Source organism: Flavobacterium sp. Sd200, assembly GCF_009826935.1.
GTDB lineage: Bacteria > Bacteroidota > Bacteroidia > Flavobacteriales > Flavobacteriaceae > Flavobacterium.
In genome coordinates this window covers 749125-979810 of sequence record NZ_WUMN01000001.1, presented here as the reverse complement: position 1 = coordinate 979810, position 230686 = coordinate 749125, and the positions used below count along the sequence as shown (strand labels likewise).

Genomic DNA, 230686 nt, shown 5'->3' with positions numbered 1-230686 from the left:
TTCAAACTCGCTTTCCAGGCATAGCGGAACAGTACTGAAGTCTATCTCCTTATTTTTAGAGAATGTTTGTAATGGATAAAATACACCACGGCGATTATTGCCCTGTATTTGCTCTAAGCCTGTGCTGCCCGATGTATGTACCACTAATTTATCATTAAATGGCAATTGAGCCGAAACCTGCGCAATAACATTATCGCTAACGGCAATAATATAAACATCCGCATCCTTCAATTCGCTAAACGAATTAGTTATTTTATCTATAGGAAGTAGGTAGTTTAAACTTTCAGGATTTCGTGCATAAACCTGTACCAACTGTACATTTTTGGCTACATCTAATGCCTTTATGAGATGCTGTGCCACATTGCCCGAACCTATAATTACTACCTTTAACATGGCAGCTAAATTAAAAAATAATACATGCCGCTCCTAAGCATAATTACAAAAGATTAGTTTAGGCAATAGTGTAAGGCTGTTTATTCAAATTTATTCTCTGTGGCAACCTAATAATTCCTGTTGCTATTCTTTGTACATTTGCAGCTTCAATACTGCAATAATGATCGAATTAGGAAAATACAACACCCTTAAAGTTGCCAGGGATACAAGTGTGGGCATTTATTTAAGCGATGGTAAAGATGATGTACTGCTGCCCAACAAATATGTGCCCAAGGAATTTGAAATAGGTGATGAAATGACCGTTTTTGTTTACCTTGACCACGAAGAACGTTTGGTTGCCACTACTTTAGAGCCTTATATTTATCTTAATGAGTTTGCGTTGCTGCGTGTGAGCTATACCAATAAATTTGGGGCTTTTATGAACTGGGGGCTTGAAAAAGACCTCTTTGTGCCTTTTAAAGAACAGGCACGCCCAATGGAAAAAGGCAAGCGTTATCTTATACACATGTTCTTAGATGAAAAATCTAACCGCCTTGTGGGTTCGAGCAAGCTGAGCCAGTTTCTTAAAAATGATGATATAACACTTGAAATAGGCGAGGAAGTAGACCTTATAGTATCTCACATTACAGATCTTGGAATAAACGTAATAATAAACGAACGTCATAAAGGTCTGCTATATACTAATGAAGTGTATGATGACCTGCATACAGGCGACCGTATTACCGGATATATAAAAGCCATTCGCGCGGATAAAAAAATTGATGTAAGCCTGCAAAAACCCGGTTTTGAAAGCATTGAACCCAATGCCGAAAAAATACTCGATGAATTGAGGGCAAGCCGAGGCTTTCTTCGTTTAAATGATGATAGTCATCCGGAAGATATTAAAACGGTGCTTAAAATGAGTAAAAAGGCTTTTAAAAAGGCTATAGGAACACTCTACAAACAAAAACTTATTGAAATTAAAGAAGACGGAATTTATCTTGTAAAAGCTTAACACACTTTAAGGTTATGTGTTTTACAAATAATTAAAACTTACCGATATTTGCTTTTTAAATAACAGAAACGAAGATGATGAATAAAAATACTGTGCTGGGATGGGCTACCTTTATAATGATATTGATGGGATTGCTGTTGGTAGGGCTTGGTGCATTTAAATATACGGAAGTTGCCGGATATGGTTTTGCAGCCGTAGGTGTGGGCTTTTTTGCTATTGCGTGGGTTTTCAATGCGCTTAAAGGGCGCGTATAGCAGCAATCAACTTTAAAATAAACCTGAAACTTTAAACAAAATAAACATTTAAAAAATGTCAGACGATAAGAAAGTAATATTCTCGATGTCGAAGTTAGGCAAGACCTATCCCGGCGCAAATAAACCTGTACTTAAAGATATATACCTTAGCTTCTTTTACGGAGCAAAAATTGGTATCCTTGGTCTAAACGGATCGGGTAAATCATCCTTATTAAAAATTATTGCAGGTCAGGATAAAAACTATCAGGGTGATGTGGTATTTGCTCCCGGATATACCGTGGGCTATCTTGAGCAGGAACCTAAACTTGACGAAACTAAAACAGTTATTGAAATTGTGCGTGAGGGTGTAGCCGAAACGGTTGCATTGCTTGACGAGTTCAATAAAATAAACGACAGTTTTGGCGACCCGGAAGTTTATGAGAATCCTGATAAAATGGATAAACTGATGGAACGCCAGGCTGTGCTGCAGGATCAGATAGACGCATCCAATGCGTGGGAACTTGATACTAAACTTGAAATTGCCATGGATGCCCTTCGTACACCGGAACCTGACACCCCTATAAGTGTTCTTTCGGGTGGGGAGAAAAGACGTGTGGCACTTTGTCGTTTATTGTTGCAACAACCAGATGTTTTATTGTTAGATGAGCCTACCAACCACCTTGATGCTGAGAGTGTATTGTGGTTAGAACAGCACTTACAGCACTATGCAGGTACAGTAATTGCCGTTACTCACGACCGTTATTTTCTTGATAACGTTGCTGGCTGGATACTTGAGTTAGACAGGGGAGAGGGTATTCCATGGAAAGGAAACTACTCGTCCTGGCTTGACCAAAAAGCTAAGCGTTTAGAAATGGAAGAGAAGACTGCCTCTAAACGCCGCAAAACTCTTGAGCGCGAGCTTGACTGGGTACGTCAGGGTGCTAAAGGCCGCCAGACGAAGCAAAAAGCCCGTTTACAAAACTATGACAAGCTACTAAACGAAGATCAGAAAGAGCTTGACGAGAAACTGGAAATATATATACCTAATGGCCCTAGGCTTGGAACCAATGTTATTGAGGCTAAAAGCGTAGCAAAAGCTTTTGGAGAAAAAGTATTGTATGATAACCTGAACTTTAGGTTACCACAGGCAGGTATTGTGGGTATAATTGGGCCAAACGGTGCCGGTAAAACCACCATATTTAAAATGATAATGAACGAACTACAACCTGATAAAGGTGAGTTTGAAGTAGGTGATACTGTAAAAATTGCTTATGTAGACCAGAGCCATGCAAATATTAATCCTGAGAAATCGATTTGGGAGAACTTTTGCGATGGCCAGGAACTTATAATGATGGGCGGACGCCAGGTAAACAGCCGTGCCTACCTTAGCCGTTTTAATTTTGGCGGAAGTGACCAAAACAAAAAAGTTGCTACACTTTCGGGTGGAGAGCGCAACAGGCTGCACCTTGCAATGACTCTTAAAGAAGAAGGCAACGTGCTGTTACTGGATGAACCTACAAACGACCTTGACATTAATACACTTCGAGCTCTTGAAGAAGGTCTTGAAAATTTTGCAGGCTGTGCAGTAGTAATCAGTCACGACAGGTGGTTTCTTGACAGGATATGTACACACATTCTTGCTTTTGAAGGCGATTCTGAAGTGTACTTTTTTGAAGGCAGCTTCTCTGAATATGAAGAGAATCGTAAAAAACGCCTTGGAGGTGATCTAACTCCTAAGCGAATTAAATATAAAAAACTTATACGTGGTTAATTGGTAACCCTATTTAGATTTCAAGCCGTCTGGAAACTTTTTCAGACGGCTTTTTTATTGAGTGTTCTTTAATTCATTCGCTTATTGCTTTCTCCAATGACCAATTAAATACATCACTTAATTGCTTCAAAAAAAAGCATAAATATGTATTTTTACCCAAAAGGCAAAATCACAATGATGAAAGTAAAACCGGTTTTCTTGTATATTCTGGGAGTTGGACTGCTGATTTTTGGCAATCGTGATCTTTGGGATGAACTTCAGGAAGAACGTGCAGAAATACAAAAACAGCAGGATTTATTAAAGATACAAAAAGAAGTTCTTAACCAGCAGTTTGACAGTCAAAAACTTCAATATGATTCTGTTACAAAGAAATGGAAAAATCCTGAATTTTATTTTCAGGTCGTAAATGTTGGCAAGATCAACTTTAAAGCACTGAAGAAGGGTAAAACTAAAGTTGAAACAGATACCGACGAAGATGCCACAGACAGCCAATAACACTTACCTATCACAAACCAGGAAACTGTTTCATTGTAACATCAGGATAAAAATACCTGCTGACTGTCATGAAAGTATATTAGAGCGTGGTTTTGCGCTGCTTGAATATATTGACAAACAGTATAATTCATATACAGAGGGCTCTATATTTAATAATATAAACACCAACGCAGGACATTGGACTGATATTGATGAGAACACAGCAATAATGCTTCAAAGTATTTCTAAAATAAGTGAGATATGCAATGGTGCCTATGATATTACTGTAATGCCTCTGCTAAGGCTTTGGGGATTTTACAATAACGGTTCGAGTATTGTTCCTTTAAAAGAACAATTACAAAAGGCGATCAGTAAGGTTGATCATACTAAAATAAAACTGGATGGTTTAAAAGTAATGATCGGTAAAGATCAGGAAATAATTACAGGTTCTTTTATAAAAGCTTTTGCAGTAGATGTATTGGTAAAACAACTTATTGAAGAAGGAGTGACCAATGGTGTTATAAATGCCGGAGGAAGTACTATATATTCAATTAACAAGGGTCAATATGTACCAAGAGACATAAACTTGCCTCATCCTTTTAAAAAAGATGAAAAGCTCGGCAATATTAATATTTCCAATGCCAGTTTCTCTTTATCAGCAGCCATATCGGGGTTTATAACTATAGACGGCAAAAAATACGGGCATATAATCAACGCTAAAACAGGCAATCCTTCGGCAAACATACAGGTTGGTATTATTTGCAAAAGTGCCTTTTTGAGCGATGTCCTGTCTACGGCATTATTTAGCATCAATGAAGAAAACTTTGAAGCCGTTACAACCGAATTAAAAGCCCATTTTGATTTTGAAGCTTATCTCATTACACAGCAGGGTTATATAAAAGCAACAGATTATGCACCGTTTAAAGCACTAAAAATATGATGCATATTATATCTTTAAAAAATAAAACAAAGCATATACCAATAACTGCATTTGCAGATCCTCCTGAATTATATGTACCGTTGCAGGGCTACAAAGGTATAATGCAGCTACTCGTACAGCCTGGTACAACCGTAAAAAAACACCAAAAAATTGCCGAATTAACAGGAACCTTTGCATGCTGTATACATGCACCTGTATCTGGAATTGTTCAGGGAATAGAAGATATTAATGGGCAACCTCACGTAAAACTCCTCAACGATTTTAAGGAGGATGAATATGAGTTGCCTGCCTTGAAGCCCGAAAGATTATCGGCCGCAGATATTTTGTTGGGACTTAAAGAATATGGTATTGAAGGCAGTGGCGGAGCACGCTTCCCAACGCATCTTAAATATAACATACACGACAGTCCTATTGATACTTTTATAATTAACGGAGCCGAATGCGAACCCTATTTGAGTGCTGACTATGCAATTCTAAAAAACGAAAGTATGGCTTTGGTAAAAGCTATCGGTTTGCTTCAAAAAGTAATTAATGCCAAAACGGTTGTGATTGCCATAGAAAAGCAGCATAAAGAACTTAAAAAGCTGTTAGCATCAAATTTATCTGAACAGAGAATTAAAATTCATTTATTGCCTAATGAATACCCTCAGGGTGGCGAGCTGCAACTTATAAAATCGGTTACTGGAAAAGAGCTGCCCAAAGGCTGTGTGCCGTCTCAGCACGGTATTGTAGTTAGCAACGTAGGAACACTTTGGGCTGTATATAATGCCTTTTATAGCAACAAACCTTATGTCGAAAGAATTATAACAATATCCGGTGAAAAGGCTAAAAATTTGGGCAATTACATAGTAAAAGTAGGTACACCCGTTTCATTTATAATTAATAAGGTTGGGTTGGAAGATAAAACCTCCGATCAAACAGTAATACTTGGAGGCCCTATGATGGGCAAAGCTATTGATGATGATCGAACCCCGATACATAAAGGTACAGGAGGTTTATTAATTCTTCCTGAACATAAGAATAATAATTACAACTGTATACAATGTGGCTACTGTGCCGATGTTTGCCCACAAAAGCTTATGCCTATGGAATTTGTTCGCACAGAAGCACAACAGGATACAGAAAAACTGTTACAGCTACACCTTAACGATTGTATAGAATGCGGTGCCTGCGCCTATGTGTGCCCCAGCGATATACCGCTAATGAAAAATATTTTTGCAGGAAAGCAAGCACTCAGGGCAAGCTAAATAATAAATGTAATGAATTTAAACCCGTATATAAAACCTAAATATAACTCCACGTTGTCGGTAATGACAGATGTTATAATAGCACTGTTTCCTTTGGTGGCTATAGCATATTTTGCTTATGGCATGCAGGCATTGCTTATTATTGGAACAGGTGTAGGAACAGCGTTATTTACCGATTTTATTTTTTCGGTTATACTCATTAAAAAATGGAATGCCATATTTGACGGATCGGCCATTATAACAGGACTGTTATTGTCTTTTACGCTATCGCCGGTTACACCATTATATGTTGTTGCTTTTGGTGCATTTACGGCTATATTGTTTGGTAAGCTGCTTTGGGGTGGATTGGGAAAGAATCGCTTTAATCCGGCTCTTGTTGGACGTGAATTTATGACTGTTTTTTTCCCGGTAATGACATCTGCATCTATATGGGCAACAAAATCATTTATAAAAATCAAAGAGACAGATGTTTTTATTACTAATGGCAGTTTTTTTAATGAATATTCTGCAGGGCTTTTATATAAGACTACAGGGGCTATGGGCGAATATTCGGTAGCAGCGATTGCTTTAGGCGGACTATATCTGCTTGTAAGAAAACGCATTTCATGGCACATTCCTTTTGGTTTGCTACTTGTATTCAGCATTTGCTTTTGGCTCATTAATGATGGTGACGACCTTAAATATTCTGCCGGAGGCGTTTTACTTGGAGCACTATTTATGGCAACAGATATGCCCTCCAGCCCCAACTCACCAAACGGCAAACTTTATTATGGAGCTATGATCGGGCTATGCGCCTTTTTTTTTATACTGGCAGGCGTGCGTTTTGAATATATGTCATTTTCTATATTGTTGCTCAATGGCTTTTGTTTTAAGATCAATGAAATATTTATGCCACGGGTGTGGGGTCATAAAACCGACTTTAAATCATTTGCAGAAAAAATATTCCTCCTTACTCTTTTAATATTGGGAGGTGTAATGGCACTATTATCTGCACACTATTATGGTTTAATCCATTATCTGGTATATGCTTACATTATTTATATGATCTTCAAATTCAATTTTTCTTTCAGTAATAAAATTTCAAATCCAATTTAAAAAATATTTTATGAAAAAAATACTTATGCTTGTAATGCTTGCTGCCATTGTTGTTTCCTGCAACGATGCAGCACCTATTCAGCAAACCACCTACACAGGCTCTCAAAAGCAGGCCATATTAGATAATATACTTACCCGAAGGTCTATAAGGAAGTATACAGCACAACAGGTAACCAAAGCACAAATAGATACTATAATGAAAAGTGCTATATATGCTCCGAGTGCCTTAAACAAGCAGCCATGGGAAGTGCGTGTGGTACAAAACCAGGAAATATTAAAAGAAATAAACCAACGCTTTTTAAATTTTGCAGAGGGTAAAGAGTTTCAGGGTAGTGCGGCACACTATAAAGAACCCGGATTCAGTATTTTTCATAATGCACCAACCCTTATTGTAATTGCACGAGATAAGAGCAGTGACATTAGCTATCTTGACAGTGGTATTATCCTTCAAAACATTTTACTTAGCTCTCATGCAATAGGCCTGGGAACATGCCCGTTGGGTACACTGGTATCAATATTAAATAATCCCGATAATAAAGACATTCTTGAACTTTTAAATATACCTGATGGCTATGAAGTTGCCATAAACATATCTTTAGGCTATCCGGCTGAAGCACCTGTTGCTCCAAAACGTTTTGCCCAAAAAGTAAAAATTATAGAATAGTTACGAATAAGACTGAGTATACAAACCCGCTAAATACTTGCAATGGTATTTAGCGGGTTTTCTGTTTGTTATTCCTCATCACTTAATTAACTTTACGTTAACAAATTTAGTTAGTAATCCTAACTAAATTTGTACTGACAATAATGTCAGATAATTTTATAACTATAATCATGGCAAAACATGTTTTTTATCATGCAGGTTGTCCGGTTTGCGTAAGCGCAGAACAGGATATTGTAAAACTTATTGGAGAAGATACAGTTGAAATTGTGCATCTTGGCGACCAGAAACACAGAGTGGCACAGGCAGACAAAGAAGGAGTGAAATCGGTTCCGGCACTTGTGCTTGAGGGCGGAAATGTACTACACATTAATTTTGGAGCTTCGCTTGAAGATCTTAAAAACTAATAAATAATCATGCTCCCGCAAATGCGGGAGCATTTTAAAATTTAAGATTATGAAAGTAGCAGTATGGGATACTTATGTTAGAAAAGGCGACGGAGGTATCATGCACTTTGATATCCTTGTGCCGGACACTATAAAAGAACAGGAAATAATATTTAATTTTGGAAAATTATATCTCAAAAATAAAGGCGAGTCAGGAAATATTTTAAATGCTGATGAATGCAGGTTTTGCCACATCGAAACCGCACCGCAAAAAGTTATTGATGATATAAATGCCAACGGATATTCTATTATAGAAATGGAAAATTGTAATTAAAACATGAATCGATCCCAAACACCTGAAACTGACAGGCAAATTCTATTTTCTTTAGAAAGAATCTCCGAGGCTTTCAGGGTTTTGTTATGGGAACAAAGCAAAGAAACCGGTCTTAGCCCAATACAAATTCAAATACTTATATTTATAAGCTCACATCAACCCGAAAAGTGCCGCATTACCTATTTAGCTGAAGAATTTAACCTTACAAAGGCTACTGTGAGTGATTCGGTAAAAGTGCTTATAATTAAAGGATATTTGTCTAAAATTATTAATCCGGCTGATAGTCGAAGTTTTAGTCTTGCCCTTACATCATTAGGATTGGCAACAGCAAAGCAGGTTTCAGGTTTTAACGATGTGTTTAGCAACCTGATGTCTAACATCAGTATAGCTGAAAAAAATAATTTTTATAATGTCCTGCACAGCATCATAAAAGGCCTTAATAGCAGCGGGGTTATTTCTATACAACGCAATTGCTTGTCTTGCAGATTTTATACCGTTGGAAAGGACAGTCATTTTTGCAGGCTACTCAATATTCCTCTCATGGATTATGAGTTGCGAATGGATTGTGCCGAACATGAGGCAAGGGCATAATAACGAAAACAATCATTTATGAAACTCCATATTTTACAACATGTTCATTTTGAAGGCCCCGGTCATATATTAAGGTGGGCTGAAAATCATGATATAGAGGTTAGCTACACCAGATTATATGAAGATAATTTTAGTTTTCCTGATTTGGCATTGTTTGATATATTGATCATTATGGGTGGACCAATGAGTGTAAATGATAAACTTTTACTACCCTGGATTAATGATGAGATGGCATTTATAAAGCATTGCATGGATACAAACAAACCTATGCTTGGAATATGCCTTGGCGCACAGTTAATTGCTGCCGTACTTGGAGCCGATGTTGTAAGTGCAAAAAATAAGGAAATTGGATGGTATGAAGTAAAAAACGCAGTTTTATCTGAAAAATGGCCATGGAAGCTTTTTAACGACTCCCAGTTAGTATTTCATTGGCATGGAGAACAATTTGAAATTCCTGAAAATGCATATGGCACTCTTGCGTCGGTAGCAAACTCAAATCAGGGATTTATATTTCGCAGTAATGTTATTGGCCTGCAGTTCCATCTTGAAGCCACAGTAGATAGTATTGAACATTTACTTACCTATGCTTCAGAAGATTTAACTGACAATACTTTTGTTCAGACAAAAGAAGAAATCAGATCCTTAACCCCTGATAATGTTTTAAGATCAAATATTATTTTAGAACAAATTTTAGACCGTTTAATAAGTTAATTTACAATATATAAACTTTTAATAATAAACCCTTTGCCTATTATTACATAAGCAAAGGGTTTAATTTAAAAAATTATAAAACACTTACTGCAACCTGTTGCAAAATACCTAATTCCTGCATACAGTTTTTCATCATTTTATAAGTCCTTATAATATCGTTATCAAGACCAATAGAAAAGCGGATCAATCCGTCAGTAAGGCCCATTTGTTGTTGCTCGTCTAAAGGTATCTCGCTTGATGTTGATGTGCCGGGAGCACTAAACAATGTTTTATAAAAGCCAAGGCTAACGGCAAGATAGCCAAGATTACGGTGCTGCATCAGCTCCATTAACTCATTGGCTTTATCAATGCTTCCAACATCAATGGTCATCATGCCTCCATAACCATATTCATGGTTTATCATACTTTTATAAAGCTCATGTCCAGGATGACTTTCCAGCCCTGGATAAACAGTTTTCAATCCGTCGTTCTCGAAACGTTCAGCTAAGTACAGTGCATTATAACTGTGCTGTTTCATACGAATATGAAGTGTGCGCAGGTTTTTCATAATACTTGCCGACCGAAGACTGTCCATAGTAGGACCAAGCAACATGGCTGCACCATTGTTTACATTTCGCAGGTCGTCTATAAAGCTTTGTGTACCGCAGGTAACACCTCCCACAGTATCACTGCTACCGTTTATAAACTTAGTAAGGCTGTGTATCACTACATCGGCACCCAGTTTTGCAGGAGCGACAGATAGGGGAGAGAACGTATTATCTACAACCAGTTTAATATTGTGTTTTTTTGCAATTTTAGCAAGCCCGGCTATATCGGCAATTTCCAGTAATGGATTGCTCACTGTTTCACAAAACAGCACTTTTGTATTAGGGGTTATAGCTGCCTCTACAGCATGTAGTTTTGTGGTATCGGTAAAAGTGGTAGTAATACCCAAACCCGGTAAAAAGTTTTTCATAAAGGCATATGTTCCACCATAAATAGTGCGGCTGGATACAATATGATCGCCAGCTTTACACAATTGAAGCAAAGTGCTGGTAATTGCTCCCATGCCAGACGCCGTTACATTGGCGGTTTCTGTACCTTCCATAGCTGCAAGTGCCTGGCCAAGGTATAAATTGCTGGGAGATGAGTGCCTTGAATACAGATAACAACCCTCAGCATTGCCCTCAAAAGTATCGAACATGGTCTTTGCTGAAAGAAATGTATAGGTAGAAGAATCAGAAATAGAAGGGTTTACTCCACCAAATTCTCCAAAATACTGTAAGTCCTGTATGTTGTCGGCCGGATTAAAATTTTTCATGATAAAAAGGTTTGGATTAGTATTTCAAAATGACTGATTTTAAACAACAAAATCAATACAAATTTTATTTTATAGATTTTAAATCTTTATTTTTGAATTATATTAGATTTATTTTCTATCAATTGTAGTCATTCGATAGATATGCTTAAAAATTTTCAGTATGACTTTAGATGAAACCGATAAAACATTACTATATCTGTTGCAGGAAGATAGTTCGCAAACAACCAAACAGTTATCTATTAAACTTGGCCTTTCCGTAACAGCCGTTTATGAACGTGTAAAGAAACTGGAACGTGAAAATGTCATCAGCCGCTATGTAGCCTTAGTAGACCGTAATAAAGTAAACAGGGCATTTGTGGTTTTTTGCCATGTAAAGCTCGTGCAGCATACTAAAGAATATATAGCTAAATTTGAACAACAGGTAGCAAAGCTGGATGAAGTATTAGAATGTTATCATGTAAGCGGAGATTATGATTACATACTCAAAATATATGTAGCGAATATGGAAGAGTACCGTGAATTTATGGTAACCAAGCTTACAACATTGCAACACATTGGGAGCACTCACAGTACTTTTATGATAGGCGAAGTAAAAAACAGTAATATAATTACGGCATAATAATTAGGGCCATAATGAAACGCATACCTGTTTTACTGCTTTTATTAATTTTGATTTTTCAAAGCTGTATAGTTGAAGCTGACGAGTACGACAGTCCTGTTTTTTATTTTAATACTGCTCAACCCGCAGCTCATTCCGAACTAAAAGAGTATCCCTTAAAATTTAGAGGCCGCTATATTTCTGACGAATTGACTCTTGTAATCAACGGTCAGGAAATTTTTTATGAAATCCCTTTAAACAGAAAAGAACCTAAAAGTATTTTGAATGATAGTATAAAAGAAAAATTTAGCTATAAAAATGGTAAATTATATTCTAAAGGTGTTGCTTTTGATGTTATTGAAAAAAATGACTCTTTATATTTATCTGCTATAATAAAGGATTATCTATTTAAACTGGATGAAACTCATATTGCTAAAGCAATAAATAATCATCTTATTTTAAGTAGCCGCGATTCTATATTTTGGAAAGTTAAGATATTTTCTTTGGAAGGTGACTCTCTTAAATTTAGGCGCTATAATTCTAAAAAAGATTTTATTAATATCCAAACAGTTGTTAAGAACATGGATTTTAATAGTGATACAACAATTGTAAAATTGACACCATCATACAAAGAATTTAAAAACTTAATTGAACTTAGATCAGTCGGGAGTGGTAGAAGCTATCAAAAGCTTAAATAATGTTTGCAATTGCTTTAAACTTAATTTATTTTCAGTAAAATAAGTTTAAAATTATTCAGTAAATAAAAAAAGTAAATTATTTTTTTATTATTCATTTTTATATTGTTGCTAAATTAGTATATTTATGCAAAAATAATATATATGGATATTTTAGCCTGCCCAAAGTGCCAAAACGATCAGATTGTTAAAAGCGGCGTGGTTAACGATAAACAAAGGTATTTATGCAAAAAATGCAAATACTATTTTACGGTAAACAAACTAGGCAAAAAGATAGATAACTACTATGTTACTAAGGCATTGCAACTATATCTGGAAGGACTTAGCTACAGAGAAATTGAGCGTATTTTGGGTGTCTCCCACGTTACTATCAGCAACTGGGTTAAGGAATTTAATATCACCAAGCCATCCCATGGTGATTATCATCCTACATATAAGATTTTTAACCACTTAGAGCTTGTAGAATATCTTAAAAACAAGCAGCAATTATCGGGTGCAGGTATGATCATTACTGAGCTTGGCGATAAATTTATGCTTATAAAATGGGAGCGTTTTAAAGATTAACTATACCACTTTACATAAATATATATTAATATTAGCATTCAATGGTTAAAATTTTAGAATTTAGAGGAAAGAAACAAACATTCGTTCACCTAAATCCTATTATTAACCATGAAAAAATTATCCATCATCGCGGGTTTACTCCTGTTTTCCTGGACAGGTTTTTCGCAGGGATCTTCAGAATACGGGTCGGGTTTAAAGTTTAACCTAGACTCTACGGGCACAAAATATATGCGTGCTATAGTTTGGAACCAGATATGGTTCCGCTCTTCCGAAATGAATCCCGGCACCATGATAAACGGCGAGGCAGCTACTTCCAGTACCGATATTGGCAGCCGCAGGCTTCGTATGTTATTATATGCACAAATATCTAAACGATATATGGTGCTTGCACATTTTGGTATTAATAACCAAACATTTACCAATGGTGGAGCTGCAAGTACTGTAGGCACAGGCGGATATGGTGCTGCTAAAAAACCCGGTATCTTTTTTCATGATGCATGGAACGAGTATGCTGTAATACTTCCGGGAGAGAGCGGAAAATTCAGCCTGAGCCTGGGTGGTGGTTTGCATTACTATATGGGACTTTCCCGTATGACAATGTCTTCTACGTTAAACTATCTTGCTGCTGATGCTCCTATATTCAACTGGCCTCTTATTGAAAACTCTGACCAGTTTGCGCGCCAGATGGGTTTATTTGCTAAAGGTAAATATGGCAAGTTTGAATACAGACTTAGCTATAATAAACCATTTGCTACAAATATAAATGTATTAGAAACCAATACGGGAGGCGGCTATGTAAGGCCTGAAGGTGTTGCTTATGATAATAGTGGGAATACAAAATGGAGCAAGGCAGGATATTTTGAATACCAGTTCCTTGAAACCGAAAGCAACCTGTTGCCTTATAAAGTGGGTAGCTATGTGGGCACGAAAAAGGTATTTAATGTGGGAGCCGGTTTTTATATGGCGCCCGATGGCACCCGATCACGCAATGCTGCCGGTACACAGGATAAACACGATATAAACCTGTTTGCAGGAGATGTTTTTTTAGATATGCCGATAGGTACTAAAAAAGCAGCGATAACAGCTTACAGCGTGTTTTACAGCTACGATTTTGGTTCAAACTACCTGCGCGACCTTGGTATAATGAATGTGGGTGTGCCTGATGCAGGTTTTACAGGCACGAGGGCACTTGCAGGAGCAGGTAACGCACAGCCAACTATTGGCAGCGGAACAATATGGTACACGCAGGCAGGTTATCTTATTCCCGATTCAAGTGAGAAGCCTAAAGTAAGGGTGCAGCCGTTTGGTGCTTTTACCCACAAAAACTTTGATGCTCTCGACAAAGCCAGTGCCCAGTTTGATATTGGATCTAACTTTTATATAGATGGGCATCATGCCAAGATAACTACTCAATATTCTACAAGGCCGGTATATACAACCCCATCTTCATCAAGCTTAAAAGGAGAATTCTTAGTACAACTTCAAATTTATCTGTAAAACTATAATTAACTAAACAAATGAGTAACGAGCAAACATCTACAAAAGGGATCTGGAAGGTTATTACCGCATCGTCCCTCGGTACACTTATAGAGTGGTATGACTTTTACATTTTCGGCAGCCTTGCCGTTGTAATCTCTACCAAATTCTTCCCGGCCGATAATCCTACGGCGGCGTTTCTTTCTACACTGGCAACCTTTGCCGCAGGTTTTGTTGTAAGGCCATTTGGGGCATTGTTCTTTGGCCGTCTTGGCGATATTATTGGGCGAAAATATACCTTTATGGTAACGCTTTTGCTAATGGGTGGAGCAACATTTTTAATAGGCTGTATTCCCAGTTATGAAAGTATAGGTTTCTGGGCACCTCTCGCCGTGCTGATACTCCGCTTATTACAGGGGCTTGCCTTGGGTGGAGAATATGGCGGAGCGGCGACGTATGTGGCAGAACACTCGCCTAACAACCAACGTGGTTACTGGACCTCCTGGATTCAAACCATGGCAACTTTTGGCCTCTTTATATCGCTGATGGTTATACTGGCTACAAGAGCAGCCATGAGCGCAGAAGACTTTGACCTTTGGGGATGGAGGATACCATTTCTTATTTCGATACTAATGGTAGTGGTATCTTATGTTATCCGAAGGAAAATGCACGAATCTCCTGTATTTGCAAAAGCCAAAGCTGAGGGCAAGACAACAACAAACCCTTTAAAAGAAAGTTTTGGTAATAAGTACAACCTTAAGTTTGTATTGCTTGCGCTATTTGGCGCGGCAATGGGGCAGGGTGTTGTGTGGTACACCGGGCAGTTCTATGCCATGAGCTTCCTTAAAACAGTTATGTTTATTGATTCTTCGCAGGTAGATGCATTACTTGGTATAGCTTTGTTTATTGCAACACCTTTCTTTGTGTTCTTTGGATGGCTGAGCGACAGGGTTGGGCGTAAGACCATCATGATGACAGGTATGCTGGCAGCTATATTGCTTTACAGGCCTATTTATACTGCAATGTATAAAACGACAGATATAACAACTAAAACAGAGCTTGTAGATAAAGCATCTGTTGAAAGCATAACAAAAGAAACTGCCGAAGGAGCCATAGATTCTGTATATACCTCTAAAAAAGAGTTTGAAGACGGTACCAAATGGGTTCAGGTTAAAACAGTTCACCTTAAAGACGGACAGCCGATTATGGTAGACGGCAAGGCAAAAGCCGACACAAAAACTACTATAACTATTAATGATAGTGACCGTTGGTGGTTGATACTGTTGGTGTTTATACAGGTAATATTTGTGACCATGGTGTATGGGCCGATAGCAGCATTCCTTGTAGAGATGTTCCCTGTTAAGATTCGTTATACTTCGATGTCACTGCCATATCACGTAGGTAACGGTATTTTTGGAGGATTGCTCCCGGCAATATCCACCTACTTTGTAACGACAGCCAAAGATGCAGGCGATCCTGAGTTTTACCTTGAAGGGTTATGGTATCCTATTGTAATAGCGGCCATTAGCTTTGTGGTAGGTATGGTATATTTAAAAGCGAAAAACAACGTAGAACACGACTAATACACTATAGTTATGAAAGCATTAAAAAGAATTTTAGGAATAGTATGGATGGCTCTTGCCTTAGCTGCCGCCTACTTTTGTATATTTGAATTTGGTTTGCCTAAATTTTCATCGGGCAAACAGGAAGACCTTGTGTTTGGCATTATTATACTATTTATACTAACACCGCTAATTGTAGCAGGCTTGGGTATATTTGGGTTTTATGCTGTTAAAGGCGAATATGATAATGTGTAGTTAATTTAGTTTTGAATATTTGCTGTAGCCTCCCCGCAAGCGGAGGCTATGGCTATTATAAACACTTATGAAAAAAAGGCACGAGCAAAAACTTATTATTCTGGCTGTTATGCTCTTAGTAGCATTCAATATGCCTTTGCTGTTACTGTTTGACAGTGCACAATCTATAGGAGGGATCCCGCTCATTTATGTTTACTTTTTTTCGATATGGGCGGCATCAATACTGTTATCATTATTTGTAATAAAAAGGTATTATGAATAGTATAGTATTGTTGCTTATTCTTGCGGTTTATCTTGGGCTTTTATTTTTTGTTGCACACTGGGCAGAAAAAAAAGGCAACAGTAAATGGACAAACAACCCGTATGTTTATTCATTATCGCTTGCAGTATATTGTTCTGCCTGGACATACTATGGTAGTATAGGCGTTGCTGCGAACTCCGGCCTTAATTATCTGCCTACTTATATTGGCCCAATAATAGGCATACCTGCATGGATATTTATACTTGTACGTATTATCCGTATATCACGCATCAACAAAGTATCGAGCATAGCCGACTTTATTTCGCTTCGCTATGGTAACAGTCGTTTTTTAGGGGCTATAGTATCAGTGGTTTGCCTATTGGGAATATTACCCTATATAGCACTGCAGCTCAAAGCGATATCAGAAACATTTCACGTAGTAGCAAAAACATCTCAGGCATCAGCTTTTTTTAGCGATACAACTACTTATGTAGCCATTGCATTGGCATTATTTTCATCTTACTATGGCACCCGCTATGTAGATGCATCCGAAAAGCGTAAGGGTATTGTTACAGCCGTAGCTATGGAATCGTTACTAAAGCTGTTTTTCTTTCTTTTGGTAGGGCTCTATGTTACCTTTTTTGTATTCGATGGTTTTGATGATATTTACACACAGGCATCGGCCATAGAAAGTTTTGCAGAGAAAAACACCATAGGCGGCATACCACAGGCCATTAATTGGTTTTTACTGTGTGTTCTTTCGCTATTCGCCATATTTTTATTGCCAAGGCAGTTCCAAATGTCGGTTATAGAAAATCATCGCGAAAGCCATGTTCGCACGGCATTGTGGCTTTTCCCGCTTTACCTTTTGCTTATAAATATTTTTGTATATCCTATAGCGTGGGGAGGTAACATAATTTTTGAAGGAAAATTTGTAAACGCCGATACCTATTCGCTGCTTATACCTCAATTAATGGGCAACCAATTTATAACGGTCTTAGTATTTTTAGGAGGGTTCTCAGCCGCCATAAGCATGATCGTGGTTGCCTGCATTGGCCTGTCTACCATGTTGAGTAATAACATATTGATTCCTTACGGATATTTAGGCACATTACAATCGGTAAACCCGGAACAAAATACGCGACGCATTGTAAACATTAGGCGCATAGGTATCTTTAGCCTTATCATAATTGCCTATCTGCTTTACAGAATGGTAGTGCTCGATTATAACCTTGTGTCTATCGGGCTCGTATCATTCGTAATTATAGCGCAGCTTGCACCTGCTTTTTTTGGAGCCATACTCTGGAGGCGTGGCTCAAGGCTTGGTGCAATATGGGGAATTACTATGGGTTTTGCAGTATGTACTTTTACATTACTGATTCCATATGCAACAGGAGCATCGCACATGGGCAGCAGTTTTATTTCTAATGGCCTTTTCGGAATAGATATGTTAAAACCCTTTGAACTTTTTGGCCTTGATTATCTTGATCCAATTCCGCATGCATTATTTTGGAGCATGTTCGCTAATATCTTTACTTTTCTTGTGGTATCGGTAACTTTCAGGGGTAATTACAGGGAGCGCAATTATGCCGAAATGTTTATAGATATAGACAAATACATAACCATGCACGAAAACGCTTTTATATGGAAAGGTACTGCATATACAAGTGAGATACAAAATGTATTGAACCGCTTTTTGGGTGAAGAGCGCACTGCAAGAGCATTAAATATTTTTCATGCAAAATATGATGTAGACCGTAACCAGAACATAGCCGATGCACGCCTTATTAAGTTTGCCGAAAATTTACTTACAGGCCACATAGGTACGGCATCAGCCAGGATACTAATATCGAGTGTGGTTAAGGAAGACAAAATAACGCTTCCGGAGCTGCTCAATATACTGGAGGAATCTAAAGAGAATATCATCATTAATAAAAAACTTACGGATACTTCCAACAAACTTAAAGTTACAACTAAAGAATTGCAACGTGCCAATGAAAAACTGGTGTTTAAAGACCGCCAAAAGGATGAGTTTTTAGATACCGTTACCCATGAGTTGCGCACGCCTATAACAGCTATAAAAGCTGCCAGCGAAATTTTGTATGAAGATGACGAAATACCCGAGGGGCTTAGAAAACAGTTTTTGCAGAATATAATATCCGAATCGGACAGGCTTAACAGGCTCATTGACAAAATCCTTGACCTTGAAAGGTTTGAAACCGGCAAACAACGCATGAATGCCACGGTGAATAATCTTGACACTACAATGGAAAAAGCCCTTGAACCCCTGCAACAACTCATAAAAAACAAGGGCATAACCATACATCAGATAAAATGCGGTACTGTAAATGCGTTTTATGATGAGGACAGAATAATACAGGTAATAACAAATCTTGTGTCTAATGCCATAAAGTTTTGTCCTGAACAAAACGGTAGTATCTTTATCACGATAAATGCAGATGACAGAGATATCATAACTACGGTAAACGATAATGGTAAAGGCATAGACCCGGACGATCTTGAAACTATTTTTGATAAATTTTATCAGTCTAATAACCAAAACATTAAAAAACCCGTGGGCAGTGGGTTGGGCTTGGCTATAAGCCGACAGATAATAGAATATCATAAAGGTAGGATATGGGCTCAAAACCGTGAGAGTGGGGGAGCCAGCCTTATTTTTACATTACCGATACATAACTAACCACGCGACAAACCAAAATGCAAAATGAAAAAGATCTTAATTGTAGACGATGAACCTAACATAGTAATGTCTCTGGAATATACTTTTAAAAAGAACAATTTTGAAGTATATATAGCCCGCGACGGACAGGAAGCACTGGAGTTGCTAAAAACACACTCTCCGGATGTAATTATACTCGATGTAATGATGCCTCATGTAGATGGTTATGCAACGCTAGAACAGATAAAACAAAATCAGAGACTTAAAAATTGTAAGGTTATATTCTTATCTGCAAAAAACAAAGAGGCAGATATTGAAAAAGGATTATCATTAGGGGCAAACCTATATTTAACAAAGCCATTTTCGATTAAAAAACTTACAGAAGAAGTCAATTTGCTTTTAGAAGAAAAGTAATACTAAAAAACTTCTAAAAATAGCTGAATTATAATGTTATATATATTATTTTTGCATAAATATATAGGATTTAAAAAATATCATTAATATATTTACGTAGTCTTTAAAAAACAAAACAAAACTAACGCAATGAGTTACTATCAGGTACAAAACTTAGAACAATACTTTAAGCACTATAATAAATCAGTGAGAGAGCCCAGAAAGTTTTGGGATAAAGTAGCTGATGAAAACTTTACATGGTACCAAAAATGGGATAAAGTTGTAGAGTTTGATATGCAGGAGGCCGATGTAAAGTGGTTTATTAATGCAAAGGTTAACATTACAAAAAACTGTATAGACCGTCATTTGGCAAAAAGAGGCGATAAAACTGCCATTCTTTTTGAACCTAATAATCCTGATGAAGAGGCACAAAAAATAACCTACAACGAACTGTACGATCGTGTAGCTAAAATGGCTAATGTTTTACGTGAGCAAGGCATTAAAAAGGGAGACAGGGTATGTATATACCTGCCAATGATACCGGAACTTGCCGTAGCAGTACTGGCATGTGCAAGAATTGGCGCTATACACTCTGTAATATTTGCTGGTTTCTCGGCTTCGGCGGTAGCCAGCAGGGTAACCGATTCAGGCTGTAAAATGGTAATAACCTCAGATGGTGGCTACCGTGGCAGCAAAACCATTGATCTTAAAGGAATTGTAGATGAGGCGCTTAAAAGCTGCCCAACTGTAGAGAAAGTATTGGTAGTAAAACGTACTAATGCAGAAATAAATATGAAAGAAGGGCGTGACCAATGGCTACAGCCACTTCTTGACGAAGCTATTGCTAACAACGTTGCCGAAATAATGGATGCTGAAGATCCTTTGTTCATTCTATACACATCGGGTTCTACAGGGAAACCAAAAGGAATGCTGCACACTACAGCAGGTTATATGGTTTATGCAGCGTATACATTTAAAAACATATTTGCTTACGAAGAGAATGATATTTACTGGTGTACTGCCGATATAGGCTGGATTACAGGGCACTCATACATACTTTACGGACCATTGTTAAACGGTGCAACTACTGTGCTTTTTGAAGGTGTACCATCATACCCTGATTTTGGACGTTTTTGGGAAGTTATAGACAAACATAAGGTTACACAGTTCTATACAGCACCAACTGCTATTCGTTCGTTGGCTAAAGAAAACTGGAGTTGGGTAGATAAACATGACCTTAGTTCGCTTAAAGTGATAGGGTCAGTAGGAGAGCCTATTAATGAAGAGGCATGGCACTGGTATAATGACCACGTTGGTAAAAAGAAATCGCCAATTGTAGACACATGGTGGCAAACTGAAACAGGTGGTATAATGATATCTCCATTACCGTTCGTTACTCCAACAAAACCAACCTATGCAACATTACCGCTACCGGGAGTACAGCCGGTGCTTATGGATGAGAGGCGTAATGAAATTGAAGGCAACCAGGTAGTGGGAAGTCTTTGTATTAAATTTCCTTGGCCGGGCATGGCGCGTACCATTTGGGGTGACCACCAAAGATTTAAAGATACTTATTTTAGTACTTTCCCTGGTAAATATTTTACAGGAGACGGTGCGTTGCGCGATGAAGTAGGCTATTACAGAATCACGGGGCGTGTAGACGATGTTGTAATTGTATCGGGCCACAATCTGGGCACAGCTCCAATTGAAGATGCTATTAATGAGCACCCTGCAGTTGCCGAATCCGCTATTGTTGGTTTCCCTCACGATGTTAAGGGTAGCGCACTTTACGGATTTATAATCCTTAAAGAATCAGGTGCAGGACGTGTTAAAGAAAATCTTGAAAAAGAGATCAATGAGCATATTTCGAGCCACATTGGACCTATTGCCAAGCTTGACAAAATACAGTTTGTTTCCGGACTTCCAAAAACGCGCTCGGGCAAGATCATGAGGAGAATATTACGTAAAATTGCCGAGGGCGACTTTAGTAATTTCGGTGATACAACTACACTTTTAAATCCTGAAATTATTGAGGAAATTAAAAAAGGAAAAATAGAATAGTTACAGTCCTAAACATATACAAACGGTATCATAGATTTTTATGGTACCGTTTTTTTATTATTATTCATTTTAATTATTAACATATTTTGCTGTTTGAGTATAATGCTTATTTGAATATATTTGTAAGGCAACATACTAAAACACCACATAAATGCACGATAATGTTCCGGATGTACACCATCTGATTAAAGCTCTGGAAGCTTCCGGTACAGGAACATGGTGTTTTGATGTGGCATCAGGTAACATAACTGCCGATGCTATTGCCCAACAACTATTTTGCATACCATCTTCAAAAGCAAAATACACACAACTGCTTGCCCAGGCACATCTAGATGACCGTGATACTGTTGGCAATGCTATACTTACTGCTTTATCTTTTGGAGTTTTAAATATAACCTATAATAATGCTGCCGGGCGTATTCAGGTTAAAGGCAAAAGATTTATTGATGAATCAGCTGGTGTAGAAACCTTTCACGGAACCGTTAGGGCAACTTCTGTAAAAACAAAGTCTTTAGCAAAGGCTGCAAAAAATGAAGATACTCTTAACACCATAATCCATCAGGCACCTGTTGCAATAAGTCTTTATGTTGGCCGGGATATGATAATTGGGTTAGCCAATGATGTAATGCTTAGTTTTTGGGGTAAATCAAGGTCTATTATTGGATCTAAGCTTGAAGATGCTGTTCCTGAACTCGAAGGGCAGCCCTTTTTGCAAATACTTGACGATGTTTATACCACCGGCAAAACGTATCAGGTTACAGAAACTCCTGCTATGTTGGCTTTAAACGGTGTGTTGGATACTTACTATTTTGATTTTACATACAAACCCCTTTTTGATGAAAGAGGTAAAGTATATGCAATTATGAATGTTGCAGTTGATGTAACCCAGAAAGTACATTCTAAGGGGTTGTTACAGGAAAGTGAGTCGCTTTTTAGGGCTATAACAGAACAAAGCCCTATGGCAATTGGCCTTTTAAAGGGGAAAGATCTTGTTGTAGAGGTTGGTAACGATAAAATTTTTGAAGTTTGGGGCAAAGATGCTTCTATAATTGGTAAGCCTCTTATTGAGGCACTTCCCGAAATTGAGGATCAGGGATTTATAGATATTTTAAAGAACGTTTATGAAAGCGGAATATCATACAAAGGATATGATGTTTTAGCCAAACTGAGCCATAATGGTGTTTTAAAAAATCTGTATTTTGATTTCATTTATACCCCTTTAAAAGACGAAAATGATAATGCATCGGGCATTCTTATAATGGCAAATGATGTAACCAAACGTGTGCAGACAATTGAAAAGATTGCCGAGAGTGAAGCGAGATTTAAAGCTGTTATCTATTCGGCGCAGGCTGCAATGGCTGTTTTTAAAGGACGGGATCTGGTTACAGATATTGCAAATGATTCTTTCCTTGCCTTTGTAGGACGTACAGAGGAAGAATTTGTAAACAGGCCTTTGTTAGAATCGATGCCGGAACTGCATGGACAGGCATCTATAGGCTTTATGCTCGAAGTGTTTAATACCGGTAAAAAGCTGCACCATTATGGTAGGGAAGTACAAATTATGCGTAACGGCATACTTACAAAAAACTACTATAATGTTAGTTATACGCCTCTTTTTGATGCTAATGGAGTTGTTTATGGGGTTCTGGATATAGCTATTGATGTTACTGAATCTATAAAGGCACGACAGGCAATAGAAGAAGCTGAGGCATCTTTAAGGGGAGCTATAGAACTTGCTGAACTTGGCACATGGAGCCTTGATCCTGAAGCAGGTATTGTAACCTATTCTGAACGGATGTTGCAATGGTTTGGTTTTGACGGAGACCCCGAAGATATTACAGATGTTTATGCTATAATTCATCCTAAAGACAGGCAAAAGGTTGAGCAGGCCGTTACAAGGGCATTAAGTCCCGGTTCTGACGGGTTGTATAATGAAGAGTATACTATCATAAACCGGGTTACAGGTACAAAGCGCATTTTGCATGCCCAAGGTAAAGCTTTTTTTAATGCCGATGGTAAAGCGTACATGATAAGCGGTACGGCTCAGGATATTACTAATCAGCGTGAATTGCAGCTTGCTCTTGAAAATGAGGTTAAAGAGCGTACCGAAGCTCTTAGAAAAGCTAATGAGGACCTTGCTGAAATAAACAACAGATTAGTGAGTACTAACGAAGAGTTAGAACAGTATGCGTATGTAGCAAGCCATGACCTGCAGGAGCCATTGAGAAAGATAAGTATGTTCTCTAACCTGCTCAGGGAGAGAGATACTTTAGGTGTACATAAAACCAATATAGATAAAATAGTAAAGGCAAGCGACAGGATGTCTTTACTGATTAGAGACCTGTTGGAATTTTCAAGACTTTTAAATACCGATGTTAGGTTTGTTAGCGTCAATATAACCAATATCGTAAAAGCTGTTTGCAGCGATTTTGAACTTTTGATAGAAGAGAAAAATGCTGAGATAGAAATAGAGGAACTCCCGGTTATAGATGCTGTTTCATTACAAATGAACCAGCTTTTTTATAACTTAATAGCAAATGCGCTAAAATTTGTAGTGGCAGATAAAACTCCCAAAATTACTGTTACAGCTAAAAAGCTTGAAGTAAATGAGGTTAAAAAACATATCCCAAACCCGCTAAGATCTATAGATTATTACAGGTTTTCGGTTTCAGATAATGGTATTGGTATTGATGAACAATATCAAAAACAGATATTTGAAGTTTTCAAGAGACTGCACTCCCGTACAGAATATTCGGGTTCGGGCATTGGCTTAGCTTTATGCAGGCGCATAGCTTTAAATCATCATGGTGCTATTTATACCGAATCGGTAATAGGAGAGGGGGCAACCTTTCATGTAATACTGCCCCAAAGACAAGTTTAACCTATTCAATTAAATATCTAATTTCTTTTTTAGTTTTAAAAAGATCAATGCAGTTGTATATGCGTTTCCCCATGCAGTATTGCGTTCGCTCTTATCAATATTCAACGCATCGCATAACTCATCCAGACTTGTTGATATGTCGCCCGGCAAATCTTTCCATCGCTGAAAAAGTGCATTAGTATCCATTAAAGGATTTTTTATCCTTCCAAGATCAAGCCGTTTAAGTGCCTGATTTACCATCTCAATATCAAGGTTAACATTATGCCCCACAAGGGTGGAATCTTTTACAAAGTTTAGAAGCTGTATCATTGCTTCTGCCTCAACAACTTTTTCATTTTCAACAGATTTAATCACACCACTTAAAGCAACAGATTGAGGAGTAAACTTATCCTGTTTGATGTAAACCTCCAAAAAATCGCCTACCTCTATGGCATTGCCTACTATACCAATAGCCCCTACAGAAAGAATAACATCTTCTTTCCAATCAAGTCCTGTAGTTTCCATATCAAATACTACATAACGTTTTTGAAGGCTATTGTCATCGCCTTCAAACAGTGAGCTGTAGTTTTTCCAAAACTGCGGAACGTTTCCGGTTAGCCATTCAAAAGCCATACTTTAGTTTATAAATGTTAATGAAAAGCGGTTTTTAATCAGATCCTGGATATCATTAATGGGCTGAAAACAGTTTTTAAGTTTAACTTTATCTGTTTTAGACAACTCATCTAAATTTAAATACCTTCCGTTTGAACTGTTAATTAGTCCATTCTCTGTCCTGAATTTTTGCAGTACATTAAAAGCTTCTGCACATTCATCATACAGGTCTGCATGCTGTGGCTCAAGATCGGCAAGTTTTTTATAACGATGATAAGTATTAGTAATTTCCGTTAAACCATAACTAAGTGCAAGTAATCTGGCAGCATCGATAAGAGGCTCTAATGCCCGTGCCTTAATATCAAAATTATCTTTATGGTCTCCATCACTTTCAAGCAGGAACTGCCTGAAAAAGCCCAGTGGAGGCAAATTTTTAAGTGTATCATTAGCTAAAAAAGCAAAGAACTTTTTATTTCGGCTAATATTTTGTTGTATGGTTTCGGTCAAAGCATCTTCTATAGCAGGAAAGCCGTAAATAAAATCGAAGTCAAAAAATAATGTACTTATTTCCACACCCTTTTCTGCCGGAGTGTTTATCCAAATATTATATTGTTTTATCCAATCAGTTAACGATTTACACCACTGCGGATTCCTGGCCATAATGTTATGCGGCGAGAATTCATAACCAACTTTATTGAGTGATTCAGTAACAAGTTCTGCAAGTTCAATGAAATAGCGTTTAACACTGTCATACTGGCTGTCTTCCACATCTTCAAAAACAAGTGCGTTGTCCTGGTCTGTAAGCAGCAATTGCTCTTTACGTCCCTGGCTGCCAATGTTTACCCAAGTAAAACGAACAGGAGGGTGGGTGCCTATTTTTATAACTGCAAGCTCTATTGCCCTGCGTGTAAGCGCAATATTGATCTCAGCAACAATATTAGAAATATGCGAAATAGGAATGTTTTTATCGATAGAACTCTGAATAAGATCGGTAAGTTTTTCCCTTACGTATTTAAGCTCTTTATTATTAGTAGCCCTGCGGGTTTGTTTTAGCAATACGCCGGGAGTATTGGCCTGTGCCGCAACAACATCATGTTCGGATATTATTCCACTTACAATAGATTTATCACTACCATCACGAGTAACACAAAGATGCCCTACATTATGTTTCAGCATAATCATTTGAGCCTCAGCAACAGATATGTTTTCGGGCACCGTTATAACAGGGCTTGTCATTACTTCCTGTGCCTCCACTGTAATAGGGAAGAGGCCGGTAGCAATTTTTGAACGTAGGTCCCTGTCTGTAATAATGCCTATTGGTAACTGATCCTGTTGAATAATTACACTGCCTATACTGCTGTTTGCCATTGTCTTGGCTATAAACATCAAGACATCATCAGGGTTAGCTGTTATTGGGTTCCTTGTATATTTAATAGGCTGGAAGTACTGGATATCAACTTCCTGTTCACTAAAAATTGTATTTTCAGAGAGCAGCCTTCCGCTGCGTTCTTTATCGTAAGGATTTCGGGTTTGCGATGCAAAACTCTCCAATAAAAAATTAAGAACTTTAGGATTTTGAACAACATATGGCTCAAACACAGCGATAGGAATTCCATACACTAAAGATTCTTCGCGTGCACGGGCTGTCAGCAGGTAATCGTTTTTGGCAAAAAAAGGACGAAGACCAAGAATATCGCCTTCATCGCATTTATCTATGAGTGTTTCTTCAGCATCTGAGGTTAGCGAAAGTCCCACAGCACCGTCCTTAACTATATAAAAATCAGAATGTGTGGCATCGCCACCTCTAAAAAGTATTTGGTTCTTTTCAAGATAAAGCACTTTACAATGTGCTGCAATATCCAGTAATTCATTAATTAATAAGCTACTGAACGGAGGGTATTGCTTTAAAAAATCGGCAACATTTTGGGCTACAGGGTTTTTCATTACCGGAAAATTTATGCTAAAAATACTATTTTTTAAGCCGATACAAAAAAAATGACTACAGGAATACTATAAAGGTTTGTTAAATTTATTAACCATGCATAATTAAACTTGCCTGTAAAGCATTAGTTAGTACCTTTACAGTATAACACAAATTTTATATCATGAAATTAACTGCTAAAATTGCTATATTGTTTATAGCATTATGTTCAACAACTCTAACAATTGCACAGGATAAAAAACCTGCCAGTCCAGCAGCTACAGCATCAGGTACAATTAATGGCGCTACAATCAAAATAGATTACAGCAGCCCGTTTGTAAAAGGAAGAACAATTTGGGGCGATCTTGTGCCATATAGCAAAGTTTGGCGTGCCGGAGCTAATAAAGCTACAACTTTTGACATTAGTAAAAATATTAAAGTTGAAGGTAAAGAACTTGCAGCCGGTAAATATACATTTTTTGTTATCCCTGAAAAAGACGGTAAGGCTACAGTAATTTTTAATAAAGAAATTAAAGATTTGAATCCTTATAATTATGACGAAGCTAAAGATGCATTACGTGTTAGTGTTAAAACTAAAAAAGCTGCAAAACTTGTAGAAAGCTTAGTTTATAATGTAAACAAAGATAATGTTACTTTGTCTTGGGAATATCTTGAGATACCTGTAAGCATTAAATAAATTAATATTAGCCGTATTGTGTAGAGCAGTGCGGTTAATTTTTTTACTTTATATTTTACATAATATATATTATAGTTCAAATATAATACAAATTTTAATATCGGAGAGAAGCCCAATTTAAACAAAAATGTCAAGATATGTTACTGATTCTGAAATTGGTAAAATACCGTGTTTTTGCATTGCATTAAAATAAAGGCTGTCTCCGGTTTTTAAAATATATTCTGTTTCAGCAACCTGCATTTTCATGCTGCCTTCAATTACATACACAAATTCTTCACCCTCATGTGAAAGCTGATGCGGAATAACTTCACCTTTACGAGCAACAAATAAAAACGGCTGCATTTTCTTTTCGTGAAATTCTGATGCATACGGAAAGATCATATATCCTTTTTCTGTTTTAACCAATTTATTTTCTGCCTCTTTACGTGTAGTCACAATGGCTTTATCCCACCCATCCTGTTCAAGTAATTGCGAAATATTGGTTCCAAGGGTTTGTGCTATTTTTACTAATGCAGCCACTGACGGCACAGCCTTATTGTTTTCTACTTTAGAGATCATACTTTTAGAAAGACCGCAACTATCCGCAACTTCCTGTAAAGTACGGTTTTGCGCAGTACGCAAAATTCTTATGCGTTCGCCAACACCAAGATTATTAATTTCATTGTCATTTGGTATTGTATTGTTATCTAAAACGCTCATCAATTAATATAGTTTATAGAATTTCAAAACAAATTTAAGAATATTAAAGGCTTAAAAATATAAAGTTAAAAAAACTTGTATTTATAACTACAACGTATTAGTATTTTTATCAACTTTGTTGAATAAAGATAAACATTTTGTAAACACACTAATTTTTAGTCGTTAAACTTTAATATTCACCAAATTCTATTTATGCTTAAAAAAATACAACATTACTTGGCTACAGCTTCATTATTTGTTGCTATAATGCCTGTAAAGGCACAAACTGCCCCGGTTATTACTGTAGATCTTAAGAATGAAATTGCTCCAATGACACCTGTTTGGGCTTGGTTTGGCTATGACGAGCCAAACTATACCTACATGAAAGACGGTAAAAAACTGCTTTCTGAAATAGCCGAATTCAGTCACGTACCCGTATATGTACGTACCCATAGCCTATTGGTTACAGGTGATGGTGAAGCGGCACTTAAATGGGGTTCTACAAACGCTTATACCGAAAATGCTAAGGGGAATCCGGTTTATAACTGGAAAATTATTGACAGTATTTTTGACACCTATGTATCACGCGGCATGAAACCTTTGGCACAGATTGGCTTTATGCCCGAGGCTTTATCTACACACCCTACCCCTTACAGGCATTACTGGAAACCTGGCGATCCATACACCGATATTATTACAGGATGGGCCTACCCTCCTAAAGATTATGATAAATGGCGTAATCTTGTTTACGAATGGGTGAAACATTCAGTTGAACGTTATGGCAAAAAAGAGGTAGAAAGCTGGTATTGGGAGGTTTGGAACGAACCAAATGGTCATTATTGGAAAGGTACACGTGAAGAGTTTTTGAAGTTATATGATTATGCTGCCGACGGATTAAAAAAGGCTTTGCCAACAGCAAAAATTGGAGGTATAAATATAGCAGGCACTAAAGGAAAAGGTGCTCAAGAATGGACTAATGATTTTATAAAACACTGTATTAGTGGCACTAACTATGCAACAGGTAAAAAAGGATCGCCTATGGATGCGATACTTTTTCACGCCAAAGGTTCGCCAAAATCTGTAAATGGCATAGTGCGTATGGATATGGCGCCGCAGCTAAATGATATAGAAACAGGCTTTAAATTAACTATGTCTTATCCTGAAACCAGAAATTTGCCTGTAATTATCGGTGAATCAGATCCTGAAGGCTGCGCGGCTTGCGGTATGGCCACCAATCCCGAGAATGCTTATCGAAATGGCACAATGTATTCCAGCTATACAGCGGCATCTTTTGCCCGAAAATATATACTGGCAGACCAAACTAAAGCGAATTTTCTTGGCGCAGTATCCTGGTCTTTTGAGTTTGAAGACCAGCCGTGGTTTTATGGTTTCAGAGACCTTGCCACTAATGGTGTAGATAAACCAGTGTTGAATGTCTTCAGAATGTTTGGAATGATGACAGGCAAACGTATAGCTATAGAGAGCAACCGCATGTATGCAATTGAAGATGTAATTAAAGGAAGTGTTCGCGGTGCGCAATCAGACATTGGGGCACTTGCAACAAAAGATAAAAAATCGGCGGCAGTTATGCTATGGAATTATCATGACGATGATAAAACCGGACCAACAGAAACTGTAAATCTTACTATAAACAATATACCTTCGAAGAAAACTGATATAAGCATCTATCTTATAGATAAGGACAACAGTAACTCTTATGAGGTTTGGAAAAAAATGGGATCTCCTCAAAATCCAACTAAAGAACAAATAGCAACTTTAGAAAGTGCAGGCAAGCTTAAAAAAATAAGTACTAAAAATATAAATATCAGTAAAGGTAAAACTTTAGTATCAGTACAATTACAACGACAGGCAGTGGCCTTGGTTAAATTGGACTGGTAAAAGATATTCGGTTAGATTATTTTGATTAAAACCGCCTGAATATAATTTTCGGGCGGTTTTTTTGTTTTGCAGTTTTGGCTACAACATCTGTAAATATGGCTACAACTGTACTAGTAAGCAAAACTAATTTTGCCCTGTAACATAAAAACAATTACAAAATGAAAACAATTTTTATTACAGGTGCATCGGCAGGATTAGGCAAAGCAACAGCAAAGCTATTTCACTCAAAAGGTTGGAGGGTAATTGCGACTATGCGCAATCCCGAAAAAGAAACCGAACTGAATAAACTTAGCAATGTTATATTACTCCCTTTAGATGTCAATAATTTAGAACAAATTAATAAAACAGTACAAGCTGCAATTGACTTTATTACTGTAGATGTGGTATTTAACAATGCCGGATATGGTTTAGTTGGCGCTTTGGAAGCTTACTCTGATGAACAGATGGTTCAACAGATAGAAACAAACCTAACAGGAGTGCTAAGGGTTGCAAAGGCATTCATCCCTTACTTTAAAGCACAAAAACACGGATTGTTTATTACCACAACATCTATATGCGGACTAACGTCTAACCCTCTTTCCAGTGTTTATAACGCAACCAAGTGGGCTCTTGAAGGTTGGAGCGAGTGTATGCATTATGAACTGGCTCCATTTAATATAGGCATAAAAACGGTGGCTCCGGGTGGTATAAAAAGCAACTACATGAATGTAATGCAGGTAGCCAGCCACAAAGATTATGAACCCCTGATGGCAAAAATGGGAGAAGTATTCTCTAACGGAATGCTTGTATTTACAGACCCAGAAATTATAGCCCAAACCGTTTATGAAGCTGCAACAGACGGTAAAAACAAGTTGACCTATATAGCAGGAGAAGATGCCGAAAGAATGATGAGTGAAAGGAAAAATTCAGGGCCGGAAGCTTTTAGGATTAGCATGGCAAAACGTATGCAGTTGTAAAAGATTATTGTTAACTTAGCTTTTTTAAGGATCGTGAAACCTGATTTAAAACAGCCAATTATATTTAATTCAATCTCAGAACTGCACACTGCATTGGGATTGCCCAAGCCTTTGCATCCTTTGCTGAGCCTTGTAGATTACAGTCATATAACTGCTAATGTTACCGAATTATCTAAGGGTATGGTGCTTAACTTTTATAAAATATCTTATAAAAAGAATTTTAAGGGTAAGATCAAATATGGGCAGAGTTACTATGATTTTGATGAAGGAGGATTATCATTTATTGCACCCAACCAGGTAATTACAGCACCCGAAGATGATGCCGATTATGGCGGCTATACCCTACTCTTCCACCCCGATTTTATAAGAACTTATCCGTTAGGATCAAACATAAAAAAATATGGTTTCTTTAGTTACTCACTCAACGAGGCACTGTATCTTTCAGATAAAGAAAAAGAGATCATAATAAATATATTTACAACCATACAGAATGAACTGTCGGGTTCTATAGATCACTTTAGTCAGGATATTATTGTATCTCAGTTGGAGCAATTGCTGAATTATAGTAACCGCTTTTACAACAGGCAGTTTATAACACGAAAAATTCCAAATAATGATCTGGTTCTAAAAATGGAAACAATATTATCTGACTATTTTAATACCCAGAAGACTTTGCTTAATGGTTTACCCACAGTTCAATATATTTCCGATAAACTTGGAGTGTCATCGCGTTATTTAAGCGATATGCTGAGAGCTCACACCGGACAAAGCGCTCAACAGCATATACACAATAAGCTTATAGAAGAAGCTAAAGAAGTACTTAGCACTACAAATCTTTCTATAGCCGAAATTGCTTATAAACTGGGGTTTGAACATCCGCAATCATTCAATAAAATATTTAAAAAGAAAACAACTGTTTCGCCTGTAGAATTCAGGCAATCATTTAACTAAAAATCATTCACCATGTCATACTGTAGCGCAATTGAAACAATGTCTGCCGAAAAAAAAGCACTTCATAAAGCATATCATGATCATTTATATGGATTTCCGATAGATAATGATAATGAACTTTTTTGTCGTCTTGTACTTGAAATTAACCAGGCCGGGCTTAGCTGGGAAACTATTTTAAAAAAAGAAACAACTTTCAGGCTGGCTTATAACAATTTTGATATTGATACTGTAGCTGCTTATACAGAGGCAGACAGGGAAAGATTGTTGGCAGATGCCGGAATAATTAGAAATAAACTAAAAGTAAATGCAGCAATAGAGAATGCTAAAACCATACAACTGTTACAAAAAGAGCACGGTTCTTTTAAAAACTGGCTTGAGCTACACCATCCTAAAACTAAAGACGAATGGGTAAAGCTTTTTAAAAAGACCTTTAAGTTTACAGGTGGAGAAATTGTGAACGAATTTTTAATGAGTATTGGCATGTTGCCGGGAGCACATGTTACCTCCTGCCCTATTTATAAAGAAATAGAAACCATTGGTCCATTATGGATGAAAGTAAAATAAAAATTAAGGCTGCCATTGGGCAGCCTTACATTATTCTAAACTAAGGGTTATTTGTCCGTCGTCATCAAGTGTGGTATTATCAACACCCTCGTCCTCAGCAATAGCTTCAGGCTCTTCAATAATCTCAGGTTCCGGTTCTTCATACGGCAACGGCTCTAAAAGGCTAATCTGCTTAACCTTTTCAGTCGTTAGTATATTGCCTAGGGCTTTAATGCCTTTAACTGCAATAAAGTTTTCCATATCTACCACAAGGTTTTCTTTCTGGACACCTTTTACTTTGGCAAAAACAATCTCTGCTACCGGGCGGTAATCTGTAGCAATAATCTCTAATTGCGATTTAGGATGATCTGTTATAAAAAGTTCCTCCTTATTCTCGTTCTCTACAAGAAAACGTTTAATAAAATAGCGGTCTTTTTCACCATCATAGTAAATAGCCGAAAGCGGTTTTTTAGCATTCCACTTTTCCAGCACTATCATGCCATCTTCAAAGTGGGTGGTAAGTTCAGGTATAATGGTTTTCAGTCTTCCGTTTTGGTTCACTATCAGCAGCCTGTCGTTAGGCCTGAATTCGCCAAGCAGCTCTCCCCTGCCATCTACATTCAGTCGCTGCACTGTGTCGTCAAACCAAATGCGCCTTGGTTTTAAGGTAGAAATTCCTTTCTCTTTAAGTTCAATCTTCTTGATAGGATATTTGGCAACTGTATTACCACGGGATCCTCTGCCTTTTATGGCAATATTTGCAAAGTCTATATCAAACTTAAGTTTTTTGATACTCCCTACCTGTCTTAAAAGCACCGTAACCACTTCGGCTTCACCGTTAGGATTATCGGAAAAATACAGCACCATAGAGTTTGCAGTTCCGGACGTAAGGTCATACACTTTATCGCGTGTTATACCCGAAACATTAAAGCGTTTTATGTAAGATGGGCCGCTCTTGCCATCGCGGTATATCATATTGTAAATGGTGCGCTTGTCGTTTTTATCAAACACAGCCACGTGAATAATGTCTTTACCCACAAAGGTTTTAACATCAACTTTCGTCACAATCATGCTGCCGTCACGCAGAAAAACAATCACATCATCAATGTCGCTGCAATCAGCAACATATTCGTCTTTTTTAAGGCCTGTGCCCACAAAACCCTCTTCGCGGTTTACATAGAGTTTGGTATTGCGCAGCACCACTTTTGTAGCCTCAATATTATCAAAACTGCGCAGTTCGGTTTTACGCTCACGGCCTTTACCATAGCGCTCTTTAAGCCCTGTAAAATAGTTAATGGCAAAATCTATAATATGATCCAGGTGATATTTTACCTGTTCAATCTCGCCTTCAAGTGCTTCTATTTTTTCCTGTGCTTTATCTATGTCAAATTTAGAAATACGCTTAATGCGTATTTCTGTAAGTCGCACTATATCTTCCTCAGTTACAGCCCTTCTTAAATGGGCTGTAAACGGTTTTAATCCTTCGTCAATGGCACGTATCACGCCCTCCCAGGTTTCTTCCTCCTCAATAAGGCGGTAAATCCTGTTTTCGATAAATATACGCTCAAGCGACTGGAAATGCCAGCTTTCTTCCAACTCGTCAAGCTGGATTTCAAGCTCGCGCTTAAGCAAATCAACTGTGCGGTGCGTAGATATTTTAAGCATATCGCTTACACCAATAAACAACGGCTTATGATTCTCGATTACACAGCCCAGAGGTGCTACCGACGTTTCGCAGGCAGTAAAGGCAAACAGCGCATCGATGGTTTTATCGGGCGATACACCTGGTGGCAGGTGGATTAATATCTCAACATCGGCAGCCGTGTTGTCTTCAATTTTCTTGATTTTAAGCTTTCCTTTCTCATTAGCTTTAAGTATGCTGTCTATTAAACTTCCGGTATTAGTACTAAAGGGTATCTGTGTGATAGCCAGTGTACTTTTATCTAATTGCGAAATCCTTGCACGCACCCGTACCCTACCCCCGCGCACACCGTCGTTGTAGTTAGATATATCTGCAATGCCTTCCGTTGGGAAATCAGGATATAGTGTAAAAGGCTTGCCTTTTAGTATTTTTACCGAGGCATCTATAAGCTCATTAAAGTTATGCGGAAGCACTTTTGTAGACAGCCCCACCGCAATACCCTCAGCCCCCTGTGCCAAAAGCAACGGAAATTTTACCGGCAGGTTTATAGGCTCATTCCTCCTGCCGTCATAAGACGATTGCCACGGAGTAATCTTGGGGCTGTACAGCACCTCGAGCGCAAACTTGCTAAGCCTCGCCTCTATATAACGCGATGCCGCAGCACCGTCGCCCGTAAGTATGTTACCCCAGTTACCCTGGGTATCTATAAGCAGTTCCTTTTGGCCTATCTGTACCATGGCATCGCCTATACTGGCATCGCCATGCGGGTGGTACTGCATGGTATGCCCCACCACGTTAGCCACTTTGTTGTAGCGGCCGTCGTCGAGCTCGCGCAGCGAATGCATAATGCGGCGCTGTACGGGCTTAAAGCCGTCTTCAATGGCAGGAACGGCACGCTCCAGGATTACATAAGATGCATAATCCAGAAACCACTCCTTATACATACCGGTTACCTTAGTAATAGTATCGCCTAAGTCCTGACCCTGCCCGTCGCTTTCATAAAAATGTTCGCCGTTTAAAGGCTCTAAATTTTCTTCGTCCATGTAGTAATGTTACAAAACGATATTTAATAACTGTATTTTTTGTTTATTTTATTGAGATTCCTCAACTACGCTGCGCTTCGTTCGGAATGGGACAATCTTCAGACGTTGCGATGCTTTATCATGTTAGACGTTGCGGTGCAACGTCTCTACGGTCAATCTGAAATCAAAATTCTGAAATCCCCTTACTCCGCCACATCCAGCTCCACCTTCAGGTTGTTAATAATAAACTCCTGCCTGTCGGGCGTGTTCTTGCCCATATAAAATTCCAACAGGTTTTGTATAGAGGTTGCCGTGTCGAGCTGCACAGGGTCTAACCTAATGTCCTGCCCTATAAAGTGCTTAAACTCGTCAGGGCTTATCTCTCCCAAACCTTTAAATCGGGTTATCTCCGGTTTACCTTTCAGCTTCTCAATGGCATTCCTGCGCTCTTCATCGCTGTAGCAGTATATGGTTTCCTTTTTATTACGCACCCTGAATAAAGGTGTCTGCAAAATATACAAATGGTTTTCTTTAATCAGCTCAGGGAAAAACTGCAAAAAAAACGTAATAAGCAGCAGGCGAATGTGCATACCGTCAACGTCGGCATCGGTAGCAATTACAATGTTGTTGTAACGCAGATTTTCCATTTCTTCCTCAATGTCGAGTGCGGCCTGCAGCAGATTGAACTCCTCATTTTCATACACAATTTTTTTGCTCATGCCATAGGAGTTGAGTGGCTTACCCCTAAGGCTGAATACCGCCTGGGTATTTACATCCCTGCTCTTGGTAATAGAACCGGAAGCCGAATCACCCTCAGTAATAAACAGCGTGCTCTCTAAGCTTCGCGGATTTTTGGCATCCGTTAAGTGCACACGGCAGTCACGCAGCTTTTTATTGTGCAGGCTGGCTTTTTTGGCCCTGTCGCGCGCCAGTTTGCGTATGCCGCTAAGCTCTTTGCGTTCGCGCTCGGCCTGTAATATTTTTTTAAGCAACGCATCGGCCGTTTCGGGGTTGCGGTGCAAAAAGTTATCGAGCTTGTTCTTTACAAAGTCGTTTACAAAGGTGCGTACCGATGGCGCATCAGGCCCCATCTCGGTAGAACCCAACTTGGTTTTGGTCTGCGATTCAAACACCGGCTCCTCTACCTTAACGCTTATGGCACTAACTATAGATTTACGAATGTCTGACGCTTCAAAGTTTTTGTTGTAAAACTCTTTTATGGTGCGCACCACAGCCTCGCGAAATGCGCCTAAGTGCGTACCGCCCTGTGTGGTGTTCTGCCCGTTTACAAACGAATAATATTCTTCGCTGTACTGGGTTTTGCTGTGCGTCATGGCTATTTCTATGTCGTTATCCTTAAGGTGGATAATGTCATAAATACGGTCTTCTTCGGATATGGTTTCGCTAAGAAGGTCTTTAAGGCCGTTTTCGCTAAAGTATTTTTCACCGTTGTAAATTATTGTCAGACCTGTATTGAGGTAACAATAATTTTTGAGCATTTTTAAAATATACTCGTTACGGTATTTGTAGTTTTTAAATATACTGTCGTCTGCCGTAAAGGTTACTTTAGTACCCTTACGCTTAGAAGTTTCGGTAACGGGTTCTTCGCTAGTTAACTCCCCGGCGCTAAACTCGGCTGCCTTTAGCTGGTTATCCCTAACCGATTCTACCCTGAAATAGTTAGAAAGTGCATTAACCGCCTTGGTACCCACACCATTTAACCCCACTGATTTTTTAAAGGCTTTGCTGTCGTACTTACCTCCGGTGTTCATTTTAGACACAACGTCTACCACCTTGCCCAGCGGAATACCACGGCCAAAGTCGCGCACGCTGACGGTTTTATCTTTTAAGGTAACTTCTATGGTTTTACCGGTACCCATTACAAACTCGTCGATAGAGTTATCAATAACCTCTTTTATAAGGATATAGATACCATCATCGGGCGATGAACCGTCGCCCAGTTTACCAATATACATACCGGGACGCATACGGATGTGCTCTTTCCAGTCGAGTGATCGTATGTTATCTTCGGTGTACTGATTTTGTTCGGACATATATAAAAAGCGGATTTTCCGCTAATGTAGCATTTCTGAACAAAAAATGAAAGCCGGACGCCCGAAAACTTTAAATTTTCCTGATATATAGTTAGCCACGAATTACACTAATTTGCATTAATTCTTTTGCATACCTCATTAAGAGAAGCTTTAGTAATAAATTAGTGTAAATTCGTGCAATTTGTGGCTTAGACAACTATCGGTTTATTCTGTAGGCTGCTACGGATTTCTGATTGATGTAAATAGTTAGCGTTCCGTTAGACGAAGCGTCCAGCGGCACATCAAATGCAATGGTATCGCCGTTTAGCGGCTCGTTAACCGCAACAATTTTACGGTCTTTACTAAAGGCATAATGTACGGCATCGCCAGCTTTGAGGTTGGCAATTTTAAACGGAATCACATTATATTTTTTGTCTGTAAACGTGCCCATTTTAGGGCTTATAAAATCGTAGTTCCCCATAAGGTAGTTCCCATAATACAGAGGTAGGTTTGCAAAATCATTAGCTGTTTTTTTGGTCAGCAGCCATTTTTCATCGTCGGGGTAATGATTTAGGAAAAACTTATCGGGTTCGGTAAAAAAGTAGCCGTCGTTAAATTTAAAATTAAAAGCCGGTTTCTCGCCCGTAACCACGCCTGCCCCCCAGGTAGTGTCAAGCAGTTTCCATTCGCCGTTAATCTTTACAGCATTCCAGGTGTGGTCGCTCCTGCCGGGTGCTTTACCAATGTGCATTTGGTGCGATTTAGATGTTCCGGGAATCATTACCGTTTCAAGACCCAGCTTTTCGGCAGCCACTAAATACAGTGTTGAATAACCCTCGCAAACGCCTTTTTTGGTCCTGATGGTTTTAACAGCAAGGTCTTCCTTAAACTTTTTTTGCTTTTGTATCTTCTCTGCTTCAGATGAATAGGAGAACACCACAGGCTGTTCGTTTACACCGTAAGCCGCGAGATCGTACTTTATGTTAAGGGCAATCCATGTAAACAGCGCACGAGCTTTTTGTCCGTCCTTCTTAAAATCTTTGTTTATCTGGGCAGTAAGCTTATCAATATCAGTAAATTTAGGGTAAGCTTTAACGGTATTGTCTACGGTTGTAAAATCCTGTGCATTAACAATTCCCGTAATAAGGAAAAGTATATGATATAAGTATTTGGATATTTTTTTCATGTTATTCTAATGGTCAAGAATAATGCCAAAATAGGCACTTAGGATATTGGTATCTCTAAATTTTAAACTCTAAAGCCAACTTAGAACTTTACCTATAATGCAAAAATATCCCTTTATCATAAACCGTCCATAATGCAGCTTTTTGATGTGCAGCCTTTAAGGCGTTGTTAGCCCAGGTGTTGCAGGTGTAAAAAAGGCTGTAACATCCCATGGCTTCATAAAAAGCATCATAACGTCCATAGCTGTGGTTTTGTATCCAGAGCATTTTTTTACCCTCATCATACTGAAAACTCTCTGTAATAAAAGCTACCAAATCTTTATAATTCTGCTGGGTAATCATGATTTTTACACACTCATCGTCCTCTTTCATTTCTTTATAAAAGCGTGTGTGCATTGCCGACGTGCCTAAATAAAAAGCAGCCTTAAACGCAGTACTTGCCTTAAGATCGCTCCACTCTGGGGTATCAAGATAAAAGCCTTTATCGCCCCAACCAAAGGCTACATATTTGGCAATGCTGTCTTTAGATGTGGTATGAGCATACAAAACATCTTTAGTCCAGTCTTTTACATTGTTTTTTAAGGGTACAACAATATCAGTATGTACACCATTAGAGTTAATGTAAATAGCTACATCTCCACCCTGTTGAGGCTTGCTATTGACTGTTATGCGGGATAATGCCAGTACCGAAAGTATATATATTAAAACAAAACCCAAAATACCCAAAAGTATCTTACCCGTAATTTTGAATGCTTTTCTTAGATTTTTATTCATACTGCGTTTGTTACAATAGTTTTAACGCCGTAATGTATCTTTTTATTTGATATTCAGGTTGCTTATTTTAAGATAATCAAGGGCTGAAAAATCAGTTATAATTTTATCTGCACCTGTAGTGTCCTGAGCCAGTCCATGGTTACTAACATAAGCAATACAATAAACTCCTGCGGCATTGGCTGCCTGTATACCATTAGCACTGTCTTCTATAATTATGCATTCATTTTTACTGAAACCGGATTGCGCTACCGCCTCTATAAAAATAGCTGGGTTGGGCTTAGAGAATTCAAAATCTTCCCCACTAATTACTTTGTCAAAATAAGGATGAAGATCGAAACGGTCTAAAATTTTGTTTATTTTTATCTTTACCGCCGATGAAGCTAATATAACCATCATGCCGTTTTGCCTTAAATTTTTTATAAGATCTAAAACGCCTGGCATGAGGTGGATATCCTGTGCAGCATCAAAAACATCAAAATAATATTTTTGGCGTTTGGCAAGAAGCTCTTCAAAACTAAGCGGCAAATTATACAGCTCTTTAAGCCGCTGCATGTTATTTATGGGAGATGTACCTACAAAGGTTGCATACACATCATCCGGAACCTGTATATTGAGGGCCGTAAAAAGATCGTTGTCGGCACGATAACCTACAGGTTCAGTGTTAACCACTACCCCATCCATGTCAAATATTACTGCTTTTATCTTCATCCGGTTATTTAGGTGTTAGAAAAAAGGTGTTAGTCAATAGTTCTTCAATACCTGAAATTTAACCCGAGGGCTATGCCCGAACTGGCGAAGCAAACCTAAAACTTATTTAATATCTCTTATCCTTTCGAAACTTAACTCTTTGAAATCGTGTATTACCTCATTTGCTAAAGAAGTATCCTGCAACGAATCTTCTTCGCCTTTGTAGCCAATGCAGTAAACCCCTGCCGATGTAGCTGCCTTAATTCCGTTAGTGCTGTCTTCAATAACAATACATTCATCGGCAGTAAAGCCTGACTTGGCTACTGCTTCAAGAAAAATAGCCGGGTGAGGTTTCGAGAATTCAAAATCCTGACCACTAATAATATGACTAAAGTAAGGATATAAGCCAAAGCGTGTAAATATCCTGTCTATCTTTATTTTAGATGAGGAAGAAGCTAATAGAATATTCATTCCGTTATTGTACAGGTCAACTATAAGATCTTTAACTCCGGGCATTAATTCTATGCTTACATCATTGTCAAACTCATCACAATAGTAATCAAGGCAGCCTTGTAAAAGTACATCTTCATTTTCTTCAAGCTTATACAAGCCTACAATTTTCTGAATGATGTTGCGGTCTGAATTACCAATAAAAGTAGAATATATTTCATCAGTAACATCAATACCTAACGATTTATAAAATTTCATATTTGCTCTGTGGCTTAATGGTTCGGTATTTACTACTACACCGTCCATATCAAAAATAACAGCTTTCTTCATGTAAAATTTTGTTTCAGGTTAACATAAAGTTCCCCTAATTTTGTTTCAGGTTTCAGGTTTAAAGTTTCAGGTTGATTGAAAGTTTTGTTAGCGGCATCCGGTTTTATGACTTTAAAACTTTCAACTTTTCAACTAAACCAACTTTCTGACTATTTCTGCATTAAGTTCGTCAAAGTGGTTAATAGTCATATCTGCAATAGATATTTCCTGTAATACTGAGTTTTCGCTTTTATAGCCTACGCAAAAAATGCCTGCAGCCTTAGCCGCCTTAATACCATTAGTACTGTCTTCTATAACGATACATTCACTTGCCGGAGAACCGGACAGCTCTGCAGCTTTAATAAAAATGGCTGGGTGAGGTTTAGATTGCGGGAACTCCTCCCCACTCACTATATGCGAAAAATATTGGTGTAATCCAAAACGGTCAAACACCCGTTTTATAGTTTCACGCGATGCCGATGAAGCCAGCACCAGTTGCAAACCATTTTCATAAAGATTTTCTATAAGTTTCCTTACACCGGGCAAAAGTTCAAGATCGGCCTTTTCATCAAAAGCATTATTAAAAATCTCCCTTTTGCTAAGTATAAGAGTATCTACTTCATGCGGAAGGCCGAAAAGCTCCTTAAGTTTTTGGTAGGTATTTTTTGTAGAAAAGCCTGTAAAAGTGCCGTATATCTCATCCGTAACTTCTATATCAAGCTCTTTAAAATGTTTGTGGTAAGCATAATAATGTACGGGTTCTGTATCTACAATAACACCGTCCATATCAAAAATAACTGTATTGACCATAGCTGAATTTAAAACCCAAAAATACAATATACTATAGGAAATAAAAAGTTTTAGTTCGTAAGATTAGTTTAAGGATGTATTAACAACAACGAGTTCTTCATCATTTTCAATCATTACTGCATCAGCTTCTATTTGATATTTCTCCCATTCAAGTTGCTTCTGTTTATCATTAGCAATTTCTTCCTCAATAATAAGACTTTCCCTATATTGCTTTGCCGCAGCAAGCAAAGTCCATTTAGCCTGAATATTCATTTTATCAATTTCGGCTATTATACTTTCAAGTGAGACTTTAAAAAATTCTTTTCTTGGATTAATTTTGTTTAGTTGGAGTGTAAGGAATTTTTTATGTAATTGTCTTTCTAAAGCAGGTGCATCATTACTAAATATCATTGCATGTACATCAAATTCAAATGGAACACTTGCATCTCCTAATTCTCTAACTCTATCTAAAGGCTCTAATCTCCTTGTCATTCCAATTTTAAATACATTTTCACCAAAAGATCCAATATTAGAGATTATATATACGTTTCCTGACTTAGTTTGTTGAGCCATAGATAAAGCTCTCTGATTTTTACTTTCAGCATATTGAAGTTTTTCCTCAAGTTCCCTCAACTTTTGCTCATATTTTAATTTTTGTTCATCGGAAGCAAATGAAATCTCCTTTTGAGCTTTTTCAATTAATCTTTTTAAAGTCTCCTCTTCTTTTTGAGCTTCCTTTATAGCCTTCTCAAATTCTCTACGCGCCTTCTCTTCCTCCCTAATTTGCTCTTTAATTCTTCTCTGCTCCTCCTGTTCTAACCATTTAAGTTCCTGAGCAACTACTGCCCAATTTAACTCATCTAATCTTGCATCTAAATATTCTGAAGTAATAACTGCATTTCTAAATGCTTTTCCATTATTATTTACTAATTGATAAGCATCCTTAATTTGCTGTTGCAATGTTCCGTAATTATCTTTCTTAATTTTAGAAAAAACACTTTCAACCTTACCATTAAATGCATCCAACACAAATCGGATGGCAGTTTCCCTTCTGCTTAAATCAACATAATCACATTTAGCAGCTGAACCGTTCTTAATCATGAAACGTGTTTTTTCTCTGGCAAAATTTAATTTGTTACCTGCATCAACATATTTAAATTCTTTAGCCAAATCATCTAGCAAACTATATGTCGGTATGAGATACTGATCTCCATAACCATGAATTACATTTTTCATAGCTCTCACAGTACTCTCTAATTCTTTGGCATTATTCATAGCAATAAAAGCGTCTCCCGCAATATCTTTCGCCTTTGTGTTAGCCTGCTCTATTATAACTTTAGCCTCCTTAGTTGCATTAACTATAAGATTTTCAGCATTTGCTCTTAAAGCTTCTATTTTGCTATCACTAATAGTTTTACTCTCTTTGATTTTACGCTTTATTTCATCTGCCTCTATTTGAGCATTTGTAATTATCTCTGCTGCCTTATTTTCGGCTTGATTAATAATACTGACAGCTCTTTTATTTGCATCTACAATACCTTGATAAACCCTTAATTCGTCATTATTAAACCTTATTTCAACATTCTCAGACTTTAATAAGCTTACTTCTTGTTTTAATTTTTCTTTATCTGCTTCATGATTTAAAATAATCATCTTTTGGAATCCTGATAAAGTTCTTAATTTATTAAACTTTATAAATAATACTACAATAATTACAATACAGACAAACAAAACAAATCCCATATTTCTAATAATTTTAAATAAATTTTAACAAATATAATTATTTATAAATTACCAATTATAGTAATTAAACCTTTTGCCGTAACTTTAGTCTATATGAAAAAAGAAAACACACTTTGCAAGACGAAAAGGCTTTTATAGCACAACTGCTTAACCCCGGTACACAAAATGCTGCCTTCAGGCAGCTTGTAGGGCAATACAGCAGGCCGTTGTATAGCCACATTCGTAATATTGTTTTAGATCATGATGATGCCGATGATGTATTGCAAAACACTTTTATAAAAGTTTTTAAAAACCTTGATGGTTTTAAGGGTGATAGCAAGCTTTTTTCGTGGATGTACCGTATTGCAACCAACGAGGCTTTGACATTTATTAGCCAAAAGGCAAAAAAGAACAACATCAGCAACGAAGAAGTAAACCAGAAGGTATTAGGAAACCTTATGGCCGACGATTATTTTGAAGGCGATGCCCTGCAACTAAAACTACAGAAAGCCGTAGCACAATTGCCGGAAAAACAACAACTGGTTTTTAAAATGAAATATTTTGAAGACCTTAAATATGAGGATATTTCTGAAATATTGGGCACTTCGGTTGGGGCATTAAAGGCCTCTTACCACCATGCCGTAAAAAAAATAGAAGATTATATTAACAGTCATTAAACCTTTTATTAATTATTAAGTCTTATTACCATGAATGATTTTAAGTTAGATGAAGGGCGAAAAATAAAACCGGGCTTTACAACTCCCGACGGGTACTTTGATAATTTTACAGAAAAGCTTATGCAGCAGTTGCCTGAGCGTAAAGTTAAAACAGTGCCCTTATATAAACGTAAACCCGTATGGTTCTCGGCAGCAGCCGGATTTATTGTTATGGCTACCGTTGGAGTATTTTACACCAACAGCCAAAACCCAACAACACCAACACAGCCGGATGATGCTGCTATAGAAAACTATTTGGTGTATCAGGCCAATGTAAATTCTTATGACCTGATGCAGCACCTTGACCAGAACGACATTGATGAACTTGAAAAAAGTATTACCATAAGTGATGATGCCATTGAAGAATACCTTGCAACCGAAGATGTTTACTCTTTATACTAAAACCATGAAAATAAAAGTATTAATTACAGCTTTACTATTTTTTACTTTAAGTGGGTTTAGCCAGACCCATGACGAAAAAAGAGCCCAAATTAAAGCCCTTAAAGTAACTTATCTTACTACCGAACTTAAGCTTACTACTGAAGAAGCAGACAAGTTTTGGCCCGTTTATAATGCCTATGAAGAAAAACAATACAACATAAGGCATAATAAAATTAAGCCACTGTTGAGGCAAATTGGCAATGGGGCTCTTGAAAAAATGAGTGAAAAAGAAGCTCAGGTCTATCTTGATAAATTTCAGGATGCCGATGAAGAACTATTTTACCTTCGTAAAAAACTTATAAATGACCTTAAACCCATTATAGGCTCTGTAAAGCTTATAAAGCTTAAAAAGGTAGAAGACGATTTTAATAAAAAACTCCTTGAAAAATATAAGGACAAGGACAAAGAGAAAAAAGATTAAAAAGAGTTTAAAATGTGGGGAGTTTGTCTTTTAGATAATCTCCCCACATTTTTTATACTTACATATTCTGAGTATAGTAATTATAATCTGCCAGTACGGTATCTACAAAAGCCAAAGGCCCCTGACTTACCGATTTTATTCCTGTAACTGTTTCTATTTTATCCTGTAACTTTTGTATCATATTAAAATCGGCCGATTTGTATGCTGCGTCATAGGTTTCTTTAATAATACGCACATCATTATCTGTAAGCTTTATTACTAACGGATATACCGGCACATAACTGTTGCTGATATCTTTAAGTATAGTATGATCTATACTTATATCATTTTTTAATGATATAACAGCCGTACCTGCGGTTATATCGCCCAGACGTTGCGTTTTTTTAGTTACCATCAGACTGATCAACCCAACAATACCAAAAATACCTGTTACTTCTACGATCCTAAACAGCCACCTGATAAGATAGTCACCAAAGCCTGCCTGATAGCCGTCTATTTTAATAACTTTAATTTTCATAAGTTTCTTGCCAACCGTTTGGCCCTCCAGCAGGCTTTCCTGTACTAAAGCATAAAATAATGCAGGCAGTGCTATTATGCTGTGTATACCTATTTCAGTCCACCTGTCAAGGTTATCAAGCAATTTTGCAGCATCTAAAAGTTTTCCTATTATAAGATAAATAACAATGTAATAGGCAAAAATTATAAGTATATCTAAAAGATATGCCAATATACGACTACCTACAGACGCTGTGTTAAAATTTATAGTAACATTTTGGGTAGTGTTTATAGATAGTTGCGACATATTTTATATTTTAGCTTTTATATGAGGGAAGTTGCATTTATTAAACAAAATAAAGAAAAATGGCTCGATTTTGAGTTAGCCATTTTTGGTAAAGTTAAAAAAAATCCTGATGAGCTGGCAAGCCTGTATGTACATTTAGTAAACGACCTTTCCTTTGCACAAACTTATTATCCCAAAAGCAAATCGGTTGTATATCTAAATCATCTTGCTGCACTCACTTATCAAAAAATATACAAAACAAAACGCGAGGAAACCAACCGCATAGTATCATTCTTTAAGACCGAAGTACCGGTAATAGTATATAACAACAAACGTTATGTACTGTATGCTTTTGTACTGTTCATAATTTTTACTGCTGTAGGTGCACTTTCTGCCAGTAAAGACGAAAATTTTGTACGCCTTATATTGGGAGACCATTATGTAAACATGACCCTCGAAAATATTGAAAAAGGAAATCCTGTAGCCGTCTACAAAAGCGGCGGCCCAATAGGCAGCTTTATAGGCATAACGCTCAACAATTTAATCGTAGGTGCAAAAGAGTTTGTATTTGGGCTTTCCGGCGGTGTGCTAACAGTGTTTGTACTTATGCAAAATGCTATAATGCTTGGTTCGTTCCAGTACTTTTTTTATGAACAGGGTGTTTTTTGGGCAAGTGTTCGCGGCATTTGGATACATGGCAGCATGGAAATTTTTGCCATGGTAATAGAGGCTGCCGCCGGGCTTATTTTTGGAGCAGGATTATTGTTCCCTAAAACATTTTCCAGGGTAGAGTCTTTAAAGTCTGGCTTTAAGAATGGCCTGAAAATATGGGTAAGTACCCTGCCGTTTACTTTTGCTGCGGGGGTACTTGAGGGGTTTGTAACACGCTACTCTCCCGATATGCCAAGAGCACTTAATATTGCAATTATACTGGTAACACTTTCTTTAATTAGCTGGTATTATCTTATATATCCGTTTAGAGTAAATAAAAAGATCCGTCAGCAACATGTTCCAACTTTATAAAAAACGAAATTTTAATGCCCTCATAAACGATACTTTTATGTTTATAAAGGCACATGGCAAAAATTATTTTGGTAATTACCTAACCATTAACGGAGGGCCATTGCTGCTGCTGCTAATATTGATATTTATTATTGGACGGTATTTTTTTGGCGGCATTTTAAGCGGATTGGGGTCACCGCAGTCGCAAATTATAATTGCTAATTATTTTGAAAATAATACCGGTTATTTTATAGGTGTAGGAGTTGTTTTTGCCCTAATAGCATTATTGCTTTCTATACTAAACATAAGCTATCCTATTATTTACCTTGATATTTTATCTCAAGGCAAGCAGCCTACAGCTTCTGCTATTTTTAAGGGGATAAAAGCACGCATTGGCAGGTTTATAGTGTTTGTATTGGCTTCTTTAATAACTTTTTTACCCATCGCTGCATTACTTGGAGGTGTAAGCATCTTGCTAATAATTATCATCATAGGCATCCCTGTGGCATTTATTCTTTGGGCGGCATTCTCCTGCTGGGGATTTCTTTCGTTATTTGATAACTTAACTACTAACCGTAATTTTTTCACGGCTTTAGGAAATGGCTACCACATGCTGTTTAAAAATTTTTGGGCACACATGGGTACTACCGCTATATTTCTGCTAATATCTTTTGCATTGCAAATGGCTACAAGCTTGATAAGTTCGTTAATAAATGCTCTTGTGTTTTTTGTTACCGGAGAAAATTCTGCAGAAGATGCTACCATATTCCTCATCATAATGTTTTTACTGTCTACCATAGTTAGTTACTTTTTTAGCAGTATCAATATGCTGGCACATGGAATGATATATTATAGCTGTAAAGAAGATGAGGAGAAAAAAACAATGCACAGCGAAATTGACTTAATTGGAACCGACAGTGAATAAATTTTTGCTATACATAACCGTATTAATATTATCGGCACAGTGCTTTGCACAGCCTGTTGCCGACACTCTTAATACAGAACAAAAAGCTGCAAAAATGGTAGCATCGCCGGTAATTCCTGCCTCTCCCGAGTACAGCAATCGCAACTTTAAGCCGGGATTTAAAGATAAATATACTGACGATGAGTTTATATATCAAACCAAATCTATGCCTAAAACCTGGTGGGACCGTTTCTTAGAATGGTTAGGTAACCTGTTTAAAAGCAACTCTAAAGCTGATAATGAAATAGACTGGTTGGCAATAACTATAAGGATACTTTGCTTTATAGTTATTGGTTTTGTAGTATATCTTGTTTCACGCGCTATACTTGACAAGGAAGGCATGTGGATATTTGGACGTTCACGAAAAAAAATAGCTATACAGAGTGTTGAAGCAGAAAACATTCATGAGATGGATTTTAAACAGCTTATATCTGAAACAAAAATAAATGCTAACTACAGACTGGCTTTACGCTACTATTATCTGTGGTTATTAAAAAAACTTTCTGCCCGCGAAATTATAGACTGGCACTGGGATAAAACAAACAGCGACTACCTCTATGAAATTAAAGATGCTGCATTAAAGAAAGATTTTGAATACCTTTCATATGTATATGACCATAGCTGGTATGGCGATTTCCCGATAGATGAAAAGGCTTTTAATAAGGCTGAAAAATCGTTTATAAAAACATTTAATACTTTATAAAATGAACAGGAAACTAACACTTTATATTGTATTATTAGCCGTTGTGGCAGGTCTTCTGGTATTTATAGACAATTCTAGACCAAAGCCCGTAGACTGGTCACCTACCTATGCTGTAAAAGATAAAATTCCGTTAGGACTTTATATTTTTAATAAAGAGATACCGGATCTTTTTTTAGGCGATACAATCGAAAAATTCAGGGTAACACCTTATGAATATTTTATAAATACATATGATGAAGAGGCCGATATTTACAGTGCTTCGGGTAGTTTTATAGCGATTGGGGAAAATAATGAGATCGATGATGAATCGGTAACCGAACTGTTGTATTTTGCTGCTAAAGGAAATACGCTTTTTTTAAGCCAAAAAACTATTCCACAAACCATACTGGATACACTAAATTTAAAAACAAACTTTAATTTTATTGGGCAGGACAGTATAAAACTTACCACTGAAAAATATAATAATAAAGAATATTGGTTTAAAGAAGGGAGTACTCCATGGTATTTTGACAGTATTGTACCGGACAGTGTTGCAAAAGGACAGATAAAAATACTGGGGCATCAGGAACTTAAAGGCGAAAAGCAAACTAATTTTATAGAAGCACGCTTTGGCAATGGTCGTATAGTGCTACACACCCAGCCCTCGGCATTTAGCAATTTTCATTTGCTAAAGAAGGATCATTACCAATATACACAGGCACTTGTCTCGCAAATACCAAAAGGTACAATATATTGGCAAAATACTTCGGTAGCAGATGAAATATCATCATCTCCACTAAGATACATACTTAGCCAGCCAGCCCTAAAATGGGCATTTTGGCTGGGTCTTATGGGGCTGCTTATATTTATAATATTCAATGCTAAAAGAAAGCAGCGCGTTGTTCCCGTCATAGAACCGTTACGCAACACCACAGTAGATTTTGCCCGTACTATTGGCAATCTATACTATCAGGAGGGCAATCATCACACTATAATCGAAAAAAAGATAATTTATTTTTTAGAACACATACGCACCGAATATCTTATAGATACTTATACCCTTGATGATGCTTTTGCTGAGAAACTGCATTTAAAAACTGGCAGGCCTTTAGAAGACATACAAGAGGCATTGAGTTTAATTAGAAAGCACCGCCATAATTTTACAAGTACAGAAGCCGATTTGGCTGCCATCAATAACGCCATAGAAAAATTAAAGTCATGACAGAATTTAACGACAATACGTTTCCGGAAAAAGCACCGGAAAATTTAAACGTAGAGAACAACGATACCAATAATACAACTGCCCCTATCGAAGCAGAAAGAGAAGATATAAATTTTGGATCAAGACTTGATCTTGATGCTTTAAAACAAAGTATAGAATCTGTAAAAGAACAAATTAATACTGTAATTGTAGGTCAGCATAAAATGATCGACCAGCTTTTGGTTGCAATACTTTCTAACGGCCATGTATTGTTAGAGGGCGTTCCCGGTGTTGCAAAAACAGTATCGGCAAAATTGCTTAGCAAAACATTGTCTTTAGATTTTAGCCGCATACAGTTTACCCCGGATCTTATGCCGTCTGACATATTGGGTACATCTGTTTTTGACCTTTCAAAATCGGAATTCAATTTTAAAAAAGGACCTATATTTTCAAACTTTGTTTTAATAGATGAAATAAACCGTGCCCCGGCCAAAACGCAGGCTGCATTGTTTGAAGTTATGGAAGAGCGCCAGATAACCGTAGAAGGAACCACACACGCCATGCAAGCCCCCTTCTTGGTAATAGCAACCCAAAATCCTATTGAACAGGAGGGCACTTACAGATTGCCTGAAGCGCAATTGGATCGTTTTTTATTTAAAATTACCATCGACTATCCGAAGCTTGACGAAGAAATATCGATACTGCAACGTGAAAATGCATTGCAAAACCGCGATAAACTGGACAGTATCGTACAGGTACTGTCGCAGGCCGATATTTTAAAATATCAGTCGCTTGTCAAACAAATAAAAGTTGATGACCAACTAATAGAATACATTGCTAAAATTGTTATTAGTACGCGGGATAATGCCTTCCTGTATCTTGGTGCATCGCCAAGGGCATCTATAGCCATACTTAATGCAGCAAAAGGCTATGCCGCATTAAGAGGGCGTGATTTTGTGACACCAGATGATATTAAAGACAGTGCGGTACCTGTATTACAGCACCGTGTGGTAGTATCGCCTGAGCGCGAAATGGAGGGGCTTACCGGCGCACAGATAATAAAGCAGATTATAGACACCGTAGAAATTCCGCGTTAATGAAGTGGATAAAGAACATATACTTTAATAATCTTACCTGGTACATTTTTTCAGGAATACTGGTGTGTTTTGTACTGGCTTATGTTGTACCTGCGCTTTATAGTGCCGTATGGCTGCTGCTCTATGTATTTTTAGGCTTTGTGGTTATCGATTTTTTATTGTTGTTTGCAAGCAATCAGCGCTTTGCCACTTTCAGGGAAACGGTAGAAAAATTCAGTAATGGAGATAACAATGGTGTAACCATCCGGATAGAAAGCGGCTATGGCTTTGCCACACATCTTAAGGTCATAGACGAAATACCTTTTCAGTTCCAAATGCGAAACTTTGAAGTAAAACGAGCCCTTGAAGCCGGTGGGCACGATGCTTTTGAATATACTTTACGCCCATTAGAACGCGGCGAATACTATTTTGGAAGACTCAATGTGTATGTATCTTCTCCCCTGCGTTTAATATCAAGAAGATTTATATTTGGCGAAGGTCAAATGGTACCCACCTACCCGTCTTACCAACAACTGCGCAAATATGATATGATGGCGTTTTCTAACCGCCTGTTTGAATACGGCATAAAAAAAATAAGGCGCATTGGTCATACAATGGAGTTTGAGCAAATCAAAGAATATGTAAGCGGAGATGACATACGCACTATAAACTGGAAGGCTACAAGTAAGCGCAACCAGCTTATGGTAAACCAGTTTCAGGACGAGCGCAGCCAAAACGTGTATATGGTTATAGATAAAGGTCGTGTAATGAAAATGCCTTTTAATGGCCTTAGCCTTTTAGATTATGCCATAAATGCTACACTGGTACTTAGTAATGTGATATTAAAAAAACAGGATAAATCGGGCATGTTTACCTTTAGTAAAAAGGTTGAGAACCGTGTAGCTGCCGAAAAGCGCAGCGGGCAGATGCAAAAAATACTGGAAACGCTGTATAACATTAAAACTGACTTTTTTGAAAGTGACTTTGGCCGACTATATGCCGACATTAAAAAAAACATTACACAGCGCAGCCTGATACTTTTATATACTAACTTTGAAACGCTGGATGGGCTCAAACGGCAACTACCCTATCTTAAAGGGATTGCAAAAAACCATCTGCTTGTAGTGGTATTTTTTGAGAACGTTGAACTTGAACAACTGATACATGCTAAGGCTGGTAATATTCAGGAAATTTACGATCAGGTAATTGCCGAAAAGTTTGCCTTCGAAAAGAGGCTTATCGTTAATGAACTACGCAAATATGGTATTTATTCGGTGCTTACTAAACCGGAAAATCTAACTATAGACAGTATTAATAAATATCTTGAAATAAAGGCACGCGGAATACTGTAAATGAAATTATTAACCACAGCAGATATAGACAGGCTAAATATAGGGCTAATGCTACTATCGGCTGTTGCTGCATTTATTTTTCCGTTTGAGTTGTTTCTATTTGTCTATGCTTTTTTAGGACCTCTCCATTACCTTACCGAAATTAACTGGCTGCATAAAAAGCACTATTTTACAACTCATAAGTATGATTATGCGGTTATAGTTTTCTTTGTTTTACTTATCAGTCTGCTTTACCTTACCCACTCTACTTACAGGAGCTATGTTTCACTGCTAACATTTATAATATTCGGAGTATGTTTTGCGATGGCATTTTTTAAGGAGGGAAAACAAAAAATAATATTTGCTTTCTGTTGCGGGTTGGTGGGCATAGGGCTTTATTATTTTTTCCATAAAAATTTCAGGATAGTTTTTGCCACACTGTTGCCAACCATAGTACACGTGTTTATATTTACAGGGTTGTTTATTTTACTGGGTGCCTTAAAATCTAAAAGCTGGGTAGGCATTGCATCGGTTGTAGTTTTTACACTGTGTGCCATAGCCACATTGTTTATACCAACGGGTATATTTATTGAGCCTGTTTCACAGTATATTCACGATAGTCATAGCAGTTTTAAAAGCCTGAACCGAACACTTATAGGTTTCTTGGACATTTTGCACACAAATGAGATAAGGAACGACCTGCAAATCCCAACATATATCACAGAGCGGGAAATACCAATATACCTGTCATCAACAGGCATAAGCATTATGCGTTTTGTAGCTTTTGCCTATACCTACCATTACCTGAACTGGTTTTCTAAAACATCGGTAATACAATGGCATAATACTAAGAAAGTAAATCTGTTCCTGATCCTTACAATTTGGATAGGCTCAATATTTTTATATGTTTATGACTACCGCACCGGTCTTCGCTGGCTGTATGTGCTAAGCCTGGGGCATGTATTGCTGGAGTTTCCGTTAAACCACAGGAGTATTATTGATATTAAAAATCAATTTACTAAAAAAGTATCTGTATGATAAAATTAAAATATACTGTAAGCATTATTGCATTGTTATTGTTTGTAACATCCTGTAAAAAAGAAACGGAAACCGCAACAGAAGTTCCTCCTGCACCGGAAGAAGCAATTCATACCGCCGAGCCTGAAACATCTGCCAATACGAAAAGTTTTATCACTGCGTTTATCGCAAAGAAGAAAGAAATACAAACTAATCTTGCCAACCTAAGCAGAGATGAAGCTAATGCGTTATATGAAAAATATAAAAAAGACAATGACAGCAGTATTGCCATTATTAGTGGCTATGAAAAAAATATACTTGAGAATTATTATGATTATTTTAGGAATGAGAGCGGCAATGTTGCAAATCCGCCCGATTCTATCACTCAAAAAATAAAATTGCTTGAAAGCGCCGGTTTGGAATATTGGGAAATAGGCGAAGGAATTGTAGAGATTCGCACAATACCCAACTTTTATAATACTCTTTTTAAGGACCATGTAAGTCCTGATTATAAAGATTATATTGCGCTTTTGGCTAAAGACGATGAAGACCTGTATGCCGCTGATGCGGGTATCGCTATATCATTTGCTGATGTTGGTAAGAGGGCTATTAACTGGGAGAAATTTATTGCAAAGCATCCTTACAGTAAATTAACGTTGCAGGCAATAGAGTTTTATAAAATGTATCAGGATGGATTTTTATTAGGTATGGACAACACACCTACACGGGAAGACAATAGTAATATTATTTATCCTGAAAATTTGAAGGAATTTAAAACCTTTATTGAATTGCATCCAAAGAGCCCTACAAGCACATTAATTAAAATTATGATTGAGGCTCAAAGTACTGATGATAAAATTTACAGTATTATACAAAAAGAACAGGAAAAACTCATAAATAAACTTATTGCCGACACTAAACCTGATTATTATTAATTTTACAAGCATAATTAACTTTTTAAAACTGGACTGTTGAAACAAATTACCAGCACTCAAAACCCATACATAAAACAGCTTGTACAATTGCAGGAAAAAGCAAAAGCACGCAGGCAAACGGGTACTTTTTTAATAGAGGGACAACGGGAACTCCAACTTGCCCGTAAAGGAGGCTATGAAATAGATACCGTTTTGTTTGTGCCCGATATGCTTAATGAGGCACAACTCTCGCCGCTTGCGGGCAGGGAAGCCGAATTGATAGAAATTAACCGCGAGGTATATCAAAAACTGGCGTATCGCGATACTACCGAAGGCGTAATTGCCATTGCAAAGACCAAAAGCCTTAGCCTTGACGATTTAGAACTTGGCAACAACCCTTTAGTACTTATAGCCGAAGCTACTGAAAAACCCGGCAACCTTGGCGCGTTATTGCGCACTGCTGATGCAGCAAAACTGGATGCGGTAATTATTGCTAACCCAAAAACTGATCTATACAATCCAAACATTGTGCGCTCAAGCGTTGGTTGTTTGTTTACTAACCAAATAGCTACAGGAACGACCGAAGAGGTTATAGCCTATCTGAAATCCAAAAACATAAATATTTATTGTGCCACATTGCAGGATCATGCCTTCTATAATGAACAAGATTACACTGCTCCCTCGGCTTTGGTTGTAGGCACAGAGGCTACGGGGTTAACCCAATTATGGCGCGATGGTTCAACACAAAATATTATTATACCCATGCAGGGCGAAATAGACTCAATGAATGTATCTGTGGCTGCCGCTATACTTATTTTTGAAGCTAAAAGACAAAGAGGATTTAAATTATAAACCAAAATACAAATACCAACACCACACCATGCAAACCATTACCATTTCTAAAGAATTTAAGCGCAGTACAACAAAAGCCATACTCTCTATTGCCTTTTTTGTGTTGGTCTATCTATTGCTAATTATTGCAGCCATAGCATTAACTATTGTTTGCGGTTATGCCGGCATAATGCTTATTGCCGTGAAGCCCATGATTCTTACCATAATGGTTGGTATTGGTTTGATAGGAATGGGAGTACTCCTGATTTTCTTTCTCATTAAATTCATTTTTTCAAAAAATGAAACCGATAATTCTCATTTAATAGAAATCACCAGAGAGCAACAGCCTCAGCTTTTTACCTTTATCGATGATATTGTAAAAGAGGTAAATACTGATTTTCCTAAAAAAGTGTACATTTCCTCTCAGGTTAATGCTTCTGTATTTTATGATTCAGGATTTTGGAGCATGTTCTTTCCTGTAAAGAAAAATCTACATATTGGCCTCGGACTAATGAATGCTGTTACTGTAAACGAATTTAAAGGCATTCTCGCTCATGAGTTTGGACATTTTTCTCAACGCAGCATGAAAGTTGGCAGCTATGTGTATAATGTTAACTATGTATTACATAATATGCTGCATGACAATACAGGATATAGTAATATCATTAGCCGTTGGGCAAGCATAAGCGGATATTTTTCAATCTTTGTAGCCGGGGGTATAAAACTGATAGGAGGAATACAATGGGTATTGGGCAATGTTTATAAAGTAGTTAATATAAATTATATGGCACTCTCACGTGAAATGGAATTTCATGCTGACGAAGTAGCTGCTAATGTTGCGGGACCAGAGGCTCTTGCAACATCTTTAGTAAGGTTAGACCTGGCAAACCATGCACTAAATACCGTACTCGATTTTTATGCCGGTAAAATTGAACACAATATAAAACCTGATGATATTTTTGCGCAACATCATTTTGTGATGTCGCATTCAGGACATGAATATGGACTTCATTTTGAACATGGCCTCCCACAGGTAACTTTGGCTACAAAGAATAGATTCAATAAATCTAAACTTGCTTTTGATGACCAATGGGCTTCTCACCCAAGTGACAACGACAGGATAAAAAGACTTGAATTATTAAACATAAAGGTTGAGAATACTGACAATCGTCCTGCGTTAGACCTTTTTGTAAATGTTGAAAAAATAAGAACAGAAGTTACAGGGAATTTATTTTCGGGCATAGAATATACTGCTGCCACAACGGTACATGCTGCTCATGATTTTAATACAGAGTTTGAATTGGCAAGAGCAAAAAACCTGCTTCCGAAAAAATATAATAATTTTTATGACGACCTGCCCTTAGCTCCCGTAAATCTTGACAAACTTTCGTTAACTGATAGAACATTTAGTGAAAAAGAATTGTTCAGCCAAAACTCAGTAAACCTTGTATATGAAATAAAGGGTATAGAATATGATTTGAGTGTAATTCGTCGTATTGAATCAGGTGAAGTAACATTAACTTCTTTTGATTATGAGGGAATAAGATATAACAGGCACAGCACTTATCAGCTTATTCCTTCTTTACAGGCTATATTGCTGGATAAAAAATTGGAACTGGATGAACATTCTCGCAAAATATATGCCTACTATTTAAATAGTAGCCAAGCTAAGGGTTTAATTAATGAATACAAGGAAAAATACCGCATGTATCAGCACAATCATAAAAACCTTGAAAATAACATTGCGCTTTTAACCGAGATGTACAACCTTACCGAGTTTACAAATCAGTCAACGCCCTATGAGGTTATAGAAGCAAACATAGAAAAGGTTTACAACAAAGAGAAGGAATTAAAAGAAGCTATAAAAAGCCTGACAGAAGATGCAACTTTTATATCTTTAAATGATACTAAAGCTAATGAAGCCTTTAAAGTATATTTAGAACTTGACAAACCTTATTTCTCTAATCCTGTTTATAATGATCCTGCATTAAGAATACTTTTCAGTGCCCTTCATTATTACAACGTGACAATACATAATATTGATTTTAAATTTAAAAAAGATTTCCTCGATTTTCAGGCAACCTTAAACAATAACTAATATGATAAAAATAGTTTATATCTTCCTTTTAACTGCATCCTTATCATTATATGCACAGGATAATGAAACTATATCCTGGGATGAAGCAAGTATATCCAATAAACTTCCCCTAACCATTAGTAAACAGGAGTTTGACAGGATATACAAAAAGGCCGATAGTATTGTTACACCTAACTATGTTGATATTTGTGGCACAGATGCCGACAGCAATTTTCAATATGTATATTATAAAGGAGTTCAATATGAAATGGATAATAAAATATTGAATTTCAGAAAAATAGTCTTAGCCAAAAATCCTAAAAATAACATGTTTTTTGTGCATAAAGGTTTGAAATTTAATGGAACTACAAAGATTACTGAGATGCAGCAACTTTTTCCTCGGTCATTTGAAAACACAGAAGATAGTGAAGATAAAATCTATAAAATAGTAAAGTTGAAGCCTGCCGAAATTGGTGAGGATTATGAATGGTTGTTTTTCTTTAAAAACGGATTGCTTGCAGCCATAGAGTGTAAATTTCCCTGCTAAAAATGCAGCCCAGGACATATCATAACCCTGTAAACGGAGAATATACCTCCATACTCAAAAGTTCTTTTGAAACCAATGGAGATTATACTCATTTTGAAGTAAGCCTGACACCGGGCGGTGGCAATCCGGTGCATTATCACACTGGTTTTACCGAAGAATTTACTGCTGTTAAAGGGCTATTAGGACTTCAATTAGGCAAAAAAATAATTTATTTGAAGCCCGGTGAAACAGCTTTAGTACCTGTTTACAGTCGCCATCGTTTTTTTAATGACACTAACGATACCATCATTTTTCGGGTAAGACTTGTTAAAGGGCAGCCCGGTTTCGAGAACTTTTTAAAAGCTATTTTCGGATTAGTAAATGATCGTAAAACCATAACCGGCAATCAAATACCTAAAAATATCTATCATTTGGCAATAGTCTACAAATGGGGCGATACGCATTTAACTAATCCTCTAATAAAATTGTGCGCTCCAATACTAAATTTGTTGTACAAACGTGCAGTAAACCTTGGTATAGAACAACAACTGCTTCAAAGATATTGTTCTTCTGAGTGCATAGATCCCGATCATCCGGGCATTAAATAATGTAATCGTCGCTATTGCATCCTAATTAAATAATCCTTAATTTTAAAGCAGATGCCGACGATATGATTGAAATAGATATAGAACAGGAAAACAAGGCCATTGCCAAAGAATATAAGGAATTACTGCGCATTAGTTATCAAACCCTAAGCGAGGATGATAAAAAACTGATTCGCAAAGCATTTGATGTGGCCGTTGATGCCCATAAAGACCAAAGACGCAAAAGTGGAGAGGCTTATATTTTTCATCCCATTGCAGTGGCTAAGATCGTAGCTTCTGAAATTGGACTTGGTGCAACATCTATAGCCACTGCCCTATTGCATGATGTAGTTGAGGATACAGATATTACTGTAGAAGACATCCGAAGACTGTTTAATCCAAAAATAGCACAACTTGTAGAGGGGCTTACAAAAATCGCGCAGGTAAAGACCGATCAGGAAATATCGATGCAGGCAGAGAATTTCCGCAAGATGCTGCTCACACTTAATGATGACGTTCGTGTTATACTCATAAAGCTTGCGGACAGGCTGCACAATATGCAGACCATGGAAAGCATGGCGGAATATAAGCAGGCAAAAATAGCATCGGAAACATTGTATATATATGCCCCACTGGCACACAGGCTAGGCTTGTATAACATTAAAAACCAGCTTGAAGACCTTGGTCTAAAATATACTGAACCTGCTGTGTATAATGATATTCTTAGTAAAATGAAGGAAACTAAGGAAGAGCAGGATGCTTATATTAAAGCCATATCTGATGTACTGAAAACATCGTTAGACAGCGAGGGTATTGAATATACTATTAAGGGCAGGCCAAAATCTATTTACTCTATTCGCCGTAAAATGCTGGCCCAAGGCGTTAGCTTTGATGAAGTGTATGATAAGTTTGCTTTACGTATTATCTATAAATCTACCAACCAGCACGACGAAAAATTCCTTGCATGGAAGATATATTCTATCGTTACAGATCATTACCGTCCCAGCCCAAGCAGGTTGAGGGACTGGATATCTTCACCCAAGTCTACAGGATATGAAGCACTGCATATTACGGTTATGGGGCCTAAAGGTCGTTGGGTAGAGATACAGGTGCGCAGCGAACGTATGGATGAAGTTGCTGAAAAAGGTTATGCTGCCCACTATAAATATAAGCAGGGTGCCAACAGCGAAGAGCACGGTCTTGAAACATGGCTTAACCTGCTTAAAGAAGCTCTTGAAAACTCTACAGCAAATGCAGTAGATTTTGTAGAAGATTTTAAGCTAAATCTTTATGCTAAAGAGATTTACGTGTTTACACCTAAAGGAGAAATTAAATCACTACCTAAAGGTGCTACATCATTAGATTTTGCTTTTAGCATACACTCAGAAGTTGGTATCCGTACCCGTGGCACCCGTGTTAATGGCAAGCTTGTGCCTTTAAACCATGTGCTTAACAGTGGCGATCAGGTAGAAGTAATTACATCCGCCAATCAGAAACCAAACTCTCATTGGTTGGATTACGTAACAACATCGCGTGCCAAAAATAAAATTAAGAATGTCCTGAACGAGGATATTAAAAAAATTGCTGAAGACGGTAAAGAGCTCTTAACCCGTAAACTTCGTCATCTCAAGATCACTCTTAATGAAACAACAGTTAACGAACTGGTTAGCTATCTTAAATTAAAAACCAGCCTCGACCTGTTCTATCGTGTGGGTGTGGGCACTATAGACAATCAGCAGCTTAAAGATTATGCCGCCCTGAAGAGCAATACCTTTATGAACTTTTTTAAAGGTAAAATTAAGCGTACCCCTAATCTGCCACAGGAGCAGATACAAAAAGAAGAAATTAGCCGTAATTATGACCTGCTTGTTTTTGGAAAAAATGAAGATAAGCTGGACTATAAACTTTCTAACTGTTGTAACCCTATTCCGGGAGATGATGTATTTGGATTTGTAACTATAAACGAAGGGATTAAAGTACATAAACGCGATTGCCCAAATGCTATAAGACTGCAAAGTAATTATGCCTACCGTATTATGCCGGCCAAATGGATAGACTCTTCTCAGGAAGAATTTAAGGCAACCCTTAAAATTACAGGTATGGATTCTCTTGGGCTTACAAATGAACTGACTAAGGTTATTAGCAACAACATGCATGTTAATATACAAAGCATATCGCTTAGCGGAGATGCAGGAATTTTTAATGGACAGTTAACAGTTATTGTACAAAATAACAATCTGCTTAAAAAGCTTATAGAAGCCATTAAAAAAATTGACGGTATAGATAAAGTAACAAGAATATATAACAATTAATTTGTTCTTTTTTCATCAAAAAAAGGCGCATAACTTTAAAGTTATGCGCCTTTTTAAAAATTTTGATTTTGAGAGTCTAAACCTTATGCTACTATTCGCGGATAGAATACAGTACACATCATGCCTTCACTTGCTTTTGCACTATGAGGACAATGAGGTGTTTGGAATTTAGAGCATTTTAAACAATCGGTTTCTCTACTCAATACCGCACGAAACTCATAAGCTCCACAAGCTTGCGTCTCGGCAGTTACTATTTCGTGTACATTACATACCTGTCCTTTAATATGGTGGTCGCAGTTACCACAGCAGTTTGCTAATTTAATATCCATGACTTTGATTTTTTATAGTGTTATACTTCCTTTTTCAATTCTTAAACAAATTTAGGCAGTACTAACTTTAGAAGAAATATAAATAACTGTTAATCAGTAATTTGAAAATAGATTGTTTATAAATAATATTATAACCCTTTAAATTACAATAAATTGAATGGTGGTCTTAACATAGCTTTACAACATATGTAATTCTCTTTCTTTTTTAGTTTTTTAACATTTACACCTTTAAAAACAGCCTTTAGTCCGTACAATAATTAACATACAGTTTAAATAGCTATCTTTGCGTTCTCTTTAGTACGCAGTACTTAATACATCTTACATGAAATTTGAAGAACTTAATTTATTAAAAAACATACAGCACGCTCTTAATGATGAGGGTTATGAAAATCCTACACCTATACAGGAGCAGGCCATACCCATTATTATAGACGGCAGCGACCTTGTGGGCTGTGCCCAAACCGGCACAGGAAAAACTGCAGCTTTTGCTTTACCCCTAATACATAATTTGCATCGCATTGTAGGTGCCAATACAAAAACAAAACGTATTCGTGCACTTATAATTACTCCAACCAGGGAACTGGCATTGCAAATTGGAGAAAGTTTTGATACTTACGGAAAGTACACTAATATAAGGCAACTCACAATTTTTGGTGGTGTAAACCAGGTTTCCCAAACCGATCAGTTAAGGAAAGGTGTTGATGTATTGATAGCTACACCCGGAAGACTCTTAGACCTACACAAACAGGGATTTGTAAATCTTGACCACCTGCACACCCTGGTACTTGATGAGGCAGATCAAATGTTGGACATGGGCTTTATAAATGATGTAAAAAAGATTATAAAGCTAACTCCAGACAACAGGCAAACACTACTGTTTTCGGCAACTATGCCTACGGCAATACGCGAACTGGCAGATACATTCCTTACCAACCCAAAATACGTTTCTGTTGCACCGGTATCATCAACTGCCGAAAAAGTAAAACAACAGGTATATTTTGTAGATAAGGCAGATAAGCGTAAGCTACTGTACCACCTTATACGCAATCAAAACCTTAACAATGTATTGGTTTTTACCAGAACAAAACATGGTGCAGATAATGTTGTAAAAGCACTAAAAAAGCATGGAGTAGAATCGGGAGCTATACATGGCGATAAGTCACAAAGTTCTCGTGTGAGGGTACTTGAATCTTTCAAAAATAAAGAAATTCCGGTTCTTGTGGCTACAGATATTGCTGCCCGCGGGATTGATATTGAGAGCCTGCCCTATGTAATAAACTTTGACTTGCCAAATATTCCTGAAACCTATGTGCACCGCATTGGCCGTACAGGCAGGGCAGGAAACAGCGGTCTTGCAATATCATTTTGCGGTAAAGATGAAAAAACCTATTTAAAAGATATAGAGAAGTTAATACGAATACCTATCAAGGTTATTGAAGATCATCCTTACCCCTATCCAGTAGAAGATGCGGCTGCCAAAGCAAACCAAAAACCTGATTTGCGTAATAAGCCAAAAGGCAATGGTGCCGGAAATGCTAAAAAGGATAATAACTCAAGGAAGTCTGAAGCTTCTAAAAAAAATAAAAGAAGGTGGTATTAATCACTGAACGATTTACAACCGGGAGAGAAATCTTCCGGTTTTTATTTTTAGAATTAAGAATCAATAGCATTTAAAAATTCAAGTAAACCGTTTATATCTAAAACCCGGTCAGCGGTAATATTCTCTATGGCATGTTTTGGCATAAACGGCATTTCGGCACTATCAGGATGCTGGATCACAACTGTTCCTCCCATTTGTTTAACTTCAAGTAATCCGTTAGTACCGTCGGAATTGGCTCCCGAGAGAAGAATCGCTGTAAGCAAAGAACCATATACCTGCGCAGCAGATTCAAAAGAAACATCAATGCTTGGCCTGCTGTAATTTACTTTCTCAGAAGTATCTAAAGAAAGTTCTCCATTGTTTTCAAATAGAAGATGGTAGTCAGATGGGGCTATGTAAATAAATCCGGGGATCATAAGGGTTTTATCTTCAACCTCTTTTACATGAGTTGCTGATTTTATTTCGATAAGTTCTTCGAGCGTCTTATCTTCCGAACTTTTTCTATGCAGCACTATCACGAGCGCAAAATTACTAATAGGCTTTAGCTTTGGTAAAATATACATTAATACCTCGAGGCTGCCAGCCGAACCGCCAATAATTACAACCCTGGTTTTAGTAGCTATTTTATCTTTTTCCATAGCTTTTCTTTTTTATGCTGCTCATAGCCGTCTTCCATTTTAGAAAACTTAATGGTTTCTTTAGTTCCCAAGGCAAGATAGCCTAATTTAGAAAGGCTGTTATCAAAAAGTTGCAAAGCGCGCTCCTGTAAATCTTTATCAAAATAAATGAGTACGTTGCGGCACATGATAAGATCAAACTCATTAAAAGAACCATCAGAAACCAAGTTATGCTGGGAGAACACCATTTTAGAGACAAAATGCTCATCAAATTTAGCAAAGCCATAATTTGCGGTATAATATTCTGAAAAGTCTTTTTTCCCTCCGGATGCCATATAGTTTTCAGAATAAGCTTTCATCATCCTAAGTGGAAAGATAGCTTTTCTGGCCGTCTCTAAAACCAACGGATTAATATCTGTAGCATAAAGAAGCGATTTATGTAACAGGTTAGCCTCCTGCAATAAAATTGCCATAGAAAAAACTTCCTCGCCACTCGAGCAGCCTGCATGCCAAATGCGGATAAATGGTTTGGGTGCCAATGTAGGGATTATCTCTTCACGTAAGGTTTTGTAAAAATGAGGATCACGAAACATTTCTGTAACGTTTACCGTTATTTCCTCTACCATGTGCTTAAAATAAGCAGGTTCCGATCTTACTTTAGAAAGAAAAGCAGCAAAATCTTTAAAACCATCCAACTGTACAAGCCTGTCTACCCTACGTTTTAATGATGCCCGCGAATAACCGCCAAAGTCAAAACCATGGTATTCGTAAACATCATTTATAAGCACCTCCAGTTGGCGGTCATTGATCATAGGCTAAAAACTATATATTGCTAAGCGATTGCAGCAATTTATCAACATCAATTGGTTTAGATATGTATCCGTCGGCTCCTGCTGCAAGGCACTTTTCTTTATCGCCCACCATTGCTAATGCCGTAACCGATATTATAGGGATATTCTGCCTGCCCTCAATCTGTTTTATGTGTGGTATAGCTTCATAGCCATCCATTTCGGGCATCATCATATCTAATAAAATGGCATCTATGTGCTCATCTGTTTTTAGTAACTGTAAAGCTTCTAAAGCTCCTGTTCTTGAAACGCAGTCAAAACCTTTTGCACGTAATGTTGCCGATAATGCAAATATATTGCGTGTATCGTCATCAATAATTAAAACTCTCTTTTTTGTCATTATTTTAACTGCTGTTAATTGGCCTGGTTATAAAGCCATACTCTAAGTAACGATAGTAGCTGGTCTACATCTACCGGTTTTGTTATATAATCAGATGCTCCCGCATTAATACATTTTTCTCTGTCGCCAGTCATTGCCTTTGCCGTTACGGCAATAACCGGAAGATTTCTGTATTTATTATTCTCTCTTATCCTCGTGGCGGTTTCATATCCATCCATGTTTGGCATCATCATATCGAGCAAAACAACATCTATCTCTGGATGCTCTTCCAGCACTTTCAGTGCTTCCTTACCATCAATGGCGGTAACAATATTCATTTTAAGTGCTTCAAGTGATTTTGTAAGCGAATAAATATTGCGCACATCGTCATCTACAATAAGCACCGTTTTACCATAAAGCACATTATTGAGCAAACTTAGTTTTTTATAATTATCTTTAGAAGTTTTACCATTTTTATTTTCTTCTACAAGATGCAGGAATAGCGACACCTCGTCTAACATGCGCTTGTAAGAATGGGCTGTTTTAATGACTATCGAATCGGCATATTTTTTAATTTTCAACTCTTCCTTCATCGAAAGGCTTTTGCCTGTAAATACAATTACGGGCAGGTTTTCAAGCCCCGGATTCTTTTTAACGCCTTCTAATATTTCGTAGGCCTGTTTATCGGGGATTCCCATATCAAGAATAACACAGTCTACCTCTTTCTTCTGTAGCGCATCTACACCATCATTTATTTCGCTCTTAATTTCAGAGTTAATGTCATTCTCCTCTAAAAAGTAAGCAAGAGCTTTGGCGTGCATAGGGTTATCTTCTATGATAAGTACCTTTTGCGATTCTTTGTTTATTATGTGTTCAATTCGCCTAAAAATATCGGGCATTTGTTCAAACGCTACAGGCTTGTTCAAAAAGTTTACAGCTCCCTTGAGTAAACTTTCCTGTTTAAGCTTATGCGAAGACATTATATGTACCGGTATGTGTTTAGTCTGTGCATTGGTTTTAAGTTCTTCCATAACCTCCCAGCCACTCTTCATGGGCAATTGAATATCAAGCAATATTCCTGCAGGCCTAAACACTAATGCCAAATTGAGTGCATGATCTCCCCTAACCGACACTACTCCTTTATAACCACGCTGGCGGCTGAATTCGAGTAATGATTTGGCAAAATTAATATCGTCTTCCACAATAAGAACAACCTTATCGTTTTCGCCTATTGCCTCCCTGTCATCAGGTATATTTTCCGGTATAAAGGGACTTAAATATTGGTTTCTTTGCTCTTCTTTAACAACAGATTGTACCTCTTCAGTTGCTTTTACCACAGGAAGTTCAAACTCTTCAGTTTCGCTAAAATTCATAATAGCATTGCCAATAACCGGAATTGTAAGTGTAAACTCACTGCCTTCATCAACATTACTTACTAAAGTAATCTCGCCATTAAGCAATTTTGCAAGCTCACGGCTAATAGAAAGCCCAAGACCGGTACCTCCGTATTTACGTTTTGTAGAGCCGTCTGCCTGTTGGAAAGCTTCAAAAATTAATGGCTGTTTTTCGCGCGGAATACCAATGCCGGTATCTTTAACAGCAAAGGTTATAAACTTATCGTTGTGTGGATGCTTTTTGATACTAACAGTTACAGAACCCTTTGTGGTAAACTTAATAGCATTTGATATAAGGTTCTTTAAAATTTGCTCAAGGCGCATTTTATCAGTTCTTATAACCAATGGTGCATCTTTATCGTCTACTTTAAACACTATTCCTTTTTGTTTGGCGACTTCTGTAAACAATGCTTTAAGACCCTCGGTTATTTCTTTAGTAGAAATATCAAGTATCTCCAGTTCCATTTTGCCTGCCTCAATCTTAGACAGATCAAGTATCTCATCTATAAGTCCTAAGAGCCCATTACCTGAACTTGAAATTACAGTAGCAAACTCAATCTGCTCATCGGTCATATTTCCGGCAGCATTTTCAGACAACAACCTGCTCAATAATAATATTGAGTTAAGCGGTGTGCGCAACTCGTGCGACATATTAGCCAAAAACTCCGACTTATATCTTGTGCTTAATTCAAGGTCTTCTGATTTTTTCTGTATCTCTGTATTTTTTTCCTCAAGTAAAACACTGCGTTCGGCAAGCTCTTCGTTGGTTTGTTGTAACTCTTCCTGTTGCACTCTAAGCTCCTCTTCCGATGCCTGAAGTTTCTGTGTTTGCGCTTCAAGCTCCGCATTCATGCTTTCGAGTTCGCTGTGCTGTGCTTTCAGTTCCTCACTTTGTGCCTGGGTTTCTTCGAGCAATTCCTGAACACGTTTACGGTTTTGTGCCGAACGTAATGCTACACCTATACTATTACCTACTGACTTTAAGAAATCGATCTCACGATCTTTATAACCTTTTAATGAAGCCAATTCTAATGCGCCTTCTGCCAAATTATCTATTAGAGGCAGAGCCACTATGTGTACAGGCAATGCTTCGCCCAAAGCATACGATACTTTTATTCTGTCTTCGGCAATGCCTTTTAGTTCAAGCATCTTCCCTGATACTATTGCCTGTCCGGTCAATCCCTCACCAACTTTAATAACTTCACGCTCTGTTGGAGCAGCATAACTAAATCCGGCAGTTGCATACAAATGATCATCCTGCAATAAATACAATACTCCTGCATTACTTTTAGTATATTCTGCAAGATAATTTATAATATCCTGTGTAAGTTGTTCCAGGCTTTTATCTCCAATCATTACTTTATTAAGGCCTGCAACCCCTGTTTGCTTCCACTCATTATCAGATAGTGAATTAAAAGATACTTCTAACGAATTGGCCATATTGTTTAGTGAATAGCCAAGCGTTCCTAAAGCATCACTTTCAACGGCATCGGCCCTTACTTCATAGTTGCCTCTCGAAATTTGCTCAGCAATCCCACCAATAACACGTATTCTTTCTGCAGTGTCTTTATCGTTCTTTTGAAGTTTTAGCTGTAGCTCAAGTCGGGAATTATAATCCCTTAATATCCTCATAAAGAATACAAAACTTATTAAAAGCGCAATAATTGCTGCTACTACTATAAGTACAGAGCTGTAGAAACCATATCGTTCAGACTGAGATATTCTTTCTTTAAGCAATCGTTGCTCTTCGGCTTCCATACGTTTTAGAATATTACGCATTTTATCCATAAGTATCTTACCATCGCCTAAAGTAGACGCAAGTATTGCTTCCCCTCTTAATTTTTGATCAATTCGTGCCTGTAAATATTTAAAAAACTGAAATTTAAGAGGTCTCAGTTCTTTAAGGTTCTTTTGTTGTATCCTGTTATCTATGGTTAGCTCGTCTACCTTCGCAAAATAGTCGTCGGCACGGCCTTCGGCTCCCTTATATTGCTCTAAAAAATCTTTATTTCCAGATACCAGATAACCCCTCATATTGGTTTGTGCCTCTACAAGTTCTGATCCGCCGGCATTAAGATTATAAATTACATCCTGGGTGTGGTTTACCCATGCATTGCTTTCTAGCAGGCTCCTGATGCTTAAAAAAGATGCAACACTGCTTATAAGCAAAATAAACATTGAAGCACTGGTGCTTAGCAATAAGTTTCTTTTAAAGTTACCGTCCATATAGTTTACAGAATTTTAAACCGGTAGCACAATTATAAAGGTTGCCCCCTCGCCTTCTTTACTCGTGGCCGTTATGAGACCATTATGTTTTTCAATAATTTTTTTAGCAATTGCCAGTCCTATGCCGGTACCTTCATAGGCATTACGGTCATTGAGGCTTTGAAAAATTTTAAATATCTTTTCTAAATACACCTCATTGAAGCCTATTCCGTTATCTTTAACGATTATTCGGCAATACCTTCCGGTTGCAGTAGGCTGCGCCTTACTGTCTTTTTCATTTATAAATTCCGATGCTATTTCTATAACAGGACTAACATCAGGGCGGGTAAATTTAAGTGAATTTCCTATAAGATTTTGAAAAAGTTGCCTTAATTGACTCGTTACTCCTGTAATTACAGGAAGCTCATCTATGCTTATGATTGCATTCTTTTGATCTATAAGATTATCAAAATCAGAAACTACTTCTTTTACAAGACTGGTAAGGTTAACCTGTACAGGTATTACATCTGAAGATAAGCGGGAATAATCCAACAGATCTGTAATTAAATGCTCCATTCGCTGGGCCGATCTGACAGTACGATTTACATAATCAACAGCTTTTTCATCGGAAATTAAATAGCGTTCTTTTATAATTTTAATAAAAGTCTCTATTTTTCTGAGAGGCTCTTTAAGATCATGAGACACTACCCATGCAAACTGCTGCAATTCATGATTTCTAAGTTCAAGCTCTTCATTCTTGTCGCTTAATTCTTTAGTCCTTTCGGCTACTCTGTTTTCAAGATTTTCCTGAGCCTCTTTCCTTATTTCTATTTCTTTAGAAAGCAGATCCCTAACATCTTTGAGCTCATTTTTTTGCTCATAAAGCTTTAAAAATGTCTTTACTTTAAGTATAAGCAGGTCAGGATCGGCAGGTTTTGTAATATAATCGACAGCTCCGGTCTCAAAACCTTTAAAAATATATCTTTTCTCTTTATTAATAGCCGACAGGAATATAACCGGGATATCTTTAGTGCGGTTGCTACCTGCAAGTGCTTCGGCAACTTCAAAGCCATCCATGCCCGGCATTTGCACATCAAGGATTATGAGTGAATAGTTTTTTTTAAGAATAAGCCTCAATGCCTCCTCACCAGATTCTGCCGCATCGGCAACAAGGCCATGCAGTTCAAGAATTTTAATAAGGGGCATAATATTTTCCCGTTTATCGTCTACTATAAGTATCATAATTAACTACTTATAATTTGCAGGTTGGCGATAAAATCAAATAATACAGATAAAAGCATAAAATATAGACTTCCCGGCACAGGCTGAAAGGTTGAGTTGGTGATTTGCAAGCGTAACTAAATTTGACTTTTTCTGGTCGGTTTTCAAAAGTATGAAAACAAATGTTAAAGCGCTGTTAATTCAGTATATGAATATTAACATAAAACTACTTTATGAAATTCGCAGTGTTTTTAAGTCTAAACCACATTACACAGCATCAGCTATTAATACTTTTTTAATTAAAATCGGTTTTACCTTTCAATTTCACAACAATACTAATAAACTTCTTCGATGGTATATTTAGTATTGTTAACAACAACACTGTCACCTGCCTGTTTTCCAACAATTTGAGAACCAAGTGGAGATTGAGGCGAAAGCGCAATCACTGTAACACCATCTATGGTTATTTTTGGTAAAGCCGTGCTCAAAAACAAATACATATTATTTACAATACTTACACTACCCAAAACTATTTTAGTTGTAGCCAGTTCCGGGTTTATTTTCTCGAGTACTGCACGCTGGTCTAAAAATTCTGATATTTTGCTGTTTAGTTTTTCCTGTTCAAGATGCATCATCGACAAGGCTGTTTCATGCTTATCCCCTGCCGATCCTTTTGCATCATTGGCTGCTCCCTCGGTTAGTGCATCTATCATATCTTTAAATGCATCAAGTTTATCATCTATCTGTTGAAGATAATAGCGGTATATTTTTTGCTTAAACGTCATTATAGTTGTATAAATGAAATAATATCAAATACAAATTTGCAAAATAATAACGGCTATTTAAAATGCTGTCACGCACATTAATTCTAAATACTTAGTTTTAGCAAAAACATTTTTACGCAATTAAGATGTAACATTTACTATAATCCTCTTACTAATAAAATATTAGATTAAGAAATTGACACGTTGCTTAATTAGCTTTACCAATCAATTAATTTTTGTACTTTTGCCAAGTTTTTTATTTAACTACAACACAACAACACAGCGCACAATAATGAATCAGACAAAGTATATTTTTGTTACCGGAGGTGTTACTTCTTCCCTTGGTAAAGGGATAATAGCAGCTTCGCTGGCAAAACTATTGCAGGCAAGAGGTTACAGAACGACAATTCAAAAATTTGATCCCTACATTAATGTAGATCCCGGCACGTTAAACCCATACGAGCACGGCGAATGTTATGTTACCGATGATGGTGCCGAAACAGACCTTGACCTTGGGCACTATGAGCGTTTTTTAAATGTTCCTACGTCTCAGGCTAATAATGTTACTACCGGAAGGGTTTACCTTTCTGTAATAGAAAAAGAACGTCGTGGTGAGTTTCTTGGTAAAACAGTGCAGGTTATTCCGCACATTACCAACGAAATCAAAGAACGCATGCAGTTGCTTGGCAATACAGGAGATTATGACATTGTAATTACTGAAATTGGAGGAACTGTAGGCGATATAGAATCGTTACCTTATATAGAATCAGTAAGACAATTAGTATGGGATCTTGGCGAAAGCAACAGTATTGTAATCCATTTAACACTAGTGCCGTTTCTTGCTGCTGCGGGCGAGCTTAAAACCAAGCCAACACAACACTCTGTTAAAACATTAATGGAGAGCGGTATTAAAGCCGATATCCTTGTTTGTCGTACAGAGCATGAGCTATCATCTGACCTGAGACAAAAACTGGCTCAGTTTTGCAACGTTAAGCGCGAAGCTGTTATACAAAGTATAGATGCTTCTACTATATACGATGTTCCTAATCTTATGCTTGAAGAAGGACTGGATAAAGTTGCACTTAAAAAATTAAGCCTGCCGGAAAAAAACACTCCCGATCTTAAACCCTGGAACGAGTTTTTATTCCGACTTAAAAATCCTAAGCACACTGTAAACATAGGACTCGTAGGTAAATATGTAGAACTTCAGGATTCATACAAATCAATTTTAGAAGCGTTTATACATGCAGGTGCTGCTAACGAAACAAAGGTTAACGTTATAAGCATCCACTCAGAATATATTGATGCCGAAAATGCAGCCGATAAATTTGCAGGGCTTGACGGAATACTTGTGGCACCGGGCTTTGGGGGGCGTGGTATTGAAGGAAAAATAGAAACTGTGCGTTATGCAAGAGAGAACAAAATACCTTTCTTTGGTATTTGTCTTGGTATGCAAATGGCTGTTATAGAATATTCGCGTAATGTTTTGGGGTGGAAAGATGCCAATTCTACCGAAATGAACGAACACACTGCTTATCCTGTTATAAACATTATGGAGGAGCAAAAAACAATTACAGATAAAGGCGGTACTATGCGTCTTGGGGCATGGGCATGTAACCTGTCTCCGGATACGCTTGCAAGCACTATATATAACGGGCAAACAGATATTAAAGAGCGTCACCGTCACCGTTATGAGTTTAACGGAGCTTATCTTAACGACCTTAAAAACGCGGGGCTTATACCATCGGGTGTAAATCCTGATACAGGACTTGTAGAAGTTATTGAGCTTGATGCTGAAACCCATCCGTTCTTTATTGGGGTGCAATACCATCCTGAATATAAGAGTACGGTAGCAGCTCCACACCCATTGTTTAAGGCTTTTGTTAAGGCAGCGGTTCAAAAAAAACTGAATGCTTAAATAACAATAATTGCGAAAATAGCCGCAATAGATAAAAGAGAATCAATTTACTATTTAAATGGAAGAAAAAAAGTTAGACGTAAAAACGATTATTGGCTTTGCCCTTATAATGGTATTGCTGTTATGGATGATCTATAACCAGTCTGCCAACAAAGAACAGGAATTAAAAGCTAAGGCAAAACAGGAGCAGCTTGATAAAGCTAAGAAAACACAGATACCAGAAAGCCCGGCTGTAGCAGGTAAAGACTCTACCGCAACAGATTCCCTTAAGGTAGCACAGCTAAAAAATTCGTTTGGGGCATTTGCTTACAGTGCAACGCTCCCGTCGGCTAAAAATGACGTTACCGAAATAAGCAACGATGTATTATTGCTTCGCATTGCCAATAAAGGCGGTTATATTTCTGAGGCTAACCTTAAAAACTTTGAGCAATTTGCTAAAGGCTCTAACGAAAGGGTTGAGCTTATAAAAAACAATAATGCAAGCTTTAACCTGCAGTTTAAAACAAAAGACAACCGCATCCTTAACACTAAGGATATGTATTTTGAGCCTGCTGTTACTAAAGAAGGCAATAATACGGTTTTAACACTAAGACTTAAAGCGGGCGAAAACCAGTTTTTAGAGTACCGTTATGTGCTTAAACAAGACTTTATGCTCGATTTTTCCATTCGTACCCAAGGCTTGTCTCAGGTTATAGATACATCTAATCCTATCGATCTTGAATGGCAGCTTAAGGCTTACCGCAATGAGAAAAGCGTTAGCTATGAGAACAGGTACACAAAAGTGGTTTATGAATATGAAGATGGTAAAGACGGCGACCTTAGCGAAGGTGGTAATGATGGCGAAAAAGCAGACGAAGTTACTTATGTAGCATTCAAGCAGCACTTTTTTAGCTCTATATTACTGACAGATACTTCTTTTAAAACTGCTGATTTTACTTCAGAGAATTTAGTAAAAGACGAAAAAGTTGATACTTTGTTCACTAAAAAGTTTACAGCTAAAATGCCTCTTGCATTTAAAGGCGGCGAGCTAAACTATAACATGAACTGGTATTATGGCCCAAGCGATTATAAAATACTTAACGATTATGACCGCAACCTTGACGAGGTTATGCCTTTAGGCTGGGGTATTTTCGGTTGGATAAACCGTTTTATATTTATACCTGTATTTACATTCCTTAGCAGTTTCATGCCTTATGGTATTGCCATTATTATATTTACAATTTTGGTAAGGCTTGTAATGTCTCCGGTTACTTATAAATCGTATGTATCTCAGGCTAAAATGAAAGTGCTTCGACCTGAAATAAACGAACTAAATGAGAAGTACAAAAAAGACCCGATGAAAAAACAGCAGGAAACTATGAAGCTGTACAATTCGGCGGGAGTTAGCCCTATGGCCGGATGTTTACCTGCGTTAATGCAAATTCCGGTGTTCTATGCCCTCTTCCAGTTCTTCCCATCGTTCTTTGATTTAAGACAGAAAGATTTCCTTTGGGCTACCGACCTTTCATCTTATGATGCGGTAATTAACCTACCATTCTACGTTCCATTCTACGGCAATCACGTAAGTTTATTCCCTATACTTGCTTCTGTAGCTATATTCTTTTACATGAGAATGACAACCGGAGACCAAAGCATGGCTGCGCCACCACAGGAAGGAATGCCGGATATGAGCAAGATAATGAAGGTAATGATATACATATCGCCATTAATGATGCTAATATTCTTCAATAATTATGCTTCAGGTTTAAGTTTATACTACTTTATATCTAACCTGATTACTATAGGTATTATGTATGTAATTAAAAACCATATAGTAAAAGAAGATAAGATACATGCTATTATAGCTTCTAATAAAAGTAAGCCTAAAAAGCAAAACCGTTTTCAGCAAAAAATGCAGGAAATGATGGAGCAGGCACAGGAGCAGCAAAAAAATCAAAACAAAAAATAATTTATTTTAAAGCACTCTTCGGAGTGCTTTTTTTAATTAGTACTTATTTTTTTAACAATAAAAAAACTATATTTCGTTCTTAATAAAAAAGACTCACCATGCACAAAAAACTTGTAACCTTACTTTGTTTACTAACCTTTTCAGCCAGTTCAATAGCGCAGGATATTAATAAGAATGACGCTTCGGGCAAACGACACGGGCTGTGGAAAGGTACTTATGAAAAGTCTAAAAAACCACGTTATGAGGGCACTTTTGAACATGGTAAAGAGACAGGAACATTCAAGTTTTTTTCTGATGATGCCAGATCTTCACTTATGGCAACCAGAACCTTTGATGCCGATGGTTCATGCTACACTGTTTTCCTTGATCCGGATGGCAATAAAGTAAGTGAAGGAAGAGAAGTAAATAAATTACAGGAGGGTGAATGGAAATATTACCACAATAAATCGAAAGCCGTAATGGCAACCGAGCGTTATATTAAGGGCAAGATGACAGGCATCCGTAAAGTGTTCTTTAAAAACGGAACCATTAACGAAGAGATTACTTATGTAAACGGGCTTAAAGAGGGCATTTACAAAAAATATAACGAAAAAGGTATAGTGCTGGAAGAATCTCTTTATAAAAACGATCTATATAACGGTCAGGCAACATACAGGGATTTTCAGGGCAATATAGTTTCTCAGGGGTCTTATTCTAACGGCCTAAAATCAGGCATTTGGAAATTTTATAAGAATGGCAAAGTTTTTAAAGAGGAAGATATGAGTGCCGACCGCAAGTTGCCTGCTAAAAAAACAACCAATTAATTTTTGTCGTATTTTTGCACAAAATAGTTAAAAGGAGATTATAAAATGAAACGTGTTGTTGTAGGGCTTAGTGGCGGAGTAGACAGTAGTGTGGCAGCATACCTGCTTCAGCAACAGGGTTATGAAGTTATAGGCCTGTTTATGAAAAACTGGCACGACGAGGAAGTAACCATATCTAACGAATGCCCATGGCTGGAAGACAGTAATGACGCATTGCTGGTGGCAGAAAAACTGGGAATACCATTCCAGACAGTAGACCTTAGCGAGCAGTATAAAGAGCGAATCGTTGACTATATGTTTAACGAATACGAAAAAGGCCGTACACCAAACCCGGATGTACTTTGCAACCGTGAAATAAAGTTTGACGTTTTCATGAAGATTGCCCTTAGCCTTGGTGCCGATTATGTTGCTACCGGGCATTATTGCCGTAAAGACACCATAACTAAAGACGGCAAAGAAATACACAGATTGCTTGCCGGAGCAGATGGCAATAAAGATCAATCCTACTTTTTATGCCAACTTTCTCAGGAGCAGCTGTCAAAAGCACTTTTTCCTATAGGAGAGCTACTTAAACCGCAGGTTCGCGAAATTGCAGCTGAAATGGGGCTTGTTACTGCCGAAAAGAAAGATTCGCAGGGGCTTTGCTTTATTGGCAAAGTACGCCTTCCGGAGTTCTTGCAGCAGCAATTACAGCCTAAAGAGGGTGTTATTTATGAAGTAAATGCCGGGATAGATACTTATGCACAGGAGGTGCCTCAATTTACATCGGTTAAAGAACAACTTGCTTATCAGGCAGCGACCATAGAATATAAACCCGAAATGGGTAAAGTAGTTGGTCGTCACCAGGGTGCACACTACTATACTATTGGCCAGCGCAAAGGACTGAATGTAGGTGGCACAAAAGAGCCTTTGTTCATTATAGCTACTGATGTTGAGACTAATGCTATATATACCGGTCAGGGACACAACCACCCCGGATTGTTCCGCACAGCATTGTTTATACAGGAGAGCGAAATACACTGGGTTCGCGAAGATCTTGCCATTGCTGATGGAGAAACTATGGATGTTATGGTGCGCATACGCTATCGACAGCCTTTACAAAAAGCTACATTACATAAGTTTGACAACGGCATGTATATATCGTTCGAAGAACCTCAAAGTGCAATTACCGAAGGGCAGTTTGCTGCATGGCACATAGGCGAGGAGCTTGTGGGAAGCGGTGTAATATCGTAATAAACTACCACAAAAAGGAATTATTAGGGCTGATGCATTAAAAAATGCATCAGCCCTAAATATTAGTAGACAATTCTTTTATTTACTTTTCCATTTGGGGTACTAACCTCTAAAATAAGTACCTGTTGCTGCATCTGTAAACTGCTTAGCACTAATTTATCTGAATTATTATTTTGCTCATAAAGTTTCCTGCCGCTCGTATCATAAATAGTTATATTATTTATAATACTATTTGATGAAGATACGCTTATAGAATTACCTTCTTTATAAACTACAATATCATTATTCTGTGTTCTTACGTTATTTGTATTAAGTACTTCATATCCTTCCCAGCTACTAAAAACATTTTCCTGGCATACACTACGCACAAATAAATAATAATCATTTTGAGGATTATAATCGGCCTCGAATACATAATTTTCAGGAATGACGGTTCCCCTCCCTGTTGGTCTTGTTGATGTAGTACTAAAAACATACTCATAGGCCGTTGGTTGCGTGCCCTGTACAGGATGGCTCCAAATCAGGTCAGCCTTTGTATTGTTAGGAGACGGTGTAACAGTAAGTCCGTATGGCGGATAACAGGTTGTAATATTTAAAACTTCTATAGAATAATCCTCGGCCTCACCCCAGGCATGTTCTCCACAAGGCATAGGGGTACCTCTAAAAGCACTTCTAATCCTTAACCTGTAAGTGCCGGGCTCTATATTTTCCGGGGCAATTACATTACCAAGAAAAGCAGGAGAAGAAAGCCACCCTGTTACCAGCGCCTGTTCACTGTCTGAAAAAGTATAATCTCTGTTCCAGTCAACCCAGGCACCGTATAAATAATCGTTAGAGGGGTGTGTAGCGGTAACAGCAAAAGAACCTCCCGGAAATGTTGAAACAGTGAAAGATGATGTATAATCGCTATAACCACCATTAAATCCTGTATCGGTATTCGAAAAATCAGTTTCACCACCTGAAGTAGTAATGCCAGTTATGTAATAAGCATCATTCTCATTATTAGGTGCCTCACAATATGTATTATCCTGAGCGAAACAATTGTAAAAAGTAAATACAAACAAAGAAAAGGCCTTAAGGCCAACAGATAAGTAATTTTTTTTCATGCAGTTTTTTGTAGTTATTGGTAATAAACATCTGCAATACATATAGCAGATATGTCAAATATATAACTATATAACCACACTTAAAAACACTAAACTATCAAAATAGATGAAATATTATCAACAAAAGCCTAAAAACAATAAAAAAGAATAATTCTAATTAACAAATTAACTTTAAAAACATATAAAGTTAAAAATACAACAATTGTTTATAATTATAAATATTAGTTACAAAATTGTATATTAACAAGTATAACTTAATGATATTCCCTAAAAATTTTAGTTGCCTCATTATAGGCGCTTTCAAAACTAAGAGAATTTAAACCACAGTCAGCTTTTGCAGCAGTAAAATAAGATAACATTTTTTCGGTAGGCATATTGCCTGTAAGTTCGTCTTTTGCCATAGGACAACCACCAAACCCCTGTATTGCACCATCGAAACGCATACAACCTGACTTATAGGCCGCATCAATTTTTTCAAACCATTTGTCTGGTGTAGTGTGTAAATGTGCTCCAAACTCAATATTTGGATATAAAGGTATAAGATGAGAGAACAAATGTGTAATAACCTCGGGTGTAGAGCTGCCTACAGTATCAGAAAGTGAAATGATCTCAACCCCCATATTGGCTAGTTTTTGTGTCCACTCCCCTACTATATCTACATTCCAGGGATCGCCATAAGGATTGCCAAACCCCATAGAGAGATAAGCAACCACTTCTTTATTTGCCGCTTGGGCAATGTCTAATATTTCCTGAAGTGTTATAACCGATTGTGCAATGGTTTTATGGGTATTACGCATCTGGAAATTTTCTGAGATCGAGAATGGATATCCCAAATATTGTACCTGTTCATACTTTACGGCAGCTTCAGCTCCTTGGGTATTTGCAATAATAGTCAGCAATTTGCTTTTGGTACCGCTAAGATCCAAACCTGCAAGTACAGCAGCACTGTCCTGCATTTGCGGTATGGCTTTAGCCGACACAAAACTGCCCACATCAATAGTATCAAATCCTACACGAAGCAAAGACTGTATGTAAGCTATCTTTTTTTCTGTAGGTATAAATGCCTTAATGCCCTGCATAGCATCTCGCGGACACTCTATTATTTTTATATTCATTCAAAAAGAGTTTTGAATTTTTAGATACTCAGTGCCTTCATGTCCCAGGTTCTAAGAAGCCAGGATCTTTTTATTTATTTGTTTAATAAGCGCCGGACCTTCATAAATAAATCCGGTATATAACTGAACCAGACTGGCTCCGGCCTCTAATTTTTCCATGGCATCTTCAGCAGAATGAATACCTCCCACTCCAATAATAGGAAATGCTTTATTGCTCTTCTCTGAAAGGAAACGTATTACTTCTGTAGAACGTTTAGCCAATGGCTTACCGCTAAGCCCGCCGGTTTCATTTTTATCGCCCGACAATAAACCTTCGCGCGAAATTGTAGTATTAGTAGCTATTACCCCGGCTATACCTGTTGTTTTTACAATATCTATTATATCAAGCAACTGACTGTCTGTAAGATCGGGTGCTATTTTTAGCAAAATCGGTTTTTGCGTTGGCATAGCTGTGTTTTTATCCTGTAAAGTTTGCAACAGTTTAGTAAGCGGTTCTTTATCCTGCAACTCACGTAAATTAGGTGTATTTGGAGAACTTACATTAACCACAAAATAGTCAACATGATCATACAGAGCATCAAAACAAATTTCATAATCCTGTACAGCATCTTCGTTTGGAGTAACTTTATTTTTGCCAATATTACCCCCAATAAGTATATGCCCTTTTCCTTTAGGATTGCTTTTTAAACGCTCTGCAGCGGCTTCAACTCCACCGTTATTAAACCCCATACGATTTATAATGGCACTGTCTTTTCGCAGCCTGAACAGCCTTTTTTTAGGATTACCGTCCTGTGGCTTTGGTGTAAGCGTACCTATTTCTATAAAACCAAAACCAAGTCCGCCTAACTCTTTATACAGTTTTGCATCCTTATCTAAACCGGCAGCAAGGCCAATCGGATTTTTAAATTTTAAACCGAAAACTTCTCGCTCTAAACGTGGGTCGGATACATTATAAAGACCTTTTATTACTAACGAAAAACCGGGAATACTGCTAAAAAAACGTATTGAAGAGAAAGTAAAATAGTGCACTTTTTCCGGGTCGAACCTAAAAAGCACCGGCCTTATGAGCGATTTATACATAGATGATTAGTTGTGTTGTGTATTGCAAAAATAACATTATCTGTCGTATAAATAAACGTTTGCGCAAAATATCGTCTACTATTTTATAAGTTTAATAAGGCATACATAATAATTATAGAAGAAAACTTATTATTGTCTATGACTGGCATCCTGTAAATAAAAAACAAAGCCTCATTACACTATAAGTATCCTGAGGCTTTGATATAAGGCTAATTTATTTAAACCAGTTCTTTAAAATACTGTAACAGTATCTTATCGTTTTCACGCATGGGTGTAAACACCTCGAGCAATTTTGGCCTGTTGCCTATTTGCATAAACGTATTTAATTGCTCTGTTAGCTCTGTTTGATTATGAGCTGACTGATAACTAAATCCATACATTTTAGCCAAATGTTCTGCGGTCAGTTTATGCTCTGTTTCAAAATAGGTATTGAATACAGGTGTTTCAGCATGGCCGGGCAGTATACGAAAGATACCTCCCCCACCATTGTTTATTACTATAATTTTGAAATCTTTGGGAATATAGCTATTCCACAGCGCATTACTGTCGTATAAAAAGCTAACATCACCTGTAATAAGTATGTTTTCTTTTTTGCTACTCACAGCAGCACCAATTGCGGTAGATGTACAGCCATCTATACCGCTTGTACCCCGGTTACAAAACACCTCTATACCTGGTTTTATATCAAACAATTGCGCATAACGTATGGCCGAACTGTTGCTTATCTGTAACTGGCTGTTGTCGGGCAAAGCCGACAATATTAATTCAAACGCCCTGAAATCAGAAAAAGGGATTTTAACAAGATATTCGTCATGCTTTATTTTCCTGAAATCTTTTAATTGTTGTGCCATAGCACTATAATCACTTTCCGCCGGAATGGTTTGCGGTAAAAAACGTCCTAAAAAAGTATTAGGGTCTTCTTCAAAATGCTGGGTTAATGCTCCAAAGGTATCATAAGCCCTAAGCGCATCTATATGCCAATGATCTTGTGGTTTATATTTTCTTAAAAAGGCTTTGATCCTTTTGCTTACCACCATACCTCCAAAAGTTATCAGAATATCCGGTCTCCAGGCTTCAAAATCGTCTTGGGTAAAAGGCGTTATAATGGTATCAATACTATTCAAAAAACTGCTGTGATGCAGGTTAGAAGTAGTCTCTGTCATTACCACCACCGATGGGTCAGCTGCCAATTGATCAATTACTACTTTATCTATAGTATCAGGATTGTTTACCCCAACCAAAACCAGCTTCTTTTTGGCTGCATTCCATTTTTCAATATAGCCACTAAGATCACCCTCAAACTTTTTAGGATATTCTGTAGTGTAATGTACCTGTACATTAACCGAAAGCTCATTTACGGTATCATACAAAGGCTCTTCAAAGGGGGCATTAATGTGTACCGGACCTTTTTTAAATCGTGCTGTGGCAATAGCTTCATTAATCAGGGCATCATTTTCTTCAGAAGCTTCCTCACTTAAATTCGCACTGTAAAGTATATGATTATCATATACATTTTCCTGGCGGATGGTCTGTCCGTCTCCAATATCTATTTTGTCGTGTGGCCTGTCGGCAGATATCACCACAAGCGGTATCTGGCTGTAAAAAGCTTCGGCCACGGCCGGATAATAATTTAACAATGCCGAACCGGAAGTGCATACAACCGCAACAGGAGCCTGTAATTGTTGAGCAAGACCGGTAGCAAAAAAGGCTGCACAACGTTCATCGGCAATACTGTAGCAGGTAAAACCGGGGTTATTTGCAAAACCAATGGTTAAAGGCGCATTGCGCGAACCTGGCGATATAACTATATGGGTAACGGCTTTAGACAGACATATTTCTATAATGCTTTGTGCTAAAGGTATTTTTGGGTAAGTCATGTATAAACAAAATAATTACAGCTGTGGTATATACCAAAACTGATACTACAAATTTACCACTAAGCCGATGATATGCATAATAAAAAATGTAAAAGTTTACCTAATAATGCAATTAAATCAATCCTTTGTTATAGTTTATCTTTAGTTATCCATTTGCCATTGTCAGGAGCTTTATAATCGGTCATTTTTTGCAGGAGGTCATCAATATCACTGCTCACTAAAACCATACTGTAATTTACTTCTTTAAGCAATCCTTTAGTTACCATAGTATGCATCATCTGTAAAAGCGGGTCATAAAATCCCTTAACATTTAAAATTGCTACTGGCTTTTTATGTAACCCCAATTGTCCCCATGTAAGCATCTCAAAAAACTCTTCAAGCGTACCAAAACCGCCCGGCAGGGCAATAACACCATCGCACAAATCGTTCATTTTAGTTTTACGTTCATGCATGGTCTCTACCAATATAAGCTTGGTAAGCCCTTTGTGTGCAATTTCTTTATTTTGTAAAAAGTGTGGTAGTACACCAATGGCTTCTCCTCCGTTTTGTAGTGCCCCATCAGCAACGGCTCCCATAAGTCCCACGTTTGCTCCGCCATAAACCAATCTTATATTCTTAGTAGCTAAAGTTTTACCAAGCAAATAGGCCCGTTCTTCATAAACAGTATCAGTACCAAAACTTGACCCACAAAAAACTGTTATCCTTTTCATTATTGACATTTTATTTAAAAACAAAGCCTCATCAAAATTGATGAGGCTGATAATATTATCCTAAAATAATTAGGCCTTTACCCAATCCATTACTTCTTTGTCTGTAACTAAAGTTTTAGGACTGATAACTTTTACAAGTTCGCCTTTTTCGTTAATAAGATATTTTTGGAAATTCCATTGTACTTCGCTGTCTTCTACTCCGTTTTTACTTTTCTGGGTAAGAAACTGGTATATGGGCGCCATATCGTCTCCCTTTACAGATATTTTATCCATCATAGGGAAAGACACGCCATAGTTTTTCTGGCAAAATGTGGCTATTTCTTCTTTGGTTCCCGGTTCCTGAGCTGCAAAATTGTTTGCAGGAAAGCCTACAATTACCAAACCTTTATCTTTATACTGCTCATAAAGCGCCTCAAGGTCTTTATATTGCGGAGTAAGACCACATTTTGATGCAGTATTAACTACAATTACTTTTTTACCTTTTAAAGAGGCAAAGTCAAATTCATTTCCGTAAAGATCCTGAACTTTGAACTGGTAGATATTTTGTGTTTCCATAGTTTTAGTCTTGCTTGCAGATGCAGCATTTTTTTTGGTTTGCGCCTGATTTTGACAACTAACCAACAGCATAAGACCGCAGGCAAATAATGCTATATTTTTCATTATTCAATAAGTTTAGTATAAAGGTACAAAAATTACTTTTTTAAATGCTTGCGGTATTGTATTAAAGCAAGCCCTCCTATTATAAATACACCCAGAGCCATATAGAAAAAGTACATTGGCGTCCTTATCTCTCCACTGGCATAACTGTGTAGTCCTGTAAGGTAGAAGTTTACACCAAAATAGGTCATTAATATCGATGCATAACCCAGTACACTGAAAAAGTTGTACAACCAGGCCCCACGCAATGCAGGTACAAAACGCATATGTATTACAAAAGCATATACCATAATACTTGTAAGTGCCCACGTTTCTTTAGGATCCCAGCCCCAATATCGACCCCAGCTTTCGTTAGCCCACTGCCCTCCTAAAAAGTTACCTATGGTTAACATTACAAGGCCTACGGTAAGTGCCATTTCGTTTATATACGTAAGCTCTTTAATGGTAAGTTCCATTTTTACTTTATTGCCTTTATTGGTAAATATCATAAGTATAAGTGCTACAAGCCCTAATATCATTGCAAGTGTAGCCGGCCCATAACTGCCTACAATTACTGCAACGTGTATCATTAGCCAGTAAGAATTCAACACCGGTACAAGGTTTGCAATCTCGGGGTCTGTCCAGTTCCAGTGAGCAACCGTAAGCACCATAGCTGTAACTAATGCTGTAGATGCAACTGTAAGCTGCGATTTGCGACCGAAAACAAGCCCAAAAAGCATAGTAGCCCAAGCCACATATATAATAGATTCGTAGGCATTACTCCACGGGGCATGACCTGATACATACCAGCGAATTCCTAACCAAACAGTATGCGATAAAAACAATAAACCTATTATAACATGGAAAACATTTACACTGATCTTTATCCACTTACGTGAATTAAACAATTTTACAATGGCAAAGATGAACATAAAAAAGCCTGCCAGCGCGTAGTACGAATACAGCTTTTTAAACAGGTCGTGCTTGTTGTAAAACAGCTCTGCATCTACTTTATCATCAGAAGGCATTACGGCTGCCCCCGCTTTCTTTTGATATTTAAAAAGACCTTCCAGTATGCTTTCGGCTGTGCTGTAATCTTTAGTTTGTGTGGCTTTGCCAAGTGCCCCAAAATAAAATGGCACTATGTTCCTTATGGTATCAAGGCCTTTAATGTTACCTTCTGCCGCTTCCGGATAAGATACCCATTTGTTACCTTTATCGCCCGGTATAGGCAGTACTTTTAGTATCTGGCCAGAAATAGCCCAATTAAGCAGGTTTATTTTTTTATCTATACTTATAAAGTCTTCCTGAAACTTATTAGGCACTTTTTCTTTATATGCTTCCTGTAACAAAGGACCAAGCTTGTAGTTGCCCATATCGTCAAAAAAGTCAGACATGGCGGCATATTTTACTTTTTTATCCAGTCCGGCAATTTTGCGAATACTGTCGTTACCTCTTTTTAATAAAATAACAGGTACATCATACCAAATTTCGCCAAGCATCGACATCGAAAGGAATGCCTGATCGGCATTTAGATCATTATAGGTATCCTTTTCGCTAACCTTGCGCAACAGTTCTGATGCAAAAGTGTTGGCCGGCTTCATCCTTCCACCAAAATCCTGAATAATTATACGGCTGAATTTTGCAGCATGCTCTTCACTAACCTTATATTTATTAATAACACTGTCTAATTGAGCTTGGGTAGGCTTTACACGAATGTGGCTGTGTGCCTGTTGTTGTGTAGCATCATGGTTATGATCGTGTCCATCACCTTCAGTATGTACATGTTCATGTTCGTGCCCGTCTCCTTCGGTATGCACGTGTGGTTCCTGAGCAAAACCTACAAAACTAAAGAACAATAGAAATACTGTAAGCGCAGCTTTTTTGGCATTGATCTTATCCAGTTTCTTTCTAAGGTCGCCAAATCGCGTGTTTTTGTCAATCATTATTGCAATTAATCCAATATATAAAAGAAAATATCCTGCATAAGATATCCAAGTACCCCAAAAATCATGGCTTACAGATAGTCTTGTACCAAGTTCATCAGGATCATAACTTGCCTGAAAAAAGCGATATCCCCTGTAATCTAAAACATTATTCATATAAATACGGGCATCGAAATTATTGTTCTCTTCTTTATCAAGAATAGTAACCTTGCTTTCAAACGATGCATAACTGTTCTCTGTACCAGGATATTTTTCGGCAATAAAATCGTTAAGCCTTATCGCAAAAGGCAGTTCATAAGTTTTACTGCCATACATTAAAGTAAACTCAAGGTTGCCCTGTTTAAAAGACACCGGAGTACCTAATTTTTCCCTGCCCCCAAGCAGCGTTACTTCTTTTTCTTTTCCTTCAGATTTTATTACAACAGTTAAAGCTGCATCTTCTTTGGTTTTAAAATCGCCATTAGATTCATATACTATTTTACCCTTTATTGCACGCTCCGGCAATACAAACATGGCTCCTTCAAGATTATACAACGAACGGAACATAAGTGGCTGAACACTATCCTGTGCTACGCCCCCCTGAAACTTGTCGATCATTCGCATAAAACTACCTTTAAAAGGAGTCTGGATGGTGTAATCTTCGTCTTTTTTAGTAATGTTTATAGCACCTGCCGTTTGTTTATTAAAGGCATAGAGTATGTTGTTTATACTCTGCACCTCTCCCTCTTTAAGGTAGTGGTCTTTACGAGTACCTGCCCCCTGCTCTACCAGTTTAAGATAGTAGGTTCCGCCATTAGGGTCTTCTACAATTTTTTCTTTTGCGCCAAGTGTAAAATTCTTATATTCTATTTCAAAAGGAATTTTATTAAAATCGTTTGATATAGAAAAATAATTACTAGCAATAAATGGAACTTCTTTACTGCTAAATAACAACGGCTGCTCAAAAGTGCGGCGCTGCATAGAACCCTGATATTCTCCGTCTACCATAACGGTTAAATAAGGCTTATCGCTGTAAAAACGGCTTTCTGTAGCCTGCTCCCTAATAGGCATCATGCCTTCAAAACTTATATAACGAGTAATAAACGCCCCTATAATTATTAAAATAAACGAAAGGTGTAACAGCAATGTGGCCCACTTTTCTTTTTTGTGCAATTGATAGCGCTTAATATTACCAAAAAAATTAATCACAAAAATCAGCATTATAGCCTCAAACCATTTGGCATTATAAATAAAAACACGCGCAGTTTCTGTATTATAAGCGTCTTCTATAAAAGTACCAATACCTAAAGATGCTGCAAAAACAAGAAAAAGTACAGCCATTAAACGCGTAGAGGAAAAGAAAGATATTATTTTATCCATGGGTATAAACGGAAAGTTCTTTAAAAAATCAATGCAAAAATACTTAAAACTTCAGTTTGAGGCGGTATTAATTCGATAAAAATAAAATCACCGTCATTTACCAATAATTTTAATATTAATTTAAAGTTAGGTATATTTGGCAATGACTAACTCAAACGTTTAATCAGCAATCATTTAATGAAAGTTCCTAAATTGTTATTACTTGCAGGCCTTACAAGCCTGACAGCTTTTTCTCAGGAGATTATTCCTAACAACCAGCCAAAATTTGATGACATAACCTACCGCCGTGGCAACGATTTCCGCTCTGCTTCCGGAAAACCTGCTGCAAAGTATTGGCAAAACAGCGCAAGCTATGTTATTGAAGCCGAACTCGATGATAAAGCAAACATCCTTAAGGGCAGGCTTACAATGACCTATATAAACAACAGCCCGGAAAGCCTTGATTATATATGGATGTGTGTAGAGCAAAACCGCTTTACCGAAACATCGCGGGGAACGCTTACAACCCCAATACAGGGAAGCCGTTATGCCGGCGACGTTGATGGTGGTGTTACGATTACTAACCTGAATGCAAAAACCAAAGGTGATGCTTCAAATAAATTCCTGATCTCAGATACACGTATGCAGGTATTTTTTAACCAGCCACTTAAAGCCAATGGCGGTAAAGCTACCGTGAGTATGGATTTTGAGTTTAAAATTCCTGAAGCGGGCATGGATCGTATGGGGCGTCTTGATACAGAGAAAGGCACTACCTATTCTATGGCACAATGGTATCCAAGGGTTGCTGTTTTTGATGATGTGGTGGGATGGAACACGGAACCTTATCTTGGTGCAGGCGAATTCTATTTGGAGTATGGTGATTTTGACTATAAAATTACCGTTCCATACAACCATATTGTGGTAGGATCGGGCGAACTGGTTAATGCAAAAGAAGTGCTTACAAAAGAGCAGCTTAAAAGACTTGAGCAGGCCAAAAACAGCGACAAGACAGTATATCTTGTAACTCCTGCCGAGGCTGCCAATGCTACTGTTACCCGCCCTGTGCAAAGTGGTAAACTTACGTGGCATTTTAAAATGACTAATTCGCGCGATGTTGCTTTTGCATCTGCTAAAAATTTTATTTGGGATGCTGCCCGCATAAACCTGCCAAGTGGCAAGAAAGCTTTGGCACAATCGGTTTATACTGCCGAAAGCGATGGCCCTGATGCATGGACACGCAGTACTGAATATACCAAAGCTTCTATAGAACATTATTCTAAAATGTGGTTTGAATTTCCTTACCCAAATGCGGTTAACGTAGCCTCGAATGTTGGCGGTATGGAGTATCCGGGTGTATCGTTTTGTGGTGCTACCAGCGTAGGCGCCGACCTTTGGGATGTTACCGACCACGAATTTGGCCACAACTGGTTCCCAATGATCGTTGGTTCTAACGAACGCCGTTATGCCTGGATGGACGAAGGTTTTAATACGTTTATAAACTACTATAGCTCTACAGCTTTTAATAATAATGAATATCCAAGCGATGTAGCAAAGAGTCGTGCAAGAGTGCCATGGTTAAAGTCTAAATACAGGGAAAGCATTGCTACCTACCCTGATGTGGCAAGACCAATGAACCTTGGATATACTGCCTACTATAAACCGGCTACAGGGCTTATAATGTTACGTGAATATATTTTAGGGCACGAACGCTTTGATAATGCTTTTAAAGATTATATTAAAGCATGGGCTTTTAAACACCCTCAGCCTACCGACTTTTTTAATGCAATGGACAATGGTGCCGGAGAAAACCTGAACTGGTTTTGGAGAGGCTGGTTTATTGAAAATGCCAACATCGATCTTGGTATAAGCAAAGTAACCGAAGCTAAAGATTCATCAGTAATTACATTTACAAACAATGGCACTATGCCTGCCCCTGTGGTATTTAAAATTACTTTTGAAGATAACAGCAGCGAAGTGCGCACATTGCCTGTAGAGGTATGGCAACGCGGCAACGAGTGGGATTATCTTGTAAGATCGCCTAAAAAAATAAGGGCAATAGACATAGACCCGGGACGATTTGTTCCGGATATTAATATCAACGATAACTCATGGGTTAAAGAATAACCTTTTTGAATATTATTAACAAGGGCAGCTTCTGTAAATGAAGCTGCCCTTGTTATTTTAGTTACTTTTGGTTCTTTACTAGAATAGGATATTACACGAAACAACTAATCTGTCAATTTCTTATATTCAAAAAAATCTACATCTACGTATCCGCCTACCGATTTGGTTGCATAATTGAATATAGCGAATTTAGTACCCATAAATAGTTTCCTGTAATCAAACTTCATTTTAAATTCTCCTCCAATACGTAACCAGTTTTTATTATCAAGGCTGTAATAAAAAGTTGCAATGTCTTTATTGAGGTTAAAATTGGCATCGATGCGCAAATAAACACGGTTAGAGGCTATTTCGACATTCTCTTTTTCTTCTTTTTCTATACCAGAGATATTCTTTGTTCCTTCATAAAAGCTAACAACATTTGTGCATAATGACAATACTTTCTTATTACCTGAGCATGTAATACCTAAAATAGCCGAATGACCGTTAAAAGCACTGATACCTGCTACGTCGCCATCCCGCATTTTAGAAATATCCAATGCCACTACTCCGCTGCACTTTGGCCCTTCCATGCGTTGCGTTAGTGTGTTTGGGGCTTCATACAGGTTTGCAACTACCCTGTTTGTTTTTAGCCTTAAATATCCTTTACGTGCAGTAAGAGACCATGCATTGTTAACCGGAGTATGGTTCCATTGCCAGTTTATTTTTAATGTATTTGAAGAAAAATCATCACTTTCTACAACATTCCAACCTGTATTGTGTTCTTTTAAAGGTATACTGCCGCTTAGAGGCACATGACCATTATCGTCGCCAAGCATAGGCCAGCCGTCAACCCAACGACAGGGCATGAGCAAAGGAACCCTGCCCACAGCCTCCCGATCCTGAAAAACCAGGCCATACCAATTACCGTTAATGTCATCAATTATACATCCTTGCCCTACGTATGGAAAACCCGCAAAATTATCTTCGAGTATTACTTTCTTTTCATAAGGCCCCGTAATTTTATCGGCGCGGTAGCACACCTGCCTGCGCTTGCCTCCCTGAGGCCATGATATCATTAACAAATAATACTTATTGTTGTACTTTATTACCTGATTGCCCTCTAAAAGTCCGGTTTCACTGGCATCTTTATCAAAAATATTTACATCGACACCACCTGGCTTTACATCACTCAGGTCTTTTTTAAGTTCTGTTAGGTGCGTGCCCGAATAAACATAAGGCGTATCATCATCATCAAAAAATAAAGAGGCATCATGGAAATGTTTTGTGCGCGAAACCAATTGCCACTTACCCGAAGGATTGTTTGCCTTGTAGATATATGACTTAAATGGTTCATCGTTTGGAGAGAACAAAACATAATAATTGCCCTTATGGTAACGTATTGACGATGCCCACTGCCCCTTGCCATAAACGGTACCGTCTTCAAGATTATACTTCCTGTTATCGGTAAGACTGTCAAAAACATAGCTGACCGTTTGCCAATGTACCAAATCTTTAGAATGCATTATAGGAGCCCCCGGCATGAGGTGCATGGTTGTGCTTATTAAATAGTAATCGCTGCCCGATCTTGTTATTGAAAGATCGGGAACATCTGCCCACATTATCGGGTTTGTATAGCGAGTACTTTCAGTTTGTGTTGAAGCTTTGTTTGTCTTACCTGGCTTAGGTTGCGCTGTAACAAAGGAGGTAAAAAACAACGTGAGACCAATATAATATATATAGCTTTTCATTATGCTAAGGCTTAATGTCATTACCCGATGTGGCATATAAACCAATAAGGCTGCCTGTAAAACCTCCGGCAACATCGGTAGAAAGTATATCACCCGATACTGTTCCACCAACGTTCTTGTAATTTACTCCATCTACGCTGTAGTTAAACATATAGTCATCACCCTGAGCAATTACCTGTAAATGCAGGTCTTTCTTGTATTTTATCTTTTCGGTTGATACCAGTTCAGATATTCCTTTTTCAGTCCGTTCAAGCACTACATAATATTCGCTTCCCTTTTTAGTTACCCCAAAAACATAATTATACTTTTCGTTTTGATAGCACACTAATCCGGCAAGCTCTTTCTCAGAACCAGGCTTATAGTTTAAAGCTGTTTCCGCTTTAAAAGAGGCATGCTGTTGCCTGTAGAATAACGTCGACGTAGGCACAGCTGCTTGAATGTTAGTATCAAAGGGTATAATTTTCAGACCTTGTTTGGTTAAGGTAGTAAAGCTTTCCCTCCACCCTCTTATACCTATCCACTTAAGATCTAAAACATTAGTTTTGAACTGATCCTGAAAAGTAAAATTACCATTAGGAAAAAAACCGTTCTTACCTGTTTGGTTTGTAACACCCTCCGGCATTTTTAATTTAGGTTTAAGAGGCACTAATCCATTCTCGAAAACAGGAAATTCGCCACTCCAGTCTACAGGAACCATAAAAGTTTCGCGGCCTGTATTTACACGGTCTTTATTATTAGGGCGCACCGCCAAAAACACTGCATAGTATTTCCCACCAGGGCCTTCAACAAGATCGGCATGGCCTGCCCAGTCTACTTTATCTTTTCTGTCTTTGGCAAAATAACGCTGTGTAAGTATCGGGTTATTTTTAGCTGGTACAAAAGGCCCTGTTGGGCTATCTGAAGAAAAAATAACTTCGCTGTGCCAGTCTCCTGTACCGCCTTCTGCACACATTAAAAAATAGCGGCCATCTTTTTTATACATGTGCGGCCCTTCGATCCATATGGGCTTTTGGTTTATATCTGTTCCGCCATTAACCAGTATTTTATCTGTTCCGGCAATTACTTTATCTGTAGCAAGATCATATTCCCATAATTTAATTACCCTATGACCATTATACAATTCTGTTCCGGCTGGAGGAGCATCATTATGAACCACATAAGCCTTACCATTGTCATCAAAAAAGAGTGATGGGTCTATACCGTCAAACTGTAGTTTTATAGCATCTCCCCAACCTTTAGCGGGGTCTTTTGTTTTAACCATCATATTACCCATACCACCCGCAATTTGGGTGGTAATCATGTAAAACGTATCGTTATAAGGATTATACTTTATATCAGGGGCATAAATTCCCTGAGAAATGCCCGACTTTTCTACCTTTAACTGAGAGGGTTTATCGAGCACATGACCTATTTGTTTCCAGTTAACCATATCGGTACTATGAAAAATGGGCACACCAGGAGTCATGGCAAAAGAAGAATTAACAAGATAATAGTCTTTGCCCTTGTGTGTTATGCTTGGATCAGGGTAACATCCCTGAAGTATGGGGCTGTAAAACTCATTTGGCTGTAACGGATTCTTTTCATAAATGGCATCATTTCCTTTGTAACTGAATTGTGTAAAAACGGGAGCATTTCTACTTTCTTTCTTCTTACTATCCTGAGAGTACGCTCCAGATAATGGTAATGCAATAAAAAGCAAAGAGGCAAAAAGTCTTTTTAGAGATGTAATTGGTTTGTTTTTGTGTTTCATTGTGTTATTAAATATGAGTAAGGTTTGGTAATATATAAACAACAGTAATGGTATATATGACTACAAGTATAATTCATATATTTAAAAAACACAAATAATGAGCCTATAAATTATAGATATAGAAAATAATCTACGAAAATTTAATAAAGAGAATATTATAAGGGTTTATAGAAATAATAAATGCCTCCTATAAAGGAGGCATTTTTATGCTGAGTAAATTAAAACTAATTGTATCCCCTGTTTTGGGTAAAGCCTCTATTTACATCCATTACCTGCTGCGGGATAGGAAACACCCTGCGGAAAGGCTGTGAAGCCGGTTTAGCCGATGTCATCCTTGCGGCATCAAACTTACCAAAACGTACCATTTGTGGCCTTCTCCACATTTCCCAATACATTTCAAAACCTATTTCGCGAAATAATATATCCATATCTATTGTTGGTAGGGCTACACCAGGGGCATTTGCATAAAGCGACTCGCGTGTCCTGCTTGTACGCAATATGTTTACATCTGCAAGAGCAGCACCGTTATCACCTTTACGAAGATATGCTTCTGCCCTCATAGTATAAATACCACCCAAACGGTATAGAGGGATATCTACATTACTTGCGCCATTACCAGCCTGCGGGTCAAATTCAAACTTAAAGCAGCGTGTGCCACGGTTTATTTGGTTTTGTGCAAATACAGCCTGTGTTGGGTTATCAAAATTTAGGTCGGGTGTAAAATCCATAGGAGTAGTGGCACTTTTTTCACATACAAGAGATGATACTTTTATCCTGCCATCTACCATTTCAAATGCACCAGATGGAGTAAGCCTCGGACCATATTGCTGTCCAACCTGTATGCCACGGTTAAAGTGGAACCAAGGCTGAGTAACGCCCGAAATTGTAGCGGTTACAGCAGGTACGCTAACATCGGTACCATCGTTCATAAACCATGTACCGTCGGCATACTGGTACTTACGGCTAAAGCGCGGATCATTATGATGACCTTCCCAGCTTGCATAAAATTCCGGAGTAAGACACGATGCATTAGTGCCCCTGTTAGTAGGAGAACATCTTTGGTTACGCTCCATAGAATTATAAGCAAGGTCGTTACTGCCATTATGCTGGTTGTCTATTTTTTGTGTGATAGCAAAAATAAGCTCTGGTGCACCCGAGTTATTAATATCAAAATTGGAGAAATAATTGCTGGCAAGTGTAAACCTTCCGGAATCTATTAAAAGGCTGGTGTAATAAATAACCCTGTCCATATCAGTATCGGTACCACTTACAGCAGCTTCATTAAAATTAAAACTTGATGTTTCATTATAGCGGTCTTTAAACACAGCACGGTTAAGATACATGGTAGATAGCAGTGCATAAGCTGCCTGTTTTGTAAACCTGCCGTTGTGCGTGCGTTGTTGGCCAAGATCGGCAAGTTGTGGTATAATAGCCTCAACATCCAATATCAGGTCATCTATAGCATCGCCAGCCTGTAGCATCTGTATAGGTGCGCCGGCTACAAGCGGGTCGCGGTAAGGAGCCTGTCCGTAAAGGTCCAGTGTATGGTAAGTATAAAAAGCAAGCATACCTTTTGCCTCGGCAAGCAGCAATTCTTTTTGATCATCGTTACCATCAGTTATTGCTTTAATAGCCACTAAAGAGCGGGTAATACCATCTGTAATCCTGTTAAAGTTATCTGTAATTACGGCATTATCCGGAGCCCATGTAAACTCGTGCATAGCACGCCATTTACCACCGTCTCCCCAGTCAGATCCACGTGTAGGCAATATACTAACGTCGCTGGTATGCTCCTGCATGGCAAGCATGCCACCGGCATTTGTAAAAGTATCCTCGCCTAAACGGTCATATACGGCTGCAAGTGCATTGGTAGAGCTTGATGTTTCGCCTACCAAAACTTCATCAAGCACATCTTCGTCTAGGTTGGTACATCCTGCCAATACTACAGTAAGACAGGCTGCAATTATAATTTTATTGTTAAATATTGTTCTTAATTTCATAGCGTTATATTTTAAATGTTGCACCAATTATAAAAGTTCTTGCTGTTGGATAGTTTCCATAATCAATACCAAGAGACTGGTTACCATTACTAGCTTTGTTACTGTTGATTAACGGATCGAAACCAGAATAATTAGTTATAGTAAATAAGTTCTGCCCTGTAACATAAAGATTAAGGCTTTGCATCCAGGCAATGCTCGGATGTCTGAAAGTATAACCTATACGGGCACTGTTAAGCCTTATAAAATCTGATTTTTCAAGATACAGTGATGAAAGCTGTGGTGCGTTCGACTGGTTTGCGCCAGAGGCATTGTAATCAGAAAGCGTATTCCTGTCTGATGCAAGGTTGTTAATATTTAAGGCATTAAGGTTTGTATTGTTTAATAAATAACCACCTGTTTGACCTATTACAGAGAATGAAAAATCAAAATCTTTATAACGCATATTACTATTAAGGCCATAAGTAAACTTAGGTATTGCACCTTCAAATATTTTACGGTCGTTATTATCGATTACGCCGTCGCCATTCTGATCCTTGAATATTTCAGCACCATTTTCATCAAATCCTATGTGTTCTCTTAAATAGAAAGATCCTGCTGCATAGCCACTTTTATAAATATTACCCATTACTCCTGACTGACCCGGACCTGATATAGTACCTGATAAAATTTGTGACACGGGGAGGTCTTTAATTTCGTTTTTAAGAGTAGCACCATTTACATCTACATCCCATGTAAAATCTTCAGTATTTACTATCTTAGAACCTAACATAAATTCAAAACCGCTGTTTACAATTTTGCCATCCATATTTGTCCAAACATTAGGTGTAGAACTTAAAACCGGAGCAGGAATAAAGAGAATAGCATCGGTAGTAGTTTTATTGAAATAATCCAGGGTACCATATAGTTTATCGTTCCAAAGGCTAAAATCAACACCGGCATTAAATTGTGTTACTACCTCCCATTTAAGGTCAGGATTAGCAGTTCTTGAGTAGGTTACACCATTTATCAATCCCAAATCGTCATATAAGTAATATCCGTCTGCAGCAGTTAAAGAGTAGCTGGCCTGTGTAACTTTATTTTGTACTTCCTGGTTACCAGTCTGGCCCCAGCTTGCACGAAGTTTAAGGTTATTTATAATAGACGAACCTTTAAGGAAATTTTCTTCAGAAATATTCCAACCCGCCGCTGCCGATGGGAAGTAACCATATTTATTGTTCTCACCAAAACGTGTAGAACCATCTGCCCTTAACGATGCTGTTAAAAGGTATTTACCGTCAAAAGCATAATTGACCCTGCCAAAATAAGACTGTAATTCATTAACCTGAGCAAAGCCTGATGCGCCAGATCGTACGCCTACATAGCCGGGGTTGATAGACGGTTTAATCCCTACTCCCCTTTCGTTTATCTGGTCTACTATAAAACTTGTACCACCTGTTTCAAATTTTTGGTATGAGAAACCTGCCATCGCATCGAACTTATGTTTACCTGTAAGGAAATCATACGTTAAATAATGTTCTATAAGTGAGTTTTTAGAGTCTACATTACCTTGTACATAACGTCCTGTTGTGCTACGGTCTGTAAGGTTACGATAAATTGTAGTATTTCTTTCTGCAACAGATCGGTCAATACCTAAGTTCAGCTTATACTCAAGTCCTTTCAGTATCCTGAAAGATGTTTCCATATTACCCAGTACACGTGTTGTGCGGGTTACATCTTCATATATGCTTAACAGATATGCCGGATTGTAGTGGGCATTCATGTTAAAGTTAGTATAGTTACCATCTGCATCAAATACAGAACGGGTAGGGTTTGCCATCAGCGTATGGATAATCAGCTGTCCGTCAGATCCTCCATCATCACTCGTTGGCACACCGTCATCTTTAGTTTCGCTGGCAGTAAGGTTTATCTTTATTTTTAGGCGTTTATCATCTAAAAAAGATTCAGCAGCATTAATCCTGCCTGTTGTACGCTTAAAGTTGCTGTTATTAACAATACCTTCCTGATCCATTTGCGCTACAGATACATAGTAATTACCACTATCTGTGCCTTTAGAGAACGAGAATGAGTTATTTTTTGTAACTGCACTTCTAAAAATTACATCCTGCCAGTCTGTATTACCTCCATGGTCAAAAGCAGGATCTGTTATAGCACTGCGGTATTCATCTGCACTAAGCACATCGAGCTTGTGCATTATATCTGAAAAACCTATATAAGAATCAACCGTAAATTCGGCTTTTCCTTTGCTACCGCGTTTAGTGGTAACTATTACCACGCCGTTAGATCCTCTTGCTCCGTATATAGCAGCTGCCGAAGCATCTTTTAAAACGGATATAGATTCGATATCACTTGTATTTAAAAAGTTTAACGGGTTTTTTGCTGCCGAAGCACCAAAACCAACGTTGGCACCTGTAGGGCTTACACCGTCGTTGGTCAACGGCACGCCATCTACCACAAAAAGCGGGGTACTGCCACTACGGATAGAACCTACGCCCCGAATGTTAACGTTTATACCTGCGCCCGGCTCGCCGCTTGTAGGGGTAACGCGTACACCTGCAATTTTACCTTGTAAAAGCTGGTCTGTAGAGATGTTTACACCCTGCCTAAATTGTTCTTCACTAATTTGGCTAACAGCTCCTGTAACGTCCTTTTTAGATTGTTTACCGTAACCTACCAATACTACTTCTTTAAGTTCAGAAGAATCCTGAGACATTTTTACAGTGATCTCTGCTCCGGTAACTGTTATTTTTTGGCTTTTGTAGCCTATGTATATTACATCAAGTGTAGCACCTGTGGCCGCAGCAATTTCAAAATTACCGTCAAGATCTGTAACGGCAGTAATTTGAGTGCCCGTAACCATTACCGTAGCTCCTGGTAAAGGCATGCCGTTTTCGTCTAATATTCTACCTTTAACAGTTTGCTGTATTGCAGCTGCAAGGGTTTTATTAATTGCAAAGGGCTTGCTTGATACTGCTGCCTGTCCTGCCGACAGCGATAGCAGCGCCGGCACTATAAAGCAATATCCCCTTAAGTTTAAAGAGTTGATTTTTAAATTCATTTTTGTGTTATTATGTTTTGGTTTAGATGTTCAATCTGCGTTGTTGTTTTTACAGTTTTTGGCTAAACTGTAATGAAGATGTAGTAGTTGTTTTTTAGTTCATTGGCAGTAAAGTTTTAGTTGTATTGTTTTATTGTTGTTTATGTGTGCTCTCTCTAATATTTGTCCGTTGTTTTTAGCTATTGTAAAAACTGTGTAAATATTGAGTGCGAAATAACACAATGAACGGGCAAATTATTTTTCGGGAAGGTTATCTTTAAATTAAGGGAAATCATGTTAAAATGCAGTAATCAGCATTGTATGTTTCCTTAATTTTAAGCAGGATATTAACTACAACGTTTCAAAATGAAGCTTACTTATAAATGCACAAACATTTTGTTAATATTAAGTATGGCTTTTGTTTTACTTAACCTAACATACCGGTAATATTAGCAGGGTAATTTTACCGCTCTTAAAAACAACTACTCTAACACAACTTTTATGAATTTAATTACTAAGGCATTTTCGTTCGCATTTGCCGCTGTTTTTATTACTGTACAGGCGCAGGACGACAACACAAAAATTAATAGAATACAGGTAATAGGCTCTCATAATAGCTATAAACAGGCTATAGAACCTGCACTTTATAAAGCGATTACAGAGAAAGACAGTACTAACCGTCTTAGCGGACTGGAATATGAGCATATCTCTATACCGGAACAATTAAGCATGGGGTTACGGAATCTTGAAATAGATATTAATGCCGACACTAAAGGAGGCCGCTACGCCCATCCAAAAGGTCTTGATCTTGCTAAACCCGAAAAGTTGTATGACCCAGCCGGTGTAATGAAAAAACCGGGATTTAAAGTTTTCCACGTTACTGATATAGATTTTAGGAGTTCGGTTCTTACTTTTGAAGAGTGCCTCAAGGTTCTCAAAAAATGGTCTGATGAGCATCCAAATCATACACCTGTGTTTATTACGCTCGAACCTAAAGACGGAGAAGTGAACCGTTTTGGTACAGAGCCCGAAATGTTTACCCCAGAACTGTTTGACCAGGTGGATGCCGTTATAAAAGCAAATCTTGGTACTGACAAACTTATTACCCCTGATATGGTTAGAGGCAAATATAAAACACTCGAAGAAGCAGTACTTAAAGGTAACTGGCCTACTTTAAAACAGGCCAAGGGCAAATTTCTTTTTATTTTAGATAATAATGGCGAAAAAAGAGACATGTACATAAAAGGACATCCATCTTTAAAGAATCGTGTTGTATTTGTTAATGCCCAGCCCGGTACTCCGGAAGCAGCCACTCTTTTTAGAAACAATCCGGAAGACGCTACTATTGCCGACCTTGTTAAGAAAGGCTACATTATTCGCACCCGTGCCGATGCCGATACTAAAGAAGCACGTGCCAACGATTACAAACATTTTGAAGATGCTAAGAAAAGCGGTGCTCAAATAATTACAACAGATTATTACCAACCAAGCAAGTTCTTTAATTCACCCTATCACATTAAGTTTGACGATGGCGGATATTTTAGGCTAAATCCAGTAAACGGCAAAAAATAAATAGTTTTGTTTTATGTATTTTTCAGCTGCGGCATCAGTAATATGATGCCGCAGTTTTTATTTATCAATATATAACTAAGTTGCTGAATTTAATATTTTATAAAAATTTTAAATGCTTTATGGCTTTTACGATATGCAAAAATCTTTAGTTATTAAATTACTCTTATTACCTTTATTGCTTTATAAACAGTAAACATGAAATCAATAAAAATTGCAGGGGTTCCTGAGCATTTTAACCTGCCATGGCATCTATGCATTGAAAACAGAGAATTTACAGACAAAAATATTGACCTGCAATGGACCGATGTTCCTGAAGGAACCGGTAAACTTTGCCAGATGCTTCGAAGTGGTGAGACCGATATTGCCGTAATTTTAACCGAAGGTATAGTGAAGGATATTGCCGCCGGGAATGAAAGCAAAATAGTACAGATATATGTAGAATCACCTCTAATATGGGGAATTCACGTTGGAGCTAATTCATCATACAATTCCCTTTCTGATTTGCAGCATGGCAAAATAGCAATTAGTCGTTATGGGTCAGGGTCACATCTAATGGCTATAGTAAATGCACAGGAACAGGGCTGGAATACAAAAAAACTAAAGTATGAAGTTATCAACACGCTCGACGGTGCAGTAGAAGCTTTAACAAACGGTACGGCAGATTATTTTATGTGGGAACGTTTTATGACCAAGCCAATTGTAGATAAAGGTATTTTTAGACGTGTAGCCGACTGCCCTACCCCATGGCCAAGTTTTGTAATAGCAGTTCGCAACAAAGTTTTGCTAAACGATGCCAAAACCATTGGAACAGTTTTGGATATTATAAACCAAAAAACAGCAGGTTTTAAAAATATTCCTGATATTAATATTATCCTTGCCGAACGTTATGGACAAAAAAGAGAAGATATTAGCGAATGGCTGAAATTAACTTCATGGTCTCAGCAGAAACTTAGTAAATCTGCGTTGGATATTGTACAAAACCAGTTGCTCGAATTGGAGATTATAGATAACAAAACTGCCTTTGAAACTGTAACAGGATAAAACCTGTGCATAAAATGGTTAAACAGCAATCTTTCAGCATACAAAATTTAAAGCAAAGGCTTCAGGTAAAGAAGCCCTGGGATTCTGTTATCATATTTGTACTAAATATACTCATAGCCATTCCGTTGTTTATTATACTGCATCAAAACCTAATAGACCCGGAGTGGCCTTTTCATATCGACAGGGTACTTATATTTATAACGATGCTGGTGCTTATACAACTGGTATTAAGGCTGCTAAAAACCATTCTTATAATCTGTATAGCCATTTATCTGATGGTTTTAGTATACGGATCGGTTTTTGGGAGTTATGGCTTTAATGCAGTCTATGAAGATTATCGCTCTATGGTCTACACTATGGCTGATGATCCTAACCCTCAGGATATTATTATTTATAAGTTATTGCCTTTCCCAAATAAATCACAAATCATAGATGCTGTAGATTATGGCAACCCCCAGGTTCGCAATTTTGCTGCTATGGCCACTACAAAATATTTTAAAAACGTAAAAGGTTACAAACAGCACCGTAGACTGATACAATGTTTTGCTGTATTTAAAGAAATAAGGAATCGCTGGAATTATCTTGATGACCCTAAAGGACGGGAATATATTGCCAGTGCCGATGAATCTTTACAACATTTTTCTGGCGATTGTGACGATCATGCTATATTGATGGCAGCATGTATTAGGGCAATAGGCGGAACGCCACGAATTATTCATACAGGTGGGCATCTATACCCCGAAATGCTTGTCGGTACAAAAGCCGACCTCGAAACAGCCAACTATCTTATAAAAGAAGTATTATTTGTAGAGGAAAGCCGTGGCAAAGAAATTCACTATCATGTGGATGAACGCGGACAAATATGGCTTAACCTTGATTACACTGCGTTGTTTCCCGGTGGTCCTTTTATGAGTGAGGAAATATTAGGTGCATTAACTTTCGATTAGATCAATTAAAAATCAACATTCCATTGCAATTCGGTGTTGTAAGTCAATTTTCCATTCACAACTTCAAGTGGGCAATCAAAATTATTAGTATAAAGAGCTCCCGTACCAAGACCCTGCGGCATGGAGTTATTTTGCAAATATGTCCATTGCGCAATAGCATTAAGCCCTATATTACTTTCAAGCGCAGACGTTATCCACCAGCCAATATTATATTTTTCGGCAAGGGCAATCCACTCAGCACAGCCCTTAAAACCACCTACTAAACTGGGCTTTAAAATTATGTATTGAGGCTTTATTTTTTGCAACAATGCATCTTTAGCTTCGTGGGTAAACACACCTATCAGCTCTTCATCCAAAGCAATAGGTAAAGGTGTTGTTTTACACAACTCTGCCATGCTGTCATGCTGGTGCTGTTTTATTGGCTGTTCAATACTATGTAATTTATATTCAGATAACTGAATCAATTTACCTAAAGCTTCGTTTGAACTAAAAGCACCGTTAGCATCTACCCTAATCTCTATCTGTTCGGGAGTAAAATTATCTCTTATAAATCTTAACAACCCTAGTTCATAGACAAAATCTATCGCTCCTATTTTGAGTTTTATGCAGTTAAAACCCTGCTTAATTTTATCTTCTATCTGCTCCTTCATGTAAGCCTCCTCTCCCATCCAAACCAATCCGTTTATAGGAATTGGAGCTCTACTTTGCGTAAATTCTGAAGGGAATAAAAGATAAGGATTTTCGGCTTCGAGCAACCTGAATGCAGTTTCAACACCAAATTGTATAGATGGAAATTCGATCAGTTCCTCCCATAATTTATCCTGTCCCAAATGAATATTTTCACATACCCATTCTAGTTTTTCTTCATAGTCAGGACGATCATCAATACTAAGCGACCGCAATATGCCACACTCTCCTATTCCCCGTTTACCCTCCTTTTCGAGGATAATAAACCAGGTTTCCTTTTCGGTCATTACACCGCGTGAAGTACCACTGGGACGCTTAAAATTTAGAATGTATTTTTGGTAGGATGCGTTCATAGAAAAATTACGAATTTCAAATTACAAATTACGAATTACGAAGTGTCTTTTGAATACTGCCAATCAGCCTTAATAACTCTTCAGTATCTGCCAAAAGGCTTGTGCATTGTTCCGGAGACAAATAATCAGTATCCTTTAAAAGCCTTATCCAATAATGTGTTTCTCTGGCTTCTTTGTAAGCAATAGTAAGCTTTGCGAAAAAATCATTTTTACTTTGTCCTCCTATTGCTTCTTCTACATTTGCCCCAATTGATGTACCACAACGCAAAAGCTGCTTAGACAAAACAAATTCTTTTTGTTCTGTAATGAGATATTTATATACTTTCACGATACGAATTGCAAAAGCATAACTCTTTACCTGAACCACATTATCTGCTTTCATTTTCGTAATTCGTAATTTGAAATTAGTAATTATCTACAACTCGATCGACGAACCAATTTCTAAAAGCATAAGGTCTTTACCTTTATCAAAAAATTTCTTTTTAGCCTGCTCATGGTCTATTTTTATATAACCAAACGTATCATAGTGATAACCCAACACTTTGTCGCACTCTACAAAATCAGACGCTATAATAGCATCTTCAACGTCCATTGTAAAGTTACTGCCTATAGGTAAAATAGCAAGGTCTAATTTTGTGCGAAGCGGTATAAGTTTCATGTCATAAGTAAGTGCAGTATCTCCGGCAATGTAAATATTTTTATGCTCGCTCTCTATTACAAAACCACCCTGGTTGCCTCCATAAGTACCATCAGGAAACTGGCTCGAGTGTATAGCATTTACATACTTAACCGAACCAAAATCAAATTTCCAGCTACCACCGTGGTTCATTGGGTGAGCATTAAAGCCTTTTTTTGTATAATAAGTAGCAATTTCTGCATTAGAAACTATTGTTGCCCCTGTATTCTCTGCAATAGCTTCTACGTCCAGTATATGGTCGCCATGTGCATGGGTTATTAGTATATAATCAGCTTTAAGCTGCATAATATCAATATGGCTTGCCAGCTCGTTAGCTGTAATATAAGGGTCTACCAAAATGTGTTTGCCGCCAACTTCTATACCAAGGCTGGCATGGCCGTAAAATGTAATCTTCATTCTATTTGTTGTTTATAGTTTATAGTTTTGGGTTGATGGTTATTAGTTGTTAGTTGTTAGTTGTTAGTTGTTGGTACCTGTAATCGGACTCAGACATCCGACCTCAAACTTTCAACATTATAACTCCTCTACTGCATCGCCAAACACAGCATTACTGAAAGGAAGAATGTTCCAAGAGCTACTTTTTTAAGCTCCGGGTCAAGATCTTTTGGAACAGTATTTTTTGCAACAGTACGTATGTGCATTATAAACGGCGCATAAGCTACTAAAAAGACGTATTGCCCCGGGCGGAAATTATTTAATAATGCAAAAGTTAATATAAGCACAAGCGCGGTAATAATAATAAAATAATGATACAGCTTTGCAGCCTTTGCTCCCATTATAACCACCAGGGTGTTTTTACCCGACAGGGCATCACCCACCTGATCGCGCATATTGTTCAGGTTAAGTACTGCAACACTAAGCAAGCCTACTGAAATGGCTGGCATAATTATAAGTCCGTCAATATTTTTAGCGAATAAAAAATAACATCCCAGTACACTTACAAGCCCAAAGAAAATGAACACGAAAAGATCTCCCAATCCACGGTAGCCGTAAGCTGATTTTCCTACTGTATATTTTATTGCAGCCGCTATGGCAGCGAGGCCAAGGAAAAAGAAGAACACTGAATACCCAAAATTCTCTTTTCCAAAAGATAGGTAAATAAGTATTACAGCAGCAATGAGCGTAAGGATTGAAGTAATAATTATACCTTTTTTCATAGCTTCAACAGTAATACTTCCACTTTGTATAGCGCGCTGCGGACCAATGCGGTGCTCATTATCTGTACCTTTTACACCGTCGCCATAATCGTTGGCAAAGTTAGAAAGTACCTGTAACCCTAATGTAGTAACAAGCGCAAAGGCTAATATTGTCCAATTAGCGAATCCTTGTGAAAAAGCATAAAAACTACCCACCAATATTCCTGATACCGATAATGGCAGTGTGCGTAAACGTGCGGCCTCAAGCCACGCTTTTATGTTCATTGTGTTTATTTTGTTTATAGTTTATGGTTGTTGTTTATGACTACAGCGAAGCTCAATCTGAAATCTAAATTCTAAAATCTAAAATTAAACTACATCCAATTCTTCTCAGTAGTTTCTACCTGATAAAGCCAGTAATTAGCCAGTTTTTTTAGTTGCGTAAAGTTAGCCAATCCAAACGATACTGTGCCGCCTGCCGTGTATAAATTAACAATACCAACATCAGATGATTTTTGCCAAAAAAACTGTTTGAGTTTTATGGCCTGAATTTTATGAGGTGCAACATAATCGTTATCAATGTCCCAGGCTCCGCTTTGTTTTATAATAAAATCAGGCGTTATAAAAAGCCTGCTGTTTTTAAAGGCAAAAAATATCAGTACTCCTACAAACACACTGTAAATAGGGACGAACACTACATATTCAATTGTTTCCGGTAATACATAATAGGCAAACAAAAAAAATATACCGATCGGTATTATAAGAAACTTAAAAGTTTCAAATATCATTTTTCTAAAATTAGGCTTAACAGCAAAACCACGTTCAGGCATTTTTTCCAGCAGAAACTGCAGCAACATATTCTTTTCTGCTTCGCTGCACCCGGGAATTTCTATAGCCGACTTCTGTTGTTCTTTATTACTGCTTTCAAGATCAGACGCCTGTCGGACTTTTACATCGTTTATATCAAATTTCTTCTGAAAATAATTACGCCCAACAGTTACTATCTGCACCTTTTCCGGTCTTATAATGGTGTTTCGGGTATTTATAAGTCCATGAGATAACAGCAGGGAATTTTGCTCTTTTGTAACCCTGAAATTGTAGTACCTCACAATTGTACGCACAAGGTTTACCATGAGGGTAAGAAAAATTATAGCGAATATTATGAACGATACAAAGCGCAATACCACATCGGTATTCACATATTCTTCGATAACCTTATCGTCTACATTTCCATATTTAAAAAGTTCATCGAGATGCTGTAGCGTAGATATAAAAAAGGCCAGTAATAAACCAAAACTTCTGATATAATTAGAAGTTATACCGGTCTTTAAAAGACTTAGCAGGCTAACTTCTATAAAAGGCTTTTGTTTTTTAGGAGAAACAGCAGTTTCAGTATTGGTCTCTTCAACTTCTTCAAAAGCATCAGTGCTTTGCAAAAGTCTTTCTTTTAAGATAAGAGCATGTTCATGGCTAATGGCCTTAATGATAATTTCTTTTTTATTGCTTCCGGCAGTATCAACTTCAAGAGCATGTACGCCAATTATTTTTTGCAGCAACGACTGGTTAATATTAACCTGTTGTATTTTATCTAACGGAATACCAATACGTGTTTTTTTTAGTATGCCTTTACTTACAACAAATTCCTGGGTATCTTCATCAACAAAAAACCTGAAGTTTAAATAGTTAAGATAACCTATTATTAATGTTATCACCAAAATAATCCCACCATACAGCCAAAGCTTTTGAATATCTGAATCACCTTTTAATAATGTAACCAATAATATTGGCAAAAAAGCCCTGACACTGTTTTGAAGGGCATCGCCAAACAAAACAACAATACCTATAAGCGACTGGCGTTGCGGCTGGCTAAAATCACTCTTCATTGGCCTGTTGATTTTGTATTTTGCCCACAAGCAAATGCTTTATGGCAATGGCCTGTTCTTTTTCTATACCTGGAATGGTAATATCGCTGCCGGTAGCCCCTGCCGTAAATACTTCAATAGAGGCAAGGCCAAGCCAACGCGCCACAAGCCCTTCGTGCTGCGCCACGTGTTGCACACGGTTGTATGGAATTATAGTAGTAGTTGTAGCTATTGCACCACTGCGGTAAATAACATCGTGTGCACGAAAAGCATAAGCCTTGTTTTTAAAACTTACAACCTGCACTATTATAGTAAGAACCAAAACAACACTATAACCAATAGTTATACCTAACCAGTGCGGCTGCATTTCATCAATAAAATAAAAGCCAGCTCCGGCAGCAATGGCAATAAGCCCAAATACTAAAGCAATGTTAACCCATATTACTGTAAGATAAGATGAATCTATAGGCTTAAGCACAGCCTCTTCATATTGAGGCAATTGCAGCGTGTCTATGGTTTCGTTTGTAAAAGGCTGTTCCATTTTTTAGTTGTTGGTTGTTTAGGGTTTATTGTTTAGAGTTTATTGTCGCCTCGGTAACTATAAACAATAAACCACAAACCGTTTTACGGTATCCACTTAATATCTTTAAAGTTTGGTTTTCTCTTTTCAAGGAAAGCATCGCGTCCTTCTTTAGCCTCTTCGGTCATATAGGTCAAGCGTGTCGCCTCTCCTGCAAACACCTGCTGTCCAACCATGCCGTCATCAGTAAGATTAAAGGCAAACTTAAGCATTTTGATAGATGTTGGCGATTTTTCGAGTATCTCCTGAGCCCATTGGTAGGCAGTATCTTCAAGTTCTGCATGAGGTATTACAGCATTTACCATGCCCATATCATAAGCTTCCTGAGCAGAATAGTTCCTGCCTAAAAAGAAAATTTCGCGCGCACGCTTTTGCCCTACCATTTTGGCTAAATAGGCCGATCCGTAGCCACCGTCAAAGCTGGTAACATCAGCATCGGTTTGTTTAAAAATGGCGTGTTCTTTGCTGGCAAGCGTAAGGTCGCACACCACATGCAGGCTGTGCCCACCACCTACTGCCCAACCCGGCACCACGGCAATTACTACTTTTGGCATAAAACGTATCAGTCGCTGTACTTCAAGTATGTTAAGGCGTTGCATACCGTCGTCTCCCACATACCCCTGCTGGCCACGGGCTTTTTGGTCGCCCCCGCTGCAAAAAGAATAAACACCGTCTTTAGTAGATGGCCCCTCAGCACTTAACAATACTACACCTATCGAAGTGTCTTCGCGGGCATCTATAAAAGCCTCAAAAAGTTCGGCTGTTGTTTTGGGCCTGAACGCATTGCGCACATTGGGCCTGTTAAAGGCAATACGCGCTACACCATTACATTTTTTATAGGTTATATCTTCAAATTCCTTTACGGTTTTCCAGCTAATTTTATCCATTTTGTAAGTAATAATTTATCGTAAAAATAGGCAATTTTGGTTTAGCCCTAAAATAAAATAAAGCCGAAACTGTAAACATACTGCTTTTCAAAACTTTATATTTTTTGGGTACAATAAATCTAAATTTTAAATGTTAACCTTGTATAAAAACCGTTTTATAAAAGTTTGGTTTGGCTATATTTGCCGTTTACGTATTTACTGATAATGAAGATCAAAAGACTAATCCCATATATATCTATACTTTTACTGGCTGGCTGCAAAAAAGAGAATAAAGAACTCGCTGTACACGAAGAGCAAAATGTAAAAGACACTGTACTGCACATAACACCACTTAATATTGAATTAAATAAGCTTACCCAAGGCTATAAGAATAATAAAAAGAACGCTATACAACACTTTTATAATAAGATCTGGCCAAAAGGCGACCTAAGCGGTGGTTTTTTGGTTGCCAAAAACGGACAAATATTGTTTGAGAAGTATGGTGGTATTGCCAACCGTAAAACTAAAGAAGAAATAACGGCAAACACTCCCATACACATAGCATCTGTAAGTAAGGTGCTAACGGCAGCTGTTATACTGAAACTGATAGATCTTGACAAACTTAGCCTTGACCAAAAGGTTCAGGAAATATTGCCCGAATTTCCGTATGAGGATATAAATATACAAATGCTGCTCAACCACCGCAGTGGCCTGCCCAACTATGCTTATTTTACAGATGACCGAAAAATTTGGGATCGAAGTGTGTTGACCAACCAGGATGTACTGAACCTTTTTGCGCAGCATAAATTTGGGCTGTATTTTAAACCCGATAAAAAGTTTGGTTACTGCAACACCAACTACGTGATGCTTGCCCTCATAATTGAAAAGGTTACGCACATGAATTATCGTGACGCCATGAAAAAGATAATTTTCGATCCACTGGGCATGAAAAATACATTCGTATTTAATTATGAAACCGACAGGGAAAAAGTATCGTTATCCTATAAGGGCAACAACGTGCAGTATGGATTTGATTTTCTGGATGCCGTGTATGGTGATAAGAACATCTACTCTACTCCACGCGACCTGCTAAAATTTGACCTTGCCACCTACTCTAAAAAATTCCTGAACCCGAAACTTGTTAAAAAAGTTTTTAAGGGTTACAGCTATGAGCATAAAGGCGAACGCAACTACGGCTTGGGCATACGTATGCACGAATGGAAAACAGGCGAAAAACTGTTTTACCACAACGGCTGGTGGCATGGCAATACTTCGTCTTATGTTACCCTTAAAGGAGATACCGTGGCACTTATTGCCCTAAGCAACAAGTTTTCTTACAAACCTTACAAAATATGGAAACTGTCTACTCAATTTGGTAAATATCCTATTGAGCCCGATAAAGATATCGGTGCAGAGTAACCCTGTTTTACAGCAAATTAAATATCAACATTAGCGTGTTGATATTTTTTTATTTAAATACTCTACTAATTTAGTAGAGTATTTATATTTTTGTACTGTATTAAAGTTTACATAATGGAAAATTTAAACTACCTGGCATTTGCCATGCCTGCCTTCTTTCTGTTTGTTTATATTGAGTATAAAACGGCTCAGTATAAAAAGAAGGAAGATCTATTTAAATATGAAAGTTCAGTATCTAATGTAAGCATAGGTATTGCCGAAAGGCTACTAAATCTTTTTGTTGCAGGCAGCTTCTATCAACTTTATTATTGGGTGTATGATAATTATAAAATTTTTGATGTACCTGCCAACTGGATTATTTGGATAGCCCTGATCCTTGCCACCGATTTTGTTTGGTACTGGTACCATCGCCTTGGGCATGAAGTAAATATTTTTTGGGCTGCCCACATAGTGCACCACCACAGCGAAGAATTTAATTTTACAGCCGCCGCCCGCATTACCACGCTGCAGGCTATAATACGTACCGGGTTTTGGTGCCTGTTGCCGCTGCTGGGCTTTCACCCCACCATGGTTATCACAATGCTTTTAGTGCACGGTAGCTACTCTTTTTTTACGCATACTCAAATAATCGGGCGCATAAAATGGCTGGAATATGTTTTTATAACCCCATCTCTCCATGGTGTACATCATGCATCAGACGAAAAATACCTTGACAAAAACTATGGCGATATGTTTGTGTTTTGGGACAAGATATTTGGTACTTTTCAGGTAGAGGAAGAAAAACCTAAATATGGCCTTACCCACCCTTTAAAAAGTTATAGTTTTTTATGGATGCATTTTCATTATTACTTTGAAATATATGAAAGTTATAAGCGCGCCAATGGAGTGAAGGCAAAATGGAAAGCAGTGTTTGGGAGTCCTGCTGATATGGATCAGGACATAAGGCCCGAACTTGAAAAACGTTTTTTGCAGGATCGAAACCTTAAACTAAAACAACTCAGGTTTAAAGGATATTTAGCGTTTCAGGTAGCCATAAGCACAGCAATGCTTATGTGGTTTACATTTTATTATACATCGCAATCACTACCCGATAAACTGTTTACAGCAGCGTTTATTTTAATAACGCTTATAAACTGCGGAGCTTTGTTGGAACAACGCAAATGGATATATTATTTAGAATATGGCAGACTGCTTATTCTTAGTGCTTACATTTTGTATATACAGGGATATTTTGAATACCTGTTTATTCCGGCTGCTGTGATGCTGCTTGCCGAAAAATCATTTTCTCTGGGAAGACGTTATCAAAACTATGTATTGCAAACCAAATAAAGTTATGTTATGAATATAGCCGAATTAAAACTACAGTTGATAAATAAAATAATGACGCTTGACGATGCAGAATTTGCTCTTAAAGCAGAAAAGTTATTGAATGACGAAAGCCACTCGGTTAATGAGAAAGGTTCAGTACCCGACAGTACAATTATAGCCTACAGGTCTAATGGGCAGCCTTTAAGTATTAAAGATCTTAAAACTGAAATACTCCAAATTACAGACGATACAAAATCGGGCGCGCATTGCAGTACCAAAACCCGCCTGAAAGGAATTTTGTGGTTATAGAAGCCAAATTAAGTTTTATTAAGCATAGCAACCCATAAAGAACGGTTGGCGCTACATTATAAAAAATCCTGAAGCAAACACTTCAGGATTTCTATTTTTGGTCGATTTCAGTCTATATTCTGAAATCAAAATCTTAAATTATTATTCATCCCCATGTAAAAAGGATTGCCTGTTCAGCAGGGTTTCTTCGCTTTCAACATAGTTATCATCCGGCACGCAACAGTCTACAGGGCATACCGCTGCACACTGGGGCTCATCATGAAACCCTTTACACTCAGTACATTTGCTTGGAACTATATAATAAATATCGTCAGATATCGGTGTAAAAGGCTCATCGGCATCTACCTCTTCACCGCTTGGCAAAACAATTTTGCCGCGAAGTTTAGTACCGTCTTTGTATCTCCAGTCATCTGCACCTTCATATATGGCAGTGTTTGGGCATTCAGGCTCGCAGGCACCGCAGTTAATACATTCGTCTGTTATAATGATCGCCATGGCTTATTCTTAGTATTTAATAACGTAAATTTGCAGCAAAATTACGTCCAAATCCATTCATAAGCAAAAAAATGACGTTAACAGAAACAAAAAAAGCATTTGCCGAACTTGGCAGGTTCCTTTCGCAATTTTCTTTAGACATTAACAGCCAAAACCATCATGTGCTGTACAACGATACGTTTTATAACAGCTTTATCGATTTAATAGAAGCATCTAAATCCCATAATGGCTGGTTTACACAGGAGCAGGTTTATTTTGCAGTACAACAATGGGCACAGGCCTTAACACCGGAAAACCTTGACAACTGGCTTAAACAATACAACCTTGAAAATATACAGCCTAAAACCGTAGGGCTAATACTTGCCGGTAATATTCCGTTGGTTGGATTTCATGATTTTTTATCAGTACTTGTAGCAGGACATAATGCGTTGGTAAAGCTGTCGTCTAACGATATGCATTTGTTGCCATTCCTTGCAAAATATCTTATTGCAGTTTCTCCGGAAATGGATAACAGAATAAAATTTACTGAAGGCAAAATGGAAAACTTCGATGCTGTTATAGCTACAGGAAGTAACAACACTGCCAGATATTTTGAATATTATTTTAGGGATAAACCAAGTATTATCCGTAAAAGCAGAAATTCAGTTGCGGTATTAAACGGTAACGAAACCAGTGAAGATCTTGTAGCATTGGGCGAAGATATTTTTAGGTACTTTGGGCTTGGTTGCCGCAATGTATCGAAACTATTTGTGCCCAAAGGTTATAACTTTAAAGACTTTTTTGAGGCAATGTACACTTATAAAGATGTTATTTTTTATGAGAAATACTCAAACAATTACGACTACAACAAAGCCGTTTTCCTGATGAGTAATTTTAAGCTGCTCGATAATGAATTTCTTACATTAAAAGAAGATCCTGGCTTCTCATCCCCCATTTCGAGCGTTTTTTATGAATATTATGATGATATTGCGACCATAGAACAAAGATTAGAAACGGAACACGAACAAATTCAATGCATTGTGGGTAGCAGCAGTATAAAAAACAGTATAGCTTTTGGTCAAACTCAAAAACCGGGTTTGTTAGATTATGCCGATAATGTTGATACAATTTTATTTTTGTCAACAATTTAGTCGAAATTTTTATAAAATTAATTGCTGTTATTCTGTCTATTATTAAGAAATTTGCATCACTTTCAAGAACCGCAACACAATGAAAAAACACAATTTTAGCGCAGGACCATCTATCCTGCCACAAGAAGTATTTGACAAAGCCGCACAGGCAGTTTTAAACTTCAACAACTCCGGACTTTCAATACTTGAAATATCGCATCGCAGCAAAGATTTTGTAGCCGTAATGGACGAGGCCCGTGCACTAGTATTAGAGCTAATGGGACTTACAGGCAAAGGCTATCAGGTACTTTTTCTTGGTGGTGGTGCAAGCCTTGAGTTTGCAAGAATACCATACAACCTGCTTAAAGATGGTGGCAAGGCCGCTTATCTTGATACAGGAACATGGGCAGCAGCAGCAATAAAAGAAGCTAAGTTTTTTGGAGAAACTGTAATTGTGGCATCATCTAAGGCTGATAATTACAATAATATACCGAAAGGATATGCCATTCCGGCGGATGCGGATTATTTTCACTGTACAAGCAACAATACCATTTTTGGCACACAGATACAGGAATTTCCTGAAACAGATATACCATTGGTTTGCGATATGAGCTCGGATATTTTTTCCCGCCAGATCGATTTTTCAAAATTTGGGCTTATTTATGCAGGGGCACAAAAAAACATGGGGCCTGCAGGTGCAACCCTTGTAGTTATTAAAGAAGAGCTGCTTGGCAAAACAGGCAGGACAATACCATCTATGCTGGATTACAAACAGCATGTTGACAAAGAAAGTATGTATAACACGCCTCCGGTTTTTGCTGTGTATACTTCATATCTTACACTACAATGGCTTAAGGATAACGGCGGTATAGAAGCTGCCGAAAAACGCAACAGTGCAAAAGCCGAATTGCTTTACGATGAAATAGATCGTAACCCTCTATTTGTGGGTACTGCTAAAACTGAAGATCGCTCTAAAATGAACGTTTGCTTTTTACTTAAAAACGAAGAACACACCGAGCAGTTTGACAAAATGTGGAAAGCTGCCGGAATAAGCGGACTTCCCGGACATCGTTCGGTTGGTGGATACAGAGCTTCTATTTACAACGCCATGCCTATAGAAAGTGTACAGGTGCTTGTAGATGTAATGCAGGAACTTGAAAAAAGTATTCAGTAAGCAGTTACAGTTTTCAGTGATGAGGTCACATATTGGTTCTCAAAACATTTTTAAATTTTTCAATCATTAAATCTTTAAATATTAAAGAATGAAAGTATTAGCAAACGACGGTATTTCTAAAAGCGGAATCATAGCTCTTGAAGATGCCGGATTTGAAGTTATAACAACCAAAGTGGCACAGGAGCAGGTTGCCAATTATATTAATACCAATAATGTAGCTGTATTGTTAGTGCGCAGTGCTACAAAAGTTCGCAAGGATATTATTGATGCCTGCCCCGGACTTAAAATTATTGGCCGTGGCGGTGTGGGTATGGACAATATTGATGTGGAATATGCCCGCGAAAAAGGCGTGCATGTTATCAACACCCCGGCATCATCATCAGACTCGGTGGCAGAACTTGTTTTTGCTCATTTATTTAGCGGTGTACGTTTTCTGTATGATGCTAACCGGAACATGCCCCTTGAAGGCGACAGTAATTTTGAAGGGCTTAAAAAGGCATATGCCAACGGTATCGAACTACGTGGCAAAACACTGGGCATTATTGGCTTTGGCCGTATTGGTCGCTCTGTTGCCAAAGTAGCACTGGGTCTTGGCATGAAAGTTATTGCAGCCGATAAATTTGTAGGCAGTGCTGAGATTAAAGTAGATTTTTACAATGGTCAGTTCATTAATGTAGATATAGTTACAGAACCTCTTGAAGACGTATTTAAGCATGCTGATTTTTTAACGCTTCACGTTCCTGCACAGGACGGCGGTTATGTTTTAGATAAAGAAGAGTTTGAGGCACTTAAAGACGGTGTGGGTATTGTTAATGCATCCCGTGGTGGTGTGATTAACGAAGTAGCGCTTATTGATGCTTTAGACAGCGGCAAAGTTGCTTTTGCGGGTCTTGATGTATTTGAAAATGAACCAACACCGGCTGTACAGGTATTAATGCACCCGAAAGTTTCATTAACGCCACATATTGGTGCTGCTACACTCGAAGCACAGGACCGTATAGGTACAGAACTTGCTGACCAAATATCAAGCCTGTTGAAAACTGAGGTTTAAAAACACTGATTATATAAATCACGAAAAGCTGCCGAAATCAAATCCGGCAGCTTTTTATATTTATTCAGATGCCTGGTGGTCGTAACTAAAGACCCGCTTTAGTTTCCAGCTTCCATTAGTAGCCAACAACCAAAGGCAACTAAATTTTGCCCTGCCTGTTTTATATAGCTTTTTACCGGGTTCCTGAATATAGAACTCATGCAGTCCGTTTTGCAAAAAACCATAAATTTTCCCATTTTTTTCAAGAGGATAAACTTCGGTACTGCCCTTAACCACCTCACGGGTTATTTTACCATTCGGACTGTTGCAAATATTATTTCTTGTGGCGTCAATAAATTCCTTTTTGTTTTTAATGCCTCCTTTGTCATGATAAAACTCGAGGTCGTCTGCAAGAATTTGGTCAAGTATTTTATAATTGCACTTATTAAACCCCTCGGCAAACAAAAGGCTATCCATTTTTTGGGCAGTTAAATATAATTCTTTATCAACCTGGGCATTAGTTTGAATTGTAAGAAACAGCAATAAGCTAGCTAAGCAATATTTCATATAAAGATTATTAAAGGAGTATGCTAAAATAATCATTTAAGAAATATTAATACCTGCTTTTAAATACCATTATATTCTTCTTCCGTAACCTTATCTAACCATTCCATTTTGGCATAATCAAGTTCGGTAATTATAGCAAGATGCTTAAAATGGCTGTTAGGCGAAGCCCCGTACCAATGGGGCACACCAGGCAAAACAGTTACTACACTGCCAACCTGTAATTCCTGTATAGGCTTGCCTTTTTCCTGATAAAGCCCTTTACCTTCTGTAACAATAAGCATTTGCAGCCCAATGTGTGTGTGCCAGTTGTTGCGGGCACCCGGCTCAAAAGAATAGCTTTTTACAATACTGTTATTTGTATAATTATCAGTAAACAGCACTTTTACCCATGCATTTCCGGTAAGGTACTGTTGTGGCATAGGATGCTCTACACCATATTCTGGTTTCAGTTTTTTTGCAGTTGGATTAATCATGGCTATAGTTTTTTAGAATACAAATGTATAGCCATATACCATTATAAAAATAACGAATATCAAACAGGAAATTATGAAATTGAAACAATTTATCCCCTTACCGCCTTTGGAATGGTACCCGTTATCCTTTTAAAATAGTTATTGAAATAGCTTGGGTATTCAAATCCCAACGAATAAGCCACATCGGCAACGCTCCAGTCAGTATGCTGTAAAAGTGCCTTTGCTTCGTTTACTATCCTCTCAGAAATATGTGTCGTGGTAGGCCTGCCCGTAATTTCTTTTACAGAGCGGTTTAAATGATTTACATGGACCGACAGATGCTGTGCATAGTCCTGAGGGGTTTTTAATCGCAGTGGTGTTTCTTTGGTTTCTATAGGGAACTGGCGCTCTAAAAGCTCTAAGAACAATGATGTAATGCGTGAAGAGGCATTTTTATGAACAAAGAAATCTTCGGACGGACGCATCTTTAAAGCTTCATGTATTATAAGCCCCAAATAATTACGCATCAATTCATCTTTAAAAGCATAATCAGTGTTTTGTTCTTCGGTCATCCTCCTGAACATAAAAGTTATAAACTCTTTTTGTTCATCATTTAGTTTAAACACCGGTGTGCCGCCAATTTTAAATAAAGGCGATTCCTGAAGGCTTTCTGTACGAGCCTGACCTCTAAAAAAATCTTCGGTAAACACACACGCGAAACCATAAAAATCGGGGTCTTTCATTTCCCAGGAATAAGGGATATACGGATTACCAAAAAACAAAATAGTCCCATCAACATCAATTCCTTTATCAGCATAATGAATTGTGTTGCTTCCTGTACTTATGGATATTTTATAAAAGTCCCGGCGGTTGTAAGTAGGCGTTCCTTTTGCAATAGCATTATTTACCTCATATACATTAAACCCTTTTAACTTTGAGTCGGTGGCATTAATACCCTGCATATACTTTAATTTGTTTTAAAACTATGCAAAGTTAAGATAATCAAACAAAACAATTACAACAAAGTAAGCCTCTCTTCTTCAAGATCAAGATATAAAAGATGTCTGCGTATGATTTCTTCATCGATCTCTGTACTGTTATTTTTATTAAGAAGCCATTCCCTCTGCTTATTGAGCACATCAAGATATATGGCTTTATTTTCTTCAGAAAAGGCCATGTTCTCATTTTCATCCATATCACAGGCACTCTCCCATTTGAGAGCTATTTGTTGCAATACTGTTTCATTTTCAAGCTTGCTGCCATAATTCTCTTTTAGGCTTTTCAGGCCGTGTCGGGCAAGATGTACCCTGATTGCGTTATAAACCTCTTCTTCCGGTTTCACAAAATCAGGATCAGGCATATCTATCTTGCTAATAAGCCATGGCAATGTTAACCCCTGCACCAACAATGTAGTAAGTATAACCACGAAAGTTATAAATAATATCAGGTTTCTTTGAGGAAAATCAGTGCCATCAGCCAGTTGTACAGGTATAGATAATGCTGCCGCTAACGAAACCACGCCACGCATACCAGCCCACCCCAGCAATACAGGAGCTTTGAAACCGGGGCTGCGGGTATCGGCAACGGTTATATAATTTCGGGCAATAAGCGTTATAACTACAGCCGCATATGTAGACAGCATTCTTGCAACAACCAGTACCAATGTAATCAACAGGCCATAGCCTATTGCTGTAGAGACACTCACAGTACCCAACCCGGCAGTAATTTCGGGCAGGTCGAGCCCAATAAGCATAAACACTAAACCGTTGAGTAAGAAACAAAGGCTCTCCCAAACATTTACGCTCTTGAGTCTAACCGTACTACTAAGAAACCAAAGCCTTTTATTAGAAAGCAGTAAACCACCGCTAACCACTGCAAGCACTCCACTACTGTGTACTTCCTCTGCAGCTATATACATAACATAAGGTGTTATCAAAGTCAGAATAATATCTATGTTGGCATTTGTAGGCAAGTATTTATGAATTTTCATGATAAGCCAACCTATTGCCACACCAATGCCTGCACCGCCAACAACCATCCAAACAAAGCTTGCTGCGGCTTCGTGCCACACAAACTGTCCTGTTGCAACAGCTATCAGTGCAAACCTGAAAATAATTAATGACGAAGCGTCGTTAAGCAGGCTTTCTCCCTCTAAAATAGAAGAAAATCGCCTGGGTACTTTTACAAATTTCAATATTGCTCCTGCACTTACAGCATCAGGCGGAGATACAATGCCTCCAAGTAAAAATCCTAACGCCAAAGAAAACCCCGGTATAAAATAATTAGCCACCAATGCTACCGAAAAAGCGGTAAAAAAGACCACTAAAAAGGCAAAACTTGTTATTATACGTCGCCATTTCCAAAGCTCTTTCCAGGATATAGACCACGATGCTTCATAAAGTAAAGGAGGCAGGAATATTATGAATATAAGCTCTGCCTCTATATGCAGTGTAGGGATACCTGGTATAAAGCTTATTGCCAGCCCGGCTAAAACGAGTAAAACAGGATATGCAACTTTTATTTTTTCGGCCAGCATTATAATTAGCAATATAATTGCAATAATGCCTAAATAAAAAGGGAAATCGTGCAGCATACGGTTTGTATTAGTAGGTAATAATTTTAGACTGTTTCAAAAATAGTTAAAAAGCACGCACTTTAACGCATTTTGCTTTGAGCCTTTTATAATGTAATTTTGTAAAAGTACTTCTCAAAAAAAACTCTAAGATGAAACGTTCCGGCTCTGCTGATTTACCGCTGCACGGAGGACATGTACCCCTTTGGCTTTCGGAAAGGATGGCAAAGTTAGGCCTCGCCATTGTAGAGACCATTGCAATGGAGTTTTCTACAGAACAGGTTATAAGCAAACTGGCAAATCCTTTTTGGTTTCAAAGCTTTGGGGCGGTTATGGGTATGGACTGGCACTCATCGGGCATTACAACATCAGTGCTTGGTGCATTAAAACGATCTGTAAACCCGCATGCCAAAGAGCTGGGTATTTACATTTGCGGGGGCAAAGGCAAACATTCGACCAAAACTCCCGATGAACTTATGGTAGTGGGCAACCGCACCGGACTTAATGGGTTAGAACTTGCCAGGCTGAGCAAACTTACCGCCAAAATAGACAATACTGCCATACAAGACGGGTTTCAGCTCTATCAGCATAATTTTATAGTAAACGCTAAGGGAGATTGGTGTGTTATCCAGCAGGGAATGAACAATTATACAGGCACAGCACGCAGGTATCATTGGCACAGCAAAGATGTTATATCTTTTGTAAACGAACCGCATACTTTTATTTACGGACAAAATCAGGGGCAAATACTCAACCTTACAGCAGCAACCGCCGAAGATACGCGCCAAAAATCGTTACTCATTGTAAATGAACATCCTGAAAGAATGCTCAGGGAGATCAATCATCTCGTAATGCCTAACCACCATGATGTAAGGATGAAAGATGTAAACATGAAACGATTGGGTGCTATGCTATGGATGGCTCATGAAAACCAGCCTGAAGATTTTGAAGACCTGCTAATGTTAAAGGGAATGGGACCAAGAACTATACAATCGTTAGCTTTAGTTAGTGAGGTAATTTACGGCACACCTACCCGTTTTGACGACCCGGCCAGATTTTCTTTTGCACATGGAGGTAAAGACGGGCATCCGTTTCCTGTTCCTGTAAATGTTTTCGACGAAACCATTACAACACTGCAAACAGCCATTAACAGGGCTAAAATTGGCAACACAGATAAACTGTATGCAATACAAAAACTCTCAGAAATTGCAAGGAATGCAGAAAAAGACTTTACTCCCAACACTAACTTTGATGCTCTTGTACAAAAAGAACGTAGCGAATCATACAAATATGGAGGAAGAACTATTTTTGGCGAAGCCAAGCCCCCTAAAAGCAACAAACCTAAGGGGGACAGCAATCAGTTAAAGCTTTTTTAGATTATCGATCTTCTACTCGTCGTCGTCAAAGTTTTGATATTTTATAAACAAGCGCCCAATGCTTATGTTCAGGCGGTTCTTGTAATCGTCAATAAGCCACTCCCTGTAATTTTTAGTAGTTTTAGACAGCAGTTTAGAGTATTGCTTTACCCGATATTCTATATCCGGTTCGAGTTCTTTGGCAAGTTTTCGAGCCTCATTAATGCTCTCACTGTTTACAATACACATTACCGCATGCTGCTCTATAGATTTATCTATAACAGCTTTGGGCTTTTCTTTTTGATCTGCCGCTATCCTAAACTCTTCTTCTACATCAAAAGTAATAGTAGTACTTTTTGCAAAACGCTCCCTAAGATCATCAGGCATTACATACACATGATGGCTCTCAATCTCAGCATCGGTACGGATGTTATCTAAAAACTGATCCGGATTTTTAAAAATATACTGCCAGTCAATAGGGTCGCTCCACAAGCCAAAGCGCTGGGCATTGTTACCAAGATCTATAACTGTAAAATAGTCCTTTTCAGGCAGCTTGCGCGAGCCTCGTCCTATCATTTGGAAATAAAGGGTTAAAGAACGTGTAGCACGGTTAAGTATTATGGTTTCTACCGTAGGCTCATCAAAACCTGTGGTTAATATTGATACCGATGTAAGTATAGCATCAGGTGTTTTTTTAAACCACGACAGTATTTTTTTGCGTTCAACATCGGGCGTTTTATTGTCAAGGTGTTTTATAGGAAAACCTGCCGCCCTAAAGGTTTCATATACATACAATGATGTATTGATACCGTTATTGAATATAAGCGTTTTTTTACCCATAGAACGCGAAACATAACTTTGCAGCAGCAAGTCCTGCATAGCTACGCGCGAATATAATTCATCTGAAGAAGCTACAGTATAATCTCCGTTGATGCCAAGTTTTAGCGAAGTAAGCTCTACATCATAACCATACATAGCTGCGTTAGCCAAAAAGCCTTTATCTATAAGCGATTTTATAGGCTCGCCCGTAATAAGCTCGTCATAAGTTTCATACATTGGCAGCTCTATATTAGAGCTTAAAGGAGTTGCGGTAACCCCAAGAAAAAGTGAATTTTTAAAATAAGTAAACAGCTTGCGGAAACTATTATAATGCGCCTCATCTACAATTACAAGCCCCACATAATCCATGTGGAATTTTTTATCTTTAAGACGGTTATTAAGCGTTTCGACCATAGCAACATAGCACTCAAAATCGTTATCATAAGGCAGTTCTTTTACATTACTGTCTATAATAGTGTTTTTTACGCCAAAGCTTTTCAGCATGGCCGATGTTTGCTTGCTTAATTCTATCCTGTGGGTTAGTACAAGAACCTTACGGTTGTATTTTTCAATAAATCGTCGGGCTATTTCAGAAAAAATAACGGTTTTACCGCCCCCTGTAGGTAATTGATACAGTAAATGGTAGTTATCCGGTTTGCCCTCAAATTTTCTAAAAATGGCGTCAATGTCTTCCTGCTGATAATTATATAACTCTTTCCTTTCTCCTTCTTCTTCGGCTTGCATAGTGGTGTCTAAAAATAATCTCCCAAAAATTGCGGATGTACCAAACTAAAAATTCGGTATATTCTGAATTACGGGTGGTGTGTTGGTTGTTTTTTTGCAAATATACCACTTTATAAAGGTTTATTAATGATTAAATTTTACATAAAGTTTTAAAGTTGTTATATTAGTCCTTACAGAAGATTTTTTTTATTTGTAATATAATTGTTGAACATAATTAACTTTTTGCGAAATTTGTAACACAAATATTCAATATTCGATACTTTGGAGAGTGCCATTTTTCTTATTGCAGGTTTTATTATAGGAACCTTTGGCACCCTTATTGGTGCCGGTGGCGGTTTTATTCTTGTGCCGCTGTTACTTATTTTCTACCCAGAATTCAGTCCCGAAACTACCACTGCAATATCTATAGCAGTTGTGGCAGTAAATGCCATATCAGGCTCAGTAGCTTATGCACGCAGTGGCCGTATAGACTACAGGGCCGGACTTATTTTTGCCTTTTACACCATTCCCGGGGCTATATTGGGAGTACTGACAGTGCAATACATACCTCAACACTCATTTAATACTATTATAGGGATATTACTTGTTGGCCTAGCCTCCTATTTATTTGTAAAAAATAAGAAAGACATTACTTTTATAGAACAAACCACTGCAAAAAAAGGTTGCCGTGCCCACACACTTGTAGACAGCAGCGGCATTACCTACAACTATACTTACAACCCTGTTTATGGTAATCTTGTTAGTCTTGTAGTTGGATATATATCGCCCTTATTGGGTATTGGAGGAGGTATAATACATGTACCTGCAATGGTAAACTGGCTTAAATTTCCTGTACATATAGCCACGGCAACATCTCATTTTATACTTGCCGTTATGGCTACGGCCAGTGTTTTTACGCATGCTTACAAGGGTACTTATAACGACCCTGCAATTTTGCACATGATATTGTTTATATCGCTTGGTGTTGTGCCGGGTGCACAATTAGGAGCTATGCTTTCGCACAAAATAAAAAGCAATGTAATTTTACAGGTTCTTGCTGCCTGCCTGGCTATTGTAGGGATACGAATATTATTCAGCAGTTTTTAAGCTATTTACAAACATTGCCTAGAGATTGTTACATACCCTCTATCTTCCCAGTTCGCGCCTTATACCTAATTTTTTCATTTTAGAGTTCAGCGTAGACGGAGGCACATTCAGCATTTCTGCAGCACCTCCAGGCCCCCATATTTTACCCCTGCATTTTTTCAACACACTAATAATGTGATCTCTTTCATTTTCGTCAATGCTTTTTATATGGTTGCCGTTCTCTGATGTTTCGTATGCAAGTCCTCCAATAGGCTTTGGAAGCCTGATTTCGCGGATAACATTTTCCTTTGCCAAAAGCACTCCTCTTTCAATAAGGTTTTCAAGTTCGCGGATATTTCCCGGCCACGAATAATCCATAGCATCTTCCATGGCCCTTTCAGAAAGCCCGGTAACCCGTTTCCCTGTTTTTTGATTGTACTGCTCAATAAAATGATCTACCAGTAATGGTATGTCATCTTTGCGCTCTCTTAGCGACGGCAACTCTATAGGAAAAATATTAAGCCTATAGTAAAGATCAAGTCGGAAACGGCCGTCTGCCACTTCTTTTTCAAGGTTTCTGTTGGTAGCTGCTATAATACGAATATCAACCTTAATAGGCATGTTGCCTCCTATCCTGTTTATTTCTTTTTCCTGTAATACCCTTAAAAGCTTAGCCTGCAAATCAAGCGGCATCTCTCCTATTTCGTCTAAAAAAATAGTCCCTTTGTTAGCGAGCTCAAATTTACCGATGCGCCTGTCCATTGCACCTGTAAATGCGCCTTTTTCGTGTCCAAACAATTCAGATTCAATTAAATTTGCAGGTAAAACGGCACAGTTAATTTTTACAAGCGGCTGCTTTTTTCGTGGTGAAAGATTGTGTACACTCTCTGCAATACGCTCCTTACCTGTACCACTCTCGCCAAGTATAAGTACCGATGTATCGACACCGGCAACCTGACTTATATTATCAAATACATTGAGTAGTAAATGACTCCTGCCAATAATTCCTTCAAAACCTTCCCTTGCCTCTGCTGTATTCTTTTTAGGCTGTGCCTTTTCTTTCACTAAAGATACCTCTAAAACTTCGGGCTGCTTTTGTATAGACAGCATACTCTCTATGGCATCTTTTAAACCATCGCAAAAACGGCTGCACAGATCAAGCTGGGCATCATTATAGGCATCAGGCTTACGACTGTAAAAAAAGAAATAAAATATCTCCCCGTTAGCCAAAGGCAATGGCAGAGTAAAAGTAGAGTTCATCCTGAAAACATCGGCTACCACTTTTCGCATTGATGGCTGTGCCGTAAGATCCTTAAAATCTTTATCGTTATAATACACAGGTTCCTTATCTATCTTGGTCTTTGCCTGGAGAGTATTGATCTCATCTGTTTTTAGATTGGTAATAACCTGAAATTCTGACAACCCTATAATCTGATATTCATTAAAACCAATGCGCAAATAGCTCATTGCAGTGTAAGGTAAATTCCCTTTGTTCTTAAAACCTGCAACCATATAATCGAAGTTTATATATGGCTGAAAAGCTTTACCTATATTGAGAAGCTTTTGTTCCCAACCCTCTTTATCGACAGTAATTTCCTGTAGTCTCTTTCTAAAATCTTTTTCTTTTTTAACGCTGGCTTCAAGGCTGTTCTCGTGCCTGTATTGTGCTATCTCTAAGGTTACAAGCAAATCTTTTTCCCTAAATGGCTTTACAATAAATCCCTGTGGCTGTGTGGCTTTTGCGGCCATAAGCACCTCATGATTAGAGTTTGCAGATATAAATATAAAAGCACGGTTTTCTTCTTTCAATATCTTTGCCAGGTCTATACCCGTTTGTGTGCCTTTAAGGAATATATCTACCAAAACCAAACCGGGATTTTGACTGGCAATTAAAGGCAGCGCCTCTTTAACCGACTTTGCTGTTCCGCATACCGGGTAGCCGTTTTTTTCCAGCATTATCTGCAGGTCGTGCGCTTCAATAAACTGGTCTTCTACAATAAGTATTTTTGGTTTCATATAGGTCGGGTTAGTTATGGTTAAAGGTATAGTGATAAATAAATTCTACGGTTATTTTAGTTCCGTTATCAGATACTATTCTAAAATTACCGTCAAGGTCGCTGCTAAGCCCCTGCATGAGCTTCATGCCTAAAGAAGTGGTTTTTGTAATATCAAAACCCGATGGCAATCCTGAACCGTCATCGGCAATGGTCAGTATAAAATAATCGTCATGAGAATAAGCGAGCTTAACCGTAATCCTTCCGTTTCTATTGGCACCAAAAGCATATTTTATAGAATTAGTAATCGCCTCGTTTAAGATAAGGCCAATAGGCACAGCCTGAGACACATCCATATCTATATCTTCTATCTCTGTTTCAAAATAAATATTGTGGTCAAGGTCGAAACTGTCTTTTAAATAATCTATTAGTTCATTAATATATTCGGGCATATTTATAGCAGCAAGGTCATCTGATTTATAGAGCTTTTGGTGTATGAGCGACATAGAATGCACCCTGTGCTGGCTGTTTTTTATTGCTGTTACGGCAACCTGATCTTTAAGATAGGCCGATTGGCTGTTAAGCAGACTCATTACAATTTGCAGGTTATTTTTTACCCTATGGTGAATCTCTTTAAGCAACCACTGTTTTTCTTCTACAAGGCGTTTAAGGAACGTATTTTGAATTTCAATTTCCTGCTGCTTGATCTCAAGGTTTTTATTAGATCTTTGTTTTAAACTGTAGCCTCTATACAACAAGAGCATGATAATAACACAAAAACCTACAACCACATAAACAACTATTTTAATTATCCTGTCGGTTTGTATTTTAGCCTTTTGTATCTCGGCCTCCTGCTTTAATATTTTTATGTTTTTGGCATTCTCTGTTAGGGCATGGTCTTTTTTCTCGGTTTCATAACTAATTTGAAGTTCAGATACCTGATTGCTTTTTGCCTCATTAAAAACACTGTCTTTTATGGCTGTATATTTTTGAAAATTCTTTATTGCAGATACATAGTTGCCGGATATTGAATCTAACTTAAAACTCCACATGTAAACATATCGCCTCGAAGCATTATCTCCGGACAGAAAGGCTATTTCACGATTTTTGTCAAGATATTTTTTTGCGGCAGTATAATCTTTTGCCCTGTAGTAATAACTAAGAAGTATGTTATTGATATTAAACAATACTGCCGGCCTTATCCTGTCCTGATTTCCGTTAATAATAGTAATAAGTTCATTACAGTATTTACGCGCATTGTTCAGGTCATTAAGCTCTCTGTATATTGTTATAAAACTAAGCCGGGATGTTACAAGGCTCTCCAAATTGGTGGGCGGATAACGCTTTAAAATATCTTTTAAAAAAGCAAGGGCTTCTTTTTTTTTACCCAACGGATACATGTCGTTTACAATACTGCCAGTAAGGGTGTGTATATAACCATCAGCCTGATTTTTTATGGCATATTCCAGGCTTTTTTCATGATATTGCCTTGCAAGTTCAAAGTTTTCATTATAAAAATGCGCCAGCCCTATATGGTTATATATTGATGCCATATTCATCGATTCGTCGCCATTCTTCTCTCCTTCCTTAGCAGCAAGCAGGCTGTATTTTACACCCTCTTCATAAAGCCCCAGTTTAGTATAGGCAATACCCAAAATATCATATACATCGCCCAGTTCTTCCTGTTTCAGCGACCTGTATATTTTTATGGCTTCTTTACACTCTGCTACAACTTTTTTATTTTCAGATATATTTAAATGCTGCTCTGCCAGTTTTGCAAGTATATCGGCAAGTTGTTGCTGCGTGCCCCCTTTGCGGTAGGCTTCAAGGGCTTTTTCAAGTGTTTTTACCTTATCCTGAAGTCCCTGCTCCCATCCAAAATATTTAGAAAGCTCTACAAAACAATCCCCTTTAAGGCCTTCCCAATTGTTTTGGGTAGCCTTTGCAAGTGCACCGGTTGCATATTTTTTTCCAATATCACGCCTGTCACTCTCCCTGTATGCCTGTGCATACAACAGGGCATTCTTCACCAAGGCTTTTTCATCTTTAATTTTCAGGGAAATCTTTTCGGCGGCATTTGTAAAATAGAGCGCACTGTCAATGTCTTTGGGCAGTGCCTCGGGCATGTATATATAGGCCTGTGCCAAATCCTGCAAGGTTGTAATGCGCTGTACAGGAGTTTGTTTAGCGCCAAGCTGAAGGCGCAACTGTTTAACCGTTAGCTTTTGCTGGGCATAACAGCTACAATAAACAACCAGTAAGGCAATAACTGTAAAGCTTTTAGATACCCCCATAGCAAAAGCATAAATATTAGTTAAATATATAAATTGTATCGATATATTTTAAAAATAAGATTAAGAAATTTCGGTATAATCTACTGGCAAACAATAATTAAAGTATATTGAAATAGCTGTACCATTACTATTCTGTAAATCCAGCTCTCCTTCTATATCGCTGCTTAATCCTTTTATAAGGGTAAGCCCAAGCGAGTTATTAGAGTTAATAGCATTTTGGTTCAGGCCAATACCATCATCCGTTACAGATAATACATAGTTTTCGTCCCCCAGTTGTTTAAGCGTTATAGTTACTATGCCTTCATTTTTATTTGGGTATGCATGCTTTAAAACATTAGTAACAGCTTCGTTTACTATTAAACCCACAGGCATGGCATAAGAAACATCCATTTGTATGTCATCTGCATCTACGTTTACCGTAATGTTTTTATCAGTTTTATAACTCTGTACCAAATGTTTTACAAGCTCATTTAGATAAGCAGGCATGGTTACATGCAAAATTCCGTTAGTACCAAGAGAATGATGATGTATTAACGATATGGCAAATATTCTCTGTTGGCTCTCGGCAATGGCTTTTTGGGCAGCATCATTGGTTAAATACCCCGATTGGAGGTTCAATAAACTGCTTATTACCTGTAAATTGTTTTTTACACGATGATGAATCTCTTTTAAAAGCCAGTCTTTTTCATGTGCGGCTAATTGTAGGGCCTTTTCTTTTATATCCATCTCCAATTGCTGCATATCGGTTATTTTCTCATTATGGCTTTTCAGTTTTCTGTAACTTACTATAAGTGCCAAAATAATCGTGAGCAGTATAATGCAACTGATTATCAGGATCAGTAAATTAGACCTGTAATAGCTGTACAGCCAATATAAGTTTGCCAGATAATCTATGTTCATGATCTTTAAGCCTCCACACCTTTCAATTGCAAGGATCATTATTGTTTTCACTTTCATTTAATTTTCTGAACTTGAAGCTGCATATTTTAAGCCATTAAAATTCATTTAAAAACAAATCAAAAAAAGAAAGCACACAATACCCTTAAAAACAAACCATTAGTAATTAAAAAAGTTTTTGAAGCAACATATCTCCATTCTTGGTCCAAAATTATATACCTTGAAATATCGCTGTTTTGGCCTCGACATATCGTGACGCAACGAAATTGCGACTACAAAAAAAGCCATGCTTCTGAAAAATATCAGAAACATGGCCAACCAATCAACCAAATCAATAATCCTCTCAGCTAAAAAATAATAGCCTGTAGTATGTATAGGCAAATTTCAGTCTTATCTTAAAATCATGCATTGAACTGGGACAAGAAATAATGCCCAAGCAACACTATAGCATGCTTTATTCGATTTTTAATACCTTTGCATTATGAAAACTATATACATCATTTTAACTTTTGCTGCCGCCTTTCTTGCATTATATGAGCAATCTTTAGCCAAACCAAATATGGTTATAATGGTTATTGCCATAATTATTTTTATGCTGGGGCTAATGAGGTTGATGAGTAAAGTTCCGGGCAAAAACGACATAAACAACAATAGCAATGAAGTTTAAGCCAAACGATAGGGTTACGGTGCTCGACGATTCCTTTTCGGGTAAAGTGAAGGGTTATAAAAACGGTAAGGTTTTAATAGAAACCACTGATGGTTTTGAGCTTTCTTTTGAAGAAAACGAATTGGTAAAAATTACCGATACAAATGCTATGAGTTCTTTTTTTGCCAACCAGAGCGTGCGGTCTGTTCTAAAAGAAAAAGAGCTGCCCAAAAAGCGGAGTTTCGTTAAAGAAAAAAAGGACAAAAAAGAAGGTTTTGTACTCGAAATAGACCTGCATATAGAAAAACTTGTGCCAAACAAACGCGGCATGAGCAACTATGATATACTCACGCTTCAGTCTGATACTGCCAAACGCCATTTAGAATTTGCCATTAAGAACCGTATTCCTAAAATTGTTTTTATTCATGGAGTGGGTGAAGGCATACTTAAAGCCGAACTCGATTTTATGCTGGGGCGTTATGACGGTATTTCATTTAAAGATGCCAACTATCAAAAATACGGCCTTGGTGCTACAGAAGTGTATATTAAGCAAAACATCGACAGGTAGATTTAATTGCTAAAAAAGATGTATATTACTTTTAAAAAGTAGTATTTATAAATTTTTAGTAATCCAATGGATAACAATACACTGGTAATTATTGGCGGGGATGCAGCAGGCATGTCGGCAGCTTCAAAAGTGCGCCGTGAACAACCCGATCGTAAAATAATTGTTTTTGAAAAGTCTGATTATACTTCATATTCTGCCTGTGGCATACCCTACTTTATATCCGGAACAGTAAAAACCGCAGATGAGTTAATACGCCGCAGTCCGCAGGAATTCCGATCAAAATATAAAATAGACGTGCGGACCATGCATCTTGTTTTACAGGTCGATACTGATAATAAGCAAATAAAAGTATTAGACAAGAACAACAACATTGAGTTTTGGCAGCCTTACGACCAATTACTAATAGCTACAGGCGGAAAACCTTATTGCCCGGAACACATTGCCGGCTATGATGCCGTAAATGTTTTTGGGGTATCTACCCTTAAAAGCGGAATCAATATCGAAAATTATATTGAAGAACATACACCACAAAAAGCAGTTATTATTGGCGGAGGATACATTGGCCTTGAAATGGCAGAGGCACTACTCATTCGTGGGTTGCATGTTACACTTGTAAACCGTCAGGAGCAGGTAATGAATACTTTAGATACTGATATGGGAGCTATAATATCTGAAGCGATGCGCAAATTGGGAGTAAACCTGCTGTTAAAAGAAGAACTTAAAGGATTTACAATTGTAAACAATAAAGCAACAGCAGTAATAACTGACAAACAGTCTATTGAGACTGATATGGTTATTTTTGGTATGGGGTCGTCTCCTAATACAGCTTTTTTGGAAGGTTCAAAAATAGAGCTGGGTATTAAAAAAGCTATTAAAGTAAATGGTGAAATGAAAACCAATATACCTAATGTTTGGGCAGCAGGAGATTGCACCGAAACCCTTAACCTTGTGAGCAAACAACAGATTTACGTAGCTTTAGGCACCATAGCAAACAAAACCGGGCTTGTGGCAGGCAGCAGTATTGCAGGAGTTAGTGCTAATTTTCCTGGGGCGGCAGGCACGGCCGTATGCAAAATATGTTCGTATGAAGTGGCACGGACAGGATTACAGGAAAAAGAACTTAAAAGATTGAATATAGAATACATAACCACAGTTATTGAAAGTAAAACAAGAGCTAATTATTATCCGGGAGCTAAAGATATAACCGTAAAATTATTGGCAGAAAAAAACAGTGGCAGGCTACTTGGCGGGCAAATTATTGGCGAAGAAGGTGCAGCAAAACGTATTGATGTTTTGGCCGTTGCCGTTACACACAACCTTACCCTGCAAAATATTATAGACTTAGACCTTTCTTATGCCCCACCGTTCTCTCCTGTTTGGGATCCGGTACAAACCGCAGCAAGAAGCCTCATTAAAAAGGTCTAAGGCTGTAGCTGAGACGGAGTAATTCCAAAGGCCTTTTTAAAGGCAAACGAAAAATGAGAAAGGTTTTCAAAACCAACCTCTAAATATACATCAGATGGTTTCCTGCCTTTTTGACTAATAAGAAAGTAAGCTTCATCCAGCCTTTTTTGCTGAAGCCATTTGTTGGGTGTGGTACTGAATATCTTTTGAAAATCACGCTTAAAAGTACTCAGGCTCCTTCCTGTAAGATAGGCAAAACGACTGAGGTCTACATTAAAATGAAAATTGCGGGTCATAAAAGCCTTAAGATCGATCTTGCCGGGCTCATTAAAATCGAATAAAATATCGGTCATTTCGGGTTTGGTTTCAAGTAATAATAGTATTGCCTCGTTTACTTTTAGCCGGAGCAGTGCGTCACTGTGTTCTTCCGGTTTTTCAAGATAGGCTAATAAAGATTTTGTATAAGATATGTAAAGGGGATTACTTTCCAGTGTTACAACTCCTCCATTATGTTTAGCCTGTTTGGCAGTGTAGCCAAAATTGCGTGCAAATTGTTTCAAAGTATCTGTATCAAGTAAAACAGATACAGCTTTGAATTCACCACTCTCCAAAGAAGGTATCTTCGTAAATTTTGCAAGGTGGTTCTTTACATAAAAGGCAAAATCGCCCTGTTGTAAAACAGTCTCGGCCCTGCCGTCATTAACCAACAATTTTCCCGATTCTATGTAAGTAAACACGTGCTCCGGAATAAATTGTTCGCCCTCCCTGCTTAATTTAATGTAGCAGGAGTAAAACACATGCGGCCTGTTAAAATTTAATTTGCTGTCCATACTATAAAAGTACTAACCCAGGCAGCATATATAATGCCATACTCCTGCTTTATTAAAATTATTTTTTCAGATACGTTTTGCCCTGTTCAGTTTCAAAAAAATTAACGGCATCATCATGATCTGTAGAAATGGTCACATCTTTCCATGCCTCCATTTCTGCCTTACGAACGCTGTCTGCATTTTGTAAAATTCCGTATGCCTCACTTCCTAAAACCAAATGTATGGGTGGCTTGGGGTGGTTGGCTATATCAACCATAACTTTTGCAGCCTTAGCAGGATCTCCCACAGGCACAAAACCGCCGCTTTTAAAAAATCCTTCGCGCTGCTGTACTTTACTGTACCCCTCAATGGCTTCAGCATAAGTCATGCTATCACCTGCCCAATCGGTACGGAAACCTCCAGGCTCAACCGATGTTACATAGATTCCCAATTCTCTTACTTCTTCTGCCAATGCTTCGCTAAAACCGCTAAGTCCAAACTTTGCCGCCTGATAAATAGTTATACCTGCGTTGCCCACACGCCCACCTATAGAACTTACCTGTAAAATGCGGCCGCTGCCCTGCCTGCGCATGTAAGGCAATATAGCACGGGTAATGTTTATAGGCGCATATAAATTGGTTTCCAATTGGCGACGCACCTGTTCATTACTATAAGCCTCGGCAGCACCAATAATGCCAAAACCTGCATTGTTTACCAGTACATCTATCCTGCCAAAGTATGCTATTGCTTGTTGCACTGCGGTAATAACCTCTTCCTGATTAGTTACATCAAGTTGCAATTGATATAATTGATCAGGATATTCAGCAGCCAAATCATCTAACTGATTAATATTACGTGCTGTGGCAGCTACTTTATCGCCTGCTTCTAAAACTGCTTTTGTAAGGTCTCTGCCAAGCCCTCTTGAACTTCCTGTTATGAACCAAACTTTTTCCATGATTGTTTTGTTTATTTAATTACAGGACAAAGTTCGGGCATAAAAAAAGCCTCAACTTTGCTGCGAGGCTCATTATTACTTTGTTGTGAGGTTCAAATTTAGATTCTATAAGATAATTTATCCATACGGTTTTCCAATTTTTACCATGCTTAAGTCGAAATGGAAAACACAGGTCTTTTCGTTTTATGTCTTATCTTTTTTCTCTTTCTCCAATCTGCTCAATATATCGTTCATCATATCAAGCTGAACCTTTTGCATTTCTATAAGCGATTGCTCCTGATGCAAAATAAGATGGTCTATTTTTTCATGCAGCATCCGTATTTCAAGTTCTGATTTCAGGTTTACCATATAATCGTTCTGTGCCTTTTCGCGGTCTTTTTCGCCCTGGCGGTTTTGGCTCATCATAATTACGGGTGCCTGTAATGCTGCAACACAAGATAATATCAGGTTTAACAATATAAACGGATACGGATCCCACCCTTTATTGGCAAGCACTATTATATTAACACTTATCCAACCCAGCAGGAAAGCTACAAAAGTGATTATAAATGTCCAGCTCCCGCCAAAGGCAGCCACCTTATCGGCAACACGCTGGCCTAATGTATAACCGGACACATCATCATCATCCGGATTATCAGCAATAAGGGTTTTATCTTTTAAAGACTCAACAACCTTAGTTTCCATAGCGTTAAGCTCTCCAACCTCTTTCTGTAAAAAATCAGCTATATACTTTTCCCTATATTCATTAAGTTCAGTAATTCCAAGGCTGCAACTTTCGTCAAATTCAGGGTGTTCTTTTTTTATAAGTTCTATAATGGGCTTGCGCACCAAATTGGCGGCCACCTTTTCGCGCTGAGGAAATTCTTTCCCGGACACATCACTTTTAAATTTCATCTTAATGCGTATTTAAAATACTTTAGTCGCTGTAGCTTCTTTCAACTTAACAAACTTTCAAACTTTTAACTTACTCAAAACCAGTCTTTCTTTTTAAAATAATACACCATGCACAATATTGTTACAGCCATTACTGCCAATACTACATAGTAGCCGTTTTGAGTACGTAATTCGGGCATATTGTCAAAGTTCATTCCATAAACACCTACAATAAACGTTAGCGGCATAAAGATAACCGAAAATATTGTAAGCGTCTTCATGATCTGGTTCATGCGCTGGCTTTGCGCCGAGAAATGAAAATCAGACACGCTCTCTATAGAATTCAGGTCATATTCAACCTGATCGAGCAGTTCAAGGCATTTTTGATGCAGGCGGGCAAAAAAAGTATGGGTAGACTTACGGATGGTTTCATACTCATCTTCGTCTTTTTCGCTTTTTAGATTGTATAATGCATCACGCAACGGCGTTATGGCACGCTTTAAGTAATTAAGACTTTCACGAGTACGCTCTACATTCCTAATAAAATCAATATTATTATTTGCCTTGGCTTCATTACTTAAAGCCTCAATACGGGTTTCATAGCGCTCAATCGTAATAAAAAAGTTTTCCATTATGGCATCTAACATCAGGTACAGCAAATAATCATTCTTCTTTTTACGAACAATTCCGGTTCCTGTGCGAATTCGCTCGCGTATGTGCTCAAAATAATCGCTGCGTTTTTCCTGAAAAGAAACTATGACATTGTCTTTAAGCAAAAAGCTTACCTGCTCTGTTTTAAGGCTTCCTACCTCTTCTTCTGGCAGTACAGATTTAATGCTGAAAAACAGTACATCGCCCAGTTCCTCAATACGGGTACGGCGGGATGTATTCAAAATATCACCCACAATAAAGCTCTCTACACTAAACTGTTCGGCTATTTGCTTTACAAGTTCTACATCGTGCAGGCCATGCACATTAAGCCACTTTACATCTTCTACCTGCTGCTCATCGGTGCATTCTTTAATTACCCGTACTAATCCTGTATTTTTATACTCTTCATATCCTTCTTCATTAAAAACAAAGAGCTGCATCTGTACGGGGTCGGTGCGGTATTCTCCTGTATATTCAAAATAGTTAGGTTGCACTTTGCGCACCTTTCTGTATTCTATTCTTTTCACTAATGCATAATTTGTCTACCCTAAATGTAAGGCTTTTTTAAAAAGCATTCTTATTTTTACCAAAAGTTTAAACGCATGGCAATACTTATCAAGAATATTAAAGAATTACTTCAGGTTCGCGAAAACGGCATAACTAAAGTAAGCGGCAGCGAAATGGCTCATTTACCTGTGCTTAAAGATGCATGGCTTTTAACTAAAGATAATGTTATTGCAGGCTATGGCACAATGGATACCTGCCCCGAAGATGCTGACAACGAAGTTATTGATGCCACAGACAAAACAGTACTGCCGGCATGGTGCGACAGCCATACCCACATTGTTTATGCCGGTAACCGCGAGCAGGAATTTGTAGACCGCATTAACGGACTTAGCTATGAAGAGATAGCTAACCGTGGTGGAGGTATACTTAACTCTGCAAAAAGGTTGAACGAAACCACAGAAGACGATTTATATGAACAGTCTAAAGCACGCCTTGAAGAAGTAATGCAACTGGGCACAGGAGCGGTAGAAATTAAATCAGGCTACGGGCTAACGGTTGAGGGAGAATTAAAAATGCTGCGCGTTATTAAGCGATTAAAACAGGAATATCCCATAGCAATTAAAGCTACGTTTTTAGGGGCACATGCATTTCCTACCCAATATAAAGAAAACCATACAGGCTATATAGATTTGATCGTTAACGAAATGCTTCCTGCCATTGCCAAAGAAAACCTCGCTGATTATATTGATGCCTTTTGTGAAACCGGATATTTTAGCGTGGAAGAGACCGAACGCATCATGGAAGCCGGAAAGCAGTATGGCCTTAAGGCAAAGATACATGTCAACCAATTTACAGCTATAGACGGCATTGCAGCCTGTGTTAAACACAATGCACTAAGTGTAGATCATCTCGAAATTGTTACCGATGAAGATATTGAAGCATTAAAGAACAGCGATACCATGCCTGTGGCACTGCCCACCTGTTCGTTCTTTATTAGCATACCTTACACTCCTGCACGCAAAATGCTCAATGCAGGTTTGCCTCTTGCACTGGCTACCGATTTTAACCCCGGCACCACACCCAGCGGCAATATGAATCTTGTAGTGGCTACTGCCTGTATTAAAATGAAAATGACACCCGAAGAAGCAATTAATGCAGGAACCATAAACGGAGCTTATGCAATGGGGCTTACTGAAACCCATGGCAGTATAACAATTGGCAAACAGGCAAATTTAATTATTACTCAACCGCTTACCTCCTACTATCAATTGCCTTATGCTTTTGGCAGTAACCTTATTGAGAATGTCATTATTTCGGGTAGAAAAATATAATTGCGTTTGGCAATCCTGACATAAATACAGATATATTAAAATACTTTAATAAACTCATTAAAAAATCTAATTTTAGAATATTTTTTAAACGAAATCGTTGTTTAAATAATAAATATACTATATTGGCACATCTTTTGAAGAAAGTGTTGTCATGATGAACAGAATAAAAAATAGTCAATTGAGTAAGTGCCTGCAGGTGCTGCTTATTGGCTATTTTTTATTGAGCAGTATAAATATTTCTAACAGCTTTAGAAATATTGTTTCAGATAAAGCCGATGTCCATAAAACAGAGAACACACTTAGCCTTATTATAAAAAAGGTTTTTAAGTGCAGTGGCTGTACAGAGGAGTATGATGATTTTGAAGCTAAAACAAGCGGCACCAAAAGTCTTTATTCGTTCGACTATTTAGTACCCGGCCATACGTGGCTAATGGGAAGCCAGAATTTTACAACGCTTAAAAGCAGCCAGCCTATAGCGGATTGTGCTATTAACTGCAACTTTTACTGCAAAATACATTTACCCCCTCCGGAAGTAATTGCATAAGGTAATTTTTTACCTCACTGATTAAGGCTACAGGGCTCTCTCCCTCATGCCTGTTTATGGTATTTGTATGTGCCATATACAATTTTAAAAATCAAAAATGCACTTTACTTTATTATGACGCCATTTAAACGTTTTTATAACTTACTCAAACTTGATAAGCGTGATGTTTATCAAATTATATTCTATGCAGCTTTTGCAGGGTTGGTAAACCTCTCTTTGCCACTGGGTGTACAGGCCATTATTAACTTTATACAAAGTGGGCAGGTAAGCGTGTCCTGGATCGTGCTGGTAATTGTAGTAACCATTGGGGTTGCCTTTGCCGGTGTGCTAACTATTATGCAGCTTCGCATTGTAGAAAATTTGCAACAGCGCATTTTTGTGCGCTCATCGTTCGAGTTTGCCTACCGCATGCCGCTTATAAAATTTAAAGAACTGTATTCTAAATATGCTCCGGAGCAGGCCAACCGTTTTTTCGATACGCTAATGGTACAAAAGGGAGCTGCTAAGCTATTACTTGATTTTTCGACAGCTTTTTTACAGGTAGGTTTTGGTATAATATTGCTGGCTTTATATCATTCGTTCTTTATGCTTATTGGCTTACTGCTCGTATTGGTTTTATATATAATCTTTAAATTTTCTTATAACGACGGTTTACAAACCAGCCTTAAAGAATCGACCTATAAATATAAGGTGGCAGCATGGCTACAGGAAATTGCCCGCAACCGCGAGAGTTTTAATAAGAAAAAGGAGTTTGACTATGCTCTTGAGAGAAACGACCACTATGTGAGCGATTATGTAAATTATCGCGAAAAACACTTTAATGTAATGCGCAAGCAGTATATACAGCTTGTTATTTTTAAAGTGGTTATAACGGCTGCACTTTTATCGGTAGGTGGTTTTTTAGTAATAAGCAACCAAATGAACATAGGGCAGTTTGTAGCATCTGAGATTATAATCGTGCTGTTAATCAATTCAGTTGAAAAGATAATTTTTGGCCTTGAATCGTTTTATGATGTGCTTACATCTGTAGAAAAAATTGGTCAGGTTACTGATATGGAAACATCGGTAATACCAAACTTTTACGAAATGAGCAGCCACGGTATTACGGTAGAAACAGAAAACGTATGCTACAATTATCCGGGCACCGATAAAAAATCGCTTAAAAACATTAGCCTTAAAATCAATCAGGGCGAAAAAATATTCCTTAACGGCAGCAATGGCGCAGGTAAAAGTACATTATTGCGCTTACTTGCCGGAATTACAGAACCCGAAAGTGGTGGTATATATGTTACTGATAATTATATGAACCGCCTTGACGATGACAGCTACAAGGCGCAGGCCGGAACATTTTTGCAAGGAGAAACATTGTTTGAAGGAACCATTCGTGAGAATATTTTGTTTGGAAGTGATAATTTAGACAGCGAGAACCTTAAATGGGCTTTAGATGCTGTTTGCCTTTCTCCTTTTATCAAAACATTCCCTAATGGGTTGGAGACTCACATACACCCGGGTGGCAGGCAGTTATCTGCATCCGATGTACAAAAAATATTGCTGGCACGCAGCATTGTTAATAAACCAAACATTCTGTTTTTAGAAGACCCAACCGACAAAATGGATGACAATACAGCCTCATCTATTATTGACTTTTTAGTGTCTGACAAAAACAACTGGACACTTATAATCGCTTCTAAAGACGATGCCTGGAAAAACAAATGTAACCGTACAATAACTATTGCAAACGGAGAAATTATTAACGACATAAAGCTGTAACCCATGCTAAATATATCTAAAGACAATCAGGTACTTATTGCACCGGGCAAATACAGTTCAATTACAGCTGTTGCCATAAAGCCACATTATAAAACACTTAATAGGATAATTATAGGATTTTTAATTTTCCTTGTTGCGTGCCTTTTCCTGCCGTGGACTCAAAATATTTCCGGTAGTGGAGCAGTTACTACCCTTAAACCCGACCACAGACCTCAAACCGTGCACAATGCTATTGCGGGAAGGATTGAAAAGTGGTATGTACAGGAAGGTGATTATGTAAACAAAGGCGATACAATTCTTTTTATTTCAGAGATTAAAGAAGATTATTTAGACCCTAATCTGGTTGGCAATACAAAAGAGCAGGTTGATGCCAAAAAAATGGCTGTAGAATCATATGGGAATAAAGTAACCTCGCTCGAAGTTCAGGCAAAATCGCTTAACACAGAAAGGCAGCTAAAACTACAGCAGGCACAAAATAAAATTAAACAGGCACATTTAAAGATCAAGAGCGACAGTATGGACCTTGAAGCTATAAAAACACAGCTTCGCATTGCACAAACGCAATTTAACAGGTCGGTTGCTCTTAATAAAGAAGGACTAAAACCGCTTACTGATGTTGAGCAAAAAAGATTAAAACTACAGGAAGCAGAGGCTTATATAATCACTCAGGAAAACAAACTCCTGAGCAGCAAAAATGAGCTTATAAATGCCAAGGTTGAAATTAACCGTATTACTGCCGAATATGCAGAAAAGATATCTAAATCGGAAAGTGACAAGTTTACAGCTTTGAGTACGCAATATGATACTAAAGCACAGGTAAACAAACTGCAAAACCAGCATACTAATTACAGTATAAGGAACGGGCTTTATTATATTACTGCCCCACAAAGCGGCTATGTAAACCGTGCGTTGCTGGCTGGTATTGGAGAAACAATAAAAGAAGGAACGGCAATTGTGAGCATTATGCCTGCCGGATATGATATTGCAGTAGAAACGTATGTAGACCCTATAGATTTGCCACTGGTGCACCGTGGTGCTAAAATAAGGGTTTGGTTTGACGGATGGCCACGTATTGTTTTTTCAGGGTGGCCGGGTCTATCTTATGGTACCTATGGTGGCCGTGTTGTGGCAATAGAAAACTTTATTAGCCCTAACGGGAAATTCAGGGTATTGATATCTCCGGATGGTGATGCCGAAAAATGGCCTAAAGAATTAAGTATTGGAGCCGGTGCACAAAGTATTGCGCTGCTGCAAACGGTACCGGTATGGTATGAAATTTGGCGAAACCTCAACGGTTTCCCTCCTGACTATTATAAGCCTGATGTTAAAGACGCTAAAAGCAAGGACAAAAAATAATATGGCTAAAGCATTTAAAATATTCCCCCTCCTACTCGTACTACTCTCTTTGGGTAGTTATGCGCAGGAGTTTAATAAAGAAGAATTAAGTTATAATGAATTTTTGGGTTACGTTAAAAAGTATCACCCACTGGTAAAGCAGGCTAACCTTGAGCTAAGCAATGCCCAGGCAATGCTGATGGCTGCCCGTGGTGGTTTTGACCCTAAAATTGAGGTTGATTACAACAATAAAGAATTTAAAGACACACGGTATTATTCATTGCTAAACAGCAGCTTTAAAATACCTACATGGTATGGAATAGAAATAAAAGCAGGATTTGATGATGCTTCCGGAAGGTATTTTAACCCTATGGACAGAACACCCGATGCCGGTTTAACCTCGCTTGGAATTAGTGTTCCGTTGGGTCAGGGATTGTTTATTAACCAGCGTATGGCTGATGTTAGAGAAGGCAAGCTACAGGTACAATTGAGCGATGCGCAGCGAAAATTAAAAGCCATAGAGGTACTATATAATGCAAGCCAGGCTTATTTTGAGTGGAAAAAAAGCTATAGCGAGGCCGAGCTTTATACCAGCTATCTTGGCTTTGCAAGCACACGATATAATGGCGTGATACAATTGATAGAACAGGGAGATTCTCCTGCCATTGACAGTGTAGAAGCAGGAATTACCGTGAGAAACAGGCAACTCAACCTTGAAAATGCCAATCTTAAACTCGTAAAGGCAAAACTGAACCTGTCTAACTATTTATGGATAGAGGAAGTTCCTGTAGAACTTGCCGAAAATGTAGTTCCGGAAAATAACCTGCAGCAAACCCTCCAGGAAACATTGCGCACTAACGATATGACTGTAAATGTAAACAATCTTGAAGGCCATCCAAAAATTCAGTCGTTGCAAACAAAACTTTCTATATTAGAGGTAAACCGCCAGCTTAAAGCCAATATGCTCCTGCCAAAGGTTAATGTAGGCTACAATTATATATCTGAACCTGATTATTTTGAAAGCTTTAACACAAACGATTATAAGTTTAATGTAAACTTTAGTTTCCCTATTTTTCTTAGAAAAGAGCGTGGTGGTTTAAAGCTTGCCAAATTAAAAATTCAGGATGCCGAGTATGATCTTGGACAGCAACGCCTGGAGCTTAAGAACAAAATAACCGCTCAGCAAACCGAAATAAAGTCGCTGCAAAAACAAAAAGGGATTATTGATGCTTTGGTAAACGACTATACCACAATGTTAGACTCTGAAGAAAAACTTTTTTCTTTTGGAGAAAGTTCTGTTTTCCTTATAAACTCAAGGGAAAATAATTTGGTAAATGCAAAGCTTTCGCAAATTGGCATAGAAAATCAATATTATATTTCAAATGCTCAATTATACCGAATATTGGCTAATCCCGATTAAATCTGTGTAAAGCATCCTATATAAAAAAACAACCCGTTCTGATAATTTCAAAACGGGTTGTTACTTTTTATGAAGTTCCTAAATTTAAGAACGCTGTATGAATGATAAAATATCATTATTTATAGTTTCAGCCTCTGTTGTTGGCATACCATGCGGAAAGCCCGGATAAGATATTAATGTTCCGTTCTTTAGCAGTTTTACTGCCTTAGGCGCTTGGCTGTATGGCACGATCTGGTCGTCTTCGCCATGCAGCACCAGCACAGGTATATCTACACTTTGTAAATCTGTAGTAAAATCAGTCTCAGAGAAAGCTTTTATACCTTCATAGTGAGAAAGCACAGACCCCATCATTCCCTGACGCCACCAGTTGTGCTTAATACCCTCATGTACAGTTGTACCCTCACGGTTCCATCCGTAAAAAGCAATAGGAAAATCATAAAAATACTGTGCCCTGTTAAAGCCTGTGCCCTGCCTTATCTCATCGAATACCGATAACGGAACTCCATCAGGATTATTCTCATTTTGTATCATTATAGGTGTAACAGCACTTATAAGTACCGCTTTAGCAACACGGTCTTTGCCGTATTTGGCAACATACTTTATAACTTCACCACCACCTGTAGAATGACCTACGTGTATTGCATTTCTTAGGTCTAAAGCCTCAGTAAGTTCAGCAATGTCAGAAACGTAAGTATCCATATTATTACCCTCGCCTGCCTGACCCGAACGTCCATGCCCACGGCGGTCGTGTGCAATTACCCTGAATCCTTTTTTAAGGAAAAACATCATTTGCGCATCCCAGTCATCACTTGATAAAGGCCATCCGTGATGAAAAACAATTGGTTGTCCTGTTCCCCAGTCTTTGTAGTAAATCTCTGTTCCGTCTTTTACTTTAAGTGTGCTCATTTTTTTAGTTTTTTAAGTGATTAATAATTTGGTTGCCTGCATCTCGTGTAAGATGTCTGCATTTGCAATAGTATTAAACAATTTTAACCCCAAAAAAACAATTAACTAATAATCAACATTTTAATATTTCATTCACATTATTACACTTACGATATAGCGTAATTTTTATAAGTACCAAAATAAAAATCCCGATTGTTTTTAAACAATCGGGATCATCAAGACTATTTATCTGGTGTTATTGTTTGATAAGTTTCTCTACTTTAACTCCATTATCTGTTGTTACTTTTACAAAATACATTCCTTTAGCCCTTGACGAAATATCAAGTTTAGCCGTATTATTGGCAACTTGTAAGAGCCTTCCCTGAACATCATATAATTGTATTGATGTAATATTTCCTTTAGCTCCAACATTTACAATTCCTGTTGCCGGATTAGGGTACAATTTTACAGAAGCATCAACATTAAATTCTCCTCTGCTAAGTGTAGCAAATACTGTATTAGCCTCATTGGTTTCTATTGGATGGTTGTAATCAAAATAAATATTGGCCTGATTACCCACCGTACTGCCCTCATGCAAATTAGGCCTGCTTTTTAATTTAAACAGTATATTGCCATGGAACGATGCCTGAAGGTTTATCTCTCTAAAGGCGAACTCTATAGTATTATCTGTAACAGTAGCCCTAACATTGTGCGATGCATTAAGAATTTCAAGTGTATTGATATCAAATTCAGCCGGGTCTATGTCGTGCCTAATTACTACAAAATCGGCAGCAGCAGTACCTGTATTCTCAAAGTTAACCACATAGTGCAGATACTCCCCTATTTGAGTGGTGGGTTCAGTATCTCCTTCAATGCAAATAATGTTATTAGGGTCGAAAGAATTCACTACTGTCTGATTAAAAATATATTGGTTATCCTGTGGTGTCTCGTCTGTTCCTGCATGTGTAATGCTTGCAGTAAAAGGGAGTATGTCTCCAGAGTTTACGGCAGGGCTTTCAGTTGGGCTGTTTACATTTAGCGTCATTAGTATTTCCCTGTTTTCAAAAGGTTGCAGGTCAGTATAATCCCATGTATAAGCTCCCGGCTGTATATCATTAGCCATTGGAGTAATACTCACAGGCTCTAAAATCCCATAATCCCATAGGCAGCTTACGGTGCCCGATACTGTTTGATTACCCTTGTTTTTGAAAACAATTTTATAATTTGCATCAAAGCCCGGGCGTGCTGAACCTATAGGCACCATTACAACCTCAACATCAGGGTGTATGCCGTTAGCCATAATACAAAAGTTTTCGGTAGCTATAGAGTTATCTACAACAGGAAAGTTAACGGTTGCTGTTTGTGGAGAAGCTATAAAATACTGGTTATCTTCAAATTGTGGAGATACTTCAAAAGTACCGTCCTGAGTGTAAAAAGTGTATTGTCCTTCATTGTTTGTAAAGGTGTAACCGGTATCAGTACCGTTCACAATTTTTACTTTTATGAGGCTTTGGGTATCATCTGTAGCATCACAGCCGTCTCCATTAAAATCGAAAGTAACATTACCAGTTATAGTATTGTAATCTCCTCCTGGTGTTATAGAACAATAAGAAGTTACTAACACATTTCCTAAGTTATAATAACGTTCAAGATAATCATGTATTTCATCAACTTCCTCTTCATCAATACAAACATAGCTAAGATTAGTAACTATTGGTGGACCTTCTGTGCTCATAGTTGGATAAATAGTAGAACCACTGCCATTTTTTAAATTAAGATCATAAAGAAGAGGGTTGTTTGCAAGCATCAACTCTGATATCACCGGAAGATTACTGAGATCTAAGGAAATTAAGTTGTTCCAACCTATTTCCAATGTGAATAATGTAGGCAAATCATACAGAACAATTGAAGCAATTACATTGTTACCTGCAGAAATAATAGTTAAACCATTAAGACCATGTATATTTATTGCTGTTAAATAATTATTAGAGCAATAAAAACGTGTAATGTTTATAAAGCTATTGATACCTGTCAGATCGGATATTTGACTACTATCAACATTTAACCAATATACTTGTATTGCCTCACTTTCCTGTATCTCACCGTCTCCATTTGTATCAATAACTATATTTTGGCCTGTACTATTCCTTGCAATGTCTAAACTCGTACTTGCTGCAAGCAGCTTCGCCTTAAAATTCGCATCGGGAATATCTACAATTTGTGCACCTGCTATAGCGGTTACAAACAACATTAAATAAAGTAGCTTTGTTTTCATGATATGTTTATTGGTAGGATAAATGTATATTTTATTATTGCTTTACTATATAGGTGTTTAGAATTTAGCTGCTATCGTTTAGAATTCGAATTATAACGATTTTAAAAGCTCCTGCAGTCGTTCTTTTTTTCGCTGCGATATGGGCAGGTTACTGTTATCGGCCATTACAGCATAGCCACCATCTTTTTTAATGTATGATTTTAAATATGAAAGATTGATCAGATGGCTTTGGTGTATGCGCTCAAACCCCTGGCCTGAGAGCAGGTCTTCATATTCCTTAAGTGTTTTGGCAATAAGCACCGGCTTATTGTTCTTTATATAGAATTTGGTATAATTATCCTGCGATTCGAGCCTTATAATGTCGCTCACATCAAACAAATGTATCCCATCAGAAGTTGAAAGGGCTATCCTTTTAAAGGTATCTACTTTTTTACGGATGTTTTCAAGCAATAGGTCTATGTGGGCAAAGTTATCGTTAACAGTAAGCACCTTTTTGATCTTTTCGATAACCTTTTTAAGTTCTTCAGGATCTACAGGCTTAAGCAAATAATCAAGAGCACTAAACCTGAATGCCTTAAGCGCATATTCTTCGTGAGCAGTGATAAACACCACGTTAGACGCTATACTGCCATGCTTTTGCGTGAGCTGCTCCAATATATCAAACCCGGTACCATCACCTAACTGAATGTCCAGGAAAACCACATTAGGTTTATATTTTTCTATAGCTGCCGCTCCTGTTTTTACACTATCGGCTTCTCCAATTATCAAAATATCGGGTGCATACATGCTTAACAGGCCTTTCATGCCATTACGCAAATTGCTGTCGTCGTCTATTAGTAAAGCTGTGATCATACATTAGTTAGATGAATATTGTACAGGTAAATTTAATACTATTTTAGTGCCTCCCGGTTCGCCAAGTGCGTTGGTAATTTCGGTTATTTCTACCTGAGACGTTTTTGCCGTAACTGCCTGTATTACCTCAAGGCGTTTTTTGGTAATTTCCAAAGCCAGCGATTTGTGTACTGTTACAGAATTTTCTTTAAGCCTGCGAGACTGGTGTATGCCAATACCATCATCTGTAACTGTGCATACAAGTTTATCATTATTGAGGGCAAAATCAATATAGATATTGCCATGCTGCTTTTTAGGTACAATGCCGTGTATAATTGCATTTTCTACAAATGGCTGCAAAAGCAGTGGTGGTATAGCCATATCATCTTCAATAGCAGTATCTTTTGTAATACTGAAATCGAACATGCGGTTAAAACGCAGTTGCTCAAGTTCCAGATAGTTTTGCAGGCCTTCAATTTCTTTGTCTATAGGTATAAGCGATTCTTTACTGTACTCGAGCGTAAGACGCATAAGCTTAGAAAATTTAGACAGGTATTTTATAGCCGAATCGGTACCGTTTTGCACTATAAAACTCGATATAGACCCGAGGCAGTTAAACACAAAATGCGGGTTCATTTGCAGGTGCAGTGCTTTTTGCTCATACTCGGCAAGATCTCGCTGAAGTGTAAGACGTTTTTTTAACTGTAGCCTGCTGTATATCAAAAAAGCAATGCCAAATAACAGCAATGCCAGTAAAGCAGTAAACAGCATTTGCATGCGGTGCCTTTTAGATTGTTCGCTAAACACCGCCTCCCGCTTTTCGTTCTCTACCTTTTGCAGGGCTTCTTTGCGCTCAAACTCATAGTTCATTTCTTCGCGAACCATGCTTTTTATATTCTCGCTGTTGTTTATTTTTTCTTTAGCATCACTGTATTTTTTATAATGAATAAGAGCCTCTCTGCTATCTCCCATTTTTTCATACAACATGCTGAGTTCTTTTTCCGATTCTTTAACCTGCTCCGGTGTGCCAATCTCCTCTGCCAGCGCTGCTGATTCTTTAAAATATGCAACAGCCTGTGCATTATTATTTTGCAAGGCACTTATCTTTCCTAAATATCCTAAAGATGCCGATGCCCCATATTTTTCACCAGTCTCTTTAAATGCGGCTAATGCCTTAGTATAATATTGCCGGGCGGTGTTAAGATCGTTTTTCTTAGCATAATAATTACCGTAGTTATTATAAAGTTCCGCCTGCCCCCGGCGGTTATCATATTGCCTGAATTTAGCTTCGGCTTCTTTAAAAGACTGCAGGGCTTTATCATTATCATTCCCTGCAAGGTAAACTTTACCAATATTGCTTATTGTTACCGCCTGCGATGCATCATCCATTTTTTTCTGTATCCAGAGCGCTTTATTAAAATACTCAAGTGCTTTGGTGTAGTCCTTTTGAGTTTCATATACTATCCCAATGTTGTTATAAACCACACCCGCCACATCTTCCTGCCCTGTTTCCAAATACAGTTTTAACGCCTTAAAATAATACTCTAACGATTTGGCATAATTATTCTGTTCAGAACATACTATACCTATACTGCCATACGTAGAGGCAAGTGTACTTTTAATATCATCTTTATTGGCAGTATCAGGTTGTTTAATGGCATTCTCATAAATAGCCTGTGCATTGGTAAAGCTTTTAAGCGCATCGGTATATTTACTTAGCATTATACTGGCATTACCAATATTAAACCATGAATCGGCCTCCTGTAAGCTTAATTCTTTTTTTTGTGCCATTCGTAATGCCTGCCTGGAATAATTCAGCATTGCAGCAGGGTCATTCTCTAAATATTCATTAGCTATTTCGTTAAGCAGCCTTATTTTTTCCGTCTCATTTGCGGTTTTGTTTAACCTGTTTTTCAGGCTGTCAGTAATGTGGTTTTGTGCAAAAACAGCATTACCGATAAGCAACAGTATATATACAATTTTATAATGCTTCATAATTGCTTTAATCTTAAAACAAATGTATGATTTATGGCATTCAAAAAAAGACGCGATTAGAATTTGAAGCCTTTCAGTTAGAATTCGATCACGCTCAATTACAGCTATATAACACAAATTAAACTGATAATTAGCGAAATACAGCAAATTCAGAAATTCAATAAAAACATAAAAAATTGATTATCAATAAATTAAAACAAAGGCTTAGTTATTGGCTGTTACAAATCACAAAATTAATAATCACTAATAATTTAGATCATGAAAACAACCGTTTACTTTTTAAAAACCGTAACTCTCTCAGCCATTTTACTTGCAGGTATATCATGCAAGCGTTCAGCCGAAGTTACATTGAGTTCTAAAGGCATAGAAACCAGCACCGACAGTATTACTGTTGCCGACTATGCGACCGACCCTAATATTGAACGCGGCAGCCGTGAATTTCTAAAAATATTAAATTCAGGTGGTACACCGCTCGAAAAGTTATCTAAAGAAGATGCCCGTGCGGTATTGGTCAATGCTCAGGCATCTGTAAATGTAGATTACTCAGGAGTTACAGAATCTGAAAAAACCATTACAGAAGACGGCCTTACCGTAAAACTTAACATTGTGCGTCCGGCAAATGCTCAGGGTAAACTTCCGGTATTTATGTTCGTGCATGGTGGAGGATGGATACTGGGTGACTACCCAACCCATAAAAGGCTGGTTCACGACCTTGTAGTATTATCAGGCTATGTTGCAGTATTTGTAAATTATACCCCATCGCCGGAAGTTAGATATCCTGTTGCCGTAAACGAAATTTATGCAGCTACAAAATGGGTTGCCAAAAACGGCAATGAAATTAACGTAGACGGCTCAAGGCTTGGCATAGTGGGCAACAGCGCAGGAGGCAATATGGCAGCCGCCACGGCACTTATTGCCAAAGAAAAAAATGGCCCGGCTATTAAATTTGTAGACCTTTTATGGCCGGTAGCCGATGCCTCTTTTACTACAGAATCTTACCAAAAGTTTGCTACTGACCGCTTTCTTACAGCATCTGTAATGAAATGGATGTTTGACCAGTACACTACAAATGCCGCAGACAGGAAAGACTACCATATTAGCCTTGTTAATGCCACACAGGAACAGCTTAAAGGATTTCCAACCACTCTTATACAGGTTGCTGAGAACGACATATTGCGTGATGAAGGCGAAACCTTTGGAAGGCATCTTGACGAGGCAGGAGTAAATGTTACCACCGTGCGATACAATGGTACAATACATGACTTTGGCCTGTTAAATGCTCTTGCTACCCAACCTTCTACACGCACTATGCTGCAAAATGCTGCTGCGGCACTTAAACAAAATCTTTAAAATATAAATCAACTTTAAAAAATCATAGATCATGAAAACACTATCCATTTCTAAATACGTGCTTATATTCTCACTATTTATACAGGCAACTGCCTTTGCTGCCGAGACACCTAAAACCGATGACAAACCTAAAGGCACAAAAACCATTATGCTAATCTCCGGAGCCTTTGTAACCAGCGATGGCTGGGGCGAATGGAAAAGCTATTTAGAGAGCAAAGGTTATATCGTTATTGTTCCGGCGTGGCCATACAAAGATGGCACAGTAGACGGGCTGAGAGCTAAACATAAAGACAGCATCCCATCTGAATATGACCTGAAAAAAATTGTAGATTACCATGCCGCCATCATAGACAAACTGCCCGAAAAACCAATACTTATAGGCCATTCTTTTGGTGGACTTATTGTACAGCTATTATTGCAAAGAGATAAAGGTGCGGCTGGTATTGCCTACCATTCTGTCCCTGCAAAAGGAGTATTTGTTTATAAATATTCTTTCTTAAAAGCACTTTCAGGGCCGTTAGGACTGTTCAGGTCTGAGGATACTACTTTTTTAATGTCGTTCAAACAGTGGCAGTATGCATTTACAAACGGCATGCCGGAGGCAGAGCAACGAGCCTATTATGATAAACTCGTAGTGCCTGAAAGCAGAAAAGTGATTAGAGGTGCTCTTAAAGACATGGGTAAAATAGACTTTAAAAAAGAGCATGCCCCTCTACTGTTTGTTTCCGGCAGTACCGATAATATTATTCCTGCCTCTTTAAATAAAAAGAATTACGAAAGATACATTAAATATCAGCCGGAGGGATCGGTAACCGAATATAAAGAATTCGAAGGACGTAACCACCTTGCCATGTCTCAGCCTACCTGGCAGGAAGACGTAAACTACATAATTGCCTGGGCAAGTAAATATTAATTGATGATTTGTGATTGGTAATGAGGATGATGAGGGGCTGCTAATAAAACGGCAGTCTCTCATCTGTTTTTATGAAAGAGCTATTTGAGAAATAAAATTACGAAATACCGTAACTAAAAACAATTCAAAAACAACATAAAACACTGATTATCAAAAACATAAAATATTGGCTTTATTTTAGAATTGTATTATATAGAAACGGGATATTGTTGAAACGGCCAATTTTATTGGGTTAAAAATTTTTCTTGTTCCAGTTCAATGCACAGGCATTTGGTATATCTCAATTTTGTAATGTAAAAAAGAAACAATATTAAATTAATTCATAAAATAAAAACAAAGTAATCATTATTAATCACAAATTTCAAAAATCATGAAAAAATTATTCCTTACTGCAGCTTTAGTTTTAACAACAGTAACAGCTTTTGCTCAAAAACCGTCTCCGGCGTTATTAAGCCCAACAAACCACACTTTAGTGCTTATAGATTATGAGGGACAAATGAGTTTTGCTACCGCCAGCATTCCTATAGATCAGTTAAGAAACAATACAGCCCTTGTAGCAGGAGCTTCCAAAATCTTTAATGTGCCTACTGTAGTAACTACCGTTGCCGAAAAATCATTTAGCGGCCCTGTATTCCCTGAAATCTTGGCCCTGTACTCTACTTCAACCTATATAGACAGAACTTCCATGAACACTTGGGAAGACGTATCGGCCTACAAAGCCATTACAGGCAAAGGTAAAAAGAAACTTGTTCTTGGTGGATTATGGACAAGCGTATGTATTGTAGGCCCAACACTATCGGCAATTGCCGAAGGATATGATGTATATGTAATTACAGATGCATGTGGCGATGTTAGCAAAGAAGCCCATGACCAGGCAGTAACAAGAATGGTACAGGCAGGTGCACACCCAATTACATCTCTGCAATACCTGTTAGAACTTCAGCGCGACTGGGCACGTCAGGAAACTTATAAAGCCGTTACAGACCTTGCTATTAAATATGCAGGCGCTTATGGTATTGGCATACAGTACTCAAGGGAAATGGTTAAACACTAATCTTTTTCCTCATTAACTTAAAGTTTATATGCGGTTATTTAATTCATTATAATATAAACAAATAGCTGCATATAAATTTAAACAACCAACTAATCATGAAAGCAAAAATATACTCAATTTTATTCCTTGTCTTTTTTACTGTAAGCAGTATTGCGCAAACAAAAAGCAATGCAACACTTATTGTTTACAACGCAAAAATACATACTCTCGATGCTAACAACACTGTTGTACAGGCAATGGCTGTTGCTAATGGCAAAATAATAAAGACCGGAAGCAACAAAGATATACTCAGGTTAAAAAACAAAACCACACAGGCAATAGATGCAAAAGGCGGCACGGTAATACCGGGGCTATTTGACTCGCACATGCACATAATCCGTGGGGGGCGCTTTTTTAATACAGAGTTGCGTTGGGATGGTGTTCGTTCTTTAAAACGTGCTCTAGCAATGCTTAAAGAACAGGCACAAAGAACCCCAAAAGGACAATGGGTACGCGTAGTGGGCGGCTGGAACGCTTACCAGTTTGAAGAAAAAAGGCTGCCAACCCTACAGGAAATTAACGATGCCACAGGAGATGTACCTACATTTGTATTGCACCTTTATGGGCATGCATACCTCAATAAAGCCGGTATAAAAGCACTAAATATAGATGCCAATACCCCAAACCCTAATGCAGGCTTAATAGAAAAAGATATATATGGCAACCCAACAGGGCTTCTTGTGGCCGAACCGAATGCTTTTATACTTTACTCTACCCTGTCTAAATTGCCGGAACTTACTGATGAAGAGAAGATAAACTCTACCAAACAGTTTATGAGCGAAATGAACAGGCTTGGTGTTACAGCCATTATGGATGCTGGAGGTGGTTTCCAGAACTTTCCCGGCGATTATGGCATTACCTCTAAACTTTGTGAAAATAATGAGCTTACCATACGCATGCCTTACTACCTGTTTGCACAAAAAGCCGGCAGCGAACTGGCAGACTATACCAAATGGATTAGTAGCGTAGAAATTGGCGATGGCTGCGATGTGCCACAGGATAATGTAAAGAAGTTTGGCAAAATGCCAAAAATGGAATACCATGTTCAGGGTGGTGGAGAAAACCTTGTAATGAGTGCAGGCGATTTTGAAAATTTTGATGAGCCAAGACCCGAACTAAGCCCTGCAATGGAAGGCCAGCTAAAATCGGTTTTATCATTGCTTATAAAAAACAAATGGCCTTTCAGGATACATGCAACTTATAACGAAAGTATTACACGCTTTTTAAACGTAATTGAAGATATTAATAAAGAAACCCCATTAAATGGCCTTCTATGGTTTTTTGACCATGCCGAAACAGTATCAAACGAAAACCTTGTGCGCATAAAAGCTCTTGGTGGTGGTATTGCCATACAACACAGAATGGCTTATCAGGGTGAAGCCTTTATAAAACGTTATGGAAAAGCCGCTGCTGCTAAGACCGTTCCGCTAAAAAAGATGATGGATATGGGCATAAAAGTAGGTATGGGAACCGATGGCACACGTGTGGCAAGCTACAATCCGTGGGTGGGGCTATACTGGCTTACAACAGGAAAAACACTTGGCGGTTTAAAATATATGGCCGATGAAAATATAGCTGACAGGACAACTGCACTGAAACTATTTACACAGGGCAGCGCAAAACTGATAAACCTTGATAGTGACAGAGGAATTTTAAAAGAAAACTATCTGGCAGATTTCAGCATTCTTTCAGATGATTACTTTACTACAACAGAAGACAACATCCTTTCTATGGAGGCAAAACTTACCGTTGTAAACGGAAAAGTGGTATATGCCGATGACGATTTCCGTTCATTTGCCTCACCGCTACCTAATGCTATACCTGCATGGAGCCCTGTAAATTATTTTGGAGGTTACCAAAAAAACTAATGCCATGAAAACACTTTTTGTAAAAACAATAAAGTCTGACCTAAAGGAACCGCTGTTTAATTTTGGTATCCTTTTTTTCAGGATAGCCATAGCAGCAGAGCTTATTGTGGTACACGGACTCAAAAAAATAGGTATTGGCGTAGCATTGCCCGAAGTTATCCCTAATCCGCTTGGGTTTCCTGAGGCATTTAACAACTTTGTTGCTATAGCAGCCAATGTGTATCTGCCATTTTTAATAATAATAGGACTGTTTACAAGGCTTGCAGCCCTGCCAGCACTCGCAGTTACTGCCACAGGCTACTTTATAATGCATTTTAACGATGACCCAATGGTTAGAGATATACCGTTTATGTATGCCGTTTCCTTGTTGCTTATTGTCATAATGGGCGGCGGAAAATATTCAGCAGATTACTTACTTATCAAAAAACTAAAACCTGTATTGTGAAAACCTTATCCTTCCTCCTTTTATTATACCTTACAGGTTTAAGTGTACAGGCGCAACAACCTGTATTTAAAAGGGTAAGGTATGACGATGATTTCAGGTATCTGCAAAAAGATACTGCCCGTAGCCTATATAAATCTATAAAGCACATTCCGTTAGGCAAAGACAGTACACACTACGCCTCGGTGGGCGGAGATGTAAGGCTGCAATACATTATAACCAAAAATAACAAATGGGGAGACGACCCGGATGAGGCTGATGGTTATATACTGTCGCGTTATTTGATGCATGCAGATGTACATTTTGGCAGGGCACGCGCATTTGTGCAATTGCAAAGCAGCCTATCGTCCGGACTTACAGACCCAAGCCCTGTAGATAAAAACACTGCCGATATCCATCAGGCATTTATTGATGTGGTTTTGCTATCAGCTCCTGATAAACAAATAATAACACGAGCAGGCAGACAGGAATTATTATATGGTTCGCAAAGGCTTATAGGAGTTCGGGAAGGACCTAACAACCGCATGGCGTTCGATGCATTAAATGTTATAATGGCATTTAAAAATGTTCGCACGGATGCTTTTTATACCCATCCGGTCGCTAATATGCAGGGTGCTTTTGACGATAAATTTAATGACAATGCAAAATTATGGGGCAGCTATACTGTATTGAACAATATCCCGATAATAAAAAACATAGATCTTTATTATTTAGGATTTTGGAAACGCAACTCAGTTTTTGACGATGTTAGAGGTCGTGAGTTAAGACATTCTTTTGGTACACGCATCTGGAAAAATAAAGGTAATCTGGCTTATGATCTTGAAGTAGTATATCAGTTTGGCAACCATGCAGGTAAGGATATAACTGCCTACACCATATCGTCTAACACAACCTATACTTTTCAGAATGTAAAGTACTCGCCTGTAGTAGGATTAAAAACGGAAATAATATCGGGAGACAAACATACGGGAGACCAGCATTTAGAGACCTTTAATGCGCTTTACCCACGTGGCGCATACTTTGGATTGGTAGCCTTAATAGGCCCGGCAAACCTTTATGACATTCACCCGTCTATAGATGTGTCGTTAACCAAAACTCTGAGCCTTGGTGCCGACTATGATATTTTTTGGCGATTGAGTAAACAGGACGGACTGTATGCGCCAAATATGCAATTATTATATTCGGGCGACCACACCCAAAGCAGTTTTATAGGCACACAATTGGGCAGTAACCTTGAGTATTCGCCTAACAACTATTTATCTTTTACATTAGAAGGTGCATGGTTTAATGCAGGAGCTTTTTTAAAAGAGGCCGGCAGCGGAAAAGACTATTTTTATGCCGCCTTTACATCACAACTACAATTCTAATTCCTAACCTGACACTAATTTCACAAATTGACACTAATTGATTACTGACAATTTGTGAAATTAGTGTTTAAAACTTTTTTGGAAGCTAAAAATCACAGTACTTTTATCGGCACCAAGAAAGTTTAATTTTGGATATGGATATTAAAATACTGCCTGCTGCCACACATCACTTACCGGGAATACTTGATATAGTAAACCATGCCATACTGCACACTACCGCTGTGTATGACTACGACCCTAAAACACCAGCAGATATAGAAACCTGGCTAAACGATAAACAGGCAGCCCAATGGCCTGTTATTGTAGCCGAACTAAACGGAGAAGTTTTGGGCTATGCCAGCTATGGCACTTTCAGGTTTAAAGAAGGCTTTAAATATACGGTAGAACATTCTGTATATGTATCAAACCAACATACAGGCATGGGCATTGGCTATAAATTAATGGAAGAATTAATTACAATCGCCAAAAAAAAGGGACTGCACACCATGATTGGCTGCATAGATGCCGACAATAAAGGCAGTATCGACTTTCATAAAAAGTTTGGTTTTACAGAAGCAGGAATTCTAACACAATCGGGCTATAAATTTAACCGCTGGTTAGATTTACTGTTTATGCAGCTTATGTTGGAGTAGATTATTTGATTTTTTGCTTGTTTTATTTGTAGAGAGGACACCATGCGGCAATGTTCTCTAAAATGGAACGCGGATGACGCGGATTGGGCAGAGGAACGCGGATTTTTTCACATTCCTTTCTTCACACACCGTCTTTGCGAGGAGGCAAGACGAAGCAATCTAACATTAAGTTTATCGTAATTAATTGTATGTTAAATACTTTTGATTAATTTAGACACCATTTTTCCAACGTCACAATATTTCTTAATGTGCAGAATACATAATACAATCGGCTCGCTTGCATCAATACAGTCTGACTTAGTTTATAACAATATAGATGTATTCGATTCGCTTCAGGATTTATTAAACTTTCAAAGTAGCTACGATTCTTTAAAACAGAATTTAGTTTTAAAACACACTCAAATGCTCGAGAATGAAAAAGCAGAACTTGAAGAGACAATTAATATCATTAAAGAAAATAAATCAGAAAAGAGCATTTTATTACAAAAGGAGTTAACCGAACACCTTGATAAACTCTACGAAAAAATATACGATTTACCAGAACCAACTAACATAATCTCAACCTTTAATGACTATATTAAAAATTTCGAGATATGGATGAAAATTTTGGCTAATCGGGCAGTTTTTCACGCCAAGAACACAAAATTAAAATTTGACTCAGGAAAACTACTGAAGAGTAAACTCAAACGTCTTGATTTCATTACTATCAATTTTGAGGAGGCATTGCTACACTCCAGCAGAGCATCTCTAAATATACTTGAATTAAAACAATCTGTAATAACCGCAAACAAAAATTCTATTTACGGTGCTTATGGCGAACAAAAAGTTGTAGAAACTTTACAAAGCCTATCTAACGAATATATATTAATAAATAACTTTGAATATTCTTTTGAAAAAGCACTCTACAACCGGAAATTAAATGAATACGTAAAGTCTGTTCAGATAGATCACATACTTGTTGCTCCATCTGGAATTTTCATCATTGAAACAAAAAACTGGAGCAAACAATCTGTTGATAATCGAAATTTATATTCACCGGCTCAACAAGTAAAAAGAGCAAATTTTATTTTATACATTTTATTAAAACGATTCAAAGCTAAATCGCTATTTAACTTTAACCAACATTGGGGAAATCGTAAAGTACCCGTTAGAAATATTGTCGCATTTATAAACAGTAAACCTGAACAGGAATTTGATTTTGTGAAATTAGTTACACTTTCTCAGCTATTACCGTACATAAAATATTTTACACCGATTTTTACAAATAATGAGGTAGAAGATGTTGCTGATTACTTATTGAAAATCTCAGAACATAGAACAGTCGATAGTTGGTTAAAGGTATATTAATAAAAGATTGCCTCGTCGTTCCTCCCCGCAAAGACGGTGCGTGAAAAAAGCATAAAAAAAATTCGCGTTCATCCGCCAAATCCGCGGCATCCGCGTTCCATAAAAAACAATACAGTTTAACACTCCCTTACCACAAACCTAACCCTGAAATCTCCCCAAAAATCAGTACCTTTGCGTTTTGCAAAAAACTATGCTGAACACTGACGATACTATAGAGGTTTTAGGCGCACGCGTACACAACCTCAAGAACATAGATGTTACCATACCACGCGAAAAACTGGTAGTTATAACCGGGCTTTCGGGGTCGGGTAAATCCTCACTTGCTTTCGATACCATTTATGCTGAAGGGCAACGCCGCTATATAGAAACCTTCTCGGCCTATGCGCGCCAGTTCCTTGGCGGACTGGAACGACCGGATGTAGACAAAATAGACGGCCTCTCGCCCGTTATTGCTATAGAACAAAAAACAACCAGCAAAAGTCCGCGCTCTACTGTAGGCACCATTACTGAGATCTATGACTTTTTGCGACTGCTCTACGCCCGTGGTGCAGATGCCTACAGCTATGTGACCAACGAAAAAATGGTAAGCTACAGCGACGAGCAAATTAAAGAGCTTATTGTCGAAAAATTTAGCGGTAAGCGCATTACCATACTGGCACCTATTGTACGCTCGCGTAAAGGACATTACCGTGAATTATTTGAGCAAATAAGCAAACAGGGCTTTTTAAAAGTCCGTGTAGACGGCGAAATACGCGATATTGAGAGCGGCATGAAACTGGACCGATACAAAAACCACGATATAGAAACGGTTATAGACCGCATGGCGGTAGATACCTCTGCCGATACTGATAAACGTTTGGCAGACAGTATTAAAACCGCTATGTATCATGGAGAAGATGTTATGATGGTTATAGAACAGGAAACCCAGGAGGTGCGCTACTACAGCCGAAACCTAATGTGCCCCTCAAGCGGTATCTCCTACCCTAACCCGGAGCCTAATAACTTTTCGTTCAATTCGCCCAAAGGTGCATGCGACCACTGCAACGGCCTTGGCACTGTAAGCGAGATCAATCTTAAAAAAATAATACCTAACCCTAAACTCTCTATAAAACAGGGCGGTATTGTGCCATTGGGCGAATATAAAAACTCTTGGATATTTAAACAGCTCGAAGCCATAGGCGAAAAATTTGGCTTTAAGATTACCGATGCTATAGAGAAAATTCCGGATGAAGCCATGGAAATGATTCTTCATGGAGGTAACGACAAGTTTACAGTAAACTCTAAAACACTTGGTGTTAACCGCGAATATAAAATTGATTTCGAGGGTATATCGGCCTTTATCAAAAATCAGTACAATGAGAGTGCTACAGCTGCCATTAAACGCTGGGCGAAAGATTTTATGGATGAGGTGCCCTGCCCTGTTTGCCATGGAACACGCCTTAAAAAAGAATCGCTTTATTTTAAACTGAACGGGCTTAACATTGCCGAAGTATCTCAAATGGATATTTCTGACCTTGCCGACTGGTTCAATGCAATAGACGAACATTTAAGCGAAAAACAAAAAGCCATAGCCAGCGAGATCGTAAAAGAGATCAAGGCACGCCTTAGTTTTTTGCTCGACGTAGGGTTGAATTACCTGTCGCTTAACCGTGGGTCGGGTTCACTTTCGGGTGGCGAGGCGCAGCGTATAAGGCTGGCTACGCAAATAGGTTCGCAATTGGTTGGCGTATTGTATATTCTGGATGAGCCAAGCATTGGACTGCATCAGCGTGATAACGAAAAACTTATACGCTCGCTGGAACAACTGCGCGACCTTGGTAACTCTGTCCTTGTGGTTGAGCATGATAAAGACATGATAGAGCGCGCCGACTATGTTATAGATATTGGTCCTGCAGCAGGGCGTTTTGGCGGGCAGATAGTAAGCAAGGGCACTCCGGATGAACTGCTTAAAGAACATACTCTAACAGCAGCCTACATAAACGGCGAAAAAGAAATCGCAGTACCTAAAGAACGTCGTGAGGGCAATGGCAAGACATTAAAACTTAGCGGCGCTACAGGAAACAACCTTAAAAACGTTAGTGTTGAGTTTCCTTTAGGCAAGCTTATTTGTGTAACAGGCGTTTCGGGTAGTGGTAAGAGTACGCTCATAAACGGCACGCTGTACCCCATACTTAATGCTCATTTTTTTAATGGCGTTAAAAAACCTGCACCTTATAAAAAAATTGAAGGTCTTGAACATATAGATAAAGTAATTGATATAGACCAGAGCCCTATTGGGCGCACACCACGCTCTAATCCAGCTACCTATACTGAAGTGTTTAGCGAAATTCGTTCGTTATTTACACAAACGCCTGAGGCCATGATCCGGGGATACAAACCGGGACGTTTTAGCTTTAATGTTAGCGGTGGACGTTGCGAAACATGCGAAGGCAGTGGTTTAAGGGTTATTGAAATGAGCTTCCTTCCCGATGTTTATGTAGAATGTGAAACCTGTAACGGCAAACGCTTTAACCGAGAAACGCTTGAGATAAGGTACAAAGGCAAATCAATATCGGATGTATTGGATATGACCATAGACGAGGCAGTGCCTTTCTTTGAAAATATTCCTAAAATATACCGCAAAATAAAAACCATACAGGATGTTGGCTTGGGATATTTAACACTGGGGCAGCAGAGCACAACGCTTTCGGGTGGTGAGGCACAACGCATTAAATTGGCTACAGAGCTTTCTAAAAAAGACACAGGCAACACTTTCTATATTATGGATGAGCCCACAACAGGTCTGCATTTTGAAGACATAAGGGTGCTCATGGAGGTAATTACCAAACTGGTAGAGAAAGGAAATACTGTTCTTATTATAGAGCATAATATGGACGTTATTAAACTTGCCGATTATATAATAGACATTGGTTATGAGGGTGGTAAAGGTGGCGGACAGCTAATAGCAAAGGGTACTCCGGAAGAAGTTGTGAAAAACAAAAAAAGCTATACAGCACAATTCTTGAAAAAAGAATTATCTTAGCGCGTTTGTTAATTTTTTTCGGACACGAATTACACAAATTTTCATAAATCGGTAATCGTAATTTAATGCTGAAAAGTATATGATTCAGTGCTAATTTGTATAATTGGTGTCCAATAGATCAATCTGATAAAATAATAATGGCAAAAGAAAAATTTAATAGCGAAGATGAGTGGATTCAGGAAGGGCTTAAACAAAAGCCTTGGAACGAGATAAGGAGTAATGACTCCTGGGCCATCTTCAAAATAATGTCGGAGTTTGTAAACGGTTTTGAAACCATGGCTAAAATTGGCCCATGTGTATCGATATTTGGTTCAGCACGTACAAAGCCTGAAGATAAATATTACCTGCTTACAGAACAGATAGCCGAGAAAATAGCCAATGCCGGCTATGGTGTTATTACGGGCGGTGGGCCCGGCATAATGGAAGCCGGAAATAAAGGTGCCAGCCGTGGTGTAGCACCATCGGTAGGGTTAAATATAGAACTGCCTTTTGAGCAGCACTTTAACCCATACATAGACCACGACAAGAACCTTAACTTTGATTACTTTTTTGTGCGCAAAGTAATGTTCGTTAAATACAGCCAGGGCTTTGTAGTAATGCCTGGTGGTTTTGGTACTTTAGACGAAATGTTTGAGGCCATTACTCTTATACAGACTAAAAAGGTGGCTAAATTCCCGATAATACTTGTGGGTACAGAGTTTTGGGGTGGCCTTATGGACTGGATCCAAAAAGTAATTATAGAAAAATACCACAACGCCAGCCCTGGAGATATGGATCTTATAAAGGTAGTAGACACTGCAGATGAGGTTGTTGCGGTTATTGATGCGTTCTATAAAAAATACAGCCTTAGCCCTAATTTTTAATTTCCTTAAAAATTTAACATTCTTAAAGGCAACCTCAGACACAATTTTACATCCTATATTGAGTTATAAGTGCACCCTAAACCGGGTGCACTTTATTTAAAATACAGCAAAAAAATTAAAGGTATATTTTGACTCTAAAGGCACGGTTATTATTTGTTTTGTTACTGATTAGCGGGTTTGCATATGCCCAGCATCAAAACACCATGGATGTTTCGGTTAATACCGATACTAAAACAGCGACCGTTAAGCAACAAATAATATACTTTAATCAAAGTAACGATACGCTTAAATACATTATTCTTAACGACTGGAATAATGCCTACTCGTCTAAAGATACACCACTTGCAAGACACTTTACGGACCAGTTTATAAAAGCCTTTCACCTTGCGAAGGATTTTGAGAGAGGTAGCACAACCATAAACACTGCAACAGACAAGCACGGATATATTTTACAATGGAAAAGACCGGAAGGACATCCTGATGTTGTAAAAATTCAATTAAATACATCATTATATCCGGGGCAAAAGACCACATTAAACTTCAGTTATGAAGTAAAGCTGCCTAATGAGCGTTTTACCAAATTTGGCTTTGACGATAAAACCGGGGCGTTTAACCTGCGCGACTGGTACCTTACCCCTGCCCGTTTTGATAATCATGCTTTTGCAATTTACAGTAATGAGAACATAGATGATATTGCCAATGCTTCCTCAAACTATTCGGTTAGCTTAACAATACCAAAGGACCTTTACCTGACTACCGATCTTTACAGCGAAAAAAAGAGCGAAGAAGCAAATACAGCCACTTATGCCTTAACAGGTAGTGGCAGGATGGGATTTAGCATAGCCTTAGAGCCAAAAAATAGTTTCGAGATCTTTAAGTACAGTGCTGCCGAAGTGAGCAGTAATATTAAAGACAGTCGTGTGAGCGATATTCAAAGAGCTGTTTTAGCCGACAATATAATTAAGTTTACAGAAGAGAATCTGGGAGCTTACCCACATAAAAAAATAATGGTAACCCAAGCAGATTACGACCGTAATCCTGTATATGGACTTAATCAGCTACCATCATTTTTAAGACCTTTTCCTGATACATTTATTTATGAAATGCGTTTTCTTAAAACCTATATCAACGCATACCTCAAAAACACATTAAAACTGGACCCGCGCAAAGACAATTGGATATATGACGCCATACAAATGCGGCTTATAATGAAGTATGCACAGGAAAATCATCCGGACACAAAAATGATGGGAGACCTTGGCACATGGAAAATATTAAGAGGATATAACCTGTTCAATGTAAGCCACAATGAGCAATATGCTTATTTATCCCTGCTTATGGCACGACGCAATCAGGATCAGCCCATTGGAGACGCAAAGGACACTTTTATAAAATTTAACGAGCAGATTGCCGGAAAATATAAAGCCGGTTTAAGTATAAATTATCTTGACGACTATTTAGGCGAAGACATTGTAGCAAAATCTATAGAACAGTTTTACAAACTGAATACCTCAGAGCAACAAACCAGCAGAGATGATCTTGAAAGCATATTGAAAAGCAGGACAAACAAAAATATAGACTGGTTTTTTGATGATGTAGTTGCGACACGAAAGCTTATTGATTATAAGTTTGGGGATGTAGATAAACATAAAGATTCGCTTAAAGTTACTATTAAAAACATAACCGGGACCAAAGCGCCAATCTCTTTTTACACATTAAAAAATAAAGAAGTTATAAACAAACAGTGGTTGCCGGGCTTTGCTAAAGACACTACTTTTACTATCGCAAAAGGTAATGCCGAAAAGCTTGCCCTAAACTATAATGAAGAAATACCGGAATTTAACCGCCGCAACAATTTTAAAAAGATAAAAGGCTTTTTACCCAATAATAAGCCTTACACTTTTACATTTTTTCAGGACCTAGAAGACTCTGATTATAATCAGATCTTTTATGTTCCAAGCTTTATATACAATCTTTATGACGGATTTTCACCCGGTTTGAGAATTCATAATAAATCATTACTCGAAAAACCTTTTATTTTTGAATTTGAACCTACTTATTCAATAAACACAGGTGAACTGATAGGCTCTTTTTCATTAATGTATAACCAATATATTCGAGATGAGGAAGAACTATACAATATAAGATACCTGCTATCGGCATCAACTTACCATTATACTCCCGATGCAAGCTACAGGAAATTTACTCCTATGATCCAGTTCCGCTTCAGGGATCCTGACCTGCGCAAGAACCGCAAAGATTTTGTAACCATCAGGCAGGTAACCGTAAACCGCGAAAAATCGCGTTATATTGTTACCGACAGGCAAAACGAAAACTATTCCGTTTTCAATATTCGATACAGTAAAGCCGAATCAGAAATTACAAAGCATTACAACTACAATACCGATCTGCAATTAGCAAATGTATTTGGTAAATTATCCGGAGAAGTACAATACCGCAGGCTTTTTAACGACAACCGACAGGTAAACATCCGCTTTTTTGCAGGTATGTTTTTGTATCGCGATACCGCCTCGGAATTTTTCAGTTTTGGGTTGGACCGCCCTACCGATTATCTTTTTGATTATGGATACTACGGCCGTTCAGAAACTACCGGATTTTTTAGCCGCCAGTTTATAATGGCCGATGGAGGATTTAAATCGCAGCTTGATACACGATTTGCTAACCAATGGATGACCACGGTAAACGGCAGTTTTAATGTTTGGAACTGGGTGGAACTTTATGGAGATGCGGGATTTTTAAAAAACAAGCACACCGGTCCTGAATTTGTTTGGGACAGTGGCGTGCGCCTAAATCTTGTTACGGATTATTTTGAATTGTATTTACCTGTATATTCAAGTAACGGATTTGAGCTATCGCAACCGCAATACAGCGAAAAAATTCGTTTCGTGGTTACCATAAGTCCAGGAACATTATTAAACCTTTTTACACGCAAGTGGTTTTAATGATAAAAGCTCAAAATAGGCTGTAAAAAATTCATTAAGCATATTATTTATTGGGTTTTTATAAACAAAAATCAATCACAATAATTATATGTTTTGTTTTTTTATCAAAAATGCAATCTAAATTTTTCTAATGAATATATGATTTCTCGCAGTTTTGTTTAAATTTGTAATTCGCACAACACTATTTTTATGACCGGGACAGAAACAAAACAATCGCTATCGTTTACAGATTTTAAAGCCGAAGTGCTTAACGATTATAAAATAGCCGTTACAAGCAGGGAGTGCAGCCTTTTGGGCCGCCGCGAAGTGCTTACGGGGAAAGCTAAATTTGGCATTTTTGGCGACGGTAAGGAAGTACCGCAGCTTGCTATGGCCAAGGCTTTTAAAAATGGTGATTTCCGCTCGGGTTATTACAGAGATCAAACTTTTATGATGGCAATAGGCCTGCTAACACCACAACAGTTTTTTGCAGGGTTGTATGGTCATATAGATATTGTGGCAGAACCTATGTCGGCAGGCAGGCAAATGGGAGGCCATTTCGCTACACACAGCCTTGACGAAAACGGTAACTGGAAAAACCTTGTAAACCAAAAAAACTCAAGTTCTGACATTTCTCCCACTGCCGGGCAAATGCCACGTTTATTAGGATTGGCGCAAGCCTCTAAAATTTACAGAAATGCAAATGGGCTTGAAGATACCGGTTTTAGCAACAAAGGTAATGAGGTAGCCTGGGGAACTATTGGCAATGCAAGTACCAGCGAAGGATTGTTTTTTGAAACCATAAATGCGGCCGGTGTATTACAGGTTCCAATGGTGATAAGTGTTTGGGATGATGATTATGGTATATCTGTACATGCCCGCCATCAAACAACTAAAGAAAACATATCTGAAATATTAAAAGGTTTCCAACGTGAAGAAAACACTAACGGATATGAAATCATAACTGTAAAAGGGTGGGATTATGCCGAGCTTGTAAGTGTTTATGAAAAAGCATCTACAATTGCACGTACAGAGCATGTACCTGTATTGATTCATGTATATCAGCTAACACAACCGCAGGGCCACTCTACCTCTGGGTCTCATGAGCGTTACAAAAGTAATGAGCGCCTTGCCTGGGAAACTGAGTTTGATTGCATAGCTCAAATGAGAAATTGGCTAATTGCCAACAATATTGCTACAGAAGAAGAAGCCGATGCTATAGACAGACAGGCTAAAACTGATGTACTCGAAGCCAAAAAGGCAGCGTGGGCAGACTATCTTGACCCTATTAAACAAGAGCGCGACGAACTTGTTACTATACTTAAAAACATAGCCTCACAAAGCCCTAATAAAGTATTTATTGAGAAAAACATTGCAGATGTTGTGGCTATAAAAGAGCCTATGCGCAAAGACCTGCTTATAACAGCACGTAAAACATTGCGCATTATTAATAAAGAAAATAATAAAAGTAGCCTTTCTGCCTGGATTACAAATTATCTTGAAGAGATACAGCCAAAATACAGTTCGCATTTATACAGCGAATCTCAAAGCAGTGCATTATCAGGGACAACAGTAGAACCTGTATATGAGGATACACCACAGGAGACCGATGGGCGTCTTATCCTGAAAAATAACTTTGATGCGTTGCTTGCAAAATATCCTGAAGTATTGATCTTTGGTGAAGATGTTGGTAACATTGGAGATGTAAATCAGGGACTGGAAGGTATGCAGGAAAAATATGGTGAATTGCGCGTTAGCGATGCAGGCATACGCGAAGCCAGTATTATTGGCCAGGGCATTGGCATGGCTATGCGCGGCCTGAGACCAATTGCCGAGATACAGTATCTTGACTATATGCTTTATGCTATACAAACGCTGAGCGATGACCTTTCTACTCTGCACTACAGAACAGCAGGAAGGCAAAAAGCACCACTAATAATCCGCACACGCGGACACAGGCTTGAAGGTATATGGCATTCGGGCTCTCCTATGGGCATGATAATAAATGCGGTTAGAGGCATGCATGTGCTTGTTCCGCGCAACATGGTAAAAGCAGCAGGCTTTTACAACACTCTTTTAAAAAGTGATGAACCGGCCATTGTGATAGAATGCCTTAACGGATATAGGCTTAAGGAAAAACAACCTGTAAATCCGGGAGAGTATCAAACACCGATAGGTGTAACAGAAACTATTAGAGAAGGCAAAGACATTACTATTGTATCTTATGGTTCTACCCTACGCGTTGCAGAACAGGCTGCCAAAGAACTTTTAGAAGTAGGTATAGATGTTGAGATTATCGACGTGCAATCTTTACTTCCATTTGACATTAACCATGATATTGTTAAAAGTATAGCTAAAACCAATCGACTATTGGTAGTAGATGAGGATGTTCCGGGAGGAGCCTCAGCTTATATACTACAGCAAATTGTAGATGTACAAAATGCATACAAACATCTTGACAGTAAACCTGAAACGCTTACAGCCCGCGAGCACCGCCCTGCTTATGGTACAGATGGTGACTATTTTAGCAAACCATCTGTAGAAGATATATTTGAAAAAGTATATGCTATTATGCATGAGGTAAAGCCACAGGAATATCCTGCACTTTATTAATAGTATAAAAAACTAATTATAAAGGGAATGCCAACACAAAAAATGGTTGGCATTCCCTTTTTATATATTATTAGCTGATATAGATTATTCTATACTTATGATTTTTAAGCCTTAATATCTGCATAAATTATATATCCAGATCAAACATTTTTCTTAGCGTTTCTACAGCCGGATTAATCGATTTAAGTTTTTCGTATTTCTCTTCCGGAGTAAACGCATGCCGTGTAGAAACCACTTCATTTACATGAACTTCTATAACAATATCATGATTGTGAAGTTTGCCGCGTAAATAACCTAACAGATCAAGCTTGTTGTTATCAAAATCTACCTTACTACCTGAGTTTGGCAGTTCAAGCTTTATGGTAAAACCATCTGCATCCAATACCGGATCGTTTATTTGCATGTACGTTGCCATAATTTTTTGCCCGCTGTCGCTGAGGCGTTGGGCAAATTTATTCCATTGCAGGCGCATGTCAGTCTCGTTAAAAGCTTCACGAGGAAGCTCATCTGAGGTTTTAACAGCAGCACGTTGGCTTTCGGCAAGTTCACGTTTCATTCGCAACCCTGATAGTGAAAAAGCTGATACTCTAACTTCTCCACTATTTTCCTGTGGTTTTACAGGAGGCTTAACCACTTCAGGGGTTTCTACTTCAAGCTGAGTGACAGGTAAAGGTGTTATAGGCTTAACAGGTTCTGAAACTGAAGTAGCTGTATTTTGCTGCTCAACCGCTTTGGCAATGGGTGCAGCTAAATTTTTATAATAATGAGGCGGAATTATAAATTGGTCAGCTTTTTTTTTTCTCCATCAAAAGTGATAGAGGCAAGCTGCATTAAGCAAAGCTCGGCAAGTAAACGCTGATTTTGACTGGCCTTATACTTAAGATCGCAATCGTTGGCAATATCAATACTTTTCAGTAAAAAGTCCTGACTGGCCTTTTGTGCCTGTACACCATACAGTTGTTGTGCTACTTCTCCGGCTTCGAGCAGTACAAGTGTAGCAGGGTTTTGGCATACCAATAAATCCCTGAAATGAGAAGCAAGACCTGCTATAAAATGGTGTCCGTCAAAACCTTTGGCTAAAATATCATTATAAGCCAGTAACAGATCAGGAATTTTATTCTCTAAAATAAGATCTGTAACCTTAATGTAATACTCGTAGTCAAGCACGTTAAGGTTCTCTGTAACAGCCTGCCTTGTAAGGTTGGTGCCACAATAGCTCACTACCCTGTCAAAAATAGAAAGGGCATCACGCATAGCACCATCAGCTTTTTGGGCAATAATATGGAGAGCATCATCTTCAAAAGTTATTCCCTGACTGCGGGCAACTTCGGCAAGATGATTTTTAGCATCTTTAACCGTTATACGCTTAAAGTCGAATATCTGACAACGAGAAAGTATGGTAGGTATGATCTTATGTTTCTCGGTCGTAGCCAATATAAATATGGCATGCCTAGGCGGTTCTTCGAGCGTTTTAAGAAATGCATTAAATGCCGCCTGAGAAAGCATGTGCACCTCATCTATAATATATATTTTATATTTACCTGTTTGTGGCGGTATGCGTACCTGATCTATAAGGCTGCGAATATCATCTACAGAGTTGTTTGATGCCGCATCGAGTTCAAACACGTTAAAGGCAAAATCTTCATAAGGATCGTCATACCCCTCCTGATTTATTTTTCGTGCCAAAATTCGCGCGCACGTAGTTTTGCCCACACCGCGCGGCCCTGTAAACAACAATGCCTGGGCAAGGTGGTTATTATCTATGGCGTTTAGCAGTGTATTGGTAATAGCCTGCTGCCCAACAACATCCTTAAAGGTTTGTGGGCGGTACTTTCGGGCTGATACAATAAACTGTTCCATAAATAAATGCTTACTGCAAATATAAAATTTTTAGTGGGTTTTATGGCACACTGTTTACAACTTCATAAACTTTTGCAGTATGCCGTTAATGCTTATAAAATAAATTCCACGTTCTAAATTACTTACATCGAGGGTTGTTGTCTTATTATCAAAATTATACTGGTAAATCCTACGTCCAAGACTATTGCTGATAATTATATCTAACGATTTACTGTCAATCTTTTCGATACTTAAACTACTGTTTACCGGGTTAGGGTAAAGTTTCACAATGTTTAGGACAAAGGGAGGCGTGGAAGCTGTTACATCATCACAAAATTCTGCCCTTGGATTCATTTCATCATCACAACGCCATAGATAATGATCTTGCGGATAGGATACTGTTGGCTGGTTTAATTGTTGCAGATTGCCCATTCCCTGTGGCATAGTTACCTGTTCGACACTGCCGTGACCAAGTGCAACATTTTTACCGTCTAAATTTCCATTAAATGTATAATCGCAAAGGGCATCCAGAAGTCGATAATAAGCATAATAATCGAGTGCATCATAAGCAGCTGCGGTGTTGGGCAAAACATGATCGGCAACATAATTATAACCGTTAACTGTAGAGGATGACACCAACAGAAAATCTTTCTCTGCAGCAGGAGTATTTATACGGTTAAAAATATCCACTGCCATGCGATGGTCGTTAGTATCATCATCATTAAATATCTCGAAAAGCACTTTTACATCCTCAGGAAAGGTAGTAAGATCAGCCGGATCTATATAGCTGTACCATTGGGCAAGCGCATAAATAAAACGTCCGTTAGTACCCCACCCCTCTTCAAAAAACTGATGTGAAATACCAAACGATGCACCGCCACCAAACGAATGTCCCAAAAACCCAACTCTTGTAGTATCTATTATATCAGGATAGTTTGTGGCAGCCCGCCCAAAACCATTAACAAGCGTTTGATAGCGTTCGTCTATAGTAACAGTATTTGCTGTTGCATAAGGCACAAAAACTACAGCATAACCCTTTTTAGCTATAAACTCGAGTATTCCAATTATATTTTCAGGATCAGTACCGCCATAAGCATGACTGTAAAATATGGTGGGTACAGCCGTGGTAACCTCTGCCGGATGATATACTTTTATTGGATGCCCTATAAAGTTCAGGTTCACTAAAGATTCTACAGCAACAGTGTAAAGCCCATTGCTGCCATAGCCTGTTGCAGGAATTGGAAAATTAGGATCTGCATACTGTGCATACCCACTAATGCTGATAAATAGCAGTAAACAAAATTTTATCAGGTATTTTTTCATAGCCCTATTTTATACTTAAAATTGCTATGTAAATTTATGTAATGTCCTGTAAGCTCTGTAAGATTTTAATGCTTTTAAAAACCAACGGGACATTTTTCTTGCTGAATGGAATTAGATACCCTATTCTATTTTTGTTACTGTTCCCTTTTGCTTTTTTGTATCGCCCACTATAGAGAATTCAAAAGTATAAGAGTTGTCTTTTGTGGTCAGTATTTTCATGTGTACGGCTTTGCGCTCCTGTGCATTTTTAGGATTTATTTTTTGCAGCACATATTCGCAGTCATTTATCCATCTTACGGTACTGGTATCGGTTTTGCCTTCAAAAGTTTCTACCTCGTGCGTTTCGGATCGTTCAAAAACAGTTTCTTTTTTTTGTCCGTTAATCTCATACTCAAAACGAAACTTACCGGTTTTAAAATCGGCACAATTGCGCTCCTGTTGGTAGCAGGAAGTTAATAATACAAATGACGGTATTAATAATAGTATCTTTTTCATTGGTTGTTAAGCCTGTTGATTTCTGAATCGGTAAAATTGCGTATTTGTTTTTCCTGAGAAAACTTAGCGCTGTTGTATTGTGCTGAATTATTTTTGGGGATAGACAGGCTTTGCCATGGTGAATTTTTAAGAAGCTTGGCATAAAAAACTATCTGCCCCACATGATATGGATAGTGAGCCAATTGTCTGTTTATAGCCTCAACAACTGTGTGACCTTCGTTACGAATGTAAATAATACTGTTCAGGTTTTCGGGGGTAACGGTATTAAGAGCATCAAACAATACATTCCAGGCCTGTTCCCATTGCTGCAGCATAAAATCAACATCATTATAAGGATCTTCAAATTCAGCATCGCGGTTGCGCCAGTCTTTCTCTCCGTCACTGGTCAAAAAATCTGTCCATCGCGATAGCATATTGCCCACCATGTGTTTTACAATCAGGGCGATACTGTTGGTATCTTCGTTGTGAGAATAAAAAAGCTGTTCAGGCTCTAATTGAGCTATTGCCTTATCAGCCAGTGTTTTGTAATACAAAAACTGCTTTCTAACACTTTCAATATAAGCTGATTCCATAACAATTATTCGTTAAAAAGACTGCGCATAATAGTGCGCAATCCAACAAAAATGTAAGCTATGGCAGCTATACAGAATATAATACCGCCACCAAGTACAGGAATAAAAAACGGATGTTCCTGATTTTTAAACGAACTGTGGATTATCACCGGGCCTATGAAAAGCAGCGGCAATGCAATACTAAGATAGGTTATTCCTTTTCGCAGTAATACTTTATTTGTTGGCATAGGCTTCTATGGCTTTACGCACGTTTTTATGTTGTTCTAAAAGTTTAGCAGCTTCTTCCTGAGAAATATTCAGCTCATCTACAATCATTTGCACACCACGCCCAACAAGTTTATGGTTACTTAGCTGCATATCTACCATTTTATTGCCTTTTACACGTCCAAGCTGTATCATTGTAGCCGTACTAATCATATTCAATACCAGCTTTTGAGCAGTACCGGCTTTCATGCGCGAGCTTCCGGTAACAAACTCCGGCCCAACAACTACTTCTACAGGATATTGTGCTACAGCTGCAAGAGGGCTTCCTGTATTACAGGTAATGCAACCGGTAAGTATATTATTTGCATTGCATTGTTCCAACCCACCAATAACATAAGGCGTACTGCCACTGGCAGCGATGCCTATAACTGTGTCTGCACTGTTAACATTATAATCGGCAAGGTCTTTCCAGGCCTGTTCGCGGTCGTCTTCAGCAAATTCTACCGCACGTCTAATGGCTGTATCACCCCCCGCAATTAATCCTATTACCATATCGAACGACACCCCAAAAGTTGGCGGACATTCAGATGCGTCTACTACCCCTAACCTTCCACTGGTTCCTGCACCTATGTAAAACAGGCGACCACCTATTTTCATGCGCTCAACTATTTGTTGTACCAGGCTTTCTATTTGTGGCAAAGCCATTTCTACAGCCAACGGTACGGTTTTATCTTCGTTATTAATATTGGTAAGCAAGTCGCGAACCGACATGGCCTCAAGATGCTCATATTTAGACGACTGTTCTGTAATACGGGTAAAAGACATGGTTTAGCTTTTAGGTAAAGTTAAAGATAATAGGCCATAATTACACCAAGTATAATAGCTAAAAGCTTGGCAAGGTTAAATTTATGGTTTTCGCCACTCTCAAAGATAATGGTAGATGATATATGGAATAATATACCCACAACCACTGCCGAAATCTCGGTATAATAATGACTCACGCACTCCAGTTGCCCTGACAATAATGTTCCCAACGGAGTCATAGCAGCAAAGGCCAGCATGAACAACATTACAGCTATTTTATTCAGTCCTGAATTTATAAAGAATGCGGTAAGTATAATAGCTATAGGAAAATGGTGTATGGCAATTCCCCAGGCCATATCATGATGATGACTTACAGGCATGCCTTCTAACAACGCATGCAGGCAAAGGCTTATAAATAGAAGCCATGGCATGCCGTGCTCATGACCGTGTTCGTGTTTATGAATGTGTACATGGCCATGCTCAGCCCCTTTAGAAAAATACTCTAAAATGATCTGGAAAATAATCCCGGCCATAATATACAAACCGATAGAATTATTATGCAGATGCTCATGTTCATGTCCCTCGCCATGGCTATGCAGAGTGCTCTCATAAACTTCGGGTAAAATATGCAATACTGTAAGCGCTAATAAAAAAGAACCGCTAAACGCAAGCAACAGCTTAAGGTTTTTACGATTTTCAGGCTTTAATATCAGTGCCATAATATAACCTATAACTACTGATAAAAGGGGTAATAAATATATCATCTTTTTATTTAAAGATCATTATTAAACGCTCAGACTCTTCTTTATAAAACTTGCGAAGTTTATAATCGCCAAAGGTGTCAAGCAGGTAAATCCCGGCTTCATCCATCATGCTTTCAAAATCCTGTAACGTAAGTGCTTTTACCCTTTCGGTAAAATGGAACTTCTGTCCCTTATCTTCAAAATCTATTTCCTTATAAATGTAATTATCTATAAAATAGCGTTTAATATGAAAATCGATACCCTCAACGGTTTTAACTTCCTGCGTCACCAAATCTTCAATAACTTTCTTTACATTCATAAAATCAATAACCCCAAAACCATATTCGCTTAGGCTTTGGCTAATAGCCTTTAGAGTAGTCAGGTTGTCGCTCTCGTTTTCAAAATATCCAAAGCTGGTAAACAGGTTAAATACAGCATCAAATTTTTGTTCGAAAGGCTCACGCATGTCGTGAACTTCAAAATGCAGTGTATCGTTTGTATGCTGCTTTGCCTGCGCAATGCTGTTCTCGCTAAGATCGGCGCCGGTAATATCATACCCTAACTTATTAAGATAAATAGAATGGCGGCCTTTGCCACAGGCAAGGTCTAAAATTTTGGCATTATCAGGCAAATTAAGATAACCTGTAAGATTATCCATAAAAAGCTGAGCCTCTTCATAGTCACGGTCTTTATAAAGTATATGATAATACGGCGTGTCAAACCACGAAGCATACCATTTCGATTCTTCTTGCATATTTTGTAAAATGTACCTGCAAATTTAGGCTATTTTAAAGCTAAATCAGTGGTTAGCTATCATTAAATTATATTAATAATAACGGGGTTAAATGTTAATTAAATTCTTAGCGGTTTGTAGTTTTTATTAGTGTCAAATCGTAAATTTGAATTTCATACCAAATATTTAACAACACAAACATTATGGAACAACAGGTAGCGATATTCAATTCGCATAAAGATGCTGTAGAAGCTCTAAAAAAACTAAAAGAACAGGATTTCCCAATGGATGACGTATCGCTTATAGGTAAAGCGGGAATGGACAAAGATCACGTACATCTTGATGAAACTGACAAGGTTACTAATATTCCTGCCTATATTGGCATTGGAGCCGGCACGGTTCTGGGCTTACTTACCGGCATAGGGCTGTTTGCAATTCCGGGGCTTGGGGTTCTTTATGGCGCAGGTGCGCTTGTAGGTGCTTTTGCCGGTGCCGAGACGGGTATTATTGGTGGAGGGCTTGTTTCCGGTCTTGCCAAATATCTTACAAAAGACGACCACATTGAGAACATTAAAAACCATATTGAGGCTGGTAAATTTGTACTTGTAGTTGCCGGAGACGCAGATGAGATACAAAAAGCTAAAAATATTTTACATACAGAAAACCTGCACATAGAGTTTTACGAATAGTAAAACCCTTGCTAAAAATAGTAAACCTGTCCAACTTTGGGCAGGTTTTTATGTTTAAAGTAATCAAAGGCAGGGTAACAAACTTATTAAGTTCACTAAACTATACCCGCTAATTATTTGTAACTTTGCAGCCGCATTATTTTAAATGCAAAAATTATACAGCGCATGGAGAATTTTAAAATGATAGCCAAAACTTTTTTTGGTTTCGAAGAGATATTAGCTAAAGAGTTACAATTACTGGGCGCACAGGATGTGCAGCAGGGCGTAAGAATGGTAAGCTTTGTTGGAGATAAAGGTTTTATGTACAAAGCTAATCTGGCACTGCGCACTGCACTTAAAATTTTAAAGCCAATACACTCTTTCCGTGCGCACAACGAGCATACACTATACAAAGGCATACAGGCCATAGACTGGAGCGATTATTTAAATGCCAACCAAAGTTTTGTGGTAGATGTTACGCTGCACAGCGAATATTTTAACCATTCACAATTTGTAGCTTTAAAAACCAAAGATGCTGTTGTAGACCAGTTTAGAGACCGCTACGGTAAACGCCCCAACATAGACAAAGATTTTCCGGATCTGCGCATAAACCTGCACATATTTAACGACCAGTGTTCCATAGCTTTAGATAGTAGTGGTGGGCCATTAAATCAGCGTGGATACCGTACAGCTACCAATATTGCACCCGTAAATGAGGTTCTTGCTGCCGGAATGCTATTGCTTAGCGGTTGGGACGGACAGGGAGACTTTTTAGACCCTATGTGTGGCAGTGGCACTATACTTGCTGAAGCTGCAATGATTGCCTGCAATATTCCGCCAAACCTTAACCGTAAAGAATTTGCTTTTGAAAAGTGGAACGACTGGGACAATGACCTTTTCGATAAGATAGTAGATTCATTAATGAGCAGGGTGCGCGAGTTTCATTACACAATTAAAGGATATGACAAAGCTCCATCGGCTGTTATCAAGGCAAAGGACAACATAAAAAATGCTAACCTTGACGATTATGTAACCATAGTACAGGAAAACTTTTTTAAGACCGAAAAAGAAACCCGTGGGCCACTGCACATGGTGTTCAACCCTCCTTACGGAGAAAGGCTTGATATAGATCTTGAACGTTTTTACCGCGAAATTGGCGATACCTTAAAACAAAGCTATCCTGGTACTAATGCATGGTTTATAACTGCAAATATAGAGGCTCTTAAATTTGTTGGACTAAAGCCATCACGCAAAATAAAGCTGTTTAACGGTAAGCTCGAAACACGTTTTGTAAAATATGAAATGTATGAAGGCAGTAAAAAGGCCAAGTTTCAAAACTAACATTACAGTTTTAAATTGACCCTTTAGGATACTTATCTTTAATATTACGGATAAGGCTTTCAAGCCCGTTAAGCTTTAGCTCATATACCAATTGTAATTGCTGACCAAGAACTCCTTTTGGAAAGCCTTTATTATGGTACCATACTACATAATATTCTGGCAGGTCAATCAAATAACGTCCCTCATATTTGCCAAAGGGCATTTTTGTATGGGCAAGTTTTATAAGAAATTGTTGTTGCTCGTCCAAGCTAAGAAGTTTCAGGGTTAAAAAGATACAGGTTACAGATTCTAAATTATTCCGCAACCTGTTTTATGGAGATAGTTACCACTCAAAAGTTACATCTTTCTCAATATCCGGATGTAAACTAAGATGAACCGGACATGTTAAAGCAGTACGCTCAAGTATCGTTCTTGCTTTAGCATCGGCATCACTTTTCATTATAAAACGAACTTTTATTCCTGATATTTTTCTGGGTTCAGCCTGCATGATCTTGGTTACTTCTGCAACAGTTCCTTCAAGTGCCACTCCCATATCACGTGCTTTTATCCCCATAACGGTAAGCATACAGCTTGCAAGGGCATTAGCAACAGTATCGGTTGGTGAAAATGCTTCACCTTTACCGTTATTATCTACCGGCGCATCAGATATTATTTCGCTGCCGGATTGCAGGTGTATTGACGATGTTCTTAGATCGCCAAGATAAGTTACTTTAGATGTCATACTATTATTGTGCTTCTTTTACTGTCGGGCCTTCTTCATATTGCATGATAAAAACCCCTGTATTATAATTACCTCCATTTACCGTTGCATAAGAAAATTTATTCTCTACCTGGGCAGATGTCATTGGGGTCATAGATTCAAAACTTTCTTTTTGAAACAGGCGCTGTATTACGTCAAATGTTACATCAAAACCACGAACTGCATATTGGGACGGATTATAACCATTTTTTTGCCTGAATATTTTTGTAAAAAGTAATGATTGCGGAGTATCTCCATCTCTTGTTAACGATGGATAAAGCATTTTTAACTTAGTAAGCCTTGTAATAGGCACCTCATCGTTATCATACTTTTCATTTTTATCAAGTACTGCAAGCTGTATATTAAAATCAATTAAAGCTTCTTCAAGCAATTTTGTAGTACCCGTAACAGAGCTTAATGCTTCAGTATCTAAAATTACATAGTTAACTTTATCTTTAACGAGTAATGCTCTTATGCCATCTCCGGTAATTCCTTCAACAAAACGAACTTCCGGGTAGTTTGCCTTGATAAACTCTCTGGAGCTGGTTTTCTTTTTATCAACTATGGCAATAACATTACCCTGTTTTGTTTTTAGATATTCAAGTAGTGAAAGACGCATAGTTTCATCGCCCGGTATACTTAGATACAGGTTATTAAAAAACCTTCCGCTCTCTTTTGCCATAGGCGATATTACGGGTATGCCCGGCAACAGAGCTGCTGCACTCTCGGCATTTGCCTGAAAAAATGGGCCTATAACAGCATTACTTGTAGTAAGATTATTTTTTAGTGTGGCTACATCAGATGTTTTAGAAGTTTCTTTTGCATCTAATATTTTAACTTTCAGCGGTAATCCTAAAGTTTTGGCTGAATCTATTGCAATAAGTGCACCTGCATAGAAATCGAGTGTAAGATTTAAAAATTTATCTGTGCGAAGAAGTTTTGATTTTATAGTATCTGTCTCTAAACGATAAAGATTGAAAGGCAACAACAACGACAACTCTTTGCTGTTAGCTTTGTTATACGATCTTGACAGATCCACAACAGCAGATTTTGGGGGATAAATAGTCCAACCCGAACCTGCCGGGGCTTTAATCTTCATCCCTTCCTTAACACCATCTTTTAACTCCGGATTAAGGGCAATAAGTTGCTCTTCGGTCAGCCCTGTGTCTTTAGTTAAGCTATATAATGTCTCTTTGGCTTCCACAACATGATATATATATTTTGCAGCCTCTGCAGTAGCAGCAGTTTCCGGTTGTGCAGCCTTTTCAACCACAGCATCTTTAGCCAGTTTTAATTTAAATCCTAAAGGTAAAGTGTCTTTAACCTCCGGGTTAAGCTCTTCAAGCAACTGAACCGTCATACCATATTTTTTTGCTATGCCATATTTAGTATCTCCGGCAGCTACGGTATAGAACATATAAGAGGCCTCACCCTTTTTTGCCTGTTGTGTTTGTGCTGTTTGAGCCTGGGCAGCCACACCACTTCCTTTTACAGGTATAATGAGCTCCTGCCCTGCTTTAACCCCATTGGTTAAAACAGCTGCATTTGCTTTTTCAAGGTCGGCAACAGTAACTTTATATTTTTTTGCGATACTAAAAAGAGTCTCTCCGGCAGCAACCTCGTGTGTTTTGTTTGCAAGCTTTGTAGCTGGTTCTTTAGGAGCCGAGGCATTAGCAGGCAGCGGTTTCGGCGGATTTACGGGTATTAAGAGTACACTATCTGTCTTTAACCCGTTTTTAGCATCCGGATTAAGGCGGTAAATATCATGAGGTGTAACCTTATATTGCTTAGCAATACTTAGTACTGTCTCCCCTTTTAAAACTTTATGTTTTTTGTTTTCCTGTGCATAAGCAGCAGAATAAAGTGAGAGCGAAAAGAATAAAATTAAAATGTACTTCATGATATATTTTTAACAAAATTAAAGCCGCTACAAAGTTAGTTTTTGTAGCGGCTTTAAACATATAATAACCCTATAATTTTAAGTTAAAACAAAAAAATTCTTACTCTTTTGTTGCTGTTGCGTCCTGACTGATCTGGTTATCATCGTCCTGCTTATTCTTTTTAGATTTTGGCACATACTTCCTGTCTGCCGGAATTTGCAAAACTGTATTATAAGCAATACCATTCACTGCATCCGGGTTAAAGTCATAAATATCAGTAGGCTTAATCCTGTATTTTTTAGCAATAAGCATTACGGTTTCTCCCATCTCTACCTTGTGTGTAACAAGGTTATCACTTTTTGGCCCTTCATTATCGGCTACCTGCGCATTGGCATAGACAAAGCAAAACATGGCTGCTAAGAAAAATAACAGTTTCTTTTTCATAATTTTGGGGTTTAATTTGTTGGTAAATAGCATGTGCAATTTAAACTAAAATTTATTTAAAAATTAACTATTTACATTTTTTAACATGCTAATTATCAACAAATAAAGCTTTTCTTGTTAATAATTTCAATTAATAGGAAAAAACGCATAGTAATAGAACCTAACCTTTTTTTAATATAGCTCAAGTCTTAAAAATGATGTTCAATCTCCATACACACGCAGCATCAGGCAATCCTGATGTATTCGAAATAATAAACCGCTATCCTTATGAGGAAATAGATGTGCCTTTTTTTTCAACAGGTATCCATCCATGGCATATAGATGCTGATAAGATTGAAGAGCATTTAGCAATAATAGAAAAACGCCTGCAAATGGATAATTGCCTTGCTCTTGGCGAATGCGGACTTGATAAGCGTATTGAAATTCCGTTACAATTGCAGACAGAAATTTTTGAAAAACAACTTTTGCTTGCCATAAAATACCAAAAACCTGTAATTTTGCATCTTGTGGCTGCTTTTCAGGAATTAATAGAAATAAAAAACAAATTAAAGCCTAATGTTCCTTTAGTAATACATGGGTTTAGTAAGAATGGCCAGGTAGCAAAACAATTACTTAATAATGGTTTTTACCTGAGCTTTGGCAAATATTTGCTACGCAATCCTGAATTGGGAGATGTATTTGCAAATGTGCCGCAGGTAAGATTTTTTTTAGAAACCGACACTATAGAAGAAAGCATTGTGCAGGTGTATGAAAAAGCAGCAGAGGCACGAAATATAATTATAGATGAACTCACATTAATAGTGGGAGATAATTTTAAAACAGTATTTAAAAATGGCGGTATGGCAGGAAAGGGCTGAACTTTTATTTAAAAAAGAAGGTCTTGAAAAATTAAAAAATGCTCATGTAATGGTTGTGGGTCTTGGTGGGGTTGGCTCTTTTGCCGCCGAGTTTTTGGCACGCGCAGGTGTGGGAAACATGACAATTGTAGACGGAGACGTTGTGGATATTACCAATGTAAACAGACAGCTTCCTGCGCTGCACAGTACTGTGGGACAGCCTAAAATAACAATTGTTGGTGACAGGCTTATGGATATTAATCCTGAGCTAAACCTTACACGTGTACAGGAATTTCTTTCGCCTGAAAGGGCTTATGAACTGGTTACCGAAGAATTTGATTATGTTTTAGACTGTATAGACAGTATTACACCTAAACTTAATCTTATAATATCGGCAAAGCGAAAAAAAGTAAAAATTATCAGCAACATGGGGGCAGGTGGTAAATATGAAGCCTCTAAAGTGCGTGTTAGCGATATAAGTAAAACAGATGTTTGCCCATTAGCAAAAACAGTGCGCAAGCGTCTTAAAAAAGAAGGCATTTCTAAAGGCGTAAAAGCAGTTTATTCGGTGGAAGCACCAGACCAGTCAAGCCTTAAAATGACCGACGGTACTAACTTTAAAAAATCTTTTTTTGGCACTAATAGTTGGATGCCTGCCCTGTTTGGGCTTCATGCAGCAGAAACTGTTGTTAAGCACCTTATAGGTAAATAAATAACGCCTTATGCAAATAACAAAAGCCGTACAGTTTGTAAGACTATACGGCTTTTGCATTATTATAAATGTGATACTCTCTAATTATTTACTGCCTTTTAAGTTTTCTTTCTAAAAAAAGATTCACTTCATCGTTAATAGGCGAATAAGGTACTTTTTCCTGTTGCGAAAGCCTGTCGGTAAACAAAATACCAATTAAATGGTCATGCTCATGCTGAAAGATAACCGCTGTAAAGCCCTCAACTATTTCATCGTGAAATTTACCATCCGGGCTAAAATAGGTAATCTTTATAGTATAGTTACGCATTACGTCACCCCTTATCTCCGGAATAGAAAGACAGCCTTCAGTACCCTTTCTCAATAAAGATGACCTCCATGTAATTTTCGGATTTAGATATACCTCAAAAGGTTCTCCGGGTTTATCAAATCGCTGCACCCATATAACATTCCGGTTAATTCCAATTTGCGGAGCTGCAATGCCCACTCCTGGATTAGCCGGGTCTTTTACTGTTGCAAGCATGCGCTGGGTTAGCTGAGGCAACAGCTCATCTTTAATATCTATATTTGTCGAAACAGTTTGCAGCACTTTAAGATCGGACGGATCAGTAACCTGTAATACCCTCAAAGGCGTTTTTTTATCGCCCGATGTTATAAGTGCTTTTTCCGTTTCGTTCATTTTTTGTGCATAAAAATTAGCTGTTGCAATAAAAGCCAGCGTTACAAATAATACCTTTTTCATTATATACCTGCCACTTCTTTAATTTCGTTGATTATGCGAACCGCAAGCTCATCTGCTTTAACCTGAGTTTGTGCTTCGGTATATATCCTTATTATAGGCTCTGTATTTGACTTGCGAAGGTGTACCCACTCTTCAGCAAAGTCTACCTTTACTCCATCTACTACAGATATTTGTTCGTTATTGTACTTTGCTGCCATGGCTTCTAATATAGCATCTACATCTATTTGAGGAGTAAGCTCAATTTTATTTTTGCTCATGTAGTATTGAGGATATGACGCCCTAAGCTGAGCCACCGTAGTGTTTTGCCCGGCAAGATAGGTAAGGAACAAAGCTACCCCCACAAGTGCATCGCGTCCGTAATGAAGCTCTGGGTAAATAATGCCGCCATTACCTTCGCCACCTATAATGGCATTATTTTTTTTCATAAGCTCAACAACATTAACCTCTCCTACGGCACTTGCCTCATAGATACCTCCATGCTTTTGGGTAATATCGCGCAGTGCGCGGGAAGACGACATATTGCTTACTGTATTGCCCGGAGTTTGGCTCAATACATAATCTGCACAGGCAACAAGCGTATATTCTTCTCCAAACATTTCGCCATCATTGCTAATAAACGCAAGACGGTCCACATCAGGGTCTACTACAATACCAAAATCGGCTTTTTCTTCTACAACAAGTTTAGATATATCTCCAAGATGTTCTTTTAAGGGCTCAGGATTGTGCGGAAAATGACCGTTGGGTTCGCAATATAAACGCACTACCTCTACTCCCATTTGCTCCAGCAATTTAGGTATTATAATACCTCCGGACGAGTTGACCCCGTCTACCACTACTTTAAATTTAGCAGCTTTTACAGCATCTACATCTACTAATGGCAGGTTAAGCACTTCATCAATATGAATGTCCATATAAGCATCGTTCTCTGTAATTTCTCCAAGGCTGTCTACATCGGCAAAATCAAAAGCTTCGTCTTCAGCAATTTCCAGTATTACGGCACCGTTCTCTCCGCTAAGGAACTCTCCTTTTTCATTCAAAAGCTTCAGGGCATTCCATTGCTTTGGGTTATGGCTTGCGGTAAGAATAATACCTCCGTCAGCCTTTTCAAGTGGCACAGCAACCTCTACGGTAGGCGTTGTGCTAAGACCAAGGTCTATAACGTTTATGCCAAGGCCAATAAGCGTATTAGCCACAAGGTTGTGTATCATGGGGCCTGAAATACGGGCATCACGACCTATAACAACCGTTAGTTTTTCTTTATCTGAATTATTTTTAAGCCAGGTACCATAGGCCGAGGCGAATTTTACCGCATCTACAGGAGTAAGGTTATCACCGGTGTTACCGCCAATTGTTCCTCTTATTCCTGATATCGATTTAATTAGTGTCATTTAATTACGCATTTATTTAAGAGTAACAAATATAAGGATTAGTAGTACAGATTGTAACCCTGTACATCAGGTTTCTGCTATACTTAATTTTAGTTACTGCAAATCAGTCTGCGCACGTCCTTAAATGATTTCTCATTTAAAAATACTGCTTATATTTACAGTCATCATGCTTTTAACCGCAACAATGAAGAAAAAGAAACTACTGGCCCTGTTTTTTATAGTACAAATAATATTTGTCAAACTGCTTTCTTTTTTTCCTGAGTTTACAGAGCGTTGGTACAGCAATGGCATTTATCCTTACATCGCTGCCTTTTCAAGAATTTTGTTGGGCTGGGTTGGGTTTTCTGTTGGCGACATTATATATGGCATAGTAGTTTTTACAGGATTGCGATGGTTGTGGAAACGCCGTAAAACCTGGAAAAAAGAATATAAAAATAACCTTATCAGTATAGCAGCGGCACTATCTGTAGTATATTTTTTGTTCAATGCACTTTGGGCATTCAACTACAGCCGGGTTCCGTTGTATAAAAAAATGGGTATCGAAAAAGAATATACACTTACCGAGCTTACTGATTTTACAAAAAAGCTGATCACTAAAACCAATGCCCTGCACCTGCAAATTACACACAATGATACTGTAAAGGTAGTTATACCCTATACTGTTTCTCAAATATACACAGGCTCTGTAAACGGATATAACTCATTACAACAGCAATACCCCTATTTTGGTTACAGCCACGAAAGCATAAAATCGTCGCTTATAAGTTTGCCACTATCTTATATGGGATTTGGTGGCTATCTTAACCCGTTTACCAACGAGGCACAGGTAAACAATAAATTGCCTTTATACAACCTCCCTACAACCACCTGTCATGAAATGGCGCATCAAATAGGCTTTGCCAACGAAAGCGAAGCTAATTTTATTGGCTTTATGGCTTCCATAAAAAATAAAGATATTTATTTTCAGTACTCAGGATATTCGTTTGCTTTAAAATACTGTTTGCGCAATATTGCTAAGATAGACGAGAAAGAAGCTAAAAAACTGGCTCCGTTAATCAATAAAGGTATCCGTAAGAACTTTAAAGAGAGCGAAGATTTTAATAAAAAATACGAATCTTTTATAGAAGATATTTTTAAATACATTTACGATAATTACCTAAAGATCAACAAACAAAAAGACGGAATTGAGAGCTACAGTAAATTTGTTGGGCTTATGGTTAACTATTATAAAGACAAAAATTTGTAAACTGCTGTAACATAAACAAGGTTTTATATACTAATGCAGGTATGAGTTCAACATCAGAAAGGTCGTTTGTACAACAGCTTCAGGAAAACCAAAACCTGATACATAAAATTTGCAGGCTCTACACTAACAATGAAGATGCCCACAAAGACCTTTTTCAGGAAATCACAATACAGCTATGGAAAGCCTATCCACAGTTTAGGGGTGATGCCAAGTTTACTACCTGGGCTTATCGTGTAGGGCTTAACACTGCAATTACATTATATCGCAAAAAGACCCGCACCGTAAATACGGTAGAATTTGATACTTCGCTGCACAAAATAAATCAGGACGAATATAATTATGAAGAAGAAGAGCATATAAAACTGCTCTATCAGGGAGTGCAGCAGCTTAATGATATAGAAAAGGCATTAGTGTTTATGTATCTTGAAGATAAAGACTATAATGAAATTGCCGAAACACTGGGTATTAGCGAAGTTAACGCCCGTGTAAAAATGAACAGGATAAAAGGAAAACTGAAAAAAATATTAAATCCGTAATGGAAAACTATGGACGAATTAGATAAATTAAAAAACGCCTGGAAAAAGGACGAAAATGCATATCCTCAGTTTTCTGAAAAGGATATTTATGCCATGCTGCATAAAAAATCTTCTTCTATAGTAAAATGGATACTTATAATAAGTATAATAGAATTTGCATTTTGGTTACTGCTTTCGCTTGTTTTAAAAGAACCCGGAACCAAGAACATAAACCTGCATGATCTGGAATATGTTACTGTACCAATGACTGTTGTAAACTATGGTATTATACTGTATTTTATGTATGTATTTTATATGCGCTACAAAAAGATCAGTGCTACAGACAGTGTTAAGGAACTGATGCAAAATATACTTAAGACAAGAAAAGCAGTGTCGTTATATATTTATGTAATGATAGCTTATGCAGTAATAAGCACTATAATTATTGTATTGGTTATGTTTAATACTAATACAGCAATGATTGACCTTTTACACAAACTGGATGCAAACGGTCAAAAAATGACTTTCTATTTGTTTATGATATTCTTTTGCGTTGCCAGCCTTTCTATATTGGCACTGCTTATATGGCTGTTCTATAAACTGGTTTATGGACTGCTGGTTAAACGCCTTTACAAAAATTACGAAGAACTTAAAAAAATAGACCTGTAACATGAAAAAACTACTGTTTATATCTCTCAGCCTTTTAGCCTTTTTAGGCACACAAGCTCAAAAACTTGATAACGGACTGCTTTGGAAAATTTCGGGTAACGGACTCAGTAAACCGTCATATATTTATGGCACTGTACATATTACCTGCGATGCCACTCTGGATAAGAACATACTTGCCGCTTTTGATGCTACGAACCAACTGTATCTTGAGCTCGATATGGACGACCCCAACATGCAAACCGAAATGATGGCCGGTGTAATGATGAAAAATGGTACGACCATGAAATCTTTAGCCACGCCCGAAGATTATGCATTGGTAAATAAGTTTTTACAGGATAACGTGGGTATGTCTGCCGATTTGATAGGCAGTTTCATGCCATCTATGGTTAGTGCGCTTTTATATCCTAAAATGTTGGATTGCCCGGTGCAGTCTTATGAACAGGCACTTATGGAAGTAGCCAAAAAACAAAATGAAGAAATCTACGGGCTTGAAACCATTGCAGAGCAACTCAATGCTTTTGGTGCCATTCCGTATAAAGAGCAAATGGATGAACTTGTAAAATCGGCAAAAGATAATTTGGCAAGCGACAAAAAGGAAATGACCGAACTGCTTGCTATATACAATAAAAAAGACCTTAATGTATTGCTTGATTTTATGAATAAATCAGACAACAAACTTATGTCTCAGCATAGCGATGTAATGCTTGTTAACCGTAATAAAAACTGGATTCCAAAAATTGAAGCCGTTGCAAAACAAAACCCAACATTTTTTGGTGTTGGTGCTGCACACCTTGCGGGCGACGATGGTGTTATAAAACTATTGCGCAAAAAAGGCTATAAAGTAGAAGCCGTAAAATAAATACTACTCTTATAAACCAAATTGCGTATAACAAAATTTAACAGGAAAATTTTGTTATACGCAATTTTAATTTTTAAACCTTTTGCTAACAACAAATTTAGAACCATTCTATGCGTATAAAATAAACATTCTGAAAATTTAAATATTATTTTTATGTTTTAACTTTCAGCGCCATTTATTTATGCATACTATTAAAAACGAGACCTTATTACTTGGTAAACTAAACAATATCGACAAAAAAATAGATACGCTTAATAGTGAAAAAATAAAAGCATTTTTTAAAGCTATTGGCATAGAAGAAACAGACCTTCCTGAAAATTATATGCAATGGGAAACGATCCTTATTGTTGTGCCCACCCGCACAGCAATGAATGAGTTAAAACCATATAAATATTCTATTGCGCGCATTGCTTTTGCCATTAACCCTAATGCCGACAAAATTCATATTTTTAACCTTGAAGACTGGAAAAATGCGTTTAGGTATAAAACCCAACTGCAAATTCGTAATCTTTTAAAGACCAGTTTTGGAGGTATTAAAAAAACGAATGATTAAGTTAACCATATTCTCGACAGTAGTCTGCAAATTCTAAACAATTAACGCACTATACACATTTTCAGCTTCATAAAACATTAACCTGTTTTATTTTTACTATAAAAAAGCTTATGAAAAAAATTACGTGTATAGTGGCCCTGCTCGCTATAATGTGCAGTAATGCCCAAAGTTTTGAATGGCTCAAAACACCGCTTATAAATATTGATCTTAATACCTCTTACACAGGCTACCCTACTACGAGCGACCCAGATGGCAATGTGTATATAGTTGGGTTAAAAGAAAACCCCATGCCTCAAACCGAGCAATTGGGAACTCTTTTCTATATTAAATACAACAGTGCAGGAGAGGAAATTTTTAATAAAACCATTACCGGAGATGCAGGTGCATACAGCATTGCCGCCGACTCGCAGGGCAATGTAGTTATGATCTTAGGATTTTACAACCAAATTAATATTGGTAACGTTAATATTATAGGAGATATAACAGAAATTACTGATATGCGTTTTGCCTTGATAAAATTTGACCCAAGCGGTAACCTGATATGGCAGCATAGACTATTTACTTCAGAATCAGAATTTAATAATGTAGCCGATGCCCGATCTATAGCTTTTGACACACAGGATAACATATATATAGGTTATGATAATTACAGGAACAGTTACATTACAAAATATGACACAGATGGGAATGCACTTTTAACAATAAGCCAAACAGGGGCAGCAAGAATTACATCGGTAGCAGTAGATAATGCTGGTAATATTTATGCATCGGGTGCATGCGCCAATGCCCTAACTGTGTTTAATGGCACTCCCACAGAAATAATAAATGATTATAACATTTATGCGGTAAAATATTCATCTGAAGGTGTAACACAATGGGTTAAAAACCTGCCTGACATTACATGCCCGGAGCCACACATTATTGCCAGGAGCCCAAATGAGGTTTATTTTAGTTCGTACCTATTCGATGATTATGATTTTGACAATATTTCTTCGCAAGGGCCATCTGTATTTGCAGAAGATTTTTTTCTCGCCAGGCTAAGTGCTGTTGGAGAATACCAATGGGTTCGCGAAGTACCGGGAGATGGAGCAGCCACCCAGGGTAAACGAAATTTTTTAGCTCTTGATGTACAGGGAAATGTTTATTTTGCAGGTCAAACGGGCGGCACTGTACACTGGACAGATGCAATAACTACAAGTCAGCAGGAATGGAGTTCAAGAAATGCATTAGTATTAAAATATAGCTCCCAAGGCAATTTACTTAATGCCATAAGTGTTGGTGGTACAGGATATAACCGGGCTGATGCAGTAACAATAAGCCCAACAGGCAGTATATATACATCAGGCATTGCAAATAGCAGTATTAGTTTTGGTAATATTACACACGAAGCGGATATGTTCTATAGCTATCCGTTTTTAACTAAAATAAATGCTGATACTATGAGTGCCAATGGACAGGATTTCAATAAACCGGTTGTTTATCCTAATCCGGCAACAAGTGCTATTTATTTTGAAAGCAATAATCCGGTCAGCGGAAGTATATACAACACTATAGGTCAAAAAGTTCAGGATTTTTCTAAGGCCACAACGACCAACTCTGTAGATATATCTGCATTAGCAAAAGGTGCATACTTAATTAAAACCACAAATAACCAAAGCTTAAAATTTATCAAGAAATAATCTTATTATTAAAACAGAAGCCACAACGGCAATTGCTATTGTGGCTTTCCAAATTATCGAACCCTCCAAAAAATCGTATTCTTTTTTAAAACAACAGTCAATTTATTACTAAAAAACTGCTACATTGGTAAATGTAATAACTACATTAATCAGAATTGCATTTATTAAGATTATTTTAGGAGTTGTATAAGCATCTTTAAACTAAACTACCCCCATTTTTTCCATAATAAAGGTTGCGCTTTTATTCCGGCAAATTCCGTTGCGCAGACAGTAATCAAAATAAAGCTCGTTGTCTACAATTTGTACCTCAAAACAGCGATTTATAAGGATTTCAGGATATTCTAATGAGGTGTTACAAACCTCAATATCGTGGGTGGCAATCGCACCAATGGCATTTAAGCCTATCATGCGCTTTACAACCTTAATAGTTCCTGTTCGTTTATCGTCAGAATTTGTACCTCTCAATATCTCATCAAGCAATACAAAAGCTCTTCCTCCCTTTAACGCATCCATAATTTCGCGTAGACGTTTTATCTCTGCAAAAAAGTATGATTCACTGTCAGAAAGCGAATCAGACAATCTCATAGACACTAAAACAGGCAACGGATGTACAATAGCATTTGCAGCACAAACCACCGACCCAATGCCCGACAATACCATATTGATGCCTAAACTTCGTAAAAAAGTACTTTTACCCGACATGTTTGATCCTGTGAGTATTGTAAATGCAGGATCGAAATTTATACTATTGCCTACTCTCTTATCTTTTTTGATAAGCGGATGACCAAGATCTGTAAAAGATATTTTAAAGTCTGTATTTAATTCAGGAAAACAAAAATCAGGATTATTATAATAAAAATTGGCAAGACTGTTTAAGGCTTCAACTTCTGCAATTGCATTAAGCCATACAGGAAGATCATGAGCGTGTTTTTGTTTCCAGCCCACCAACGACTTTAGCGTATGATAATGAAAGAGGAAAACACTGTTAAGCAATAGCGCCCCAAATAAATTGTTGACAATATCCATGCGGGAAAACAGCAATGCAAGCTTTTTAATATGGCTGCTTGCTTTTTGGTTATTGGCTGTAAGTTGATCTTGTATAGCAATAAGCTTCTTCGATTCAAAATGCTGCTGTTCTATCTGTTCAATTATTTGTCCGTAACGGTAAATAATATCATGAATTTCTCCTGTATAAGTTATTTCGTTTTTAATGATCCTAGTGTACCTTAGCATGAATATTATATTAAACAACAGCAAATAAGAAGTGATACTTAGTAACACGCTGTTATCAGTAATAAAATATCCTGTAAGACAACTCAACAAAACCACGGGCGAAGCATAAGCAATTATAGCGGATAATTGAGATAGAGAGGTTACTTTACCTTCTATCCAACCCAATAGTTTATTATATGACTGTGCACTATCTTTATTTGTTTTACCACATGCCATTATTTCCTGACGCCATTCTGGTTTAGATGCCAGTTCTTTTATCGCTTCCTGATTTAGAATAATATCGGGTTGCGGCAATATATTTTTTAATAGAGCAGCAAGTCTTTCTTTCCCTTTATATGTTTCGGTACGGTTTAGATTATGAAAAAGAGAACGCGATCCAAAAATATCAAGGTCGTGCACATAAGGATGTTTATAATCTGCAAATTCAGCCCCATCTTCAAAAGAAATACTTTTAGCTTCAAGATAATCCAGTTCATTTTCATTGATATTTACCAATGCTGCAGCCCTTATTTTCTTTTTGGAAATTGCCGTGTGAAATTTTATTAAAATTAAAAAAACGGCTACACATGCAATCATCGCAACAGTTAAATAAAAATTGGATGAAGAGGTAAGCTTATAATATACTAAGATAAAAAAAGCAAACGCTACAATAAACCTTATTGTGCCAATAATATTGTAACGGGCAGTAAGCTGTTTAAGCTCTTTAGAAAAGGTTTCTTTTTGGTTAGAATAAAACGTCATAGTGATGCTTCAAAAAAGCTGTTAAACCTTAATGTCTTTAGCTTTCATAAAATCGGTTATCAAATAGGCAATAAGTTTTCCGGTAAGGTGGTTCTTAGTATCATGGTCGAGTGAGGGTGCGCCTTCGCAAATATGCATGTAAGCCACATTTTTCTGGCTCCCGAAATAATGAATAAACTGCCTTGCCCGCTCAATACTAAAACCTGTATTGGTAATATTACTACTTGCAACATTAGGCAAAGCATCAAGGTCTATTTCAAGTCCAAAGGGGTCATCCCCTACAAACCCGGTAGCAAGAGCCATTTCTTCACTAAAATGCTTTTCCTTGCGTATAGCAATCTGTTCGTAAGTATTAAATCGAATCCTGTCTGAATGCTTTTTTATGGTCTCCATGACACCTTTAGAGGTGTAATTTTCATGTAGCCCAAAAATAAAATAGTTTTTAAGGAAGCCTTCTTCAAAAGCATAACTAAAACCATTGCCCCCATGCCTTCCTTCCAGCATCCTGAAATCGGCATGAGCATCATAATTAATGGCATTTACGGGTCTACCCTTAGCTAAAGACGTACCCTTAATATTACCGTAAGCATTATTGTGCCCCCCTCCTATTATTATTGGTATTTTTCCTGCTTTGATAATTTGGCATACCACATAAGATACATCCTTATCTAATTTTTCTACAAGTGCAGAAAGTTCTTTTCTGCCTTCTTTATTATAAGGATCTAAAGTTTGGGCTTTACCCTGTAATTCTAAAACATTTATTTGCCCAAGGATAAGTACCCTTCCCCCTTTACAAAATTTATTATGCTGCAAATTAAGAATGCTCTTCAATGTACTTTCCCATGCATAAGATGCTCCCTGCCTGCCATAATTAGCCCTGATGCCAATATCTTCAGGGATGCCCAAGAGTACAAATTCGGCATCACAATTTTTTATATATTCAAATACAGGTTCGTTGGCAGGAATGGTTTGTACCCGCTCGCCAAACTTAATCTCACCACTACGGTATGCGGTGTATTTTACTACATCTGTATCGGTAAATCGTATTATATTTTCCATAGATTTTTAATATAGTCAAAAATACTGTTTTTCTTTAATTTTTCGTTAAAAAGGAAAAATCGTACTAAAATATACATATTTTTGAGAAAAAATAATTTAAAGATGGAACAACAAAAAAGCAATTCGAGTTTAAAAGCAATCATAATAGTATTAGCTATTTTGCTTGTGGGCAGCCTTGCCTACATGTATAAAATGAGTACTGATAGCGAGAAAAAAGAGCAGACATACGTATCTGAAAAAGACAAGCTTATTAAAGACCTTGAAGCTGCCAAAGAAAGCTATGATGCAGCCATTGCAGAAAACACAGGACTTAAAGGAGACCTTGAGGCTGAGCGTGCTAAAATTGTTGAACTGTTAGAAAAAGTAAAAAAAGCAGAAGACAATGCGGCATCGTTAGCCCATTTTAAAAACGACTACAGAAAACTTAAGCGTGAGCATGATGCATTGATTGCTGAGGTAAAAAAACTTAAAGATGAGAATGCTACCTTGACAACACAGCGCGACAGTACAATGACTGCTTTGGATGAGTCTAAAAAGTACATTGACACACTTGCCACTAAAAATGACAACTTGAGCAAAACGGTAGAAAAGGCACAAAAGCTTACACTGCTTAACCTTAAAGCACAGTCTTTTAAAGAAAGAAGTTCTGGTAAACTTGTTGCAACCGAAAAAGCAAGACGCGTAGACGTAATTAAAATTAGCTTTACTATTGCTGCTAATGAGGTAGCCCAAGCGGGAGATAAACAATACTATGTACAGGTTATTGACCCTAAGAACAATGTAATTGGCGAGAAAAAAACCGAGGCATTCGGCGATCAGTCACTTACTTACAGCTTTATTACAAATGCTACTTATGAAAACAAAACCATGGATATAAGCCAAACTGTAAAAGGCGAAGACTTTGCCAAAGGATTATATACTGTAAATGTTTTTGATAAAGGTGTATTGGTGGCAAATAACTCATTTACCTTAAAATAATTGATCTTTTAAAGATTATCATTATAAATGCCGGAAGTAATTTTCCGGCATTTTTATTTAATATAAATCATGCAATAATATATAAGTCTACAGTACGACCCAAGTATATAAATTAAATTAAACCACTAATTATTAATGTGTTTGAAAATAAAAATTATATATTTGCACTCGCTTTAACTGTCTGTTCAGACACTTTTAAAAGTAAGCATCCACTACCTTTATAACCTGGCCCGAAGATTTAGTCTTTGGGCTTTTTAATTTAACCCATACTTTTACTTAAATTTGCTAAAAAAATATCAATGCAATTTAAATACCGTTTGGCCTATTATCTTTTTGGCTTTATGATTGGCGGATTCTTTTTGTACTATATATTAGGTGCTAAGGGAGCCGAGTTTTGTTACCTGCCCAACTGCAGGGTTTTAAAAAATATAAGAATTAAAGGTCTTGTAATATCTAAAGAAGCCCAGCATACCCTTAAAGAGAATTGGGTAACACAAAAAGATGTTGACAATACACTTCACTACGGCAGTGTTGATTTTTCTAACAGCAATAAGCCGGAAAAAGGTGGTAAATTATATATAATAGAGGGAAAAACAGTTAATAATGAACCTATTAACATAGAAGTTATTAACGGTGATGATAAGGCTATTTTAAAGAATATAAAAAAGAAATAATTTTTTTACTTAAGTTACTTGCAGATATAAAAAAACATAGTATATTTGCACTCGCAATACGGAAGTAGTTACAACGGTTGCAAGATTGGGGCGATTAGCTCAGCTGGTTCAGAGCACCTCGTTTACACCGAGGGGGTCGGGGGTTCGAACCCCTCATCGCCCACCACAACTCAGCTTTATATCATTATAAAGTACATTAAAACAATGAAAACATGCAAGTTACGGCTTTGCATGTTTTTTTATTTTTATCCCTGCACTATCAAAATTTTCAAAAATCCACAAAGTTTTTGTGGCATATCTGTGGCAATTTCAGATTGAAAAAAAATTGCCACAAAAATGGATTTAAGTTTTTGATTATCAACCGATAAAACTATTTAACGACTTGATTTGAAAGCACTATAATTCGACATTTATTAATTTTTAAAATGTTGAATTATGTTAGCAACAAGTTATGGGTTAACCTTCTTCCTGAAGACCCCACGAAAAGAGACAAACGACAGGTTAATCTATCTTAGGATTACTGTTGACGGAGTACCAAAAGAAACCTCTACCCGCTGCCGGTGGGATGCCACCCGATGGGATCAGTCCAAAGAACGAGCAACCGGTAACAAAGAGGATGCGCGAACGGTAAACTTCTTTCTGGAAACCCTTGAGATGAAAATCCTAAATCCGTTATGCCTAAAAATTCTAAAACAGATATCCAAAAAGTTTTTAAGGACAGCTACGTTTTTGATTTCCTTAATCTGCCTGAGCAGCATAGTGAAAGCGAACTGCAAAAAGGATTGCTCAACCGCATGAAGGATTTCATCCTGGAATTAGGCAGAGATTTTATTTTTATCGGCGAAGAATATAAACTAATGGTCGGGAACAGTGATTTTCACATTGACTTATTGTTTTATCATCGTGGTTTGCAATGCTTGGTTGCCTTTGAGTTAAAAGCGGGTAAATTCAAACCGGAGCATATCGGTCAGCTCAATTTCTATCTTGAAGCACTGGACAGGGACGTAAAGAAAGAACATGAAAACCCGAGTATTGGTATCTTGCTTTGTAAAGATAAGGATAATCTGGTAGTTGAATATGTGTTAAGCAGGAGTCTTTCCCCGACAATGGTTGCTGAATATCGCACGCAACTTCCTGACAAGGAACTGCTGCAGCAAAAGTTCAGCGATATTTTTGAAGAAGATGATCTGGGCATAGATCAAGATTAAAACCAAAAACGTTACCAAAATGGTGACGTTTTTTTTATGTCATTGATGTACATCCAACTTTAGAAATTGTTTAAACATAATTTGGACAATAAAATTTTTATTTTTAAAATTGCAAATGCTTGTTGGCAAGCTAGCCCGTTCGTGCAAAGATTTTATCAGCCAATAGTTTAATAATGCTAACCTACCTGCTTATTATCCAAACAAGATTACGAACGCAAATACTCCAGGATAACTAAGTAGGTTTAAAACAGGAATGTATTATGAAACCTATTGAGTATTTAAAACTTCAGGCAAAAAATCTTCACAGAGATTTTAAAACCCAAACTTCATCGTTCAATCAGGAATTGCGTCGCAATGATTACAACTATGATCCTAAATTTTTTAAGTTTGACCTGCTTGTAAATGACTTCAACATTGACGAAGAAAAATTCACCCTAATGAATGCCCAGCATATCATTGCTAAATTATGCGGGCTTGAAAAATGGACGGACTTCACAAACGCCTCGCCGGCCAAAATCGAGTTGTCAATTCTACTGTATACGAACATGGACAAGCTTGAAGTGAGGGATTGGGATGAATATGTCTTGCGTATTGAAACCGAAAATGAAGTAAAGCTTGACGATGAATTTAAATTGCAAATCTTTGAAGAAGGATTTTTAGAATGGCAGCAAGACGTTTTTTATGATGACTATCGGTTGTCCAAAGACTAAGGATACAGAAATTGAGTGGGAACCACGTAACTCTATATCAAGCACATCTGCCGAAAAAATTTCATCATTGCCTCTGGAAAAAGAGGATTGGCAAGAATTTATCGAAACAGCTAATCTTGTTTTTGAGAATGTTTTAGATAGGATTGAGCCAGCGAGACCAGTACTAGTTCGTGAACTATGGGATGCAGAAAAATACATTTATGAAGTTTTAAGGCCTGAAATGTTACCAATTGATCGGGATTATGCTTTGTCTTTGATTGAAGCCTTTTTGGTTCATCATGTTATTGGATTAGCCGTTGAAACTGAAAAGTAGCATTCTCGAATATCATTTTAACATAGATACGTAATTGTCGCCGCAGTGTTGCAACAATTGTGAGCAAAATGTAATCAAAATGCTGAATTTGTCGCATCACTGACGCGACAAATTCAATCATAAATTAAAAACTCGCACCAGTGGTGCGAGTTTTTAATTTTGACACGCAGTATTTTTCTAAAACCTTCAACTAGTTGAACTTTTTTTTAGATAGAGCGGGCGACCTTTGGGCTATGGAAAATACAAAAAACATAGAAGAAATCATTCTCATCTACACGAGTGCGTGGAATGAAACTGACCGTGAAGCCGTTCGGGAAAAGATTGACCAATGCTGGTCTCCTGAAGGGACATACACAGATAAGCTAACCGACACCATTACCGGACGTGATGCGATTACTGATCTTATTGTCGGTTCTTACGAACAAATGGGACCACGGACTTTTAAGATATTGGCTGAACCCGTTACCCACCACAACAGTGGCACTTTCCGTTGGCTTGCCATACGTCCCGAAGGTTATCCTATAGAAGGCAGGGATTATTTTGAGTTTGATGAACAAAACCGTATTACCCGCATAGTAGGCTTCTTTTAATATGACAGTCGTAACCATACCGGAAAATGTGCAAGGCACTGAACCGGTACAAATGCTAAACATGCTAAAGTTTGCTGATCGTCGCCTTTATATTGAAGAATACCTGCCTGCATTTCATCGTGTCATGGAAATATTAGGTTTGGAAGCCAAAGTGAATCTCATCGGTAATGTATTAGCAAGCGTAGTGGCTGACGAGGGCGAGGAATGGGATGCTATCCTGATTGTAGAGTATCCGAGTGCTAAAGCATTTGTAACCGTTGCCACAAGCGATGCTTATCGCGACATAGCTGAGCAGTTAAGGTTGACGGCTCTTTCCAACCTTAAGCTATATATGACACGCCCGTTTGTACTGTAATACTTATATTTGTATATGCACCAGCTTATCTTAAACAATTTTGCATTACATATAGCGCTTGCCCCTGATGAACAGGAGCGGGCGCTTTCTTTCTTTGAGTTTAAAAAAGTGGATAAGCGCACCTGGCTGTTGCATCCCGGAGAAATCGACCGCTACATTTACTTTGTAAAACGCGGTAGCCTTCGTATGTTCTTTGCTGATACAAATGGCGATGAGCACAACATTGGCTTTTATCCTGAAAACTGGTGGGTGTGCGATATTGTAAGTTTTTATAAAGAGAAGCCCTCTGCAAATGCCATTCAGGCGATGGAAGACAGCGAGGTCTATTATACTTCATTATCACAGTTGGAAAATTTGTTCCAGGCTAACCCAAAGTTTGAACGTTTTTTCCGCATTCTTACTCAAAATGGTTTTGAACTTTACGAGCGGCGCATAACCTCCCATCTTTACAAATCAGCCGAAGAACGTTATCTGGACTTCCGTAAACGCTACCCAGGACTTGAAAAACGCATAGCACAAAAACACATTGCCAGTTATCTGGGCATCACTCCCGCATTCTTAAGTATGATGCGAAAGGAAAATGGATTGTGAAAAGTAACCAGCTTATATTTTTGATTATCAATATTCCTGGATATATCCATACTGTTTTACTAATTAGCACCTCACAAATTTCTTATTGTCGTAAAATGAGTTTCTCGAGTTCCTCACGATGTTCTTCTCCCCATTTTGCAGTTGATTTGATAACAGGAATTAATGTTTGACCCAATGGCGTTAAACTGTACTCAACTTTAAAAGGGCGCTCATCATAAACATGTTTGGAAATGATTCCATGAAATATTAATTCTCGCAGTTGTACATCAAGAACACGCCTAGAAGCTTTATTTATCTTTCGTTGAAGTTCACCAGGCCTTTTAATGCCGGAGTGTATACTCCATATTAAAGCTAATTTCCATTTTCCGGTAATAACTTCGATGAACAGGTTAAGACCACAATCAAGTGAAACGGGAATTTTCTTTTTATACATTTTGAATTACTTATGTGGGTCTATTAAATCTTTTTTATACGGATAAATTTATCCGTACTTGTGTGCACGAACGCAGCTCAATAATTTTGTTTTTTATAAAACTAAAGGTATGGAAAATAAATTATTTGGATCAAATACGGGCATTTATGCAAGCGAGTTGATACTTGGAACTGCAAATTTTGGAATGAGAAGCGGATATGGAACAAATGAAGAAGACGCTATAGCGATACTTTCCGCTTACACAGATACTGGAGGTAATTTTTTAGATACTTCTGATCGTTATCAACTTGGTCAATCGGAAGAAATAATTGGGAAGTTTATTGGGAACAGGCGCAATGATTATATTATTTGTACGAAGTATACACAAAGTAGCAACGCAGTACCTGCAATAAGCAATTACGGTAATCATCGTAAAGCCATGCGACAAGCTATTGAAGCAAGTCTTAAAAGATTGAACACGGATTATATTGATATTTACATGCCTCATTTTGATGATGGAGTAACTCCATTGGATGAGATCGCAAGAGGTCTTGAAGACTTAGTTAAATCAGGGAAAATTCTATATACGGGGTTGACAAATTTCCCATCTTGGAAAGCAGCTGCCATTAGTAGTAAAATTAAACTTCATGCCATTCAGGCTGAATATAGCCTTATTCAGAGGACTACTGAGAGGGAAATCTTGCCAATGGCCCATGAATTTGGTTTGGGTACTATGATGTATTCACCTCTTGGTGGAGGAGTTTTAACTGCAAAGTATCGTAGTGGAGAAACAGGAAGGCTAAATCGTATATCCGAAGTAGATTATAAAGAAGATAGCACTACTAAGAACATTATTGATGAGCTACTAGTAATAGCGAAAGAATTGGATAGTACTCCAACTGAAATTGCTTTAGCATGGGTCATATCAAAAAGAGCTTTTCCTATGATTGGTGCCCGAAGCATTCATCACTTCAAAGAGGTACTTAACGCTACTTTACTGAAGTTATCGCCTGACCATATATCCAGACTTGATATGATAAGTGCCGTTTCTTTGGGTTATCCTCATGATTTACTTAATAAAGTGAGAGGTAATAATTAAAGATAAGCAAAAAAGTAAATTCTAAATGGTTAAAAATACGACCAACCATGTAACAGCAGTGTGTACTTCTCATAGCAATCATGAGGTTTTTGAAACTCAAACTTAATTGAAAAGACTCGCACCACTGGTGCGAGTTTTTTTATTAAGTGTCATCTATTTTTGAACAATAACTCCACCTCACTTCTGTATCCCGGATGATAGCAAGGCGTATACCGTATATACCCCATAACCTGAAGCTCCTTAAAGTATTTATGGTACGTTGGTAAAGTCTTTATATGTGAAAGCGCCATAATCTTACTACGGCTGACCTTGATGAACTTTGATTGCTTCTGCCTGTACCCCAAATGCAGTATCGCACTGAGCAAAGCAAAATGCCAGACATTAAGTCCGGCATCCCTCTCAAAGAACCTGATGTAATGCTGAAATTCATGTAGTTCCATAACCCGGTTCTTTATCGTTAAACAACCCCATGATATCAGCCTTGCTGTAATAATAAGAACCCAATACCTTTTTAAACCGCACCTTGCCGGTTATCCTCAGGTTCTGTAAGGAACCTGCCGACATATCCAATAGCTTACGCACCACACGGCTTTTAAGCCATTCAGGATGTAAATCGTGTTTTTCCCCCGCATTCGATTGCATTAATTTCCTGACCTCACCGATAATCAGTAGCCCAAACTGCCTCAAATCATCTTTTGTTACTTGCTTGTCCATATCCTCCTTCATTTGTAATTATACATGATTTAGCAGCGGTTTACCCTTCTAAAAAGTAAATCCTGCTTGCCTTCGTTTTCTTATATGACGGTGTGTAATTGATGTACCCGTACTCTGAGAGTTCACGGATGCATTTATAGTAGGTGAAGTTTGAAGTAATTTTTGCCAATGCCATAATTTCATGGCTGAAAGTGCGTACCGGATTTTGCATGCTGTGCCTCGCCCTGTAATCAAGCAGCGCAGCGTAACCCCCTATATGGTTTACACTGATGCGGCCATCACTCTGGACGGCTTTGAAAAAATTACATAGCGGTTGCAGCACTTTCATAAATCCCTTGCATTTTGCCGAAGCTAACCTGCAAAGAAACTGTACATTATAATACCATACGCGATATGAAACAGGAAGCATTGCTTTAGGTATAAGCCAACAATCTGTTTCTAATATTGAAAATAGTGAGATGATTGAAGATGAAAAACTTATCAAAGTGGCAAATGTACTTGGAGTAACTGTCGAGGCAATTAGGCATTTCTCGGAAGAAGCTGTGTTTAATATTATAAATAATACTTTTCAAGATAGCAGTTCTAACAATAATAACTATCTGTGTACAATTAACCCTTTAGATAAAATTATCTCACTTTTTGAGGAAAAGGAAAAACTATATGAAAAATTGTTGCAGGCAGAAAAAGATAAGGTAGCTTATTTGGAAAAGCTTTTAAATAAATAAGAAAAACACTTAATTGTAGAAGAATATTTTTACATTCACCCCAGAATGATTTTATCTTAAATAATGGGTTTAAAATTCCCTCTTTAACCAGAGGGAATTTTTGTTTATAGCCTCAACAGGAAAGATAGAAATGTTTACCAACAACAACTTCTTTCAGGGTTAGTTTTTATATTTTTAGTTCAATTTCGTTTATCCAAACTTGTTCTCGATCTCTACTATTTTCAAAGGATTGAAACATAAATTCACGATTATATTTCACTTTTTTGTTGACATACAATTTTCCATTTATGTAAACTTTTACTTTCTTTTTTGGGTTGATCATTTCGGGCGAAATATTAATTGAAAATGTTCCAATTTTGGAGGTCTCTATTCTGAAAATATTATTGCTGTATTGTGCTTTTATCTTTCCCGATTTTCTAGGGAAATCGAAAGCATTTTTATTTACATCTACCTCTATTAAATCATCACTTTCCTTATTTTTAAATTCTAACCATTTTATGATTTTAAAGTTCGATTCTTTGTGCCAATTTGCATTTGGACTTAAAGTATCCAATTTTATATTTGAAAGCCAGTTAATGGTGCTGTATTTTTCATCGTCAAATTCCCAAGATATTTCTTTTGGAAAAGGATTCCTTTTTCGGCTCATCAAATCTTGAAAAAGGATTTTGTATGCAGGTTCAGACTCATCAAATTCAGGAAACCAATGCGGAAATCCATAATAGCGGTATTCTTTGTAGTCTGCATTCATTCCGTTCATCAACTTCGTAAAATCATCATTTGCATTTGGCGGATAATAATAATCTTCGTCCGTTGAAAAGTTGATGAAAGAACAATTTTTAATATTTTCAACAAAAGTACCACCTGTAAAAACTTTAGGATATGTATTAAAACCATAAAATCCTGCAAATTGTTCAGGTTGTTTCATTAGATATGAGAACGAACCTGTTGCACCATTGGAATGTCCTGAAACAAATACTCTATTATCATCTATATTGATTGCTTTTTTGATTAATTTAAGCATTTCTGGAACCATAAAAAAACCGTCATCGGGTGTCAACCAGTTGTATTTCTCGCTTCCTCTTGGGAAAACCAAAATCACATCATTTAGTTCAGCATATTTTGTGTAGTATCTATTCCAACCGCCTAAATTCCAATCGGCAAGTTGATAATCAACCAAAGCATTATTTTTTACTGCTCCGTGAAGAAAAAAGAGTAGAGAATATTTTTTTACAGGATTGTAATTTTTGGGCAAGTGAATGAAAAAGGAAGTCTTTGTACTGTCGTTTACTTTGAAAGCTATAGAATAATCACGCTCTTTTTTTGTTTTGTAAGGATTGAAATTCTTTATTTCTTTATACAAAATTCTCGAATTTTCAATTCTTTTTAAATCAATTTGATTAGTGCTGAAAAATTCATTTTCTTTTTCTTGTAACTCTGAGTAAAATATTGATTTATCTTTAATCGCTTTTTGTTTTAATAGACTCCATCTTGGATCGGAAAGTAAATTTTTGTATTCGCTTTCCGAAGAATTTCCCACAATGTAACTCCAACCCGGATAACCATCTTCATCGGTTTTCATTGCCGCAAGCGGTGTAAGATATTTAAAAGCTTTATCGTAGTCTTTTAATTCCGAAGCAAGAACAGAAGCCTTGTATAATCCTGTTCCATCAATGCTGTCAGGATAAATTTTAAATACTTCTTCGTACATATCTAAAGCGATTTTGTAACCCGTTTCATCTTTGGATTTCCACATTGTTTCCAAAGCTTCTCTAGTTAAAGTTGAATAGTTTTCTTGAGCTTTTGCAATAAGACCAAAGAAAGTGAACACAAATACAAAACAATATCTCATAAATTTTTATTTTATGAGGCAAATCTAAAAACAACAAATTACAAAAACTTGTAAAAATGGAACATTACAAGTTAAGACTGTAAATGCCAAAAAGTATCTTCTTCGCCTAAAACAGTGCCTTTATTAAAGAAATTTTTAGGTGAATTTTCGGTTAGATTTTTGTAACTTTTATTGAAATGGGATTGATCGTTGAAATTGAATTCGTACGCTAGCTCCGTAAAATTTTCTCTAGAGTTTTCAAACAGTTTTTTATTCATCATTTTTCTGAATAGTATAATCTCGTGAAATTTTTTGACAGAAACTCCTAAATGGGTTCGAAAAACACGATTTAGATGTTGTCGGCTGATTCCGATTTCGCTTGAAATTTCTGAAACTGAAAAGTTTTCATTGGGATCAAAAATATATTTTATGCATTTTTCAAGAATAATATTTTCAAATTTTTTAAATCTTTTTTTCAAGAAACTGTACAATAAATTTGTGAGAATATTTGGCTCTATAGTTGAAAAAATTTCCTCTAATTCATTTTGAGTAAAGAAATCATAAACGATTATGTAATCTGAAAAATCTAAATTTTCATAAAATTGTTGAATTCCCAAAGGATGAAATACAATAACAATTCTGTAAACATTTCCCAATTGCTTGACATTTAGAACTTTTTTCCGAATTGGTGTGAAAATCTGAAATGGCTTTGCAGTTTCTTCAAATTTTATTTCTCCGTCTTTTAATCTAAGATGAGATTTGTATAGTGAAATGGTATTATTAAAATGTGGAAAGCATTGAAATTCGTTATTTATATTATTTGGTTTTATGTCCAAATAATAATAATCAACATACTTTTTTATAATTGAGTCCTTTGGCTTAAATGTTTGAAATATTTCATTCATTTTCTTTCGACAACTGGTTTTCTAAAAGATTGCCAAACTACTGTGGCCATTTTATAATTCAAAAATAACTTAAAATTTCCTATTATAAGCACAAATTAAGTTGCTTAAACACTTCTAATTCAATAAGATTATTTCCCACCACGAAAACGGCAAAAAAGGCAGCTAAGTTAGCGATGAATATGGTGGAATTATGAACAAAGAAGGTTTTACAAGACAATTTAATAACTTTAATGAATTGGAAACATATATCATGTCATACTACGACGCTCATCAAGCTTCAACACCAAAAAGATAGAAACTTTAAATATGGAGTTGCTATTTGATAGATTGAATTTAGTTAAGTAGCTACAGGTAATCTCTCAGTTCGTGATCTTTAATTTAAAAAATTAAAACATATACTATATATTTTAGGCTAAGTATGGAACTCAATTCATGGCTTATCAATATGTGTTCAATAGAATCCCGCACATTTCAATATGCACAATTTAAACACTGATTTTTACAGTAATTAAGATGAGTCATATAAAAATGTAATTGATATGATATTTAACAGTATGAGTATTTATTTAATAAACATAAAGCTTTTTAAATCAAAATGTTACACATCTTTAAATGAATTGAGTAAAGTTAGAATAGTCACAAGGTGTTCGACTGTGATCCCTGACAGCCACTTAAGGAGACAATTATTTAATAGTTGTCTCTTTTTTTATATCCATAAAAATCTATTTATCAATATTTTGGGGATCAATACTAAAAGTTTCGGAGAAAAATAAAAAATAATACTTTTTTAAGGATTCTTGTAATGTATTTTGTACAAGTCAGTGCTGTTTTCTATACCACGTAAATCAATATTTTTTATTACTGTATAGTTATAATGTAAAGAATTTAAACTTCTAAAAAAAGTTCCTGTTACAAGTAATTCAGCTTTAAGGCTGTTGCATAAATTCAAAACCCTCGAACCAATATGTAAAGCCTCGCCATGATATGCTATTTCTGTTTTTGTAAGACCTATCTCTGCCACAACAACTTTTCCTTCATTTATAGATGCTTTAAATTGCGGAATCACACCATAGTTCTTTAAATAGTATTCTTTTTTATTTATTAGCACGGCACTAAAATCAAAGTAGAGCTTCAAACAGTTTTGACGGTCAAATTTTTTCTCTATTTTCCAGGTAATCACTGCCTCATCGCCTACATATTGATATACTTCTGCATCATGGTTTAGCATTACATCATTAAGGTCTGCAAAACAATCCTGAATGAGTCTGCTGTATAATATATGCCCTGAGCGCTCTGCCAGTGTTGTAGATGATGTCATATCTAAAAACATAAAAATCCTGTACTCCACTATTGGATTAATGTAAAGCCCATTAAAAATTTGTTTAAAAAAACTTTTGCCTACTTTTTTCCTGAACATGAGAAAAAAATCGATTATTGCGTGTAAAACAACCGAATATAATATAAAGGTAATAACCCAAATAACTGAATTATCCTGTTTGGGTATTAAGTGATGATTTCTAAAATATTGTTGTAAAAAACTATTCCCTACAAGATAAACCGAAATGATACAAAGACATACAAAGACAACAATATGTACAAGTATTGAAACAAATATTGACTTTTTAAACAGTATATGTTTATATACAAAAAAGTGCAATAGATTTACGACTACACCAATAAACAAGCCTATAAAAATAGCAAGCCCTAAAAGCCAGATGATATAATTTTTTATATTAATTCCTATAGATGAAAGATATTCACTTTCAATTGCACTGTAGGTCATTATAACATAGAAAACATACCCGCATATCCATAAAAAAACAGAAAGCAGGGATTCTCTCAATATAAAAATCTGCTTTTCTTTTAAACGTATCATACAGTAAATTTTGACAGTATGTTTGCTATCAGTTCTTTTAAAACTATCTTATACTGTTTAGCCGTACATAAATTTCTTTGACCATTTTCGCATAGATATATGCTCTGAAAAATTACATCGAGAGGAAGATTAATAACAGACAATAATTGAATTAAAAAATGTTCTGCTGTAAGGTCGTGTAAACTATTCTCTTCAAAAAACATATCAAGTTCTTTAATAAAGGCTTGAATTTTAAAGTTTTGTTCAGTTAAAAAATGTTGAATTTCGGTGTTGTTTCCTGAAGCAGTTATTATAAAGATATCCAGAAACGGATAGCTGGCAGCAAAGGCAAATGCAGTTTCAGAAAATTCACTTATTCTTTCCCGCATTCCAATCTCTGTAATAAAAAGCTGTTGCGTTTTAAGTCTGTAAAGCCCCATGGCATGTTGGCAAACCAACTCTTCTATTTCTTTTTTATCTTTAAAATAGTAATGCAATAAAGTGCGGCTCACTCCGGCTGTAACAGTTATTTCTGCCGTAGATGGATGAAATATTCCCTGAGTAAGAACTAAATTGATCGCAGCATCTTTTATTTTTTCCCTGTTAGAATCATTTATCATATATCATATTAAAATAAATTCCATCCCCAAACGGTTTATGTTTAAGGATGGAATAACAAACAACTAATTAATACCACCGCCCAAGGCCCGATAAAGTTCTACCATTGCATTTACCTGTTCAAGCTTAATATTTATGGCTTCCAGGTCGTTTTGCAGGGCACTGTTTTGCGCTGTAATCACTTCAAGATAATCGGCCATGCCGTTGCCATAAAGTAAATTAGCATCTTTAACCGCTTTATCAAGCGAAGCCGTTTTTTGCACTACCAAATCCTGCCTTTCCTGTGCATATTTTAATTTAGACATAGCATCTGAAACCTCGCCCACGGCAGTTGTATACGATTGCTTAAAAGCAATAATTGCTTTTTCCTGTTCAATTTGTGCTACTTTATAAGCTGTGCTTAATTCTTTCTTCCTGAATAAGGGCTGCACTAAACCTGCTGCTATAGTCTTGGTTATAGAGCCGGGAAAATCAAACCACTTTTCAAATTCAAAAGTGTTGGCCCCTACAGACGGTGTTAAAGTGAGCGACGGGTACATAGCCGCTTTAGCCAGCCCTGCCTTTGCCGCGGCAGACATTACCTGATACTCGGCAGCCTTTACATCAGGGCGACGGCTGAGCAAGGACGCCGGTACGCCTGCCGGAAATTTAGCCTCAATAGTATTGTTGTCTAAACTGCCTGCTCTTTCAACCTTATCCGGATACTCGCCACATAAAATCTGCAATGTGTTTTCCTGAACGGCAATATTAGCTTTGGCTTGTGGCAGCAGTAACTCTGCCGTTTTCTTTTGTGCCTCGGTTTGGTCTACCGCCAGCGAACTTATAGTACCAGAATTGTACTGCAGGCGCATCATTTTTAAGGTGCTGTCGGTTAGTTCAATATTCTTCTCTGCTATCTTAAGTTGCTCGTCTAAACCAAGAAGGTTGTAGTATGCTTGTGCTACCTGTACAATAATCCTTGTTTTTAATGCGGAAAGATTTTCTTTCTGCGCAAAATATGCGGCACGGGTATCGCGCTTGCGTAATGCCACCTTGCCCCATATATCGGCTTCCCACGAAAGTGGCAGGTTAATGGTATAATCATCAAGATATTCCTGCCCTGTAAACTGCTCACTTAATGAGCCATTAAGTGATGTTTTAGACTGCCACGCCCTGTTAGCACTAACGTTTAAATCTAATGATGGTAATATAGACAACTTAGCCTGTTTATAATTCAGGTCCAGTTGTTCCATAGTTTTAAGCGCTGTAGCTACCTCAAAGTTTTTTGTCAGGGCTTTATCTATAAGTTCCTGTAGCTTAGGGTCTTTATAAAACTCTTTCCAGGGCATTGCAATGCTGTCTCCGGTAAGTGTAAAATCTTCCCTGAACGCAGCAGGAGCATTTAATTCCTCCCGCTGGTATTTTTTTCCTACTACACATGATGACAGGCATAAAGCTGCTGCAAATGCTAAATAATATGTTGATTTCATTATTCTTGTATTGTTGAATTAACCGTTTTAGGCTGTCCGGATATCTTTTCCTGCAGGTACTGGAACAGTATATACAATATTGGGATAACAAATATGCCCAGTACCACACCGCTAAACATACCCACAGCGGCACTTACACTTATAGACCTGTTACCTATTGCCGTACCACCCGATGCAAACATAAGTGGCAACATACCTACTATAAAGACCAGTGAGGTCATGATAATGGGCCTTAACCTTGAACGTGCACCTTCTATGGCCGATTCTATTAATGGCAGTCCTGCCTGCCTTCGTTGCACGGCAAACTCTACAATAAGTATTGCATTTTTAGCCAGTAGCCCCACGAGCATAATCAATCCCACCTGAACGTATATGTTGTTGTCTAAGCCTACTGCTTTTATACCCAGGAAAGCACCTAATACACCTGTAGGTATAGACAGCAGTACAGCCAGCGGCAACAGGTAGCTTTCATATTGTGCTGCCAGCAAAAAGAACACAAACAACAGGCAAAGGCCAAAGATGGCTACAGTCTGGTTACCGGCAGCTTTTTCTTCAAGGCTAAGCCCTGTCCACTCATAACTATAGTCAGACGGAAGATTATTCATAACTGTTTCAATGCTCTGCATAATATCTCCGCTGCTGTAACCCGGCAATGCAACCGCTGTTATACTAACCGAGTTATACAGGTTATAGCGGTTTACCGATTCCGGCCCGTATACTTTTTTAAGCGTAACTAACGAGCGTACAGGAACCATTTGCATATCGGCATTTCTAACAAAGATTTCATTAAAAGCATCTTCATCTATCCTGAAAATGCCATCGGCTTTCACATTTACCCTGTAAAATTTACCAAAGCGTGTAAAGTCAGACGACTGGTCTCCGGCAAAATAGGTTTGTATGTTGTTTAGCAACTCACGTATGCTAACCCCCATTTGTTTGGCCTTATCTTCGTCTACCTCGAGCTCCAATTGCGGGTAATCTGCCCTGAAGGTAGTATAGGCATATTGCACGCCCGGCTGTTGCATAATTTGGCCTATAACCCTGTCTGCCATAGCCTTTAATACCGCAGGGTCTTTGGCTGTCCTGTCCTGTAGTACAATCTCTGCACCGCTGGTTACACCAAAACCTTCTACCGGAGGCATACGCAGCGCCATAATCTGGCCTTCTTTAATGGTAGCAAGTTTACCGCTCACTATGCCTAATATTTGTTCAATATCTTTTACCGCGCCGCGCTCTTTTTTTGGTTTTAATTTTATGAAGCCCATGGCATAGGCAGGGCTGGCACTGTTGCTTAAAATGTTGAAACCTGTAATGCTGGTGTTGTTATCTATAGCCTCAACACCCTCAAGCTGCTTTTGTATCTTTTTTACAACCTGTGTAGTCCTGTCAAGTGCAGTACCGGGTGGCATAGAAAGACTGTAAATCATAAAACCATCATCTTCCAGCGGCACAAAGCTTTTTGGCGTAGATGCCATACTGAACACTGCCAATGCTGTAATGCCCAAAACAAACCCAGTGGCTATCCATTTCCTGTTTATAAGGAAGCGTACACCTTTTATATACCTACCCGTAAGGTTATTGAATGAGGTATTGAACCCTGTAAAGAATCGTTGCTTAAAACTTTTTTTAGTATGACTATTGTTATGCCCGTGGGCATGTGTGTTTTTAAGCAATATGGCACACAGCGCAGGTGTAAGCGTAAGCGCGTTAACCGCCGAAATTACAATAGCTATGGCAAGGGTGTAGGCAAACTGCTTATAGAATATACCTGACGAACCCGTCATAAAACCAATTGGGATAAATACCGCCGACATTACAAGGGTAATAGATATTACCGCCCCCGTAATTTCAGACATGGCACTGTGGGTAGCTTCTTTTGGTGTAAGCCCGGCATCTTCCTCCATTTTACTGTGTACGGCTTCAACTACCACAATGGCGTCGTCTACTACAATACCAATGGCCAAAACTAATGCAAACAGCGTAAGTATGTTTATGGTAAACCCAAATACAAGAAGGAAGAAAAACGTACCCACAATGGCTACCGGCACTGCAATAGCCGGGATTATGGTAGAGCGCCAGTCCTGTAGGAACAAATAAACTACTATGAATACTAAAAGAAATGCCTCTATCAGGGTAGATTTTACCTGGCCCGTAGCCTCATCAAGGCGTTCTTTGGTACTCATAACGCCTGTGTATTTAATACCCGGAGGGAATGATTTTGAAAGCCTTTCAATTTCCTGGTTTACACCTATCTCAATATCATTTGCATTAGAGCCGGAAGTTTGTAATATGGCTATAGTAACGGCATTTAATCCGTTAGACTTGTTATCACCACTGTAAGAGATTGAGCCAAACTCTACACGTGCTACGTCTTTAAGACGCAGCAGGTTGCCCGCGTCGTTCTTAACCACAATATCTGAATACTGTTCGGGCTTGTTCTTTTTACCCTTGTAGCGGATTACATACTCTAACGCCGCATCAGACTCTTCTCCCAGCTTGCCGGGAGCCGATTCAAGGCTTTGGTCGGCAATGGCAGTGGTAATATCTGACGGAACTAATCCGGCATTGGCCATTTTTCTTGGATCGAGCCAAATACGCATTGAATAATCTTTCGCACCAAAAATCTGTGCCTGCCCTACACCCGGTACACGCTTAATTTGCGGCACAAGGTTTATGTTGGCATAGTTTTGCAGAAAAAGCTCATCATACTTTTCATTATCTTCTGTATATAGGTTAAAGATAACAATCATACTGTTTTGCAGCTTGCTGGTGGTGAGTCCCATGCGAACAACCTCCTGTGGGAGTTTTGGTGTGGCCTGCTGCACGCGGTTTTGTACGTTTACTGCGGCCTGGTCCGGGTCTACACCCTGCTTAAATATTACGCTTATAGAAAACGAACCGTCGTTACTAGCAGTAGATTTTATGTATTGCATATTCTCTACACCATTAATTTGCTCTTCGAGTGGTGTAACCACCGAACGGATAACCGTTTCGCTGTTACCTCCCGGATACGAGCCGCTTACCATAACCGTAGGCGGCGAAATGTCCGGGAACCTAGTTACAGATAACCTTGTTAAACCAAGGATACCCAAAATAACCAGTACCGTAGATATTACTGTGGCCAGTACAGGCCTGTCTATTATACTTTTTAACATAGATATGTTTTATTAATAAATCTGTGGGATTATTTTTTGGCTACCGGCTTTTGAGCTGCAGCACCGTCTTTTGCAGTAACTTCCATACCATCGGCAAGGGCATCTATGTTGTTAAGCGCCACTTTATCGCCTGATTTAAGGCCTTTGCCTACAAAATAGTTGTTATCTGCGCTACCGGCAATTTCAATTGGGGTCATGGCTACCTTGCCACCATTAAGGGTAAACACAAAAAACTTATCCTGTATGTCTTTTACGCTCGCCATAGGTATACTTACTACAGATGCAAGGCTGCCGTTAAGTATTACCCTTGCCGAACCACCCGAACGCAGGTACTTTTTAGGGTTAGGGAAAATGGCCTTTAAAGAAATACTGCCCGTGGTACGGTCTATGTTACCGCTGGCTACCTCTACCGTGCCTTTGTGTTCGTAAATGCTACCATCTGCAAGGATAAGCTGTACGCCTTTGTCTTCGGTTACATCCTTTTGAAAACCCAGATAATCGGCTTCACTCATAGAGAAATACACAAATACAGTATTTATGTCAGATAGTGTTGTAAGCGGTGCGGCATCGGTAGGTGTTACAAGGTTGCCTATTCGGTTAGGAATTCTGCTTATATAGCCGCTTACAGGTGCTTTTATAAGCGAGAAATCGGCATTGAGGCGCGATGAACCTAATGAAGCCTTTGCCTGTGCCAATTGTGCTTTTGCAGCTTCCAGGTTTGCCTCAGCAGTTTTTAACTGCATGGGCGAAAAGACCTTGCCCTCTACAAGCGGTTTTATTTTTTCTACCTCAAGGCGGGCATTAGCAAGGTTAGCTTCGGCATTTTTATAGGCAGCCTCACTATTGTGCACCTGCTCCTCATACACATCGCCTTTAATTTTAAAAAGCGACTGTCCTTTTTGCACATAATCGCCTTCTTTTACATAAATAGCTTCAAGATAGCCCGATACCTGTGCTTTTATATCTACATTAACGCTACCTTCTATAATACCCGGATATTTTTTATCTACTTCGCCGGTGCCAGACTGTACGGTTAAAAAGTCTACTTCGGGCTTAGGCATTTGTTGTGAAGCATCGCCACCACTTTGCCCGCAAGAGGCAAATGAGGCTGCCGCCAACAAAAACAATGCTGCTTTAAATGTGCAATAGCTTAGGGAAAATTTCATTGTTATTTACTGATTAATAGTTTTATACAGCAAAATAACAGTGTAATAAAGCAGGCTGGAAAGATATTTAACCGAAGTGTATTTTTTGCTAATTGAAACGTAAAATTGGCGAACTCAAAAAATATTTATGTCCGCAATTTTAAAGCCCGGGGCTAATAATCAATCCATGATTTTAAAAGCGTGGCCTTTTCACGGCTTACAATAATTTCAACCCCCGGATTGTTTTTTATAAGTACTACAAGCTTAGAGTTGAAGTGGTTATAAATCTGGTCTATGGCATCTATATGTATAATATACTGTCGGTTTGCCCTGAAAAACAGCTTAGGGTCGAGTTGGCTTTCCAGTTCGTCCATATTTAATGGTACTACCTCTTCTGTGCCGTTGTGCAGCTTTGCACGTGTAATTTTATGCTCTAAATAAAAATACTTAACATCAGAAACTAAAAGTGTTTTAAACCCATCGCGAAACGGCAGCAGAAAACGGCTGCGGTAGTCTTTAGTAGCTACAAAACTTAAAAGGTTTTCCAGCTTGGCTGTAAGGTCGTCCTTAACAACGGTGCTAAGTTTAGTAAATGCTATAGCAAGTTCTTCCTGTTCTACAGGTTTCAACAGGTAATCTATACTGTTATATTTAAAAGCCCTTACGGCATATTCATCATAAGCTGTTGTAAAAATTATGGGGCAGGTAATTTTTATCTTAGAAAAAATCTCGAAACTAAGCCCGTCACTAAGCCGTACATCCATCATCACCAGGTTAGGCATTTCATTAGCCGAAAACCAATCTACACTATCGGCAATACTCTCTAACACCGCAACAATAACAGCATCGGGCTTTAAAGCCATAATAAGCCTTGTAAGCCTGTCGGCATTCGGTTTTTCGTCTTCTACAATTATAATATTCATTGTTTATGCCTTTAGGTTAATAACAACTTTAAAAACCTCATGTGTTTCTACAATAAGGGGTGGCTGTATTCCTAACAGGGTATACCGGCCTATGATGTTTTTTAATCCGGTACCCGATGAGTGTACATCGCCCTGAATGGGGAGTATCGTGTTTTCAACAACAAGTTGATTGGCACCTTCATTATATACGTTTACTTTTAAAGGATTAGATTTGGTAGTCTGATTATGCTTAAGAGCATTTTCTATTAAAAGTTGTAACGTGAGTGGCGGAAGATAAAACGGTAGTGCGGCATCATCTATATTGATAGAAAATGAAACTCCCAGGCCTATACGGTTTTGTAATAAAAATATATAAGACTGTACAAATTTAAGTTCTTCAGAAAGGGCTATCAGGTCTTTTCTTGAATTTACAAGCAGATAGCGATAGACTTTAGAAAAGTTTTCAGAAAATTCATAACCAAGTTTCTGGTCTTTTAAAATCAGTTCAGAAAGTACGCTGAGGTTGTTAAACACAAAATGCGGGTCTATTTGTAATTTTAGTGCGTTGAGTTCTGCTTCAGTAACCGCCCTTTTCATCTCGGCTGCCTTTAACTTTTCTTCGGCTGCCTCAAACGCAGCTTTTTTCCAGCTCTCTATAACATAGCTACCGGTATTAATACTGCTTATTACAAGGCCAATAACGATACTGCCAGTTATCCAGCTCCAAATATCCTGAAAATTGCATAAAGGATCTGATTCACAATCGGTATCGTAAAAAAGTGAACCAATCATGATCTGAAAAAAGATTATAATAACTACCCCCGTAATTTGAAGCAGGCTTTGAACTATTGACCTTTTCAGCGTTTTTTCGGTCCATGGCAAAAGTTTATTAAGCTTACTGTTAAGTATAATACTAAACCAGGATATTGCAATACAAAATAAAAGGGTAAGGGCTATGTCAAAAAGCATCTCAGGCAACGACTGTGTAAAGAAAACCTGCCAATAGCGTGACGTGGGATGCAACAAAAATGAAATAAAATAATACAGCAAAAGAGACAGCAATGTAAAAAGCACACGCCTCCATTTTTTAACTACATATTTGTTTACATCGTCAATCATAGGATTAATATTCTAAAATTAAAATTCAATCACACCAGAATTATTAATCTACAAATTAAAAAAAATAAAATCTTGGCTAATGGTATAATCAACTAAAGTGTAAATATCTTTTACTAAAGTGTATAAAATATTGCCTGGACAGTTTTTACAAAAACATAAACTGCGTGTCTAAACATGTAGAAGTTTACCGATTGGTAAAGATGTTACATTATTGAGAAGTTAACTTAGCTACATCATTCTTAAAACGGTTCGAAAATTGTTCCGTAAGACCACCACAATTCAGCTTTATATCATTATAAAGCATATTAAAACAATGAAAAACTGAAAATATGTAATTTTCAGTTTTTTTATTTTTATCCTTTCATCATCGAAATTTTCAAAAATCCACAAAGTTATTGTGGCTCAGCTATATTTTTTTTTGTGGCTTAATAACTATCTTGAAGAATCGTCGTAATTTCTTCTATTCATAAAGTTAATTAAATTGTAAATAAATTTTACATTTTATCATAGGCATCATCAAATTTTTAAAAATCTCGATAACCATTAATACAAAATAAGTATTATGATTATTTTAGCATTCTTTAAGGATTAAAAATCTCTAATCTAAAATCTATTCGAACAATGTCAGAAGAGCAAAAAAAGATACTTGAGCAGCAACTTTGGAATATTGCTAACACCTTAAGGGGCAAAATGAATGCCGATGAATTTAGGGATTATATTTTAGGATTTATTTTTTATAAGTATCTTGCAGAGAAGATGGAAATCTATGCGAATTCCATTTTAACACAGGACAATATCCAGTTTCGCGACATAGAAGAAGATACCGAGGAGGGACAGCAATATATTAATGCTATTCGTGAAGAATCTCTTGAAACTTTGGGATATTTTTTAAAGCCATCTGAGCTGTTTGGTGAAATCGCCAAACGTGGAAGTAGTGATACAAACACATTTATACTGGAGGACCTTCAGAAAATTCTTCTCAATATACAATTGAGCACCATGGGCACCCAGAGCGAAGAAGATTTTGACAATCTCTTTGAGGACATGGATTTAAACAGCACCAAACTGGGTAAGACCGCCGAGGCAAGAAATGCTATTATTGTAAAGGTGCTTGTGCACTTAGACGAGATTGATTTTAAACTCGAGCATACAGAGCTCGACGTATTGGGTGACGCTTACGAATACCTGATAGGCCAGTTTGCAAGCGGCGCCGGAAAAAAGGCCGGCGAGTTCTACACTCCGCAGGAAGTCTCAAAGATATTGGCAAAAATAGTTACAACAGGTAAGAACAAGCTTAGGTCTGTGTACGACCCCACGTGTGGCTCGGGGTCCCTCCTACTGCGTGTGGCAAGGGAAGTAAAAGACGTTACCAACTTCTACGGCCAGGAAATGAACCGCACTACCTACAACCTTGCCCGGATGAACATGATACTGCACGGTGTGCATTACCTGAAGTTTGACATTAAGCAGGAAGACACCCTGGAACACCCACAGCACTTAAATGATGCGCCTTTCGAGGCTATTGTGGCTAATCCGCCGTTTTCGGCAAACTGGAGTGCCAATCCCCTATTTTTAAGCGATGATCGGTTTAGCCAATACGGCAAATTAGCACCGGCAAGCAAAGCCGATTTTGCATTTGTGCAGCACATGATTTACCACCTTGCTGAAAACGGCATCATGGCCATTGTGCTACCGCACGGTGTTTTATTTAGGGGTGCTGCCGAACTGCATATTCGTAAATACCTGATTGAACAAAAAAATTACTTAGATGCTGTAATAGGCCTGCCTGCCAATATATTTTACGGCACCAGTATTCCTACCTGTATACTGGTGTTTAAAAAGTGTAGGGAAACACCCGATGATATTTTATTTATAGATGCCAGTAAGGAGTTTGACAAGGTAAAAAACCAGAACATGCTGCGCGAAGAGCATATTACCAAAATTGTTGACACTTACCGCAACAGGACGGTTATAGAAAAATATAGCCACTCCGCAACCCTGAAAGAAGTTGCCGATAACGATTACAACCTGAACATTCCGCGCTATGTAGATACTTTTGAGGAAGAGGAAGAAATAGACATACAGGCCGTAATGCGCGAAATTAAGGAACTGGAAGCAAAAAGGGCTGAACTCGACAAAGAAATTGAAATGTACTTTAAGGAACTTGGACTTGTTTTTTAATATCCTTAATGTAATTACTAACGAAATTTGAATAATCGAGATGGCAAAAGAAAATAAAAGTAAGGGCAATGTTCAAAATAGAATAGGCCAAGTGTTCTTAAATCGAAAGAAGTTGGCGATAGGATATTGAATAAGATTTTAAACTTTGTGGATACGTTTGTTAATGGAATAACGGGCAGTTAATGACCATAACCGTCCTGTTTATTAATATAAAGTATTCTGTATTTAGAAATTAAACACTAAATTAGCTACTTATCATCTTCGCTATTAAACATCTGCATGTTTATGGCCAGATAGAAAAATCAAACCATAATCTTGTTGAGTTAAATGCTAACAGGTGAACAAAGCAATACCCGTTCAATTACATTTATCGATACTGAAATTGAGCCAAACAAAGGCAAAATACTTGATATAGGTGCAATTAAAGCTGATGGCAATCATTTCCACAAGCCATCACTCGCAGATTTTACCCAATTCCTGAGAGGAAGCGAATATGTATGCGGACACAATATCTTAAATCACGATATTAAATATATAGGGAAAGCATTTGATGATTCCGGGATTAATCCTTCAAACATCATCGATACTTTATACCTTTCTCCTTTGTTATTTCCAACAAAGCCCTATCATGCGTTATTAAAGGATGATAAACTTCAAACAGATGATACTAACAATCCTTTAAACGATTCTATAAAGGCGCGGGATTTATTTAATGATGATGTTGCTTCTTTTTGGCAAACTGATGAAGCGCTTAAAGAACTCTTTTGGCTACTGTTAGGCCGTACAAAAGAGTTTGGGGCATTTTTCAGATTTGTAAATTATAGTAGCACAGCCATGATGCCGAATCATTAATCAGGTTAAAGTTTAGCGATACTATTTGTAGCCAGGCAGATTTAACTAAAATTACAGATGAGCATCCTATTGAACTGGCATATTACCTGTCGTTGATTAACTCATTTATAACGAATAAAAGGGTTCACTCTATTACTCTCCGCCCTGGGTTCTTAAAAACTATCCTGAGGTAGAGCGTATAATGTTATTGTTACGAAGCAAACCCTGTATAACCGGTTGTACTTATTGTAATAGTGCCCTGGATATTTATGCTTTGAGTAAAAAAATAGACAATTACAAGAATCTCTTCCTAAGAAGTAATGTTAAGTTTGTATCCTTTTCCCCGTATAACAACAATTTTTATGTTGGGATCATGTTCCAACTTTTTCCTGAGTTTTGATATGAACATATCCAAACTACGCCCAACAATAACACCTTCATCCTCCCATATCTCTTTTTGCAATCGGCTTCTCTCTATGACCTCGTTGGGAGATGATGCGAAAATAAGCAATATGCGGGTTTCAGTCGCAGTAAGGTCTACTGTGTTTTCGTTTATGATGAGTTTCCGATTCTTCGCATCAAACAATACTGAGCCCAAAGTATACAAACTGTCGTATTGACTGTCTGATAAAACTTTTCGCGGCTTAACTGATCTCATATAAACAAAACCGGCAAATGCTAAAAATGACAGGCCGCCTAAAAAAAATGCATTCTTTGCTGTATTTATTTCCATTGGCCTAAATTTAATGTTCATCATATAACATGCTTTAGGCTGTCTTCTTCCAATACAGGCTACAATATCATCTTTTTTATTTTTAGATACAGCATATCCATATACCACACTGGAATTGCCACAATTAAGAATGTTAACAATATAATCGCGTACCAACGGATCTTTGGCCAATAAACGTTTGGTGATATTCATAAGGGAGTCCGGTCGAAAAGTAAAATCATTTTCAAACCTGATCTGGTATTCATTTTCTGCAATCTTTTTTATCGGGAGAACTCTTGATGTACTGTCGCCCGACTGTAAAAGTAATTCATGCCCGATCTTGCGGAGCAAAACCTCCCTTCTTGCGAAAACAAAGTCATCACTATCAGTCATAATAAAAGCTGCAGAGATTACATAAATGAAGACCAGTAATATAGAGCCAAACAGGTACTTGCGTTTTCCTGAAAGAATATTTTGAAGAAGATACATAGTGTCAAGATCTTTATTTTACAAAGTTTACATTTTTATTTACAATCTAAGTTCCTCTTAATGAAATATATCAAAGTAATTTTGTTGTATCAATTTTAAAAGGATATGAAAAATAAAAAGAATGCCTCACATGCACAGAATTTATCAGGAGATAGATATCCTTTTAATTAAAACAAAAAGAAAATGAAAAAAATCACTCATGCAATGATCTTACCATTAGTTATGGTAAGCGGACTGGTATTTGTAAATTGCGAAATTAAAAATGAAGCCCCTAATGAAACAATTCAAAAACCACTCTCTACTGTTGAAAAGAAAGCTGAATTGAAAAAATGGGAAGCTACCCCTGATGGTATAAACTACAAAAAGTGGAAAGTGTCTCCGCAAGGTAAAAAAGTGCTTGCCGATGCCGCAAAAATAAGGAAACATATAAGTGCCTTTACTAATATGGAAGCTGTTATAACTTCTCTTTCTCTTCCGCCGGGATCAGCATTAGGTTTCGGAGTGATGGCCAGGATTAATGGTGACGATTATATTCTTAAATTTGAACCGGAAAAGTCACAACTTCAGCAATTGCATAGCCTGAAAGTTAACGACAAAATAATTATAAAAAGCCATAGTGTATCACATGCGCCCAAATATTCATATCCAATAATATCGGGCGACTACGTAGAACTAAATAGTAAAGTAATTTATAAACGCACCCTTCGTAAAAACGGTTGCTAAGTTTAATAAATACAGATATATTCACGGTGCCTTATGAACAAAAAGATAGTAATTTTATTCATTATAACTTTTGTCATAGGCTACCGTGAATTTCTAAAAACAATGTATCGGTAAACTGCTTATCTGCGGCAAATAAAAATATGTTCCAGATACAAACGAAAGTTTTGTAACATGTAAATGTCCTGATATGACCAGTAACAGAATATGAGATTGCAGAAAACTAAATGATCGTTATTTTTTAATTGTTCAAAAATATCATCAATATTTTCTTTACTCATATTACTTAATCTTTTTAAAAACTTGTGGCATAATGGCATTATCTAAAGCATCCATATCTACCAGTTTTAGAAACTTTACCATTTTTAGGGTAGTTTCTTTATATTTTTTAAAGTGCGGAGTTTGCAAATGTGTCTCATAGGCTTTTTTATCGGAATATATTTCTACAATCCTTATCTGACTGGGGTTTTCTTTTTGAAACATGGGGTAAATGGCTATCACGCCTGATTCTAATACCACTGATGCCGTAGATTCCTCCTCTAAAATGGCATTGTACTGTTCAATAAATTCAGGCAGTATTTCAATTTCAGAAATACGCACCATCATATCGGGGGCAGTTACTGTCAGTTCTGGTTCTCCTATACTACTGCGCAATATATTAGCTTGTGTACGGCCTGCATATTTTTCTATAATGTTGCAAAGTACTCTAAGCTGCGCATCTGTTATCCCCGTGTTTTTACCAATACCAATATGTGATTTGAGCTGTGCCCCTACCCCCGGCATGGCTGCAAGAGCAGAGATAGTTACAAGTTCACGCTGGCTATAGCTCAATACATCATTTATAAAAATATCTGCAAAAAGGTGTTCTTTCAGAAAAGCGTCTATACGTGGTGCAAACTCCCCGAATCCCGGTGCCGGTTTGGGCTGCGGCGTTTTGGTAAGTTCCTCTAAAACCTTGCGGCCTTGTTCATATTTGTCTTTTGCCGGGTTTTCTACTACAATGGATTTGCCTTGGATATCTTTAATGCCTTTAGCTGACCTTTCTTCTATCACAGTTTTAAAAATACCCAGCGCGTTCAGACTTCGCGGAAAACCGCAATACGCATACAACTGTATCAATGCTTCCTTAATTTCGTTTATGGTAAGTCCGCTGTCTAAACCTGAGTTGAATACGGTTTTTAAATCAACTGTGTTGCCAATAGCGGTTAGGGCAGAAATAGCAGCCATATTTTGCTGTCGGGCATCAAGTGCATTATTGTCTTCTATTTTGGTTTGTGCATTCATGGTAATAGAAAATAATACCAGAAAAAGCAATAACATCTTAAGAATACTTTTTCTGTCCATAATATGTTTATTGATTAGCAATTTTATATTCGTCATCTGTTACAGGTTTCAACCAGTTAGCATTTACCTCACCCAAATAGTTTGTAATAGCTATGTGTACCATTTTGGTTCCGGCCGTGGCACCATGCCAGTGCTCTATATTTTCAGGTATATCTACCACATCTCCTTTGTTTATGTGCAGGGCAGGCTTACCTTTCTCCTGATACAGCCCTTTGCCTTCAGTTACAATCAAGACCTGTCCTTTGGGGTGGCTATGCCAATTGGTACGCGCACCGGGTTCAAAGGTTACACTGCCAATTACAAAATTGTTATTTGCAGTACGCTGCTGTATTAGGTAGAGATATGCTTTGCCTGTAAAATATTCTTCAGGTGTGCGATCGCCTTTAGGAAAAATCGCAGTAGTTTCAGTTTTTGTAGTTTCCATTTTGTTCTCTGTTTGTTTATTGTCGCAAGCAGCCGTGACGAGTATTACTGCAACAAGTGTAATCTGTTTTATCATTGATAATATTTTGTTTATTAAAACAGTTACTACAAATTTCGGAATAGGCATGAGTACAACGTTTATACATTTTACAGGTATATATACCACTTTTACTGATTTGGTTATTTACACCATAATGAAACAGCAGGATTCAATACATTTGTTTAAAATGATTGATATGAAGACGGTAGAAAGAATTGATACAGTTAAAGAATACAACGATTCGGTAGGGGCAGATACCCTGCATCCACTGGTAACCGTAGTTGATTTTGATCAAATTCCCTCTTTTCAATACTTCCGAAGGTATATGGGTGTGTATGCCGTTTTTCTTAAATACATTAAGTGTGGCGATATGACTTATGGATGCCAGCCGTATGATTATGAAGATGGTACCCTGGTATTTGTAGCACCGGGGCAGGTATATGGTATAGACAGCAAAGGCGAAAAGATAAAACCATGGGGCAAAGCGCTTGTGTTTCATCCGGATTTAATTACAGGTACACATTTGGGTAGAATAATTAAAGATTATAATTTCTTCTCTTATGAGGTAAATGAGGCCCTCCATCTTTCTAAAAAGGAACGTGATATTATTAACGATTGCTTTGAGAAAATAGCAACGGAGATAGAATTGAATATTGATAAACACAGCAAAACCCTTATAGTTTTTAACATAGAGTTGTTCCTAAACTATTGTATGCGTTTTTACGATCGCCAATTTATAACCCGCACCCACGTAAATAACGATGTATTAACACGCTTTGAAAATTTGCTGAATGACTATTTTGTATCGGGTAAACCAGCTGTAATAGGCCTGCCTTCTGTAGCTTATTTTGCAGGGCAGCTAAACCTATCGGCTAATTACTTTGGCGACCTGATTAAAAAAGAAACCGGGACTACTGCACTGGATTACATACAATCAAAATTGATCGAGGTAGCAAAGGAAAAAATACTGGAACCAAATAAAACCATAACAGAAGTATCTGATGAACTTGGTTTTAAATACCAGCAACATTTTACAAGAATTTTTAAGCAAAAAGTAGGCATGGCTCCGGTAGAGTTTAAAGGGCAAAATACTTTTAATTAGCCGATACTCCTTTTCTGTGATATTCAATACAGTAAAAATGGTTCCTGAAAATGTAAAACGTCATATTGCAACAGTCTCTTTTCTTCAATATTTATACGTTGCATAGAAATTGCAGGCAAGATAATAGTCAATTAAACCAAAATGCAGCAAAATCTGAATAAACATTAACACTCTAATTTAGAACGCATTATAAGTACCACAGTGCTTTATTTATTTATTGATTCTTTGTTGGCAATGGTTTTAACTCATCAGGATTTTCTTTTGTAAAGCTGTCCCATACTTCTTTAGATGGCGTGGTAAATATAGCTTTCAATGCTGCAAGGTCTACAGTATCTTTCGGATTAAATTCTTTTGAACTCATATACTTTTTCAGGCTGTACAGCAGCTGCCTTGCCGCTACCCTGTTATTTGCATCTGTAAACAGGTCGGCGCTGCATACTATAATTTTGCCTTTACCCACCTTTGCCTCCATAATTAATGCGAGCTTACGGTTCATGAACCAGGTATCAATCGGCTGAACCAAAGGTTTAAATCCGGCAGGGAAATCTTCAAGATGCATTACCTGTGCCTTATTCACAATTTCCCACCATTGCAGGTCGCTGTGGTAAGCGGTAGGGAAATCGTTAAAAGCGGCACTTGCAGTATCGGCTAAAATACCTAAGGTGTGGGGCGGTTTCATTTTAAACCACGATGTGTTCCAGAATACAGGAGTAAAATACTGTACTACTTCTTTACCCTTTACAACTTTGCCCGCAGCATTTAAAAAAACGGTGCCGCCATTTTGCAGTACTTTTTCGGTTTTTGCATCAAGAACATCAGTAAAATAAATGTTGTTCTTTACATCGGGCAACTGTTGTGGGTACACCCAAAAATTCCAGTCATTAGTTATTACTGTTCCGTCAAGGGTAACTTCAAGGTTAAGCTGAGTGGCCTTTGTAATGCTATTTAAGGCCACTGCTATTTCTCCCGCAGGGGTTACAGCACCTTTTGGTAATTCCAAAGTTTTTAAAGTGCCTTTAGCCACAACTCTACCCGCAGCATCTTTTACTACCCAGTTTAACTTAGCATTTTTTAGGGTTTCTGCCCCAAAATGATACTCTTCTATATTAGCCTTAAATTCCTCATTATTAGTGTAGGTAAATTTAGGAATACGGCTCAATAACACAGTACTGTTACAGAATTTTCTCCATTCGGCCGGGCTTATGTATCCTTTTTCGTTCCATAAAGCGTTAAGCACTCCTATAATGGCACTCCCCTGACCCGGAAAATCCTGCAACCCTAACAGCTGGAAACCGGCACTGTTTGGCGTGCGCAGCGATTTTTCTATTTCCTGCTTGTAGCAAATTGCCTGTAGTTTGCCTGAAGCCTTTAAAAAATCTTCGGCTTGGTCAAGCATGCCGTGGGCTTTAAGGTCGGCTTCAAAGAGTTCAAAATTCTTAGCTCGCATTACACCTGTGTATTGTTTTATCTCTTTAAAATCAGGAAAAACACACCACTGCCCCATTTCATGCGTAATATACGGAATGCTGAAAGCTGCTGTTTTTTCGGCATAATCGCTCATGGTTTCGGGTTGCACCGTGTTCCAGTTCAGTCCCCTCGGACCTGATTTAATCATGTAATCACTTTCCGGATACAAAGGCCAGCTCATAGCTACCGATGCCCCTGTATATATATGCCTGTTGTCTTTATTTTTCCAGTACACATTATATTTTTCGAGAAAAGATGCCTGATTTTTTCCGGCAGGCTCGTTACCCGAAGCAAACAGGCAAAACGATGGGTGGTTTGCATAGGCCTGCATAATACGGGCTGTTTCCTCATACAGATACTTATCAATAAACTTCCCGTCGCCTAAAGAAGTGCCGTGGTTAGGCCATGTAGGGCCTTCCGGCTGAAGGTAAAAACCCACCTCATCAGCAGCAGTAAAAGCAACCTCCGGCGGACACCATGAATGGAACCTGAAATGGTTAAGCCCATGCTCTTTGGCAATGGCATATACCCTTTTCCATCCGTCAACATCCATGGGCGGATAGCCTGTTAACGGAAACTCGCAATTATTAAGGTCGCCCCTTAAATGTACTTTATTACCGTTAAGGGTAATGTAGCGGCCTTCGGCCTTAACCTGCCGCATGCCAAAACTAACCTGTTTTTCATCTCGTGTTTTCCCCGAAGTAAGGGCAACGTCAAGCTTATACAGCGCAGGGTTAAATTCATCCCAAAGCTGCATATCATTACCTAAAACTATTTCGGTATCTATAAATGTAGTATCAGCAGCTGCAGCTTTATAATCAACGGTTAGTTGCGGCAACGTGTGTTTTGTTTTTGTATTAAAGCTTTCGACTTTAAAGGTCAGCGTACCCTTTTGTTTTTTGCCTGTGTTAGCTATGGCAATACGTACACGTGCTTTTTTATTATCTACGTCGGGGTACACCTGCACATCGGCAAGGTAGGCCTGTGGTTTAGCCTCTAAGGTAATCTGGCCTATTATACCATTCCAGTTGCCTTGGGTGTGGTCGCTCACACTGTGCGAATCAGGCCCCACATTCATGTTATCAATACGGTTGTCTATGCGGATGGTTAATATATGTTCGCCTGCTTTAAGCCCCGCAGGTAACTGATAGCTGTGCGCCGCTACTAATGAATTTTGTTCGCCCAATGCTATATCGTCTATCCATACGGCTGATTGTATATGGCAACGCTCCAGATACAGTAACAGTTGTTTTTTAGTCCATTCTTTTGGGATGGTTATTTTTCGCTGGTACCAAGCTGCGCCCACATAGTATTTTACAGGCGAAAGCCAGAACGGTATCTTTATATTTCCGGGCTTACGGTAATGTGCAAGCCTTGGAAAATGGAAATAAGAACTGTCGTAAATAGTGCCCGTCCATGGTGTGGTAAGGCTAACATCATCGCCTTTGCCGTTCTCTGCCATAGAACCGGGCAGTTTTATAACATCATCTTTAATTGGCTTTTTAAACCAGTTTTCTTTAACGCCTTTGTCCTGCCTGTCTATAGCAAAAGACCATTCGCCCGCAAGCGAAACCTGCTGTGCGCAGGCTGGCAGCCCGAGCATCAGTATGCAGATTTGCAGTATATTCTTTATTTGTTTCAAAATCATAATTTTAAAATTCAATGTTATAAATGAGCTTTTGTTGATTGCCGTCAATTCTTTTGACTTTATGACTTTTAAACTTTAGACTTACCAATGTCCTGTTCCAGTTCTTCCAGTGTTTTTCCTTTGGTTTCTTTAACCTTTAGCCATACAAACAAAAGCCCCAATGCACAAATAACCGCATAGATGTAAAACGACTTTTCCTGTAAATTTTCAAACAATATGGGGAATGTAAATACCAGTACAAAATAGGCGGCCCATAAGGCTACAACGGCTATAGAAGTAGCTTCGCCGCGCACGTTGTTAGGAAAAATCTCCGATATTAAAACCCAGGTTACCGGGGCAAGCGTCATGCCGTAAAGCCCTATGGCGGCAAGCAGCAGCCAGGATACCGCGGCAGACTGCATGCCTAACAGCTGCACCACAAAAAGGTAAAGCACGGCAAGCCCACCCGCACCTAAAAGCATGAGCGGCCTGCGCCCAAGCTTGTCTACCAGAAGCATGGCTAACAAAGTAAACACAAGGTTTACACCACCTATAAAAACGGTTTGCAGCAATTGGTCGTCCTGAGAGGCACCAATGCTCTCGAATATTTTTGGGGCATAATTAAACACCGTATTGATGCCGCACAGCTGCTGAAACACAGCCAGGCCAATGCCCACTGCTACAGCGCTGAATATACCTTTACTGAAAAGGCTGCGGTAACCGGAACTTTTGGTAACGCCCTGCAAAGACTTCTCAATCGTTTGAATGGAATCTTCAGAAAAAGAGGCATCGCCAATTTTAGTAAGCACACTGCGGGCTTTGTCCGTTTTTCCTGCTTTTATAAGCCAGCGCGGACTTTCAGGAAGCCACGCGGCACCCACAAAAAACAGTACCGATGGCACAAACCCCAAACCAAACATCCAGCGCCAGGCATCAGGGCCGCTGTCGCGAAGGGCATAATTAACCAAGTTGGTAACCAAGATGCCTATTACTACCGTAAGCTGGTTTATCGCTACCATGCGTCCCCTGAAATGGGCCGGAGAAACCTCGGCTATGTACATGGGCGAAAGCATCGAGGCCATGCCCACACCCACACCGGCACAAAAACGTGCGGCGATAAACACATCTCTCGAAACCGAAAATGCCATGGCTAAAGATGACACGGCAAACACTACGGCAGCAATAAGCAATCCGGGACGACGGCCGTATTTATCGCTTATGCGCCCTGCAATCAGGCAACCTGCAATGGCGCCAAGGGCAAGGCAGCCTGTAGCAAAACCCTCCCAATAGGCATTAAGGCCAAACTCTTTTTGCAAAAAAGGCAATGCGCCCGATATGACTGCAAAGTCGAAACCAAAGAGGTAGCCGCCCAGTGCAGAGATAAACGAAATGCCTGTTATATAGAGTGTATTGTATTTATAGTTTGTTGCAGACGAAACTGTGGTTTCGCTTATAAAATGTGCCATGTTTAAAAGGTTATGTTTGTGGTGTACTGTAACTGCACATCAAAATTTTCTACTTTAAGGTATTCTTTTTTACCGCCAAAATCAGGGATACTTTCCGGATACGGCTGCAGGTCTACCAAATAGGATGCATTTTTTTGCATCGGCCTGAAATAGAATACCATTTCCTGTGGTTTGCCGGTCAAAAATTTACGCATCCCTATTTGCCAGGGTATACCTTTATAAAACTCGTCGGTCACCAGCTTTCCATCTATGAATCCCATGGCGGTATCGGCCTTATAATTAATGGTAAGCACTGCATCGTTTACATGTTCAGGAAGCGATTGCGGCAGGCTAACCGTCCATTTTCGTTCCGTAGCCTGCTTGCCTTCAACATTTACTGTGGCAGCGGGAAGCGTGATTTTATAACTTGAGAAAACAGTGTTGCCATCTGTTTTTCCAAGGGTACCGAAAGCTGTTTTGGGAGTGCCGTTTATTTTTGGGTACACGTCTAAAGTAAAACTATTTGCCCCATCGCTAAGCAATTGCAGGTTTTTACCGTTTTGCAGCACTACTGCATCAGAAAAAATAAAATGCCTGCTGCCATTAAGGGTTACCCTATAAGCTTTTAATGCCTGCTCTTTACTAACCACTAAAATGCGTACCGGTTTGCCGTTTGCTGTAATTGTAAATTCACTTACAGCACCATTGCAGGTAACCAATGTGTTTTCTCCGTCTTTATGAATGGTTGCACCGTTAGTGTTTACAGCTCCTGCATCTCCGTTAAATAAAAACTGGCCTTTAATTCCTTTTGGGGTAAAGAAAATGTAATACGACTGCGACTCATCGTCGTTCTTTGCCAGAAGCTGCGCCGTGGCATACTGCAATGTAATGCCGTTAATATCGAGGTTAAAGGGGATTATAAAATTTTCGTTAGCATCAAGATTAAAACTGCCCTTATGTGGTATCAGAATTTCCTGCTGTGCCGTTTTTATTTTCAGGCGGATGTCTTTCTGCGGCAGCATCAGCGTGTCGTCCTGAAAGTTATTGATGAACACAAACCCTGAGTTGTCTTTTACGCGTGCGGCATACCTTAAATCGGTTATGTTTTCGGGCTTAAGCAATGCGGCATTTGCCGGAAGTGCGGTTTGCATAGGTGCTAAGAGATGACCAAAATCCTGAGTGAAAAAATGCAGCAGTTTCAACCTGTGGAAACCCTCCCGTACCTGACCGTATTCGCCAACAGGTGCCTGAAAATCATACGATATTTTAGGCAGGCCGTAAGCCTCATCGCTAAAATAAGAATTTTCTCCCTGCGGTGTAGAACCACCGTGATACATATAATAGCCTATGCCGTTTGCACCACTGCCCAGGCAACGGTTTATCATGGCATCAAAACTTTTATGCACGGCAATGGGCCTGCGGGTGTACACGCTCATAATGCCCGAACCCAGTTCTGCAGAAAAGGCAGGATAATCGGCAGGATTATAGCGCACGGGCGAATAATCAGGCACCTTACGCATGTCTTTATACAAAAAGAAAGGCGAGTAATCGCGTTTAGGCGTCCAGAACGGATAGGCATACCCAGCAGTAACCGGTATGCTTTCACCTTCTATAATAGCTGCGTTGCCCCAGCCTGTAGCGGTATATAGCGGCACATCGATACCGGCATTAACGGCTATATTTTTTAGGATTTTCATGTGGTCGTTGCCCAACTGTGCATACGGATTTTTTGCATCAGAAACACCCACACCCTCCTGCGTAAGGCTTATATCTCTTTCAGATGCGGTAAGGTCATACGGCTGTCCGGGATAGGTTAAACCCCACGGCGCAGCAGAATGCTGGTATTCGTTTTCTATCTGTATGCCAATAATGGGACCACCGTTTTTAAAGTACAGCCCTTTAAGCTGTTTGGCAGTTTGTGTGTACAGGCGCTCTACATATTTTAAATACAAAGGGTCGTTAGAGCGTATGGTTAACGGCTTGCCTAAAAGCCAGTCGGGCAGGCCGCCGCTGCGTATTTCGCCATGGCAAAACGGTCCTATGCGCACAATAACCTGCATGCCATTTTTTTGGCACAGCTTTATAAATGCCTTCAGGTCTTTGTCGCCCTCCCAGTTAAATTTGCCTTCCTGTTCTTCATGCACATTCCAGAACACGTATGTGGCTATAACCGTTATGCCCCCGGCTTTCATTTTCTGTATGCTTTCTTCCCAGTATTTTTTAGGGTAACGCACGTAATGGAATTCACCCATTACAGGTACAGCAGGAACACCGTTAAACGAAACATACTGGTTGTTAACGCTGATTTTATCTCCTTTAGGGTTAGTTCCCCCCAGCTTTAACCGCTCATTTACCGGGGTGGCAGGAGCTGTAGCATCAAGTTCGTATATGTTCTGGCTGTAAGTGTTAAGGGCTATAGCCAGGCATATAAAACTATATAGGTTTTTCATCATATCAAAATTCGTTAAGAAACTGCCGGAATTACCTGCTTTGCCATTTGCCTGTGCACCTGTGTCCCTTGGTGGTTAACATCGAGCGCGAGTACTTTATCAAACAGTTCAATTGCCAGCGCAGTATTCTCACCGCGAAGGCCGAGCCTGCCGAGTGCCTGTAAATATAGGCAATGTATGTAGTTTCTTTCGTTCAGGTTGGCATCAAAAACAAGCAGGTCAGGTAAGGAGACCGCAAAATAGTCAATGCTAATCTCATCATCAATATGGCTGTTGCCAAAGTTAATCAGGCTGTTAAAAATGTCGGTAGCCCTTTCTGTTTCGCCAAGCTTTTGCCATGCCAGCCCCTGATAAAAAATCTTATCTGGCTGCGGGTCGTTATAAAATATGGCCTGCACCGGCTGACTGATACCTTCGGTAGCTTTGTTATAAAACTGTGTTGCCGTGGCATTATCGGCAAGCAGTTCTTGTGCCATGCCTTTCCAGTAATGTATATCGTTTTCCTGTGTGCCTACCAGTTTGCCTTCGCCAAGATTGTCAGGATAATTCTCTGCAGATTCCAATAGTTCAAGGGCTTCACTGTAATTGCCCCGCGCTATGGCCTGTTTTGCAAGCTCTATGTAGCACAACAGGTACTGCTTAACCACTTTACCCTCGCCACCTTCCCACGGGTGAAATTTATAGGCCGCAATAAGGTTTTTTGCCTCCTGATATTTGCCCGACTGGTTGTGTAGCGTAACCCACTCTAAATACAGGTCGTCGCGCTGCAGCACAAGGCTTTTATACTTTTCCAAAACCTGTAACCTTTCCTGCAACGAATGATTTAATTTTTTCTTCAGCTGGTCGAGTTCCATAAGCACGCGGGCATCGGAGGTATCAAGGTCAAAAGCCTTTTGCAGTGCCGTTAGTGCCTTTGCGGGGTCGTTCAGTTTATTGTGGTATGCTAACGACAGGTTTCGCCATACGGTAGGGAAACTGCCGTTTATTTCTGCCGAATTTTCCCAGCATTCAACCGCCTCACTGTACTGTCTTTTGTCGTACCAAAAATTACCAAGGTAGTAATAGGCGTTGGCATCATCTGGGTTTAGCTCTGTAGCTTTTTGCAGTACCAAAACCTCTTCTATACGGTTAGGGAAAATAAAATCAGGAGATGCAGCTGCACCTTTGCGGTAATACTCTTTTGACGAATCAACATCTCCTGCCTGGGCCGCAAACCAGCCTTTGTAATAATTTATAAGCGTGTAATTTTCAGCCGGGCAAAGCGATAAAAATTCAATCGCATCGCTGTAAAGCCCTGCATGGGCATAATCAAGGGCATATTCTATAAAATTATGCTCCCACCCACGGCTTATGTGTTTTAGCTGATTCAACACCTCCGCGGCTGTAGCCGAATCTGTATTTTTAAGCAGCAGGTATTTTTCGTAAAGACAGCCAAAGTTAAACGGGTCTATCGAAAGGCTTTCTTCGACAAATGCCAATGCCTTACTATTTTTATTCAGCAACCTAAGGATGAACACTTTTGCATGCCTTGCCGAATGACTGTTATAATTGCGCACAATAGATTTGTCAATCAGTTCCAGTGCCTCTTCATAATCGCCTTTGGCAGTGGCAAGTCGTGCAAGGTTAAAATAGCCCGCATGCTGCCAGGCATCGTTCCACACGCTTTTATAAAAAGCCTCAAAAGCCTCATCGCTCCTGCCCTGTAATTTTAGCGTCCATCCCAGGTTGTAATACGCTTCACCATCATAAGGGTTGGGGTTGCGCTGGGTTAAGGTAGCAATGCTCGCCCTAAAATAAGGCTCGGCCTTAGCAAACTGACCCCGACGCAGGTACCACAACCCCATAGCGTTGTTGTTACGGGCATCCTTTGGGTCGCGCCTTAGGGCTTCAAGGTAATAATCGGTGGCTACAAAAGTAGCATGCCTGTACTGTTCTAAATGAAGTCCGGTAAGATACAACTGCTCAGTATTCTCTACGTCTTTTGGAGCAATGGCGGCCTGTGCAGGCTGTGGTGGGTCTAACGCTATGGGTGCCTCAGCGCAGTAGCTTACTAGCTCTTTGTTATTATAAAGGTTGATTACCGTAAGCCTTATATCTTCAGGGTTTAGAACTGTTTCCAATACCAGTTCTTTTATATAAGGGTTTTCGGGAGATGTTGCAATACTATCTGTAAACACCAAACTATCTTTATCATACAGCTTTACCTCCACATTGTCATAGGCTGCAGTTGTATAAAGCTTTATAAGTGCATTAGCATCATTGAGTTCTATATTTACAACCGCCTCTTTAGTAGCATTTTTTATAGCGCCTACTTCTCGGTAGGGCATAAAATATTGGGTAAATGTCTTTTCTTCGTAAGGCTGCAGCCAGGAAAAGTCGGGTTGGTTGTCGGTATGCACTCCGGTCATCAGTTCAATATAAGGCCCGTCTTCATCGGTAAGATTCCTGTCCCAAGCCACGCCAAATTCGCCATTGCCCCAGGTCCACTGCTTTTTACCCGGCACAATATGGTGGTTGGCTACGTGCAGCAAACCGCCCTGGGTGTCGTGTTCGTATCCGCCTATAAAATCGTATTTGGAACTGACCGCCATATAAGACGTAGGCACAGGTATATTTTTGTAGCGTGAAATATCAGTACCCGGTGCATAATCTACTTTATAATAAATGCCTTTGGCAATAGGAAACGACGACACATCGCGCTTGCCATGGTCAAAAACGGCATAAACATCGGGCGGAAAAACCGACTGGTAATCATCGTTAACCTTTACGGCAGGGTTTGCCCACCATAAAAAGGTTTGCGGAAAAGGCGTGCGGTTGTAGAGTTTGCCTTTAATTTCGATATAGGCTTTATCAGGATAAAGGGTAAAACCGGCCATACCCTTGGTACGGAACATGCGCTCTACCTCGTTTACCCAAACGGTCTTACTGCCGTCTTCGTTTTCTTCAATGGTAAAATCTACCGCTTCAAAAGTAGAAGGACGGTGGTGCTGCGGCCAGTTAAACTCTATACCGCCCGATATCCATGGGCCGGTAAGCCCCACCAGTGCCGGTTTTATAACTTGGTTGTAATATACAAAGTGGCGTTGTTTTACTTTATCATACGCCATTTGTATCCTGCCGCCCAGTTCGGGCAGTATCATTACTTTTATATAGCGGTTTTCTATATATACCGCCCTGTAGGCTTTATCGGTTTTTTCGTCGTATATTTTTTCGATTACCGCATGCGGATATACCACCCCGCTACTGCCCTGATACACCCTTTTTTCAAGAAACATAGGGTTCTTTTCAGCCTTGCCCACCGGGTAAGTTGATATTATTACGATTTCTTCCCAGGCTCTTACTTCGTTTATCATAACTTAAAAACAAAATGGTTTTTAGCAAAGTAACAGATTACAAACTCCGGCAACAATGGAGTAAATTTTGAATAAGATAGATTATTTTTAGATTTGTATATTTCAGCCACATCTACTACATATTATAATAAAATAACAAATAGCATTTAATTTTTCATCCTATACATATTTAATTACTAATTTTGAATTTATACTTAAAATTTCAAGCAGAAAACAGTACAACTTAAAACCATTAATGGATAATATTATGTATTTAAACAAACTTAATACAGGTAGTGGAAAACATAATTAGAAAGGAAGAAGGCTTTAACGGGCAAAGAGCTATAGCCGTGCCTCGAACTATTTTAGAGAGTTTATGCATTACCGACAGCATTATAAGCAACCTGTATATAACTAACATTGGCTACTATCCTAAAGCGCTGCACCATTACAGGCACAGACCCGAAGGCGCAGACCAGCATATACTTATATATTGTACTGACGGCAAAGGACAGGTAGAAATGAATGGAAACACTTACTATATAGAGCCGGGCAATGCGATAATTATTACGCAAAAAACGGCACATACTTATGCCGCTGATGCTAATGTACCGTGGAGTATATTCTGGGTACATTTTAAAGGTAGTGTAGCCTTAGATATTGCAGAACGTTTTAAAAAACTGCATGGTGCAAAGGCTTTTATAGAATCTGGCAACAATACTACTTCCCTGTTTAATAACATGTACCGGCAACTTGAAAGAGGCTACAGTATAGATACATTAGTTAATGTAAACATGTGCCTGTGGCATTTTTTAAGCACAATAATATACAACAGCAGGCAGGAAGACAAAATACAAAACAGCGGTGTTGCAGAAATTGCCATTGATTTTTTTACCCGAAATGTACACAGGACCATTACGCTTGAAGAAGCTGCCAATGAGGTAAAATTATCTGCTGCACATTTTTCGGCGGTGTTTAAAAATAAAACGGGCTTCTCCCCTATTGAATATTTTAACCAGCTCAAAATACAAAAAGCCTGCCAGTACCTGCACTTTACAAACCTGCTTATTAAAGAAATAGCCCGCGAACTTGGCTTTAACGACCATTATTATTTTTCGAGGCTTTTTACTAAGGTAATGGGCATATCTCCGGACGGCTACCGAAAACGCAGATTGGAACAATTTCACGATTAATAATAGCGTTCTTAAAGTAAGAAAAGATAACGATCATATAATATATATATCTATTTACTGAATCTACCTTAAAATACTGATAGTGAAACTGGTTTTACCATCATGCATTTGGTAATTAAGGTATCCTCCATGTGCTTCTATTATATTTTTGGATAATGTAAGTCCTATACCTGCACCGTTTTTTCTGGTAGTAAAAAACGGGAGGAAAATTTTATCCTCTATTTCCTTATCTATCCCCTGCCCTGTATCAGTAATAGTTATAAAAATACGATCGGGGTTAGCATTGGTTTCAATGAGTATTTTTTTATTTTCGCTACTTTTTAAAGCATTAATACTATTAGTTAACAGATTTATAAACACCTGTTCTAACTGTAAAACGTCTGCCATAATAGTTATACCAGATGGTATATTATTTTCTGTAACTATATATTCGCTTTCAAAAGAAGGTTTCATTAGCTGCAATACGCTGTTCACTAAAGTATTTAATAGTACAGGCTTCTTGTCGGGTGACGGCAGCATGGCCAGTTTACGGTAACTGTCTATAAAACTCTGTAAATGATTGCTTCGTTGTATCATTGTGTCAACACTCTGGCGTATGTCGTGCATATCTTCATTAGACAGCTCTTTCTGGTGCATAAGTTCACTGAGATTTTGGGACAAAGAACGTATAGGCGTTATACTGTTCATCAACTCATGAGAAATTACTTTCATAAGATTTATCCATGCATCTTTTTCTTTTTTAGCAACTATATTTTGGATAGAATCAAGCAATATCATATAATACACCTTGCCAAAGGCACTTGTCCTGCTGGTCTGGAACATAAAGGTTTGGTTATCTCCGTTATCCATACGTACCTGCAATGAAGTGCGCATATCCTGAAAATTATGCTGCTCCACAACATCACACAAAGCGGGTAAGTGTTTTTTTAGATATTTCCATTTGCTTATGTGCGGAACATCAAAATATTTAGAAAAATAATCGTTACTAAAAAAAATGCCCCATTCGTTATCATCTTCCCTTAGTATCACTACAGCCGTTTCTATATTATTGAGTATAGAACGGTACACTAAATCCTGAGTTACCTGATCGTGCTGATTGGTCTTCAAAGTAGTATATAGCTTAATCAGGTTTCTGTAATTTTCAAAGGAACTGTGTACTGTAAAATCAGCCGTAAAATCATTATTTAATATAGCGCTTATGGTTTTATCATAAAACAGGAACGTTTCCCTAATAAAGGTAAAAAGTTCAACAATAAGCATAATAAAGGTAAGTCCGCAAAAAAAAGTAGTATAATAAAGCTCTTGCGTAAGTGCAAAAAATGCGCCTGCCACTGTAATAATTATTATTAACAGACGAACAAACAGAAACTGATATAATCTGAACTTTTTCATGACCTGTCTGCTTTACCAATTTCGTATTTATCCATACGCCTGTAAAGTGCAGCACGCGATAGCCCAAGTTCTTCGGCTGCACGGCTTACATTATAATTTTGTTTTTGGAGTGCACGCAGTATAGCCATTTTTTCTACATCAGACAGAGCTGCATCTTCGGGCAGGGCCAGCTCTGTTGCCTTGTCAAGATCGAGGTCGTTAACCGTAATAATATTGTTATCGCATAAAATTACAGCACGCTCTATACGGTTTTCCATCTCTCTTATATTTCCATTCCAGGATTGCTCAATAATCAGGCTCTTTACCTCATCATCAAATAACAATAAATCCCTTTCATATTTGTCTGCCATTTTATTCAACAGAAAATTTGCCAACGAAAGTAAATCTTCCTTACGTTCTCTAAGCGGCGGCAATGTAATAGCCATAGTATTTATACGATAATAGAGATCCTCTCTGAAATGCTTTTGGGTTACTTCATTTTTCAGGTCAATATTAGTAGCTGTAATAATTCGCACATCAAGCTGACGCGGCCTACCCTCCCCCAACCTCGTTATCTGCTTACTTTGCAACACCTGCAGTAGTTTTGCCTGTAAATGTAAAGGCACATTGCCAATTTCATCTAAAAAAATTGTCCCGCCCCCTGCAAGTTCAAAACGTCCTGGAGTATCAGTTTTTGCATCGGTAAAAGCTCCTTTGGCATAGCCAAATAATTCACTTTCAAAAATATTTTCGTTCAGTGCACCAAGGTCTACATGTATAAAAGAGCCAGTTGCACGATTACTTTGTTGGTGTATGTAGTGTGCCATTACATATTTACCGGTACCGTTTTCACCCAGTATTAAAACATTCGCATCGGTACGCGCTACTTTTCCGGCGAGGGAATATGCTTTTTTAATAGCAGGCGATTCGCCAATAAAAAAGCTTTCGGCAGCAGATTGTTTTGCTGCCTGCCTGCGTTCTTTGCGGCTCTCGGTTACAGCAGCTTTAATTACTTCTAACAGTTTGTCGTTATCCCACGGTTTTAGTATATAATCAAAAGCGCCCAGTTTCAATCCTTCTACGGCAGTTTCTACCTTACCAAAGGCTGTCATAAGCACCACGAGTGTTTGCGGGGCAAAAGCTTTAATTTCTTTAAGCAGGTAAACCCCTTCGCGGCCATCCTCAAAACCTATGCGGTAATTCATATCCAGCAATACCACATCTATAGCCTTTTCAGACAATAATCGTATTGCTCTTTTGGGGTCCGAAAGCGTATAAATTTCTTCAAAATGTTTTTTAAGCGCCATCTTAGAGGCGAAAAGAATGTCTTCCTGATCGTCTATTACTAAAATAGCTGCCTGAGTCTTTTTCATATTGTGTTCGGTTTCGGACAAAAAGTGTCCGTTTTCGGACACCCCTGCTATTGGTGTGATTTAAAAAAAAAATGATATTCAGTACTTTATATTTTTTTAAATTTTGGCACAATATTGCTGCTATATAAGCCAAATAAATACCTAATGGATACCATAGTTACCCGTAAAAATAGAAAAAATAAATACCTGTTGCTTGCCCTTCCTGTTTTTTTGGCAGCTGGATATTTTCTTACAACAGCAGCTATCAGCAAAAGAAGTTTTAATGTAAACAGAAACGAAATAACCATTAAAACTGTAGAAACCGCCTATTTTGAAGATTATATTGTGTTACAGGCAAAGACCGAACCTTTAAACTCTATTTTACTGAATGTTATAGAGGGTGGGTCTATACAGGAAATATTTGCGGCTAATGGCGACCTTGTTACAAAAGGCCAGTCATTGGCTAAGTTGTATAATCCAAATACAGAACTTAGTTATGTTACACAGGAAACCTCTATAATAGAACAGATAAACAATCTTAACAAGGCTAAGCTTGACCTGCGCAATCAGGAACTGAGTATGGCAAAAGATCTTGTGGCTATAGATCATGACTATCAGGATGCCAAAAACCTTTATGACCTTAATCAAAAATTGTTCAGGCAGGAAATATTGAGCAGGAACGAATGGGAAAAAACGCAGGAAAACTTCCGTTTCCAAAAAGAACGAAAAAA

General features: G+C 38.1%; 200 protein-coding genes, 1 tRNA gene and 1 pseudogene (2 of these 202 running past the window's edge). 108 read left to right on the top strand and 94 right to left on the bottom strand.

What is annotated here, in order from left to right:
* Positions 1-393, bottom strand: partial view of a Rossmann-like and DUF2520 domain-containing protein gene (locus tag GR160_RS04500; RefSeq protein ID WP_160748629.1) — the 5' portion only. Its footprint begins 372 nt before the window's first position; 393 of the gene's 765 nt are visible here — the first part of the coding sequence; its start codon is at positions 391-393; its stop codon lies beyond the left edge, outside the window.
* A 160-nt stretch (positions 394-553) separates the two neighbouring features.
* Here GR160_RS04500 and GR160_RS04495 point away from each other — a divergent pair, with 160 nt between their 5' ends.
* The 12 genes from GR160_RS04495 to GR160_RS04445 all read left to right on the top strand — a co-directional run bounded on the left by GR160_RS04495 (position 554) and on the right by GR160_RS04445 (position 9830).
* Entirely contained in the window at positions 554-1387 is an 834-nt protein-coding gene (locus GR160_RS04495; RefSeq protein ID WP_160748628.1) for a S1 RNA-binding domain-containing protein, read from the top strand.
* A gap of 77 nt (positions 1388-1464) precedes the next feature.
* Positions 1465-1641, top strand: a complete 177-nt coding sequence (locus GR160_RS19270; RefSeq protein ID WP_237421173.1) for a CAL67264 family membrane protein — start codon at positions 1465-1467, stop codon at positions 1639-1641.
* 55 nt (positions 1642-1696) lie between these two features.
* Positions 1697-3391, top strand: coding sequence for an energy-dependent translational throttle protein EttA (ettA, locus tag GR160_RS04490; RefSeq protein WP_160748627.1), 1695 nt, complete (start codon positions 1697-1699; stop codon positions 3389-3391).
* Positions 3392-3565: 174 nt separating this feature from the next.
* Positions 3566-3886: a hypothetical protein gene (locus GR160_RS04485; RefSeq protein ID WP_160748626.1), complete on the top strand. Its 321-nt coding sequence runs from the start codon at positions 3566-3568 to the stop codon at positions 3884-3886.
* Positions 3867-4805: an FAD:protein FMN transferase gene (locus tag GR160_RS04480; RefSeq protein ID WP_160748625.1), complete on the top strand. Its 939-nt coding sequence runs from the start codon at positions 3867-3869 to the stop codon at positions 4803-4805. The genes GR160_RS04485 and GR160_RS04480 overlap by 20 nt, the downstream gene beginning before the upstream one ends.
* On the top strand, positions 4802-6052 hold the full coding sequence (gene rsxC, locus GR160_RS04475; protein ID WP_160748624.1) for an electron transport complex subunit RsxC: 1251 nt from the start codon (positions 4802-4804) through the stop codon (positions 6050-6052). Before GR160_RS04480 ends, rsxC begins: the two co-directional genes overlap by 4 nt.
* A gap of 12 nt (positions 6053-6064) precedes the next feature.
* Complete coding sequence (locus GR160_RS04470; RefSeq protein WP_160748623.1) at positions 6065-7147, top strand: RnfABCDGE type electron transport complex subunit D; 1083 nt, start codon at positions 6065-6067, stop codon at positions 7145-7147.
* Positions 7148-7157: 10 nt separating this feature from the next.
* Entirely contained in the window at positions 7158-7811 is a 654-nt protein-coding gene (locus GR160_RS04465) for a nitroreductase (RefSeq protein WP_160748622.1), read from the top strand.
* 170 nt (positions 7812-7981) lie between these two features.
* On the top strand, positions 7982-8215 hold the full coding sequence (locus tag GR160_RS04460; protein WP_160748621.1) for a conjugal transfer protein TraF: 234 nt from the start codon (positions 7982-7984) through the stop codon (positions 8213-8215).
* A 49-nt stretch (positions 8216-8264) separates the two neighbouring features.
* The gene (locus tag GR160_RS04455) at positions 8265-8528 is read left to right on the top strand and encodes a DUF2024 family protein (RefSeq protein ID WP_160748620.1); all 264 of its coding nucleotides are present in this window, start codon (positions 8265-8267) and stop codon (positions 8526-8528) included.
* A 3-nt stretch (positions 8529-8531) separates the two neighbouring features.
* Positions 8532-9119: a MarR family winged helix-turn-helix transcriptional regulator gene (locus tag GR160_RS04450; protein WP_160748619.1), complete on the top strand. Its 588-nt coding sequence runs from the start codon at positions 8532-8534 to the stop codon at positions 9117-9119.
* 18 nt (positions 9120-9137) lie between these two features.
* Complete coding sequence (locus GR160_RS04445) at positions 9138-9830, top strand: type 1 glutamine amidotransferase (protein ID WP_160748618.1); 693 nt, start codon at positions 9138-9140, stop codon at positions 9828-9830.
* Positions 9831-9903: 73 nt separating this feature from the next.
* On the opposite strand, the gene GR160_RS04440 is transcribed toward GR160_RS04445, so the two are convergent.
* Complete coding sequence (locus tag GR160_RS04440) at positions 9904-11130, bottom strand: aminotransferase class I/II-fold pyridoxal phosphate-dependent enzyme (RefSeq protein ID WP_160748617.1); 1227 nt, start codon at positions 11128-11130, stop codon at positions 9904-9906.
* A 160-nt stretch (positions 11131-11290) separates the two neighbouring features.
* Here GR160_RS04440 and GR160_RS04435 point away from each other — a divergent pair, with 160 nt between their 5' ends.
* The 11 genes from GR160_RS04435 (at position 11291) to GR160_RS04385 (ending at position 24536) form a co-directional block, all read left to right on the top strand.
* Complete coding sequence (locus tag GR160_RS04435) at positions 11291-11749, top strand: Lrp/AsnC family transcriptional regulator (RefSeq protein ID WP_160748616.1); 459 nt, start codon at positions 11291-11293, stop codon at positions 11747-11749.
* A gap of 14 nt (positions 11750-11763) precedes the next feature.
* On the top strand, positions 11764-12426 hold the full coding sequence (locus tag GR160_RS04430; protein WP_160748615.1) for a hypothetical protein: 663 nt from the start codon (positions 11764-11766) through the stop codon (positions 12424-12426).
* 141 nt (positions 12427-12567) lie between these two features.
* Positions 12568-12987, top strand: coding sequence for a helix-turn-helix domain-containing protein (locus tag GR160_RS04425; protein WP_160748614.1), 420 nt, complete (start codon positions 12568-12570; stop codon positions 12985-12987).
* A 108-nt stretch (positions 12988-13095) separates the two neighbouring features.
* Positions 13096-14484 (top strand): porin, encoded by a 1389-nt coding sequence (locus tag GR160_RS04420; RefSeq protein ID WP_160748613.1) that lies wholly within the window; start codon positions 13096-13098, stop codon positions 14482-14484.
* A 20-nt stretch (positions 14485-14504) separates the two neighbouring features.
* Entirely contained in the window at positions 14505-16046 is a 1542-nt protein-coding gene (locus GR160_RS04415) for an MFS transporter (RefSeq protein ID WP_160748612.1), read from the top strand.
* 12 nt (positions 16047-16058) lie between these two features.
* On the top strand, positions 16059-16280 hold the full coding sequence (locus GR160_RS04410; RefSeq protein WP_160748611.1) for a DUF6814 family protein: 222 nt from the start codon (positions 16059-16061) through the stop codon (positions 16278-16280).
* Positions 16281-16347: 67 nt separating this feature from the next.
* Positions 16348-16542, top strand: coding sequence for a hypothetical protein (locus GR160_RS04405; RefSeq protein WP_160748610.1), 195 nt, complete (start codon positions 16348-16350; stop codon positions 16540-16542).
* Positions 16535-19222 (top strand): sensor histidine kinase, encoded by a 2688-nt coding sequence (locus GR160_RS04400; RefSeq protein WP_160748609.1) that lies wholly within the window; start codon positions 16535-16537, stop codon positions 19220-19222. The genes GR160_RS04405 and GR160_RS04400 overlap by 8 nt, the downstream gene beginning before the upstream one ends.
* Positions 19223-19246: 24 nt before the next feature.
* Positions 19247-19615, top strand: a complete 369-nt coding sequence (locus GR160_RS04395) for a response regulator transcription factor (RefSeq protein WP_160748608.1) — start codon at positions 19247-19249, stop codon at positions 19613-19615.
* Positions 19616-19744: 129 nt separating this feature from the next.
* Positions 19745-21655 carry an acetate--CoA ligase gene (gene acs / locus GR160_RS04390; protein ID WP_160748607.1) on the top strand — a complete coding sequence of 637 codons (1911 nt, stop codon included), beginning with the start codon at positions 19745-19747 and terminating at the stop codon, positions 21653-21655.
* 151 nt (positions 21656-21806) lie between these two features.
* Positions 21807-24536, top strand: coding sequence for a PAS domain S-box protein (locus GR160_RS04385; protein ID WP_160748606.1), 2730 nt, complete (start codon positions 21807-21809; stop codon positions 24534-24536).
* 9 nt (positions 24537-24545) lie between these two features.
* Here GR160_RS04385 and GR160_RS04380 read toward each other — a convergent pair whose 3' ends face one another.
* On the bottom strand, positions 24546-25148 hold the full coding sequence (locus GR160_RS04380; RefSeq protein ID WP_160748605.1) for a PolC-type DNA polymerase III: 603 nt from the start codon (positions 25146-25148) through the stop codon (positions 24546-24548).
* 3 nt (positions 25149-25151) lie between these two features.
* Positions 25152-27071 (bottom strand): DUF294 nucleotidyltransferase-like domain-containing protein, encoded by a 1920-nt coding sequence (locus GR160_RS04375; protein WP_160748604.1) that lies wholly within the window; start codon positions 27069-27071, stop codon positions 25152-25154.
* A gap of 161 nt (positions 27072-27232) precedes the next feature.
* Here GR160_RS04375 and GR160_RS04370 point away from each other — a divergent pair, with 161 nt between their 5' ends.
* A complete protein-coding gene (locus GR160_RS04370; RefSeq protein ID WP_160748603.1) occupies positions 27233-27745 on the top strand; it encodes a DUF2911 domain-containing protein in 513 nt (170 codons plus the stop codon).
* A gap of 117 nt (positions 27746-27862) precedes the next feature.
* Here GR160_RS04370 and GR160_RS04365 read toward each other — a convergent pair whose 3' ends face one another.
* Entirely contained in the window at positions 27863-28444 is a 582-nt protein-coding gene (locus tag GR160_RS04365; RefSeq protein WP_160748602.1) for a helix-turn-helix domain-containing protein, read from the bottom strand.
* Positions 28445-28636: 192 nt separating this feature from the next.
* On the opposite strand from GR160_RS04365, the gene GR160_RS04360 reads away from it, so the two are divergent.
* The 4 genes from GR160_RS04360 to GR160_RS04345 all read left to right on the top strand — a co-directional run bounded on the left by GR160_RS04360 (position 28637) and on the right by GR160_RS04345 (position 32793).
* Positions 28637-30322: a beta-xylosidase gene (locus GR160_RS04360; protein ID WP_160748601.1), complete on the top strand. Its 1686-nt coding sequence runs from the start codon at positions 28637-28639 to the stop codon at positions 30320-30322.
* A gap of 158 nt (positions 30323-30480) precedes the next feature.
* The gene (locus tag GR160_RS04355; protein ID WP_160748600.1) at positions 30481-31278 is read left to right on the top strand and encodes an SDR family oxidoreductase; all 798 of its coding nucleotides are present in this window, start codon (positions 30481-30483) and stop codon (positions 31276-31278) included.
* 33 nt (positions 31279-31311) lie between these two features.
* Positions 31312-32229 carry a helix-turn-helix transcriptional regulator gene (locus tag GR160_RS04350; RefSeq protein ID WP_160748599.1) on the top strand — a complete coding sequence of 306 codons (918 nt, stop codon included), beginning with the start codon at positions 31312-31314 and terminating at the stop codon, positions 32227-32229.
* A 12-nt stretch (positions 32230-32241) separates the two neighbouring features.
* Positions 32242-32793 (top strand): DNA-3-methyladenine glycosylase I, encoded by a 552-nt coding sequence (locus GR160_RS04345; protein ID WP_160748598.1) that lies wholly within the window; start codon positions 32242-32244, stop codon positions 32791-32793.
* Between the two features lie 30 nt (positions 32794-32823).
* Here the strand turns inward: GR160_RS04345 and GR160_RS04340 are convergent, their stop codons facing one another.
* The 8 genes from GR160_RS04340 to GR160_RS04305 form a co-directional block, all read right to left on the bottom strand.
* Positions 32824-35457 (bottom strand): DNA gyrase/topoisomerase IV subunit A, encoded by a 2634-nt coding sequence (locus GR160_RS04340; protein ID WP_160748597.1) that lies wholly within the window; start codon positions 35455-35457, stop codon positions 32824-32826.
* A 182-nt stretch (positions 35458-35639) separates the two neighbouring features.
* The gene (locus GR160_RS04335) at positions 35640-37490 is read right to left on the bottom strand and encodes a DNA topoisomerase IV subunit B (protein ID WP_160748596.1); all 1851 of its coding nucleotides are present in this window, start codon (positions 37488-37490) and stop codon (positions 35640-35642) included.
* A 196-nt stretch (positions 37491-37686) separates the two neighbouring features.
* The gene (locus GR160_RS04330; RefSeq protein WP_160748595.1) at positions 37687-38655 is read right to left on the bottom strand and encodes a transglutaminase domain-containing protein; all 969 of its coding nucleotides are present in this window, start codon (positions 38653-38655) and stop codon (positions 37687-37689) included.
* A gap of 88 nt (positions 38656-38743) precedes the next feature.
* The gene (locus GR160_RS04325; RefSeq protein WP_160748594.1) at positions 38744-39427 is read right to left on the bottom strand and encodes a TIGR02117 family protein; all 684 of its coding nucleotides are present in this window, start codon (positions 39425-39427) and stop codon (positions 38744-38746) included.
* Positions 39428-39469: 42 nt separating this feature from the next.
* The gene (locus GR160_RS04320; protein ID WP_160748593.1) at positions 39470-40135 is read right to left on the bottom strand and encodes an HAD family phosphatase; all 666 of its coding nucleotides are present in this window, start codon (positions 40133-40135) and stop codon (positions 39470-39472) included.
* Positions 40136-40237: 102 nt separating this feature from the next.
* Positions 40238-40894: an HAD family phosphatase gene (locus GR160_RS04315; RefSeq protein ID WP_160748592.1), complete on the bottom strand. Its 657-nt coding sequence runs from the start codon at positions 40892-40894 to the stop codon at positions 40238-40240.
* A 132-nt stretch (positions 40895-41026) separates the two neighbouring features.
* Positions 41027-41683: an HAD family phosphatase gene (locus GR160_RS04310; protein WP_160748591.1), complete on the bottom strand. Its 657-nt coding sequence runs from the start codon at positions 41681-41683 to the stop codon at positions 41027-41029.
* A gap of 63 nt (positions 41684-41746) precedes the next feature.
* Positions 41747-43405, bottom strand: a complete 1659-nt coding sequence (locus tag GR160_RS04305; protein ID WP_160748590.1) for a DUF4041 domain-containing protein — start codon at positions 43403-43405, stop codon at positions 41747-41749.
* Between the two features lie 113 nt (positions 43406-43518).
* Here GR160_RS04305 and GR160_RS04300 point away from each other — a divergent pair, with 113 nt between their 5' ends.
* Genes GR160_RS04300 through GR160_RS04290 form a run of 3 tightly spaced genes read left to right on the top strand, consistent with a single transcriptional unit; the run spans position 43519 to position 44962 of the window.
* A complete protein-coding gene (locus GR160_RS04300) occupies positions 43519-44061 on the top strand; it encodes an RNA polymerase sigma factor (RefSeq protein WP_160748589.1) in 543 nt (180 codons plus the stop codon).
* 30 nt (positions 44062-44091) lie between these two features.
* Complete coding sequence (locus GR160_RS04295; protein ID WP_160748588.1) at positions 44092-44502, top strand: hypothetical protein; 411 nt, start codon at positions 44092-44094, stop codon at positions 44500-44502.
* A gap of 4 nt (positions 44503-44506) precedes the next feature.
* Positions 44507-44962, top strand: coding sequence for a sensor of ECF-type sigma factor (locus tag GR160_RS04290; RefSeq protein WP_160748587.1), 456 nt, complete (start codon positions 44507-44509; stop codon positions 44960-44962).
* Between the two features lie 58 nt (positions 44963-45020).
* Here GR160_RS04290 and GR160_RS04285 read toward each other — a convergent pair whose 3' ends face one another.
* On the bottom strand, positions 45021-45764 hold the full coding sequence (locus tag GR160_RS04285; protein ID WP_160748586.1) for an RDD family protein: 744 nt from the start codon (positions 45762-45764) through the stop codon (positions 45021-45023).
* Between the two features lie 21 nt (positions 45765-45785).
* Here GR160_RS04285 and GR160_RS04280 point away from each other — a divergent pair, with 21 nt between their 5' ends.
* The 13 genes from GR160_RS04280 to GR160_RS04220 all read left to right on the top strand — a co-directional run bounded on the left by GR160_RS04280 (position 45786) and on the right by GR160_RS04220 (position 60260).
* Complete coding sequence (locus tag GR160_RS04280) at positions 45786-46766, top strand: stage II sporulation protein M (protein WP_160748585.1); 981 nt, start codon at positions 45786-45788, stop codon at positions 46764-46766.
* A 37-nt stretch (positions 46767-46803) separates the two neighbouring features.
* Positions 46804-47670, top strand: a complete 867-nt coding sequence (locus GR160_RS04275) for a hypothetical protein (protein ID WP_160748584.1) — start codon at positions 46804-46806, stop codon at positions 47668-47670.
* Complete coding sequence (locus GR160_RS04270) at positions 47663-48412, top strand: DUF4129 domain-containing protein (protein ID WP_160748583.1); 750 nt, start codon at positions 47663-47665, stop codon at positions 48410-48412. Before GR160_RS04275 ends, GR160_RS04270 begins: the two co-directional genes overlap by 8 nt.
* Before the next feature lies 1 nt (position 48413).
* Positions 48414-49613 carry a DUF4350 domain-containing protein gene (locus GR160_RS04265; protein WP_160748582.1) on the top strand — a complete coding sequence of 400 codons (1200 nt, stop codon included), beginning with the start codon at positions 48414-48416 and terminating at the stop codon, positions 49611-49613.
* Positions 49610-50689 carry a MoxR family ATPase gene (locus GR160_RS04260; protein ID WP_160748581.1) on the top strand — a complete coding sequence of 360 codons (1080 nt, stop codon included), beginning with the start codon at positions 49610-49612 and terminating at the stop codon, positions 50687-50689. The genes GR160_RS04265 and GR160_RS04260 overlap by 4 nt, the downstream gene beginning before the upstream one ends.
* Positions 50689-52020, top strand: coding sequence for a DUF58 domain-containing protein (locus GR160_RS04255; RefSeq protein WP_202390708.1), 1332 nt, complete (start codon positions 50689-50691; stop codon positions 52018-52020). Before GR160_RS04260 ends, GR160_RS04255 begins: the two co-directional genes overlap by 1 nt.
* Positions 52021-53037: a hypothetical protein gene (locus GR160_RS04250; protein WP_160748580.1), complete on the top strand. Its 1017-nt coding sequence runs from the start codon at positions 52021-52023 to the stop codon at positions 53035-53037.
* A complete protein-coding gene (locus GR160_RS04245; protein WP_160748579.1) occupies positions 53034-53951 on the top strand; it encodes a hypothetical protein in 918 nt (305 codons plus the stop codon). The genes GR160_RS04250 and GR160_RS04245 overlap by 4 nt, the downstream gene beginning before the upstream one ends.
* Before the next feature lie 36 nt (positions 53952-53987).
* Positions 53988-54782, top strand: a complete 795-nt coding sequence (locus GR160_RS04240) for an RNA methyltransferase (protein ID WP_160748578.1) — start codon at positions 53988-53990, stop codon at positions 54780-54782.
* 28 nt (positions 54783-54810) lie between these two features.
* Positions 54811-56859: a M48 family metalloprotease gene (locus GR160_RS04235; protein ID WP_160748577.1), complete on the top strand. Its 2049-nt coding sequence runs from the start codon at positions 54811-54813 to the stop codon at positions 56857-56859.
* Between the two features lies 1 nt (position 56860).
* Positions 56861-57385: a hypothetical protein gene (locus GR160_RS04230; protein ID WP_160748576.1), complete on the top strand. Its 525-nt coding sequence runs from the start codon at positions 56861-56863 to the stop codon at positions 57383-57385.
* A gap of 2 nt (positions 57386-57387) precedes the next feature.
* A complete protein-coding gene (locus GR160_RS04225) occupies positions 57388-57972 on the top strand; it encodes a cupin domain-containing protein (RefSeq protein ID WP_160748575.1) in 585 nt (194 codons plus the stop codon).
* 62 nt (positions 57973-58034) lie between these two features.
* A complete protein-coding gene (locus GR160_RS04220; RefSeq protein WP_160748574.1) occupies positions 58035-60260 on the top strand; it encodes a bifunctional (p)ppGpp synthetase/guanosine-3',5'-bis(diphosphate) 3'-pyrophosphohydrolase in 2226 nt (741 codons plus the stop codon).
* Between the two features lie 83 nt (positions 60261-60343).
* Here GR160_RS04220 and GR160_RS04215 read toward each other — a convergent pair whose 3' ends face one another.
* Complete coding sequence (locus tag GR160_RS04215; RefSeq protein WP_160748573.1) at positions 60344-60589, bottom strand: hypothetical protein; 246 nt, start codon at positions 60587-60589, stop codon at positions 60344-60346.
* 322 nt (positions 60590-60911) lie between these two features.
* On the opposite strand from GR160_RS04215, the gene GR160_RS04210 reads away from it, so the two are divergent.
* Positions 60912-62189, top strand: a complete 1278-nt coding sequence (locus GR160_RS04210) for a DEAD/DEAH box helicase (RefSeq protein WP_160748572.1) — start codon at positions 60912-60914, stop codon at positions 62187-62189.
* Positions 62190-62242: 53 nt separating this feature from the next.
* Here the strand turns inward: GR160_RS04210 and GR160_RS04205 are convergent, their stop codons facing one another.
* From GR160_RS04205 to GR160_RS04180, 6 genes are all read right to left on the bottom strand, one after another.
* A complete protein-coding gene (locus GR160_RS04205; RefSeq protein WP_160748571.1) occupies positions 62243-62827 on the bottom strand; it encodes a chemotaxis protein CheB in 585 nt (194 codons plus the stop codon).
* Entirely contained in the window at positions 62809-63618 is an 810-nt protein-coding gene (locus GR160_RS04200) for a protein-glutamate O-methyltransferase CheR (protein ID WP_160748570.1), read from the bottom strand. The genes GR160_RS04205 and GR160_RS04200 overlap by 19 nt, the downstream gene beginning before the upstream one ends.
* 10 nt (positions 63619-63628) lie before the next feature.
* Positions 63629-63994 carry a response regulator gene (locus GR160_RS04195; RefSeq protein ID WP_160748569.1) on the bottom strand — a complete coding sequence of 122 codons (366 nt, stop codon included), beginning with the start codon at positions 63992-63994 and terminating at the stop codon, positions 63629-63631.
* Between the two features lie 14 nt (positions 63995-64008).
* Complete coding sequence (locus GR160_RS04190; RefSeq protein WP_202390707.1) at positions 64009-67593, bottom strand: response regulator; 3585 nt, start codon at positions 67591-67593, stop codon at positions 64009-64011.
* A gap of 15 nt (positions 67594-67608) precedes the next feature.
* Entirely contained in the window at positions 67609-68814 is a 1206-nt protein-coding gene (locus GR160_RS04185) for a response regulator (protein WP_160748568.1), read from the bottom strand.
* Positions 68815-69128: 314 nt separating this feature from the next.
* Complete coding sequence (locus GR160_RS04180) at positions 69129-69578, bottom strand: hypothetical protein (protein WP_160748567.1); 450 nt, start codon at positions 69576-69578, stop codon at positions 69129-69131.
* A 271-nt stretch (positions 69579-69849) separates the two neighbouring features.
* On the opposite strand from GR160_RS04180, the gene GR160_RS04175 reads away from it, so the two are divergent.
* The 4 genes from GR160_RS04175 to mnmA all read left to right on the top strand — a co-directional run bounded on the left by GR160_RS04175 (position 69850) and on the right by mnmA (position 75459).
* On the top strand, positions 69850-71475 hold the full coding sequence (locus GR160_RS04175; protein WP_160748566.1) for a CTP synthase: 1626 nt from the start codon (positions 69850-69852) through the stop codon (positions 71473-71475).
* Positions 71476-71533: 58 nt separating this feature from the next.
* Positions 71534-73423, top strand: coding sequence for a membrane protein insertase YidC (gene yidC, locus GR160_RS04170; protein WP_160748565.1), 1890 nt, complete (start codon positions 71534-71536; stop codon positions 73421-73423).
* A 98-nt stretch (positions 73424-73521) separates the two neighbouring features.
* The gene (locus GR160_RS04165) at positions 73522-74226 is read left to right on the top strand and encodes a toxin-antitoxin system YwqK family antitoxin (protein ID WP_160748564.1); all 705 of its coding nucleotides are present in this window, start codon (positions 73522-73524) and stop codon (positions 74224-74226) included.
* 45 nt (positions 74227-74271) lie between these two features.
* A complete protein-coding gene (mnmA, locus tag GR160_RS04160; protein ID WP_160748563.1) occupies positions 74272-75459 on the top strand; it encodes a tRNA 2-thiouridine(34) synthase MnmA in 1188 nt (395 codons plus the stop codon).
* A 62-nt stretch (positions 75460-75521) separates the two neighbouring features.
* Here the strand turns inward: mnmA and GR160_RS04155 are convergent, their stop codons facing one another.
* The 7 genes from GR160_RS04155 to ccsA all read right to left on the bottom strand — a co-directional run bounded on the left by GR160_RS04155 (position 75522) and on the right by ccsA (position 85288).
* On the bottom strand, positions 75522-76565 hold the full coding sequence (locus GR160_RS04155; RefSeq protein ID WP_160748562.1) for a GEVED domain-containing protein: 1044 nt from the start codon (positions 76563-76565) through the stop codon (positions 75522-75524).
* A 254-nt stretch (positions 76566-76819) separates the two neighbouring features.
* The gene (locus tag GR160_RS04150) at positions 76820-77680 is read right to left on the bottom strand and encodes a hydroxymethylglutaryl-CoA lyase (protein ID WP_160748561.1); all 861 of its coding nucleotides are present in this window, start codon (positions 77678-77680) and stop codon (positions 76820-76822) included.
* A 51-nt stretch (positions 77681-77731) separates the two neighbouring features.
* Positions 77732-78760, bottom strand: coding sequence for a quinone-dependent dihydroorotate dehydrogenase (locus GR160_RS04145; RefSeq protein WP_160748560.1), 1029 nt, complete (start codon positions 78758-78760; stop codon positions 77732-77734).
* A 218-nt stretch (positions 78761-78978) separates the two neighbouring features.
* Positions 78979-80637 carry a 2-succinyl-5-enolpyruvyl-6-hydroxy-3-cyclohexene-1-carboxylic-acid synthase gene (gene menD / locus GR160_RS04140; protein WP_160748559.1) on the bottom strand — a complete coding sequence of 553 codons (1659 nt, stop codon included), beginning with the start codon at positions 80635-80637 and terminating at the stop codon, positions 78979-78981.
* 128 nt (positions 80638-80765) lie between these two features.
* Positions 80766-81347: a TIGR00730 family Rossman fold protein gene (locus GR160_RS04135; protein WP_160748558.1), complete on the bottom strand. Its 582-nt coding sequence runs from the start codon at positions 81345-81347 to the stop codon at positions 80766-80768.
* 69 nt (positions 81348-81416) lie between these two features.
* Positions 81417-82007, bottom strand: a complete 591-nt coding sequence (locus GR160_RS04130; protein ID WP_160748557.1) for a glutathione peroxidase — start codon at positions 82005-82007, stop codon at positions 81417-81419.
* 32 nt (positions 82008-82039) lie between these two features.
* A complete protein-coding gene (ccsA, locus tag GR160_RS04125; protein ID WP_160748556.1) occupies positions 82040-85288 on the bottom strand; it encodes a cytochrome c biogenesis protein in 3249 nt (1082 codons plus the stop codon).
* Between the two features lie 177 nt (positions 85289-85465).
* Here ccsA and GR160_RS04120 point away from each other — a divergent pair, with 177 nt between their 5' ends.
* Positions 85466-87391 carry a M1 family metallopeptidase gene (locus GR160_RS04120; RefSeq protein ID WP_160748555.1) on the top strand — a complete coding sequence of 642 codons (1926 nt, stop codon included), beginning with the start codon at positions 85466-85468 and terminating at the stop codon, positions 87389-87391.
* 104 nt (positions 87392-87495) lie between these two features.
* Here the strand turns inward: GR160_RS04120 and GR160_RS04115 are convergent, their stop codons facing one another.
* The 4 genes from GR160_RS04115 to GR160_RS04100 all read right to left on the bottom strand — a co-directional run bounded on the left by GR160_RS04115 (position 87496) and on the right by GR160_RS04100 (position 95923).
* Positions 87496-89118, bottom strand: a complete 1623-nt coding sequence (locus GR160_RS04115; RefSeq protein WP_160748554.1) for a glycoside hydrolase 43 family protein — start codon at positions 89116-89118, stop codon at positions 87496-87498.
* A 4-nt stretch (positions 89119-89122) separates the two neighbouring features.
* A complete protein-coding gene (locus tag GR160_RS04110; protein ID WP_160748553.1) occupies positions 89123-90868 on the bottom strand; it encodes a glycoside hydrolase family 43 protein in 1746 nt (581 codons plus the stop codon).
* A gap of 224 nt (positions 90869-91092) precedes the next feature.
* A complete protein-coding gene (locus tag GR160_RS04105; RefSeq protein WP_160748552.1) occupies positions 91093-92868 on the bottom strand; it encodes a RagB/SusD family nutrient uptake outer membrane protein in 1776 nt (591 codons plus the stop codon).
* Between the two features lie 4 nt (positions 92869-92872).
* On the bottom strand, positions 92873-95923 hold the full coding sequence (locus GR160_RS04100; RefSeq protein WP_160748551.1) for a TonB-dependent receptor: 3051 nt from the start codon (positions 95921-95923) through the stop codon (positions 92873-92875).
* A gap of 480 nt (positions 95924-96403) precedes the next feature.
* Here GR160_RS04100 and GR160_RS04095 point away from each other — a divergent pair, with 480 nt between their 5' ends.
* From GR160_RS04095 to GR160_RS04085, 3 genes are all read left to right on the top strand, one after another.
* A complete protein-coding gene (locus tag GR160_RS04095) occupies positions 96404-97474 on the top strand; it encodes a phosphatidylinositol-specific phospholipase C1-like protein (protein WP_160748550.1) in 1071 nt (356 codons plus the stop codon).
* Positions 97475-97669: 195 nt separating this feature from the next.
* Positions 97670-98515 (top strand): substrate-binding domain-containing protein, encoded by an 846-nt coding sequence (locus tag GR160_RS04090; RefSeq protein WP_160748549.1) that lies wholly within the window; start codon positions 97670-97672, stop codon positions 98513-98515.
* 14 nt (positions 98516-98529) lie between these two features.
* On the top strand, positions 98530-99462 hold the full coding sequence (locus GR160_RS04085) for a transglutaminase domain-containing protein (protein WP_160748548.1): 933 nt from the start codon (positions 98530-98532) through the stop codon (positions 99460-99462).
* 5 nt (positions 99463-99467) lie between these two features.
* Here GR160_RS04085 and GR160_RS04080 read toward each other — a convergent pair whose 3' ends face one another.
* The 7 genes from GR160_RS04080 to GR160_RS04050 all read right to left on the bottom strand — a co-directional run bounded on the left by GR160_RS04080 (position 99468) and on the right by GR160_RS04050 (position 105664).
* A complete protein-coding gene (locus GR160_RS04080) occupies positions 99468-100502 on the bottom strand; it encodes an o-succinylbenzoate synthase (protein WP_160748547.1) in 1035 nt (344 codons plus the stop codon).
* A gap of 28 nt (positions 100503-100530) precedes the next feature.
* The gene (locus GR160_RS04075; RefSeq protein ID WP_160748546.1) at positions 100531-100884 is read right to left on the bottom strand and encodes a four helix bundle protein; all 354 of its coding nucleotides are present in this window, start codon (positions 100882-100884) and stop codon (positions 100531-100533) included.
* A 33-nt stretch (positions 100885-100917) separates the two neighbouring features.
* Positions 100918-101595: a metal-dependent hydrolase gene (locus GR160_RS04070; RefSeq protein ID WP_160748545.1), complete on the bottom strand. Its 678-nt coding sequence runs from the start codon at positions 101593-101595 to the stop codon at positions 100918-100920.
* A 128-nt stretch (positions 101596-101723) separates the two neighbouring features.
* Positions 101724-102620, bottom strand: a complete 897-nt coding sequence (menA, locus tag GR160_RS04065) for a 1,4-dihydroxy-2-naphthoate octaprenyltransferase (RefSeq protein WP_202390706.1) — start codon at positions 102618-102620, stop codon at positions 101724-101726.
* Between the two features lie 89 nt (positions 102621-102709).
* Positions 102710-104218, bottom strand: a complete 1509-nt coding sequence (locus GR160_RS04060; protein ID WP_160748544.1) for a PH domain-containing protein — start codon at positions 104216-104218, stop codon at positions 102710-102712.
* Positions 104208-104738, bottom strand: a complete 531-nt coding sequence (locus tag GR160_RS04055) for a PH domain-containing protein (RefSeq protein WP_160748543.1) — start codon at positions 104736-104738, stop codon at positions 104208-104210. The genes GR160_RS04060 and GR160_RS04055 overlap by 11 nt, the downstream gene beginning before the upstream one ends.
* Positions 104739-104821: 83 nt before the next feature.
* On the bottom strand, positions 104822-105664 hold the full coding sequence (locus GR160_RS04050; RefSeq protein ID WP_160748542.1) for a 1,4-dihydroxy-2-naphthoyl-CoA synthase: 843 nt from the start codon (positions 105662-105664) through the stop codon (positions 104822-104824).
* Between the two features lie 204 nt (positions 105665-105868).
* On the opposite strand from GR160_RS04050, the gene GR160_RS04045 reads away from it, so the two are divergent.
* The 3 genes from GR160_RS04045 (at position 105869) to GR160_RS04035 (ending at position 108679) form a co-directional block, all read left to right on the top strand.
* The gene (locus GR160_RS04045; protein ID WP_160748541.1) at positions 105869-107062 is read left to right on the top strand and encodes a serine hydrolase; all 1194 of its coding nucleotides are present in this window, start codon (positions 105869-105871) and stop codon (positions 107060-107062) included.
* Positions 107063-107176: 114 nt separating this feature from the next.
* Positions 107177-108391: a sterol desaturase family protein gene (locus tag GR160_RS04040; RefSeq protein ID WP_160748540.1), complete on the top strand. Its 1215-nt coding sequence runs from the start codon at positions 107177-107179 to the stop codon at positions 108389-108391.
* Positions 108392-108400: 9 nt separating this feature from the next.
* Entirely contained in the window at positions 108401-108679 is a 279-nt protein-coding gene (locus GR160_RS04035; RefSeq protein WP_160748539.1) for a hypothetical protein, read from the top strand.
* Between the two features lie 141 nt (positions 108680-108820).
* On the opposite strand, the gene GR160_RS04030 is transcribed toward GR160_RS04035, so the two are convergent.
* Positions 108821-109174: a 4Fe-4S dicluster domain-containing protein gene (locus GR160_RS04030; RefSeq protein ID WP_160748538.1), complete on the bottom strand. Its 354-nt coding sequence runs from the start codon at positions 109172-109174 to the stop codon at positions 108821-108823.
* Positions 109175-109245: 71 nt separating this feature from the next.
* Between GR160_RS04030 and GR160_RS04025 the strand changes: the two genes are divergently transcribed.
* The 3 genes from GR160_RS04025 to GR160_RS04015 all read left to right on the top strand — a co-directional run bounded on the left by GR160_RS04025 (position 109246) and on the right by GR160_RS04015 (position 112508).
* Positions 109246-110304, top strand: coding sequence for an acyl-CoA reductase (locus GR160_RS04025; RefSeq protein ID WP_160748537.1), 1059 nt, complete (start codon positions 109246-109248; stop codon positions 110302-110304).
* Positions 110305-110383: 79 nt separating this feature from the next.
* Complete coding sequence (serC, locus tag GR160_RS04020; RefSeq protein ID WP_160748536.1) at positions 110384-111457, top strand: 3-phosphoserine/phosphohydroxythreonine transaminase; 1074 nt, start codon at positions 110384-110386, stop codon at positions 111455-111457.
* A gap of 88 nt (positions 111458-111545) precedes the next feature.
* A complete protein-coding gene (locus tag GR160_RS04015; RefSeq protein WP_160748535.1) occupies positions 111546-112508 on the top strand; it encodes a D-2-hydroxyacid dehydrogenase in 963 nt (320 codons plus the stop codon).
* 60 nt (positions 112509-112568) lie between these two features.
* Here the strand turns inward: GR160_RS04015 and GR160_RS04010 are convergent, their stop codons facing one another.
* The 4 genes from GR160_RS04010 to GR160_RS03995 all read right to left on the bottom strand — a co-directional run bounded on the left by GR160_RS04010 (position 112569) and on the right by GR160_RS03995 (position 116099).
* Positions 112569-112964 carry a nuclear transport factor 2 family protein gene (locus tag GR160_RS04010; RefSeq protein ID WP_237421162.1) on the bottom strand — a complete coding sequence of 132 codons (396 nt, stop codon included), beginning with the start codon at positions 112962-112964 and terminating at the stop codon, positions 112569-112571.
* Positions 112965-113113: 149 nt separating this feature from the next.
* The gene (locus GR160_RS04005) at positions 113114-113527 is read right to left on the bottom strand and encodes a cupin domain-containing protein (RefSeq protein ID WP_202390705.1); all 414 of its coding nucleotides are present in this window, start codon (positions 113525-113527) and stop codon (positions 113114-113116) included.
* Between the two features lie 89 nt (positions 113528-113616).
* Positions 113617-114468 (bottom strand): AraC family transcriptional regulator, encoded by an 852-nt coding sequence (locus tag GR160_RS04000; protein WP_160748533.1) that lies wholly within the window; start codon positions 114466-114468, stop codon positions 113617-113619.
* A gap of 53 nt (positions 114469-114521) precedes the next feature.
* On the bottom strand, positions 114522-116099 hold the full coding sequence (locus GR160_RS03995; protein WP_160748532.1) for a Na+/H+ antiporter: 1578 nt from the start codon (positions 116097-116099) through the stop codon (positions 114522-114524).
* A gap of 131 nt (positions 116100-116230) precedes the next feature.
* Between GR160_RS03995 and GR160_RS03990 the strand changes: the two genes are divergently transcribed.
* On the top strand, positions 116231-117454 hold the full coding sequence (locus tag GR160_RS03990; RefSeq protein WP_160748531.1) for a DUF763 domain-containing protein: 1224 nt from the start codon (positions 116231-116233) through the stop codon (positions 117452-117454).
* Between the two features lie 12 nt (positions 117455-117466).
* On the opposite strand, the gene GR160_RS03985 is transcribed toward GR160_RS03990, so the two are convergent.
* Positions 117467-118996, bottom strand: coding sequence for a DEAD/DEAH box helicase (locus GR160_RS03985; protein ID WP_160748530.1), 1530 nt, complete (start codon positions 118994-118996; stop codon positions 117467-117469).
* A gap of 261 nt (positions 118997-119257) precedes the next feature.
* Between GR160_RS03985 and GR160_RS03980 the strand changes: the two genes are divergently transcribed.
* Positions 119258-120082, top strand: coding sequence for a sulfite exporter TauE/SafE family protein (locus GR160_RS03980; protein WP_160748529.1), 825 nt, complete (start codon positions 119258-119260; stop codon positions 120080-120082).
* A gap of 39 nt (positions 120083-120121) precedes the next feature.
* Here the strand turns inward: GR160_RS03980 and GR160_RS03975 are convergent, their stop codons facing one another.
* Genes GR160_RS03975 through GR160_RS03965 form a run of 3 tightly spaced genes read right to left on the bottom strand, consistent with a single transcriptional unit; the run spans position 120122 to position 125306 of the window.
* The gene (locus GR160_RS03975) at positions 120122-122077 is read right to left on the bottom strand and encodes a sigma 54-interacting transcriptional regulator (protein WP_160748528.1); all 1956 of its coding nucleotides are present in this window, start codon (positions 122075-122077) and stop codon (positions 120122-120124) included.
* Between the two features lie 10 nt (positions 122078-122087).
* Positions 122088-124349, bottom strand: a complete 2262-nt coding sequence (locus tag GR160_RS03970) for a histidine kinase dimerization/phosphoacceptor domain -containing protein (protein WP_160748527.1) — start codon at positions 124347-124349, stop codon at positions 122088-122090.
* A gap of 60 nt (positions 124350-124409) precedes the next feature.
* Positions 124410-125306: a sensor histidine kinase gene (locus GR160_RS03965; RefSeq protein WP_160748526.1), complete on the bottom strand. Its 897-nt coding sequence runs from the start codon at positions 125304-125306 to the stop codon at positions 124410-124412.
* Between the two features lie 421 nt (positions 125307-125727).
* Between GR160_RS03965 and GR160_RS03960 the strand changes: the two genes are divergently transcribed.
* The 3 genes from GR160_RS03960 to GR160_RS03950 all read left to right on the top strand — a co-directional run bounded on the left by GR160_RS03960 (position 125728) and on the right by GR160_RS03950 (position 127885).
* Positions 125728-125913: a hypothetical protein gene (locus GR160_RS03960; protein ID WP_160748525.1), complete on the top strand. Its 186-nt coding sequence runs from the start codon at positions 125728-125730 to the stop codon at positions 125911-125913.
* Positions 125903-126460 (top strand): Smr/MutS family protein, encoded by a 558-nt coding sequence (locus tag GR160_RS03955; RefSeq protein ID WP_160748524.1) that lies wholly within the window; start codon positions 125903-125905, stop codon positions 126458-126460. Before GR160_RS03960 ends, GR160_RS03955 begins: the two co-directional genes overlap by 11 nt.
* Positions 126461-126526: 66 nt before the next feature.
* Positions 126527-127885: an FAD-dependent oxidoreductase gene (locus GR160_RS03950; RefSeq protein WP_160748523.1), complete on the top strand. Its 1359-nt coding sequence runs from the start codon at positions 126527-126529 to the stop codon at positions 127883-127885.
* Here GR160_RS03950 and GR160_RS03945 read toward each other — a convergent pair.
* The 4 genes from GR160_RS03945 to corA form a co-directional block, all read right to left on the bottom strand.
* Positions 127882-128694, bottom strand: coding sequence for an AraC family transcriptional regulator (locus GR160_RS03945; RefSeq protein ID WP_160748522.1), 813 nt, complete (start codon positions 128692-128694; stop codon positions 127882-127884). The two genes, GR160_RS03950 and GR160_RS03945, sit on opposite strands and share 4 nt — an antisense overlap.
* Before the next feature lie 58 nt (positions 128695-128752).
* Positions 128753-129628, bottom strand: a complete 876-nt coding sequence (locus GR160_RS03940; protein WP_160748521.1) for an oxidoreductase — start codon at positions 129626-129628, stop codon at positions 128753-128755.
* A gap of 183 nt (positions 129629-129811) precedes the next feature.
* Positions 129812-130522, bottom strand: a complete 711-nt coding sequence (locus GR160_RS03935; RefSeq protein WP_160748520.1) for a DUF1003 domain-containing protein — start codon at positions 130520-130522, stop codon at positions 129812-129814.
* A gap of 74 nt (positions 130523-130596) precedes the next feature.
* Entirely contained in the window at positions 130597-131679 is a 1083-nt protein-coding gene (gene corA / locus GR160_RS03930) for a magnesium/cobalt transporter CorA (protein ID WP_160748519.1), read from the bottom strand.
* A 75-nt stretch (positions 131680-131754) separates the two neighbouring features.
* Between corA and hutI the strand changes: the two genes are divergently transcribed.
* From hutI to GR160_RS03905, 5 genes are all read left to right on the top strand, one after another.
* Entirely contained in the window at positions 131755-132990 is a 1236-nt protein-coding gene (gene hutI, locus GR160_RS03925) for an imidazolonepropionase (protein WP_160748518.1), read from the top strand.
* 178 nt (positions 132991-133168) lie between these two features.
* Positions 133169-133534 carry a hypothetical protein gene (locus tag GR160_RS03920; protein WP_160748517.1) on the top strand — a complete coding sequence of 122 codons (366 nt, stop codon included), beginning with the start codon at positions 133169-133171 and terminating at the stop codon, positions 133532-133534.
* 114 nt (positions 133535-133648) lie between these two features.
* Positions 133649-135304 (top strand): peptidase domain-containing ABC transporter, encoded by a 1656-nt coding sequence (locus GR160_RS03915; protein ID WP_160748516.1) that lies wholly within the window; start codon positions 133649-133651, stop codon positions 135302-135304.
* A 3-nt stretch (positions 135305-135307) separates the two neighbouring features.
* Positions 135308-136660, top strand: coding sequence for an HlyD family secretion protein (locus GR160_RS03910; RefSeq protein ID WP_160748515.1), 1353 nt, complete (start codon positions 135308-135310; stop codon positions 136658-136660).
* Between the two features lies 1 nt (position 136661).
* The gene (locus tag GR160_RS03905; RefSeq protein WP_202390704.1) at positions 136662-138059 is read left to right on the top strand and encodes a TolC family protein; all 1398 of its coding nucleotides are present in this window, start codon (positions 136662-136664) and stop codon (positions 138057-138059) included.
* 84 nt (positions 138060-138143) lie between these two features.
* Here GR160_RS03905 and GR160_RS03900 read toward each other — a convergent pair whose 3' ends face one another.
* The 4 genes from GR160_RS03900 to GR160_RS03885 form a co-directional block, all read right to left on the bottom strand.
* Positions 138144-138965: an alpha/beta fold hydrolase gene (locus GR160_RS03900; protein ID WP_160748514.1), complete on the bottom strand. Its 822-nt coding sequence runs from the start codon at positions 138963-138965 to the stop codon at positions 138144-138146.
* Positions 138966-139200: 235 nt separating this feature from the next.
* Positions 139201-141219 carry a T9SS type A sorting domain-containing protein gene (locus tag GR160_RS03895; RefSeq protein WP_160748513.1) on the bottom strand — a complete coding sequence of 673 codons (2019 nt, stop codon included), beginning with the start codon at positions 141217-141219 and terminating at the stop codon, positions 139201-139203.
* A 90-nt stretch (positions 141220-141309) separates the two neighbouring features.
* Positions 141310-142071 (bottom strand): LytTR family DNA-binding domain-containing protein, encoded by a 762-nt coding sequence (locus GR160_RS03890; RefSeq protein WP_160748512.1) that lies wholly within the window; start codon positions 142069-142071, stop codon positions 141310-141312.
* A gap of 3 nt (positions 142072-142074) precedes the next feature.
* Complete coding sequence (locus GR160_RS03885) at positions 142075-144045, bottom strand: tetratricopeptide repeat protein (RefSeq protein ID WP_160748511.1); 1971 nt, start codon at positions 144043-144045, stop codon at positions 142075-142077.
* 258 nt (positions 144046-144303) lie between these two features.
* Here GR160_RS03885 and GR160_RS03880 point away from each other — a divergent pair, with 258 nt between their 5' ends.
* From GR160_RS03880 to GR160_RS03825, 12 genes are all read left to right on the top strand, one after another.
* The gene (locus GR160_RS03880) at positions 144304-145395 is read left to right on the top strand and encodes an alpha/beta hydrolase (protein ID WP_160748510.1); all 1092 of its coding nucleotides are present in this window, start codon (positions 144304-144306) and stop codon (positions 145393-145395) included.
* Between the two features lie 31 nt (positions 145396-145426).
* The gene (locus tag GR160_RS03875; RefSeq protein ID WP_160748509.1) at positions 145427-146308 is read left to right on the top strand and encodes an alpha/beta hydrolase; all 882 of its coding nucleotides are present in this window, start codon (positions 145427-145429) and stop codon (positions 146306-146308) included.
* A 370-nt stretch (positions 146309-146678) separates the two neighbouring features.
* Positions 146679-147362: a hydrolase gene (locus tag GR160_RS03870; RefSeq protein WP_160748508.1), complete on the top strand. Its 684-nt coding sequence runs from the start codon at positions 146679-146681 to the stop codon at positions 147360-147362.
* A gap of 95 nt (positions 147363-147457) precedes the next feature.
* The gene (locus GR160_RS03865) at positions 147458-149269 is read left to right on the top strand and encodes an amidohydrolase (protein WP_160748507.1); all 1812 of its coding nucleotides are present in this window, start codon (positions 147458-147460) and stop codon (positions 149267-149269) included.
* A gap of 4 nt (positions 149270-149273) precedes the next feature.
* Entirely contained in the window at positions 149274-149714 is a 441-nt protein-coding gene (locus tag GR160_RS03860) for a DoxX family protein (protein WP_160748506.1), read from the top strand.
* The gene (locus tag GR160_RS03855; protein ID WP_160748505.1) at positions 149711-151078 is read left to right on the top strand and encodes an alginate export family protein; all 1368 of its coding nucleotides are present in this window, start codon (positions 149711-149713) and stop codon (positions 151076-151078) included. The genes GR160_RS03860 and GR160_RS03855 overlap by 4 nt, the downstream gene beginning before the upstream one ends.
* A gap of 134 nt (positions 151079-151212) precedes the next feature.
* Positions 151213-151710 carry a GNAT family N-acetyltransferase gene (locus GR160_RS03850; protein WP_160748504.1) on the top strand — a complete coding sequence of 166 codons (498 nt, stop codon included), beginning with the start codon at positions 151213-151215 and terminating at the stop codon, positions 151708-151710.
* A 402-nt stretch (positions 151711-152112) separates the two neighbouring features.
* A complete protein-coding gene (locus GR160_RS03845; RefSeq protein ID WP_160748503.1) occupies positions 152113-153057 on the top strand; it encodes a nuclease-related domain-containing protein in 945 nt (314 codons plus the stop codon).
* A gap of 190 nt (positions 153058-153247) precedes the next feature.
* Complete coding sequence (gene uvrA, locus GR160_RS03840) at positions 153248-156079, top strand: excinuclease ABC subunit UvrA (protein ID WP_160748502.1); 2832 nt, start codon at positions 153248-153250, stop codon at positions 156077-156079.
* A 137-nt stretch (positions 156080-156216) separates the two neighbouring features.
* A complete protein-coding gene (locus GR160_RS03835) occupies positions 156217-156942 on the top strand; it encodes a TIGR00730 family Rossman fold protein (protein ID WP_160748501.1) in 726 nt (241 codons plus the stop codon).
* 203 nt (positions 156943-157145) lie between these two features.
* A complete protein-coding gene (locus GR160_RS03830; protein WP_202390703.1) occupies positions 157146-159905 on the top strand; it encodes an aminopeptidase in 2760 nt (919 codons plus the stop codon).
* 189 nt (positions 159906-160094) lie between these two features.
* Positions 160095-162497 carry a thiamine pyrophosphate-dependent enzyme gene (locus tag GR160_RS03825; RefSeq protein WP_160748500.1) on the top strand — a complete coding sequence of 801 codons (2403 nt, stop codon included), beginning with the start codon at positions 160095-160097 and terminating at the stop codon, positions 162495-162497.
* A gap of 127 nt (positions 162498-162624) precedes the next feature.
* Here GR160_RS03825 and GR160_RS03820 read toward each other — a convergent pair whose 3' ends face one another.
* The 9 genes from GR160_RS03820 to GR160_RS03780 form a co-directional block, all read right to left on the bottom strand.
* Positions 162625-163053, bottom strand: a complete 429-nt coding sequence (locus GR160_RS03820; RefSeq protein ID WP_202390702.1) for a hypothetical protein — start codon at positions 163051-163053, stop codon at positions 162625-162627.
* Positions 163054-163271: 218 nt separating this feature from the next.
* Positions 163272-164357, bottom strand: a complete 1086-nt coding sequence (dnaX, locus tag GR160_RS03815) for a DNA polymerase III subunit gamma/tau (RefSeq protein WP_160748499.1) — start codon at positions 164355-164357, stop codon at positions 163272-163274.
* Positions 164358-164411: 54 nt separating this feature from the next.
* Complete coding sequence (locus GR160_RS03810) at positions 164412-165659, bottom strand: T9SS type A sorting domain-containing protein (RefSeq protein WP_160748498.1); 1248 nt, start codon at positions 165657-165659, stop codon at positions 164412-164414.
* 120 nt (positions 165660-165779) lie between these two features.
* Positions 165780-166154 carry a DNA topoisomerase IV gene (locus GR160_RS03805; protein ID WP_160748497.1) on the bottom strand — a complete coding sequence of 125 codons (375 nt, stop codon included), beginning with the start codon at positions 166152-166154 and terminating at the stop codon, positions 165780-165782.
* Positions 166151-166726: a DUF1572 family protein gene (locus tag GR160_RS03800; protein ID WP_160748496.1), complete on the bottom strand. Its 576-nt coding sequence runs from the start codon at positions 166724-166726 to the stop codon at positions 166151-166153. The genes GR160_RS03805 and GR160_RS03800 overlap by 4 nt, the downstream gene beginning before the upstream one ends.
* Positions 166727-166731: 5 nt before the next feature.
* Positions 166732-166953 (bottom strand): DUF6095 family protein, encoded by a 222-nt coding sequence (locus GR160_RS03795; RefSeq protein WP_160748495.1) that lies wholly within the window; start codon positions 166951-166953, stop codon positions 166732-166734.
* Positions 166940-167755: an N-acetylmuramic acid 6-phosphate etherase gene (gene murQ, locus GR160_RS03790; RefSeq protein ID WP_160748494.1), complete on the bottom strand. Its 816-nt coding sequence runs from the start codon at positions 167753-167755 to the stop codon at positions 166940-166942. The genes GR160_RS03795 and murQ overlap by 14 nt, the downstream gene beginning before the upstream one ends.
* Positions 167756-167775: 20 nt before the next feature.
* A complete protein-coding gene (locus GR160_RS03785) occupies positions 167776-168498 on the bottom strand; it encodes a ZIP family metal transporter (RefSeq protein WP_160748493.1) in 723 nt (240 codons plus the stop codon).
* Positions 168499-168502: 4 nt separating this feature from the next.
* On the bottom strand, positions 168503-169231 hold the full coding sequence (locus GR160_RS03780) for a bifunctional 2-polyprenyl-6-hydroxyphenol methylase/3-demethylubiquinol 3-O-methyltransferase UbiG (protein ID WP_160748492.1): 729 nt from the start codon (positions 169229-169231) through the stop codon (positions 168503-168505).
* Positions 169232-169413: 182 nt separating this feature from the next.
* On the opposite strand from GR160_RS03780, the gene GR160_RS03775 reads away from it, so the two are divergent.
* Together GR160_RS03775 and GR160_RS03770 are read left to right on the top strand one after the other, a co-directional pair.
* Entirely contained in the window at positions 169414-169899 is a 486-nt protein-coding gene (locus GR160_RS03775; protein WP_160748491.1) for a DUF1269 domain-containing protein, read from the top strand.
* 165 nt (positions 169900-170064) lie between these two features.
* Entirely contained in the window at positions 170065-171219 is a 1155-nt protein-coding gene (locus GR160_RS03770) for a class I SAM-dependent RNA methyltransferase (protein ID WP_202390701.1), read from the top strand.
* Positions 171220-171229: 10 nt separating this feature from the next.
* On the opposite strand, the gene GR160_RS03765 is transcribed toward GR160_RS03770, so the two are convergent.
* The 4 genes from GR160_RS03765 to GR160_RS03750 form a co-directional block, all read right to left on the bottom strand.
* Complete coding sequence (locus GR160_RS03765; protein WP_160748490.1) at positions 171230-171466, bottom strand: DUF3820 family protein; 237 nt, start codon at positions 171464-171466, stop codon at positions 171230-171232.
* 75 nt (positions 171467-171541) lie between these two features.
* A complete protein-coding gene (locus GR160_RS03760; RefSeq protein WP_160748489.1) occupies positions 171542-171940 on the bottom strand; it encodes an OsmC family protein in 399 nt (132 codons plus the stop codon).
* Between the two features lie 4 nt (positions 171941-171944).
* The gene (locus tag GR160_RS03755) at positions 171945-173858 is read right to left on the bottom strand and encodes a LysM peptidoglycan-binding domain-containing protein (RefSeq protein WP_160748488.1); all 1914 of its coding nucleotides are present in this window, start codon (positions 173856-173858) and stop codon (positions 171945-171947) included.
* Between the two features lie 100 nt (positions 173859-173958).
* Complete coding sequence (locus tag GR160_RS03750) at positions 173959-174282, bottom strand: LysM domain-containing protein (protein ID WP_160748487.1); 324 nt, start codon at positions 174280-174282, stop codon at positions 173959-173961.
* Positions 174283-174476: 194 nt separating this feature from the next.
* On the opposite strand from GR160_RS03750, the gene GR160_RS03745 reads away from it, so the two are divergent.
* Together GR160_RS03745 and GR160_RS03740 are read left to right on the top strand one after the other, a co-directional pair.
* The gene (locus GR160_RS03745) at positions 174477-175139 is read left to right on the top strand and encodes a TatD family hydrolase (RefSeq protein ID WP_160748486.1); all 663 of its coding nucleotides are present in this window, start codon (positions 174477-174479) and stop codon (positions 175137-175139) included.
* Entirely contained in the window at positions 175114-175830 is a 717-nt protein-coding gene (locus GR160_RS03740) for a ThiF family adenylyltransferase (protein ID WP_160748485.1), read from the top strand. The genes GR160_RS03745 and GR160_RS03740 overlap by 26 nt, the downstream gene beginning before the upstream one ends.
* An 88-nt stretch (positions 175831-175918) precedes the next feature.
* Here GR160_RS03740 and def read toward each other — a convergent pair whose 3' ends face one another.
* Together def and glmM are read right to left on the bottom strand one after the other, a co-directional pair.
* Positions 175919-176569, bottom strand: coding sequence for a peptide deformylase (gene def / locus GR160_RS03735; RefSeq protein WP_160748484.1), 651 nt, complete (start codon positions 176567-176569; stop codon positions 175919-175921).
* A complete protein-coding gene (gene glmM, locus GR160_RS03730) occupies positions 176569-177957 on the bottom strand; it encodes a phosphoglucosamine mutase (protein WP_160748483.1) in 1389 nt (462 codons plus the stop codon). Before glmM ends, def begins: the two co-directional genes overlap by 1 nt.
* Before the next feature lie 184 nt (positions 177958-178141).
* Between glmM and GR160_RS03725 the strand changes: the two genes are divergently transcribed.
* The 6 genes from GR160_RS03725 (at position 178142) to GR160_RS03700 (ending at position 183478) form a co-directional block, all read left to right on the top strand.
* A complete protein-coding gene (locus GR160_RS03725; RefSeq protein WP_160748482.1) occupies positions 178142-179203 on the top strand; it encodes a DUF3810 domain-containing protein in 1062 nt (353 codons plus the stop codon).
* A 41-nt stretch (positions 179204-179244) separates the two neighbouring features.
* Complete coding sequence (locus GR160_RS03720; protein ID WP_160748481.1) at positions 179245-179739, top strand: RNA polymerase sigma factor; 495 nt, start codon at positions 179245-179247, stop codon at positions 179737-179739.
* 9 nt (positions 179740-179748) lie between these two features.
* On the top strand, positions 179749-180387 hold the full coding sequence (locus GR160_RS03715; protein ID WP_160748480.1) for a hypothetical protein: 639 nt from the start codon (positions 179749-179751) through the stop codon (positions 180385-180387).
* Position 180388: 1 nt separating this feature from the next.
* The gene (locus GR160_RS03710; RefSeq protein ID WP_160748479.1) at positions 180389-181246 is read left to right on the top strand and encodes a TraB/GumN family protein; all 858 of its coding nucleotides are present in this window, start codon (positions 180389-180391) and stop codon (positions 181244-181246) included.
* Positions 181247-181427: 181 nt separating this feature from the next.
* Positions 181428-181799, top strand: coding sequence for a hypothetical protein (locus GR160_RS03705; RefSeq protein ID WP_160748478.1), 372 nt, complete (start codon positions 181428-181430; stop codon positions 181797-181799).
* A gap of 110 nt (positions 181800-181909) precedes the next feature.
* Positions 181910-183478 carry a T9SS type A sorting domain-containing protein gene (locus tag GR160_RS03700; protein ID WP_160748477.1) on the top strand — a complete coding sequence of 523 codons (1569 nt, stop codon included), beginning with the start codon at positions 181910-181912 and terminating at the stop codon, positions 183476-183478.
* Between the two features lie 201 nt (positions 183479-183679).
* On the opposite strand, the gene GR160_RS03695 is transcribed toward GR160_RS03700, so the two are convergent.
* Both GR160_RS03695 and GR160_RS03690 read right to left on the bottom strand, forming a co-directional pair.
* Positions 183680-185452, bottom strand: a complete 1773-nt coding sequence (locus GR160_RS03695; RefSeq protein ID WP_160748476.1) for a DNA mismatch repair protein — start codon at positions 185450-185452, stop codon at positions 183680-183682.
* A 21-nt stretch (positions 185453-185473) separates the two neighbouring features.
* Positions 185474-186511: a formimidoylglutamase gene (locus tag GR160_RS03690; RefSeq protein ID WP_160748475.1), complete on the bottom strand. Its 1038-nt coding sequence runs from the start codon at positions 186509-186511 to the stop codon at positions 185474-185476.
* Between the two features lie 102 nt (positions 186512-186613).
* Here GR160_RS03690 and GR160_RS03685 point away from each other — a divergent pair, with 102 nt between their 5' ends.
* The 9 genes and pseudogenes from GR160_RS03685 (at position 186614) to GR160_RS03650 (ending at position 191930) form a co-directional block, all read left to right on the top strand.
* Positions 186614-187489: a hypothetical protein gene (locus GR160_RS03685; protein ID WP_160748474.1), complete on the top strand. Its 876-nt coding sequence runs from the start codon at positions 186614-186616 to the stop codon at positions 187487-187489.
* Between the two features lie 299 nt (positions 187490-187788).
* Positions 187789-188163, top strand: coding sequence for a DUF4258 domain-containing protein (locus tag GR160_RS03680; protein WP_160748473.1), 375 nt, complete (start codon positions 187789-187791; stop codon positions 188161-188163).
* Positions 188164-188251: 88 nt separating this feature from the next.
* A tRNA-Val gene (locus GR160_RS03675) sits at positions 188252-188329 on the top strand.
* A gap of 529 nt (positions 188330-188858) precedes the next feature.
* A pseudogene (locus GR160_RS03670) lies at positions 188859-189371 on the top strand (PDDEXK nuclease domain-containing protein); the annotation flags it as partial.
* Between the two features lie 260 nt (positions 189372-189631).
* Positions 189632-190081, top strand: coding sequence for a hypothetical protein (locus GR160_RS03665; protein ID WP_160748471.1), 450 nt, complete (start codon positions 189632-189634; stop codon positions 190079-190081).
* On the top strand, positions 190053-190394 hold the full coding sequence (locus tag GR160_RS19265; protein WP_202390700.1) for a hypothetical protein: 342 nt from the start codon (positions 190053-190055) through the stop codon (positions 190392-190394). Before GR160_RS03665 ends, GR160_RS19265 begins: the two co-directional genes overlap by 29 nt.
* A gap of 194 nt (positions 190395-190588) precedes the next feature.
* The gene (locus tag GR160_RS03660) at positions 190589-190984 is read left to right on the top strand and encodes a nuclear transport factor 2 family protein (protein ID WP_160748470.1); all 396 of its coding nucleotides are present in this window, start codon (positions 190589-190591) and stop codon (positions 190982-190984) included.
* A gap of 1 nt (position 190985) precedes the next feature.
* Positions 190986-191339 carry a hypothetical protein gene (locus GR160_RS03655; protein ID WP_160748469.1) on the top strand — a complete coding sequence of 118 codons (354 nt, stop codon included), beginning with the start codon at positions 190986-190988 and terminating at the stop codon, positions 191337-191339.
* Positions 191340-191354: 15 nt separating this feature from the next.
* A complete protein-coding gene (locus GR160_RS03650) occupies positions 191355-191930 on the top strand; it encodes a Crp/Fnr family transcriptional regulator (RefSeq protein ID WP_160748468.1) in 576 nt (191 codons plus the stop codon).
* A gap of 82 nt (positions 191931-192012) precedes the next feature.
* Here GR160_RS03650 and GR160_RS03645 read toward each other — a convergent pair whose 3' ends face one another.
* A complete protein-coding gene (locus GR160_RS03645; protein WP_160748467.1) occupies positions 192013-192363 on the bottom strand; it encodes a helix-turn-helix domain-containing protein in 351 nt (116 codons plus the stop codon).
* 109 nt (positions 192364-192472) lie between these two features.
* Here GR160_RS03645 and GR160_RS03640 point away from each other — a divergent pair, with 109 nt between their 5' ends.
* Entirely contained in the window at positions 192473-193441 is a 969-nt protein-coding gene (locus GR160_RS03640) for an aldo/keto reductase (RefSeq protein WP_160748466.1), read from the top strand.
* Between the two features lie 426 nt (positions 193442-193867).
* Here GR160_RS03640 and GR160_RS03635 read toward each other — a convergent pair whose 3' ends face one another.
* Both GR160_RS03635 and GR160_RS03630 read right to left on the bottom strand, forming a co-directional pair.
* On the bottom strand, positions 193868-194155 hold the full coding sequence (locus GR160_RS03635; RefSeq protein WP_160748465.1) for a DNA-binding protein: 288 nt from the start codon (positions 194153-194155) through the stop codon (positions 193868-193870).
* Positions 194156-194195: 40 nt separating this feature from the next.
* Complete coding sequence (locus tag GR160_RS03630; RefSeq protein WP_370519197.1) at positions 194196-194564, bottom strand: hypothetical protein; 369 nt, start codon at positions 194562-194564, stop codon at positions 194196-194198.
* Here GR160_RS03630 and GR160_RS03625 point away from each other — a divergent pair.
* The gene (locus tag GR160_RS03625; RefSeq protein WP_160748979.1) at positions 194563-194880 is read left to right on the top strand and encodes a helix-turn-helix transcriptional regulator; all 318 of its coding nucleotides are present in this window, start codon (positions 194563-194565) and stop codon (positions 194878-194880) included. The genes GR160_RS03630 and GR160_RS03625 overlap by 2 nt on opposite strands.
* A gap of 166 nt (positions 194881-195046) precedes the next feature.
* On the opposite strand, the gene GR160_RS03620 is transcribed toward GR160_RS03625, so the two are convergent.
* The 9 genes from GR160_RS03620 to GR160_RS03580 all read right to left on the bottom strand — a co-directional run bounded on the left by GR160_RS03620 (position 195047) and on the right by GR160_RS03580 (position 207876).
* Complete coding sequence (locus GR160_RS03620) at positions 195047-196729, bottom strand: alpha/beta hydrolase-fold protein (RefSeq protein WP_160748464.1); 1683 nt, start codon at positions 196727-196729, stop codon at positions 195047-195049.
* 71 nt (positions 196730-196800) lie between these two features.
* Positions 196801-197613, bottom strand: coding sequence for an AraC family transcriptional regulator (locus tag GR160_RS03615; protein ID WP_160748463.1), 813 nt, complete (start codon positions 197611-197613; stop codon positions 196801-196803).
* 787 nt (positions 197614-198400) lie between these two features.
* Positions 198401-198931 (bottom strand): adenylate/guanylate cyclase domain-containing protein, encoded by a 531-nt coding sequence (locus GR160_RS03610; protein ID WP_160748462.1) that lies wholly within the window; start codon positions 198929-198931, stop codon positions 198401-198403.
* 554 nt (positions 198932-199485) lie between these two features.
* The gene (locus GR160_RS03605; protein WP_160748461.1) at positions 199486-200088 is read right to left on the bottom strand and encodes a TetR/AcrR family transcriptional regulator; all 603 of its coding nucleotides are present in this window, start codon (positions 200086-200088) and stop codon (positions 199486-199488) included.
* A gap of 63 nt (positions 200089-200151) precedes the next feature.
* A complete protein-coding gene (locus GR160_RS03600) occupies positions 200152-201555 on the bottom strand; it encodes an efflux transporter outer membrane subunit (protein WP_160748460.1) in 1404 nt (467 codons plus the stop codon).
* Entirely contained in the window at positions 201555-204710 is a 3156-nt protein-coding gene (locus GR160_RS03595; protein ID WP_160748459.1) for an efflux RND transporter permease subunit, read from the bottom strand. The genes GR160_RS03600 and GR160_RS03595 overlap by 1 nt, the downstream gene beginning before the upstream one ends.
* Positions 204711-204739: 29 nt before the next feature.
* Positions 204740-205876, bottom strand: coding sequence for an efflux RND transporter periplasmic adaptor subunit (locus GR160_RS03590; protein WP_160748458.1), 1137 nt, complete (start codon positions 205874-205876; stop codon positions 204740-204742).
* Positions 205877-206028: 152 nt separating this feature from the next.
* Positions 206029-206778 carry a LytTR family DNA-binding domain-containing protein gene (locus GR160_RS03585; RefSeq protein ID WP_160748457.1) on the bottom strand — a complete coding sequence of 250 codons (750 nt, stop codon included), beginning with the start codon at positions 206776-206778 and terminating at the stop codon, positions 206029-206031.
* Positions 206779-206781: 3 nt separating this feature from the next.
* A complete protein-coding gene (locus GR160_RS03580) occupies positions 206782-207876 on the bottom strand; it encodes a sensor histidine kinase (RefSeq protein WP_160748456.1) in 1095 nt (364 codons plus the stop codon).
* A gap of 621 nt (positions 207877-208497) precedes the next feature.
* Here GR160_RS03580 and GR160_RS03575 point away from each other — a divergent pair.
* Positions 208498-210057 (top strand): type I restriction-modification system subunit M, encoded by a 1560-nt coding sequence (locus GR160_RS03575; protein WP_160748455.1) that lies wholly within the window; start codon positions 208498-208500, stop codon positions 210055-210057.
* 327 nt (positions 210058-210384) lie between these two features.
* Positions 210385-210909, top strand: coding sequence for a hypothetical protein (locus GR160_RS03570; protein WP_202390699.1), 525 nt, complete (start codon positions 210385-210387; stop codon positions 210907-210909).
* 289 nt (positions 210910-211198) lie between these two features.
* On the opposite strand, the gene GR160_RS03565 is transcribed toward GR160_RS03570, so the two are convergent.
* Positions 211199-212089, bottom strand: a complete 891-nt coding sequence (locus tag GR160_RS03565; protein WP_160748454.1) for a winged helix-turn-helix domain-containing protein — start codon at positions 212087-212089, stop codon at positions 211199-211201.
* 183 nt (positions 212090-212272) lie between these two features.
* Between GR160_RS03565 and GR160_RS03560 the strand changes: the two genes are divergently transcribed.
* Positions 212273-212812 carry a hypothetical protein gene (locus GR160_RS03560; protein WP_160748453.1) on the top strand — a complete coding sequence of 180 codons (540 nt, stop codon included), beginning with the start codon at positions 212273-212275 and terminating at the stop codon, positions 212810-212812.
* Between the two features lie 279 nt (positions 212813-213091).
* Here GR160_RS03560 and GR160_RS03555 read toward each other — a convergent pair whose 3' ends face one another.
* Both GR160_RS03555 and GR160_RS03550 read right to left on the bottom strand, forming a co-directional pair.
* Positions 213092-214153, bottom strand: a complete 1062-nt coding sequence (locus GR160_RS03555; protein WP_160748452.1) for a carboxymuconolactone decarboxylase family protein — start codon at positions 214151-214153, stop codon at positions 213092-213094.
* Between the two features lie 7 nt (positions 214154-214160).
* The gene (locus tag GR160_RS03550) at positions 214161-214652 is read right to left on the bottom strand and encodes a cupin domain-containing protein (protein ID WP_237421160.1); all 492 of its coding nucleotides are present in this window, start codon (positions 214650-214652) and stop codon (positions 214161-214163) included.
* 49 nt (positions 214653-214701) lie between these two features.
* Here GR160_RS03550 and GR160_RS03545 point away from each other — a divergent pair, with 49 nt between their 5' ends.
* Positions 214702-215718 carry a helix-turn-helix domain-containing protein gene (locus GR160_RS03545; RefSeq protein WP_370519196.1) on the top strand — a complete coding sequence of 339 codons (1017 nt, stop codon included), beginning with the start codon at positions 214702-214704 and terminating at the stop codon, positions 215716-215718.
* A 214-nt stretch (positions 215719-215932) separates the two neighbouring features.
* On the opposite strand, the gene GR160_RS03540 is transcribed toward GR160_RS03545, so the two are convergent.
* From GR160_RS03540 to GR160_RS03525, 4 genes are all read right to left on the bottom strand, one after another.
* Entirely contained in the window at positions 215933-218827 is a 2895-nt protein-coding gene (locus GR160_RS03540; protein ID WP_202390698.1) for a sugar-binding domain-containing protein, read from the bottom strand.
* 74 nt (positions 218828-218901) lie between these two features.
* A complete protein-coding gene (locus tag GR160_RS03535; RefSeq protein WP_160748450.1) occupies positions 218902-220278 on the bottom strand; it encodes a sugar porter family MFS transporter in 1377 nt (458 codons plus the stop codon).
* Positions 220279-220280: 2 nt separating this feature from the next.
* Complete coding sequence (locus tag GR160_RS03530) at positions 220281-222710, bottom strand: beta-galactosidase (protein ID WP_202390697.1); 2430 nt, start codon at positions 222708-222710, stop codon at positions 220281-220283.
* Positions 222711-222721: 11 nt separating this feature from the next.
* The gene (locus GR160_RS03525; protein ID WP_160748449.1) at positions 222722-226060 is read right to left on the bottom strand and encodes a DUF5107 domain-containing protein; all 3339 of its coding nucleotides are present in this window, start codon (positions 226058-226060) and stop codon (positions 222722-222724) included.
* Positions 226061-226335: 275 nt separating this feature from the next.
* On the opposite strand from GR160_RS03525, the gene GR160_RS03520 reads away from it, so the two are divergent.
* A complete protein-coding gene (locus tag GR160_RS03520) occupies positions 226336-227232 on the top strand; it encodes an AraC family transcriptional regulator (protein WP_160748448.1) in 897 nt (298 codons plus the stop codon).
* A gap of 63 nt (positions 227233-227295) precedes the next feature.
* On the opposite strand, the gene GR160_RS03515 is transcribed toward GR160_RS03520, so the two are convergent.
* Positions 227296-228624 (bottom strand): PAS domain-containing sensor histidine kinase, encoded by a 1329-nt coding sequence (locus GR160_RS03515; protein ID WP_202390696.1) that lies wholly within the window; start codon positions 228622-228624, stop codon positions 227296-227298.
* Entirely contained in the window at positions 228621-229976 is a 1356-nt protein-coding gene (locus tag GR160_RS03510; RefSeq protein ID WP_160748447.1) for a sigma-54 dependent transcriptional regulator, read from the bottom strand. Before GR160_RS03510 ends, GR160_RS03515 begins: the two co-directional genes overlap by 4 nt.
* Positions 229977-230120: 144 nt before the next feature.
* On the opposite strand from GR160_RS03510, the gene GR160_RS03505 reads away from it, so the two are divergent.
* Positions 230121-230686 carry the start of an efflux RND transporter periplasmic adaptor subunit gene (locus tag GR160_RS03505; protein ID WP_160748446.1) on the top strand. It continues 673 nt past the right edge of the window, so 566 of the gene's 1239 nt are visible here — the first part of the coding sequence; its start codon is at positions 230121-230123; its stop codon lies beyond the right edge, outside the window.

What these genes read in the sequence shown, in the direction of transcription:
- GR160_RS04495 (WP_160748628.1), top strand. Translation starts at nt 554, where the DNA reads ATGATCGAATTAGGAAAATACAACACCCTTAAAGTTGCCAGGGATACA.
- GR160_RS19270 (WP_237421173.1), top strand. Translation starts at nt 1,465, where the DNA reads ATGAATAAAAATACTGTGCTGGGATGGGCTACCTTTATAATGATATTG.
- ettA (WP_160748627.1), top strand. Translation starts at nt 1,697, where the DNA reads ATGTCAGACGATAAGAAAGTAATATTCTCGATGTCGAAGTTAGGCAAG.
- GR160_RS04485 (WP_160748626.1), top strand. Translation starts at nt 3,566, where the DNA reads ATGATGAAAGTAAAACCGGTTTTCTTGTATATTCTGGGAGTTGGACTG.
- GR160_RS04480 (WP_160748625.1), top strand. Translation starts at nt 3,867, where the DNA reads ATGCCACAGACAGCCAATAACACTTACCTATCACAAACCAGGAAACTG.
- rsxC (WP_160748624.1), top strand. Translation starts at nt 4,802, where the DNA reads ATGATGCATATTATATCTTTAAAAAATAAAACAAAGCATATACCAATA.
- GR160_RS04470 (WP_160748623.1), top strand. Translation starts at nt 6,065, where the DNA reads ATGAATTTAAACCCGTATATAAAACCTAAATATAACTCCACGTTGTCG.
- GR160_RS04465 (WP_160748622.1), top strand. Translation starts at nt 7,158, where the DNA reads ATGAAAAAAATACTTATGCTTGTAATGCTTGCTGCCATTGTTGTTTCC.
- GR160_RS04460 (WP_160748621.1), top strand. Translation starts at nt 7,982, where the DNA reads ATGGCAAAACATGTTTTTTATCATGCAGGTTGTCCGGTTTGCGTAAGC.
- GR160_RS04455 (WP_160748620.1), top strand. Translation starts at nt 8,265, where the DNA reads ATGAAAGTAGCAGTATGGGATACTTATGTTAGAAAAGGCGACGGAGGT.
- GR160_RS04450 (WP_160748619.1), top strand. Translation starts at nt 8,532, where the DNA reads ATGAATCGATCCCAAACACCTGAAACTGACAGGCAAATTCTATTTTCT.
- GR160_RS04445 (WP_160748618.1), top strand. Translation starts at nt 9,138, where the DNA reads ATGAAACTCCATATTTTACAACATGTTCATTTTGAAGGCCCCGGTCAT.
- GR160_RS04440 (WP_160748617.1), bottom strand. Translation starts at nt 11,130, where the DNA reads ATGAAAAATTTTAATCCGGCCGACAACATACAGGACTTACAGTATTTT.
- GR160_RS04435 (WP_160748616.1), top strand. Translation starts at nt 11,291, where the DNA reads ATGACTTTAGATGAAACCGATAAAACATTACTATATCTGTTGCAGGAA.
- GR160_RS04430 (WP_160748615.1), top strand. Translation starts at nt 11,764, where the DNA reads ATGAAACGCATACCTGTTTTACTGCTTTTATTAATTTTGATTTTTCAA.
- GR160_RS04425 (WP_160748614.1), top strand. Translation starts at nt 12,568, where the DNA reads ATGGATATTTTAGCCTGCCCAAAGTGCCAAAACGATCAGATTGTTAAA.
- GR160_RS04420 (WP_160748613.1), top strand. Translation starts at nt 13,096, where the DNA reads ATGAAAAAATTATCCATCATCGCGGGTTTACTCCTGTTTTCCTGGACA.
- GR160_RS04415 (WP_160748612.1), top strand. Translation starts at nt 14,505, where the DNA reads ATGAGTAACGAGCAAACATCTACAAAAGGGATCTGGAAGGTTATTACC.
- GR160_RS04410 (WP_160748611.1), top strand. Translation starts at nt 16,059, where the DNA reads ATGAAAGCATTAAAAAGAATTTTAGGAATAGTATGGATGGCTCTTGCC.
- GR160_RS04405 (WP_160748610.1), top strand. Translation starts at nt 16,348, where the DNA reads ATGAAAAAAAGGCACGAGCAAAAACTTATTATTCTGGCTGTTATGCTC.
- GR160_RS04400 (WP_160748609.1), top strand. Translation starts at nt 16,535, where the DNA reads ATGAATAGTATAGTATTGTTGCTTATTCTTGCGGTTTATCTTGGGCTT.
- GR160_RS04395 (WP_160748608.1), top strand. Translation starts at nt 19,247, where the DNA reads ATGAAAAAGATCTTAATTGTAGACGATGAACCTAACATAGTAATGTCT.
- acs (WP_160748607.1), top strand. Translation starts at nt 19,745, where the DNA reads ATGAGTTACTATCAGGTACAAAACTTAGAACAATACTTTAAGCACTAT.
- GR160_RS04385 (WP_160748606.1), top strand. Translation starts at nt 21,807, where the DNA reads ATGCACGATAATGTTCCGGATGTACACCATCTGATTAAAGCTCTGGAA.
- GR160_RS04380 (WP_160748605.1), bottom strand. Translation starts at nt 25,148, where the DNA reads ATGGCTTTTGAATGGCTAACCGGAAACGTTCCGCAGTTTTGGAAAAAC.
- GR160_RS04375 (WP_160748604.1), bottom strand. Translation starts at nt 27,071, where the DNA reads ATGAAAAACCCTGTAGCCCAAAATGTTGCCGATTTTTTAAAGCAATAC.
- GR160_RS04370 (WP_160748603.1), top strand. Translation starts at nt 27,233, where the DNA reads ATGAAATTAACTGCTAAAATTGCTATATTGTTTATAGCATTATGTTCA.
- GR160_RS04365 (WP_160748602.1), bottom strand. Translation starts at nt 28,444, where the DNA reads ATGAGCGTTTTAGATAACAATACAATACCAAATGACAATGAAATTAAT.
- GR160_RS04360 (WP_160748601.1), top strand. Translation starts at nt 28,637, where the DNA reads ATGCTTAAAAAAATACAACATTACTTGGCTACAGCTTCATTATTTGTT.
- GR160_RS04355 (WP_160748600.1), top strand. Translation starts at nt 30,481, where the DNA reads ATGAAAACAATTTTTATTACAGGTGCATCGGCAGGATTAGGCAAAGCA.
- GR160_RS04345 (WP_160748598.1), top strand. Translation starts at nt 32,242, where the DNA reads ATGTCATACTGTAGCGCAATTGAAACAATGTCTGCCGAAAAAAAAGCA.
- GR160_RS04340 (WP_160748597.1), bottom strand. Translation starts at nt 35,457, where the DNA reads ATGGACGAAGAAAATTTAGAGCCTTTAAACGGCGAACATTTTTATGAA.
- GR160_RS04335 (WP_160748596.1), bottom strand. Translation starts at nt 37,490, where the DNA reads ATGTCCGAACAAAATCAGTACACCGAAGATAACATACGATCACTCGAC.
- GR160_RS04330 (WP_160748595.1), bottom strand. Translation starts at nt 38,655, where the DNA reads ATGAAAAAAATATCCAAATACTTATATCATATACTTTTCCTTATTACG.
- GR160_RS04325 (WP_160748594.1), bottom strand. Translation starts at nt 39,427, where the DNA reads ATGAATAAAAATCTAAGAAAAGCATTCAAAATTACGGGTAAGATACTT.
- GR160_RS04320 (WP_160748593.1), bottom strand. Translation starts at nt 40,135, where the DNA reads ATGAAGATAAAAGCAGTAATATTTGACATGGATGGGGTAGTGGTTAAC.
- GR160_RS04315 (WP_160748592.1), bottom strand. Translation starts at nt 40,894, where the DNA reads ATGAAGAAAGCTGTTATTTTTGATATGGACGGTGTAGTAGTAAATACC.
- GR160_RS04310 (WP_160748591.1), bottom strand. Translation starts at nt 41,683, where the DNA reads ATGGTCAATACAGTTATTTTTGATATGGACGGTGTTATTGTAGATACA.
- GR160_RS04305 (WP_160748590.1), bottom strand. Translation starts at nt 43,405, where the DNA reads ATGGGATTTGTTTTGTTTGTCTGTATTGTAATTATTGTAGTATTATTT.
- GR160_RS04295 (WP_160748588.1), top strand. Translation starts at nt 44,092, where the DNA reads ATGAATGATTTTAAGTTAGATGAAGGGCGAAAAATAAAACCGGGCTTT.
- GR160_RS04290 (WP_160748587.1), top strand. Translation starts at nt 44,507, where the DNA reads ATGAAAATAAAAGTATTAATTACAGCTTTACTATTTTTTACTTTAAGT.
- GR160_RS04285 (WP_160748586.1), bottom strand. Translation starts at nt 45,764, where the DNA reads ATGTCGCAACTATCTATAAACACTACCCAAAATGTTACTATAAATTTT.
- GR160_RS04280 (WP_160748585.1), top strand. Translation starts at nt 45,786, where the DNA reads ATGAGGGAAGTTGCATTTATTAAACAAAATAAAGAAAAATGGCTCGAT.
- GR160_RS04275 (WP_160748584.1), top strand. Translation starts at nt 46,804, where the DNA reads ATGTTTATAAAGGCACATGGCAAAAATTATTTTGGTAATTACCTAACC.
- GR160_RS04265 (WP_160748582.1), top strand. Translation starts at nt 48,414, where the DNA reads ATGAACAGGAAACTAACACTTTATATTGTATTATTAGCCGTTGTGGCA.
- GR160_RS04260 (WP_160748581.1), top strand. Translation starts at nt 49,610, where the DNA reads ATGACAGAATTTAACGACAATACGTTTCCGGAAAAAGCACCGGAAAAT.
- GR160_RS04255 (WP_202390708.1), top strand. Translation starts at nt 50,689, where the DNA reads ATGAAGTGGATAAAGAACATATACTTTAATAATCTTACCTGGTACATT.
- GR160_RS04250 (WP_160748580.1), top strand. Translation starts at nt 52,021, where the DNA reads ATGAAATTATTAACCACAGCAGATATAGACAGGCTAAATATAGGGCTA.
- GR160_RS04245 (WP_160748579.1), top strand. Translation starts at nt 53,034, where the DNA reads ATGATAAAATTAAAATATACTGTAAGCATTATTGCATTGTTATTGTTT.
- GR160_RS04235 (WP_160748577.1), top strand. Translation starts at nt 54,811, where the DNA reads ATGCAAACCATTACCATTTCTAAAGAATTTAAGCGCAGTACAACAAAA.
- GR160_RS04230 (WP_160748576.1), top strand. Translation starts at nt 56,861, where the DNA reads ATGATAAAAATAGTTTATATCTTCCTTTTAACTGCATCCTTATCATTA.
- GR160_RS04225 (WP_160748575.1), top strand. Translation starts at nt 57,388, where the DNA reads ATGCAGCCCAGGACATATCATAACCCTGTAAACGGAGAATATACCTCC.
- GR160_RS04220 (WP_160748574.1), top strand. Translation starts at nt 58,035, where the DNA reads ATGATTGAAATAGATATAGAACAGGAAAACAAGGCCATTGCCAAAGAA.
- GR160_RS04215 (WP_160748573.1), bottom strand. Translation starts at nt 60,589, where the DNA reads ATGGATATTAAATTAGCAAACTGCTGTGGTAACTGCGACCACCATATT.
- GR160_RS04210 (WP_160748572.1), top strand. Translation starts at nt 60,912, where the DNA reads ATGAAATTTGAAGAACTTAATTTATTAAAAAACATACAGCACGCTCTT.
- GR160_RS04205 (WP_160748571.1), bottom strand. Translation starts at nt 62,827, where the DNA reads ATGGAAAAAGATAAAATAGCTACTAAAACCAGGGTTGTAATTATTGGC.
- GR160_RS04200 (WP_160748570.1), bottom strand. Translation starts at nt 63,618, where the DNA reads ATGATCAATGACCGCCAACTGGAGGTGCTTATAAATGATGTTTACGAA.
- GR160_RS04195 (WP_160748569.1), bottom strand. Translation starts at nt 63,994, where the DNA reads ATGACAAAAAAGAGAGTTTTAATTATTGATGACGATACACGCAATATA.
- GR160_RS04190 (WP_202390707.1), bottom strand. Translation starts at nt 67,593, where the DNA reads ATGGACGGTAACTTTAAAAGAAACTTATTGCTAAGCACCAGTGCTTCA.
- GR160_RS04185 (WP_160748568.1), bottom strand. Translation starts at nt 68,814, where the DNA reads ATGATACTTATAGTAGACGATAAACGGGAAAATATTATGCCCCTTATT.
- GR160_RS04180 (WP_160748567.1), bottom strand. Translation starts at nt 69,578, where the DNA reads ATGACGTTTAAGCAAAAAATATACCGCTATTATCTTCAACAGATAGAT.
- GR160_RS04175 (WP_160748566.1), top strand. Translation starts at nt 69,850, where the DNA reads ATGAATCAGACAAAGTATATTTTTGTTACCGGAGGTGTTACTTCTTCC.
- yidC (WP_160748565.1), top strand. Translation starts at nt 71,534, where the DNA reads ATGGAAGAAAAAAAGTTAGACGTAAAAACGATTATTGGCTTTGCCCTT.
- GR160_RS04165 (WP_160748564.1), top strand. Translation starts at nt 73,522, where the DNA reads ATGCACAAAAAACTTGTAACCTTACTTTGTTTACTAACCTTTTCAGCC.
- mnmA (WP_160748563.1), top strand. Translation starts at nt 74,272, where the DNA reads ATGAAACGTGTTGTTGTAGGGCTTAGTGGCGGAGTAGACAGTAGTGTG.
- GR160_RS04155 (WP_160748562.1), bottom strand. Translation starts at nt 76,565, where the DNA reads ATGAAAAAAAATTACTTATCTGTTGGCCTTAAGGCCTTTTCTTTGTTT.
- GR160_RS04150 (WP_160748561.1), bottom strand. Translation starts at nt 77,680, where the DNA reads ATGAATATAAAAATAATAGAGTGTCCGCGAGATGCTATGCAGGGCATT.
- GR160_RS04145 (WP_160748560.1), bottom strand. Translation starts at nt 78,760, where the DNA reads ATGTATAAATCGCTCATAAGGCCGGTGCTTTTTAGGTTCGACCCGGAA.
- menD (WP_160748559.1), bottom strand. Translation starts at nt 80,637, where the DNA reads ATGACTTACCCAAAAATACCTTTAGCACAAAGCATTATAGAAATATGT.
- GR160_RS04135 (WP_160748558.1), bottom strand. Translation starts at nt 81,347, where the DNA reads ATGAAAAGGATAACAGTTTTTTGTGGGTCAAGTTTTGGTACTGATACT.
- GR160_RS04130 (WP_160748557.1), bottom strand. Translation starts at nt 82,007, where the DNA reads ATGAAAAATATAGCATTATTTGCCTGCGGTCTTATGCTGTTGGTTAGT.
- ccsA (WP_160748556.1), bottom strand. Translation starts at nt 85,288, where the DNA reads ATGGATAAAATAATATCTTTCTTTTCCTCTACGCGTTTAATGGCTGTA.
- GR160_RS04120 (WP_160748555.1), top strand. Translation starts at nt 85,466, where the DNA reads ATGAAAGTTCCTAAATTGTTATTACTTGCAGGCCTTACAAGCCTGACA.
- GR160_RS04115 (WP_160748554.1), bottom strand. Translation starts at nt 89,118, where the DNA reads ATGAAAAGCTATATATATTATATTGGTCTCACGTTGTTTTTTACCTCC.
- GR160_RS04110 (WP_160748553.1), bottom strand. Translation starts at nt 90,868, where the DNA reads ATGAAACACAAAAACAAACCAATTACATCTCTAAAAAGACTTTTTGCC.
- GR160_RS04105 (WP_160748552.1), bottom strand. Translation starts at nt 92,868, where the DNA reads ATGAAATTAAGAACAATATTTAACAATAAAATTATAATTGCAGCCTGT.
- GR160_RS04100 (WP_160748551.1), bottom strand. Translation starts at nt 95,923, where the DNA reads ATGAATTTAAAAATCAACTCTTTAAACTTAAGGGGATATTGCTTTATA.
- GR160_RS04095 (WP_160748550.1), top strand. Translation starts at nt 96,404, where the DNA reads ATGAATTTAATTACTAAGGCATTTTCGTTCGCATTTGCCGCTGTTTTT.
- GR160_RS04090 (WP_160748549.1), top strand. Translation starts at nt 97,670, where the DNA reads ATGAAATCAATAAAAATTGCAGGGGTTCCTGAGCATTTTAACCTGCCA.
- GR160_RS04085 (WP_160748548.1), top strand. Translation starts at nt 98,530, where the DNA reads ATGGTTAAACAGCAATCTTTCAGCATACAAAATTTAAAGCAAAGGCTT.
- GR160_RS04080 (WP_160748547.1), bottom strand. Translation starts at nt 100,502, where the DNA reads ATGAACGCATCCTACCAAAAATACATTCTAAATTTTAAGCGTCCCAGT.
- GR160_RS04075 (WP_160748546.1), bottom strand. Translation starts at nt 100,884, where the DNA reads ATGAAAGCAGATAATGTGGTTCAGGTAAAGAGTTATGCTTTTGCAATT.
- GR160_RS04070 (WP_160748545.1), bottom strand. Translation starts at nt 101,595, where the DNA reads ATGAAGATTACATTTTACGGCCATGCCAGCCTTGGTATAGAAGTTGGC.
- menA (WP_202390706.1), bottom strand. Translation starts at nt 102,620, where the DNA reads ATGAACATAAAAGCGTGGCTTGAGGCCGCACGTTTACGCACACTGCCA.
- GR160_RS04060 (WP_160748544.1), bottom strand. Translation starts at nt 104,218, where the DNA reads ATGAAGAGTGATTTTAGCCAGCCGCAACGCCAGTCGCTTATAGGTATT.
- GR160_RS04055 (WP_160748543.1), bottom strand. Translation starts at nt 104,738, where the DNA reads ATGGAACAGCCTTTTACAAACGAAACCATAGACACGCTGCAATTGCCT.
- GR160_RS04050 (WP_160748542.1), bottom strand. Translation starts at nt 105,664, where the DNA reads ATGGATAAAATTAGCTGGAAAACCGTAAAGGAATTTGAAGATATAACC.
- GR160_RS04045 (WP_160748541.1), top strand. Translation starts at nt 105,869, where the DNA reads ATGAAGATCAAAAGACTAATCCCATATATATCTATACTTTTACTGGCT.
- GR160_RS04040 (WP_160748540.1), top strand. Translation starts at nt 107,177, where the DNA reads ATGGAAAATTTAAACTACCTGGCATTTGCCATGCCTGCCTTCTTTCTG.
- GR160_RS04035 (WP_160748539.1), top strand. Translation starts at nt 108,401, where the DNA reads ATGAATATAGCCGAATTAAAACTACAGTTGATAAATAAAATAATGACG.
- GR160_RS04030 (WP_160748538.1), bottom strand. Translation starts at nt 109,174, where the DNA reads ATGGCGATCATTATAACAGACGAATGTATTAACTGCGGTGCCTGCGAG.
- GR160_RS04025 (WP_160748537.1), top strand. Translation starts at nt 109,246, where the DNA reads ATGACGTTAACAGAAACAAAAAAAGCATTTGCCGAACTTGGCAGGTTC.
- serC (WP_160748536.1), top strand. Translation starts at nt 110,384, where the DNA reads ATGAAAAAACACAATTTTAGCGCAGGACCATCTATCCTGCCACAAGAA.
- GR160_RS04015 (WP_160748535.1), top strand. Translation starts at nt 111,546, where the DNA reads ATGAAAGTATTAGCAAACGACGGTATTTCTAAAAGCGGAATCATAGCT.
- GR160_RS04010 (WP_237421162.1), bottom strand. Translation starts at nt 112,964, where the DNA reads ATGGATAGCCTTTTGTTTGCCGAGGGGTTTAATAAGTGCAATTATAAA.
- GR160_RS04005 (WP_202390705.1), bottom strand. Translation starts at nt 113,527, where the DNA reads ATGATTAATCCAACTGCAAAAAAACTGAAACCAGAATATGGTGTAGAG.
- GR160_RS04000 (WP_160748533.1), bottom strand. Translation starts at nt 114,468, where the DNA reads ATGCAGGGTATTAATGCCACCGACTCAAAGTTAAAAGGGTTTAATGTA.
- GR160_RS03995 (WP_160748532.1), bottom strand. Translation starts at nt 116,099, where the DNA reads ATGCTGCACGATTTCCCTTTTTATTTAGGCATTATTGCAATTATATTG.
- GR160_RS03990 (WP_160748531.1), top strand. Translation starts at nt 116,231, where the DNA reads ATGAAACGTTCCGGCTCTGCTGATTTACCGCTGCACGGAGGACATGTA.
- GR160_RS03985 (WP_160748530.1), bottom strand. Translation starts at nt 118,996, where the DNA reads ATGCAAGCCGAAGAAGAAGGAGAAAGGAAAGAGTTATATAATTATCAG.
- GR160_RS03975 (WP_160748528.1), bottom strand. Translation starts at nt 122,077, where the DNA reads ATGAAACCAAAAATACTTATTGTAGAAGACCAGTTTATTGAAGCGCAC.
- GR160_RS03970 (WP_160748527.1), bottom strand. Translation starts at nt 124,349, where the DNA reads ATGGGGGTATCTAAAAGCTTTACAGTTATTGCCTTACTGGTTGTTTAT.
- GR160_RS03965 (WP_160748526.1), bottom strand. Translation starts at nt 125,306, where the DNA reads ATGAAAGTGAAAACAATAATGATCCTTGCAATTGAAAGGTGTGGAGGC.
- GR160_RS03960 (WP_160748525.1), top strand. Translation starts at nt 125,728, where the DNA reads ATGAAAACTATATACATCATTTTAACTTTTGCTGCCGCCTTTCTTGCA.
- GR160_RS03955 (WP_160748524.1), top strand. Translation starts at nt 125,903, where the DNA reads ATGAAGTTTAAGCCAAACGATAGGGTTACGGTGCTCGACGATTCCTTT.
- GR160_RS03950 (WP_160748523.1), top strand. Translation starts at nt 126,527, where the DNA reads ATGGATAACAATACACTGGTAATTATTGGCGGGGATGCAGCAGGCATG.
- GR160_RS03945 (WP_160748522.1), bottom strand. Translation starts at nt 128,694, where the DNA reads ATGGACAGCAAATTAAATTTTAACAGGCCGCATGTGTTTTACTCCTGC.
- GR160_RS03940 (WP_160748521.1), bottom strand. Translation starts at nt 129,628, where the DNA reads ATGGAAAAAGTTTGGTTCATAACAGGAAGTTCAAGAGGGCTTGGCAGA.
- GR160_RS03935 (WP_160748520.1), bottom strand. Translation starts at nt 130,522, where the DNA reads ATGAAATTTAAAAGTGATGTGTCCGGGAAAGAATTTCCTCAGCGCGAA.
- hutI (WP_160748518.1), top strand. Translation starts at nt 131,755, where the DNA reads ATGGCAATACTTATCAAGAATATTAAAGAATTACTTCAGGTTCGCGAA.
- GR160_RS03915 (WP_160748516.1), top strand. Translation starts at nt 133,649, where the DNA reads ATGACGCCATTTAAACGTTTTTATAACTTACTCAAACTTGATAAGCGT.
- GR160_RS03910 (WP_160748515.1), top strand. Translation starts at nt 135,308, where the DNA reads ATGCTAAATATATCTAAAGACAATCAGGTACTTATTGCACCGGGCAAA.
- GR160_RS03905 (WP_202390704.1), top strand. Translation starts at nt 136,662, where the DNA reads ATGGCTAAAGCATTTAAAATATTCCCCCTCCTACTCGTACTACTCTCT.
- GR160_RS03900 (WP_160748514.1), bottom strand. Translation starts at nt 138,965, where the DNA reads ATGAGCACACTTAAAGTAAAAGACGGAACAGAGATTTACTACAAAGAC.
- GR160_RS03895 (WP_160748513.1), bottom strand. Translation starts at nt 141,219, where the DNA reads ATGAAAACAAAGCTACTTTATTTAATGTTGTTTGTAACCGCTATAGCA.
- GR160_RS03890 (WP_160748512.1), bottom strand. Translation starts at nt 142,071, where the DNA reads ATGATCACAGCTTTACTAATAGACGACGACAGCAATTTGCGTAATGGC.
- GR160_RS03885 (WP_160748511.1), bottom strand. Translation starts at nt 144,045, where the DNA reads ATGAAGCATTATAAAATTGTATATATACTGTTGCTTATCGGTAATGCT.
- GR160_RS03880 (WP_160748510.1), top strand. Translation starts at nt 144,304, where the DNA reads ATGAAAACAACCGTTTACTTTTTAAAAACCGTAACTCTCTCAGCCATT.
- GR160_RS03875 (WP_160748509.1), top strand. Translation starts at nt 145,427, where the DNA reads ATGAAAACACTATCCATTTCTAAATACGTGCTTATATTCTCACTATTT.
- GR160_RS03870 (WP_160748508.1), top strand. Translation starts at nt 146,679, where the DNA reads ATGAAAAAATTATTCCTTACTGCAGCTTTAGTTTTAACAACAGTAACA.
- GR160_RS03865 (WP_160748507.1), top strand. Translation starts at nt 147,458, where the DNA reads ATGAAAGCAAAAATATACTCAATTTTATTCCTTGTCTTTTTTACTGTA.
- GR160_RS03860 (WP_160748506.1), top strand. Translation starts at nt 149,274, where the DNA reads ATGAAAACACTTTTTGTAAAAACAATAAAGTCTGACCTAAAGGAACCG.
- GR160_RS03850 (WP_160748504.1), top strand. Translation starts at nt 151,213, where the DNA reads ATGGATATTAAAATACTGCCTGCTGCCACACATCACTTACCGGGAATA.
- GR160_RS03845 (WP_160748503.1), top strand. Translation starts at nt 152,113, where the DNA reads ATGCTCGAGAATGAAAAAGCAGAACTTGAAGAGACAATTAATATCATT.
- uvrA (WP_160748502.1), top strand. Translation starts at nt 153,248, where the DNA reads ATGCTGAACACTGACGATACTATAGAGGTTTTAGGCGCACGCGTACAC.
- GR160_RS03835 (WP_160748501.1), top strand. Translation starts at nt 156,217, where the DNA reads ATGGCAAAAGAAAAATTTAATAGCGAAGATGAGTGGATTCAGGAAGGG.
- GR160_RS03830 (WP_202390703.1), top strand. Translation starts at nt 157,146, where the DNA reads ATGGATGTTTCGGTTAATACCGATACTAAAACAGCGACCGTTAAGCAA.
- GR160_RS03825 (WP_160748500.1), top strand. Translation starts at nt 160,095, where the DNA reads ATGACCGGGACAGAAACAAAACAATCGCTATCGTTTACAGATTTTAAA.
- GR160_RS03820 (WP_202390702.1), bottom strand. Translation starts at nt 163,053, where the DNA reads ATGAAACGTGAACTTGCCGAAAGCCAACGTGCTGCTGTTAAAACCTCA.
- dnaX (WP_160748499.1), bottom strand. Translation starts at nt 164,357, where the DNA reads ATGGAACAGTTTATTGTATCAGCCCGAAAGTACCGCCCACAAACCTTT.
- GR160_RS03810 (WP_160748498.1), bottom strand. Translation starts at nt 165,659, where the DNA reads ATGAAAAAATACCTGATAAAATTTTGTTTACTGCTATTTATCAGCATT.
- GR160_RS03805 (WP_160748497.1), bottom strand. Translation starts at nt 166,154, where the DNA reads ATGAAAAAGATACTATTATTAATACCGTCATTTGTATTATTAACTTCC.
- GR160_RS03800 (WP_160748496.1), bottom strand. Translation starts at nt 166,726, where the DNA reads ATGGAATCAGCTTATATTGAAAGTGTTAGAAAGCAGTTTTTGTATTAC.
- GR160_RS03795 (WP_160748495.1), bottom strand. Translation starts at nt 166,953, where the DNA reads ATGCCAACAAATAAAGTATTACTGCGAAAAGGAATAACCTATCTTAGT.
- murQ (WP_160748494.1), bottom strand. Translation starts at nt 167,755, where the DNA reads ATGTCTTTTACCCGTATTACAGAACAGTCGTCTAAATATGAGCATCTT.
- GR160_RS03785 (WP_160748493.1), bottom strand. Translation starts at nt 168,498, where the DNA reads ATGATATATTTATTACCCCTTTTATCAGTAGTTATAGGTTATATTATG.
- GR160_RS03780 (WP_160748492.1), bottom strand. Translation starts at nt 169,231, where the DNA reads ATGCAAGAAGAATCGAAATGGTATGCTTCGTGGTTTGACACGCCGTAT.
- GR160_RS03775 (WP_160748491.1), top strand. Translation starts at nt 169,414, where the DNA reads ATGGAACAACAGGTAGCGATATTCAATTCGCATAAAGATGCTGTAGAA.
- GR160_RS03770 (WP_202390701.1), top strand. Translation starts at nt 170,065, where the DNA reads ATGGAGAATTTTAAAATGATAGCCAAAACTTTTTTTGGTTTCGAAGAG.
- GR160_RS03760 (WP_160748489.1), bottom strand. Translation starts at nt 171,940, where the DNA reads ATGACATCTAAAGTAACTTATCTTGGCGATCTAAGAACATCGTCAATA.
- GR160_RS03755 (WP_160748488.1), bottom strand. Translation starts at nt 173,858, where the DNA reads ATGAAGTACATTTTAATTTTATTCTTTTCGCTCTCACTTTATTCTGCT.
- GR160_RS03750 (WP_160748487.1), bottom strand. Translation starts at nt 174,282, where the DNA reads ATGAAAAAGAAACTGTTATTTTTCTTAGCAGCCATGTTTTGCTTTGTC.
- GR160_RS03745 (WP_160748486.1), top strand. Translation starts at nt 174,477, where the DNA reads ATGATGTTCAATCTCCATACACACGCAGCATCAGGCAATCCTGATGTA.
- GR160_RS03740 (WP_160748485.1), top strand. Translation starts at nt 175,114, where the DNA reads ATGGCGGTATGGCAGGAAAGGGCTGAACTTTTATTTAAAAAAGAAGGT.
- def (WP_160748484.1), bottom strand. Translation starts at nt 176,569, where the DNA reads ATGAAAAAGGTATTATTTGTAACGCTGGCTTTTATTGCAACAGCTAAT.
- glmM (WP_160748483.1), bottom strand. Translation starts at nt 177,957, where the DNA reads ATGACACTAATTAAATCGATATCAGGAATAAGAGGAACAATTGGCGGT.
- GR160_RS03725 (WP_160748482.1), top strand. Translation starts at nt 178,142, where the DNA reads ATGAAGAAAAAGAAACTACTGGCCCTGTTTTTTATAGTACAAATAATA.
- GR160_RS03720 (WP_160748481.1), top strand. Translation starts at nt 179,245, where the DNA reads ATGAGTTCAACATCAGAAAGGTCGTTTGTACAACAGCTTCAGGAAAAC.
- GR160_RS03715 (WP_160748480.1), top strand. Translation starts at nt 179,749, where the DNA reads ATGGACGAATTAGATAAATTAAAAAACGCCTGGAAAAAGGACGAAAAT.
- GR160_RS03710 (WP_160748479.1), top strand. Translation starts at nt 180,389, where the DNA reads ATGAAAAAACTACTGTTTATATCTCTCAGCCTTTTAGCCTTTTTAGGC.
- GR160_RS03705 (WP_160748478.1), top strand. Translation starts at nt 181,428, where the DNA reads ATGCATACTATTAAAAACGAGACCTTATTACTTGGTAAACTAAACAAT.
- GR160_RS03700 (WP_160748477.1), top strand. Translation starts at nt 181,910, where the DNA reads ATGAAAAAAATTACGTGTATAGTGGCCCTGCTCGCTATAATGTGCAGT.
- GR160_RS03695 (WP_160748476.1), bottom strand. Translation starts at nt 185,452, where the DNA reads ATGACGTTTTATTCTAACCAAAAAGAAACCTTTTCTAAAGAGCTTAAA.
- GR160_RS03690 (WP_160748475.1), bottom strand. Translation starts at nt 186,511, where the DNA reads ATGGAAAATATAATACGATTTACCGATACAGATGTAGTAAAATACACC.
- GR160_RS03685 (WP_160748474.1), top strand. Translation starts at nt 186,614, where the DNA reads ATGGAACAACAAAAAAGCAATTCGAGTTTAAAAGCAATCATAATAGTA.
- GR160_RS03680 (WP_160748473.1), top strand. Translation starts at nt 187,789, where the DNA reads ATGCAATTTAAATACCGTTTGGCCTATTATCTTTTTGGCTTTATGATT.
- GR160_RS03665 (WP_160748471.1), top strand. Translation starts at nt 189,632, where the DNA reads ATGAAACCTATTGAGTATTTAAAACTTCAGGCAAAAAATCTTCACAGA.
- GR160_RS19265 (WP_202390700.1), top strand. Translation starts at nt 190,053, where the DNA reads ATGATGACTATCGGTTGTCCAAAGACTAAGGATACAGAAATTGAGTGG.
- GR160_RS03655 (WP_160748469.1), top strand. Translation starts at nt 190,986, where the DNA reads ATGACAGTCGTAACCATACCGGAAAATGTGCAAGGCACTGAACCGGTA.
- GR160_RS03650 (WP_160748468.1), top strand. Translation starts at nt 191,355, where the DNA reads ATGCACCAGCTTATCTTAAACAATTTTGCATTACATATAGCGCTTGCC.
- GR160_RS03645 (WP_160748467.1), bottom strand. Translation starts at nt 192,363, where the DNA reads ATGTATAAAAAGAAAATTCCCGTTTCACTTGATTGTGGTCTTAACCTG.
- GR160_RS03640 (WP_160748466.1), top strand. Translation starts at nt 192,473, where the DNA reads ATGGAAAATAAATTATTTGGATCAAATACGGGCATTTATGCAAGCGAG.
- GR160_RS03635 (WP_160748465.1), bottom strand. Translation starts at nt 194,155, where the DNA reads ATGGACAAGCAAGTAACAAAAGATGATTTGAGGCAGTTTGGGCTACTG.
- GR160_RS03630 (WP_370519197.1), bottom strand. Translation starts at nt 194,564, where the DNA reads ATGCTTCCTGTTTCATATCGCGTATGGTATTATAATGTACAGTTTCTT.
- GR160_RS03620 (WP_160748464.1), bottom strand. Translation starts at nt 196,729, where the DNA reads ATGAGATATTGTTTTGTATTTGTGTTCACTTTCTTTGGTCTTATTGCA.
- GR160_RS03615 (WP_160748463.1), bottom strand. Translation starts at nt 197,613, where the DNA reads ATGAATGAAATATTTCAAACATTTAAGCCAAAGGACTCAATTATAAAA.
- GR160_RS03610 (WP_160748462.1), bottom strand. Translation starts at nt 198,931, where the DNA reads ATGACATCATCTACAACACTGGCAGAGCGCTCAGGGCATATATTATAC.
- GR160_RS03605 (WP_160748461.1), bottom strand. Translation starts at nt 200,088, where the DNA reads ATGATAAATGATTCTAACAGGGAAAAAATAAAAGATGCTGCGATCAAT.
- GR160_RS03600 (WP_160748460.1), bottom strand. Translation starts at nt 201,555, where the DNA reads ATGAAATCAACATATTATTTAGCATTTGCAGCAGCTTTATGCCTGTCA.
- GR160_RS03595 (WP_160748459.1), bottom strand. Translation starts at nt 204,710, where the DNA reads ATGTTAAAAAGTATAATAGACAGGCCTGTACTGGCCACAGTAATATCT.
- GR160_RS03590 (WP_160748458.1), bottom strand. Translation starts at nt 205,876, where the DNA reads ATGAAATTTTCCCTAAGCTATTGCACATTTAAAGCAGCATTGTTTTTG.
- GR160_RS03585 (WP_160748457.1), bottom strand. Translation starts at nt 206,778, where the DNA reads ATGAATATTATAATTGTAGAAGACGAAAAACCGAATGCCGACAGGCTT.
- GR160_RS03580 (WP_160748456.1), bottom strand. Translation starts at nt 207,876, where the DNA reads ATGATTGACGATGTAAACAAATATGTAGTTAAAAAATGGAGGCGTGTG.
- GR160_RS03575 (WP_160748455.1), top strand. Translation starts at nt 208,498, where the DNA reads ATGTCAGAAGAGCAAAAAAAGATACTTGAGCAGCAACTTTGGAATATT.
- GR160_RS03570 (WP_202390699.1), top strand. Translation starts at nt 210,385, where the DNA reads ATGCTAACAGGTGAACAAAGCAATACCCGTTCAATTACATTTATCGAT.
- GR160_RS03565 (WP_160748454.1), bottom strand. Translation starts at nt 212,089, where the DNA reads ATGTATCTTCTTCAAAATATTCTTTCAGGAAAACGCAAGTACCTGTTT.
- GR160_RS03560 (WP_160748453.1), top strand. Translation starts at nt 212,273, where the DNA reads ATGAAAAAAATCACTCATGCAATGATCTTACCATTAGTTATGGTAAGC.
- GR160_RS03555 (WP_160748452.1), bottom strand. Translation starts at nt 214,153, where the DNA reads ATGGACAGAAAAAGTATTCTTAAGATGTTATTGCTTTTTCTGGTATTA.
- GR160_RS03550 (WP_237421160.1), bottom strand. Translation starts at nt 214,652, where the DNA reads ATGATAAAACAGATTACACTTGTTGCAGTAATACTCGTCACGGCTGCT.
- GR160_RS03545 (WP_370519196.1), top strand. Translation starts at nt 214,702, where the DNA reads ATGAGTACAACGTTTATACATTTTACAGGTATATATACCACTTTTACT.
- GR160_RS03535 (WP_160748450.1), bottom strand. Translation starts at nt 220,278, where the DNA reads ATGGCACATTTTATAAGCGAAACCACAGTTTCGTCTGCAACAAACTAT.
- GR160_RS03530 (WP_202390697.1), bottom strand. Translation starts at nt 222,710, where the DNA reads ATGATGAAAAACCTATATAGTTTTATATGCCTGGCTATAGCCCTTAAC.
- GR160_RS03525 (WP_160748449.1), bottom strand. Translation starts at nt 226,060, where the DNA reads ATGATAAACGAAGTAAGAGCCTGGGAAGAAATCGTAATAATATCAACT.
- GR160_RS03515 (WP_202390696.1), bottom strand. Translation starts at nt 228,624, where the DNA reads ATGAAAAAGTTCAGATTATATCAGTTTCTGTTTGTTCGTCTGTTAATA.
- GR160_RS03510 (WP_160748447.1), bottom strand. Translation starts at nt 229,976, where the DNA reads ATGAAAAAGACTCAGGCAGCTATTTTAGTAATAGACGATCAGGAAGAC.